The organism is Bradyrhizobium ottawaense (genome assembly GCF_002278135.3).
Lineage (GTDB): Bacteria > Pseudomonadota > Alphaproteobacteria > Rhizobiales > Xanthobacteraceae > Bradyrhizobium > Bradyrhizobium ottawaense.
On the sequence record NZ_CP029425.2, the window covers coordinates 3,594,779 to 3,814,640 of the forward strand.

A 219,862-nucleotide genomic window follows, 5' to 3' on the forward strand; every position below is an offset into this window, starting at 1 on the left:
AAGCAAGCCTGAATCGGCAGGCCCGGTCAACCGGGCCGGGCCACCAAATTTGCCGGTGTCAGGCGTCCTTTTGCCGCCCGATCCGGCCCAGATGGGTGAAGCCGAACCCTGCGGAATATTTCAGGCCATAGCCGAGTGCCCGGTCGATGCCGATATGGGCGAGCCAGATCAGGGCGATGGACAAGGTGAGCGGCGAGCCGAGGCCGAAGCCCAGCGTCAGCAGCGACACCGGCGCCATGTAGCTATGGGCAGCGTTGTAGACCAGCGCGCCGAATTTGGCGTCGGACAGGTATGCCAGGAAGCTGAGATCGGGGACGAAGAAGAGCAGGGCAAAGACCAGCCAGGAGCCGTCCCAGGCCCAGTAAAGCATCACCATCCCGATAAACAGGGTGAGGCCCTCCAATCGCAACAGGATGTTGACGCCGCCCGTCGCCGCACCGGTCTCGGCCATTCTCTCATCCATGCTCGCCTCCCGGACAAAACTTTGTAATCTCTCACGCTTTTAGCCCGGACAGGGCAGCCCTGCGGCGCGGAAAGGCGCTTTCCGGTCCGCAAAATGCCGTGTTAGAACCCCGCATCACTTAAGAACTGGCGGGAGCAAATGAAACACATCCTGGACGCCCTTGAAGATCGTCGCGCCGGCGCAAAGCTCGGCGGCGGGGAGAAGCGCATCGAGGCGCAGCACGCCCGCGGCAAGCTGACCGCGCGTGAGCGAATCGAGCTGCTGCTCGACAAGGGGTCGTTCGAGGAATTCGACATGTTCGTCGAGCACCGCTCCACCGAGTTCGGCATGGAGAAGAACAAGGTGCCCGGCGACGGCGTCGTTACCGGGTGGGGCACCGTCAATGGCCGCAAGACGTTCGTGTTCGCGAAGGACTTCACGGTGTTCGGCGGTTCTCTCTCGGAGACGCACGCGCTGAAGATCACGAAACTCCAGGACATGGCGATGAAGGCGCGGGCGCCCATCATCGGCCTCTATGACGCGGGCGGCGCCCGCATCCAGGAAGGCGTCGCCGCGCTCGCCGGCTATTCCTACGTGTTCCGCCGCAACGTGCTCGCCTCCGGCGTGATCCCGCAGATCTCCGTCATCATGGGCCCCTGCGCCGGCGGCGACGTCTACTCGCCTGCGATGACGGACTTCATCTTCATGGTGAAGAACACCAGCTACATGTTCGTCACCGGCCCCGACGTGGTGAAGACCGTGACCAACGAGGTCGTCACCGCCGAAGAGCTGGGCGGTGCCTCGGTGCACGCCACGCGCTCCTCGATCGCCGACGGCGCCTTCGAGAACGACGTCGAGACGCTGCTGCAGATGCGTCGCCTGATCGACTTCCTGCCATCCAACAACAGCGACGGCGTGCCGGAATGGCCGAGCTTCGACGACATCGGCCGCGTCGACATGTCGCTCGACACGCTGATCCCCGACAATCCGAACAAGCCCTACGACATGAAGGAGCTGATTCTGAAGGTCGTGGACGAGGGCGACTTCTTCGAGATCGCGGACATGTTCGCCAAGAACATCGTCACCGGCTTTGGCCGCATCGCGGGCCGCACCGTCGGCTTCGTCGCCAACCAGCCGATGGTGCTGGCCGGCGTGCTCGACAGCGACGCCTCACGGAAAGCCGCGCGCTTCGTCCGCTTCTGCGACGCCTTCAACATCCCGATCGTCACTTTCGTGGACGTGCCGGGCTTCCTGCCGGGCACCGCGCAGGAATATGGCGGCCTGATCAAGCACGGCGCAAAGCTGCTGTTCGCCTATTCGCAGTGCACCGTGCCGCTGGTCACCATCATCACCCGCAAGGCCTATGGCGGCGCCTTCGACGTCATGGCGTCCAAGGAGATCGGCGCCGACATGAACTACGCCTGGCCGACCGCCCAGATCGCGGTGATGGGTGCCAAGGGCGCGGTCGAGATCATCTTCCGCTCCGACATCGGCGACCCCGACAAGATCGCCGCCCGCACCAAGGAATACGAAGACCGCTTCCTGTCACCCTTCATCGCCGCCGAGCGCGGCTACATCGACGACGTCATCATGCCCCACTCGACGCGCAAGCGGATCGCCCGCGCGCTGGCGATGCTGAAGGACAAGAAGGTCGAAACGCCCGCGAAGAAGCACGACAATTTGCCGTTGTGAGATGAACCTACCGGGGGCACTACGTATAAAATCGCATGGTGCCCCTGAACGGACTCGTCTATATTGGTGTCATGACCGACGCACTCAAGAAGTTGATCGAAGCTGCCAAAACGGCCAATCCATCCCCGGAACATCGGGAGGAGCAGCGGCGGAGCTTCGTGTATGGCAATACCCATTTCGAAAATTCGCTCATCACGCGCGAAATGGTGGATCGTGAGGCCGAAAAGCTGGCCAAGGATAAAAAATGATAAGCGAAGAGCGTGAACGGCGCGATAGCCGTGCGCTCGAACCTGAGTTGATTACCGATCCTCAGGAAAAGGCTGCGGCCGAAGCTCGGAACGGGTTCCGTCAGTACGACGCAGCAATTGGCGTGATACAGACGGCTCTTGAGCGAGGCTCATTCAAGCTCCGTCCGTCACTCATCCTCGGTTTGCAGCGAGAAGCTTTATCGGGCATCAGCTCTTACGCTGGCAACTATCGCCCCGGCGGCGTTGCCATCGAGGGAAGCAAGCATGAGCCCGTTGGTGCAAATCTGGTCCCCGAACTCGTTGAGGACATGTGCGACTACGTCAATGATCGGTGGGAGGCTAGCACGCCGATCCATCTCGGCGCCTATCTCATGTGGCGGCTGAATTGGATTCATCCGTTCGCGGACGGGAATGGTCGTACCTCCCGGATTGTCTCGTATGTCGTCCTTTCAATTCGTGCTGGTGCGCTTCTGCCGGGCACACCGACGATACCGGATCAAATTGTCGACAACCGAAAGCCCTATTTCGACGCGTTGGATGCGGCCGATTTAGCCTTTCGCGATGGAGATCGGATCGACGTCTCGCAGATGGAAGATTTATTGGCCTCACTGTTAGCGAACCAACTTGCGGAATTCTACAAGTCGGTTGGAGGTAAGCTACCTGGCTGAACGTGAGCCTTCGTTGCTAGGTTCTATTTGCAATCGAGCCACCTTAAAATTTCGAATCCAATGACCGCATCCGATCCGACCGACGAAATCTCCGACATCGAAGATCGCATCGAGCGGCTGGCCGAGATCGCGGAGCGGTGCCGGAAGTACATTCTGGCGTCCAAGATCGCGATCGGGGGCGGGGCGGCGCTGCTGTTGGTGACGATCCTCGGTGTGTTCGGCTTCGGTCAGACCGCAGCCCTCGGATCGATCGCGTTGGTGCTCGGCGGGATCGTGTCGCTCGGCTCGAACGTCAGCACATTGCGACAGACGGACGACGCCATCAGCGCAGCGGAGGCACGCCGTGCGGCGTTGATCGCCAGCATCGACCTGCGCGTCGTCGCTGATGCACCGCTGAAGCTGGTGTGACGCGGTGCCGTAGGGTGGGTTAGCTTGCGGCTGCGCGAAGCGCAGTCCGCTAGCGTAACCCACCAACGTCCGCCTCGCCGGATGGAGGCGTTGGCGGATTACGCTCCGCTAATCCGCCCTACGCACCGGTGCGTGCCTTATCCGCGGCGGCGAAATGCGCCATTTGATCCGCGTGGGCCTTGGCGAAAGCCGGTCGGGCCGTCGCACGCGCGACGTAAGCGCGGCAGGCAGGACTGTCCGCCAGCCCGTCGAAACCACCGATGACGCGCAGCACGTCCGCGATCAGGATGTCGGCGACGGAGAAGGAGCCGGCTAGCCATTCGCGGCCGGCCAGCACCGGCTCGAGATGCTTGAGCCGAAGCTTGAGGAAGTCGTCGACGAATTTCCACGCAGCCGTGTCGGTGGGATGGCCCATGAATTTCGACATTCCCCAGGGCAGGCTCGCCATCTCCACCGAATTGAGTGCCGCGAACACCCATTCCGTCGTCTCGGCGCGGCCGCGCGGATCGGTCGGCATCAGCTTCGCACTGAGCCCGCCGAGATGCAGCAGGATCGCGCCGGTCTCGAAGATCGAGAGGTCGCCGTCGGTCAGCCACGGCACCTGGCCGAACGGCTGGTGCGCGAAATGTGCGGCGCCGCGATCGTCGAACGGGGCGCTCGCGACGCGATAGGGCAGCGCGGCCTCTTCGAGCGCCCAGCGCACGCGAAGGTCGCGCACGAATCCTCGCGGTGGTTCGGGAACCCAATTGAAGGTGGTCAGGGTGAGGTCGGCCATTTGCTGTCTCCGTGTCCTGGTTCGAAACAAAGGACGAGCGAAGGGCGCCCGTTCCGACACCCGCGCCAAGTCTTTTTGTCGGCGGCGGCGTATCCGGCTAGGCTCGCGCCAAACAACAGGAGGAAACTCGATGCCATCAGCTTTCTTCGTCGTCCGCGCCACCGTCTCCGATCCCGCCCAGCGCGCTGCTTTCGACAAATGGTACGAGACGGAACATGTGCCCGACGCGGTGAAGGCATTCGGCGTGAGCAAAGCCTGGCGGTTCTGGAGCCTGGACGATCCCTCGCTGCATCAGGCGATGTATCAGTTCGATGACGAGGCCAAGCTTGCGGCGGTGCTGAAGGGCGATGCGCTCAAGCAACTGGTCGCCGATTTCAAGCGCGACTGGCCCGACGTCAAGCGTTCGCGCGAGACGCTGGTGCTGGCGCAGGAGTTTGCGCAATAGGGCGCACCGAATGTCTGCCTCGCAACGGCTCTGAACACACGATTCAGCCTTGGTTGATTCAGCCTCGGTTCATGTCGTGACCGCGACACTCCCTCTGCATCACTTGCTCGGTAGCCTGGAGGATATGTCATGGAGCGTCGAAACTTTTTGAAACTTGCACTGGGGGTGACGGCGGGCGCCGCCGCCTTCGCCGCGACCGCGCAGGCCGCGCCGCTGTCGCCGCAGCCGCTCAGTGATCCCGCGCGCACGCCGCAAGGCAATCCCGACGCTCATCCGGCCGTCACCACCAGCGAGGAAGCCGCCAAGCTGACGCCCGAACAGGTTCACTGGCATGGCCGCCACCGGGGCTGGGGCCGCCGTCATTGGGGCTGGCGTCGCCGCCGTTGGCATCGCCGTCACTGGTAAGCCGCGGCAAGCCGCGAATTGGACGGGGATCGCAGCCGCGGTCCCCGTTTCGATTCCAGGCCGCTCAAATTCCACGGCGGACGAATCGTCGGCGGCAAGCCTGAAAGCGAACGAGCCTGAAAACGAAAATGGCCGCGCAGGCTGAACCTGCGCGGCCATCTTGCGATGCAAAGAGATCAGAACGGGCGGCAGCGGCCGGCGTACCAGCGGAAGCCATAGGGGCAAACACGCGCGCGCGGCACGACGACGACGGGCGGAGCGACCACTACAGGGGCGGGGCGCACAACGACCGCGCCGCGCATCGGGCGACAGCCGCCGTAGGCGCCACGATACCAACCCGGGCCGCAACCCTGCGCGGCGCTGGCGGCCTCGCTGAAACCGACAACCGCGCTGGCGAGCATGGCGGCGGCGAACAGGTATTTCATGTGATCTTCCTTCTCGTCCTTGGGGCAGGTCTTTCGGGGGCAGGTCTTTCGGGGGCGGGTCTTTGGGGCAAGTCTTTGGAGTAAGTCTTTAGCGGCTTGGCGCTCGCGGCGCACAATGAATCAAAAGACACGATTCGACATGTTAAATTTTGCAACACGCCGACACGGTGCGATCCAAATCTGCCAATCATGACCTGAATGCGGCATGAACGTTCCCCGCATGCGGCTTGGCGCGACAGAAACTGGTGTTGGCGGCCGGCTCGGCAGAAATCCTCCAGGACGCCGGCCCGGGAGCATTCAGGCGCGCACTGCCGGTGCCGCGGCGCGCGGGTCAGTCCTTCCCGTCGCCGAAAAGCGCGGCAAACTGCTTCTCGCCGGTGCGGGTGAAGTTGACGACGCGGCTGCCGGGCGTGGCGTCGCGCGCCGCCCATTTCAGCTCGGCGAAGCGCTGCATCATGGCGGCCCCCAGCGTGCCGGCGAGGTGATGCCGCCGCTCACTCCAGTCGAGGCAGGCCTTGCACACCGGGCGGCGCGGATGGGTGAGCATGCCGGTCGAGATCTGCAGATGCTTGGCGAGGAAGCGTTCGCCCTCAGCCGTCAGCTCGATGTCCTGCTTTTTCTGCCTGACCAGATTCCGCTCGCGCAGGGAATCCAGCATCTGCACGCCGAGATCGCCGGCGAGGTGGTCGTAGCAGATCCGCGCGCGCCGCAGCGCCGGGTCCTTCGGCCCGGTGCGCACCCGCATGTGGCCGGTCCGCGCGGCCAGGCCTGCGAGGCCCTCGAGTACGCCGGCGACGTCGTCGTCGGTGAGGCGATAGTAGCGGTGGCGGCCCTGCTTCTCCGGCTCGACCAGCCCGCCGGCCTCGAGCTTGGCCAGATGCGAGCTCGCAGTCTGCGGCGTGATGCCGGCCTCCTGCGCCAGCTCGCTCGCCGTGAGCGCGCGGCCGTTCATCAGCGCGGTGAGCATGTTGGCGCGCGCGGGATCGCCGACCAGCGAAGCGACCAGGGCGATGTCGGGTCCTGATTTCATGCTTCGATGGTAGCCGAAGCATTGTGGTCGGGCAAGGGCGTAGCTTCTCACCAAGTCGTCATTGCGCGCGCAGCGAAGCCGTAGGGTGGGCAAAGGAGCGTAGCGACGTGCCCACCATTCGTCGTTGCGGGGAAACGACGTGGGCACGCTTCCGCCTTCGCTCTTCGAGCTACGGCGGACAAGTCGCTTTGCCCACCCTACGAGACTTCGCGGCTTGCAGTGACGACGGAAACCCAGGAGCCCATCATGTCCGTCACCGTCTTCATCCGCTATCAGATCGACCCGTTCAAGCGCGCGCAGTTCGAGGAATATTCGAAGCGCTGGCTCACCATCATCCCGAAATGCGGCGGTGACCTGATCGGTTATTTCATGCCGCATGAAGGCACCAACAACATCGCCTTCGGTCTGATCAGCTTCGAGAGTCTGGCCGCATACGAGGCCTATCGCGCGCGGCTGCGGCAGGACGCGGAAGGAATGGCGAATTTCCATTTCGCCGAGGAACACAAATTCATCCTCGCGGAAGAGCGCACCTTCCTGCGCAAGGTGGTATTGTAGGTCCGATAGCAGCAGGAGATGCCCATGATCGCCGTGATCTTCGAGGTCTGGCCGAAGCCGGAACACCGCCAGGACTATTTCGACCTCGCAGCCGATCTGAAGCCGATCCTGCAAACCATCGACGGCTTCATCTCGGTCGAGCGCTTCGAGAGCCTGACCGAGAAGGGCAAGATCCTGTCGGTGTCGTTCTGGCGGGACGAGGCGGCGGTGCAGGCCTGGCGCAACACGATGGAGCACCGCCGCACCCAGGCCAAGGGCCGGGCGCAGATCTTTGCCGATTATCATCTGCGCATCGCCAGCGTGGTCAGAGACTACGGCATGAATGATCGCGAGCAGGCGCCGAAGGACAGCCGGGCGGTGCACGACGCCCACTAACGCTGCCGGGCGCGCACTGGCGCTGCCAGGCGCGCACTGGCGCTGCCGGGTGCGCACTGGCGCTGCCAGGCGCGCACTGGCGCTGCCAGGTTAGGGCGCCTATGTCTGCGCGGCCAACAAAGGGAGAAGAAACATGCACGTCACGACCGCGGACAAGCGCGCCACCTTCAAGAAGATGCACGAAAGCGGCTGCTTCATCCTGCCCAATCCGGTCGATAACGGCAGTGCCAAGGCATTGCAGCATCTCGGTTTCAAGGCGATTGCGTCGTCGAGCGCGGGCTTTGCCTGGACCATCGGCAAGGCCGACAACCACGTCAACGTCGAGGACGTCTGTCAGCATCTGGCAGCATTGAGCTCGGCCGTCGACATCCCCGTCAACGCCGATTTCGAGGGCGGCTTTGCGGTCGAGCCGGACAGGGTCGCGGACAATGTCGAGCGCTGCGTGCGCACCGGCGTCGCCGGCCTGTCGATCGAGGATTCCACCGGCGACAAGGACAAGCCGCTCTACGATCGCGCACTCGCGGTCGAGCGCATCAAGGCCTCGCGCAAGGCGATCGGCGACAGCGGCACGCTGCTGGTCGGCCGCTGCGAAGCCTATCTGTGGGGCGTGACCGATTTGAAGCTCGTCATCGACCGGCTCACCGCTTACGCCGATGCCGGCGCCGACTGCCTCTATGCGCCGGGCCTGAAGACCCGCGAGGACATCTCTGCTGTGGTGAAGGCTGTCGCACCAAAGCCGTTCAACCTCTTGATCGGCGCCTCCGGCCTGTCGTTGCAGCAGGCCGAAGATCTCGGCGTGCGCCGGATCAGCGTCGGCGGCTCGCTCGCCCGCGCCGCCTGGGGCGGCTTCATGCGTGCGGCAAAGGAGATGGCGGAGAAGGGGACATTCACCGAGCTCGGCAGCGGCTATCCCGGCGGCGAACTCAACAAGATGTTCAGCTAGGAACACAACGAAAAAGCGGCGGGACTTTTTGAGTCCCGCCGCTTCACGCGCTATTGCGAAGTGTTACTTCGCGCCGTCAGACGGCTTCTGCGTGTCCGGGGCCGGCTTGGTCGGCGCCGCACCCGTCGTCACGCCCGGCTCGGTGTTGTTGCGCGGCGTCACGTCGCGCATACCGGGAGGCGCGGCCGGATTGGCAGGAGGCGCCTGCTGTGCGGTCTGAGTCGCCGGCGCGTTGCTGGCCTGGTTGCCAGTCGTCGTATTGTTCAGGCCGTAGAACACGGCACCCAGCACCAGTGCAATCGCAACGGCGAATAACGCAACCTTGCCGCTGGAGGCGGGGCCTTCGCCCAGCTCGGGATCGGCCTGAAGGTCGCCATCCCGGCGCGCCGCGCGAAGATACTCATCGTCGGCGAGGTTCGGGCGGTACGGATCGTTGGGAAAACGGTCGTCAGCCATCGATTGTCTCCTCGGTTGTGACGCCCGGACAACCCGTGGATGCGAGATTCTGTTCCGCGCCTCCTTATGCTTTCGTCGCATGTTGCCCCGCCACCGGGAATCGGGAACCTGTTCATTCGGGAACTGGACGCGAGTTCCATGGCTGCGACGAGGACAATCGCGAGGGAACAAGCCAATGTGGAGTTTGCCGCCAAGCGATACCGTGCTGCATTTCCTGTCCCTGGTTGCGATAGCCGCCCAGGGCATGACGGCTGCACTTGCTGCCGGACGCCGCAGCATGGACTGGTTAGGTGTGTGCTTCCTCGGCTGCATCACCGCGCTTGGCGGCGGCACGTTGCGCGATCTCTTCCTCGGGCACTATCCGTTGGTTTGGGTCGCCAATCCGATCTATCTGGCGCTGGCCGGTGGTGCGGCCTTCCTCACCATTCTGTTCGCGCGCCTCGTGCACCGGCTGAAGGTCGCTTTCATCGTGCTCGACGCGATCGGGCTCGTCGTCTTCACCATGGCCGGCTGCGACGTCGCCTGGCAGATGGATGCTTCGCTGCCGATCGTGATCGTCTCGGGCATGGTGACCGGGTGCGCCGGCGGCGTGTTGCGCGACGTGCTCTGCAACGACGTGCCGCTGCTGTTTCGGTCCGAGCTCTACGCCAGCGTCTCGGTCGTGACGGGACTGTTCTACGCCACCGCCTTCGGCCTCAACCTCAACGCCGAGCTCTGGACGATCCTGACCTTCGTGCTCGGTCTCAGCTTGCGCCTGCTCGCGGTGCGCTACAAATGGGAGATGCCGAAATTCGTGTTCACCGGGGAGGAGGAGAGGTAGAGGTTACGTGACCTCACTCCATCCACATCGTCGTTACAGCGATGACGGGGATGGAGCTACTCCTGCTTCCTGGCCTTCGCCACCTGCGCCGGCGTCACCAGCGGGGCCGCATTGCCCCAGGAGTTGCGGATGTAGTTCGTCACCGCCGTGATCTCCTCATTGGACAGCCTGGCATAGGGCGGCATCTCGCCGGTGTTGGGCGCGCGCGGTGTGGTCACGGTGTGGGCGCCGTCGAGAATGATGCGCAACGTCGAGGACGGATTGATCGATTGCAGCAGCGCATTGCCCGGCAGCGGTGGATAGATGCGCGGCGCCCCCGAGCCGTCGGCTTCATGGCAGGCGATGCAGAGCTTTGCGTAGACCGCCTGGCCCGCCTTCATCTCGGCATCATCAGGCGGCGCCACGATCGTCTCGCGCCGCGACGGCGGCAGGCTCTTCAGGTACACCGCGATCGCGCGCACATCGGCATCGCTCATCTTCGAGGTCGAGTTGACGACGACCTCCGCCATCAGCCCGCCGGCATGGCTCCTGACATTGCGCCCGCTCTGCAGATATTCGGCGATGTCCGCCTCGCTCCACGACTTCAGGCCCGTGCGGGAAGCGCCGTCGAGCCTTGGCGCGTACCAGCCACCGACCTCGTTGCCCGAGAGCGCCTGCGCCTGCTTGTCCGCGCCAAAATAGTTCTTCGGTGTGTGGCAGGCGCCGCAATGACCGAGCCCGGTGACGAGATAGCCGCCGCGATTCCACGCCGCGCTCTGGCTCTGGTCCGGCTCGTACAGGCCGGGCTTGAAATACATCGCGTTCCAGACCCGCATCAGGCCGCGATAGCCGAACGGCCAGCGCAGCTCCGGCGGCTTGTTGCGGCTGACGACGGGCGCAAGCGTGCCGAGATAGGCGCGGATCGCCAGCGTGTCGTCCTTCGTCATCTTCGTGAAGTAGGGATAGGGGAAGGCCGGATAGTAGTTCGACCCGTCGGGCGCGACGCCAGTGCGCAAGGCGCGGGTGAAATCGGCATCCAGCCAGGCGCCGATCCCGGTGTCGCGGTCCGGGGTCAGGTTCGGCGCATAGATCGCGCCGAATGGCGTGTCGATGCGCTTGCCGCCCGCGAACGGTTTTGCCGGATCGGCGGTGTGGCAGCCCGCGCAGTCGCCGGCCTCGACCAGCGTCTTGCCGTAGGCGATCAGCTCCGGCGACGGCTCGGCGGCGCGGGCTGCGCTTGCAACCGCACTGCACAACGCCAGGCCGACGAGAGCCGAGCCAGTCAGAATCGTCCGCATCGAAGCCTCTCCTGCGACCAATCGCCCGCATCGGGCACGACAGGGGCATCAGTTCGTTTCGCCACAGTGGGGGTATGGTGACACAAATTGAAAATGCCCAGCGTGTTTCAGGCCACGAAGTTGCGATTTTTACCCGGCGCTCCCTTTGGTCCAGATTTGTGATGCGGATCGTGAAATATCCGACATAGAGTGGCGAAACTGGTCGGCGCGCCCTAGCTAAAAACAACGGGAAGGCAACGGCTTAAGTCAGCAAGACCTGAACAGGGCGCAAAAAGAGGACAGCATGGGCATCAACCAGGGTCCGATCAGTCTCGATCAAAAATACACCCAGGAAACCGGGCATGTCTTCACCACGGGCATCCAGGCCCTGGTCCGCCTGCCCATGGCCCAGATCCGGCGCGACCGCGCCAGCGGCCTCAACACCGCGGGCTTCATCTCCGGTTATCGCGGCTCGCCGCTCGGCGGCTACGACCAGCAGCTGTTTGCCGCCCGCAAGCATCTCGAACAGTACAACATCAAGTTCCAGCCCGGCGTGAACGAGGATCTGGCGGCCACCGCCATCTGGGGCTCGCAGCAGCTTAACCTCTCGCCCGGCGCGAAATACGACGGGGTGGTCGGCATCTGGTACGGCAAGGGCCCCGGCGTCGATCGCTGCGGCGACGTGTTCCGTCACGGCAATGCCGCAGGCTCCGCCAAGAACGGCGGCGTGCTGTGCCTTGCCGGCGACGACCATGGCGCAAAATCCTCGACCGTCCCGCATCAATCCGACCACGCCTTCATGTCGGCCTTGATGCCGTATCTCTATCCCTCGAGCATCCACGAGATGATCGAGATGGGGCTGCTCGGCATCGCCATGTCACGCTATTCGGGCTGCTGGGTCGGCATGAAGGTGATCACGGAGACGGTGGAGACCACCGCCGAGATCGATCTCACCGACGAGATGAAGCCGTTCATCATCCCCGCCGATTTCGAGATGCCGCAAGGCGGACTCAATCTGCGCTGGCCCGACGATCGCTTCGAGCAGGACCGTCGGCTGCAGGACTACAAGGGCTTTGCCGCGATCGCCTTTGCGCGCGCCAACAAGGTCAACCGCATCACCATGGATTCGCCCAACGCCCGTTTCGGCATCATGGCGTCGGGCAAAAGCTACGAGGACGTCCGTCAGGCGCTGCGCGAGCTCGGCGTCACCGAAGAGGTCGCCGCCAAGATCGGCCTTCGCCTCTACAAGATCGGCATGCCCTGGCCGCTGGAGCCGGAAGGCGTGCATCAATTCGCCATCGGCCTCGAAGAGATATTCATCGTCGAGGAGCGCCGCGAGATCGTCGAGAACCAGGTCAAGCAGGTGTTGTTCAACTGGCGCGATGACGTGCGCCCGCGCATCGTCGGCAAGATGGACGAGCACGACAAGCGCTTCCTGACCTTCGCCGCCGAGCTCAGCGTTGCCTCGCTTGCGACCTCGCTTACCGAGCGACTTCTCAAGCTCGATCTCAACCCTGAGATTGCTTCGATGCTCCGCGCCAAGGCCGACTGGTTCAACGGCCGTCAGGCCACCCAGATGCAAGCGGTCGCACCTGTCTCCCGCACCCCGTATTTCTGCTCCGGCTGTCCCCACAACACCTCGACGAAGGTCCCCGAAGGCAGCCGGGCGCTCGCCGGCATCGGCTGCCATTTCATGGCGCTGTGGATGGACCGCTCGACCGAGACCTTTACGCATATGGGCGGCGAGGGCGTGCCGTGGGTCGGCATCGCACCCTTCACCAACGAGAACCACATCTTCGCCAATCTCGGCGACGGCACCTATTTCCACTCGGGCCTTCTCGCCATCCGCCAGGCGGTGGCGTCCAAGACCAACATCACCTACAAGATCCTCTACAACGACGCGGTGGCCATGACCGGCGGCCAGCGCCATGACGGCGATCTCTCGCCGCAGCAGATCACCCATCAACTCCACGCCGAAGGCATCCGCGAGATCTATCTTGTCTCGGAGGCGCCCGATGCCTATCCGGCCAGCACCATCGCGCCGGGCGTGAAGCTCTATCATCGCGACGAGCTGCAAAACGTCATGAAGATGTGCCGGGAACACAAGGGCACATCGGCGATCGTGTTCGTGCAGACCTGCGCCGCGGAAAAACGCCGCCGCCGCAAGCGCGGCCTGATGGAGGATCCGGCGCGCCGCGTCATGATCAATCCGGCCGTCTGCGAAGGCTGCGGCGACTGCTCGGTGCAATCGAACTGCATCTCGGTCGAGCCGCTGGAGACCGAGTTCGGTCGCAAGCGCGCCATCAACCAGTCCTCCTGCAACAAGGACTATTCGTGCCTGAAGGGCTTTTGCCCGTCCTTCGTCACCGTCGATGGCGGCAAGCCACGCCACCGCGCGCCGGCCGACCTCTCCGACATCGGTGCGATTGCCGAGCCGGCGTCGCGGCCGACACTCGACAAGCCCTATAACATCGCGGTCGGCGGCGTCGGCGGCACCGGCGTTCTCACCATTGGGGCGCTGCTCGGCATGGCCGCCCATATCGAGGGCAAGGCCTCGATGATCCTCGACATGTCGGGCCTTGCACAGAAGGGCGGGGCGGTGCTCAGCCATGTCCGCCTGTCGGATCATCCCGCGGAAGTGACCTGCTCGCGCATCGTCACCGGCACGGCCGATCTCGTGCTCGCCGCCGACGAGGTGGTCGCGGTCGCCAAGGACACGATCTCGCTCTGCGACTCCACCCGGACCCGCGGCATCATCAACAGCCACGTCATTCCGACCGCCGATTTCGTCCTCAACCGCGACTTCAATTTCCAGACCCGCAAGCTGAATGGGCTCTTGGAAACGGCGCTGCACAAGGACTCGGTCTTCTTCGATTTCACCAAGCCGGCCGAGCAGCTGCTCGGCGACAGCATCGCCACCAACATGATGATGATGGGCTATGCCTATCAGAAGGGCCTGTTCCCGCTCTCGGCGGAATCGATCGAGCGGGCGATCGAGGTCAACGGCGTCTCGATCAAGATGAACAAGGAGGCCTTCCGCCTTGGTCGCCTCGCGGTCGCCGATCCCGCGCGTCTTGCCGACATGCTGAAGGGCACGGACCAGGTCGCAGCGCCCAAGTCGCTGGAGGCCATGACGCTCGATGAAGTCATCGAGCACCGCGCCAAGCACCTCACGGCCTATCAGAACAGCCGTCTCGCCAAGCGTTATCGCAGGCTGATCGACCAGGTGCGCGACGCCGCGGTGAAGGGCGGTTATGGCGATGCGTTGCCACGCGCGGTCGCAGTGAACTACGCCAAGCTGCTGGCCTACAAGGACGAATACGAAGTCGCGCGCCTCTACACCGACGGCGCCTTCGCCCAGCAGCTCCGCGATCAGTTCGAGGGCGACTACAAGTTCAACTTCAACCTTGCGCCGCCGATCCTCGGCGGCGGCCTCGACGCGCTGGGACGCCCGAAGAAGCGAGCCTTCGGCCCCTGGATGCTGAACGTCTTCGGCGTGCTGGCGAAACTCAAATACCTGCGCGGAACGCCGCTCGACATCTTCGGCCGCAGCGCCGACCGCAAGCTCGAGCGTGATTTGATCGCCGGCTACGAAAAGGACGTCGCCACCGTGCTCGGCCTGTTGTCGCCGGTCACGATCGACACCGCCGTGGAATTGCTCTCACTCCCCGACCGCATCCGCGGCTACGGCCCGGTGAAGGAGAAAGCTGTCGCGGACGCAAAGATGCGTTACGCCCAGCTCGCCGCCGATCTCGCGAGCCCGCCGCCCGCGCCAAGGCAGATCGCGGCGGAGTAGGGCGGTTCCGTAGGTGCTGTAGGGCGGATTAGCGAAGCGTAATCCGCCACGTCCGTTGCCGTGGAGATCAATACGGCGGATTACGCCTTCGGCTAATCCGCCCTACGGCACTCCTTCCAGGAATAAGGCGCTCTCGTAGGGTGGGCAAAGGCGCAAAGCGCCGTGCCCACCATCTCGCCACGACTGCACCAGAAGACGTGGGCACGCTTCCGCCGTCGCCCTTCGAGCTACAGCGGACAAGTCGCTTTTTCCCTACGGACTAAATTCATCCGTTTGACAAGAGTTGTGGCCGCGCGATATCAGCAACTTGCGATAGTGAAGCGCGCCGGGCGATGCGGCCGTGCGCTATGCGGGGCGATGATCGATGTCATTGCGCACTGTGTTGATTCTGTTTCTGGCCGTCGGTGTGTTGGCGGCGTTGGGGATGTTCTGGAATCAGCATGCCATCGAACGCGTCATGCGCGATGGCTATGGCACCACCGGAAAGATCATTTCGGCCAAAGTCGTCTCGCCGCGGTTTCCGTTCGTGTTTGACGGCGGCTGGCCGCGCTATGTCGACGAAAATCTGTCGATCGGATTGCAGTGGACCGGCAGGGATGGCGTCCAGCGCGAGCGCACGGGCATAGCGGTCAGTGCTGCCTATGCGGCGCGGATCATGGTTGGCAATCAGCTCAAGCTCCTGACGATCCCAATCCAGGCCGTTGACGACGATTCATCGCTTCCGGTCATTGTCGAAGATCTCGACGACCATCTGAGCCATATCCGGTCCACGTCCAGGTTCATGGCGGCGGGAGCGGGCGTTTGCGCCGTGCTCGTGATGCTCGTGATCGGATGGCAGGCATGGTCGGCGCGTCGAGGCGGGCCGGGGAGTGCGACGATCGCCGCGGAGCAAGGCGCCCCTTTCCTTACATCCTCGGGACCCTGACTGCTGTGATGCTTCCGTTCGGCGGCTACATGCTGGTGAACTCCTACATTGAGCAAAGCACGTTGAATGAGATCCTCGCCCATGGCGATGAAGCTACCGCCGATGTTACCCGCGCCTACGGTGAGGTGAACAAGGCCGGTGAGGCCCCGAGCTATCTCGTGACGCTGGCGTGGATCGACAAGAGCGGACGACAGCAGGCCTACGGACCGACCCATATCAGTTTCGGCAAAATCGTGTGGTCCTGACGCCCGCAGGCTGGCGTCAAGTCTTGCGCTTCGCTCGCAAGGCGACGGGGGCAATAGTGCATCGCTCCCCGGGGAGAGCGCGACATAAGCCGTAAAGCCACTGCGCAGGGAAGGCCGGATGTTTGGCCGCACCTGTATGCCGCTGTGCATCTGTTCTTCGCGCAATCGCGCACAGCGGACCGTGGGTGCCCAGCCGGCACCCGGTCTTCCCTGCGCCCTCTGTTCAAGGAGGGAGCGAGACGGAAGCAAAGCTCGGGCGAAACATGCCGCGAGGATGCGGGGGCGTGTCTGCAGGACAAGGTCTCGTGCCCCGGACGCTGCGCAGCACGAAGTGATGCGCTGCTGAGCCGGGGCCCATCTCGCAACGAAAACGCGGCCGCATGGGTCCCGGCTCTGCGCAGCAACGCTGAAGCGTTGCAGCGCGTCCGGGACACCAGAACATACCCCACTTGCGCCAGTCCGCGGCCCTCTCGCGGGGCGGAATATTTCCGCGCTTGCCAATCTGCCCAGTGCGGTTCAGAAAAACGGGGCAAATAAGAAAAGCCAGCGGAGACCTGAAGTTTGACCATCAAGGGCAAGGCCTACATTGCCGGGATCTACGAACACCCGACCCGGCATGCGCCGGACAAATCCACCGCCCAGCTCCATGCCGAGGTCGCCAAGGGCGCGATCGAGGATGCCGGGATCAGCAAGGACGACGTCGACGGCTATTTCTGCGCGGGCGATGCTCCGGGCGGCGCCTGGCCGATGGTCGATTATCTCGGCCTCAACACCAAAAAGCTCCGCCACGTCGATTCCACCGAGACCGGCGGCTGTTCCTACATCATCCATCTCGGCCACGCCGCTGAGGCGATCGCGGCAGGCAAGTGCTCGATCGCGCTGATCACGCTCGCCGGCAAGCCGCGCACCGGCGCGATGCCGCCCCGTGCGGCCGGCGCCGAGGTCGATTTCGAATCCGCTTACGGCGCGACCACGCACAATGCCTACGGCATGTGTGCCATGCGCCATATGCACGACTATGGCACCACCTCGGAGCAACTGGCCTGGATCAAGGTCGCAGCCTCCCATCACGCGCAATACAATCCGCATGCCATGCTCAAGGACGTCGTCACCGTCGAGGACGTCCTGAACTCGCCGATGATCTCCGATCCCCTGCACCGCATGGATTGCTGTGTCGTCTCCGACGGCGGCGGCGCGCTGATCGTGACGACGCCGGAGATTGCCAAGAGCCTGAAGAAGCCGCTGGTCAAGCTGATCGGCCATGGCGAAGCCATGAAGGGCCCGCGCGGCGGCAAGGATCTCGATCTCACGTACTCCGCCGGCATCTGGTCCGGCCCGCGCGCGTTCGAGGAAGCCGGCATCACGCCGAAGGACATCAAATACGCCTCGATCTACGACAGCTTCACCATCACGGTGCTGATGCAGCTCGAGGATCTCGGGTTCTGCAAGAAGGGCGAGGGCGGCAAGTTCGTCGCCGACGGCAATCTGATCTCGGGCGTCGGCAAGCTGCCGTTCAACACCGACGGCGGCGGCCTCTGCAGCAACCATCCCGTCAACCGCGGCGGCATGACCAAGATCATCGAGGCCGTCAGGCAGCTGCGCGGCGAGGCGCATCCGAAGGTGCAGGTCAGGAATTGCGATCTCGCCATTGCCCACGGCACCGGCGGCCTCCTGGGCGTCCGCCACGCCGCCTCGACGGCCATTCTGGAGCGCGTGTGATGTTAGATGCAAAGAAATATCCGGCTCCGGTGACGAACCCCGAGACCGCAGCGTTCTGGGACGCAGCCAAGCAAGGCAAGTTCATGATCAAGCGCTGCACGGCGTGCGGCGAAGCGCATTACTTCCCGCGCTCGATCTGCCCGTTCTGCTACTCCGACAAGACGGTGTGGGAGGAAGCGTCGGGCGAGGGCACGATCTACACCTGGAGCCTGATGCGGAAATCGCCGACCGGGCCCTATGCCATCGGCTACGTCACGCTGAAGGAGGGGCCGTCGGTACAGACCAATTTCGTCGACTGCGATCTCGAGAAGCTGAAGATCGGTCAGAAGGTGAAGGTGGTGTTCAAGCCGACCGACGGCGCACCGCTGCCGTTCTTCACACCGGCCTAGGGCGGTCCTCATCCTGAGGAGCTTGCGAAGCAAGCGTCTCGAAGGATGGCCGCGGCAAAGAAGCGTTTCGGGCATCCTCATGGTTCGAGACGGCGCAAGAGCGCCTCCTCACCATGAGGATGAGAACCAGAGGAAACCAAAAAATGTCCGCCAGATACGAAGAGCTCAAAGGCCTGAAAAACCTCGGCCAGAAATACGCCTACACCGACCGCGAGGTGATGCTCTACGCCTATGGCATCGGCCTCGGCGCCGATCCCATGGACGAGAAGGAGCTCGCCTTCGTCAATGAGGGCACGCTGACGCCGCGGCCGCTGAAGGTGGTACCGACGTTTGCGTCCGTCGCAGCCTGGGGCGCGGGCCCGGGCGAGATGAACCTCAACCGCGTCATGGTCGTCGACGGTGAGCGCGACATCACCTTCCACCAGCCGCTGCCGGTGGCCGCGCACATCACGGCCGACTCCTCCGTCGTTGAGGTCTACGACAAGGGCAAGGACAAGGGCGTCGTCATCGCGCACCAGACGGTGCTCAAGAACGAGAAGGGCGAGAAGCTCGCGACACTCGTCGCTTCGCGCTTTGCCCGCGGCGACGGCGGCTTCGGCGGGCCGAGCCTGACCCAGCCAGATCCGCACAAGATCCCCTCGCGCACGCCCGACAAGACCATCGACATCACCACGCGTCCCGACCAGGCGCTGGTCTATCGCCTCTGCGGCGACCGCAATCCGTTGCACAGCGATCCCGAGTTCGCCAAGAAGGCCGGCTTCCCGCGTCCGATCCTGCACGGCATGTGCACCTACGGCATCACCTGCCGCGGCGTGCTTCAGACCTACGCCGATTACGACGCAAGCGCATTCCGCCAGCACGTCGCGCGGTTCTCCTCGCCGGTCTATCCCGGCGAGACCGTGACCATGGACCTCTGGAGGGACGGCAACACGATCTCGTTCGAAGCGAAGGTGAAGTCGCGCGGCGTCACCGTGATCAAGAACGGCAAGACGGTCTTAGGTTAGGGCGGTCTCGTGCCCCGGACGCAACGCAGCACGCAGTGATGCGCTGCAGAGCCGGGGCCCAGAGGCGGTCGCAAAGAGCTGGTCCCGGCTCTGCGAAGCAGCGTTTCACGCTGCATCGCGTCCGGGACGCGAAACAATAAGAGCAAGGGAGAGGCCACCATGGGACTACTCGACGGCAAGGTCGCGCTGATCACCGGCGCTGGCGGCGGGCTCGGTGAGGCCTACGCGAAGCTGTTTGCGCGGGAAGGGGCCTCGGTCGTCGTCAATGACCTCGGCGGTCCCCGTGACGGCTCCGGCGCCGACAAGTCGATGGCGCAGCTCGTGGTGGACGCGATCACGGCCGAGGGCGGCAAGGCGGTCGCCAACGGCGCCGATATCTCCACCATGGAGGGCGGCCAGTCGGTGTTCGACGACGCCATCAAGCATTTCGGCCGCGCCGACATCCTCGTCAACAATGCCGGCATTTTGCGCGACCAGACCTTCGCAAAGGCCAGCGAATCCGACTGGGACAAGGTCATCAAGGTGCATCTGAAGGGCACCTTTTGTTGCACCATGCCGGTGTTTCGCTGGATGCGGGAAAATGGCGGCGGTGTCATCGTCAACACCTCCTCGACATCAGGGCTGATCGGCAATTTCGGCCAGACCAATTACGGCGCGGCCAAGGGCGGCATCTGGGGCCTGTCCAACGTGCTGGCGATCGAGGGCCGCAAATACAACATCCGGATCTGGACGCTGGCCCCGGGCGCGCTGACCCGCATGACCGCAGACCTGCCCCGCTATAAGGAGAACCCCTCGGCGGCGCTGGGGCCGGACGGCATCGCGCCGGCCGTGCTATACATGGTCAGCGACTTGTCGGGCGACCAGACCGGCAAGGTGCTGGGCGTGTCCGGGCCCCGCGGCGTGCGCGAGATGCGGATGATGGAAATGGAAGGCTGGAAACCGCCGCACACGGGCTGGAAGGCCCAGGACATCGCCGATCACGCCAAGGAGATCTTCTTCTCCGAGGAGCAGATCAAGATGGGCGCGCGGCGGTTTTAGGAGCCGTCATCCCGGGGCACGCGAAGCGTGAGCCCGGGATCCATACTCCGGATCGTGGTTATGGATTCCGGGCTCGCGACTGCGTCGCGCCCCGGAATGACAACAGAGAGAGACGAGGACTAGATGAAACTGACCGCCGACGCCAAGGGCACTTTCGCAATTGCGCCGACGCCGTTCCACGACGACGGCCGGATCGACGAGCGCTCGATCGATCGCCTGACCGATTTCTACGAGGAGGTCGGCTGCGACGGCGTCACGGTGCTGGGCATCCTCGGTGAGGCGCCGAAGCTCGATGCCGCCGAGGCCGAGCAGGTGGCGGTGCGCTTCGTCAAGCGTGCCAGGAAGATGCAGGTGATCGTCGGCGTCTCCGCGCCCGGCTTTGCCACCATGCGCTCGCTGGCCATGGCCTCGATGGACGCCGGCGCGGCCGGCGTCATGATCGCGCCGCCGCCGAGCCTGCGTACCGACGACCAGATCGTCGGCTATTTCAAGCAGGCGGCCGAGGCGATCGGGCCGGATGTGCCCTGGGTGCTCCAGGATTATCCGCTGACCCTGTCGGTGGTGTTCACCCCCGCCGTGATCCGCAAGATCGTCATGGACAATCCGAACTGCGTGATGCTCAAGCACGAGGACTGGCCGGGGCTGGAGAAGATCACGACCCTGCGCGGCTTCCAGAAGGACGGCTCGCTCCGTCCGCTCTCGATTCTCTGCGGCAATGGCGGCACGTTCCTGGACTTCGAGATGGAGCGCGGTGCCGACGGCGCCATGACCGGCTACGCCTTCCCGGAGCTTCTGATCGACGTCGTGAACCTCTCCAAGGCCGGCAAGCGCGATGCCGCGCATGATCTGTTCGACGCGCATCTGCCGCTGATCCGCTACGAGCAGCAGCCCGGCGTCGGCCTGACCATCCGCAAATACGTGCTCCAGAAGCGCGGCATCATCGCCTCCAGCGCCCAGCGCAAGCCCGGTGCGACCATCACGGCGACGGCGAAGGCGGAGGTCGAGTATCTGCTGTCGCGCGTCGCCCGCGTCGACAAGCGCGCCAATCTCGGCCCGCAATCCAGCGCGGCAGGTTAGTTGGATGGCCGAAACATCAGCATCACGCCCGGCGTCGACGATCCTCCTGCTGCGCGACGGCCCCACGGTCGACGGCAAGAGCCGCGACGAAATCGAGGTCTTCATGATGGTCCGCCATCATCAGATCGAGTTCAACTCGGGCGCGCTGGTGTTTCCCGGCGGCAGCGTCGATGCCGGCGACAACGAGATCGTCGCGCGCTCCGACCTGTATTCGGGCGGTGAAGGCCTCAGCGAGGCGGATCGCGGTTTTCGCATCGCGGCGATCCGCGAGACCTTCGAAGAGAGCGGCATCCTGCTGGCGCGGTCAAAGGGGACGGGCGCGCCTGTCGATGCCAGGCGTGCCGGCGAGATCGCCGACAAGCACCGCGTCGCGCTCAACGAGCACAAGGTCAGCTTCCTGAGCATCCTGGTCGACAACGACCTTCAGCTCGCACTCGACACGCTCGTGCCTTACGCGCACTGGATCACGCCGGAGGGCATGCCCAAGCGCTTCGACACATGGTTCTTCCTTGCCGCGGCGCCACCCGACCAGCTCGGCGCCCATGACGGAAGGGAGTCGACCGATTCGATCTGGGTCTCGCCGCGCGAGGCGGTGGAAGGCGGCGAGAGTGGCCGCTTCAAGCTGCCGTTTCCGACCACGCGCAATCTGATCCGGCTGGCGAAGCAGGGCAGCGTGAAAGACGCGCTCGACCATGCCAAGGGCATGTCGATCGTCACGGTGATGCCCGTGATGACCAAGACCGAAACCGGCCGCCAGCTCCGTATCCCCCGCGAAGCCGGCTATGACGGTGAGGTGTTCGAGGTCGGGGCGGTGGGCTAATACACTTCGACACGTAACGAACTATCTGCGACCGCAGACGCGCTAGGTTCCGTCCCTGACAACGGGACGGAGCGCGCGAAATGGACAGCCGGCAGGACACCAACATCGCCGTCGAGCTGGCGCTCCTGGTCGCGCTCGCGACGCTCTGGGGCGGCTCCTACACCTTCATCAAGCTCGGCGTCGCCACCATTCCCCCGATTACCTTGATCGCGGCGCGGACCACGATCGCGGGCCTCCTGCTGCTCGTCGTGATGTGGGCGCGCGGCATCAGGATGCCGATGGACGCAGCGGCTTGGCAGCGCTTCGCCTTCCAGGCCGTGCTCAACAGCGTCATTCCCTGGACGCTGATCGCCTGGGGCGAGCGCCATGTCGATGCCGCGCTCGCCACCATCCTCAACTCGGCCGGACCGATCTTCACCTTCCTGCTCACGGCGGTCGTCACCCGCCACGAGGCGACAAGCCCGCGAAAGCTGTTCGGCGTGATCGCGGGCATGGCCGGCATCCTGCTGATCGTCGGCGTCGATGCCTTCCACGACATCGGCAGCGGTCTCCTCGCGGAGGCGGCCATCGTCGCCGCCACCATCTGCTACGCCTGCGCCGCGATCTTCGGCCGCAGCTTCAAGGGCCTCGACCCCATGGCACCCGCTGCCGGCTCGCTGCTGGCGGGGGCGGCGGTCCTGATTCCGGCCTCGCTCGTGGTCGAGCAGCCCTGGACGCTGTCGCCGTCGCCGAGCTCGGTGCTGGCGCTGCTCGCGCTCGCCGTGTTCTCGACGGCCGCGGCGTTTGCGATCTATTTCCGCCTGATCCAGACCCTGGGCTCGGTCGGCACCACCGCGCAGGCCTATCTGCGGGTGCCGATCGGGGTCGCCATCAGCGTCGCCTTCCTCGGTGAGAGCCTGAGCCAGACCGCCTGGATCGGGCTTGCCTGCGTCGTCCTCGGCGTAGCCGCCATGACGATCCCGGCCCGGCGGCAGGCAAGCGTCAAACCGTCATAGATCGGGCAAGGGGGCTTCGACGCCCCCAATATTAAGGATAATCGGCGGCCCGAGGCATGTTTCCCCGGGGCCGCAATACGTCGTATATTGGGCCTCCAATATCCCGGTCCCTCAAAGCCCAATGTCCGCCGAATTGACGCCGACCCCTGAGAAAAAGCGAACATTCTCGCTCTCCATCGGCCAGCTCACTTTCGGCAGCTTCCTGTTGGTGCTGGCGGTGATCATCGTCACGTCGACCGCGAGCGTGATCGCGATCCGACACATCGACACCACCTTCGCCGAGCTGCAGAGGCTCCAGAGCGTCGGTGACCTCGCCGAGGACATCGATCGCCGCATGAACGAGTTGCGGCTTGCCGCGCGCGACTTCGTCACCGATCCCGGCGCCGGCATCCAGTTCAAGCAGGTCGGAGAGGCGGCCTCGACGCTCAGCGACATCCTGAAGAAGACCCGCATCGAGCTCGCGCCCGAGCAGCAGGACATGATCGACGGGGTCACCGAGCGGCTCGCGACTTATCGCAACGGCCTCGAGCGGATATCGACCCTGATCGATCGCCGCGCCCAGCTGCTCGCCGGCCTGCCGCCGCTGCGCGAACAGTTCGATGTGGCTGTCTCCGGTGCGGCCGACCGTGATCTGGCATCGCGCCTGTCGGAGGCGCAGAGCCGGATCGCGCTCGGGCTGCTCGCGCGCAACCCGTCCGCGGCCGAGCAGGCCGCGCAGAACATGCGGGCCCTGAACATTGTCGATGCCCGGCTGAAATCGGCGGTGAACGATTATGCCGAGGCCATCATGGCCGTGGCCGTTCGCGAGCGGCAGATCGCCGACATCGACCGCGAGGTGCTGGGAACCGAGGGCCGGCTGATCGGCCGCGTCACCGAATTGCTGCGCGAGGTCAGCGACCGACGCGGCCACGTGCTGTCGCGCGACTTCGCCCGGACGCTGACGGAAGCGCGATGGCAGAGCATCGTGCTCGGCACCATCGGCGTGCTGATCGGCATCGGCGCTGCCTTGTTCGTGGTGCGCAGGACGGTGCGTCCGCTCGCCCAGATCGCCCGCTCCATCCGCGCGCTTGCGGCGGGCCGGAAAGACACCTCGATTCCGTCGGCCGACCTCGACAACGAGATCGGCGACATCGCGCGTGCAGCCGAAGTGTTCCGCCGCGCGCTGGAGGAGGCCGACACGGCGCGCGAGGCAGCGGTGCGCGCGCTCACCGAGCAGCGCCTCGCCGAAGAGAGCTACCGAAAGCTGTTCGAGGGCTCGGTCGACGGCATCTATGTGACGACGCCGGCCGGCGATCTGCTCAACGCCAATCCGGCGCTGGCGCGGATGATGGGCTATGACAGCCCGCAGCACCTCATCGACAGCATCAACGACATCGCCCACACCATCTACGTCCATCCCGAGGCACGCGTCGAATACCAGCGGCTGATGGCACGCGACGGCATGGTGCGTGAGTTCGAGTACCAGGTGCGCCAGCGCAGCGGCGACATCCTGTGGCTCTCGGACAGCGCCACCGGCGTGCGGGACGAAGCGGGCAACATCGTCCGTTACGAGGGCACGCTGCGCGACATCACCGACCAGAAGCGGGCGGAAGACGCCATCGCCGAAGGCCGGCGCCTGCTCCAGCAGGTCATCGACACCGTGCCGGCGGTGATCAACGTCAAGGACCGCGACCTGCGCTATGTGCTGATGAACCGCTATATGGCCGGCATCTTCGGCATCGAACCCGGCGACGCGCTCGGGCGCACCACGGCGGACCTGATGTCGCGCTACGGCGCGGCCAAGACCGACGAGAACGACAAGCGCGTGCTCAGCATCCGCAAGGGGCTCGGCTTCTATGAGGAGGAGTACAAGGACTCCTCGGGCAACATGCGGCAATGGCTGGTCAACAAGCTGCCGCTGCTCGATGCCGAGGGCGAGATCGAGCGGATCGTCACCGTCGCGCTCGACATCGGCGAGCGCAAGCGCGGTGAGCAGGAGATGCGCAAGGCCAAGGAGTCCGCCGAGACCGCGCTGCGCAATCTGCGCGAGACCCAGGCCTCGCTGATCGAGGCCGAGAAGCTCGCCGCGCTCGGACGCCTCGTCGCCGGCGTCGCCCACGAGGTCAACAATCCCGTCGGCATCAGCCTCACGGTCGCCTCCGCGCTGGAGCGCAAGACCGCGATGTTCACCTCCGAGGTCGAGCGCGGCGAGCTGCGCCGCTCCACGCTCAACGACTTCCTCAACACCAGCCGCGATGCATCCTCGCAGCTCGTCTCCAATCTCAATCGCGCCGCCGAGCTGATCCAGTCGTTCAAGCAGGTCGCCGCCGACCGCAACTATTCGGATCAGCGCAGCTTCGATCTCGGCGACCTCACCGAGCAGGTGGTGATGAGTCTGAGGCCGGGCCTGCGCAAGCACAATCTGACGCTCAATGTCGAGTGCCAGCCCGATCTCACCATGAATAGCTATCCGGGCCCGTACGGCCAGGTGCTGACCAATCTGTTTCTCAATTCGGTGGCGCACGCCTTCCCGGACGGCCGGCCGGGAACCATCGACATCCAGGTCCGCGAGTCCGGCAAGGACAATGTCGAGATCATCTTCTCGGACAATGGTTGCGGCATGTCACTCGACGTCCGACGCCGTGCCTTCGATCCGTTCTTCACGACGCGGCGCGACCAGGGCGGCACCGGTCTTGGATTGCACATCGTCTACAGCATCGTCACCAACCGGCTCGGCGGGCGGCTCGATCTCGATTCCGAACCGGGCAGTGGCACCCGCATCCAGATCATCCTGCCGCGCACGGCGCCGCTGGAGCAGGCTGCGGAATAGCTCGTGCGTCTAGTCGAAGTCGGCGAGCTTGTGCAGCGTCGCGCCAAAAATCTGGCTGGCCTTGCCGACGAGAGCCGTGCCCGTCATCTCCGCGCGCGTGTCAGTGAAGGTGCCGCTGAGGCCGATGCCGACGGGGGCAGGGCCGCCGAACAGCGGATTGTCGTCGCCCCGCGGCGAGGTGTGTCGTTGCACCAGCACTTCGCCCTTGAAGGTGTTGTTGTCCTTCACCACGTAGCTGCCGGTGTAATAGAGGTAGGCATCGCCGCCAAGGATCTTGCCGTCGCGAAAAAGGATCACGCCGCTGCCCTTGCCGGCTCGACCATCGAGCAGGGTCACGTGAATCGAATAGAGACCGTTTTTCATAACGTCCCGCAGGCCGGCCGCCATCGCCCAATGGCGTAACCGGTCCCGCTTTTATGCCAAAGCGCATTCTCTCGCGCAACGCGGCAGTTTGCCGGCCGGCCACGGGAAGTTGCCGCCGCGAGCCGTAGTTGTTCCGGCTTGTGAGTGACGTCGTCATGACGGTCTGATGACGGGGCGAGGCCGGCCGCCTGCGAATCAGGGTTGGCCCGCGAAATGCATGACAAACGTTGCACTGGACGCGGAGTGCTGGAGCTTGCGCCGGATCAGGTATATTTCTTGTCGCGCTCAAGCAGCTCGATGGAGATGCCTTCGGGGCCGCGGATGAAGCAGATGCGCACGCCGGGCCGGATCGTGGTCGGCTCGCGCGTGAACGTGACGCCCTTGGCCTTGATCTCGGCTGCAACGGCATCGATGTCCTTCACCGTCAGGCCAAAATGGTCGAGACCCTGATGCGGGTGCGGAGGCGGCGGGTTGACGGCGTTGTCGCCCTCGAGCGGCGCGATGAAGATCCTGGCGCCGCCCAGATTCACGTCGATCCGTCCCGGCGCGTGCACGATCTCGCCACCGAGGATGTCCCGCAGCCAGGCCGCCGTGGCCTCCGGATCGGGGCTGCGCAGATGGACGTGATCCCAAGTGACGACTGGCATTTCAATTCTCCCAACGGGCCTTCGCGATGTTGCTGCGCATGTTAGCGGCCGTGGGCGGTGATCGCCACCGTCCCTGCCGATTCGCAGCTGCGCGGGAACCTTAGTTCCTCTTCCGGATTAAGGTAAGCAGTGGCCGGTCCGTCGTTGCATGGGCTTTGGCCGCGATCGGTGATGCAACCATGAACGCCAGGCTCGACCGGATCGGATTGGGGCGCTTCGCCGGGACCGGCGAACGAGTGGCGCGGGCCGTGACGATCGCGAGCGTCTCATTTGGCCGCAGCCTTCTGTGGCTGCTGGCGGCCATCATTGTCGGCTGCGGCGTCTGGATGCTGCTGCCTCCGTCCAAGGGCAATAGTGCTGAGCCGTTGAAGGCGGAGCTGGCGGCCGTCGAGCCGGCTCCTCCGAGCGATACGGCCGTAGCGGTGTCGCCGGTCTCGGAAGCCCAAGCACCGGCCAAGTCACCTGCCGTGGCAGAACTCGGTCGTCTCAGGATTTCATCGCAGACCTGGCGCCGCGGCGGCCTTGGCTCGAGAGCCCTGGTGACGTTCACGCTGCGAAACGACAATGACTATGCCGTAAAGGATGTCGAGATCGTCTGCGCCTTTACGCGGCGCGACGGCAGTCATCTCACCAACCGCAGCCGCGTGCTGGCGGATTCGGTCAGCATGAAGAGCCGCAAGACCTTTGCGCATATCCCGGTCGGCTTCATCAACGTGAATGCCGATCAGGCGAAATGCTCGCTTGTTGCAGCACACCGTGCTTAACGGCGGCATGTTCCGGTAGCGGAAAAGTTACCCTCCTTGGTCCTTGCTGGCCCTTGGCGAAAAAACCTCGCATCGCCATTTGAACCGAACGGCTGGGCCAGGAACCAAATAAGAGATCGCCTGTTGAGGCGGAGAGCCCACGCGGGGATGCGGGGGGCGGAGCGCGGCCAATGCCCATCTTTCGGTATTTCGTCTTTGTCGGTGGAGCTTTGCTCGCTCTGCTGTTCGCGGTGAATTTCGCTTTCCCGGCGGCGCCTGTGGCACAAGCCGTTGCGACCGCGAGCAACGATCAGCCCCTGATCCGAATCCGGTCCGATCGGCACCTGCCTGAGCGCGTCGTCCTCGACACCAGTCAGCCGACGATTGCTGCGCCCGCGGTGAAGACCGCCGCGGTTGTGGCTCCCCAGCCGCCCGTGCAGGAGGCCCAGTCGGCGGCCTTGGCCGAGCTGTCAGCCAAGGCGCGGGTGCGCGAGACCTTCGCCCAGTTCACGCCGGCCGCGAAGACCGATACTGCCGCCAAGGCTCCGGTTCAGCCCAAGCGCAAGGTCGCCAGGGCCCATCCGGCGCCGCAGCAGGGACGACCGGTGATGCTGGTTGCCCAGCAGCCGCATTTCGGGCTCTTCAACACGACCTGGTGACAGCCGCCTTCGATCCGTCTCGAAACGAGGCGGGGGCTTTTTATTGGTCGGCCTCTCTGCTAATTCGAACCCATCCGAACCGCCGTCCGATGTGCTGGCTCGTCAGCCGCCGGTCCGGCAAGGCTCGGTTTGTGGTCCGGTACCTCCGGGCCAGGGCGCTCGTAGCTCAGCTGGATAGAGCATCGGATTTCGATTCCGAGGGTCGGGAGTTCGAATCTCTCCGAGCGCGCCACTCCTCCTTGGCGTTCCAGATATGTTCCAGAACGGCGCTGATGCCGCGCACCGTCGTAAGGGCTTGCTGCGTCGGTCAGGCTGGCGGGGTACGGCTGTGCCGGCCGCGTGCCAGCGTGTCGGACGGGGCCTCGTGGAACGTCGCGCGGTAGGCTGCGGCAAATTCACCGAGATGATGGAAGCCCTGCGCGCGCGCACACGTGGCGACGGTGGCGCCGCCGCCCTTGAGCAGACGGGCGCGGGTCGCCCACAGCCGCTTGAGGCGAATGTACTGATGCAGGCTCATGCCACGCACCTTGCTGACTGCGCCGCCGAGGGTGCGGATCGAGACGCCGAACTCACCGGCGAGATCGGCGGTATAGATCGGCACGGTCGGATGGGCTGCGACGTAATCGTCGATCCGCTGCACGAGCTTGATCGAACGCTCGCCTTGGACCGAGGCGCTCCGATCCGACATCGAATCGATCCGAAACAGATCGTCGAGTGCGAGCAGCAGGCCCTCCTGCAGATGGGCCGCCGCCTCGGTGGTCTCGAACAGGAGCGGCTGCATTGACGCGGTTCGCAGGATGTCGAGCAGGAGTTGCCGCGTGTGCAGCAGGGCGGGCCGGTTCGCGACATGAGCCCGCAAACCGTCGGCGTGATCGAACCAGCCCCGGTCTTTGAGCTCGGGGGAGAAGATGATCATTGCATGATGATTAGTCTGAGGCTCGACGAAGTGGCATTCATCGTTGCCGCGGAGCGTCACGAAGAAGCGCGCGTCGAGATCCAGGCCCTTGAAGTTGACCTGGAGGTCGTCGGTCATGGACAGGATCACCATCCCGTCCGGCATCCGATAGGCGGTGTCAAGGATGCGCGCGAACGATCTCATCATGATGATGCGGCATGCCGGCAGGGAGACGACGGCGCGGGCCGCGGCGAAGTTCGGAATGTCGAGCGGAATGCTCCTGGCGTCCTCCATCGTCTCGATCGGCCGAAACGCATCGACGTCGGCAAAGCCGATCAGTTGAAGAGCTGAGGACGGAGCGAGGGCGTCGAACAACATGGTCTGGCCGGCTGCTGAAATGTGACAATCAAATGAACGTCGATACACCGCCATCAATGGCGAAACATCGCGTTTCAGTAAACCGAATTTCAGGCCGTAGTATTGCGGACATCATGCCATGACGTCCGTCAGATCAATGTCACCGTCAACGTTCCCGGCTCATCGGCTGGCCGGAGGCGAGGTCGATGAAATGCAGCCGCGTGCAGGCGGGACAGGCGAAGGATGCAAAGCTCCGTCTCTCCTGCCTCAGCTGCTTCTCAAGATCCGTCTGTACGTTCATGCCCGTCTGGGGGCATCGAAAAACGATCAAGTCCGCCATCACCGTAGAATGACGGTGCGTGCCGATTTCATCCTTGATCTAGATCAGTTTTGGAATCGATCCAGGCTGGTGATGACCGCGCAAGGATTGATCTCAAAAGCGAAGGGGCCCCGAGGGCCCCTTCAGATGTCACCAGCGGCGATAGCGTGGGCCATAATAGCGTGGACCGTAACCGTAATAGCGCGGCCCATAATACCGGGGGCCGTAATACGGCCGGGGCCCGTAATACCCATAGTAGTTCGGACGCCAGAAGCAGCGCCCCCAGGCGTCGCAGACCATGCGGACCTGCTCGACGCCGGAGGCCTGCGGCGTCGCAGGCGCGGGCGCGATGGGCATGGCAGACGCCGCCGGCGATGTCGCCAAAGCGCCAAACATGGCGCCGAACAGGGCTGCGGCGACGAGGCCGATCTTGAGATTCATGATGTCTTCCTCCGCTGACGCGATCCAGGATATCGAAGTTGTTCTGATCAAATTGTGGCGGAACCGAAATGTAATGCTGATGAACAAATCTTCAGCCGGTCCGCCGCAGGCCTGACCTCAACCCCGCCAGACTATCCCAGGTTCGCGCGAGTGACCAATGCTGCGCCTGCGCTGCGATGGCCACGCAGGACATCGATGCGGTTCTTGATCCTGCGCAATTCGCCGTCGGGGCTTCGTTCGTAGTCTTGTCGCGTGGGCAGTCCTTCGACCAATTCGGAGAGCCGGCTCACAGGTTGCTTGGAGCTGTGCAATGGACAAGATGAGATTAGACAAGGGCGGCTGGCTGGTCGTGTGCGATGGGCGCAAGGCGCTCATTCTGGAAAACCTCGGCGACGAGATGTTTCCGAACCTTCACACCAGGGAGGTGCACGAGCAGCCCAATCCCATGACCAGCGCGCAAGGGAGCGACGCGCCGGGTCGCCTGCATGCCGCTGCCGGCGGCCTGCGCAGCTCGGCCGAGCAGACCGATTGGCACGATGAGGCCGAGCGCGCCTTCCTGCGCAGCCTTGCCGGCCGGCTCGATGCCGCCGTCAGCTCCGGCGAGACCACGGCCCTGACCATGGTGGCCTCACCGCGCGCGCTCGGGATGATCCGCGCCGATTATTCGGACGTCATGCGCAAGGCGCTGCGGGGCGAGGTCGGCAAGGACCTCGTCAAGCTGCCGGTCTACGAGATCGAGAAGCAATTGCTGCTGTCGGGCGCCGCCAAATAGAGGCGCCCGCAGAGGCCGCGCCAGCGCCCCGGGGACGCGTAGCGCCCCTCAGTAGCAGGGGTGCCGGCGGCGGTCCTGGCCGACATAGGCGGCCGCGCTCCGGTAGCAATGGTTGGTCGAGGGGCCGTCGTAAAAGGCGAAGGTACCGGGGGTGATGCCGGGGCCGTAATTGTGCAGATAGCTGATCGGGTAGGGCAGCGGATTGGCGTAATGGCGGTGGTGCCGGTGATGTCCCCGCGCCTCCGCGAGGCCAGGGGCTAGGATTGCGGCCGACAGGGCAGCAACCGCGGCTACAAGCGTCAACTTGCTCATCTCGATTCTCCGGAACCCGCACGAAGTGGTCAGCCATCTATAGCCACTTCGCACCTCCAGGGCACCCGCCCGGCGCCCGGAAATCGGGGCTAATCCCTCAGATTCCCGGGTGGGTGTGACAGAATTGCCCGACATGCGGTCGAAGGCTGCCCATTTTTGGCCTTTTCGGGATGCTTAACGAATTCCCCACACAAGTATGACCAAAGACTATTCGGTTAAGAATCCTGTTGCCGGCCTAGGGGCTCATTTCGCGGGTCCTTCGAAGCCGGTTCATTCCTGAAGGCTTTCGCCGTCACGCCGCCATGCGCATCACGCTTCTGAGCCTGCTGTTGCTCTCCATCGCCGCCGCCACGCCGGCGCGGGCCGAACTGCATATCACCCGCGACCACGGCGGCTATGTCGAGGAATACAAGACCAAGTACAAGCGCGTCCGCGAGAAGGGCGAGCGCGTCATCATCGACGGCATCTGCAACTCGGCCTGCACGCTGGTGCTCGGTATGGTGCCGATGAACAAGATCTGCGTGACGCCGCGGGCAAGCCTCGGCTTCCACCAGGCCTATTACGACAAGGCCTTCACCTTCGGCATCAAGGTCACCAGCTCCGAGGGCACGTCCGACCTGATGTCCTACTACCCCGACAAGGTGAAGGACTGGATCCGCCGCAATGGCGGGCTCACCACCGACATGAAGAAGATCAAGAACGGCGTCGAGCTCTGGAAGATCATCGACCCCTGTCCGGAAGAATGGTGAGCGGCTGAACTGAGCCGCCATCGTCCGTCGCAGCGCAGCATCGTCCGCACGAAATTCGCATTGCCGCATAGCCCCCGGTGGGGCAATGAGGGCGGCAATGAACCATAATCAAGAAGCCCTGACCGCCCGCACCGCGCCGATCCTGTTCGTCCTGCTCTGGAGCACCGGATTCATCGGCACCAAATACGTCGTCAACAATGCCGATCCCTTGACCTATCTCGCCATCCGCATGGCGATCGTGGTCGGCCTGATGGCGATCATCGCGGCGATCGCGCGGCCGAAATGGCCTGACAGCACCGGCATCGCGCACAGCGCGGTCGCCGGCATTCTCGTCCACGGCTTCTATCTCGGCGGCACCGCGATCGCGATCGCGCATTCGATTCCGGCCGGGCTCTCCGCGCTGATTCCGGGCCTGCAGCCGATCCTGACCTCGACCATCGCCAACCGCTGGCTCGGCGAGAAGGTGACGCCGGTGCAATGGGCCGGGCTCGTGCTCGGCCTCGGCGGCGTGGTGATGATCCTGCACAACCGTCCCATGACCGGTGAAGCCGGTCTCGGCTGGCTTGCCTCGGTCGTCTCCCTGATCAGCATCACGCTCGGCACGCTCTATCAGCGCCGCTACTGCAACCAGATCGACTGGCGCTCAGGCAATCTCGTGCAATATGTGTCCGTCACCATCTTCTTCGCGATCGGGGCCTTCCTGTTCGAAGACCGCGTGGTGCACTGGACGCGGGAGTTCGTGATCGCGCTCGGCTGGCTCGCGGTCGCGCTCTCGATCGGATCGATCGGGCTATTGTACTGGCTGATCCGCCACGCTGCGGCGACCTCGGTCGCGAGCCTGTTCTATCTGGTGCCCGCCGTGACCGCGCTGATGGCTTATCTGCTGTTCGGAGAGAAGCTCGACGCGCTGGCGATTGCCGGCATGGGGATGTGTGCGGCCGCCGTGTTCGTCGTCAACAGGCGCTTCTAGGCGGATGGAGCGGGCGACGGGATACATCCCTGACGTGCGCGGCAGGTTCGTGTTAGGCTGAACGCATTTCAGTTTCACATTCATACGGTGATTTCCATGAAGAAGGCGAGGCGCGCGCTGCTCGGCAGATCGTTGAAGCCGGTCCGCATTGCCTGCATCAACTACGCGGAGGAGATGATGAGCGACCGGATGATGGCCAAGCTCACAGCCGCGCTCCAGAAATGCTACGACGAGCATTTCCTCCCCGTCTGGGGCTACCCGGTCGATCTCGACGTCACCCGCAAGCCGAAGCCGACGGACTGGCAGCTCGTCTATTTCGACGACGCCAGCCACAAGAACTTCCTCGGACGGCACGAGCTGACGCATCGGGGACAGCCGATCTCGAAGATATTCCTGAAGGCGCTGGGTGAGGACGATCCCGTCAGCCTGGCGGCGTCGCACGAGCTGTTCGAGATGGTGCTGGATCCCATGGCCAATCTGTGGGCCGACAGGACCCGCCACACCCAATATGCCTACGAGGTCTGCGACGCCGTGGAGGAGGACTCTTTCCTCGTCAACGGCTTCCCGATGTCGAACTTCGTCTATCCGTCCTGGTTCGAGCCCTTCGAGCATCCCCGCGGCACCAAATTCGACCATATGGGATCGCTCAAGGCGCCGTTCTCGATGACCGAGGGTGGCTACGTCATCAAGAAGGTCAACGGCAGGCGGATGATCAAGCAGTTCGGCTCACCGGAAAAGCGGCGGCGCTTCAAGGCCGAGGACCGCCGCGGTCATCGCAGCGAATTCCGTGATCCGAAGGGAGAGCATCACCCGGGCCGGCGCGCATCCAAGCCGCGAGGGTAGGGTATCCCTGGAGCTTTGTCTCCGGGCGCGCACACACCCGGAGACCTGCTCCCTGATCAGCGCTTGGCCTTCCGAGTCTTCTTTTTCGACTTGGTGGTTTTCTTGGCCGCTTTCTTGGCGGCCTTCTTTGCAGTTTTTTTGGTCGCTTTCTTGACCGCTTTCTTGGCCGCTTTCTTCGACGACTTCTTTGCAGCCTTCTTCGAACTCTTCTTCGAGGCTTTCTTGGCCTTCTTCTTGGAAGCCTTCTTCGGCGCTACTTTCTTCGCGACCTTCTTGGCGGCTTTCCTGACCTTCTTGACGGCGATGACCGCCGCGTCCTTGGTCGCTTCCACGGCTGTGGTGATCGTCTCCATCGCCTGTTCGGTGATCGGCTTATCGTCGTCCATATCGTCCCCCGCGGTTTGATTGGCGCGATGACGATAGCGGGTTTCGAAATTGTGTCAAAGCGGCGCTCAACTTCTGCGGATCTTTGCGTAGGCGGCGAGTGCACGCTCGCGCCCTTTGGCATGATCGACGATCGGCTGCGGATAGGTCTTGCCGAGCGTGATGCCCGCGCTCGCAAGCTCGATCGGCGTGGCCTGCCAGGGCCGATGAATCAGCTTGGTTGGCATGTCCTTCAACTCCGGTACCCAGCGCCGAACGTAGGTTCCATCCGGATCGAACTTCTCGCCCTGGAGCTGCGGGTTGAACACGCGGAAATAGGGCGCGGCGTCGGCGCCGCAGCCGGCGACCCATTGCCAGTTGGCGGGATTGCTGCCGGCATCCGCGTCGACCAGCGTGTCCCAGAACCAGGCTTCGCCCTCGCGCCAGTCGATCAAGAGGTGCTTGACCAGGAACGACGCCACCACCATCCGCACCCGGTTGTGCATCACGCCGGTGTGCCAGAGCTCGCGGAGGCCGGCGTCGACGATGGGGTATCCGGTGTGCCCGCGCTGCCAGGCCGCAAGCGCCTTCTTGTCGCCCTTCCAGGGGAAGCCGTCGAAGCTCGTTTGCAGGTTGTCGGTGGCGAGGTCGGGATGGTCGTGGAGCAGGTGACGGCAGAATTCGCGCCAGCCGAGCTCGCTCAGGAACTTTTCGATGCCGGGCCCGAGTACCGGATCTTCGTCCGCGGCAAACCGCGCGGCATGCCAGACTTGGCGCGGGCTGAGCTCGCCGAAGCGCAGATGCGGCGACAGGCTTGAGGTGCCCTCCCGATCCGGCCGGTCGCGGTCGCCGACATAGCGGCGCGCGGTGTGCTTGAGGAAGTCGCGCAGGCGTGTCCGCGCGGAGGCTTCGCCCGGGGTCCATGTCCCGCGCAGGCCGCCCGCCCAATCGGGCCTGGTCGGCTCGAGCTTCCAGCTTTCAAGTCGATCGCTGGCGATCTTTTGACCAGGGCGCAGCTGCTTCGGCGCGGGCAAGGGCTTTGGCGGATCGCCGAGCGACAGCACCCGCCGCCAGAACGGCGTGAATACGCGCAAGCCCCGGCCTTCCTTGTTGCGGATCGCCGAGGGCTGGACGAGGAGGTCGCCGGGGAAGCTTTGCGAGTCGATGCCGAGCTTTGCCAGTGCAGCTTCGAGCTGCCTCTCAACTGCCTGATGCGGCGCCTGCGCAATTCCATTCCAGTGGACGGCGCGGGCACCGCTTTCGCGGGCCAATTCGGCGACGACCTTGGCCGCCGGTCCCCTGCGCAGGACGAGCGATCCGCCGCGCGTGGCAATCTCGGCGCCAAGCGCCCGCAACGACTGCGCCAGCCACCAGCGCGCTGCGCTGCCCGGCGGGCGCCCGGCGGCCTCGTCGAGCACATAGAGGCAGACCACCGGCGCACCGGCTTTCACGGCAGCATGGAGGGCGGGATGGTCGGACAGACGAAGGTCATCGCGAAACCAGACGATGACAGGCGCGCTCGGCGTGGTCAGGGGCGTCCTCATTTACGATTTGGAAACCATGCCGCGCGCGGCGATGTGAACTGTCGTTAATGCGGCCGTAAGCCGACTGCACCATTATGCAGGAATTACGGGGGTTGTTCCATTCATGTCCAAGGTTTCGACCGGGAAGTTCTTGCCGCAGTTCAAGCTCGGCACGAAGGCGGTTCTGTGTGCCGTGCTGCTGATCGGCGTGAATACGGCGCTTGTGGTCGGCGCCGGCTATTGGTCGCTGACATCCGCCTTCAACGATCGCGCCTTGCGCGACATCGAGGTCAATCTGCGCACGCTGGCACTGGCCTTCACGGAGACCGTTCCCGCCGCCAAGATCACGATGAAGGATGGCACGGTGGCGCGCGCCGAGATCCCCAAGATGCCTGACTTCGGGGATCACGCCATCGTCGATCGCGCGGTGTCCTATGTCGGCGGCAATGCGACCCTGTTCGTGTTCGACGATGCGAGCGGGCAGTTCGTGCGCCGCTCCACCAATGTGAAAAAGGAAAACGGCGACCGCGCCGTCGGCACCCAGCTTGCCGCCGATCATCCGGGGCAGGCGCCGCTGCGCCGTGGCGAGGCCTATAAGGGGCCGGCCACGCTGTTCGGCAAATCGTTCATGACGGCCTATTTCCCGATCGCGGATGCGGCCGGCAAGGTCGTCGGCATCCTCTATGTCGGCATCCCCATGATCCAGTACGAGAGCATGCTGGCCCAGGCGATCGAGAGCATGGCGGCGGCCGCGGGCCTCGCCGCGCTTCTGGTGCTGGTCCTGACCCTGCTGGTCGTCCGCCGCATCACCCGGCCGCTCACCTCGGTCACGCACTCGCTCACCGCGCTTGCCAACGGCCAGAGCGACGTCGCGATCGAATGCGAGGATCGCGCCGACGAGATCGGCGAGATCGCCCGCACGGTCGCGGTGTTCAAGAGCAATTCGCTGGAACGGGCGCGCATGCGCAGCGAGCAGGCGGCAGCCACAGCCGCAGCCGTCGAGCAGCGCAAATCCGACCTGCGCAGCTTCGTCGAGGAGTTCCGCGGCAGCGTCGGCGGCATCCTCGACAAGGTGCTGGCCTCGTCAGGCGAGTTCGAGCGTGCGGCGCGGCAGCTGACCGACGTCGCGCGCTCCACCGCAGATCTGTCGGCGCAGTCGGCGGGCGCGTCCGAAAACGCCTCCGAGCACGTGCGTTCGGCGGCGTCGGCCTCGGACGAGCTGTCTCAATCGATCTCCGAGATCACCCGGCGCGTGCAGGAATCCAACCAGATTTCAGCCGAGGCGGTGCAGCAGGCCGAGGCGACCGATCAGCGCATCGCGCAGCTCTCCGAAGCGGGCGCGCGCATCGGCGACGTCGTCAAGCTGATCACCTCGATCGCCGAGCAGACCAACCTGTTGGCGCTGAACGCCACCATCGAGGCCGCGCGTGCGGGCGATGCCGGTCGCGGCTTCGCGGTGGTGGCCCAGGAGGTCAAGACGCTGGCCGGCCAGACCGCCAAGGCGACCGACGAAATCTCGAACCAGATCGCCAGCATGCAGCTTGCGACCGAGGAATCGGTCGTCGCCATCAAGGCGATCGGCCAGACCATCGAGCGCATCAGCGGCATCGCCGGCTCGATCTCGGCTGCGGTCGAGCAGCAGAAAAGCGCGACCCACAACATCGTCGCAAGCGTTCGCGCGGCGGTCTCGGGCACGGCCGACGTCGCCGTCAATGTCCGCCACGCCGCCAAGGGCGCCAGCGAGACCGGCGAGACCTCGAGCCGGATGTTTGCCTCAGCCCAGGCGCTGTCGGGCGAGAGCCTGCATCTGAAAGCCGAGGTCGACGGTTTTCTGGATCGTGTGCGGGCGGCGTAAAGCAGGGCTCGAAATTCACAGCGTCATTCCGGGGCGGCTCGCAGAGCCGAACCCGGAATCTCGAGATTCTCAGGTGCGCAAGTGCGCACCATAGTTCGGTGCTTCGCACCGCCCCGGAATGACAGTTCGTTGTTATTTGGGCTGCGGCACGATGCGGATGTAGGGCTTCGGCTCTTTCCAGCCCTGCGGGTAGATCGTCTTGGCCTCGTCGTTGGAGACCGAGCCTGCGATGATCACGTCCTCGCCCTGGTTCCAGTCGGCCGGCGTCGCGACGCGATGCTTGGCGGTGAGCTGCAGCGAGTCGATCACGCGCAGGATCTCCTGGAAGTTCCGACCCGTCGTCATCGGATAGACCAGCACCAGCTTGATCTTCTTGTCCGGCCCGATGATGAAGACGTTGCGGACCGTCTGGTTGTCGGCGGCGGTGCGGGTGAGGGGATCGCCCGAGATCGCGGCCGGCAACATGCCGTACAGCTTCGAGACGTTGTAATCGGTGTCGCCGATCATCGGATAGTTCGGGGCCGCGCCTTGCGTCTCCTTGATGTCTTCCGACCATTTGGCATGGCGGTCGACCGGATCGACCGAGAGGCCCATCAGCTTGACGCCGCGCTTGTCGAATTCCGGCTTCAGCTTGGCGAGCGCGCCGAGCTCGGTCGTGCAAACCGGCGTGAAGTCCTTGGGGTGCGAGAACAACAGCGCCCAGCTGTTGCCGATCCAGTCGTGGAACTTGATCTTCCCTTCGGTGGTCTCGGCTTCGAAGTCGGGTGCGGTGGTGCCGATCGGAAGTGTCATGGTTCTACCTCATCACATTGAATATACTGGAGAATTTGTCTCTGGCCGTCCCCCTCATTATAGGGGTCTTACAACGCCAAGTGAACGCCAACTGAACCGGTTAAAGTAAAATGTGAATTCCTTCCTTGAAGGGCCGATTTTCTAGCAACTTATTGTTACACCGGCACCTGCGGCGAAACAGCTCCACCCGGGGTCACACGGTCTCGCTCGCCCCGATAATGCCTTTTATGACTTCCATCACGCTCGCCCGGCGCGTCCTAGAACCAAAATGGTCCTGACAGCGACCAATTGGCAACCATCTAGAAAAGTCGCGATCCCCGTATCGAATCGTTAACCACCCCTTTACGCCGGCATGAAAATGCTGGCCGATCAGAAGAAATCTGGAAGTGAACTATGTCTGCCGCTGCGCCTAAATCTGCTGACTCGTCGTCCCTTGAACCGTCCTGCCGCGATACCGCGGCCCATGCACTCTCCATCGTGCGCGACGGCGTGATCACGGGCGAAGGCCCGACCACCAAGGGCCGGGTCCATTTCTCCCGCTCGCTCGATGCCGACGACACCGCCTGGTGCACGCGCATCCTCACCGCCACCGCCGTCAACGACCAGCCGGTCAGCCGCGCTGAGGCCGAGATCCTGTTCGAGATCAACGGGGCCGCGACCGAACGCACCGATGGCGGCCGCTTCGATGATTTGCTCGCCAAGGCGGTAGCCCACTATGCCGCAAGCGCCTCGGGCCTGAAAGTGCCGCCGCGCAGCGTCGCGCTGTCGGCCGACACCGAGATCGAGAGCTGGGCGCCGTCCTATGCCTCCAAGGTCAACAGCGAGATGCTGGAGTGGATCGCCGGCCAGATGCGCGGCAAGCGCCACAACAACCGCCGCCTGATGGCGATGGTGGCGACCTTCCTCGGCGCCACCGCGCTGCCCCTGGCTGGCCAATTGCCGAACGTGTTCGACATCGGCATGTAAAAGATCTGGGCATGTAACAACCGAGATATTCTCGCGCCCACGTGCGGGGCGCGAGCGAAAGCGGCGGGGTTATTTCCCCGCCGTTTTTTGTTTGCCGCCGTCCGGCTCGAGGCCGAGCGTGCGGCCCGGGAAGCCGGCGGCGTCGAAATAGCGCTGGCTGCCGACGCGCTGGAAGTTCAGCACGGTGGTCAGGCCGCCCTCCGCGGGCCTGGACTTCATTGTGCCGGCATAAGCCTTCGGCACGGTGCCGTTGGGCATGGCTTCCGACATCACGCGGCCGGCCAGGTCTCCTTTCTGTGTCGCGCTTAGGCCCATCAGCCGGGCGGCCGTCATGCCAACGTCGGCGTTGCTGACCGGCAGCTCGTCGACGAAGCCGGCTTTGAAGTCCGGGCCGATCGCCGCCATGAAGTTCATGGTGTCGCCGCGGCTGAAGCTGCCATGCATGCCCTGGCCCTGGCGCAGCACGGTGTCGGCGACCTGCACCGAGCAGTTGGTCGGCGCCTCGCCGCAATCGCTGGCATAGGAGCGAAAGTTGACGACGATCGACGGCGTCGGCGTCGCTGCCCTGCCGCGCAGATTGATGCTCGACAGCGGCAGGGTGCCGGGGAAGCGGCCGAGCGAGTCCTCGACGAACAGGCCGGAGACGTAGTCCTGCGCGAGCAGCGCCTTGATGGTCTTGGCAGCCAGCTTCTTGTCCTTGTTCGGGAGATAGACGAGGTCCGAGCCGCCATTGGTGGCGACGACGAGGTCGGGCTTTTCCGGATCCTTGCCGAGCACGCCGTTGCCGGCCTTGGGATGCTTGTTGCCCTCGATCTTCGCGTTCTTGTCGTTGGGGTCGAACAGCGGCAGGTCGAGCGCCTTGGCGAGGTCGAGCGCCAGGAAGCCCATCGGCAGGAAGTCTTTCGGCGTGTCGTCATAGCTGACCTTGGCCGAGGGGCTGGTCTTGCTTTCCTTGGAGATGGTCGAGAAGCCGTGGTCAGCCGAGACGATGATGTTGGTCGAGGCCGCAAGCCCGAGCTCGTCCAGCGCCTTGCGGAGCTGGGCGAGGTTGGTGTCGGCGTTCTTGATGCCGGCCATCGAGGTCGGACCGTTGATGCCGGGCAGGATCTGGTTGAGGCTGTCGCCGGTGTTGTGCTGGCTGCCATCGGGGTCGCGCGACCAGAACACCAGCACGAACGGCTTGTTGCGCGCCTTGAACATCGGCAGCACCACCTTGGCGGCGACGTCGGCGAAATAGGCCTGCTGCGCCACGTTGGCGGCGGTCGTGCCCGGCGTCTTGGCATCGCCCGCCTTGGAATTGTCGCCGCGCGGCGGCGTGGTGGTGGGCAGGCCGGCCTTGGTCAGGGCGTCCTTTACCTCGTCCGACAGCGCCACGCCGTTCTTGCCGCCGGTGGCGTCGTCGAACACGATCGAATGCAGGCCGGCTTTTTCAGGCTTGTCGGTGTGATCGAACTGATAGGTCGGACCGTGCTTGCCTAGCGCTGCGGTGCTGTACCCCTTGTCGCGGGCCAGCTTCAGGATGGTGTCCTCGTTGAGGTAGTTGCCCCTGAAATGCTCGTCGATGTCGCCGAGCACGGCGTCGTTCTCGATGAAGGGGACCACGGTGTCGCCGGCGGGGACGGAGGTGTAGTTGGTCCAGATCGTGTTGGAGAACACGCCGGTATCGCCGAGATAATGGCCGGTCGACATCGCCGAGCCATTGGCCATGGTGAAGGTCGGGAACAGCGAGTGCGAATTCTTGAAATTGACGCCCTTGTCGCGGATTTCGGCCATGGCAGGTGCCGTGTCGGGGTTGACCTTCAGCGCGCGCAGACCGTCCGGAATGAACAGGATCAGATTGCGGGGCGTGTTGTTCTGGGCGGACGCAAATCCGGTGGATAGCACTGTCAGTCCGGCGGACAGCAACACCAGTGAACGGCGCATCAAATCTCTCCCTGCGGTGAGGCGGCATGGCCGCAATCCGCGGCCCCCCAGCTTCGTTTAGTTTCGCTGCATGACGGCCTTGTTACAAGGCCCGTCGCCGATGCAAGAGGGTTGGGGAGGGGAGCGGCCCCCACGCGAGTGTGAAGTACAGCATCCGCCAAGCTCGTGTCCCGGCTGCGCTGCAGCGTTCCTACGCTGCCGCGCAGAGCCGGGACCCAGGAAGCCACAGCACGTGCTGCTACATGGGCCCCGGCTCTGCAGCGCACCGCTGAACCGGACGATGCTTCGCATCGCCGGGAGAGCGCTGCGCTGTCCGGGGCACGAGACCGTTGTTGAATGACTGACATGGGATCGCATCCTCGCAGCGCATTTCGCCCGAGCTTTGCTTCATCGCCTCACCCTCAATTGAAAGAGGGCGCAGGGAAGGCCGGGAGCCGGTTGGCTCCCATTGACCGCCATGCCAAGAGCAGATTGCGTATGCTTCATGCACAGCGGGTAACAGGGCAACCGGAGCATCCCGGCCTTCCCTGCGCAGTGGCTTTACGGCTTATGTCGTGCTCTCCCCGGGGAGCGTTGCACTATTGCCCCCGTCGCCTTGCGGATGGCTGGCGGATGCGTCCGGTTGGACGACATCCATCACCACAAGACTTGGCGCACAGACCCCGGGCGCCAGGACCACACGATTTTGCCGTACGCCGATCACACCGGTCGTGTGCGCGATACTTTCGCTCACGGCTCTCCGCCCTGCGAAAGCACTTCGCGCCGATGCAACTAGCGTCCACCGCCGCCCGGCCCGCGTTCGTGACGATCGCGATACGCCCCTCTTCCTCGGGCCGGGTTGAGCGATGCATACGCCGTTTCCGAAATTCGGTAAAGTGGAATATTTTCGCCGCCGCGGGTTGACCGATACCTTGGGTGTTTTGCCCGTCGGGCAACGCAAGGGATTGTGGCCGGGACATTCAATCCGTCGCGGTCTGCACCCGTGGTGCAGGGGCTTGCGAGGGCTTCGTCGCCGTCGGAGGATGGCCGACCCTGGCGAGATCGCGGCGTAGCGAGGATGGCGCTGCGTGCAGGGTAAACACGATCGCGATCTGCGTTCGGTTCGAAAGCCGGTATTTGCGCATGATGTTGCCGATATGCGCCCGCACCGTATTCTCCGAGATCTTGAGCTCGTAGGCGATATTCTTGTTCTGCATTCCCCGTGCGATCAACATCATCAGCTCGCGCTCGCGCGGCGTCGGTGTAATCGAGTCCTGCGGATCTCGGCTCATGGCTGGTTGCTCCCTGGACTGCGGGTTGATGTGGCCACTCCCAGCATGCTGTCACTCCGTCTTGAGCGCCTCGATCGGGCTGAGCTTGGATGCCTTGTGCGCGGGATAGAAACCGAAGATGAGGCCGGTCGCGATCGAGAAGGCGAGGGCAAGGCCGATCGCCTGCCCGTCGATCGAGGTGACCCATCCTGCCATGCGGGCGACCGTCATCGAGAGCGTGACGCCGCCGGCGACGCCGATGGCTCCGCCGAGCAGGCAGAGCACGAGCGCCTCGCAGAGGAACTGCAGACGGATGTCCCGCATCCGCCCGCCCAGCGCGCGGCGGATGCCGATCTCCCGCGTGCGCTCGGTGACCGACACGATCATGACATTCATGATGCTGATGCCGCCCACGAGCAGCGAGACCGAGGCGATGGCGACGAGCAGGAGCGCGACGGTGCGGATCGCTCCCTGCTGCGCTTCCATGGCGGCGGCCGGATCCTGGACCTTGAAATCGTCCTCCTGGCCGGCGGGGACGCGGTGGCGCTGCCGCAGCAGGTTCTCGATCTCCGATCGTGCCCCCGCCATCTGCCCGTCCCCGGCGACCTTGGCGATGATGTAGGCAACCGAATCCCGGTTGATGTTGCTGGCGCTGCCGAGGAAGCGCAGCTTGGCGGTGGCGAGCGGCACGAAGGCGACGTCGTCCTGTGCGGGTCCCTTGCGATCGAGAACGCCGACCACCTCGAGCGGGACCTTCATGATCCGGATCTGCGCACCGATGGGATCGTCGCCCGGCGCGAACAGCTCGCGTGCAACGGTGCTGCCGAGGATCACGACCTTGCCGGCTCCGGCCTCCTCGGTGCCGGAAAAATAGCGGCCGGTCGCGAGCTGCCAGTCGCGTACCATGAAGTGCCCCGTCGTCGTGCCGTTGATCGTCGTATTCCAGTTCTTGCCCTCGTGGATGACCTGCGCCGTTCCGGCGATCGAGCCGGCCGCGGCCTGGACTTCCGGAATCTGCTCGAGGATGGCCTGCACGTCACTCTCCGTCATCGTCAGCTTGCTGCCGTCCTTGAGACGCACGCCGCCCTGGTAGACTGCGCCGGGGGTGATCATCAGCACGTTGGCGCCGATCGAGCGGATCTGTTCCTGCAGGCGCAGCTGCGCGCCGGAACCGATCGCAAACACCGTCACGATGGAGGCGACGCCGATCACGATGCCGAGCATGGTGAGGAAGCTGCGCAGCGGATTGAGCCTGAGGGCGTGCAGGGCGATCTGGAATCCCTGGAGCATCGTCATGGCGCCGCGCTCCGTTTCGGCAGGGCCGGCGCCGGCGTCTCGTCAGCGACGAGCTCGCCGTCATGCAGGTGGATCGTGCGGCGGCACTGCGCCGCGATGCCGGGATCGTGCGTGATCATCACGATGGTCTGGCCGGTCCGGTTGAGCGCGGCGAACAGCGCCAGTATCTCGGCGCCGGTACGGCTGTCGAGCGCGCCGGTCGGCTCGTCGGCGAGCACGATCAGCGGGGAGGCGATCAGGGCGCGTGCAATCGCGACGCGCTGCTGCTCGCCGCCGGAGAGCTGCCGCGGAAAATGATGGGCGCGGTGCAGCATGCCGACGGCCTGAAGGCTCGCTTCCGCGCGCGCCAAACGTTCCCTGCGGCCGACACCGCAATAGACCAGCGGCAGCGCGACGTTCTCGATCGCATCGTGGCGCGCGAGCAGATTGTAGGACTGGAACACGAAGCCGATGCTACGGGCGCGCAAGGACGACCGGCGATCTTCCGAGAGATCGGCGACATCGGCCCCTTCGAGATAGACCGCGCCCTCGCTCGGCAGGTCGAGCAGCCCGATCATGTTCATCAGCGTCGACTTGCCGGAGCCGGACGGACCCATCACGGCGACGATCTCGCCTTGCGCGATGTCGAAGCTGACATTGCGGACCGCGGTGACCGCGACTCCGTCGGTGCGATAGGTCCTGCCGACCGACTGGAGGCTGATGAGCGGCGGGGAGGCGGTCATGATCCGAACCTGATTCCGAGAAATTCCATGCCCGCCGGACGGATGGCCTGGCCGACGGCAACCTGGCTGCCCTCGTCGAGATCTCCGCTCTTGAGGGCGACCTGTTCGGTGCCGGCAGCGCCCACTGTTACGGCGATGCGCTGGAGCGAGCCGCTTGCGGTGCGCACCCACACCCCGCTGCGGGCGGCAGGATCCTGCCGCGTGCCGGAGGGCTGGAAGCGCAACGCGGCGAGCGGCACCTTCAGAACGTCGTCCTGCCGCTCGATCACGATCTTCACCAGGGCGGTCATTCCAGGGAGCAGCGCGCCGTCGAGATTGGAGGTCGCAAGGACCACGGTGTAGGTGACGACGTGCTGCTGGGTCTGCGGCGCCTTGCGCACCTGCCGCACCACCGCCTCGAAGCGGCGGTCGGGGTAGGCATCCACCGTGAAATGGGCGCGCTGGCCGGGGGCGATGCGGCCGATATCGGCTTCGTCGACCTGCGCGTGAATCTCCATGTCCTCCAGGCGGTGGGCCACCACGAAGGTGGTGCGCGATTCCAGTCCGACCGCGAGCGTCTGGCCCTCGTTGACGAACCTGCCGACGACGACGCCGTTGATCGGCGAGCGGATCACGGTGCGGTCGAGATCGGCCTGGGCTGCGGCGAGAACGGCTGCCTTCTCCGGCACGGCCATGCGTGCCTGTTGCAGCTCCGCCTCGATGCGGCGGACGTCGGCCTGTGCCCCCTCCACCGAATAGGAGTTGAGGGACATCAGGATCTCGGCCTCGCGCTCCTGGGCGAGGCGTGCGGTGAACTCGGTCTGTGCGTCGTCGACTGTCGTCGTCGCCACCACGTTCTGCGATTGCAGCGCCAGCTTCCGTTGCAAGGTCTTCTGCGCCGAGGTCTTGACCGCCTGAGCGCTTTCGAGCTTGGCGGCGAGCACGTCGCGGCTGCCTCTGGCGTTTTGCAGGTCGATCCGGGCGCGATCCAGCTTGGCCCTGGCGATGTCGACGAGCGAATTGGAGACGGCAAGCGCAGCTTTGGCTTCGTCGACCTTGGCCGCGAAGCTGCGCGGATCGATCAAGGCGAGCGGTTGATCCTTGGTGACGGTGTCGTTGAAATCGACATAGACCCGGGCGAGCTGCCCGGACAGCTGGGAACCGACCTCGATTGTCTTGACCGGCTGCAGGGCACCGGTGACCGTGACGGTCTGCTCGATGCTGCCGCGCTGGATCGAGGCGTAGCGGAACACGGGCGAATCGGACCCGAATGTCGGAGCTTCGCGTCCGACGGGGACGAGCAGGCGCCTGGTCGATTCCAAGGCGTGCGCCGCCTTGTCCGTAGCCCTCCCGGCCGCGCCGGTGATGACGGCCGGCCCCACGGTGGTGACCGCGGCGAGGCTGCATGCAGTTCCAAGCAAGGCAATAACTGGCACAAATCGCATATCAAAACCCGCCTGGTTGAAATGGCTTCGTTGCGGCAGGAAAAAATGGCAAGCTCGCTATGGTTGTAAATCATCTAAGGTAGTATCGATCGTCAGTATGTCGTTCTCGTCGGGGCGACGGTCGGGTGCGCCAGATGATCCAGTAGTAAAGGCGCGGGGTGCGACTTTTCGTGATTTGCTGGAGATGCATACGAAGCGTATCGATATGACGCGCGCGGTATCGAACTCGATTAGCTGACTGAACGTCCCGTCTGCTCCGGCCGAAAGCGGCCGGCGCCCGGCGTTCGACTCGGCACATGAGTGGCGATGCCATGATGCAGTTGGCAATACCGCGATCACGCGACCGGACTCCACGCTACCGGACTCCACGGCACCGGCTTGCCGCATTCTCGATATCGCACTCCGCCGCGATGCCGACGGAGCCGCGCTCAATTCCCTCCGATCACGAAGCCCGATATGTGAACGCCTTCACTCGCCACGAGCGGGTGTTGGCTCTAAGACGTCGAACCGGTGGACCGATGCGCTTCGCCCGGACCCCGCGAATTCACCCAAGCACCTTGTCTGCGCTTGCAAGAAGAATGGATGGCTCGATGCCTGCTCATCGAGCCCCAAGCCGGGGAGTCCGTTGCAATGGTTTCAGGTCAAGCCATAGTTTATGTCGTTGACGACGAGATTCAGATTCGAACTGCGATCGGAAATCTCTGCGAGGAGACCGGACACCGGGTGAAGTTGTTCGCCTCGACGGAAGAGTTCCTCACCGAGAATCTTTCCAGCAGTCCGTCGTGCCTCGTGCTCGACGTCCGCTTTCCCGGGACGTCGCCGACCGGCCTCGAGCTTCAGCGCCGGCTCGCCGAGACGGGCGTGCCGATCCCGATCGTCTTCATCAGCGGCCATTCCGACGTCCGCGTCTCGGTCGAGGCCATGAAGCGCGGCGCGGTCGAGTTTCTGCCAAAACCGTTTCGCGAGCAGGAGATCCTCGATGCGATCAGGCACGGCATCGAGCGCGACCGCAGGCGGCTGGAACGCGAGGATATCGTGCGTGAAGCCCGCCAGCGCGTCGAGACGCTGACGGCGAGAGAGCGCGAGATCATGCTGCTGATGGCCGAAGGGCTGGTGGCCAAGCAGATCGCGGCGAGGCTCGGCGTGAGCGAAGTGACGGCGAAGGTCCATCGCGCCAGGATGATGCGAAAGCTGGAGCTGCGTACGCCGATCGAAGTGGTGCGGCTGATCGACAGCATGGGGCGCGAAGCCGAGACGATTCGCGCCGGCGCGGGATAGCAGCTGTTTCTGCGCTTCGATGTGCCGACATCTCGCGCAACGTCTAGTCCGTACCGATTAGCATGAACTGCAGTCTGTCGCGCAGGCCACGATCGGTTCACAGTATCCCTACGATGTCGGCCTCTTCCAAGACGGCATCCAAATTCAGTCAGACAACTTGGCCAGAAAGGGATACTCCATGCGTAAATTGTTTTTTGCTTCCGTTGCATTGTTCGCCCTGTCCTCCGCGGCGCAGGCCGCCAACACCTCGACCACGGTGCAAGTCGGCGTCGTGAACGGCTCGTCCGTCACGCAGAACGGCCTCACCAATGACAGCTCGTCGACCAGCCAGCTCGGCATCGTGAACACTGCGTCCACGATGCAGGGGACCGGCGCTGCCTCGCTCAACAACGGCAGCACGGTGAACCAGGTCGGCGTGCAGAACTCGGCGACCACCGGCCAGGTGGCGTTCGGCAACAACACCAGCGCGATCACCCAGAACTCGTTCGGTCCTCCCGCGCTGCAGAACAACGCCGCCGCCGTCGGCCAGCTCAGCGTGTTCGGCGTCAACGGCAGCACCGTCTCGCAGACGGCGCACTGACACACAGCCCCGTTTGGCCGGACGCATCCAGTTGCGGTTGCGTCCGCGCCATTCTCGAATGCACCGCAATCCGGCCGGCCGATCAATTGCGATGGCCCGCCCATTGTCGCGGAGGAAATGACATGCGGATCACCTATTTCATTGCAACTTTCGTGGCGCTCGGTGCGCTGACGGCCGCCGACGCAAACGCCGGCAACACCGCCAGCGTGCTGCAATTCGGCACGACCAACACTTCGTTCATTTCGCAGAGCGGCGGCACCAGCAACAACGCGACCACGATGCAGTTCGGCGCCACCAATACGGCGACCACCTTGCAGATGGGCTCGCTCCTGACCGTCAACAATTCGGTGATCGGGCAGGGCGGCACGACCGCGACGGCGTCGAACACCGCGCTGGCCGGCCAGGTCGGCGGCTCCAATTCGAGCCTGATCGGCCAGATCGGAGCGAACAATGCCGCCGGAGTTGGTCAGCTCGGAATCCTGAACGGCTCGACGATCATCCAGCAGGCTCCGTGAGCCGACCCGAACTGACGAGGCATGTCATGAAACATCATTTGGGACGCGCGGGCGCCGTCTTGCTCGCTCTGTGCTCGGCGGGCACCGGATCAGCCGGTGCCCAGACCGCCGACATCAAGACCATTGTCTCTGTCGGCGGGCCGCCCGTGGTGCTGAACCAGAACAGTCAGCTCAACATGGCGGGCGTGTTCATGATCGGCGGCAGCACCAGCGCGACAGTGACGCAGAACGGCACCAACAACGCCACGGGCGTCCTGCAATTCGGCGGAACGAATTCCGCATCGATCGGGCAGGCCGGAACGAACAATCTCGCCTTCGTCGGTCAGACCGGCCAGTCGGCGACGAGCCTGATATCGCAGCTCGGCACGATGAATGCGGGCACGGTGGCGCAATTCGGCACGATCAACGCCTCGACGATCGTGCAGACCGGCCCGTAAGGCGCGAGCCAACGCGCCGGTGCCAGGAACGAACGGGGAAGCGCGATGCGATGCGGACAGATCTTGAGGCACGTGTTGGCCGTGGCGGCGATGCTCGCCGCCATCGGCACGGCAACCCAGGCGAGCGCCGGGTCGATCCAGCGCAGCGTGACCAACCGGAACGTGAGCATCGAAACGGTCGTGCAGTTCGGCGACAACGTTCAGCCCGTGACGATCGAAGAGAACAGCCGCATCAATATCGCGCGGGTGATCCAGATCGGCGGCACCGGGACGGTGGACGCGACCATCATCCAGAGCGGCACGCGCAACTATGCCAATGTGATCCAGGTGGGCGGCACCACCAATGCGATCATCGGTCAATCCGGTGCGAGCAACACCGCCGAGATCACCCAGATCGGCAATTCCACCAACGCGCTCCTGCTCCAGATCGGAGACATGAATACGGGAGCGGTAAGGCAGTTCGGGCGTTTCAACTGGCTGGCGATCTTTCAGTTCAGCCGATGATGGAGGTGTGACATGAGATTGCTCCTGCTCGCATCCGGAATAGGACTCATGAGCGTGGTCGCAACGGCGCCGGCCGGCGCTGCCGACGGTCACACCACTGTGGTCCAGGACGAGAACGGCACCTCGGTGATCACGCAGAGCGGCGATCCCGCGCAGGCCGAGGTCAAAATCGAGAAGGAGCCCGGGCGCACGACGGTCTACCGGCGCAGCGGCGGCAACACCGCGATCGTGACGCAGGGCACCGGCAACGCGCAGGAAAACATACAGGACATGCTGGATTGGCTGCGCAAGCAGCAGGGCCGTTGACGCACGAAGGCCCACCGTCCGCGAAGGACGGTGGGCCTCGCCGCGAGCGGGCCTTACCAGCGATATCCGCCGGTCAGCGTGCCGTTGTTGTTGCCGTCAGGGCCGACGTCACCCTGTGTCGAACTCGGGGTCGGATGGTTGGTGCCGTTGAGCGCGCCATAGGGCCCCCCGACATCAGGATAATACGCGCGCGGCTGGACCGGCTCGTAGGCGGGCGCGGTGCGGTCCCAGCCCACGCGCGGTCCGTTCCAATCATAGCCCTGCGCCGAGGCAGCCGCAGTGCCGGCGACGAGTGATGCCGTGATCAGGCACAGGAGTTTTGACTTGTTCTGCATTGGAGATGCTCCTTGCTGGTGTCGGGGGCCAACGGTTGCACTGCGGGAGCGTTCCGGGATGCGTCCAGCGGGAGCGATCAACTCCGATCAACTGGTTATGAAGCGCGGGCCGCGGAACGAAGTGCTTGAAATGAGCCGGGGATCCCGGGCGTCTTGCCGCACCTGTTCCCAGGTTACGCCGGTGTCTTAACCAATAATTAATTATACGTTTGCGGGTGGGCGACGGCCCGGCCTAGCGTAGCGGCGGGGAGCCGCTATCGCTTAAGCCAAACGAGTTGGTGCGTATCATGATGTCCAGATCCCATGCGGCGCTATTCGCCTCGCTCAGCGCAGCCGCGCTGCTCCTTAGCCCCATTGACAGTTTTGCCAGACCCGGCGGCGCCGCGCCGCATGGGGTGACCGCGGCGCCTTCCGGCGCGATGGCGCGTGCGCCGATGGGGCCGGGAGCCCGGTTCCACCGGCGGAATAACCCCTTCGTGTACTGGCCGGGCGGCGGCGGGTTCTTCTACGACGGCGCCGGCTACAGCCAGCCCTTCGTGGATGCCGGGCAACCGGTCTCCACCGACGTGCGCTACACCTACACCTATGATGTTCCGTGGGACTGGTCGCATCGCTTCCCGCCGAACGTGGTGCCGTCCGACCGGCCTTATGTGCCGAGCTGCCCGACGGAGCAGGTGACGGTGCCCGGCCGCGGCGGCAGCGAGCATACCGTCAACATCACGCGCTGCTACTGAGTTCTAGCCTAGCTCGAAGCTGGTCACGCCGAAGACGCGGTCGACGCGCAGCGGCGGGATCGCTCCCGTGTACATCCGCGCCGTCTCGAACACCGGCTCGAGGCCAAGCGCTTCCGCGAGCGCGATCGCCTCGCGATTGACGGCGGGGACGTCGAGGAAGATCTCGCCGACATCGACGCTCGCAAGCAAAGCCTGCACGATCGCTTCCGCCGCCGCGCGGTCGTCGGCGACGAGCGGGCCGATCTTGCAGCCGGTCCGGCAGGGACGGATCACGCCCCATGCTTTGAGCTTGCCGTCGCGCACGAGGGCGCGGCCGACATGGCCTGATGTATCGATCCAGGTGCGCAGGAAGGCGCTGCGCCGGGCGGGGAAGACGGTGGCGTCGTCGGCTTCCACGAGCGCAAACGGAATCGTGTTCAGCGCAACGACGTCAGTGGGCGGCCTCGAGCACGCGGCGACGCCGCCGCCATAGCGGATGTTGGCATAGGCCAGCTGGAAGCCGGATTTCCTGTAATTGTCCTGTTGCGCCACGACGCCGTCGAGCCCGATGACGCGTGCGCCCGCATGGGCGATCGCCGCGTTCCAGATGCGCAGGCCATGGCCCGCGCCGCGAAAACTATCGCGCACGATGTAGAAGCCGAGGAAGGCGAAGCGATCATCGTAATTGACGCAGGAGACGGTCGCGACCGGCTCGCCATCGATCTCGCCGACGAAGAAACCTTGCGCGTCGGGAACCGCGAAGCAGGCGGCATCGCCGTGGCCCGGATTCCAGCCCTCGGCCGCGGCCCAGTCGATGGCGAGGGAGATCTCCTCGGGGCGCAGATTGCGGATCAGCAAATCACTCATCTCGGGTTGCTCATGACGGATGCCTTCGACCATGGACCTGCCGACAGGTCTGGCTGTAGAAGGCCTCATGATAGGCCGAGCCTGCGGCTCGCCTCAACTGAAGGGATGATCGGTCATGGCAGCAGAGAAGGTTGCGCTCGTTACCGCCGGCGGCAGCGGCATGGGGGCAGGGGCTGCGCGGCGGCTGGCGGCCGACGGGTTTCGCGTCGCAATCCTGTCGTCCTCCGGCAAGGGCGAGGCGCTGGCGGCCGAGCTCGGCGGGCTCGGCGTCACCGGCTCCAACAAGGAGAACGACGATTTGAAGCGCCTCGTCGACGGCGCCATGGCGAAGTGGGGACGCATCGACGTGCTCGTCAACAGCGCCGGCCACGGGCCGCGTGCGCCGATCACCGAGATTACCGACGAGCAGTGGCACACCGGCCTCGACACCTATCTGCTCAACGTGATCCGTCCGACCCGGCTGGTGACGCCGATCATGCAGGCGCAAAAGGGTGGCGCCATCATCAACATCTCGACCGCCTGGGCGTTCGAGCCCAGTGCGATGTTCCCGACCTCGGCGGTGTTCCGCGCCGGCCTTGCCGCTTTCACCAAGATCTTCACCGACACCCATGCCGCCGACAACATCCGCATGAACAACGTCCTGCCCGGCTGGATCGACAGCCTGCCGCAGCTGGACGCGCGCCGCGACAGCGTGCCGATGAAGCGCTACGGCAAGGTCGAGGAGATCGCCGCGACGGTCTCGTTCCTGGCCTCGGACGGCGCGGCCTACATCACCGGCCAGAACATCCGCGTCGACGGCGGGCTGACGCGCTCGGTCTGAAGCGCGCGGTCTCGAATCGCGGTCTGGCGAGCTTGTCGTGGTGCGACACGGGCGTGTGCTGCGCGCCGGCGGTCGTGGTTGATGCGTGGCTCCTCGGCCACACCCGTCATCCGTTCGCACGATCCGAGGCGCACACTACGTCACAGTCCTTGCGAACTTCGCCGCAGCCCAAGACGAGCAGTGGCGCACGCCCTATGCCCTAACTGCGCCGGTTGCCTCTTACCCGCGCGCATTCGAAACGCGAGGTCAATCGCGTGGGGCAAGGAGACTGGAATGAACAAGTTTTTGCTGGCGGCCGCCTCGGTTGTCCTGGGTACCGCATCCGTTCAGGCGGCCGACCTCGCGGCGCATTACACCAAGGCGCCGGTGATGGCGCCAGTCTATAACTGGACCGGCTTCTACGTCGGCGGCAATGTCGGCGGGCAGTGGGGCAGCGCGAACCCCGCCACCACCACGCTGTTTCCGGTGGCCGCCTATTTCGCCGATTCGAGCGTGACCGCCATCGGGACGGTCGGCGCCCAACACATCAACAGCTCCGGTGTGACCGGCGGCTTCACCGCCGGCTACAACTGGCAGGTCAACAACGCCGTGCTCGGCCTCGAGGGTGACATCAACTATTTCGGCTTCAAGGGCAGCGCGAGCAGCACGGCCGTGTATCCCTGCTGCGCGCCGACCACCTTCACGGTCAATTCGTCGGTCTCGGCCGATTGGCTCGCCACCATTCGCGGCCGCATCGGCTTCCTCGCGACGCCGAGCTGGCTGATTTACGCCACCGGCGGCGCCGCCATCGCCGAGGTGAGGGGCAACTTCAGCTTCACCGACACCTTTGCTGGCGCGACCGAGTCCGGAGCGATCCGCGACACCCGCGTCGGCTGGACAGCAGGCGTCGGCGGTGAGTACGCCGTGGGCAACGGCTGGTCGCTGAAGGCCGAATATCTTTACGTCGATCTTGGCCGCAGCAGCATGACCAGCAACAATTTCAACGTCGGTGTGGCGTTGCCGGCCCAGACCTTCACCCATTCGGTCGATCTCAAGTCCAACATCGTGCGCGTCGGCGTGAACTACAAGTTCGGCGGACCGGTCGTCGCCAGATACTGAGCATCCCGTTCCGATCCTGACGTGGAAAGCCCCGGCCTGGCCGGGGTTTTCTGTTGTGAAAAGGCTTTCTGTTGTGAAGCTCAGCCTGCGTGCGATGTCAGCAGATGCGCCAGCGCGGGCAGGATCTTGTAGCGCGCGATCTCGTGCGGATATTCGCCGCGGTTGGCGAGCAGGACGATGGCGATCCGCCGCGCCGGCACGAGGCCGATATAGCCGGACGCATTGTTGAGGCCGCCGGGCTTGTCGATGACGGTGACGCCCGGCAGACGCACGGTCTCCCAGGCCATGCCCTGTCCGAACTTGTCGTCGACGCGGAAGACCTCACGCTGCGTCATCCGCAGCGCCTCGCGCAGATTCGGATCGATCGCCCGGCCGTCAACGCAGGCCGCCGCGAAGGTGGCAAGATCCCGGGCGGAGGAGAACATCTGGCCGGTGCCGGGAAAGTCAAAATAGCTCTGCTGGTCGCCGATTGGGCCGACCGCCGCGCCCTGGTCGGAATAGCCCTGGACCACGCGCCGCATCCAGGCCCCGTCCATGACGGCGCGATTGTCCGCGCCGCGCTCGGGGATGAAGCTGGCGTCCATGGCGAGGGGGCGCAGAATGCGGTGCTGGATCAACGCGCCGATCGGCATGCCGTAGCAGCGCTCGAGCACGAGCTGAAGCAGCACGTAGCCGGCATGGGTGTAGATGCGCTGCCGGCCGGGTGCGACGCCGGGCGCCGGCGCGAAGGCGTTCAGCATGGCGATGAACTGCTCGCGCGTGAACTGATCGTTCGGCCAGGGCGGATGGTCGGTCGGCAGCAACAGCCCCGAGGTGTGCGTGACCAGCTCGCCGACGCTGACGCGGCGGATGTAATCGCCGTCGAGCTCGGGAAGATATTTAGGGACGCGGTCGTCGAGCCGCAGCTCGCCGCGCAGCGTGCCGAGTGCGACCAGCGTCGCTTCGAACGGTTTTCTTAGAGACGCGAGGTTGAACAGCGTGTCCGGCGTCACCTTCCGTTTGGCGGCGTCATCGGCAAGACCGTAGTTGAAGAATTCGGCATGGCGCCCGGCATAGAGGGCGACGGCGAGGCCGCCCGCATGGCCCGGCGTCACGGTCGGCGCCAGCTCGCTCGCGACGATGTCGCGCATCTGCGCGATCATGTCGGAATCCGCGGAGGCGCGGCGTGGGCGAAACGCGATCGCGAGGGGAACAAGCGCGGCCCGGGCGAGCGCCCGCCGGGTGAACGATGATGATGTGACAACAGACGGCACGTGCCCTGACGAACGATGCAATGGTGCCCCCGGTCTCATTTAGCGGGAAGCGCCCGGCGGCCCAATTCACAATTGCGCGTTTCAGGTTCCGCTTCGCGGCCAGCGATCAAATTACTTAGCCTATGAGCTAACAATTATTGACATCCGACCCGGCGGCTCTATAGTTAGCTTCATGGCTAACCAATCGCCCCGCCTCGATCAGGTCTTCGCAGCGCTCGCCGATCCCACCAGACGGGCGATCGTGATGCGGCTGTGTGCCGGCGAGGCCTCCGTCGGCGAGCTCGCCGATCCCTTCGCCATGGCGCTGCCGAGCTTCATGAAACACATCCATGTGCTGGAGACGAGCGGGCTCGTGCTGTCGGAGAAATCCGGCCGCGTGCGCACCTGCCGCCTCAGCCCGGATGCGCTGCTCGGTGCGGAGGACTGGTTCCAGCAACAGCGCGCGATCTGGGAGGCGCGGCTCGACCGGTTCGAAGCCTACGTGATGAAGCTCAAGAAAGAGAAGGAGAGGGCGGCCGCCAGGCGGCCGTCCCGAACAACCAAACGGAAAGGTTCCGAGTGATGACGAATTCTGCCAATCCCGCTCTATCGCAATGGTCGCTCGACCGTGAGATCGTGATGTCACGCGTGATCGACGCGCCGCGCGATCTGGTGTTCGAGGCGTGGTCCGACCCGAAGCATCTGCCGCAATGGTTCGGGCCGAAGGGATTCAAGATCGAGACCTTCGAGATCGACGTACGCGTCGGCGGCGTCTGGCGCTTCAACATGATCGGCCCCGACGGCACGGTCTATCCGAACCGCATGCGTTTCCGCCGCATCGAGCGGCCGCAGCTGATGGAGATGGATCACGGCGTCGACCAGGACGAGGATCCCGGCATGTTCCGCTTCACAGTCACCTTTGCCGAGCAGAGCAATGGCAAGACCGTGCTGATGATGCGCCAGCTGGCCTCGAGCACCGCGCAGCGCGATGGCATGATTGGCTTCGGCGCCGTCGAATATGGCTATCAGACGCTGGACAAGCTCGCGGCCTATGTGGCGGGCATGAAGCGGTGAAGACAGAAGCGCTCCCGGCGAAGGATTCGCCGGGAGCGCTTTCGTACATCTCGAAGGATCGGTTTCCCAGGAGCGCGATCGACGAGGCAACTAAAGCGCGATGAGAGCAGGATGAATCCTCATCGCGCTTTAGCTTATCGTTTGAGCATGATCCTTCCGGAAAACCGCCGCATACTTTTCCGGATCATGCTCTAGCGGCGCGGTGTGGTGCCGCTCGACGGCGGAGTGGTCTCGTTGCGCATGCCTGGAGCGCTGGAGGCGCCTTGCCCGCCGCGTTGCGTATGAGTGCTTCCGCCACTGCCGCCGCCGGAGCCGTCGCCAGCGCTTCCGCTTCCTCCGGCAGCGCCGCTGCCGCCAGCACCTGCTCCCGCTCCGGCACCCGCGCCACCGGCGCCTGCACCTCCCGCACCACCGGCACCACCTGCACCACCGCCGGCACCTTGTGCGACCGCTGCGCCGACTGAAGCACCAGCCAGCACGGCTGCTGTGAAGATCGTCAGAATTGTCTTACGCATGTTGCTTCTCCCTGAGGTTACGGCGGACCAATCACGCGCGCGGCCAACCGTTCCTACGCGCGTCGATGTGGAGGAGCTGCGTCGGCGAAGGTGTTGGCGGTGCTATCGCAGGTCAACTTCGGTGCATGGCCGCCTGGATCGACTCCAATGTCGATAAGGTGACCATGGAGTTCCTGTCGCATCAGCGCCAGGCGGCGTAGCCCCACGCAATCCCTGCCGATATGGACCACCGGCACGCCAGAGCGGCCGGTGGTTTTTCTATGGCCTCAGCTCGGCAGTGCGCTCGCCACAGGAACGATCGCGCGCCTGCGGCTTTGCCGGTGATGGCGCACATTATCTTCAGCGACTACCGCAACCCCGCCGCCGAGCAGGCCTATGATATCGCCTGGAACTTTCTCACGCGGACGGGCGCCATCGGCGACGAGTTCGAGGCCTGCGTGTTCCTGGCACAGCGCATCACCATGATGGTCGAGGAGGGGCAGATGAACCGGATCCGGATGGCCAACCGCGCGATCTCCGAATATCAGCGCCATGTCGGCCAACGCGACGATGTCATCCGCAGCGGCAGCCGCCTCGCTGGAGGGCAATGAGCGCCGCAGCGGAATTGCGCCTGTCGCCGCCTCACTCTTTCGCTTCGTCTGTCACGATGTCGCCGAGCTTCTGCCAGCGCTGGCCGTCGAACTGCACCATCTGGAACTGCTTGTTGACGCGATAGTCGGTCGGGGTGGTCGTGACCGAGATCCCCGGCAGCGTCAGGTCGAGCTCGACGTTCTTGAGGCTGGCGGCCTGCCGCATCACGTTGTCGCGAGTGAGGTCGTCGCCGCATTGCTTCAGCACCTGAACCAGCAGCTGGGCGGTGATGTACCCATAGACGTTCAGGTTCGAATCCTTGTCGCCGTCGGGATAGTATTTCGCCATGAAGGCGAGGTAGCGCTTCATGCCGGGATCGTCCTTCCATTCTGGATCGGCGGCATCCTTGACGTAACCGACGCTGACGACACCCTTGGAATTGTCCAGACCTGCCGGCTTCAGCACGGCGCTGAGCGAGGAGGCGTTGATGTCGATGATGTGCAACGGCTTCCAGCCGATCTCGGCGACCTTCTTGATGGCCTGCGCCGCCTGTTTCGGCGTGGTGGCGCTGAACAGCACGTCGGCGCCGGCATCCTTCAGCCGCAGGATCTGCGAGTCGATCGTCGGCTCGGTGATCTCATAGGATGTCTCGGCCACGATCATCTTCGCCTTGTCGCCGAGGCCGGCCTTGAGTCCGGCGAGATAATCCTTGCCGAGGTCGTCGTTCTGGTAGAGCACGCCGATCTTCGCGTTCGGATGGTTCTTCAGCAGATATTGCGCGTAGATGCGGCCTTCGACGAGGTAGGAGGGGTTGAATCCCATAGTCCAGGGAAAGTTCTTGGGATCGGTGAAGCGCGCCGCGCCAGTCGCGGCAAACAGCTGCGGGATCTTCCTGGCGTTGAGATATTTCTGCACGGCGACGTTCGGCGCGGTGCCGATGATCTGGAACGTCAGCAGCACCTCGTCGCTTTCGACCAGCCTGCGGGTCTGCTCCACGGTCTTCGGCGGCGAATAGGCATCGTCATACTGGATCAGCTCGACCTTGCGGCCGTTCACGCCGCCCTGGTCGTTGATCATCTTCATGTAGGCGGCCTGGGTCTTGCCGATCACGGCATAGGCGGAGGCCGGGCCGCTGAGCGGCACGGTCTGACCGACCTTGATCGCCGTGTCGGACGCGCCGGAATCGTATGTCTTCTGCGCCTGCGCTGCCGCGCTCGACAGCACGAGAAGCAGTGCGGAGGCCGCGATCTGTTTGAGAAGAGTGCTCGTCATGTCCGGTCCTTCCCGATTGCTATTCGCCCTTGAGACCGGCGTCGCGGATCAGCTTGGTCCATTTCTGCGTCTCGGCGTCGATGAACTGGCCGAACTCGGCCGCGGTGCCGGCACGCACTTCGAGGCCCTGGGCGGTCAGCTTGTCCTTGATCGCGGGCTCGGCGAGCGCGCGCAGGACTTCGGCCTGAAACCTGTCGACGATCGCGCGCGGCGTCGTGGCGGGCGCCATGAAGCCGTACCAGCCGGCGGCAGCGACGTTGGGAAAACCCTGCTCGCGCAGTGTAGGCGCCTGCGGGTAGAGCGCGCTGCGCTCGGGCGAGGCGACGCCGAGCACGGTGAACTTGCCGCTCTGGATGTAGGGCAGGGCGGTCGGCAGCGCCGTCAGCGTGGCATCGACGCGGCCGGCAAGCAGCTCGGTGTAGGACGCGGCATCGCCCCGGAACGGAATGTTGAGACCCTTGACACCGGCGTCGCGAAACAGGAGCTCTCCGGCAAGGTGCGGCTGCGAGCCGGCGCCGGGAGACGCGAAGGTCAGCCCGTCCGGTTTCGACTTGCCGTAGGCGATCAGTTCGGGGAGCGTCTTGAACGGCGCGTCGGCGCTGATGATGAGGAAGAGCGGCGCGACCACGACCATCGCCACCGGCTGCAGATCCCCGCGGTCATAAGTCAGCTTGCCGAACAGCGCCTCGGCGGTTGCGTAGGGAGCCGCGACATAGAGAATGGTGTAGCCGTCGCCCGATGCATGGGCGACCATGTCATTGGCGATGCGGGTGCCGGCACCGGGCTTGTTCTCGACGATGAACTGCTGACGGAGACTGCGGCCGAACTCTTCGGCGAGCAGTCGCAACGAGATGTCGTTGGAGCCACCGGGCCCGTAGGGCGAGATCAGCCGCACCATGCGCGAGGGCCAGGCATCCTCGGCCTGGGCCGTCAGGCACGAGCCGGCGGCGAGCCCGCTCGCGAGCGTGCCCAGCAGGGTTCGGCGTGTGACCTTGAATGATGTCACTGTTTTCTTCCTCCCTTTTTATTGTTGGTCTTGTTAGTTTCAGATCACCTTTCGCGCGGTGAGCCTTTCGATCTCCTGGTCCGAAAGGCCGAGCCAGTTTCGAAACACCTCGTCATTGTCCTCGCCGACGTCGCCGGCGGCGTGACGCAATCGCGCGGGATCGTTGGTGAAACGCGGAACGACATTGGTCATGGCGACGGTGCCGAAATGCTTGTCGGCAACGCGGGTGATCACCTCGCGCGCCTTCACTTGCGGGTCGTCGGCGATCTGGTCGATCGAATAGATCGGGGCGAGGGTGCCTTGCGCTGCATTGAATCGCGCGAGGACCTCCTCGAGGGGATGGGCGGCGCACCAGCCGGCGAAGATGTCGTTGAGCTCGGCGGCGTGCTTGACGCGCCGGTCGTTGCTGGCGAAGCGCGGATCAGTGATCAGGTCGGGGCGCTCGATTGCCCGGCAGTTCGCGGCGAACAGCGCGTTGGTCGAACCTGCCAGCGTCACCCAGTGATCGTCGCTGGTGCGAAACACGGCGGCCGGCGCCGAATAGCCGTTGGAATTGCCGATCCGGCTGCGAACAGTGCCGAGCTGGTCGTGCTCGATGGCGAGGACGTCGAGCAGGCGGAAGGTTGCCTCAGTCAGCGAAAGATCGATCTCCTCGCCGGGCGCATCGGGATCGCGCGCCCGTTTCCACAGCGCCGCGAGCACGCCGACGGCGCCGAACAGGCCGCCGATCGAATCCCCGATCGGGTATCCCGGATGGGTCGGTTCGCCGTCGCTTTCCCCCGTGATGTAGGTAAGCCCGCCCATGGCCTCGAAGATGCGGGCAAAGCCGGGCCGCTCACGATAGGGCCCATCCTGCCCGAAGGCGGTGGCGCGCAGGATCACGAGGCGCGGCTGGATCGCCCACAGCACCTCCTTAGGCAAGCCCCAGCGATCGAGCGTTCCGGGACGGAAATTCTCGATCAGCACGTCGAAGCGCGGAAGCAGCTGCTTGAACAGCGCAAGTCCTTCCCCAGTGCGCAGATCGAGCGTGGCAAACTTCTTGTTGCGATTGGCGGCCTTCCACCACAGCGGCTTGCCGTCCTTGAACGGCGGAAACGACCTTACGCCGTCGCCGTTTCCGGGCATCTCGATCTTGAGCACCTCGGCGCCGTAGTCGGCCAGCAGCGTTGCTGCGAACGGCGCTGCAATGATCGTCGCGATGTCGAGAACTTTCAGTCCCTCGAGCGGTCCAGCCATGTCATTTTCCGGCGCTTGTGATCTTCTTGGTCTTGCGCGGCGGCGCGGACTCTGCCTGCCCGACGATGGCGCGGATGCTGTCGGCGAGCGCCGCGATGCGCGGACCGATCTCGCCCTCCAACTGGCCCGGCTGGAGCCGGAACGCGGGGATCCCGCAATTGATCGAGAACGACTGCTTCGATTCGCTCGCGTGAAATAGCGGCGCGGCGACGGCATGGATGGAGGCCATGTACTCGCCCCAGCAGGTGCAGAAGCCGCGGCTTTTGCATTGCGCGATCCCGGCCCGGTATTTGTCGCGAAAGGCCGACCACAGCTCGGGGTCTTCAGCACCGATGTTCCGCTCGAGCCGGTCTGCATCGGCTGGCGGCAAGGTCGCCGCCGCGGCGCGTCCCATGGCGGTCATCACCACGGGAATCGGCATGCCGATGTCCGGCGCGTGCGGTCCGACATCGCCGGAGCGCGCGGTCTCGACATAGATCATCGAGGTGGCGTCGAGCAGGCCGATCGAGACCGTGCCGCGGACGCTGAGCGCCAGCTCCTGCATCATGGGCCGCGCCATCTGGCGGAATTGCATCCCGGCAAGCAGAGGATGCGCGATCCGCAGTGCCCGCGCAGCGACGCGGTACTTGGCGCGCTCGGCGTCGTAGCGGAGGTAGCCGAGCTCGGCCAGCGTGTGCGTCAGCCGCGCCACCGTCGGCCGCGGGATGCCCGTCAACGCCGACAGCTCCATGTTACCCAGCAGCGTGCTCCCGGCCTTGAACGCCTCGAGCACGACGAGTCCCTTTGCCAGTGTCGTTGCGAAGGCGGCGTCATCGACACTGTCCGCCAGCACTGCGGCGGCGGAGGAGAGCGGATGTCGCGGTTTGGATGAATCTCTCGGGGCCATCCACGAATATCAGACGGTCAAATTATTTCTGTCCAATAAATTCGACAACATCGGCGAAATTGTCCGATATGTGGACACCGATATCGCGTCGACGTTTTCGTTGAAGGACGCGCCGGACCGGGCCGCACACACAGATTTTTGTCGTGATTGCATGTCGTGTTGTGACAGGATTATTACGACGACATGTCAGATCGATAATTTGCGGAGCGGTTCATGTTGCAGTGGCAGGCGCGGTCAAATCCCCTCGCGTGGTGGTGGGGATCCCTCACGCTCGTGAGCGGCGCCAACATCCTGGTGTGGTTCATGCTGTACCGCGAATTCTACCCGACGCCTGCGGGCAGCCTCAGCGGCGGCTCGGACATCGGGCTGATGTTCCTGCTGTGCGCCGGCTACGTGTTCGGCTGCGCGTTCCGCTCGTTCCTGCCGCGCGCCGACGTGCAGCGCATCTGCCTGTTCGACACCTGGCTGTCGAGCGTCGTCGTCGGCCGCACGGTCGCGACCGTGGCCGAGCTCTGCTTCGTCGCGCAATGGGCCATCATCCTGCATCAGCTCGGCAAGATGACGGGCGCCGAGACCGCGGTGAACATCGCGCTCGTCATCGTGCCGATCATCATCATCGCGGAGTGTTTCTCCTGGTACGCGGTGGTGACGACCAACTTCCTCTACAACGCGATCGAGAACTCGCTGTGGGCGGTGACCTTCTTCCTCGCCGGCATCGCGCTGTGCCGCCTGATGCCGGAATTCCAGGGCGTGGTGCGCTGGGCGCTGATGTCAGGCATCGTCGGTATCGCCTGCTTCCTCGCCTTCCTCGTCACCGTCGACGTGCCGATGTATCTCAGCCGCTGGCGCGCAGGGCACGCCGAGGGCAACACGTTCCTGGGCTTCCTCGAAGGCCTGCATGACGTCTCGACGCGCTGGGTGGTGACCCACGACATCGCGCATTGGAAGGGCGAGCTGACCTGGATGTTCCTGTATTTCAGCGCCGCGGTGTGGTCGAGCCTCGCGCTCTGCGCGCTGTATGCGATGGAAGGCTATCTGGCGCAGTATCTGGCGTAGGGTTGCGCACTTTTCCGGATCAGGCTTCGTGCCGCCACCTATTGGGCTTCAACATAGCGAATGATGCTCTGATTTTGCACGTTTGCGACCAATTCATCCGCACGGGATAGCAGCCGACGCAGCAAGGGCGACGGATTTTCCCGATTGTATCCCAGGGCCAACTCGACTGTTGGCGTGCCGCCGTCAAGTGCTCTAGCGACGACGTTTGGTGCCAGCATGTTCTGCGCATAGAGGGGTACGAGGCTGATTCCGCCCGTGGAAGCCACGAGTGACATGGCCGATGATATGTTCTCGCCTTCGTACTTCGCGTTCAGAGTAATCCCGACCCGAGCTGCGTAGTTCTGGATGACCTCTTGCAAGACCGGAGACGTTCTTGCCGAGCTGACATAGATTTCGCGGGCGAGATCCTGGGGACGAATCTTTTTGCGCGATGCCAGGTGATGTTCGGCCGGCAGCACGGCGATCAAAGGCTCCTTCGCCAACTGCTTGAAGACGACGCCCTCATTGTCTTTCTCAGGACGGAGGAAAGCGATGTCCAACTTCCCCTGCATCAATGCGAGCGCAAGTTCCGGTGACGATTGCGTGCTGAGCGTCACCTGGAGATCGGGGGCTTCCTCGCGGAGGATACGCAGAAGCTGGGGGAGCCACATGACCTCCAACCCGACGAGAAATCCCATGGAGAGGGTGGGCTTTTGCGGTTGCGCCGTCTGCCGGGCTCCCTCCGTAGCCGCCTGAACCTGCAGCAGCGCCAGCCTCGCGTGATCAAGAAACACTCGTCCGGCTGCGGTCAGCGTTACGCCGCGCGGCTGGCGCTCCAACAACTGAACGCCGACTTCGGATTCGAGATCGCGGATCTGCCGGCTCAGCGATGGCTGCGAGGTGTTCAGCCGGCGCTGGGCGGCAGTCAGCAGGCTGCCTTCTTCAGCGACGGCAACGAAATAGCGCAGATGCCGGAGTTCCATGGTTCCTCGTATATCTCTGAGGCATAGCTCCAAGCGTACAAGGTCTTAGTCATCGGCAAAAGGGAGATTTACCGTCACGCAGTCTTCAACCAAAAAAGGACAACGAACAATGTCTTCGCCGAAGCATAGTATCGTCTTCAGCAAAGTGATCCCAGCACTCAAGGCCGACAGGAACGGCGTGATCGCAATTCAGTGCGGCCTCGACAATTCTGCAGCGCGATCGAGAGTGGCGACCCTCATTTAGCGGGAAGCGCGCGCGAATGCGCAGGAGCGACGAATAGCGCCGCGCCGGATCCGGCGATAACGCGTCGGCGATCGGGTGTTGGCACGGCAAGGGCTTGCCGGCGAGGCCGCTGAACATCGTGTCTTTCAGGAAGCCAAAGGGCGCGATCTGTGGCCTGATCAGCTTGGGCCTGCCTGCTTTTTCAGACCCCCGTCCGCAAACTTTTCAACAAAGATCTAACAGCGCAGATGGAGCGACTCGATGTCGACGATCACGACTACAGACGGCGTAAGCATCTTCTACAAGGATTGGGGATCAGGTCAGCCGATCGTGTTCAGCCACGGCTGGCCGCTGACAGCGGACGACTGGGATGCCCAGATGATGTTCTTCCTTCATCACGGGTATCGTGTGATCGCCCACGACCGGCGCGGCCACGGCCGGTCCGACCAGCCCAGCACCGGCAACGACATGGACCATTGGGTTGACGACCTCGCGGCCCTGACTGAACACCTCAACCTGCGCGACGCAATCCACATTGGGCACTCGACAGGTGGCGGTGAGGTGGCTCGCTATGTCGCTCGCCACCAGAAGCGCGTCGCGAAGGCGGTTCTGGTCGCTTCACTGACGCCGAACATGTACAGAAGCGAGAACAACGCGTCCGGCCAACCCCCGGCGTGGTTCGAAGCGATCCGGGCAGGCGTGTTGGGCAACCGGGCGGAATTTTACCGTTTCGTCCCTGAGAATCCGTTCTACGGGTACAACCTCGATGGGGCCAAGCCTTCGGAGGCAATCATTGCGAACTGGTGGCGCCAAGGCATGGCCGGCGGTGCTCTCGCTCACTACGCGACTGTCGACTCTTGGCTCGAAGATTATACCGAAGACCTCAAGAAGATCACCGTGCCGGTGCTGGTGATGCATGGCGAGGCTGATCAAGTCGTCCCGTTCGCAAGTTCCGTGCCGCGTGCGGTCGACTTGCTTAAGAACGGATCGCTGAAGACCTATCCCGGCTACCCCCATGGCATGCTAACCACGCATGCGGATGTCATCAACCCCGACCTGCTCTCGTTCATCAAGTCTTGACGACATCTCTCATCCATTATCGCCTTCCCGCACGAAGGAGATGCCGTTTGCAAGGCGGCCTCTCCTTCCAGTTCAAGAGACGGTATGCGACAGTCGCTTTTTGGCCCATCGCAGACCTACCGCGGCGCCCGCCGAATTGTCCGCTATTGTCAGAAGCAAACGTCATACCTCTCAGCATGGCGGACATCGAATGCGTGTGATCTGGAGTCACGAGTCCACGCCTCGGCACTACTTTCCCACCAGGCTGCACTTGCTGCGGTCGAGCGGACGGAAGGCCTGGTCGGGCGGGATCGTCGCGACGAGCTTGACGAAATCCCACGGGCCCTTGGACTCCTCGGGTGTCTTGACCTGCACCAGATAGAGATCATGCACCATGCGCTGGTCCTCGCGGATGCGGCCGTGGGGGGTGTAGGCATCCGACACCGGTGTCGCCTTCATCTTCGCCATCACGGCGGCGCTGTCGTCGGTGTCGGTGTCCTTGATCGCCTGCAGATAGTGACGCACGGCGGAATAGACGCCTGCCTGGATCTGCGAGGGCATGGCCTTGCGTCGCGCATAGAAGGCGTCGGAGAATTTTCGCGCGGCCGGCGAGACGTCCTCGAAGAACGAGGTGACGATGAGGTCGCCGCGGGTTGCCTTCAGCCCGACCGACTCGATGTCGACGTTCTGGAACGACATCGGCACGATCTTGATGCCCTGATCGGCGAGGCCGAACTCCTCGGCCTGCTTGATGGCGGTGGCGTTGTCGCCGGCGACGTTGATGGCGAGGATCTTGGCGCCCGACGACTGTGCCTGCAGCAGGAATGAGCTGAAATCGGGCGTGCCGAGCTGCGCCTTGACGCTGCCGGCGACCTTGCCGCCGAGCTCGCCGATGCGGGCGCGTGCGGTCGCTTCGATCGAATGCCCGAAGGCATAGTCGCCGGTGATGAAGAACCATGGCTCCTTGCTGGTCTGCATGATGCCGGAGACCACGGCCGTCGCCGTGGAATAGGCGTCCTGGGTCCACTGCACGCTGGTCGGCGCGCAGGCCTCATCGGTGAGCTGGTTGGCACCGGCGCCGGAGACGAGGAAGATCTTGCCGTTGCCGCGCACCAGCTCCTGCACGGCGAGAGCCGCGCCGGAGCTGCCGCCGTCGGCGACCGCCTGGACACCTTCGCTGAACCATTTGCGGGCGAGCGATGCCGCCAGATCCGGCTTGTTCTGGTGATCGGCCTGCAGGATCTCGATCGGCTTGCCGTTGATCTTGCCGCCGAACTCCTCCGCGGCCATCCGTGCCGCCTCGACCGAGCCCGGGCCCATCGCGGTCGCGAACACGCCGTTCATGTCGGTGAGCACGCCGATGCGGATGGCATCGGCCTTGATCTCGGCGCGCGCAGGCGGGCCTGCGAGCGCCAGCGTGATGAGCAAGGTGGAGGCGGACGTCGTACGGAGGTTGGCCATGGCGTTTCCTGACTTGTCGTTTTTGATTGCTCGAAGGCGTGGTCAGGCCGGTTCGGCGACGACCGTGTTGCGCAAGGTTCCGATGCCCGAGATCTCGACCTCGACGGTGTCGCCCGGGCGCATCCACAGCGGCGGCGTGCGCTTGGCGCCGACGCCGCCGGGCGTGCCGGTGACGATGACGTCGCCGGGAACGAGCGGGCAGATCGTGGAGATGTAGGCGATCAGCTCGGGAATGCCCGTGATCAGGAGGTCGGTGGTAGTGTCCTGCACGACGGCGCCGTTCAGGCGCGTCCGCAAGGTGAGCTTCGACGGATCTGGAATCTCGTCCGTCGTCACCAGCCACGGACCGAAGCTGCCGCTATCCGCAAAGGTCTTTCCGGAAAGGAACTGGCTGGTGTGGCGCTGCCAGTCGCGGATGCTGCCCTCATTGTAGCAGGAATAACCGGCGATGTGATCGAGCGCGTGGCCAGCCGGGATGTGCCGGCCTTGCTTGCCGATCACCAGCGCGAGCTCGCCTTCATAATCGAAATCGTCGCTCACTTTGGGCTTCACGATCGGCTGGAGATGGCCGACCTGGCTGCAGGGAAAGCGCACGAACAGCGCCGGCTTCTCGGTGACGGTGCGCCCGGTCTCGGCGACGTGGTCGCGGTAGTTCAGGCCGACGCAGATGATCTTGCCGGGATCGGGGATCACCGGTGCGAAGGTGACTTTGTCGAGCGGATGATCGGGCGCAGCGGACGCGACGATCTTTGCCGCCTCGCCAAGGCGACCGGCTTCGAGCAACTGCCGCAGCGTGGCGCAGGGCGCCATGCGCGCGCCGAGATCGACGACGCCGTTGTCCTTGACGGCGCCGAAAGAGGCGCGTCCGCCGGCGACGAATGAGAGCAGCTTCATGAGATGTCCTTGAAAGTGGGTTCGATCAGGCCGCGGACGGCGCTTGGGTTAAGGGAATCTGGGTTGCAGGAATGGCGGCGGCGACGAGTCGCTCGAGCTCGGGCTTGTCGCGGGCGGTGCCGCGGATGTAACGGTCGGGACGAACCAGTGCGGCGATGATGCCGTGCTTGCGCAGCCAGTCTCGGACGCCTTCGGCGTCGTCGCCGGCGAGGATCTCGATCCCGGCCTGCGCCAGCGCGGGGCGCGACGGCAGTACGGCCGCAGCCTCGACGAGCAGCACATGATGATAGCCGGCCCGGTCGTCGCTGCGGCCTCCGTCGCGCAGCATGAATTGCGGTGCGAGATGGCCGGCGAGCGGCAGGTCGCTGAACGTGAGCCCGGGGCCGAGCAGGGGCTTCTTCACGTCCAGCTTGACCGGCGCGTTCTCGCGCGCTTCGCCGGCAGCAAGGCCGGCCTCGATCGCCTTGGTGTTGATCACGCCGCCGAGACGGATGGCGAGCTCGATGAACTCGCGCACATGCGGCTGGCGCTCGCTCTGGTAGGTGTCGAGCAGATCGGGTGCGGCGCCGCCCTGGATGATTGCGGCGAGCTTCCAGGCGAGGTTGGCGGCATCGCGGATGCCGGCGCACATGCCCTGGCCGAGGAAGGGCGGGGTCTGGTGCGCGGAATCGCCCGCAAGAAACAATCGGCCGCTCCGCCATTGCCGTGCGATGACCGAATGAAACGTGTAGACCGCGGCGCGTTCGAGCTCGGCATCATCAGGCGTGATCCAGCGCGACAGCAGGTCCCAGACCTTTGCCGGTTGCGCGATCTCCTGAGAATCCTCGTCCGGGAGGATCGTGATCTCCCAGCGGCGCCGCGTGCCGGTGCCGCGCACATAGGTCGCCGGCCGCCTTGGATCGCAATGCTGGAGACTGTAGTCGCCGAGATCGTCGCGCGCGCGCTTGAGCAGCACGTCGATCACCAACCAGCGCTCGTGGAAGCCGAGATCGTCCATGCTGGAGCCGATGAAGCGGCGGACCAGCGAGCGGGCGCCGTCGCAGCCGATCACATAGCCGGCGCGGACCTCGCTGAGCTTCCCGTTCGAGAGGTCCTCGTAGCGGACGCGCACGCCGTCTTCGTCCTGGTCCAGCGCGAACACGTCGCAGCGGCTGCGCAAGGTGACGTGCGGCCAGCGGGCGAGGCCGCTGATCAGTACGTCCTCAAGATCAGGTTGGTGAAAGCGGTAGCTGAGATGCCAGCCCATCGGCGTCAGCGTCTGCGGGCGCGACCAATCCAGCAACATTTTGCCGTTGGCGTCGAGGAAGAGCATGCCGGGGCTCAGGATGACATGCGGCAGGATCGCGTCGGCAAGGCCGACGGTCTGGAATACGCGCATGCATTCGTCGTCGAAATGCACCGCGCGCGGCAGATGATAGGTCTGCGTCTCGCGCTCCAGCACCAGTGTCCGCACGCCGCGGAGGCCGAGCAGATTGGCAAGTGTCGCACCAACCGGCCCGCGGCCGACGATCACGACATCAAATTCTTCGGGGGCGGATTTATCTTGCATGGGGCTATCTCTTCCCCAAGCCGCGCCGCAGCATCAACGCCGCCGCGCCAAGTGTCCGCCCAGCGGACGGACGGAGTCTAGACCTCGACCGGGATGGCCGCGGCCGTCTCCTGAAGCTGCGCTGCAAATTGCGCAATTGCCTCCTCGATCCCCAGTGCCGAGCGAATCCAGATGATGGAGATGCAACCGAACACGACGCCGCCTCGGACGATGGGTACGGCGATCGAAGCCGTCTTGGGATTATACTCGCCCTCGCTGCGGATCGCGTAACCGCGCCGGGCAGTCTCGGCAATCATGCGGTCGAGGCGGGCTTCGTCGAGAAAGGGGCGGTCGTCGGACTCGTCGATCCGGCGCAGATGATTGACGATGAGGTCGCGCTCGCGCGCCGGGCAGGCGGCGAGATACGCGCGCCCGGCAGAGGTTCGCAGCATCGGCAGACGCTTGCCGATCATGCCGCGGTCGATCGAGAGCGGGCTGCGCGAATGGGTGGTTTCCTGCACCACCATCGCGGCGTTCTCATAAGTCGAGAGATCGACGGGCCAGACCAGGGTCTTGCTGAGTTCGGCAAGATAAGGCGCTGCCGCCTGGCAGATCACCACGCCGGGGTCGTAGCCATCGCCGAGGCTCAGCGCGCGCCGGGTGACGCGAAAACGGTCGTCGCTGGCGCTGCGCGCGATATAGCCAAGTTCCTCCAGGGTTTCGAGCAGGCGATAGACGGTCGGGCGGGGCAGGTCGAGCGCGCGAGCAACGTCGCCGGCACGGATGCCGCCCGAGCGATTGACCTCTCGCAGCACGTCAAGTCCGCGCTTAAAGGCGCGGACGCCTTCCGACTGCCGTGGTGCGCCCGTCCCCGTCCGCTCCTTGGACACTTCGCATTTCCTCCCTTGTGGCGCACGGTCCCGCGATTATCGTTGCGAACGCGAAGCGATTGCGGAACGCCACCGTAGAATCGTGCGCAGCCGGTATCAAGTTCGCCGCATTGCGGCACACGCGATGCCTTCGGGAGGAATTCGATGGAAATCACCGCGCTCGGTTATATCGGGATCAACTCATCGCAGCTCGATCAGTGGGGCCGGATGGCGACGGGGCTGCTCGGCATGCAGCAGGTCGATCGCGGCGGCAAGATGCGCGCGTTCCGCATGGACGATCGCAAGCAGCGGCTGATCGTCGACGGCAGTAGCGACGCCGGCCTTGCAGTGATGGGCTGGGAAGTTCCATCCATGGCAGAGCTGGATCAATTGGCGGGACGGCTCGAAACCCACGGCGTCAAGGTGACGCGCGGCTCGCGCGCGCTGGCCGACGAGCGGCATGTCGCCGAACTGATCGCGTTCGTCGATCCCGCCGGCAACCGGCTCGAGGCCTTCTGCAAGCCGGAGCTTGCGAGCGAGCCGTTCAAGCCGAGCCGACCGATCTCGGGCTTCCGTACCGGCGCGCTCGGCATGGGGCATGTCGTGCTCAACGTGGAGGATGTCGAGCCGCTTTTGCCGTTCTACCGCGACCTGCTCGGCTTCCACGTCTCGGATTTCGGGCTGAAGCCCTATGGGCTGTATTTCTTCCACGTCAACGGCCGCCACCACAGCTTTGCGATGGTCGGCTCGGGGCGCAAGGCGATGCATCATTTCATGGTCGAGCTCGGCAGCCTCGACGATGTCGGTCAGGGCTACGACCTCGCGCAGCTGGACGAGGGCCGTATCGCCTATACGCTGGGCCGGCACACCAACGACCACATGACCTCGTTCTACGTGAATACGCCGTCCGGGTTCTTCATCGAATATGGCTGGGGTGCGCGCGTCATCGATCCCGAGACCTGGCAACCGCACGAGACCTTCGACGGCCCGTCGCTGTGGGGCCACGAGCGGCTGCATATGCCGGAGGAGCAGCGCAAGCGCCTGCGCGACATGCGGCTCGATGCGGCAGCGCGCGGCGTTCGCGTCGCTGATCCCCGCGTGCCGCCGCTCAACTGCGCGTGGCTGGACCAGGTGGTCGCGCGCGAATAATCGACCGCTTCTCGGGGTCTATCACGCTTCGCCGAGATCCGGCTCGGTCAACAGTCCCTGGCGCAAGGCGAGGCGGACCAGCTCGATGTCGGAGCCGACGCCGAGCTTGTCCTTGATCAGGGAATGCAGGTTCGCCACCGTCTTCGGGCTGACATGCAGCGTTTCTGCAATCTCCTCCGTCGTCCGCTCCGCGAGCAGCAGCCGCATCACCTCGAACTCGCGCGCGGTGAGGACGTCGGCGGCCGAGCTTTCGCCGCCGAGCCGGCTCAGCGCCAGCTCGTGGTCGATGTCGGGGCTGATGGCGATCTTGCCGGCGAGCACGTCCATCACGGCCCGTACCAGCGTTTCCGGCGGGCTGGTCTTGGTGACGTAACCCCTGGCGCCGGCGCGGATCGCCTGCACGGCGAAGCCCGCATTCTGATGCATGGTGAAGATGAGGATCCTGGCGCCCTTGTCCCATTGCCTGATCCGCCTGACGGCCTCGATGCCGCCGATGCCGGGCATGCTCAGATCCATGATGACGAGGTCGGGCGCCTCGGATTTGTACAGCCGGTAGGCCTCCGCGCCGTCGGACGCCTCGGCGATGACGCGCAGGCCCGGCTGCTTCTGGAGCACGGAGCGATAGCCCTCGCGGACCACGGAATGGTCGTCGACCAGCAGGATGGAGGCATCGGCCGCGCTCATGCCGCATGCTCCAGCGCCTGCCGCTCGGCGGCTGTGAGCGGAATGACGACGCGCAGCGCCGAGCCGCCGTTGGCACCGACTTCGAAGCTCATCCGGCCGCGCAAGGCCGCAACGCGCTCGCGCATGCCGAGCAGGCCCATGCCGGATTTGCTGGAGGCATCGTTCGGCCGGCCATCGTCGTCGATGGCAAGCGCGATCTCGTCTGCCGCCATCGTCAGATGCAGGTCCACCTTGGTGGCGCCGGCGTGCTTGGCGGCGTTGGTCAGCGCCTCCTGCACGATGCGGTAGAGGTTGGCGCTGATCGCGGCGGGCAGGGTCTCGACCGCGCCGTCGAAATGGATCGAAAAGCGCGTCTCGCCGCGGCTGCGTCCGTTCCAGCCCGCGACGAGGCCTTCCAGGCTCGCCACCAGCCCGAGCTCCTCGACGTCGGGCGGGCGCAGCCGGAACAGCGCGCCGCGCAGCGTCTCCATCATGCTGGTCGCGGTCCGCGCGATACCGTCGCATTCGCCGAGCAAAGCGGGGCAGTCCTGCGCGGCGGTCTGGCGGGCGGAGGAGGCGAGCGCGCGGATGGCGGCCAGCGACTGGCCGAACTCGTCGTGCAGCTCACGCGCCAGATGGCGGCGCTCGTCGTCCTGGAGCGCGATCAGCTTGCGCGTCAGCTCGCTGCGCTCGGCGAGCGCATTGTCGAGGCTTTCGGCGAGATGGTTGAAGCCGTCGCGGATCGCGGAGAGTTCGGCCAGATCGAACGGCGGCAGCCGCGCCGAGAGGTCGTTGGCGGCGATCCGCTCGAGGCCGTTGCGGATCAGGCGGGTCGGGCGCAGCGCGCGCGCCAGCGCGGCGTAGACCAGCAAGCACAGCAGCGGCAGCGCGATCGCAAGCGCAATCATCAGGCGGCCGGCCTCGTGCCAGGCCTCCGCCGTCTGCACGGCCGGATCGACCGAGACCACGGTCTCGCCGAGCTTGGCGCCGCGCACGATCACGGGCCGTGCCGCTTCGCGGCCGGGGTCGAACAGGCTGCGATAGAAGGCCGCGAAGACCTGCGGCGACGGGCTCTCCGGGGCAGGCGCACCGCTGCAGAACCGCTGCAGCATCTCGCCGCTCGGTCCACGGAATGCCAGACACAGGCCGGGCGTCATCACATAGGCGGCGACGGGATCGAGGTTCGGAAAGTCGCGCGGGCCGGCCACCCACTGGATCTTGCCCTGCTGCAGCTCCAGCGACTTCGCCACGATCGCGGCGATGCCGTCGATGCGCGTGTGCACCGCGCGGTCGGCCGCGATCAGGAAATAGGCGGAGATTGCGGCGAAGCAGGCGGCCGTTATGGCGGCCACGCGCAACGTCAGACGGACCTTGAGATCGAATCTCGGGCGGTTCCACATCGGGCAGCACCTAGCGCGAACAGGTTTGTCGCCGCCGCATTAAACGGCAGAACGCCAGCCGCGCAAAGCGCTACGCGTTACCGCAGTGCAACGACGTGAAATTTTCCCGGCGCTCGCCGGGACGGGCCCCGTTGCAGGGTGTAGGGCTGCTGCCGAGATTTGCCGATCGCTCCATCTGCGAGGCTCCGCTCATGTACCTCTCCCGGTTGATCCTCCCTGCTTTTCTCCTTGCTGTCCTCGTGGGTGTCCGGCCTGCCGGCGCGGGCACCGAGGCGGCCACCGCGGCACCGGCCGGCGTGTCGATCGAGGATTTCCAGTATCTGGATACGTCCGGCGAGCCGGTCGACCAGACCGCCGTCCACGAGAAGCGGCTGGGCGCGTTCATGGTCGCGCTGCGACGGGATGTCGGGGCGGACAAGCGCTATCAGCTCACGCCCGCCGGGCAAGCCGATGCAAAATTCAAGGTCGTCGGCGGCGTCCAGAAGACGAGCACGCTGGTGCAATGGGCGCGGGTCGCCGTGATCGATACCGCGGCCAAGAAGGTCCTGTTCGAGAAGCTCTACACGTTCCGCGGCGACAACGACGAAGCCTGGGACCGTGCCGAGGCGTTCCTCGCCCGCGAGGTCATCGCGGCGCTCGGCACGCCCGCGCCGGTCGCGCTCGCCGTGTTCGATTTCGAGCTCGAGGACATGACGGCCGCATCTGGGAGCACCTTGGCCGGTTCAGACGCATCGTACCTCGCCGAGACCACCGGCGGCGTGCGTGACGTGCTCGGCCAGTCCGGCCGCTACCGCATCGTCGAAATCGGCAGCGCGAGCGGCGAGGCGGTGAAGGCGCGCGCGTTACGCGACTGCGGCGGCTGCGAGGCGGCGATTGCGAAAGAGCTCGGCGCGGATCAATCGCTGATCGGCGTGGTGCGGCGGGTCAGCCGCACCGAATACACGCTCGGCTTCCAGCTGCGTGATGCCCGCACCGGCGCGGTGCTGGCGCGCGGCGACAGCGGCCTGCGCCTCGGCGCGGACTATTCGTGGAAACGGGGCGCCGTGCGGCTGGTCAGCGACCGGCTGATCGAGGGCCAGCAGGCCGCCGACGCAATTAGAAAGTAAGCTGCACCTTCATCGACTGTGAGCGGTCGCTGGCAAGCTCGAAGGCGGCGACCGCGTTCTCGAACGGCATGGTGGCCGTGATCAGCGGCTTCACGTCGATCAGGCCTTCGCCCATCAGCCGCACCGCCAGCTCGAACTCGGGATCGAAGCGGAAGGTGCCGCGGAGCTGCAATTCCTTGGCGACGATGGAATTGATCGGCAGCGTCATCTCGCCGCCGAGACCGAGCTGCACCAGCGTCGCACCCGGGCGGAGCACGTCGAGCGCAGTGCGCAGCGCCGCCTGATTGCCGGAGGCTTCGAACAGCGTGTCGAACACGCCCTTGCCGGCGCGCCAGGGATCGAGCGCCGTGGCATCGGCCGCGACATTGATGGCATGCGTCGCGCCGAGTTTTCTCGCGACCGCGAGCGGCGCCTCGGCCACATCGGTCACCACGATCTCGGACGCGCCGCCGAAGCGCGAGACCAAAATCATCAGCGCGCCGATCGGGCCGCAGCCCGTGATCAGCACGCGCTTGCCGAGCAGGGGGCCGGCCTGCTTGCCGGCATGCAGGCACACCGCGAGCGGTTCGGCGACCGCAGCTTCCGCCAACGAGAGCTTGTCGGCGATCGGCACCGCTTGCGTGGCATCGACCGTGATGAACTCGCGAAAGCCGCCTTGCACGTGAGGAAAGCGCATCGCGCTGCCGAGGAAGCGCATGTCGAGGCATTGGTTGCGCATGCCTTCCTGGCAATGCAGGCATTGGCCGCACGGTCTGCTCGGATTGACGGCAACGCGCGTGCCTGTTTTCACGCTGGTGACGCCGTCACCGACGGCCGCGACCACGCCGGCGATCTCGTGCCCTAGCGCCATCGGTTGCTGGATGCGGACGACGCCGAAGCCGCCGTGATGGTAATAGTGCAGGTCGGAGCCACAGATGCCGCCATTGGCGATCTTGACGCGGACTTCGCCCGGGCCGGGCGCCGGATCGGGATAGTTGTCGATCCGCAGATCTTTCGGGGCGTGGATGACGACGGCGCGCATGGCTTGCTCCTGGTTCGCGGATCACATCGCGGCGATCATGCCGCCATCGACATAGATGATCTGGCCGTTGACGTAGGTCGAGGCGTCCGACGCCAGGAAGATCGCGGCACCGACCAGCTCGTCCGGCTTGCCCCAGCGCTTGGAGGGGATGCGGCCCATCAGCCAGTTGTTGAAATCGGTGTTGTTGACCAGCGCCTCGTTCATGTCGGTCAGCATGTAGCCGGGACCGATCGCATTGGCCGTGATGCCGTGCTGGGCCCATTCCACCGCCATCGAGCGGGTGAGATTCTTGATGCCGCCCTTGGCCGCGGTGTAGGGCGCGATGGTCGGGCGCGCGAGCTCGCTGCCGAGCGAGCCGATATTGATGATCTTGCCGTGCTTGCGCGGGATCATGCGCTTGGCCGCCTCGCGGCCGATCACGAAGGCGCTGGTCAGGTTGGTCTCGATCACCTTGCGCCATTCGTCGGTGGTGAACTCCACCAGCGGCTTGCGGTGCTGGATGCCGGCATTGTTGACGACGATGTCGACCGCGATGTTCTTCTTGTCGAAGTCGTTGAACGCCGCGACGATGGCGGGCTCGTCGGTGACGTTGAAGGCTGCGCCTTCGGCCTGATGCCCGGCGGCGCGAAACTCGGCGACGGCCTGCTCGACTCGCTTGGGATCGACGCCGTTGACGATGATCTTCGCGCCGGCCTTGGCCATGCCCTCGGCGATGGCGCGGCCGAGGCCGCGGGAGGAGCCGGTCACGAGCGCGGTGCGGCCGGAAAGATCGAAAAGAGAGGTGCTCATGTCAGAAAGTCCTTAGGCGTTGGAGCGACGCACGGTGAGATCGGAGCGGTCGAATACGGCGGGCAGGAGGTCCACGCCGAGACCGGGGCCTTCCATCGGATAGACAAAACCGTCCTTGATCACGGGCATCGTGGTGACGAGCTCATTGTACCAGCCTTTGTAGAAGGCGCGCACCGATTCCTGGATCAGCGTGTTGGGCTGGCTGAACGACATGTGGATGGCGGCGATGAAGCCGATCGGGCCGATGCAATCGTGCGGCGCGAAGGGCCGGTGATAGGTCTCGGCCATCGCCGCGATCTTGCGGCCCTCGGTGAGACCGCCGGTCCAGCACAGATCCGCCATGACCACATGCATGGCGTCGCGGTCGAGCATGTCCTTGTAGGGAAAGCGCGAGCCCAGCGTCTCGCTGGCGCAGACCCAGACGTCGGTCGAGCGGGCGTATTCGGCCAGCGCCTGCGGCGAGTTCATGCGGATCGGGTCTTCGTACCAGGTCGGCTTGTACGGCTCGAGCGCGCGCGCGATCTGCTTGGCGGTCGGCAGGTTCCACAGCGAGTGGAGCTCGACCATGATCTCCATCTTGTCGCCGACCGCTTTGCGGATCTTCTCGAACGGCTCGATCGCCTGCTTCATCTGGGCTGCCGTGATGTAGAGGCCCTTGTTTTCCTGCGCCGCCGGATCGAACGGCCAGATCTTCATCGCGGAGATGCCGCTCTCCAAAAGGCTTTCGGCCAGCGCATCGGCGCGGTTCATGAAGCCGTCGAGATCTTCATAGGGGCCCTTGGCGGCGCCGAGATTCCAGTTCGAGACCGGGCTGATGTTGGTCGAGCGGACATATTGCGTGCCGGCGCAGGTGTTGTAGATGCGCTGCTTGTCGCGGCAGAGGCCGCCGAGCATCTGGTGCACCGGCTGATTGCAGACCTTGCCGAACAGGTCCCACAGCGCGATGTCGATCGCGGAGGCCGCGCGATACTCGACGCCAGTGGAGGACTGCGCCATCGGCAGGTTCAGCATGTCGCGGTGGATCGCTTCGATGTGCAGGGGATTGCGGCCGAGCAGGCGGCCCGCAAAGGTATCGTGGATCTGCGCCTCGACCGCGCCCGCGCCGTAGAAGGTCTCGCCGAGCCCGATCACGCCGGTGTCGGTGTGGATTCGCACCCAGATGACGTTGGAGAATTCCTCGGTGCGCAGGGTCTCGATCGACGTGATCTTCACTGCAACAGTCCTCCCATGATAAGGCGCCTCGCGCCCGTCTTGTTGTTCGTGTCTGTGCCGGTCAAAACCGGCGATCTCGGTGGGCAGTCATACGCCCGCTTGTAATATATCACAACATGTTTTAAGGATGTCACAAATATGCCGCCGCTCGATCGCGCGAGCAGGGTGGCAGGGAGGACAACATGGCACGGCGCAAGCGCGCGCTCGAAGTGGTGAGAAGCGACCAGGACGGCGAGAGCAGGCCCTCCCGGCGCAACCGTCTCAACTTCTTCGAGCTGGCCTATCAAAGGATCGAGGAGCTGCTCGTTCATTGCGAGCTCAAGCCCGGTCAGTTCATGACCATGCTGGAATTGCAGCAGATCACCGGCTTCGGGCGCACGCCGGTGCACCATGCCGTCAATCGTCTCTCCGCCGATACGCTCATCATCATCCGTCCGCGCCACGGACTGCACATTGCGCCGATCGATCTTGCGCGCGAACGCATGCTGCTGGCCTTGCGCCGCGACATGGAGCGTTTCGTGATCCGCCTTGCGGCCGATCGCGCCAGCCTCTCGCATCGCAATCAGGCACTGCACATCGAACGTCTCCTGCGCGAGCGCCGTGCCAGCCTCACCCTCGACGAATTCAATCACATCGACCGCCGCATCGACGCGCTGGTGCTGGAAGCCGCCGGCGAGCCGTTCCTGGTGCACACGCTGCGGCCACTGCACACGCTGTACCGGCGCATCGGCTACATCCACCACCGCTTCATGCCGGGGCAGGCCGACCTGTCGGGCACGATCGATCGTCATCTCGCCATTCTCGCCGCGGTGGCCAGCCGCCGCGTCGACGACGCTGTGAAGGCGAGCGATGGGCTGATCGACTACATGGGCGAGATATTCACGGGCATGGAAGCGGGGATCGACCCGCGCCTGCTCGATTGCAGCATCGAGCCGCTGCTCGGCACGTAGCGAGTTTTGAAAAGAGGACCAAGCATGACAACGATGGTGATGCCACAACCGACCGCGAACGAAGCCGCGGTCCGCTACCTCATCACGAACTACAGTCCCAAGGGCAACAAGGTCGGCTGGCTGATGATGGCCTCGATCCTGGTCGAAGCCTGGGACCTCTATTCGATCGCCTTCGTGCTGATCTTCATCAAGGAGCAGTACAATCCCACGGCGCTGATGCTGGGCCTTGCCGCGGCGGGCACGCAGGGCGGGGCCCTGATCGGCGCGCTGCTGGGCGGCTGGCTGTCCGACAAGATCGGCCGCCGCGTCATGTTCCTGGTGACGATGGTGATGTTCATCGTGCTGGCGCTGGCGCAGGCCTTCGTGCCTGACGTCACCTGGCTCATCGTGATCCGCTTCCTGCTTGGCATCCCGCTCGGCTCGGACATCTCGACCGGCTACACCTACATCATGGAATCCATGGCCAAGGGCGAGCGCGAGGTCATGGGCAACCGCTGGCAGTTCATGTTCGCGGTCGGCGAGGTCCTCACCATCGGCGTCATCGTGATCTTCCTCTTGATCGACATGCAGCACGAGATGCTGTGGCGCGTGACGCTCGGCCTCGGCGCGGTGCCGGCGCTGATCATCCTTCTGATGCGCCACGACGTGCCGGAGACGGCGGTGTGGCTGGTGCAGAAGGGGCGCTATCGCGAGGCCAAGCGGGTCGCGCGCGAGATGTTCAACGACAATCTCGACATGCTGCCGGATCAGGATGTGGTTGTTCCGAAGACCAGCACGCGTGCGTTCCTCGCCGACCTCAAGAAGGATCCGATCCGCTGGCGCGCCACGGTCTACGGCTGGATCGCCTGTTTCACCCAGGCGAGCGAGTTCTCGACCTTCGCGTTCTATTTGCCGGTGCTGTTCGTGATGGTCGGCGTGTCGAGCGTGCTCGGCATCAACCTGGTGACGATGGCGCTGTTCTCCTTCGCCGCACTGTCCGGCTGGGTCGGGCCGCTGCTGACGCCGAAGATCGGCCACCGCGGCATCGCGATCGCCGGCTTCTCGATCGTGCTGGCCTCGCTGCTGGTCGCGGCCTTCGCGCTCTACACCGACAACAAGATCCTGCTGCCGTTCGCGGCCGCCGCGATGCTGTGGGGCCATTATTGGGACGCGTCGAACTGCATGACGATCCCGACCATGGTCGCCAAGCCGAAATATCGCGGCACCGCCAGCGGCTTCGCCTACATGTTCGTGAAGCTGCCGTCGTTCCTGGCGATTTTCCTGTTCCCGACGGTGTTCGCCGCGATCGGGCAGGCGAATGCCACGCTGATGGTCGCGATCTTCCCGCTGATCGGATTGCTCGCCGCGATCTTCATCCTGCCGGAAGTCTACGGCTACGAGAACGACTGACGATGCGCCACCCGGTCGCGGCGTCGTCGCCGCGATCGGGACTGATTTCGGGACGCTGCGGCCGGCGACTACGGGCTCAGGAAGACCGGATCGATTCCCATCCCATGGCCGAGCAGGCCGAGCGCCTGAAGCTGGGCGGAGTGGAGGTCGACCTCCACGATGACGAACAGTGTGAACAACGCCACTGCGGAGAAGACCAGCAGGGGATGGGCCGTCTCGACACCGCTCTCGCTCGCTGCGGTGAGGCTCCGGATCGCGCGACGCAGAAAGGAGCTCTGCGGCAACGCTTTCGATTGGATCTGCATGATGAACCTTCCTTGCCGCGTCATATTCGTCTGATTGGCGCGACAATGGAATTCTAGCCGCAGCGTCGCCGCCGGCATTGACGCACCGCAAATAGCTTCCACTGAATTTCGAGGGCCGAGGCCTGCGTTACCTGATCGCCGCTGCCAGCGCCGCGATCAAGGCGGGCGGCGTCACCAGCAGGCCAAGCTTGAGGAACGGCCAGGCGCCGACCTCGATCTTCTCCCGCCTGAGCGCGACCAGCCAGAGGATGGTGGCGAGCGACCCCGTCACCGACAGATTGGGGCCGAGGTCGACGCCGATCAGGATGGCGCTGACGACTGGGGCGGGCAGATGGTCGCTGGCGGCAACCGAGCCGGCGACGAGGCCGACCGGCAGGTTGTTGGCGATATTGTCGGCCAGCGCGGTGGCAATGCCGACGCTCCAGGCCGCCTTCGGTACCGATTGCGCCACCGCCTGGTGCAACAGCGCGCTGAGCTGCGCGATCACGCCGGTCTTGATCAGCGCCTCCACCATGACGAAGAGCCCGCCCACGAGCGGCAGCACGCTCCAGGACACGCCGCGCAGCACGGGCAATGGCGATTGCCGGCTGAGCAGCAGCACGATCGCGGCCGTCACGCCGCCGCAGATGAACGTCGGCAGCCCCAGTTGCTTGTCCAGCGCAGACGCCGTGACCAGCACGGCGCCGATCGCGACGATGCCGATCGCCGTCAGCTTGCCGCCGCGGCCGAGTTTTGGATGCGGCACGCGGCGCGCAATCGTCTCCTCCTTCAGGGCCCGGTGCTGGGTCAGGCGCAGCACGATGTAGGTCAGCAGGATCGACGCCGCCGAGGGCAGGGCGAACATACGCAGCCATTCGGTGAGCTCGGGCATGCGCGCGCCGAACACGACGAGATTGGCGGGATTGGAGATCGGTAGCACGAAGCTCGCGGCGTTGGCGATGAAGGCACAGACGAAGAGATAGGGCAGTGGCTTGGCGCCGGCCGCGCGCGTCGCGGCATAGACGGCGGGCGTCAGCACGATCGCGGTGGCATCGTTGGAGAGCAGCACCGTGACGAGCGTGCCGACGAGATAGATCAGCAGGAACAGCCGCTGCGGCGAGCCGGCCGCGTATTCGACCGCGAGCGCGGCGAGGTAGTCGAACAGGCCCTCGAGGCGCGCGAGCTCGGCGATCAGCATCATGCCGATCAGGAAGAGATAGACGTCGACGCCCTTCTCGATGCCGACAAGCGCATCCTGCCACGGCAGCAGGCCTGATAGTACCAGGGCGCCGGCACCGATCACGGCCCAGATCGCCTCGGGCAGGCGGAACGGACGGATGATGACGCCTGCGGTCGCAGCGACGATGATGCTCCAGGCCAAGATGGCGTCAGACGGCACGGTCAATCCTTGACGTGAAATGAGTTCATTCCGCAGCGATAGCGGATGCCGGCGCCGCTGTCTCCCCCCGTGGGCGTGGGCCGCCCTGTCGTGTCTCGGGCAGCGCGAGCATGCAGATGACGGCGCCGATCGCAGCGACGATGCCGAGGGTGATGAACGCTGCGCTGTAGCCCGCGCCGACCACGACGAAGCCGGCCAGCGTCGTCGACAGCGCAGCGCCGATGCTCTGGGCGGTGATGACGGCGCCTTGCGCGACGTTGAAGCGGCCGGTGTTGCGCATGAGGTCGGCGACGATGACGGGAAAGATCGCGCCGAAGATGCCGGCGCCGACGCCATCCAGCAACTGCACGCCGACCAGCCAGAATGGATTGTCCGAGAGCGTGTAGAGGGCGCCGCGGATCGGCAGGATCAGCAGCGCGGCGAGGAAGAAGCGCTTGTGGCCCCAGCGATCGGCCCGGGCGCCGACCAGCATTGCAAACGGCACCATCACCATTTGCGCCGCGACGATGCAGGCCGACATCAGGCTGGTGCCCATGTTCTTGTCCTGCAGCGCGAGTTTTTGTCCGACCAGCGGCAGCATGGCCGCATTGGACAGGTGAAACAGCACCACGCAGATCGCGAAGACGAGCAGGGGACGACAGGTCAGCAGCACGGAAAGGCCCGAAGGCCGCTCGGCTGCGCCGTTGGTATCAGCGTCGTGCAGACCGCGCGCGAGATCGTGATCGATGGCCCGTTCGGGGATCGCCAGGATGCTGACGAGACTCGCGATTGCCATCGCGCCGAGCAGGTAGAACACGACGGTCGGTCCGAACCAATAGGCGGACAGACCGGCCAGCCCCGCCGCCACAGCGTTGCCGGCGTGATTGAAAGTCTCGTTACGGCCGATCCGCCGGGTGAAGGCGGCATGGCCGAAGATGCCGAGCGAGATGGCGGCGATCGCCGGCGGGAAGATCACCGCGGCGGCCTGGGCGACCCCTTGCGAGATCGCGACAGGGAGGAAGCCCGGAAACAGCGGCAGCGAGAGCGAGGCCAGGGTCACCAGAATGGCGGCAATCATCATCGCGAGCCGCTTTGCCCGCGTGGCGTCCACCAGCGCACCGGCCGGTGTCTGCGCCACGATTCCGGCGATGGTCGCAATCGACATCACGAGGCCGATGCGCGCCTCATTCCAGTGTTGCTCGGTGAGGAGATAGACGGCGAGATAGGGCCCGAGCCCGTCGCGAACATCGGCGAGGAAGAAATTGGCCGCGTCCAGTGCGCGGCCGGCGCGCCTGTCCTGATCGGGATCTTCGCTGGGCATCGGTTACTCGATCGAGGCTGGGAATCGCTTCGGCAAAAACCGATCTCACGATAGCTTTGTTCCCGCCTCAAGACCTCACAACCGCGGGTTGGAACGGCGCAAGAGCTCCGTCATAGCGAGGAGCGGAGCGACGAAGCAATCCCGAGTCTCCCCGCGAAGGCAGTCTGGATTGCTGCGCTACACTCGCAATGTCGGAGCTTGCGACAGCGTCCCGCGCAATTCACTTTCACCTTGCCACCGACAGTTTCTCCGTGATCGCCTTGCGCAGGATGCGCGACAGCGATTCCACCGAATACGGCTTCTGGATCAATTCGAAACCGCGATGGGCGTTTTCTGCGAGCACGTTGCTGTAGCCGGAGGTGAGCACCACGGGCAGGCCCGGATAGCGCTCGCGGATGATGCCGGCGAGCTCGACGCCGTTCATGCCGGGCATGATGACGTCGGAGAAGACGAGGTCGACGGCGAATTCGTTCTCGCCGAGGATCGCCAGCGCGGCGTTGGCGTTGGCGACGCGGCGAACGACGTAGCCGAGATCTTCCAGAAGCTCGGTGGAGAAGCGGCCGACTTCGTCGTCGTCCTCGACCACGAGCACGCGATAGCCGCGCCCGGTGGCCGCGGCCTCATGGGTCAGTGCCGCGGCTTCCTTGTCGGTCGCGGGGCTTTGTGCCTGCGGCAGATAGATGGTGAAGGTCGCGCCTTTGCCCTGGGTGCTCGTCACCGCGACGTCGCCCTCGGACTGCTTGGCGAAACCAAAAGCCTGGCTGAGGCCGAGGCCGGTGCCCTTGCCGACCTCCTTGGTGGTGAAGAACGGCTCGAAGATCGAGTCGAGATGTTCCGGCGCGATGCCGCTGCCGGTGTCGCTGACGGAGATGGCGACGTAGTCGCCGCCGCGCGCCGATTGTGCGCGCAGGCTGGGAATCCCGGAGACCTTGCGCACGGCGATGATCAGGCGACCTTCGCCGTTCATGGCATCTCGGGCGTTGATGGCGAGGTTGATCAGAGCGGCCTCGAACTGGGCGATGTCGGCGACGGTAAAGCAGTCGGCATCGTGAATCTCCACCGCGATGTCGATACGGCCGCCGACCAGCGGTCGGACCAGCTGCGCGACGCCCTCGACCTGGCTGCCGACGTTGAAGATCTGCGGCTTCAGCGGCTGCCGGCGCGCGAACGCCAGAAGCTGGGCGGTCAATTTGGAGGCGCGCTCGACGGTCTCGGAGATGGCATCGACATAGCGGCGGCGGCGCTCTTCCGGCAGCTCGCGGCGGCGCAGGAAGTCGGTGGCCGAGCGGATGATTGTGAGGAGATTGTTGAAGTCGTGGGCGACGCCGCCGGTGAGCTGGCCGATCGCCTCCATCTTCTGCGATTGCCGCAGGGCTTCCTCGCCGCGCCGGCGTTCGGTGATGTCGACGGCTTCAGGGACGGCGCCGGTGATGTTGCCGTGGCGGTCGAGCACGGGGCGCATGCCGAAGTCGAAATCGCGCTCGCCGATGGGAAGGCGCAGCCGCATCTCCAGCCGCACGGCTTCGCCCTTGAGCACGGTGTGGAAGGCCTCGCGCACCTGCGCGCTCATGCCCTCCGTCGCGCTGAACCAGGGCGTCTCCCACAACGGCTTTCCGATCACATCCGACGAGCTCGCCCCGATGCCATCGAGTGCGGTGTTGTTGGCGTAAAGCAGCTCGCCCCTGAGATTGACCAGGCCTTGATACTGGTTGCTGGTCTCCAGGATCGCGCGCAGCCGCGCCTCGTTGGATTCGAGCTGGGCCGTGCGCTCGGCGATGCGCTCTTCCAGCGTCTCGTTGAGCTGCCGCAGCTCGATCTCGGCCTGCTTGGCGACGGTGATGTCGTGGGCGACGCCGATGAAGCCGATGTGCTTGCCGGTCGGGTCCCAGCGCGGCTGCGATTCCGAGCGCAGCCAGCGCCATTCGCCGCTGGCGTTCTTGTAACGCGCTTCCAGCACGAAGGGCTTGAGCGACGCTTCACCCTGGACCGATTGCTGCAGCACGTGCGGCAGGTCGTCGGGGTGCAGCACCTTGCGCCAGTCGAAGTCGATGGCCTCATCGTAGGGCAGGCCGACGAAATCGACATAGGCCTGGTTGGCGAAGGAGCGCTTGCGATCGAGCTTGGTCACCCAGATCGGCACCGGCGCGCTGTCGGCGATCAGCCGGAAGCGCTCCTCGCTCTCCCGCAGGGTCTCGCGCGCGAGCATCTGGTCGGTGATGTCGATATGGGCGCCGACGAGCCGGATGGCGCGGCCGTCCTTGTCGCGCTCGATCTTGGCGACGACCCGGATCCAGCGGGTCTCACCGTCATTGGGACGGACGATGCGGTATTCGGCGGTGTAGTCTTCGCTCGTACCAGCGAGTGCATCGACGAAGTGCTTGACGGTGGCGTCGCGGTCCTCGGGATGGATGCGATTGACCCAGTCCTCGTGCGACTCCTCCGCCGCCTCCGGCGGCAGGCCGTGGATCATGAGGTATTCGGGCGAGCGGCGGTTCTTGAAGCCTTCGCGAAAATCGACCTCGACGCCGCCGACCTTGCCGATGCGCTGGATGCGCGCCAACTCGGCCTCGCGCTCCTGGAGCGCGCGATAGGCGTTGTCGCGCTCGCGCGCGACGTCTTCGAGGTGTTGACGCAGCCTTTCGGCGGCGATGGTCTCGGGCAAGGGATCGTTCAAGGCATCGGCCGTTGTCATGCGGGAGCGCACGTGCCGGACCGATATTCACACAGACGGAGCGTGAAGGCCATTGTTTAGAGGAATTAGGCTGGGAAAGGCGCCATTAAACGGATGGCGGTGCGCATGAACGAACGCCGGGTCTGGCAATTTGTTCCGGAGACTGGAACGATCGGCCGGCGGACGCGTCTTCGCGAGGCGTCGCGAATGTCTTTGATAAGGCTCCCTTTCCGAAGAGGATAAATCTTGAAGCTCTTTGTCTGCCAGGCCTGCGGCAACGTTCTCTATTTCGAGAACCGTGCCTGCGAACGCTGCGGCCATCGGGTCGCCTTCCTGCCGGAGAAGGAGACGATGTCGGCGATCGAGCCCGACGGAGAGGCCTGGCGGATCCTGGCCGACAAGGGCGAAAGCCGGATGCTGTGCCGGAATGCCGAGTACGATGCCTGCAACTGGCTGACGGATCCAGGCGAGGGCAACGGCTATTGCCGCGCATGCCGCCACAACGGCATCGTGCCGGATTTGTCCGACCCCCGCCAGCTTGCCGGCTGGCGCGAGCTGGAGGTGGCGAAACACCGCCTGTTCTATTCCCTGATCCGCTGGAAGCTGCCGCTCCAGGCCCGGCAAGACGATCCCGAGCATGGTCTGATCTTCAATTTCCTCGCCGACGATCCGAACAGCGCAGAGAGGGTCATGACCGGCCACGACAACGGCCTGATCACGATCGCGCTCACCGAGACCGACGACATCGAGCGCGAGCGCCGCAGGCTCGAGATGGGAGAACCCTATCGTACGCTGCTCGGGCATTTCCGGCACGAAGTCGGGCACTATTTCTGGGATGTGCTGGTGCAGGGCGGCGGCAAGCTCGAGGAATGCCGCGCGGTATTCGGTGACGATTCCACCGATTACGGCCAGGCCCTGCGGCGTCACTATGCCGAAGGCGCGCCGCCGGACTGGCAGCAGAACTATGTCTCGGCCTATGCCACGATGCACCCCTGGGAAGATTTCGCCGAGACCTGGGCGCATTATCTTCACATCGTCGACACCCTGGAGATGGCCGCCGAGTTCGGCATGGAGGTGCGTCCCAAGGTCGACCGCGACGGGGAGTTGACGGCGCGTATCCGCTTCAACCCCTATGAGGCGAGGGACGTCGAGGCGCTGGTCAACGCATGGCTGCCCTTCACCTTCGCCATGAACAGCGTCAACCGCGCCATGGGCCTGCGTGACCTCTATCCCTTCATCCTGTCGCCCGCCGTGGTCGGCAAGCTGGGCTTTGTTCATGGCCTGCTCCGGGACGTCACCAGGTCCGCGTCGAGGCCCGGCAAGCCGTAGGTCGTCCGACGGCTTGTCAGCCCGGTTTCGGTCTTGCGCTGGTACGCCAGATGGCCCGGATTTAGACCGTTGCCTCCGGCCGATTTTGATGTACCACGGGAGCCACACGGCCCGTCCCATAGGCCCCAACGGCCAGGGAAGGGTCCCGCCCAAGGTCGAGACTCAAGAAAAGCATGTTCAAACGCATTCTGATCGCCAATCGCGGCGAAATCGCCTGCCGGGTCATCAAGACTGCCCGCAAGATGGGAATCGAGACGGTTGCCGTCTATTCCGAGGCCGACCGCGACGCCCTCCATGTCGAGATGGCCGACGAGGCCGTGCTGATCGGCCCGCCGGCGGCAGCCGAGAGCTATCTGGTGATCGAGAAGATCGTGGAGGCCTGCCGCAAGACAGGCGCCGAGGCCGTGCATCCCGGTTACGGCTTCCTGTCCGAGCGCGAGGCGTTTCCGCGCGCGCTGGAGGCCGCAGGCATCGTCTTCATCGGCCCGAACCCGGGCGCGATCGCGGCGATGGGCGACAAGATCGAGTCGAAGAAGGCGGCCGCCAAGGCCAGGGTCTCGACCGTGCCCGGCTATCTCGGCGTCATCGAGGACGACAAGCACGCGGTCAGGATCGCCGACGAGATCGGCTATCCCGTGATGATCAAGGCGTCCGCCGGCGGCGGCGGCAAGGGCATGCGCATCGCGCATTCGACCTCCGAGGTTGCGGAAGGTTTCAACCTCGCCAAGGCCGAGGCCAAGGCCTCGTTCGGCGACGATCGCGTCTTCGTCGAAAAGTTCATCGTCGATCCCCGCCACATCGAGATCCAGGTGCTGGGCGACAAGCACGGCAATGTCGTCTATCTCGGCGAGCGCGAGTGCTCGATCCAGCGCCGCAACCAGAAGGTCATCGAGGAGGCGCCGTCGCCGCTGCTCGACGAGGCCACGCGCCGCAAGATGGGCGAGCAGGCCGTCGCGCTGGCCAAGGCCGTGAATTACGACTCCGCCGGCACCGTCGAGTTCGTCGCGGGGCAGGACAAGAGCTTCTACTTCCTGGAGATGAACACGCGCCTCCAGGTTGAGCATCCCGTCACCGAGCTCGTCACCGGCATCGACCTCGTCGAGCAGATGATCCGCGTTGCCGCCGGCGAGAAGCTCGCCATCGCGCAGAAGGACGTCACGCTGACGGGCTGGGCGGTGGAATCGCGCCTCTACGCCGAAGACCCGTTCCGCAACTTCCTGCCCTCGATCGGGCGGCTCGTGAAGTATCGTCCGCCGGCGGAAGCCAGCAAGGACGGCATCACCATCCGCAACGATACCGGCGTCCAGGAGGGCGGCGAGATCTCGATCCATTACGATCCGATGATCGCCAAGCTCGTCACCCATGCGCCCTCGCGCGCGGCCGCGATCGAGGCGCAGGCGACCGCGCTCGACTCGTTCTATGTCGACGGCATCAGGCACAACATCCCGTTCCTGTCGGCGCTGATGCATCATCCGCGCTGGCGCGAGGGGCGGCTCTCGACCGGCTTCATCGCCGAGGAATTCCCCAAAGGCTTTGCGGTGCGCGTGCCGGAAGGCGAGGTCGCCCGGCGCATCGCCGCGGTCGGCGCCGCCATCGATCACGTGTTGGGGGAGCGCAAGCGCCAGATCTCGGGGCAGATGGGCGGCCGCGTCGTGCAGCGCGAGCGGCGCCGCGCGGTCTGGCTCGACCGCCAGGAGATCCAGCTCGAGGTCGGACGCGAAGGCGAGGCGATCGCCGTGCGCTTCATCGACGCCGAGGGCAAGGCCGGCAATTCGCATCTGCTGGCCTCGCCGTGGAAGCCGGGCGATCCGGTCTGGCAGGGCAGCATCGACGGCCACTTCGTCGCGGTGCAGGCGCGGCCGATCCCGAACGGCATCCGCCTCGCGCATCAGGGCGTCGAGGTCCCCGTCTATGTCTGGACCGAGACGGAAGCGACCTCGGCGCGGCTGATGCCGGTGACGACGGCCTCCGACACCGGCAAGAAGCTGCTGTGCCCGATGCCCGGGCTCATCGTCTCGATCGCGGTGACCGAAGGGCAGGAGGTCAAGGCCGGCGAGACGCTCGCGGTGGTCGAAGCCATGAAGATGCAGAACGTGCTGCGCGCCGAGCAGGACGGCACCGTGAAGAAGGTTCACGCCAGCGCCGGTGCGACGCTGGCGGTGGACGCGCTGATCCTGGAGTTTGCGTAAGGCGCTCCGGAGTACGACAGTCGACCCTCACCCTGAGGAGCCGCGCTTGCGCGGCGTCTCGAAGGGCGAGGCCACAGCCGGGCCTGCATCCTTCGAGACGCGCGCAAGAGCGCGCTCCTCAGGATGCGGAATTGAGAGTGAGGCACCCATGGCCTTTCGTTCCCGCCGCGAGAAACTGCGCCTCATCCTGTCGGGCTCGGCCTGCATCCATCCCGGCTCGGTCTATGACGCGATCTCGATCCGCATCGCCGAGGACCTCGGCTTTCCGCTTGGCATGTTCGGCGGTTCGGTCGCCTCGCTCGCGGTGCTCGGCGATCCTGATATCACGCTGATCACGCTCACCGAGCTTGCGGAGCAGATGCGGCGGATGTCGCGCGCAGCTAGCCTGCCGGTGCTGGTCGATGCCGATCACGGCTATGGCAATGCGCTCAATGTCCGCCGCACGGTGCAGGAGCTGGAGACCGCTGGCGCCGCCGGCCTCACCATCGAGGATACGCTGCTGCCGGCCGCCTTCGGTGAGGCGAAGACGCAGCTGATCTCGCTCGAGGAAGGCGTCGGCAAGATGAAGGCGGCGCTCGATGGCCGCAGCGATGCCTCGCTGGTCATCATGGGCCGCACGGGAGCAGCCTCGATCACCTCGATCGAGGACGCGATCCGCCGTGCGCAGGCCTATGAGGCGACCGGGGTCGATGCGCTGTTCTTCACCGGCATCAAGTCGCGCGCGGAGCTCGAGGCCGTCGCAGCCGCCACGCGCCTGCCGATCGTGCTTGGCGGTGCCCCGGAGGAGCTGAGCGCGCTCGACTATCTCGCCAGTCAGCGCGTGCGTATCGCGCTTCAGGGCCACGCGCCGATCGCGGCTGCGACGCAAGCCGTGTATGAAACGCAGAAGGCACTGCGCGAAGGCACGGCGCCGAAGGCGCTGAGAGGTCTGGCATCATCGGACCTGACCACCCGCGTCATGCGCGAGGCCGACGTCAAGGCGCGCAGCGCCGACTTTCTCGGGCTGAAAAAATGAGCCGGGCGATCCTCCAGGTGATGATCCGCGGCCGCGTCCAGGGCGTCGGCTACCGGGCCTGGGTCGAGTACCAGGCAACTGCGAGCGGCCTCGAAGGCTGGGTCCGCAACCGCCGCGACGGTTGCGTCGAAGCGCTGTTCGCGGGCGCACCGAAGCATGTCGCCGACATGGTCGCGCTGTGCCGCCACGGCCCGCCATCCTCGCGCGTGGACAGCGTGACGAGCGAGACCGCGAGCGCGGATGAGCTGAACCTGCGCAGGGCAGGGGAAGCGTTCTCGGTGTTGCCGACGGTGTAGGTGCTGTCTGCGCGCCGGCCGCATGGAAAGGTAAATGCCGAGCGGCTAAGTTGGTCTCGTAGGGTGGGCAAAGGCGCTCTTGCGCCGTGCCCACCACGACTTTCGCGATCGTCGTGAGATGGTGGGCACGCTTCGCTTTGCCCACCCTACGAAGTGTTCACCTCTCGAGAACCTCACCGCGGCAGCTTGGCGATCGCTTCGCTCAGCTCGTGGATTTCGTACGGCTTGCGCAGGATCGGGAAATCGCCGCGCACGCCGGCGGCGACGTCGCTGTAGCCGGTGGCGAGCAGGATCGGCAGGCCAGGACGGATCTGACGGAGGCGATGGGCGAGGCTGAGCCCGTCCATCTTGCCGGGCATGACAATGTCCGAGAACACGAAGTCGACGCCGCTATTCTCGATCTCGCGCAAGGCGGCTTCGGCGTCGGCGACCCGGTGGACGTGGTAGCCCAGCTGCTCCAGAAGACCGATGCTGACGAGCGCAACGTCGGGATTGTCCTCGACCAGCAGCACCGTGCCGCTGCCTTGGAAGGATGGTCCTTCAGCCGCTTCTCGCAACGGCGTGTCTTCTCCGCGCGGCAGCAGGATGGTGAACGTCGTGCCCTTGCCGAGCGCGCTTGCGACCTTGACGGTGCCGCCGGCCTGATGGGCGAAGCCGTGCACCTGGGAAAGGCCGAGGCCGGTTCCCTTTCCGATCGGCTTGGTGGTGAAGAACGGCTCGAAGATCTTGTCGAGAACGTCGGAGGGAATGCCGAGCCCGGTATCGGTGACGTCGATTGCGACGAAGTCGCCGGCAAGCGGCGCCTCGTCCAGCACGACATTGTGCGCACCGATCGTCACCGTGCCGCCGTCGGGCATCGCGTCGCGGGCATTGATGACGAGGTTGAGCAGCGCGGTCTCGAGCTCGGAGGCATCGGTCTTGACCGGCCAAACGTCGGGGCCGATGTCGAAGGCCAGGCGTACGGAACTGCCGACGCCGGCATCGAGCACCTCGCGGATCGCCGCGATGCGTTCGGCGAAATCGATCGCCTGCGGATTGACGCTCTGCCGCCGCGCGAAGGTGAGGAGCTGGTTGGTCAACGCCGCGCCGCGCTTGGTGGCGGTCTCGATCGCCGAGATCGCGCGCTGAACCTTGGCCGCGTCGTCGGGGCCCCGCTTCAGCATGTGCAGGCTGCCACTGATGATCATCAGGAGATTGTTGAAGTCGTGCGCGACCCCGCCGGTGAGCTGCCCCAGCGCATCGAACTTCTGGGACTCGGCGAGCTGCTTCTGCATCGCCTCGAGCTTGAGCTGCGTATTGCGGCGTTCTGTGATGTCGCGCGTGATCTTGGCGAAACCGACCAGCTCGCCGTCCTCGTAGATCGGGTCGATCACGACGCTTGCCCAGAAGAAGGTGCCGTCCTTGCGGACGCGCCAGCCTTCCTCCTCATAGCGGCCCTTTTCCCGCGCGATGCCGAGCGCGCGGGCCGGCCTGCCGTTGGCACGGTCAGTCTCGGTGTAGAAGCGGGAGAAATGCTGGCCGAGGATCTCCCCGGGCGAATAGCCTTTGATGCGCTCGCCGCCGATATTCCAGCTGGTGATGATCCCTCTGGGATCGAGCATGTAGAGGGCGTAGTCCGCAACTCCCTCAACCAACAGCCGGAAACTGCGCTCGCTCTCGAACAAGTCTCGCTGTTGACTGAACTTTCCGATCATTCCGGGACCCTGCCTCGACGGGAGCAAACGCCACAGGAGGCGGATGGTTCCCTGAAGTTGGGACATTTTTAGGCAGATATCCGGCACCCGTATACGGGATGAAGCCCGCTTGACAAGGGGACATTATCGTCAGATATTTCTGTCATGACAGAAATGACCGGAAAGAAGAAACTTCCCGCCGCCGTCGAGCGCTTCATCCTGCATTGGGGCGACATGGGGGACGAGTGGGGCGTCAATCGCTCGGTCAGCCAGATTCACGGGCTGCTCTATCTTGCCGAGGCGCCGATGACCGCCGAGGACATCGCCGACACGCTCGGCATGGCTCGCTCGAACGTCTCCAACTCGCTCAAGGAGCTGCTCGCCTGGAACCTGATCCGGCGGGTGCCGATCCTCGGTGACCGCCGCGACCATTACGAGGCCGAGACCGACATCTGGGAGGTCGCCGCCAGAATAGCGGCGCGGCGCAAGGAGCGGGAGCTCGATCCGGCGATCGCGGCGCTCAGGGCGTGCGTGTCCGATGCCGCCGGCGATCCGACCATCAATCCGGTCGCGAGCAAGCGGCTGAAGGAGATGCTCGCCTTCACCGAGCTCGCCGATCACTGGTTCATGCAGATGCTGAAGGTGCCGCGGCCGCGGCTGGTCGCCTTGATGCGGCTTGGCGAGAAGATCGCCAACCTGCTGCCGCTGGGCAAGGCCAAATAGTATTGAGGAGGGTACGATGACGTCGGCAAGATTGTTAGGCTGCAACGCATCGACCTCCGCTCACACCCGACTGCTCGACGATCGCCGCTTCCGCACTTTGCTGTCGAACGAGGATTGGGGCCGGCTGCCGCTGGCGACGTGGCGGCGTTTCTCCAAACGCGTCGCGGACGGCGAGAGCGTCGTCTATGTCGGCGTGGTCGACGAGGTCTCCTTCAGCGACATCGGCTGGTGGTTCGCCCAGGCTGCGCGCCTGATCGGCGGGCCGCTGCCGACCGGCCGCGACACCGGTGTTCCCATGATCGTCACCGTGACCGAGGACGGCACGACCGGCGGTCAGACCTGGACCCGCATCTGCGCGCGCAAGCGCGGCTTTCCGCACGTGATCCATTCCGCCAAGCGTTTTGCCGGTCCGACGGGGCTCGAGGAATATGTCGGCTTCGGCGTCTCGATGGCGCTCCGCACCGCGGTCGAGGACCAGACACTGACCTTCCGCAGTGCCGGTTATGGGCTCCAGCTCGGACGCCTGTGGATCCCGTTGCCGCGCTGGTTCACCCCGGGCGATCTCACGGTGACGCACCGCGACCTCGGCAACGGCGCATTCCGCTTCACCCTCGATGTCATTCATCCTCGTTACGGCGCGCTGATCCACCAGTCCGCCACCTTCAGGGAGGCCGTATCATGACGCCGCTATTGTGGACGCTCATCGCCATCCAGATCGTGATGGGCGTGTTCGACACCTTCTATCACCACGAATTCACCGAGCGCCTGGCCTGGCGGGTGTCGCAGCGTTTCGAACTCAAGCTGCATGGCATCCGCAACATGCTCTATGCCTTGCTGTTCCTCGTGCTCGGCTGGCTCGAGGTTTATGGATTGCTGGCGCTGCTGATCGTCGCGGTGCTGGTCGCCGAGATCGTCATCACGCTGATGGATTTCGTCGAGGAGGATCTGAGCCGGAAACTGCCGCCGAGCGAGCGCATCAACCACACGCTGCTCGCGATCAATTACGGCGCCATTCTCGTGCTGCTGCTACCGGTGCTGACCGATTGGGCGATGCAGCCCTTTGGCGTGACCGTCATGAACCAGGGCCTGCTCAGCATCGCCGCGACCGCCTGCGCGGTTGGCGCCTCGCTCTGTGGCCTCAGGGATTTTGCCGCAATGCGCCGGCTCGGCCGGATGCGCAGCGTTCCCGCCGAGGGGCTTGTCGAAAAGCTCCCGGGCCGCAAGACCGTGCTGATAACGGGTGCCACCGGCTTCATCGGCAGTCGCCTCGCGGCGAGCCTCAGCGGCGCCGGGCATCAGGTCATCGCGCTGATCCGCAATCCCGCGAAGGCGGAGATGCTGCCGCCGCCGATCACGCTGATCACCAGCCTCGATCAGCTCGCCGCGGACACGCCAATCGACGCCATCGTCAATCTCGCCGGCGAGCCGATCGGCAACGGCTTGTGGACCGAGGCGAAGCGCGCGAAGATTCTTGGCTCCCGCATCGACATGACCGGCGAAATCGTCAAACTGATCGCGCGGCTCGATCGCAAGCCCGAGGTGCTGGTCAGCGGCTCCGCGATCGGCTGGTACGGATTGTGGGCCGACCAGGTGCTGACGGAGTCGGCCAAGTCGCACGCCTGTTTCAGCCACGAGCTCTGCGCGGCCTGGGAGAAGGCGGCGCGGCCCGCGGAGGAGCTTGGCGTGCGCGTCGTCTGTTTGCGCATCGGCCTCGTGCTCGGCACCGAAGGCGGCTTCGTCACGCGCATGCTGACGCCGTTCGAGTTCGGCCTCGGTGGTCCCATCGGCACCGGGCGGCAGTGGATGTCCTGGATCGAGCGCGACGATCTCATTCGCCTGATCGCCTATGTGATGGCAACGCCGGATCTGTCGGGCCCCGTCAATGCCACCGCGCCGATCCCGGTGACCAATGCAAAATTCACCGAGGAGCTTGGCCGCCGCCTGCATCGGCCGGCGATTTTCCGCATTCCCGGCGGCTTGTTGCGCCGGATCGGCGGCGGCTTCGCCGACGAGCTGCTGCTCGGCGGTCAGCGCGTGCTGCCCAACAAGGCGCTGAGCCGCGGCTTTGTGTTCAGGCACGAGACGCTGCGCAGCGCGTTCGATGCGATTTTGTGAGACATCAGGTGGCCGCGACGCTCCGAAACGTCGCCGCCACCGCGCGTAGCGCCGCAAGCTTGGCGGGATCGCTGACCTTCGAATGTAGCATCACCTTCGAGCTGCCGAGTTTCGGCAGCCTGTGCGCGGGTCCAATATCGACCAGCCCGGGAGGCGCGATCCGCCGCGCCAGTGGCGCGATCGCAAGTCCCGCGAGCGCAGCTGCGACCACCGCCGTGACGCCGCCGCCGACAAAGCGCTCGCGCCAGGCGAGGCCGGCCTTGTCGAGCGCGCGCACGGCGATGGCGCGGACGCCGCAGGGCGGAGCGAGGGTTGCGAGCGGCAGCGCTTCGCCCTTCGGCAGGGTGAAGCGCCGTGACGCGAACCAGCCGAATTCGTCCTCGGTCAACCTCTCGCCGCCGCGGCGGCTGCCTTCCTGGCGGACGATCACAGCGTCCAGCTCGCCGGCGTCATAGGCATCCTGCATCTCGCGCGAGAAGCCGATGGTGACGGCGAGGGTGAGATTTGACGACATCGCGTGCAGGCGTTCCAGCAGGGGCACCAGCTCGGGGCCGGCGGCGTGATCGGAGATGCCGAGCGAGAGCGATTGTGCGGCCGGGGCCTCGCCCGACAGCGCGCGGTCATGCGCCGCCATCAGCGCGCGGGCGCGATCGAGGAAGCTGGCGCCGTCGGCAGTGAGCCGGACCGCGCGTGGCGAGCGCTCGACGAGGCGTCTTGCCAGCAACGTCTCCAGCCGCTGCAGCTTGAGACTGACAGCGGCTTGTGTCGTGCCCAGCGCCTCGGCAGCACGCGTAAAACTCTGGAGGTCGGCGACCAGCAGGAAGGCCTTGATCGTGGCGATGTCGAGGGTGGCTGTCATTATGGATCGTTATCACTGGTATCAACAGAGATAAGATATCAAAATGACGAGGGGAGGTCTAGCTTCTCACCAACGCCGGGCAAATCCGGCGCTGCATCTTGAGGAGAGCACCATGCCGCTGATCACCGTGTCCTACACCTCGTCCCGCCAGTCGCCCTCGCTGAAGGCCGAGATCGCCAACGCCGTGTCCGAGCTCACCGCAAAGATCCTGCACAAGGATCCCAAGGTGACTGCCATCATCGTCAAGTCGGTCGAGGCCGACGACTGGTTCGCCGGCGGCAAGTCGCTCGCCGAGCAGAAGCTTGCCAGCTACTGGATCGACATCCACGTCAGCGAAGGCACCAACACCAAGGACGAGAAGGCCGCTTATCTTGCCGCCATGTTCAAGCGCATGGCCGAGATTCTGGGGCCGTTGCATCCCGAGACCTATCTGCATGTCGACGAGGTCAAGGGCGATGCCTACGGTTTCGGCGGCCTCACCCAGGAGCGCCGCTACATCGCCGGCAAGCTCGACGTGTCGCTGCAGGCGGCGTGAGGCTGCAAGCCGCGGGTAGAGCCATCTCACCCGCGGCCTGAGCGTCAGCTTGCTGCCCGGAACTGAACTTCGGAATTGTTCAGGAAGCACGTCTTGTCGAACAGCTTCAGATCCAGCGGATTTGGCAAGCGGACATCGTCGAGGTCGGGGCAGGGCTTGACTGCGGGATCGTAGCAACGATCGATCTGCGAGATGAAGGCGACGATCAGCCCCTTGTCGCGTGCGAACGATTTCAGCGCGCGAACCTGAACGGAGAGGTCGGGGTTTTCCCGCCTCTGGTCAAGCAGTTGCAGATAGTCGATCACCACGAACGTGCCGCATGGTGCCGCGGCCATCTCCTTGACGATGTAATCGGCGCTGATGGCGTCGGAGCAATCGACATCGAAGAGCTCGCGGAATTGCGCGGGGTCCGCGCCGATCGCCTGGAAGCGCTCCAGAACATCCTTCTCGGTGTATTCGAGCCAGAAGAACGCAGCGCGATGGCCCGACCGCATGGCTTCCACGGCAAGTTCGAGGCTCATCAGAGTCTTGCCCTGGCCGGGGCGCGCGCCGACCAGCACCAGATCGCCGGGCCGGAATTGCGGAAACAGCCTGCCCGCCGGCGTGATGGCCGCGGCTTTCGCTGCGAGCATGCTCCAGGCGGAAAACCCTTCCGTCGTCGCGATGCGATCAAGTGCATCGTGCAGCGGAATGCCTTCCTCGCGGGACAGGCGCTTCGCCTTGCGCTTCAGATGATAGATCGGTGCAGACAATCTCATCGTCAAAACCTCCCATTGCGAGCAGAAAGCGCAATCCCTCCTTATGCCTGGCGCTCGAACAGTCGGCCGATGATCTCATCGCCCGGCATGAAGTCTGCTTTCCCGGCGGAGGGGGGAGGCGTGGGCGACACCTGACGCGAGCATAGCCGATTCCGCGACGAGCGGGGACTGCGGGCGGTTGGGCGCCACAAAAATGCTAGGCGGCCGCTTCCGGCACCAACGCTTTGGTCGGCCCGAACAGCTCCTCGAACGCCTGCCGAAGCGCGATGTCGACGTCAGCCATGGTCACGAGCTGGCCGAGGTCGACCAGCGAGGTGACGCCGTAGCGGGCGTCAGTGACGCCGCACGGCACGATGCCGGTGAAATGCGACAGCTCCGGCTCGACATTGATGGCGATGCCGTGGAACGAGACCCAGCGTTTCAGCCGCACGCCGATCGCCGCGATCTTGTCCTCGTAACCTTCGCCCTTGTCGGGTCGCCTGACCCAGACGCCGACCCGATCCTCACGCCGCTCGCCGCGGACGTTGAAGGCGGCGAGCGTGCGCAGAATCAGCTCCTCCAGGCTCGCGACATAGGCCCGGACGTCCGGCCGGCGGCGCTTGAGATCGAGCATGACATAGGCCACCCGCTGGCCGGGCCCGTGATAGGTGAGCTGCCCGCCGCGTCCGGTGGCGAAGATCGGGAATCGGGGATCGCGCAGGTCGCTGTCCTTGCCCGAGGTGCCGGAGGTGTAGAGCGGGGGGTGTTCGAGCAGCCAGACCAGCTCCGCGGCCTCGCCCGCCGCAATGGCGGCGACCCGGGCTTCCATCTCGGCCACCGCCTCCGGATAGGGCACCGCCGCGTCCGAGATTCGCCACTCCACGGGCTGGCCGTGGGACGCCGAAAACGACGTCAAATCCAGCTCTTGGCGCGGGTTTTGGGGCAAATTAACCATTGGCTAACCATAACGTGGTGATCATTGCAGGCGCAAATGCCAAGTCCTTGTCCGAAGTCCTTGGTCCTTCGTCCCTGGTTGCGGCGGTCCTGACAGTGCCCACTCTCGATAAAGTCACCGTGGATCTCATGGTCGTCCTCGGGACGACTACGATGCCGATCCATCAAGTATTACGTCTTTCCCGCGGCGCCATCATCGAGCTGGACGCAACCGAGGCCGACGAGGTCAAGGTTTTGGCCAATAATCTGCCGGTCGCCTCCGGCGTCGTGCTGGTCGACCGCAACCGGATCGCGGTCGAGGTCAAGCAGATGCTGCCGCGCACGCCGGGCACGCGGTAGCGGCCCGGGGACCCGATAGGGTCGGGAGCACGCAGTCGCGGCCCGGCACACGGTAGGGGCACTGGGCCGGCGGTAAAGGCCGATTCGGGTGGAAGGCCAGGAACTTTCCTGCAAAGCTGTGGAATTCAGGGCCTTTGCAGGCTTGTACCCCTCTGATGGATTTGTTAGATCGGCGCCGTTGATCCGGCTGGCCTTCAAGCCTCAAGCCGGCATCCCCAAAGCGCTCGTGGCGGAACTGGTAGACGCGCTGCCTTGAGGTGGCAGTGAGTAAAATCGTGGGGGTTCGAGTCCCTCCGAGCGCACCACCTTCATCCCTTATCGTTGTTTGGGCTGGATTTCGGCGGCCGCTTCGCGTGCCGCCCATTGATCTGGCGGGTCATGCGCGCCGCCGCCGGCAGGGGCGTCCGGTGGGAAGATGCTGTCGTAGATCGCACGCGCCTCGCGGATGAGGCGCTGCCGCTCGAGTTCGGATTTCGAGGCGAAGCGGACGACGTTCGTCATTCGCGCTCCAAAACTTCGTTCGCGCGCCGCCAGACTGGAAACGGGTCTGCAAGCTTCGCCCATTCCGTGACGTTCATGGCCGGCTTGCCCGGGACAAGGCAGGCATCCAGGCGTGCGCGGAGCGCGCTCTCGTCCATGCCCGCGCCGATGAACACGATTTCCTGGCGGCGATCGCCATAGATGTCGTTCCAGTTCGCACGCAACCGCTTGCGCCAAAACGGGTCGTCCGGCCAGCGTTCCGCAGGCACGCTCGCCCACCAGAATCCAAGGGCCTCGGTGCGCGTGATCGCGCCGGCCTGGCTGATCTCGCCCAGCCATTGCGGCCGCGTCGCCAGCCAGAAATGTCCTTTGGCGCGAATGACACCGGGCCAGGGCTCTCGCACGAACTTGTCGAATTTTTCGGGATCGAACGGCCGGCGCGCCCGATAGACGAAGCTGCTCACGCCGTATTCCTCCGTCTCCGGCACGTGATCGGCAAAGCCGTAGAGTTCCTTGAACCAGAGTGGATGCGCTTGCGCCTTTTCGAAGTCGAACCGGCCGGTGTCGAGAATGCGATCGAAGGCGACCCGGCTGTAGTTGGCTTCGATCAACTCCGCTTCCGGATTGAGCGCGCGGATGATCTTTCGCGCTGCTTCGCGTTGTGCCGGCGAGGCGTCATCGACCTTGTTGAGCACGATCACGTCGGCAAATTCGATCTGCTCGACGAGCAGATCGACCAGCGTGCGCTTGTCGTGCGCCAGCGCTTCGCCGCGCTGCTCCAGGAAATCCGTCGATGAATAATCCCTCAGCAGATTCACCGCGTCGACCACGGTGACCATGGTGTCGAGGCGTGCCACGTCGGAGAGGCTTTCGCCGTCCTCGGAACGGAAGTCGAAGGTCGCAGCAACCGGCAGCGGCTCGGAGATGCCGGTGGATTCGATCAGCAGATAATCGAACCGGTCGTTTTCGGCGAGGGCGCGCACCTCCTTCAGCAGGTCGTCGCGCAGCGTGCAACAGATGCACCCGTTGGTCATCTCGACGAGCTTCTCGTCAGTCCTGGACAGGTTCGCACCGCCACCACGGACCAGATCCGCATCGATGTTCACCTCGCTCATGTCGTTGACGATCACCGCCACTTTCAGGCCGTGCCGGTTGTTCAGGACGTGGTTCATCAAAGTGGTCTTTCCAGCCCCGAGGAAGCCGGACAAGACGGTGACGGGGAGTTTTTGCATGGAGATCGAACAGTCTTTTCAAGGGGATAGAGTGACGCGGGGGCATTGGGACCGGATATGTAATGTTATAACATTACATTCATTGTCGGCGTCGTCGTCAAGCCGTTTTGCGGTTCAACTGAAGTTGCGAACGTTCAAGTGATTGTTCTTTGCCCCGTGGGAGCGGTCGGGGCAGGCAAAATGCCGGACAGCGGTGCGCCGGAGAACGGGCGACGCAGCCCAGCGTAGAAATCGAACTGAACGTCAAGCAGATTGCATCACTGCGGCAAGTGCACCAGCAGCCAGGCGCCCGCGGCCACACATGCGATGCCGGCAGCGCGCGCGATCCATCGTCCGACCGGCGTAACTTTCTCCAGGAGGACAAGCAGCGCCAAAACCGCGATCCAGAGCACGTTCATCACTCCGCCGACGAACAACAGCGCCATCAAAACCCAGCAGCAGCCGACACAATAGCCTCCGTGCCGAAGTCCCAGCAGCAGGCAGCCGCGCAGGTCGCCGCGAAAGCCGCCATGGCGCATCAGGAACAGAAACGGCGACTGGCATTGGGCGAGACAGACGTCCTTCAGCGGTGTCCATTGATAGACACCAGCCGCGACCAGCACGATGGCGCCGAGCAGGTTGCTTGCGAGCGCCATTCGGGAATCCAGCAAGGTGGCGCGCTCGACCGCCCATTGAAGAAGGGTGGCCGCCAGCGAAAAGCCGCACCAGGCGAGGAGATAACCGGCGGCAAACCAGCCGGTCGCGGCGAACGGCTTGCCCTGTGCTTTGCCCTGTCGGCCTACGCGGGCGTACATCAGGATCATCGGCGCGGCCGAAGGGGCCATCATTCCGATCATCATCACCGCCCACATCAGCAGCACGTAGGCGAACTCGAACGTTCGCCACGGTTCGCTCGTCGGCAGCATGATTCCGATCCCGGCCGGGATCATGCGGAATCCGGCCATGTCCATGCCGCCCATGTCCATGTCGTTGGCGAGCCAGAGCACATAGCTCCATGCCAGCACGACAATGAGGCCGATCGCGCCGCCGACGATCCAGCGATCGCGACGCAGCACGGTTTCCAGTGGGCTGTCCGTCATTGGCGATCGAAATTGCCCGGCCCTGACGCCGGCCGGTATCGGAAGTTTACATCACGCCTGGTTCGACCAGCGGATCGGCGCATAGAGGCCGTTCCTGCCGGAATTATCCCAGCGCATGCCATGATCGCTGAAGGTATTGCCGGCGGCGCCGACGGCCATCACCATGGCATCGGGGCTGACCGGATGGCCGATGTTCACCCACATCTCCCCGCTCGGATGCATGGTTGGCAGGGGATCGACGGACATGTGCAGGATGCCGGGGATTTCCGCGGACCGCGTCTTGCCGTCGATCCGGAACGTGATCGGGACCTTGCGCACCCCCAGGTTCTTGCTGATCAGCGGCGTGAACGCGGCCATCGGACCGCCGGCACCGCCGGTGAAGATCGCAGCCAGGGCCTCGGTCTGCTCATCGCTGGCGCGCTGATCGATATAGGCGGCGATTGACCAATCTCCGTCTGCCATGACCCCAGGTGCGTGGAGGACGACGAGGACATTAAGTCCATCCAGCTCGATGTCACCGTAGCGGCCGCTCTCGATGTGGAAGATCAGCGGTACGTTGCAGAAGCCTTCGGTCGGTCGTGCGGTCAACGGGGGCGCCGCCGACACCAGGCAGGGACACACGATGCTGCAACTGCAATTCTCGAAATAGTCACCGGAAAGGTGCCATGGGACATCTGCCATCGCTGTCTCCCGCTAGGCCGAACCCGATAGATGCTTTCGAATGAGCTACGCTTGGTTGAAAGTTACGCCGCGCGGCGGAGCCCCGCAATGGGGCTCGGCCGATTTACGGAAAAGTGCACCGATCAGCTGGAATTGCACCTGAACTCCAAACGCGACCGTCCTCCGAGCGTACCGAAGCCAATTTTCCCTTTGAGATCACGGATATTTTGGACGTGTTCCGGAGATGGCCGAGCCTACTGCGGCTCGATTCCGGCCGCTTCGATGATCCGTCCCCATTTGCCGATCTCGGCTTTCAGAAAAGCTTCGAGGGCTTCCGGCGTCGCGCGCTCGATCTCGACCGGCGCCATGCTGAGCTCGGCAAAGCGGCTGATCAGCGCGGGATCCTTCAGCGCCGTCTGCAGTGCGCCCACGAGATGGTCGACGACGGGCTTGGGCGTGCCGCGCGGCGCGTAGAGGCCGTACCAGGTCGTGACATTGAACTCGGGAACGCCGGCTTCGGTCGAGGTCGGCACATCAGGCAGCGTCGCGACACGCGTCTTGCTGGTGATGGCATAGCCCTTGATCGTCTTCGACTGGATGTACGGCGTCGGCCCTGTCGCGGGATCGCAATAGACGTCGATGTGGCCTGCGATGACGTCGTTCAGCGCCGGTCCGCCGCCCTTGTAGTAGATCGGGGTGAGCTTGGTATCGGTGGCGCTCATGAACATCAGGCCGCAGAGCTGCGAGGCCGAGCCGAGACCGACATTGCCGAAAGTGACCTTGTCACCGGCGTTGCGGATATGCGCGACCAGCTCGCCGAGATCCTTGGCTGGAAAATTCGGTCGCGCCACCAGGATCATCGGGACGTCGGTGACGAGCCCGATCGGGGCGAAATCGCCGACCGGGTCGAACGGCAGCTTGGCGTAGAGGGCAGGCGCGGTGGCCTGGCCGACATGCATCAGCAGCAGCGTGTAGCCATCCGCGGCCGCCTTGGCGACGCGGTTGGTGCCGAGCGTGCCGCCGGCACCGACGACATTCTCGATGACGATGGACTGTTTCAGCGTCGCGCTCATGGCGCTGCCGAGGATACGTGCGATGACGTCGCCGGGACCGCCGGCGGAGAACGGCACGATCATCGTGACCGGGCGATTGGGAAAGTCGTCAGCGAGCGCTGCGCCGCAGGGATGAAGTAGGAGGAACAGGATCAGCGATCGTACGAGAAACTTCATCGAACACTCCCTGGCGGCATTATTCTAGTCGTCGGAAGGCGCCGCCTCCTTGGCCGCCGACGATTTTTCGATCATGTCGAGCGCGGCCACCGCGGCCGCGTTGATGTGGTCGACGCAGCAACGCTCGGCGAGATCCGGATCGCCGTTCTGGATCGCACGCCAGATCGCGGTGACCTCGCGCAGACTCTTGTTGATCCGCTTCGGTTGCGACATCGAGGTGATCCGCAGCAGCTGGATGCGATCGTGCAGCGGCTTGAGCATGCGCTGGATAAACGCATTGCGGCAGCCGCCGATCAGCGCCGCGTAGAAATCGGTCTTGGCTTCGAGGCATCCGACGAGGTCTTGCTTGGCCGCGGCCGCCTTCAGCCGTGTCAGGGCGTCGCCGATCCGGCGTGCCACTTCGGGGTCGTGAAGCCTGGCGCATTCGCGGCCGGCGAATCCTTCGAGCACTGCGCGCGCCGCGTAGAGCTGCCGGGCCTCTTCGAGGCTGATCGTGGACACCACGGGGCCGCGGTGCGGAACCGTATTGACCAGCCCGTCGGCTTCGAGCGCACGCAGCGCTTCGCGGATCGAGGGGCGGCTGACGCCCATCATCTCGCAGAGCTCGCGCTCGACCAGGCGCTGGCCCGGCTTCAGCGTTCCCGACATGATCGCCTCACGCAGCTTCTGCGCCACCATCGCCCGGACGGTCGGGACGTCCTCGATGCGGAGTGTCGACTGCAATTCGTTGCGTCTTTCCATGTCCGGGTCCTGTTCGGGAAAACTCAGTACCGGTTTACAGGCAGAATCATCATTTCGGCAATTTGAACGTGGGCGGGCTGGTCGAGCGCGAAGACGATCGAGCGGGCGATATCGGCCGGATCGAGCGCCATCCTGAACTGGTCGAAATAGTCCTTTTCCTTCTGCTGATCGCCGCGGTAGCGGGTCAGGATGATGTTGGTCCGGGTCAGGCCGGGCTGCAGCTCGGTCACCCGGATCGCGGTTTCCGCCAGCTCGCCCCGGAGGGTCTCGGTGAACATGTGCACGCCCGCCTTGCTGGTGCTGTACGCCGCCATGTCGGGCACGATCCGCACCGCGTTGATGGAGCTGATGTTGACGATGTGGCCGGCGTTGCGCTGGACCATGCCGGGAAGGATCGCGCGCGTGACGCGCATCAGGCCGATCAGGTTGGTCTGGATGATGCTGGACCAGTCGTCCGCAGAACCGATGTCGAAGCGCGTCCGGCCGCCGATGTCGTGGCCGGCATTGTTGATGAGAACGTCGACCGGCTTGAAATGACCGGGAATGGCATCCGGCAGGCGATCGACGGCCGTTGCATCGCTGACGTCGAGCTGGATCGGAAACACCGCATCGCCCGCCGTCGCCGCCAGCTCTTCAAGCGCCTTGGCGTCGCGATCGACCAGCACGACGCGGCGGCCGCTATCCAGCAGTGCCTTGGTGATGGCGCGTCCCATGCCGCCGGCGGCACCCGTCAGCACCACGGTCTGGCCTGATTGTTCAGTCATCGCTGCACTCCCATTCCAGTTCTCATGCCACCGACCAGCCGCCGTCGATCGGCAGGCTGGCGCCGGTGATGTCGTTCGCGGCCGGACCGCAGAGGAAGACGACCATGGCGGCGACGGCGTCCATTTCGACGAAGCGCTGCGTCGGCTGGCGCTCGCCGAGATAGTCGCGCGTCACGTCCTCGACCGGACGATCGCTGCTCGATGCCATCGTCGCGATCTTGTTCAGGATCGCGGGCGTCGGCAGCGTGCCTGGGCAGAGCGTGTTGCAGGTGATGCCGCTGCGTGCCGTCTCGATGGCGACGGCGCGGGTCATGCCTGCAATTGCGGTCTTGGTGGTGACGTAGTCGATGCGGTCCTCGACCGCGCGGCTGGAATAGATCGAGCCCATGTTGACGATCCGGCCCCAGCCGCGATGCTTCATCGCAGGCAGCGCCAGGCGGATGAGGTGGAACGGCGCCGACAAATTGACGGCGAGGGCCTCATCCCAGCGCTCGGGCGGAAACTGTTCGATGGCAGAGAAATGCCGCACGACGGCATTGTTGACGAGGATGTCGATGGCGCCGCAGCGGTCGAGCAGGTCCGCCATCATGGCCTCGATCCCCTCGCGCCGGGACAGATCGGCGCCGGCGGCGATGACCTCCACGCCGAAGCGGGCGCGGAGGTCATCCGCGGCCTGCTTCGGCGTGTCGAGATCGTGAAGGACGATATTGGCGCCCGCGCCGGCAAGGCCTTCGGCGATAGCGAGGCCGAGGCCCGCGGTCGCGCCGGTCACGAGTGCCCATTTGCCCTTCATCGCAGCCACGCTCCGCTACTTCTTGTCGAGCTCGGCGAAGACTTCCTTCGCATTCCGAAATGCATCCACGCCGGCCGGCACGCCGCAATAGATTGCGACCTGCATGAAGACCTCGCGGATTTCCTCCTTGGTCGCGCCATTGGCGAGCGCGCCGCGGACATGGGTCTTCAGCTCATGAGGACGGTTGAGTGCGCAGAGCATCGCCAGATTGAGGAAGCTGCGCGTCTTTCGTGTGAGGCCCTCGCGGCCCCAGACGTAACCCCAGCAATATTCCGTGGTGAGGTCCTGCATCGGCCGGTTGAACTCGTCGGCGGATGCGATCGCCTTGTCGACGAATTCGTTGCCGAGCACGCTCTTGCGGATTTCGAGGCCGCGGTCGTAGGTCGCTTTGTCCATTGTGGTCTCCGTTTCTTGGTTTGGCGCCCTCAGCTCTCAGGTCAACTCTTGGGCCAGAACGGTTTTGCCCGCGCGAGTTCGGGCGGGAACACCGTCACCGGCACGCCGGCTTGCCACTGCACGATGGTCATGCCGGCGCCGACGCGGCGGCCCTTCTCGTCGAATTTGATCTCGCCCAGCGGGTAATATTTGGAGGGGCCGCCATCCATGGTGCGCAGCGCTTCGCCGACGGCGACGCGATCGGCCTTGCCGGCCTTCTCCAGCGCGTCCTTGATCACCCACATGTCGCCATAGGTGGAGATCGCGTTCTGCGTCATCCACGGCTCCTTGTAGCGCGTCTTCAACTCGGCGATCAGCGCCTCATGGCCCTTGGCGCCCCAACTGGCGACGCACGTCAACACGCCCTGGAGCAGCTCGGGGCTGACGGTCTGCAGCATGTCCGGCTCGGCGATCGCGATGCCGAACGAGATCGTCGGCACCTTGCCCTGGCCGAGGCCAAATTCGTTCATCTTCTCGAGCAGCAGTTTTGCATCCGAGATCACCGTCGGCAGGAAGAACAGCAGGTCGGGCTTGGCCGAACGGATCTTCTGCACCAGTGAGGTTGCGTCAGCGAGCGGCGGGGTGAACGTCTCGTCGACGATCAGCTGCAACTGGTTCTCCGCCAGCAGGCCCTCGCGCATTGCCTTGGCGGAGGCGATCGAGGCGCCCGTGTTGTCGGTGAGGATCGCGACCGTCTTCGGCCGCTTGCCTGAGGCCGTCTCCGCCAGCTTGATGAGCTGGGGCAACGCCTGCCGTGCCTGCGACCCCGCGGTGGCCGCGGTCTGGAACACGTATTTGAATCCGCGCTCGGTGATGAGATCCGAATAGGAGAGGGTGAGCATCGGCAGGTTGGCGCGCTCGGTCACCTCGGTCACCGCGAGGGTGAACGAGGACAGATAGGCGCCGCTGGCCGCGACCAGATCGGTCTCCTGCGCCACCATGCGCTGTGCCGCGTTCTTGGCCTTCTCCGTGGTATCGCCGGAATCGAGCACGACGAGCTTCAGCTTGGCGCCGCCGAGCGCCTTGACGCCGCCTTGCGCGTTGATGTGATCAATCGCCATCTCGGCGCCTTCGCGCATCACCGTTCCCGGGCGGGCATAGAGCCCCGAGATCGGCACCAGCAGGCCGACCTTCACTTCAGAAGGTTGCTGCGCCCAGCCGGCGCGGGACGCGATCAGCGTGCCGGAGGCGCCGGCCAGCAGGGTTCGCCGCGATATCGTGATCTTGCTCTTTGCAGTCATGACAGTCTCCTCCCCAGGATTTGCGCGACGCCTAGGATTTCTTCGGCCAGAACGGCTGCGCCTGCGCGAGCTCGGGCGGATAAACGGTGACAGGCACGCCCGATTGCCATTGCACGATGACGACGCCGGCGCCGACGCGGCGGCCCCTCTCGTCGAATTTGAGCTGGCCGCCCGGGTAATATTTCGACGGGCCGGCATCCATGGTGCGGAAGGCCTGCGCGACCGCGTTGCGGTCGGCCTTGCCGGCCTTCTCCAGCGCTTCCTTCATCAGCCACATGTCGCCATAGGTCGAGATGACGTTCTGGGTCATCCAGGGCTCCTTGTATTTGGCCTTGAGCTCCGCGATCAGCGCCTCGTGGCCCTTCGAGCCCCAATTGGCGACGATGGTCATGATGCCCTGCACGGTCTCCGGGCTCACGCTCTGCAGCATGTCGGGCTCGGCGATGGTGATGCTGAAGGACACGGTCGGGATCTTGCCCTGGCCGAGGCCGAACTCGCTGATCTTCTCGAGGCCAAGCTTGGCGTCCGACACTGCATTGGGCATGAACAGCAGCAGATCGGGCTTGGCCGAGCGAACTTTCTGGATCAGCGGCGTCGCATCCGACAGCGGCGGCGTCCAGACTTCCTCGACCACGAGCTGGAGGCCCTCCTGCGCGAACAGCCTCTCCTTGAGCGCCTTGGCGGTGGCCACCGACGTTGCGGTGTTGTCCATGAGCATCGCCACGGTCTTCGGCTTCTTGCCCGAGGCATTCTCGGCCAGCTTCATCAGCGTCGGCAGGCCGAGCTCTGACTGGCGGCTCGCGGTCGCTGCGGTCTGGAAAATGTATTTGAAGCCGCGGTCAGTCAGCAGGTCCGAATAGGACAGCGTCAGCACAGGCAGCTCGGCGCGCTCGGTCACCTCGGTGACCGCCAGCGTGAAGGAGGACAGATAGGAGCCGGTCGCGGCGACCAGATCTGGCTCCTGCGCCACCATGCGCTGTGCCGCGTTCTTGGCTTTCTCGGTGGTGTCGCCGCAGTCGATCACGACCAGCTTCAGCTTGGCGCCGCCGAGCGCCTTGATGCCGCCCTGCGCGTTGATGTGTTCGATGCCCATCTCGGCACCCATCTTCATCACCTGGCCGGGGCGGGTGTAGATGCCCGACAGCGGCACGATCAGTCCGACCTTGATCTCGCCAGGTGCCTGCGCGCGCGCAACGCCGGCGAGGCCGACGGCGGCGGCGCCGGAGAGCACGGTGCGGCGACTCAGTCCTTTTGAAGTCTTGTTCATTTTGTTTCTCCCTGATCTTTGTTTTTTGTGTTGGTCACATGCCGAGATAGGCTTTGCGCACGCGGTCATCGGCGCGCAGCGTAGCGTTGTTGCCTTCGAGCACGACGTGTCCGGCTTCGAGGACATAGCCGTGGTCGGCGGATTCCAGCGCTTCCGCGACGCGCTGCTCGACCAGCAGCATGGTCAGCCCGGACTGGCGGCGGATCTCGATCAGCCGCTCGAAGATGAAGTCCGCGGTCGAGGGCGCGAGCCCCATCGAGGGCTCGTCCAGCATCAGAAGCTTCGGGGAGGAGGCGAGGCCGCGGCCGATCGCGAGCATCTGCTGCTGGCCGCCGGACATCGTACCCGCGAATTGATCGCGGCGCTCCTTCAGCACCGGCAGCCATTCGAAGATGCGCTCGATATTGGCTTGCCAGTCGCGGCGGCCGCTCTCGGTCATCGCGCCCATTTCCAGATTCTCCATCACGGTCAGCGACGGGAAAACCTGGCGTCCCTCCGGGACGTGGGCGATGCCGAGATGGGCGCGCTGCGGCGGCGGCACTGCGAGCAGGTCGACGCCGTCGAACGTGATCGCGCCGCCGCTGGGCTTGACGATGCCGGAGATCGTCTTGAACAGCGTGGTCTTGCCGGCGCCGTTGGGTCCGACGATCGCGACGAACTGGCCCGCGCCGACATTGATCGAGACGTCGTTCAGGACGGGCTTGGCCGAATAGCCCGCGCTCAATCCCTCAATTCGCAGCATGGCCCACCCACTTTTTGCCGAGATAGGCCTCGATCACGCGGTTGTCGCGCGTCACCACTTCCGGCAGGCCTTCGGTGATGACGGCGCCGTGGTCGAGCACGAGGAATCTGTCGACCAGCCGGACCATCGCCTGCATGGTGTGCTCGATGATGGCGATGGTGATGCCATCGCGCGCGAGCTGCTGGATCACGGCCACGACCTCGTCCGCCTCGCCGTGGCCGAGGCCCGCGAGCGTCTCGTCGAGCAGCAGGATGCGCGGCTGGCCGGCGATCGCGCGGGCCAGCTCCATCAGCCGCAGTTCCTTGGTCGAGAGCTCGCCGGCGACACGGTCAGCCACGGCAGACAGCCCGACGCAGGCGACCGCGTCAGCGGCCAGCTTGCGGGCTTCATCGTCGGTGCGGGCGCGCACATAGGCCCCGACCACGACGTTGTCGAGGATCGACATGCGCAGGAACGGCCGCATCACCTGGAAGGTGCGGCCGATGCCGGCCTCGCAGATCACGTGCGGCCGCTGGCCCGACATGTTGCGGCCGTCGATCAGCACCTCGCCCTGGCTGGGCTTGAGGAAGCCGTTGAGGAGATTGAACAGCGTGGTCTTGCCGGCGCCGTTGGGGCCGATGATGCCGAGGATCTCGTTCTTGTGCAGCTTGAAGCTGACATCTTGCACCGCCTTCAGGCCGCCGAAGGAGCGCGAGAGGTTCTTCACTTCGAGGACGACCTCGCCGGTGGCGGCACGCTGCCGGGAGGCGGGCTTCAGGGCCGTCACGTTGGCAGCTGCTGCTTCCGCGGTATCACTGACCGCCGCCTTGGGCGCGCTCCGCTTGCGCAGGAGATCGCGCAGCTTCCAGAACAGGCCTTCCGGCGCCAGCAGGATGACGCAGACGATGGCAATACCGAAGATGACGCCCTGAATGCCGGGGATGCGCGCGCCGGCCTCGGCGTGCAGGATCTCGGCGAGCGGGATCAGGATCACCGAGCCGATCACCGGGCCCCAGACCGTGCCGACGCCGCCGAACATCGCGACCGTCAGCGCCTGCGCCGACACCAGCATGCCGAACACCGATGCCGGGGTCACGACCAGCAGCACCTGCGCGTAAAATCCGCCGATGGCGGCGGCGATCGCCCCGCTCAGCGTGATCGCGCGCAGCTTCCAGGCGAGCGTATTGATACCGGCCGCCTCGGCCGCAGCCTCGTTCTGCTTGATCGCGAGCAGCGCCATGCCGAAGCGCGATCGCTCGATCACCTGCGTCAGCACAATGGTGGCGAGCATGAGCGCCAGCCCCAGCAGCGTGTAGAGGTGCGGATCGGCGAATTGCATATAGGCGATCGGAGCCTCGCGCTTGATCGGAAGCGTCACCTCCTGGAAGCCGAGCCACTCGAACACGTAGAGAATGGCGAGCGGATAGGCGAGCATGGCCAGCGCGAAGTAGTGGCCTTGCAGCCGGAAGGTCGGAAAGCCGATCAGGAGGCCGGCGATACCGCCGAGCATGGCGGCGACCGGAATCAGCAGCCAGGGCGAGATGTCGAAATAGATCTGCCCGAGCGCGGTCGCGTAGGCGCCGATCCCGAAGAAGGCGGCGTGGCCGAACGAGATCAGGCCGGTGTAGCCGCTGAGCAGATTCCACGACAGCCCGAACACCGCCCACACCGGCACCAGCGTCAGGATCAGCTGGTAGTAGGAGTTGGTGACGCCGAGCGACACGACCGCATAGGCGAGCGTGAAGAGCAGGGGAGGCAGAAAGGAACGCATCCGGAGCATGGTCACGTCCTCTCCACCATGCGCCCGAAGAAGCCTTGCGGGCGGAAGAAGATGATGAGGAGGAAGACGGCGAAGATCGCGGCGTTCTGCAATTGTGTCGGCAGGATCAGCGTCGACATCTGCTGCACGAGGCCGATCGTCATGCCGCCCCAGAAGGCGCCGATGATGCTGCCCATGCCGCCGAGCACGACGCCGGCATACATGACGATGACGTATTCAAGACCGACGAAGGGGTGGAACGGGTAGTTGGTGGCGAGCAGGCCGCCGGCAATCGCGGTGATGCCGCAGCCGAGTGCGAAGGCGGTGCGATGCGCGCGGTCGACGTCGATGCCCATATAGGTCGCTGCCGTCGGATTGTCCGCGGCGGCGCGGAGCGACTTGCCGATCCGCGTGCGCGTGATCAGCAACGAGAGCAGGATCATGATCGCCAGCGAGACGATCATATCGATGCTGCGGGCCTTGTTGAGGAAGATGCTCATGTCGAAGAAGGGCCCGAGCTCCCACGCCGAGCTCGACAGCGGCGTACGGATCGAGGCCAGCACCGAGCCGAACACGATGAGGCCGCCGTTCTGCAGGATCAGCGCGATGCCGAGCGTGAGGATGAGCTGGGCGTAATGGCCTTCGCCTTCGAGCGAGGCAGTACGTGTCCCGGAGACGTGCGAAATCAAAGCCAGATGCACGAAATAGCCGAACACGGCGAGCACCGGCCCGGCCAGCAGGATGGCGACGAACGGCCCCACGGCATTGCCGAACAGCGTCTGGATGCCGGCGGCGGTGAAGAGATAGAAGGCGGTGTACATGCCGAGCATCATGAAATCGCCATGGGCGAAGTTGATGACGCGCATGACGCCGAAGATCAGGCCGAGCCCGACGCACATCAGGCCATAGACGGCGCCGATCAAAAGCCCCGCGGCGAGCGCTTGCAGAAAGCCTTCCATCAGCCTGGCCTCCGAGTATCGGCTTGCCGGCAGCCATGCGCCGATGGCATTACTAAGCTGGTCTCGAAATCGACCATGTTTCCCCCGTACTCTCCGGCACTTCTCATGATGCCGGTCGTAAAGCCCGTTCCGTTGCATTCAGGCGGCACTGCGCGGCGATGTCGCCTGCATGGCCGAGCTGCTCGCAATCGTCGATGAGTTGCTCGAGCCGCCGCACGCGATCCTCGCCGAGGCCTCCGGCTGCCGAGCTGCGAAAGCGTGCGCGAATATCGGCAGGTGTTGCGGCGATGACGTCGGGCAGAGCGTGCCGGATGGTCCGGCCGCCGCGCAGCTGCACGGTGACCTCCGCACCCTGCTTGCCGGGGAAGGCGGCGGTGAAGGCGGGATCTGCCTTGAGATCGGTGACCGCCACGAGGCGGATGATGTCGGCATCATCGAGCTCGGCGTAGTTCTCTTCCTCGATCTCGCCCCGCGCCAGCGTCGCCGCGACGCTGAAGGGAATGCTCATCTTGGCCTGGAGCGCGTTGCGGTAGGGCCCCATGGAATCGCAGCCGGGATAGCGCACCGCAGCGTCGGGCGCGCGGATGACGACGTGGTCGATCTCGTCGACGCTGGCGAGCTCGTGTGAGACGCGAAGCGCGGCCTGTGCCGCTGTCTGCGCGAAATTGCAGGCGGGGACCGGCTTGTTGTAGACGGCCATGATCTCGCACTCGCCATTGGGGAAGAGCGCGATGCTCTCCGGCGCGGGCTGGCGGCGATAGGCGGCGAACAGGCCGGCTTCACCCTCCAGTATGGTTTCCGAGCCGAAGGCGCCGGCCGCGGCAAGGCCAATTGCCTTGATCGCATTGCCGGCGGCAAAGCCGGGATGGAAATACATGTCGGAGCCGCCGGCATGCGGCCACTCGTTGAGACCGCTGGAGGTATTGGCCGCGATCGCGATGGCGCTGGTCGCCTGGGCCTCGGAGAGGCCGAGCGCGAAACTTCCCGCGAGCGCTGCGCCCAGAGGGGCCACGAGGCCCGTCGGGCGATAGAGGCGTGCGAGGTCCGAGGTCAGCAGCGCGCGGCCGATCCGCGCGCCGGTCTCATAGCCGATGATGGCGGCCGCGAGCAGCCTGTCCCCGCGCAGCGGCGTCTGTTCCGACAGCGCGAGCAGGGCCGGCCAGATCACGACGCCGTGGTGCGCGATGCTGGCCGCATGCATGTCTTCCCGCACGAGGCCGTGCCCCATGACGGCATTGGCGAAGGCTGCGTCGGCCGGCGAGGAAAGCTGCGACGTCCCGATGATCGTTGCGCTGCCGCCGGCCTGCGCAATCGCAACCGCCTGGCGGCTCCAGGGATGATGGCCGGCCTCGAAGGCGCAGGACAGGAAGTCGAGCAGGCAGAGCTTTGCCTTGGCAATGACGTCCTGCCCGAAATAGCCAATATCCAGCGCAAGCACGCTCCGCGCCATCTGACGCGCGAGCGGGACCTTGCCTGATGCGGTCGGACCGATCGTCATCGCGGGTCGCTCTCCCTGGCTTGCGCGATCAGCCGCGCATCTCGACCCCGGCCCACTCCTCGAGCACCTTGGCGATCGAGGTGAAGTCGGATGAGGCGCCGTATTTGGCGTTGGTGATCGCGAGCATCTGCCGCACCACCGCGCCGCAGACCATCGGCACGCCCATGGCCTCGGCCTCGTCCACGCAGAGACGAACGTCCTTGTAGGAGAGGCCGGTGGCGAAGCCGAAATCGAAGGTACCGGGCAGCACCGCGCGGGGGAATTTGTCTTCGGAGGCGCTGTTGCGGCCGCTGCTGGCGTTGATGATGTCGATCAGCACCTTGGCATTGACGCCGCCCTTGACGCCCATCGCGACGGCTTCCGAGGTGATCACGAGGGCTGCGGCCGCCATCAGGTTGTTGGCGAGCTTAGCCGTCTGCGCCACGCCGGGCTTGTCGCCGGTGTAGAACAGCTTGCCAAAGTTCTTCAGGATCGGCTGCACGATGTCGTAAGTCGCCTGCGGGCACGAGACCATCACCGCCAGCGTGCCGTTGACGGCGCCCTTGATGCCGCCGCTCACGGGCGCATCGACCAGGGTCATCCCCTTGGCCTTCAAGCCTTCCGCAACGAGCTTCGCAGCGCCTGGACCCGACGTCGAGAGATCGATGACGATCTTCGCACGGTTGCCGCTGCCGATGCCGTCCTGGCCGAGCGCAACGGCCTTGACGATGTCGGGCGTCGGCAGGCTGGCGAGCACGATGTCGGAGCGTGAGGCGACGTCGGCCGGCGAGCTGGCGAGGAGCGCGCCACGCTTGACCAGCGGCTGAGTCGCCTCGGCCTGCGTGTCATAGACGACGAGCGAATAGCCCGCGTCCATCAATCGTCCCGCCATCGGACCGCCCATGCGGCCCGTGCCGATTACGCCGAGAATCTCTCCCGCCATCGTCTGCTCCCTGTCGCGCGATCCCGTGACGGGCGCGCCTTCTTGATCTCGTTGGTCGATCGTCATCGCCGGCCGGCCGTCTCGGCCGCCGTCGTCGTGGCAGCGGGGTCCCGCGCCAACGGGCCGGATTGTTATGATTGTCAGACAAGCTGTCAAGCATAACATCTGGGGTCGACAGTTTGCCGCGGATCGGCATAAGGTTCGAACAAAACGAGGAAGACGCCCCGCGTGCCGCCAGTCCCAATTCCGAGTGTGAGCAAGACGCTCGCCGATTTCGTCGCTGCCTCGTCATGGACGGACGTCGAGGCGCAGAGCCTTGAGGCGCGGCGATCGATTCTCAATTTCTTCGCGACGGCGCTCGGCTCCGCGCGCGATCCTGTCGTGATCGCGGCGATGCGCACGCTGTCGCCGTTCACCGGGGCCGCGACATCGACGGTCATCGGTCACTCGCAGCCGATGGATGCGTTGTGTGCATCATTTCTCAATGCCATCTCGGCCAATCTGCTCGACTTCGACGACACCCATCCCGAGACAATCATTCATCCGGCCGCGCCGGTTGCCGCGCCGATATTGGCGCTTTCGGAGATGCGCAAACTGTCGGGGCGGGATGTCTTGACCGCGTTTATTCTCGGCGTGGATGTGGAGTGCCGCATCGGCAATGCAGTCTCGCCGCGCCACTACGCGCGCGGCTGGCACATCACCTCGACCTGCGGGATTTTTGGCGCGGCGGCGGCGTGCGCGAAACTATTGGGCCTGCCCGCTGCGGGAATCGCAAACGCGATCGGGCTTGCGGCCAGCCAGTCGGCGGGCAATGTCGAGAACCTGCCCAGTGCCGCCAAGAATGTCAGCGTGGGCAATGCGGCTCGGAACGGATTGTTCGCGGCACTGCTGGCGCAGCAGGGCTACGAGGCATCGCCCCGCGCCATCGAGGGTCCGCTGGGCTGGGCGCGCACCATGGGTGACGAGCCCGATATTGCTCGCCTGCTCGACGGTCTCGGCAAGACCTGGGAGATTGCGAAGAACACCTACAAGCCGTATCCCGCCGGCATTGTCTTTCACGCGGTGATCGACGCCTGCCTCTCATTGCGCCAGCGCATCGGCGGGCGGGTCGACCAGATCGAGTTGGTGACGGTGCAGGGCTCGGCGCTGCTGCTGGCGCGCGGCGATCGCCCGGTCAATAACGAGCGCGATGCGCGCGTCAGCATCCATCATTGCGTGGCTTGCGGATTATTGCTCGGCACGGCCGGGGTCGCCGAATTCACGCATGAGACGGTGGTCCGGCCCGACATCGCGCAGCTGCGGCAGAAGGTGAGGGCGGTGCTCGATGGCGCGATGCCGGATGGCGCCGCACGCGTGACGTTGCGCCTGTCGTCCGGTGAGGTCCTCACCGAGACCGTGATCGCGCCGCGTGGCAGTCTCGCCGCGCCGCTCACAGATCGCGACCTCGAGGCCAAGCTGCGCGAGGCCATGCGGACAGGTCGAAGCGATTGGGATGCGGACCGCGTCATCGACGCAATCTGGCGGCTCGATTCGGTCGACGACGTCGGCAATCTCCTGCAATCGCTGCGACCGGCATCGCGCTAATCAACTTCCAACTCAACTCTCTCAAGACCTGAAAGGGACGATCATGAGCAAGACCGAACTGTTCGAAAAGGGCCTCAAAGTTCGTAAAGAGGTGCTCGGCGAGGACTACGTCAACAAGTCGATTGCCGGGGCCGACGAGTTCACGCGCACCATGGCGGAATGGTCGACCGAATTCTGCTGGGGTGCCCTGTGGACGCGGCCCGGCGTCGACCGGCGCACGCGCTCGATCGTCAATCTGGCGATGCTCGGCGCACTGAACCGGCCGCACGAGCTGAAGCTGCACGTCAAGGGCGCCCTGAAGAACGGGCTGACCAAGGAGGAGATCAAGGAGATCCTGCTCCAGGTCGCGGTCTATTGCGGCGTTCCCGCCGGCATCGACGCCTTCCGCAATGCGCGCGAGGCCTTCAACGAGGTTGACGCGGCGGGTTCCTGAGCAACTCCCATGGCAGACCCGGACTACGAGCTGTTTGCGATCCGCTACGCGACACGGGATGCGCAGCGGAGCGAGCACTTCATCGGCGGCGATCCGCATGACGGACCGATGCCGATGGACTATTTCGTGTGGCTGGCGCGGGGAGGCGGGCGCAGCTTCGTCATCGACACCGGCTTCAACGCGGAAGTGGCCAGGCAGCGCCGGCGGAATTTCCTGCGTTGCCCGGTCGAGACGCTTGCCGCGTTCGATATCGACCCTGCCGACGTCGGGGATGTGATCCTCACGCATCTGCACTACGACCATGTCGGTAATTTCGACCGGTTTCCGAACGCGCGATTTCATCTGCAGGAGCGCGAGCTCGCCTACGCCACCGGGCGCTATATGCAATATCCGCGGCTGTCGCATTCGTTCGAGGTCGAGGACGTCTGCGGGATCGTGCGGCTGAATTACGCGCGCCGGGTGCTGTTCTACGACGGCGATGCCGAGATTGCGCCCGGCCTGACGGTGCATGTGGCCGGCGGCCATTCCGCCGGTCTTCAATTCGTCCGCGTCAACACACGCCGCGGCCCTGTCGTGCTCGCCTCCGACGTCAGTCATTTCTACGAGAACATGACCAGCGAGCGTCCGTTCACGACGGCGTTTCATGTCGGCGACATGCTTGTCGGCTTCGACAAGCTGCGCGCCGCGGCGCCTGACGCGGACCACATCGTCCCCGGCCATGATCCGCTCGTCATGAAGCTCTACCCGGCGCCAGGCCCGGAGCTGAATGGGATTGCGGTTCGCCTCGACGTGGCGCCGACCGCAACGCCGGCGTAACCGCGCGTCGCGGGTTCCAAGTCTGCCTCTGCACCGCGGCGGTTCGGAACCAAAGCCTTCGCCTTCGCATTCGCAATGGATCGCCGAATGCGCTTGATGGTGGAGGACGATGAGGGACAGCACGTCGGAAGTGGCCGAGATCAGGGAGGCCGTTCACCTCTGCATCGACATGCAGAACATTTTCGCCCCCGGCGGTCTGTGGGCGACGCCGTGGATGGATCGTGTTCTGCCGACGATCGCCTCGATCGTTGCGCGCCACCAGGCCAGAACCATCTTCACGCGCTTCATCACGCCGCAGGATCCGGAAGATCGCCCGGGCCAGTGGCAGAGCTATTTTCATCGCTGGAGCCAGGCCACGCGCAAGCATCTGCCGCCATCCGCGCTCGAGCTCGTGCCCGCACTGAGCAAGTTCGTTCCGCCGGCTGCAATGATCGACAAGCCGGCCTATTCCGCATTCAGCAATCCCGCCCTCGCAGGCCGGCTGACCGACAAGAACGTCGGCACGGTCGTGATCTCGGGCGCCGAGACGGACGTCTGCGTGCTCTCGACGGTCCTGAGCGCGGTCGATCTCGGCTTCAGGGTCGTCATCGTCGAGGACGCCTTGTGCAGTTCGTCCGACGTCGGGCACGACGCGCTCATGACGATGTACCGCACCCGCTTTCACGGCCAGGTCGACCTGGTGACAACGGAAGAACTGGCCGAGTTCTGGCGGGAGTAGGGGGCGATCCGCTCAATTGACGTTGTCGGCGAGCATGTTGCGGACGGCCGTGGCGACGGCCGAAATGCCGCTCGCATCGTGCATCAGCGCGATCTCGCCCTGCTGGGCGTGGCGAATGGCATGCGCCATGACGCGTAGCCGTGGGTCTCCGCCACTGCGCCACATCCGGTCGGCCATCCTGGCCGCGCCCATGTGATGCTTGCTCATGCTCTCGACGAACACCGCATCGAACCGGTCCGCCGGCGCGGCCTTGACCTGTCGCATCTCGGCCTGAGCCAGGAAGCCCGGCATGGCGGCACGCTCTTCGGTGCTGCAGTCGGGCATCTCCGTGTCGAACCAGCTCAGCCACCAGTTCTCGAAAATCCTGATCTCGCCGGCCTGGCTCGCGACCATCAGCATCGCGAGCTTGCGCAGATGCGGGCCCTGGGCGCGCTCCACGGCGATCCGGGCCAGCTCGATACCCTGGGCATGATGCGCCGTCATGTGACGGATATAGGTCTGGTCCGCATCCCTGTCGCGGCCCATCCAGGGCGGCTCGTAGCCGTGGCTGCCGAACAACGCGATCGCGCCGAGCAGCGCCACCACGACCAGCGCACCGGTGATCCAGGCATTGGTGAAACGGATGTCGCGCTCGGCTGCAGCGCCGCGCCTCCAGCGCAACCGGGCGAACAGAGGATACATCAGGGCCGAGGTGCCATGAACGAGCAGACCGATCCAATAGGGCTGCTGCAGCGTGAACAGCGGCTGCCAGAACGGAAACAGCGGCACCAGCACGAACCACTCCGTGGCTGACGAGAACGCGGCCCAGGGCAGCGCGAGCAGCAGGATGGTCGCCGGCCGCAAGTCGGCGGTCCAGCGTCCGAGCACACCGAAGAACACCAGCGCCCAGGAAAAATCCGCCCATTGATGAAAGGCGATCCCGGTCAGGATCGCGCTCCATGACGGCTCTGCGCTGATCGCCCAGTCGCGCGCGGGAATGGCAGCGACCGTCATCCAGTCGACCGCGGCATCGCGGCCGATCCGGGCGGCGAAGAGCTGGCTGACGATGGTCGAGAAGGTGCTGCTGATCAGGCCGAGCGCGACGGCGGCAATCCAGCGCGAACGTCGTCGTCGCCCCTTGACCCGCGACAGGCCTTCGTCGGTGCGCCGCACTGCATTGGCAAGTGCTGGTCGCGGCTCTGCGTTCACGTCAGCTGCTTGAGCTTCTTCAGCGGGTTGAGCTTGCTCGGCCTGTCCTGTTCGTCACGGCCGCGCTCGGCCTCGGCCTTGCCGGCGTCGTGCAGATCCTGGTCGCCGATGATCTCGCCGACGGCTTGTCTGGTCTTGCCGACGATGCGTTGCTGGAGTGCCTTCGTCTTGCCCATGGCTTGTCTCCGAGGTGACCTGCCTCCAGACCCACGCCGCTAACCCCGGCGCCTGAAGGGGCGGTGAGCGCCGGGGTCGCGGTTTCGTGCAGTCTGCCTCCGGCAGGGGGGACGTCGGAGGCGTTGATCAGACTCTCTGGCTCGCGGATGGTTCCTCGCGGCCCTCAGCGCGGATCGAGCACGATGTTCACGCCTTCATTGCCCCGGAGCCGTGCTTCACCTCGTCAGGCCTTGGCCGTGCCTTGGTCATGCTTTGGCGGGCGCTGCAATCTGCCTGGCCGCTGTTCTGACGCTCTCGATGCCCTTGGGGAAGCCGCTGCGGTTCGGATAAAGCTTGCGCCGTGCCTCGCGCGGCGGCCGCCTCGGCTTGGTGTCCTGCGCGGCGCGGTAGTCGAGCATGGCGATGCCGCCGACCATCAAGAGCGCCAGCGCGATGTTGCCCTTCTTGGGATTGTCGACTGTCAGCCCCGACAGCAGTGCGGCGGCATCGAGACCGTCGCCGCCGACGCGGGCCCACAGGCCGGCGTTCTTGTCGACCGACAGCGACATGATCCCGGCCAGGATCTCGCGCACGCCGAAGGCGCGGACCATGGTCTCATGGCCTTCCATGCCCAGCGTTTCCGTGACGCGTCTCGGCGCGAAGAATTCGACGACGCCAAGTCCGATGCTGAACCAGCCGAGCGCGCGGGCGAGCTGGTCTTCCGGCCGCTTCAGGCTCGGCCCGCCCTCGACAATCTTCGGGTCGCCCTTGGTGCGGACGATGTTGGAGAAATGAAACATGGCTTGCTCCTTCAGGGCCTCAGCACGACCTTGACGCAGGAGTCGCGCTTGTCGCGAAACACCTGGTACATCTCCGGTCCTTGTTCGAGCGGCACGGTGTGGGTGATGACGAAGGAGGGATCGATCTCGCCCTCCTCGATGCGGCGGAGCAGATCGTCGGTCCAGCGGTTGACGTGGGTCTGGCCGGTCCGCATCGTCAGGCCCTTGTTCATGAATGCGCCCATCGGCAGCATGTCGGACAGGCCGCTGTACACGCCAGGCACCGAGATGATGCCGCCGGGCCGGCAGACATAGATCATCTCGCGCAGCACGTGGGGCCGGTCGCTTTCCGCCATCACCATCTGCTTGGCGCGGTCGAGCAGTGTGTCGGGCAGGGAGGCCATCACGTGCGATTCCATGCCGACGCAGTCGATGCACTTTTCCGGTCCCCTGCCGTCGGTGAGATCGTTCAGCCGCTCCACCACGCTCTCGGTTTCGAAGTTGATGGTGGTGGCGCCGCCGGCTTCCGCCATGCTGAGCCGCTCGGGCAGGCAGTCGATCGCGATCACCTGGTTGGCGCCGAGCAGGATGGCGCTGCGGATCGCCATCTGCCCCACGGGACCGCAGCCCCAGATCGCGACGGTGTCGGTGGGCTCGATGTCGCATTGCACGGCGGCCTGCCAGCCGGTCGGGAAGATGTCGCTGAGGAATAGCAGCTGCTCGTCGGGAATGCCCGGTGGCACCTTGATGTGGGTGGCATCGGCATAGGGCACGCGGAGATATTCGGCCTGGCCGCCTGGATAGCCACCGGTCAGATGCGTGTAGCCGAACAGGCCGGCCGTCGTGTGTCCGAACACCTTGTCGGCCAGATGGCGCTTGCGGTTGGTGGTCTCGCACACGGAAAAATTGCCGCGCTTGCACTGGTCGCATTCGCCGCAGATGATCGTGAAGGGCACGACGATGCGGTCGCCCTTCTTCAGCTTGCCGTCGACGCCGGAGCCGACCTCGACCACTTCGCCCATGGTCTCGTGGCCCATGATGTCACCGGGCAGCATGCCCGGAATGAAATTGTGGAAGAGGTGCAGGTCGGAGCCGCAGATGGCGCAACTCGTGACCTTGATGATGGCGTCGCGCGGGTCCTGGATCTCCGGATCGGTGACGGTGTCGCAGCGGATGTCCTCCTTGCCGTGCCAAACCAGCGCCTTCATCGTCCGTCCTCCCGGCTGAACCAGTTGGCATCTAAGTCGAGGGGTGAACGATGGTTGCTACGCCGCGCAAATTCTTCGCACTGCACCGGCTGGCGCAAATCGCAACGCGGATAGGAACGAGAGCGCAGGGCAGTGATTGGGCGTGATCAACGTCAAGCGAGGACACGCTCATGCCCGCCAATCAACTCGCAATCGTCACCGGCGCTTCCACCGGTATCGGCCTGGAACTCGCAAGGTGCTGTGCCCAGGCGGGTTTCAACCTCGTCATCGCGGCTGACGAGCCGATGATCGAGCGGGTGGCGGTCGATCTGCGCAGGCTCGGCGTCAGCGTGGAGGCCGTTGAAGCCGATCTCGCCACCACCGATGGCGTCGACAGGCTCTGCGCCGCGGTCGGCGACCGGCCGATCGATGCGCTGCTGGCCAATGCCGGCGTCGGCCTCGGCAAGGCGTTCCTCGATCAGGACTTTGCCAGGATCAAGCATCTCGTCGACACCAACATCACCGGCACGCTCTATCTGATCCATCGCGCCGGCAACGAGATGCTGCGGCGCAAGTCGGGGCGCATCCTGATCACGGGCTCCATCGCCGGCTTCACGCCCGGAAGTTTCCAGGCGGCCTATAACGCCAGCAAGGCGTTCCTGGACTCATTCTCCTTCGCGCTACGCGAGGAGCTGCGCGACAGCGGCGTCACCGTCACCTGCCTGATGCCGGGCGCCACCGAGACCGAGTTCTTCCGCCGCGCCGACATGATGGACACCAAGGTCGGCACCGAGAAGAAGGACGGCGCGTACGACGTCGCCAAGGCCGGCTTCGATGCGATGCTGCGCGGCGAGTCCGATGTCGTCACGGGGCTGAAGAACAAGATCCAGACCACGGTTGCCAACGTCACGCCGAACGAGATGCTGGCCAGGCAGCATCGCAAGATGGCCGAGCCGGGCACGGCGAAGTCGTAGAGCGAGGTCGTCGCAATTTCTGCGGCGCTGCGCGGCTGAACGGGCGGACCGGCAAAAGGAGGCAAGCCGATTCACATAGCCTCGATTCACATAGCCTAATGCGCGGCGGCCCCGAAGCGGTCACATTGTGTGGGCTGGAAAGGGGCTGCGATGGCGATGGACCGCATCGAACGGGCCTTTGTCGCGACTGCGATCACGGGTTTTCTCGTGATGACGGTGGCCGTTGCCTGGATGATGATGAGCTGACGCGGGAAGGGCTTGCCGTCTTGCGCGTCGCGCTACCTTACGCCGCCGTCGTCCTGTGCCTGGCAGTGACCGTCTGGCTCGCCTTCGCGCATCTGCTCTGATCCGCGCCTGGTTGCGGGCTCGCTCAGCGCAGCCGGTTCAGGCGATGATTGCTGCGGCCACGCCGGTTGACCGTCGAGGAGGCTCGCCAAATTCTGGACCATGGCTACGACATCGATCGGCTTCTCCCAGATCGGCACGTCCTGGAATTCCGGCTCGATGCTGATCCTGTCGTAGCCCGTGGTGAACACGAAGGGCACCTGGCGTGCCCTGAGCTCCCGGGCGATCGGAAAGATCGGCTTTGCACGGATGTTCACGTCGAGCACCGCGGCATCCAGAACGCCGCCATCGTGCAGCATCTCGATTGCATCCTCGATATGGCCGACCGGACCGGCGATCTCCGCGCCGAACGCGCGCAGCGCCTTGCCGATGTCATCGGCAAGAAAATATTCGTCCTCCACGACGAGGATGCGGCGTCCCGTCAGCGGCGCGCGTTGACGAGACGACGAGGGTAATACGGACATGATCCCTCCGGCGAGCCTGCCGACCGATGGGAAAACCAAGGGTCGGGGCCGGCGTTTACCAACGAGGGAGGCCAAGGCGGGTTCCAAGGGCAAACGCGACTCCTTCGTCATTTGCCTTTGATCCGTTGGGAGAATATCGATTTCTGCTATTGGTAGGAGCCGGTGCACGCCGGGCATGTCGAGCGTCCCGAGCGAACTGCACGCCCCAGACGAACTTCCAGGCTACTTTCGAGGAGTTCGAGAGCAGCCCTGAGCAGCTGAAACCGTCCACGAGGAAGACCAGTCTCTCAACGAGGAGTTACATTTGGCCCACGAGGAGATCGGAACCTCGCCTGAGGAGTTGCAGTCGGTCAACGAGGAGTTGACCTCCATCAACGGCGAGCTGACGCACCGTGTCGAGGAGTTGACGCGCGCCACCCGCGATCTCAGGAATTTCCTGGAGAGCACGCGCATCGCGACCGTCTTTCTCGACAATGATCTTCGCGTGATGAACTTCACACCGGCGATTACCCAGGTGCTGCATCTCGTCGAGACCGACACGGGCCGCCCCATCGGTCACATCAAGGCGCGCATCCCGATCGAGGATCTCTACGACGACATTCGCCGCGTGCTGCGTACGCTTGCGAGCGCCGAGCGCGAGCTGAGCGCGTCGGACAGCGGCACGCGCTACATCGTGCGCATCCTGCCTTATCGCAGCACCGACGATGTCATCGCCGGCGTCGTCATCACTTTCATCGACGTTCCGGCGATCACCCGCGCCGAGGAGCGCCAGCGCCTGCTGCTGGCCGAGCTGCAGCACCGCGTCCGTAATACGCTTGGCGTGGTGCGCTCCATCGCCCGCCGTTCGGCCGAATCCGCCACCACTGTCGAGGAATATGCTTCTCATCTCGACGGACGGCTCAACGCATTTGCCCGCACCCAGGCGCTGGTGACACGCGATCCGGAGGGCGGTGTCGACCTGGAATATCTCGTGGTCGAGGAGCTTCTCGCCTATAATGCCCGCGAGGGCGAGCAGATGCGGGTCTCAGGTCCCAAGGTGCGCTTCCAGCCCAAGGCCGCCGAAACGTTCGCGCTCGCGATCCACGAGCTAGCGACGAACGCGCTGAAATATGGCGCCTTGAGCCAGCCGAGCGGACATGTTGAAATCTCCTGGCGCCTCGATGAAGGCACCCAGCCCGCGGAGCTGGTGTTCAAATGGCGCGAGTGCGGAGGGCCACAGGTCAAGCCGCCGCTTCGAAAGGGTTTTGGCACGGAGCTTCTGGAGCGTACGCTCGCGTTCGAGTTCAAGGGGCAGACCACCCTGGCATTCGACCCCGCGGGGCTGCAATGCACGATCGCCATTCCGCCGAGCAAGCGCACGTTCCACACACCGGCGGTGGCTGATTGATGCCCTTGTCGACCTCCGATCGCAGCCTCGTGGAGCTGGTCATTCGCCGGCTGACCGTGCTGCGGCCGTTGTCGACGGAGGCCCGTGCGTCGCTCGAATATGCGTTGCTCGAAGGTCTCGAGCGCGTCGGGGCGAGTGAAGACCTGATCTCGGAGGGCGATCCCGTCGATAGCGTCCGGGTGGTGCTATCGGGCTGGCTCTGCCGCTACAAGACGCTCGAGGACGGCCGGCGCCAGATCGTCAATTTCATCTTTCCGGGCGAGAGCTGCGACGCGCACGCGTTCTTGCTCCCCGTGATGGACCATTCCATCGCGACAATGACGCCAGTGGTCTACGCCGAGATCAAGCGCGCGCGTTTCGAGAGTCTGACGATGGGCGATCGCTCGCTCGCCGAAGCGTTCTGGTGCGAGACCCTCGTCAACAACGCCATCCAGCGCGAATGGGCCATCAACCTCGGTCGCCGCACGGCCCTGGAGCGGGTGGCGCATCTGTTTTGCGAGATATTCGAGCGGCTTCGGCCCGTCGGGATGGTCGACGGCAATTCCTGCGTCATGCCGGTCACGCAGATGGACCTTGCCGACGCTACCGGGCTGTCGGTGGTGCACCTTAACCGGACCGTGCAGGAGCTGCGTGCGTCGGGCTTGATCGTGCTGCGCGATCGGACCCTGACCATCAACGATCTCGACGCGCTCAAGGCAGCGGCGTTGTTCGCGCCGAACTATCTGCAACTCTATCGACTCACTTGATCAGAGTGGGACGGCTGGTTTGGCCGAGGCTTTCGATGCGCCCGGGATTGACCGGCTCGGGCCCCTGAAACGCGTTGGATTCGGCTCGCTTGCGATACTCCTCCGCCATTTCCAGCAGCGCAGTTCGCGTTTCGGGTGAGGAGCTGAGAGCGGCCTGGCTCTCGCAGGTTTTCTGCAGTCGGCGATAGTTGTCCATCTGCGCCAATCCCAGGCGGTCCTACCACGTTCCTAAATTAGCAGATTTGGCCACCGACTAATTTAACCCATGTTACGCAAGCGAGCTTGTCTTGCAGCAGTCTCTTCCTCCTTCTGACCCCGGCAAGCAACCGTTCCGCTTCTGGAACGTTGTGGGAGGCGTCGCCTATGCGCGATGACCTCAATCGGTGAGAACGCAACGGAGCGCTCCGACCCAGTGATCAGGGAGAACGCCCATGTTGACGCGGCGTCGAGTGAAGCTGACGGATCCGCTGGAGATACGTCTGGCCGTCGAAGCGGAGCGGCTGCGCGCGGAAGCCAGATCGCTTCCGCCCGGAGCGGCTCGCGACGAGATGTTGCGCAAGGCGCGCCAGGCGGAGACCGGGTCCCAGATGAGCGAGTGGCTGCGGTCGCCGGGGTTGCAGCCGCCGGATTGACGCCGGCTTGCCCTGTCCGTGTGAACGGAGCGAAGCGTGCCGCAGGTCAGGCTGCACCGCCGGGAACGGGTTAGATGTCGGCGCGTACCGATGCGCTGGTGTCGTGGGCAGAAACCGGAAAAATGAGCGCCACGTCCATCGTCCCCGTTGTGTCCGGTTGTCACCCGGCGGTGCCTTCGTCAACGCCGCTTCGCGGCTTTGGTTCGCCGGTTGTAGGGTGAGCGATTGACGGGTCGCAGCGAAATCCCTTCGCGCTGCGCCTTGCTGCGAATGGCCGCGACCGGGCGCTGAAGCTTGATGCTCATCACGCCGGTCGGCGTGTTTCCCTTCGCGAGCTGCTTCAGCTTGCTCACATCCGAGGCTGTCCAGGGCTGGCGCGCGCGGCGCTTATACGCGGGATTTGCCTTGCGCGGTCCCTTGCGGCCGATCGGTGAGCCCGGCCGCTTCCATGCTGCTTTTGCCATGACGATCCTCCTTCAAGTCCTTCTTGAACAAGCGAATCAGCAATTCGGTTCCGGCGCAGTCGATTGTCGTGACGAACGGCACGCGAGAGCGAGGGACGATGCCGTGCGGCCGTCCTCGCGCAAAATCGCGCAGCGTTAACTTTTTGAAATGCCGGAACCCGCCGTCGCGGCCGAAGCTGAAAACCATTGCCCGGCCGGGCCGCCCCCAACCGGCAAGCCACTCGAGTGACAAGAGAACCTGGGCCCCGGCGCCCGATCCCAGCCGGGGCCGATTTCCGTCCAACCGAATAGCCGTGAGTCCAATGACCGCCAAACGCAACCGCAACAAGCAGACCCGATCGCTCCAGGAGCGATTGGCCGCATTTGCCGAAAACGCCCGCGAGCGCGCGCGCAGCCTGCCGCCTGGCAGGGAGCGCGAGATGCTGCTGCGGCGCGCCAAGCAGAACGAAGTGACCTCGAACCTGACCGACTGGCTGAGCGCACCGGTCTGCACGAGACGAGGAGAATGACGATGCGCAGCTTCAAGCACTACCGCGCGTTCCAGATCGACCCGGATGGGCATGTGTTCGGATGCATCAATCTCGTCTGCGTCAATGACGAGGAGGCCAAGCGCGAGGCCGCTTCGCTCGTGCTCGGCCACCGCATCGAGCTGTGGCGGCTGGACCAGCGGATCGCGAAATTTGATGCGCCGCAGGACGTGGCGCGCCAGTAGCGGCAAGGAACCGGGTGCTGCCCCCCGGGTTGGTCGGATGATACCGACTTCGCCGGGAGCCTGCATGACGGACGCTGAAATTCGCAAAGGGATGCCGCCCGTCAAGTTGTCGCGCGAGGAGTTCGAACGGCGCTACAAGCGTCAGTTCGTCGATCCCGCCTTTGCCCCGCTGCAGCGCGAGCTCGATGCCGTCGTCGGTGCCGCCTGGGAGGCCTATAGCCATTCGCGCAAGGTGCCGTTGACGCGGAACGCGGGCGCAGGTTTCTCCGATCCCGACTACGACATTGCCGTCGATTGGCTCGATGCGCGGGCGAAAATCCTGTCCGCGCAGCGTCGGCATGACGACGCGCAGGAGACGCCGCGCATTCTCGTCATCAACGGCTCCGCCCGCAGCGAGCACACCTGTCCCGGCGAGATGTCCAAGACCTGGCGTCTGGTCAAGCTGGCTGAACCTGTCTTCGTCGAGATGGGATTTGCCGTGGACATCCTCGATCTGTCCCGTCTGGCTTCAGAATTCGGCAAGACCATTCATCCCTGCAAATCCTGCGTCTCGACCGCGATGCCGCTCTGCCACTGGCCGTGCAGCTGCTATCCGAACTATTCGCTGGGGCAGACCGGCGACTGGATGAACGAGATCTATCCGCTGTGGGTCGCGGCCCACGGCATCCTGATCGTGACCCCGGTGAATTGGTACCACGTGCCTTCCGGGCTCAAGGCGATGATGGACCGCATGGTCTGCGCCGACGGCGGCAATCCCGATCCGACCTCGACGCATGGCAAGAAGGCCGACGCGGCCAAGGCGATGGAGCTGAAGGGCTGGCCCTATCCGCGCCATCTCGCCGGCCGCCATTTCGGCGTGGTCGTTCATGGCGATGCCGTCGGTGCCGAGGGCGTGCGCCGCGCCTTGTCGGACTGGCTGACCGACATGCAGCTGATCTCGGCGGGCCGCTTCGCCGAGCTCGACGGCTATGTCGGCTACATGGAGCCATATGCCGTTTCGCATCGCGAGCTCGATGACGACGGGGAATTCCAGCAGGAGGTGCAGAACGCGGCGCGCGCGCTCGGCAACGCAGTCCGGCTGGCCAGGAGCGGGTGCCTCCAGGAGCCCGGGACCGGGTTGCAGGACCCGAATCCCAAATGACCGGCGCGCGGTTTGATTGCCTGGTCGTCGGCGGCGGCCCCGCCGGGCTGATGGCCGCGATCTATCTGGCGCGCTTCCGCCGCAGCGTCTGCGTCGTGGACACTGGCGCCAGCCGTGCCGCGCTGATCCCCCGCAGCCACAACGTTCCCGGCTTTGTCCACGGGCTATCAGGTTCTGACTTGATCGCGCGCATGTCGGCGCAGTTGGGCGAGCTCGCCGTCGAGCGCGTGGAAGCCGAGATCACCGCCTTGCAGCGGCGCGACAACGGCTTTCAGGCGGTCTGGAACGGCGGCGCGCTTGAGGCCACCACCGTCATCCTCGCCAGCGGCATCGTCGACAGCCATCCGCCGTTCGAGCAATGGCGCGCCGCGGTCGCGGACGGGCTGCTGCGCTATTGTCCCGTCTGCGACGCCTTCGAGGTGATCGGCCGCCGCGTCGGCGTCGTCGGCCCGCTTGGCCGGGCCGCCGGCAAGGCGCTGTTCCTGCGCGGCTATTCGCGCGAGGTGACGCTGCTCGCAACCGGACAGGATGACGAGGAGAGCGCGACAGCGGAGCTGGAAGAGGCCGGCGTCGACATCGTGTTGGCGCCCGACCTGCGCTTGCGGCGGAGGGTGGGGGGCCTCGAGGCCGTCTTCGCCGATGGCCGGACGATGCAGTTCGACACGGTCTACCCGGCGATGGGTGCCGAGGTGCGTTCGCAGCTCGCGGTCTCGCTGGGCGCCCAGCATACCGGGGAGGGCTATCTGAAGGTCGACGACCATCAGCGCACCTCGGTCGACGGCCTTTATGGCATCGGCGACGTCGTCACCGACCTGCATCAGATCTCGGTCGCATTCGGCCACGCCGCGCTTGCCGCCTGCACGATTCACCACAGCCTGCCCCGGCGCCTGGCGTGACCGGGAACGAAGGGCGCGGCTTCGCCTTGGTTGAGCGGGACGCGCGACCTCGACGCGCAAGGACGGCCTGAAGGAAGCGATCATGCTGGAAGAGAAACTGAAGGACGCCATCGTCGGCGAGTTGCAGCGGCAGGCCGCCGACCGGCCGCAATCGCTCAAGGTCCAGGGCGCGGGAGAGATGAAAAGCTCGGAGGAGCTGATCGTCAACGGCAAGATCGACCTTGGCGCCCTCGTCATGGTGATCGCGGGATCAGTCGCCGGCGGGCCTTAGGTTCGACCGGCCGTCATGCGCTTCGCGCCGCGCGTCGCAGCGACTGCGGCGGCTGACCGAAGGCGCGGATGAAGGCTCTGCGCATCCGCTCGGGGTCGCGAAAGCCGGTGGATTGGGCGACGCGCTCGATGGCCTCTCCGGAGGACTGCACCCGCTCGCGCGCCACCTCGACCCGCAAGCGCTCGACCGCCTTGGTCGGCGTGGATCCGGTCTCGGCGGTGAAGGAGCGGACGAAATGCCGTGCGCTCAATCCGGCGCGTTCGGCGAGCGCCTCGACCGTGAGATGCGCATCCAGATTCTCGCGCACCCATGAAAGAAGGCTGCCGAAGCGGCCGTTCGGCGTCTTGAGCTCGAGCAAGCTCGAGAACTGCGATTGTCCGCCGCTGCGGCGATGATAGAGCACCAGCTGCCGCGCGGTCGCTTGCGAGACCTCCTCGCATGGTCCTGCGCGATCATGGCGAGCGCGAGATCAATCCCGGCCGTGATGCCGGCCGACGTCCATACCCGATCGTCGCGGATGAAGATCTGGTCCGGTTCGAGCCTCACCTTCGGATAGCGTCCGATGAAATCGCGGGTGCAGGACCAGTGCGTGGTGGCGCAGCGGCCGTCCAGCAGTCCCGCCTGCGCGAGAAGATAGGCGCCGTTGCAAACGCTGGCGATGCGCACGCCGCGGCTCGCCAGTCGCTGAATGAAAGCGATCGTCGTCTTGCAGCGCGCCGCGGCTTCCACGCCCTCGCCACCGGCCACGAACAGCGTCGTGACCGAGCTTGCCGATCGCAGATTGCGCGCCAGCATCTCGATGCCCGACGAGCTGCGCACGGCGCCCGCCTTCGTTGCGACCGTGATCACGCGCGGCGCATTCGGCGTGTGCCGCCTGGCGATCTCGAACACCGAGATCGGACCGGCCGCGTCCAGCAACTGGAATTCGGGAAAGATCAGGAAGCCGATCATGGGCGTGTCCAAAATTGAGGGAATTAAGCCATTTCGACCACAAGGCCAACATGGCAGGCTGCAACCGTCAAGCGCGTTGTCGAGGTTGGACATGTCGGGCCTGTTGCAGATCGGTCTTCTGGTTTTTCCGCGCGTCACCCAGCTCGATCTCACCGGTCCCGCCCAGGTCTTCTCCAGCCTGCCTGACGTGACGGTGCATCTGATCTGGAAACGCATCGAGCCCGTGCCGAGCGATTCCGTGATCGCGCTGATGCCGACTGTCACCTTCGCCGATTGTCCGCAGCTCGACGTGATCTGCGTCCCCGGCGGCTACGGCACCGACGAGCTGATGCTGGACGAGGACGTTCTCGCCTTTCTGCGAAAGCAGGAGAAGGGGGCGACATACGTGACCTCGGTCTGCACCGGCTCGCTGGTGCTTGGCGCCGCCGGCTTGTTGAAGGGATATCGCGCGGCCACGCACTGGACCGCGAGGGATGCATTGCCGTACTTCGGAGCCGAGCTGTCGCAGGAGAGGGTCTGCATCGACCGCAATCGCATGACGGGCGGCGGCATCACCGCCGGCATCGACTTCGCGCTCACTTTGGTGTCGATGTTGCGCGGCCGCGCCGCTGCGGAGATGATCCAGCTGCGCATGGAGTACAATCCCGCGCCGCCCTTCGCGGCCGGCTCGCCGGACACGGCGCCGGCGGCGATCGTCGCTGCCATGAAGGAGCGGGTTGCGCCTGCGCAGGCGCGGCGGCTGGAGTTCGTCAGGAAGGCCGTCCAGCGGCAGGGATAGCGAGCCAGCTTCGACCGGCCGCGCGCCGCGTGGACCGGCGCATGCGCTGTGAGCGAGGGCACATCGATCGATCATCGCGACATGCCGTCGCGATGCTGAAGCGGAGGGGGCAATGGCGCCTTGTCGTGTTGGAGAATTGCTATCGTCGCGCAGCCGGCTTTGCCGCTTGACCTTCGGCCTCATCCTGGCGCTGGGTCAGGCAGCGCTCGCCGAACGGAGCGCGGCTGCCGATTTCTCCGGTGGCGTGGTCAGGATCGGCATCATCAATGACCAGGCCGGACCGTTGTCGGACCTGGCCGGGCCCGGCTCCGTCGTCGCCGCGCGGATGGCCGTGGACGATTTTCAGCGCGCAACGCCGGGGCTGAAGGCCGAGATCGTCGTCGCCGACCATCAGAACAAGCCGGATATCGGCGCCCAGATCGTCCGCAAATGGTTCGACGTGGATGGCGTCGACATGGTCGCCGACGTCGGAAACTCCGCGGTCGCGCTCGCCATCCAGTCGATCGCACGCGACAAGAACAGGATCGTGATCTATTCGGCGGTCGGCACCACCGATATCGGCGGCAAGCAATGCTCGCGCACCGGCCTGATGTGGCTGCACGACAATTACAATCTAGTCGCCGGATCGGTCCGAAAGCTGGTGTCGCAAGGCTATGACAGCTGGTTCTTCATCGCGTCAGACTACGCGTTCGGACGCAATATGGTCGAGGTGTCCCAGCGCGTGCTGGCGGCGGCAGGGGCCAAGTCGCTCGGCGCGGTCTTTCATCCGCTCGGAAATGCCGATTACGGCTCCTTCCTGCTGCAAGCCCAGGCTTCCAAAGCCAAGGTGGTTGCGTTCGCCAATGCCGGCGAGCAGCTCGTGACCTCGATGAAGCAATGGAACGAGTTCGGAATGAATGCGGGGCCGCAGAAGGCCGTCGCCGAGCTGATGTTCCTGACCGATGTGCACGCCATGGGGGCCGAAACGGCCAAGGGCCTGACGACCGTCACTGCCTGGTATTGGGCGCTCAACGAGGAAACGCGCGCGTTCGCCCAGAGGTTCTACAAGCTTCACAACGCCATGCCGACCGCGCCGCAGGCCGCCGTCTACTCCGCCGTGTCGCAATATCTGAAAGCCGCTTCTGCGGCGGGAACGGACGAGACCAACGCCGTGCTGGAGCAGATGCGCGCGATGCCGGTCGACGATTTCTATGCGCGCGGCGCGCGGCTGCGCGCCGACAACAAGCTGGTGCACGATTTTTATCTCGTCGAGGTCAAGAAGCCGTCGGACGTGAAGACGCCCTGGGACTATTACAACGTCGTCGAGAAGATACCTGCCGAGGACGCCTTTCTGCCCCTCAGCGACAGCGAATGCCCGTTGCTCAAGACGTCACGAAACTAGCATTTGCGTCAAAGAAAGCGGCGGCCGGCCGCTTCAGCCATATTCCTCGCCGATGCCGTATTCCCGGTAGATCTCCAGTGGGTCGAGGTCGGGAAACAGGCGGCATTTGGCCTGGGCGAGGTGCAGGCTCACCGCCGCCGGCTCCTTGCCGTTCGCCAATATCTTGCGGATGTCGTCCATATGCGCGTTCGGCTGGTGCTTCGGTTCGAGCTGCTCCAGCGCGACCAGGGCGGTCGCGAGGGCCTCGGTCAGAACCCAGTCGTCGTGGCCGGTGATTCCCTTCTTCGGCATCGGCAGACCTCAGATGTGGCGGCAGCGTCCAGTCTATCGCGACTTTCGCCAAATCGCCATTGAGCCATAGCGGGTGCGCTGCGTCAGGGCAGGCCCACCGCCATCGTCCGGCTTGCATTATGGCGGCGTGTGGCTAAAAGGCGGCGACTTGCAGTATCCTTGTTGAAACAAAGTTGGCGTAGACGGGCCGTCACAACCCAGCTCCCGGTCTGGGTCCCGATCCCGAATCTCGCAGCACGATCCGGCTGCGCACCCCTCAAGGCTCGAGCCAGCATGGTTTTTCTCAGCTTCGTCTACCGCTTCATCACCAACTTCGCGTTCATGGCGGTGGTCTATTTCAGCCTGAACTTCATGGAGAAATATCCGAACCGGGCGATCCTGGCGATCCTGGTGCTGATCTATGCGGCGATGCGTGCGGTCTCGACGCTGCGCGCGTTCTACTTCTTCCAGAAGATCGAGAAGCTGGAAGCCGAGACGCGGCGGCTTCAGGGCCCGATCAATGACGGCTCCGGGGGAACGAATGCGCGCAAGCAGGTGGTCGCCGACGTGGCCCGGCTGCGCCGCGACGGCGAGCTCAAGTCCTATATGGACCTGTTCTTCCTGGCGCTGATCGTGCTGCTCTGCGTCGCCGCCATCATGCGGCAATAGGTAGGGACTAAGCGCGCTTCTTCAGACTGGCGATGCGGGTCGAGCGCGGCGTGGCGCTCTTGGCCTGCGCGGCAGGCTTGGGTGCGGCCGGTGCCGCATGCGCGGTGTGCCGAACCTGGGACTTGGCCGTCTTGCCCTTTGCCGCCTTGCCCCTGGCCGCATGCGGCGTCTCGGCCGCCATTGCCAGCCGGGTCGCGGCACGCCGCGACAATGTCGTCGACAGCAGCACCTCGACCGAGCCTTCCGGGATCGCAAACAGCGCGCGGCCGGGCACGGGCAGGGCGGACGCGACGTCCATCTGACCCTTGGTCCGGCGCGGCAGCAGCGGCTGATGCTCGGTCCGCGCATTGAGGTCGGCGAGCGAGGGCGCCGGCAGCGTCCTGGTCTGCGTGAACACGAAGCTCGGAACGGAAGGCCAGCGCGCGATCGGCACGGTCTCGGTCGGCGGATGCAGCAGCCATTCCACCGGCGTGGTCGGCGTCGCTGGCCGGTCGGCGGTCGCGGGCACAACATGCACGATGCGATAGCCGCGCGCTTTGAGGTCGCGGATGATTTTTGGCAGCGCCGCCACCGTCCGCGCCTGGATGTCGTGCAGCAACAGGATGCCCTTGCCCTTGGCCTCCAGCCGCTGGATCGCGAGCTGATAGACGCGGTCGGACGACACATGGCGCCAGTCGTCGGCCGGGAAGTCAGCGCTCCACACCTGGATGCCGCGCGAGATCAGATGGTGCTCGACGCCTTCGGCGCGCATCAGGCCGGGAATGCGGAAGAACGGCGCCAGCTTGGACGGATCGGTCATCGCGGCCGAGGTCCACTCGATGCCGCCATTGATCTCGGCCTCGGCCTTCTCGATCGGCATCCGGTCGAAGGTCAGCGGATGGTTCATGCTGTGGGTGCCGACCGTGTGGCCCGCCGCCACCAGCTTGCGCACGCCTTCGGGGTTCGCCTTGGCCTGGCTGCCGATGATGAAGAAGGTCGCCTTGATGCACTCGTCGTCGAGCATCTTGAGGACCTGGTTGGAATATTTCGGCAGCGGACCGTCGTCGAAGGTCAGGACGACCTCATGATCCCTGAGCGGCAGCGTCTCGCGGTACTGCATGGTGCCGATCAGCGGATGCTCGCGCGGATCGACCACCAGGGTGCGGGACGTCCCGAGCGCGTCGGGATGGCCCGGGCAGTCGGCTGCAAGCGCCGCCGGCGATCCGATGGTCGAACATCCAAGGAATCCGCCGAGGCAAAGGACGATCCACGATCGCGTCCGCAAGACAACGCTACTTCCGATCATGAACCCCGTCTGCCCTCATGTGCGATTGCCGCCATAGTAGGTCGGAGACATCAGGAAACGGTTCAGGCCAAAGAACCTTTCCCGTCACAAAGTCCCCATCCATTTGCATGGGGTATCATGAACAGAGTGTTAATAGGGCCCAAATCACCCCATTTTGCGCCGGCGTGACATTCCGGCATCAGCGCGCATCGGCATTCTTCTGCGGGCCTGCCGGCGCGATGTGGACCACCCGATAGCCGTTCTCCCTCAGATACCGCAGGAAGGCCGGCATGATCGCCGCGGTGCGCGCCTTGGGGTCGTGGAAGAGGACGATGCCCTTGCCGCTAGCTGCGAGGCGCTCCGTGACCAGCTTCAATTCCTGCTCCGGCGTCATCTCGTTCCAGTCGCTGGCCCAGAGGTCCGCGCCGAACACGACGATGCCACGGGATTGGAGCAGGTCGAGCTGCGCTTGCGTCCCCTGGAAATAGGGAAAGCGGAAGAACGGCGTCGAAGGCGTCGCCGTCGAGCTGCCGTGCAGCGCCATCTCGACGGCCGCGACGCCGCGGTCGACCTCGCTCTTGGCCTTGTCGAACGGGATCCGCGCCATGAACGGATGCGAGAAAGTGTGGTGGCCGATGGTGTGGCCCTCGCGGGCGATGCGCTTGACCATGTCGGGATGCTGGCTGGCGTGGAGGCCGATCAGGAAGAAGGTCGCGCGCACGCATTCCTGCGCCAGCGCCGCCAGCACCTTCGACGTCGTCGGCGGGTTCGGCCCGTCGTCGAAGGTCAGCACGACCTCGTGATCGGCCAGCGCAAGCGTCTGCGGAAAGCTCTTCAAGCCCACGCGCGGCGTGGTCTTGGCATCGACGCTCAGCACGCGCGAAGTGCCGAGCGCGTCCTTGCGCGGACACTCAGCGGCCACGGCCGAAGCGACGCCGATCAAGGCCGCGAGGGCCGCGCCCGATGACATCGAGGTCCACCTCAGTCGAAGCATCTTTGTCATTGCGCTCGGAGTTGCCTTGTGGGTATTGCCTGACCGTCAGCCCAGACCATTCGTTCCAACCTGTCAAACGGCGAGGCGCGCCATGGATGAACATATGGACGTTGCCCGATCCGCCGCGGACTCGGTACTCGACCACGTGCCGATGCGCAATGAAGACGGCGATATCAGGCACGAATTCGTCGAGGAGGTCGCCCATGCGATCGAGGCCGGCGACAGCGCCTCGCTGCGCGCCTGCGTCGCCGAGCTGCACGAGGCCGATCTCGGCGATCTCATCGGCGCTCTGGAGCCCGACGACCGCGTCCGCCTGGTCGAGCTGACCGGGCGCGATTTCGACTTCTCCGCGCTGAACGAGCTCGACGAGGGCGTGCGCGAGGAGATCCTCGAGGAACTGCCGCCGGAGACCGTCGCGGAAGGTGTTCGCGAACTCGAATCCGACGACGCCGTCGAGCTGCTCGAGACCCTCGACCAGGCCGAGCAGGAGGAGATCCTCGAGAAGCTGCCGCTCAAGGAGCGCGTCGCGCTCGAACGCAGCCTGCTGTATCCCGAGAATTCCGCGGGCCGCCGGATGCAGACCGAGTTCATCGCGGTGCCCCAGGATTTCACCGTCGGGCAGGCGATCGACTACATGCGCGAGACGCCGGATCTGCCCGACCGCTTCTACGAGATCTACGTCGTCGACAAGGACCAGCACTGGCAGGGCGCAGTCCCCCTCGACGTGCTGCTGCGCGCGCGCCGGCCGGTGCCGCTCACCGAGCTCACCGACGAGGACCGCCGCCGCGTCTCCGTCCTGGAGGACCAGGAAGAGGTCGCGCGCATGTTCGGCAAGTATAATCTCGTCGCAGCTCCCGTGCTCGACACCCAGGACCGCCTGGTCGGCGTCATCACGGTCGACGACGTCGTCGACGTCATCGAGGAGGAGGCGGACGAGGACCTCAAGGCGCTCGGCGGCGTCACCAGCGACGAAGAGCTGTCGGATACGTTCCTGACGATTGCGCGCGCGCGGTTCAACTGGCTGCTGGTCAATCTCGCCACCGCCTTCCTGGCGTCCTCGGTGCTCGGCCTGTTCGAGGGCCAGCTGGAGAAGATGGTCGCGCTCGCCGTGCTGGCGCCGATCGTGGCGAGCCAGGGCGGGAACGCCGCGACCCAGACCATGACGGTGGCGGTGCGGGCGCTGGCGACGCGCGAGCTGGGCTCCTCCAATGCCTGGCGCGTGGTGATGCGCGAGGCGCTGGTCGGTCTCGTCAACGGGCTCGCCTTCGCCGTGATCACGGGGATTGCGGCGGTGGCCTGGTTCAAGATCCCCGGCCTCGGCATCGTCATCGGCCTGGCGATGGTGTGCAACCTCATCGCCGGTGCGCTCGGCGGCATCCTGATCCCGATGGCGCTCGAACGCGTCAGGGCCGACCCCGCGGTGGCGTCGGGCACGTTCGTCACCACGGTGACGGATGTGGTCGGGTTCTTCTCGTTCCTCGGCATCGCGACGCTCTGGTTCGGGCTGAGGTAGGTTTCACCCCAACGTCATTCCGGGGCGCGCCTCTTGGCGCGAGCCCGGAATCCATTTTTCCGCATCGCTTGCAGCCTGATGGATTCCGGGCTCGCGCTTCGCGCGCCCCGGAATGACAATCATCTTTAATCCGAACTTAAGCGACCTGCCGCATCATCGCCTCGCTTGGGGGAATGAGCATGCGGTTGCGGCTGAAGGCGGACGGACGGGTCGTTGAGTTGCGGGATGGACAGGAATTTCCGGTCCAGCCGTCTCCGGTCGAGCCCACGGCCAATGCCGCGCCGGCCGACGCCAACCCGCTCGCGGTGCGCGATTTGCGTCGCCGCGCCTGCCTGACCCAGATGGAGTTCGCCGCCAAGCTCGGCGTTCCCGTCGAGACCATCCGCAACTGGGAGCAGGGCAAGCGGGCGCCGCGGGGACCGGCCCGCGCGCTGCTCGCGGTGATCGCGCACGCCCCGGATACGGTGTTCCAGGCGCTCGCCAAAGCCTGACGCCAAAGCCCGACGTCGAGGGCGGCCGGGCCCTGACGCGAACCTCCTGTTAGCATTGCGCCAAATATCCCGCTGAACTGCCGCGGCCTTCCGTTGGCAGCGTCATGGGCCGGGTCCATAATGAGGCCTGATGACGTCAGGGGCTGCCGCAACGGAAGAGGAGTCCTCATGCTGTTCGTCGAGGCCAATGGCGCAAAAATCCCGGCGATCGGACTCGGGACCTGGGAGCTGAGCGGAAGACCTGCCGCGCGCGTGGTCGAGCAGGCGCTGCGGTTCGGCTATCGCCACATCGACACCGCGCAGGTCTACGAGAATGAACGCGAGGTCGGCGACGGCTTGCGCGCCTCGGGCGTGCGCCGGGACGACATCTTCCTCACCACCAAGGTCTGGACCAACCATTTCGCGCCCCACGATCTCGAGCGCTCGGTCAAGGAGAGCCTGGCTCGGTTGCGGCTTCCCTCCGTCGATCTGCTGCTGCTGCACTGGCCCAATTCGCATGTGCCGCTGGCGGAGACGCTCGGCGCGCTGTCGCATGCGAAGACCATGGGCCTGACCCGCCACATCGGCGTCTCCAATTTCACGGTGGCGCTGATCGAGCAGGCGGTCGCGCTGTCGCCTGAGCCGCTGGTCTGCAACCAGGTCGAATACCACCCTTATCTCGATCAGGCGAAGGTGAGGGCGGCCTGCGACCAGCATGGCCTTGCGCTCGTCGCCTACAGCCCGATCGCCAAGGGACGCATCAAGTCCGACCAGAGGCTGGCCGAGATCGGACGCGTCCACCGCAAGACGCCGGCGCAGGTCTGCCTGCGCTGGCTGGTGCAACAGAATGTCGCTGCGATCCCGCGCACCTCGCGCATCGAACGCCTGTCTGAAAACATCGAGATCTTCGATTTCGAGCTGTCGGAGGACGAGATGAGCCGGATCGCCGCACTCGCCAGTCCGAAGGGTCGCCTGACCGACTTCGGCTTCGCCCCGAAATGGGATTGAGAGGGGGCTGGGGTATGCTAGGACCGCGACGGCAACCCAAGATCGGTCGATGGAACTGCGGAAGATCATACGGACGGACATTGCGGCGTCAGCAATCGCGCATCTGACGCTGGTGGCGCTGATCATCGTGATCAGCGAGGTCCATCCGTTTCGCAGCCAGCCGCCGGAGACCGTGACCGTCGACATCGTCACGCCGGAGCAGGTGAAGGAAGAGATCAAGGAGCAGGAGACGAAGGAGGCGGCCAAGGAGAAGCCGCCGGAGCCAACGCCCGATCTGAAACTGCCGAAGCTTGATTTCACCGACCAGTCCGAAGCGGCGGGCAAGCCCGCGGCCAAGCAGCAGGACGCGGCACCGTCGTCGCAGCAGACGCCACCTGAACCGCAGCAGAAGCAGCCGCAGCCGCAACCCTCGCCGGCGCCGAAGCAGCGTGAGGCCAACGTGCAGCCTCAACCTCAACAGCCACAGCCGTCGCAACAGCCGCCGCCCCAATCGCAGCAACAACCGCCGCCCCAGCCACCGATGCAGCCGCCGCCTCAAGCGATGCAGCAGCCGGAGGCCGCGCCGCCGCCGGCCTATCAGGCTCCGCAGCCTGACGTCACCGTCAAGTACGGCGTCATGCTGGGCCTGCCGCCGGAATTGCCGCCGGAGCTGCCGAAAGACACCCCCAAGGACGATGGCGGCGATGCCAAGGATTCGATCGCAGCCAAGCTGCCGCAGGAAGTCATCGCCGCGCTTCGTCGCCATTTGCGCAGCTGTGCGAAATTGCCGGCCGGACTCAGCCCCACCGACGCCGTTCGCATCAAGCTGCGCACGGTGTTTGCGACCGACGGCACGCTGGCGCGCGAGCCGATCCTGATCGAGGCTCCGCCGTCCGCGAAAGGCGTGGCGCTCGTGAAGTCCGCCATGAGCGCGCTCCAGAACTGCCAACCTTACAAGATGCTGCCGGCAAATCTGTACGGGGAATGGAAGATCATGGACCTGCCGTTCAGCCCGCGGGATTTCGGATCGTAGCTCTTGTAGCCCGTTGGCTCCATCGGGGCTACGCGATCGTGCCTGTGTCGCGCTCTGTCAATCCATCCCGCCAAAAATATTCCACTTTACCGAAATTCGGTTTCGGCGTATGTGTCGTCCATCCCGGCTCACCAAGAGGGGCGATCATGTGTCGTCACGCATCGCGAGCCGGGCTTGCGGTGGACGCGGCAGCGTCGGCACGAGAGGCGCGGGCAGGGCGGGTAGTCCCTGTGAGCCCGAGGCTTCGTGCGACGAGCGGCGCTGCTAGGCTTCGTCTCGTCTGTAAGTTTCCGGCTTCGTCGACAGGGCCAGGAAAAACTGCGGCGAAATGGCGGGCCGTGCGTACGGCAAAACCGTGTGGTCCTGGCCGTCGTTGCCACGGTCAAGTCCTTGCGAAGGTGCGAGCGAGCCCAACCGGGCAGACTGCATCATCCAATTCGCGGGGCGAGGGAGGCCAGAAGGAATGGTCGGCTCCCGGGAGATCACGGCATAAGCCGTCCGACCATCGCGCAGGGAAGGCCGAGTGATCGGCACCACCTGTATGCTGCTGTGCGGTTCTTTCTGCGTGTGCTTTTCGCGCAGCGGACCGCGGGTGCGAGCTGGCACCCGGCCTTCCCTGCGCCCTCTTGGCTAATGAGGGTACGAGATGAAGCAAAGCTCGGGCGAAACGCGCCGCGAGAATGCGAAGGCGTGTCTGCGAGCTGAGCTGCGTGCCACAAACTCGATCTCGCAGGGTGGGCAAAGCGGAAGCGTGCCCACGCCTTGTTGCTTATGGAGAGAGATCGTGGGCACGGCGCTATGCGCCTTTGCCCACTCTACGGCACTGCCGCTGGGATGCGCACTGGCGCATTGTAATGACGGTGGAGAGCGCGCGCGCCACTCACCGCTCTCGTGCCCCGGACGCGGCGCAGCACGAAGTGGTGCGCTGCAGAGCCGGGGCCCATCCATCCGCATCGCGCCGTGTTGCCCTGGGTCCCGGCTCTGCGCCGCAACACTCGCGCGTTGCAGCTTGTCCGGGACACGGGAGCGCCTCAATGACCGCGCTTCATCGCCTCATCGCCATCCGCCACCTCCGGCGCCATCGCGGCCCACGCGCTCGATGCGAATTGCCGGCGCCAGGTCACGACCACCACGGCCGCCGTGGTCACGAACAGCAGCCAGGGGCTGACGAACCAGCCGAGATAGCCGAGCGCGAAGAAGAAGGCGCGCTGGCCGCGGTTGAAGTGGCGGCCGGCAGATTCGAACAGGCGCGTGGTGCGGATGACATGGGCCTCCGCCTCCGGCGTGTCGCGCCGCTCGGCCGGGGGCATGCCGCCGAACAGGATCGCGACATAGTTGAACAGGCGATAGGACCAGGCGAATTTGAAGAAGGCGTAGACGCAGATCAGCACGAGGCCGACGCATTTCAACTCCCACATCGCCGGCGACGTGCTGAGGTCGATCGGCAGCTTGCTCAAAATCGTGATCGCGTCGTTGGTGGCGTGCAGCAGCGCCAGCGCGCCGCCGAGCGCGATCAGGCTGGTCGAGGCGAAGAAAGCGGTTCCGTTCTGCAGCGAGGCCATGATCTGCATGTCGACCATGCGCGTCTCGCGGTCGAGCAGCCGGCGCACCCAGACCTCGCGATAGCGGTTCATGCGCGCCGACAGGCTGTCGCGGCCGTAGGCCGAATGCTCCAGCGTCAGGGCATAGACCAGCCATTCGATGATGAAGAAGCCGACCGCGGTGATGTCGACCCAGTGCCTGCTCATGTCTGTCTCATGTCCGTCTCTTGTCCGTCTCTTGTCCGTCTCTTGGCGAGGACCGCAACGATTGCCACGCATGACGGGGCGCAGCAACGATTGATTGGCGGCAGGGGATGGCGTTAAAAGCGGCTCGCCCTAGGACGTCTCGGGAAGGACTGATGACATGGCTGCGCTGAAACTCGCGATCGGTAACAAGAACTACTCGTCATGGTCGATGCGGCCATGGCTCGCGCTTCGCGCCAACGACATCCCGTTCGTGGAGACGCTGATCCCGCTCTACACCGACAATCCCGCGGACAAGGAGCAGATCCTGTCCTTCAGCCGTGCCGGCAAGGTGCCGGTGCTGGTCGACGGCGATGTCACGGTGTGGGATTCGCTCGCCATCATCGAATACGTCGCCGAGCGCTATCCGGAAGTGAAGCTGTGGCCCGACGACGTCGCCGCGCGCGCGCATGCCCGATCGGTGTGCGCCGAGATGCATTCCGGCTTCGTGCCCCTGCGCAACGAATGCGGCATGAACCTGCACCGGCCGGTCCGGCCCTTGGCGCTGTCGGCCGACGCCAAGGCCAACGTCGCGCGCATCGAGGAGATCTGGCGCGAGTGCCGCACGCGCTATGGTGCCAAGGGTCCGTTCCTGTTCGGCCGCTTCGGTGCGGCCGATGCGATGTACGCGCCGGTGGTGCATCGCCTGCGCACCTACGCGATCGACGTCGCGCCGGACACCAAGGCCTACATGGAGACGATGATGGCGCTGCCGGCGTTCCAGGAATGGACCCGCGACGGGCTGGCCGAAACCCTTGTCATCGAGAAGTTCGAGGACGCCTGACCGGTCGGTCCGAGCGAGGCCGCTGGCTGTGTGCCGGCCGGCGGCGCTCACGTTCCGGACATTGACCGGGGCCATATGCCAATCGGGCTGCGACCGGCCCTGCGACATGCCGCCTGAACATGCGGCCCCGGCGGTATCATCGACCTGTCGGTTCCATCCCTATCATTCTGAAAAGATTGCAGGATTTACACGTTTGCCATGGTGGCATGGCGCTGGCCAAAACGGCTGGCCGCGTGCTATACAGCGCTGGGTTTCTGGCCGGCCGTCGCAGTGGGACCATGGGCGAGGCAGGCGTTGTTTGAGTGATGGAGAGGGTGTTGAAGCACAAATTCCCGATTGGAACGCGCGTATTGTTCACGGCCAGCAACGTCGCGCGCCCTGCTGCCAGCGGCTCGTACGAGGTCATCCGCCTGCTGCCGACCGACGGCGACGACTGCCAGTACCGGATCAAAAGCTCGACCGAAGCCTTCGAACGCGTCGCCAAGGAAAGCCAGCTCGCGCTGTCCTGAAAACCGACGCTCCCGCGCATTCGCGCCCCCTGCGGAATTGTGTCCTGCCGCCGTCAAAAGGCCCGCTTCACCTTCCCAAGGTGGGCTGGGGCCAGTTGCCGACTCGCGGTGCTCGCTTGACCATTCGCTCTCTGCTCGCGTGAGGGGACGTCGCGCATGAACTGGGCATGGGCCACTTCGCTCGACCAAATCTGGCGCTCGCCGGCCTTTCCGATGTGGATGACGCTGGCGGCTGCCGGATTCTTCGGATTGATCCTGCTGATCACGCTGCTGCGCGCCGACAGGTCGGTCGCCAACGGCGCGCTGACCGTGATCACGCTGCTGTCCATCGCGATCGCCGGAGCTGCCACCGTGCGCGTCTATGGACCGGCGGGGCAGGACGCTCCGACCGAAGCGCGCGCGCAAGGTGCCGTCATCGCGAGCCTGCCGGCGCTGTCCTGTCTCGACGATCTCGCCGGCGATGCGGTCGCCATTGGCTGCGAGAAGGCGCTGTTCGGCTCGCCGGATGCCGCGGCTGCCGCCGTCTCCTATACCGCGGTCCGAATCGACCGGCTGACCGCGCTCGGTGATGCCGCGACCGCCGAGAAGAGCCTGACGACGGACATGAAGGTGCTGCGCAAGGCGCTGGAGCACGATCGCTACGGCCTCGTGGCGCAGGTGCTGGTCGTGCGCGACGGTTGCACGCAGTTCGACTGCGCCGCGTTCCGCTCGCTGACCGACCAGCAGCGGGTTGCCGCCAACATGGACGCCCATCTCTACGACATGCTGGTCGCGCGCCATGCGCCAACCTGGAACGCGCCTGCAACGGCGTCGGCGATGCCGGCCACGGCCGCGCTTGCCGGGCTGCCGCCCGCGATGCCGACGGGCAAGCCGACCAGCGCTGAGTTCCCTAGCGCCTCGTCGACGCCGCCGGTCAGCATCATGAATCCGGAGCCCACGGCGACGACGCGCCAGGCGGCGCCCGCCGCCGCGAACGCAGCGCCGGCACCGCGCGCGCCCGCCGCGACGTCGGCACAAGCCGCCGCACCACCGGCCGCGAAGAAGCCGCCGGCCCCGAAGGCTGCGCGTGCTCCTGCAGCGCCGGTTCCGCTCGCTCCGCCGCCAACCTCGGCGGCCGCGCCCGCGGCTGCGGATAACGAATAGATCGGCATTCCAAATGCGGTGCCGCCCGGCTAATGCTTGGGCATGCCGCTACATCTGATCAAGCTCGCCGTCGGTTGCGACTCCGTCAAGGAATTGAAGGAGTGGATCGCCGAACGGATGCAGACCGCCAAGAAGAAGGGTCTGCCGCAACATCACATCCACATCACTCGCATGGTCCCCAAGCGCGATGCCGAGATCCTCTCGGGCGGGTCGCTCTACTGGGTGATCAAGGGCGAGATCGCCGCACGGGAAAAGATCATCGGCATCGAGCCGTTCCGCGACAAGGACGGTATCGGTCGCTGCCGGATCGTGATGCAGCCGAAAGTGGTCTCGGTGTCGCCACGGCCGATGCGCCCATTCCAGGGCTGGCGCTATCTCGCCGACGATTCCGTGCCGCCCGATCTCGGCAAGTCCGCCGCCGGCTCGATCGCGGCGATGCCGGAGCCGATGCGGCGCGAATTACGCGATCTCGGGCTGCTCTAAACCGCGATATTGTCGATCAGCCGAGTCGTGCCGAGCTTGGCCGCGACCAGGATCCGCAACGGTCCGTCCTTGCGCGAGGCGAGGGGCGCCAGCGTCTCGGCATGGCGCGCTTCGTAATAGTCGAGCGCAAAGCCGGCCGCCTCGATCGTTGCGGCGCCACGCTTCATGGCCGACGCAACGGCTTCGCCGGCACGGATGCGGCCGGCGCTGTCCTTCATGGCACGGTAGAGGATGGGGGCGGTCCGCCGCTCCTCGGGCGACAGATAGACGTTGCGCGAGGACATCGCGAGCCCGTCGCGCTCGCGCACGGTGCGGGAGCCGACGATCTTGACGCCGAGGTCGAGGTCGCGCGCCATCTGCGACACCACCCGCAACTGCTGAAAATCCTTTTCGCCGAAGATCGCGAAGTCCGGCCGGCACTGCGTGAACAGCTTGCCGACGACGGTGGCGACGCCGCCGAAGAAATGCGGGCGGAAGCGGTCCTCGAGGCCGGCGATCGCCGGTCCCTCCGGCACGATGCGGGTGGCAAAGCCGTCCGGATACATGGCATCGACGCCGGGATGCCAGACGATATCGACATCCTCGGCTGCGAGCTTGGCGATGTCGGCCTTCCAGGTGCGCGGATAGGCGCCGAAATCCTCGGTGGGGGCGAACTGGGTCGGGTTGACGAAGATCGAGACCACGACGCGGCTGGCGCGCCGCTTGGCGAGGCGGACGAGAGACACATGCCCGTCATGGAGGGCCCCCATGGTCGGGACCAGCGCGATCGTGGCCTTTCGCTTGCGGAGATTGTCGACGGCGCGGCGCAAGGTTGGGACCGTGCGGGCGATCAAAGGGCTTGCTGACATCAGGACTCGACAGGGTTGGGAATCGGCGCGGCATGACCTGGCGCCAGGGGCGACTAACCTTAACAAGCGGCGATCGTGGACGCCATGCATCCGGATGCGGCACAGCATCCCGCGCAAGGTCGCGCAGGATGTCGCGACATTGTGGGCTGGATTACAGAAAGAAAGACGGCGCCGCGATTCATGATGAAGCAGGCGCGCTGCGATTTGCATTACCTGTCACGCATTTCACTTGACCGCAGACGCGGCCAACTCGAAGATATTCATCAGGGGTGTTGAGGATCGCCATGCTTGTGCAGGCTAGCCAAGGCCAATCCGGCTCGGCGCATGTGGTCGTGCTCGGTAACGAGAAGGGCGGCTCCGGCAAGTCGACCACCGCCCTGCACATCGCGGTTGCGCTCCTGAAGGCCGGCCAGCGCGTCGCCACCATCGACCTCGACTGCCGTCAGCAGAGCTTCACGCGCTACATCGGCAACCGTGCCGCCTGGGCGCGCCGCACCAAGCTCGACCTCGAACTGCCGGTGCATCGCTGCATCAAGCTCGGCGAGACCATGCAGATCGCCGAGAACGAGAATTCCGAGTTCCAGCAGTTCATGGAGGCGGTCTCGGCGGTCGAGAGCAGCTTCGACTTCATCGTCATCGATACGCCGGGCACCGACAGTTATCTGATGCGGCTGGCGCACTCGATGGCCGACACGCTGGTCACGCCGATCAACGACAGCTTCCTCGATTTCGACGTGCTCGGCACCGTCGATCCCGCCAATTACGCGGTGACGGGCGAGAGCCACTACGCCGAGATGGTGCGCGACGTCAGGCGCAAGCGCCGCCAGCTCGACGGCTCGACCACCGACTGGATCGTCGTGCGCAACCGCCTGTCGATGCTCGGCTCGCGCAACAAGCAACTCGTCGCCGAGGGGCTGAAGGATCTGTCGCTGCGGCTCGGCTTCCGCTACGTCGACGGCTTCGCCGAACGCGTCGTCTATCGCGAATTTTTCCCGCGCGGCCTGACCGCCCTCGACGAGATCGACGAAACCACGCTCGGCATGCGGCCCAATCTCGGCCATCTGACCGCACGAGAGGAGGTGACGAGCCTGCTCCGGCAGCTCAAGCTGCCGCTCGACGAGCGCGGCCGCCGCCGCGCCGCCAACCGGGCCGAGTGGTTCAACCAGGTCGACAAGCCGCTCGAGGTTCACGACATCCTCGGCGCCTGAGCGGCGGTATATCGCTACTTCCGATCGATCTGAGGGGCCGGTTTCCGCGGGAACTGTGGCCGCGCTCCGCCGTTTTCACCTTACGTTGACCGTGAAATTGAACCCAAGCGGGACCGGTTGCGTCGGATGGTGACGTGCACGCTGACGTAGCTTGGCGAGGACGGGATGCCTACAAAACGTGTGCGGCGCACAATGAAAGGGCTGCCGGTTCACAATATTTGGCCTTCCTGTCACGCGCCTGTGACATATATTAGCGAATAGGCGACAAGGGGTCGAAGAGCCCCGGAAGAACACGATTTTCAACAGGGATTCAGGCCGCAAGAGCCTGAGGCTGAGGACGAAAATGAAGCGTGGAATTGCCGTTCTGGTTTCGGTCAGTGCTCTCTGCGGCATCGCCTATTTCACGGCGAGCAAGTGGGCGATCAAGCACGAGACCATTACCTTCTACGACGCCTCGCGCGACAATCGCCCGGTGCCCGTCGACATCGCGGTGCGTCGTGACAAGGAAATGCAGGCCACCGCCGGCATGATCACGCTGCCGGTCGCAGTGATCAATCACGGCAACACCGTCAAGAACACCGAATACGGCTTCCTCGCCAACATCTTCGCTGCGCGCGGCTACATGGTCCTGAGCCCGCAGCACGACTTGCCGACCGATCCTCCGATGGTGACCAAGCCCGGCGAGCTCTATGTCGGCCGGCTGCCGCAGATCCTGCGCGGTGTCGCCAACATCCATCTCGCCGTGCAGGAAATGAGGAAGCTTCAGCCGAACGCCGACTACGACAAGGTCACCATGGTCGGCCATTCCATGGGCGGCGACATCACGATGTATTTCGCCAAACAGTATCCGGATGAAGTCAAAAAGGTCGTCACGCTCGACAATTTGCGCGTGCCCTTCGTCACCGCCGGCAAGTTCAAGATCCTGTCGTTCCGCTCCACCGATCCGCAGTTCAAGGCCGATGCGGGCGTGATCCCGACGGACGAGGAATGCGAGAAGGCGGGTATCCAGGTCGTGAAGACTGAATTCCAGCACAACGACATGCGCGACACCGGTCCGGATGTCGCCAAGAACTCGATCCAGGGCATGCTCGACAAATTCCTGAGCGCCGCCGACAGCGAGATCGCGCCGGTCGACACGCAATCCTCGCCGCCCAATATCCTCGAGCCCGGTCCGGTCGCCTTGATGGGGCCTGCCAAGAGCTGACCTCTTCGCCCTGACGGCGCCCACATCGTCAGTCACGATCTGCAAAGCCCCCGCCAGCCTCTGCCGGCGGGGGCTTTGCACATTGACCGGGCTGCTTGCGCTAACCACATTAGCCGCCCACGCAGGGTCAAGGCATGTCGGGCGAACCCATCAAACCCCGCAGCGGCGATGCCGTCTCGGCGCAAGCAGGCGGTGCGGTGCCGCAGGCCGGAACGTCGACTGCGGAAGACATCGCCGCCTTCGTCGCCAAGGCGCAGGCGATGTCACCGCATGCGCCGGGCGCGAAGGGGCGGCTGATCTTCGCGCTGGACGCGACGATGAGCCGGCAGCCGACCTGGGACATGGCCTGCGCGCTGCAGGCCGACATGTTTCGCGAGACCGCCGCGCTCGGCAGTCTCGACATCCGGCTGGTCTATTATCGCGGCTTCAACGAGTGCCGCGCCACGGGATGGATTTCCGACAGCAACAGGCTTGCGGCGTTGATGACCAAGATCGATTGCCGCGGCGGCGACACCCAGATCGGCAAGGTGCTGACCGAGGCGCGGCGCGAAGCGGTCGCATCGGGCGTGCGTGCCGTCGTCTTCGTCGGCGATGCCATGGAGGAGAAGGTCGACGAGCTCTGCGCCAAGGCCGGCGAGCTCGGCATGCTCAAAGTGCCCGTGTTCCTGTTTCAGGAAGGTCATGACGCCGTCGCCGAGCAGGCCTTTCGCGAGATCGCGCGCCTGACGGGTGGCGCCTGGTGCCGGTTCGATCCGGGTGCGGCGGCGCAGTTGCGCGAGCTGTTGCGGGCGGCTGCGGCCTATGCCGCCGGCGGTCGCGAGGCGCTATTGAAGCTGGCGAAGACCGCGAGCGGCGCGGCCAGGCTGATCGGCCAAATGAAGTAGCGCTCAGGCGTCGCGGCGAGGCGTATGCCATGCATTTTGCCGCGAGGGCGACTATATTCCGGTCATGACCCTGATCGCCGGCGCTGTCGCAATTATCACGCTTTATCTGCTGCTCCAGATGTTTCGCGCTGCCAATCCGGCGGTGCTGGCGAGGGCCATCAGGTTCGGTGGCGGCGTGGTGGCGCTGGCGGTCGCAGCCTTCACGGGCTTGCGGGGCGAGCTGGTGGTGGCGATCCCGCTCGGGATTTTCGGCGCCGGGCTGCTGGGCTGGACACCGCTGGCAAACGCCGGCTTCGGCAATGTCGGCGGGCTGTTCGGCGGCGGTGGTGCTGCGCCCGCGTCAGGGCAGTCTTCACGCGTGCGTTCGCAATTCCTGGATATGCGGCTCGACCACGGCTCTGGCCAGCTCGGCGGGCAGATCGTCGCCGGGCCTCACGCCGGGCGCGATCTCGGCGAGTTCGATCTCGCTAGCCTGCTGGCCATGGTTCCGACATTCGACGCCGAGAGCGTGGCCTTACTTGAAAGCTATCTGGACCGCCGGTTTCCCGCCTGGCGTCAGAACGCGCAGAGCGATGCGGCAGGGGGGCAGCGCCGCACGGCGGCGAGCGGCAAAATGACGGCGGAGGAGGCCTATCAGATCCTTGGCTTGCAGCCGGGGGCGGGGCGTGACGACATCAGTCGGGCCCACAAGACCCTGATGAAGAAACTCCATCCCGACCAAGGGGGGTCGAACTATCTCGCTGCCCGTGTAAACGAGGCCAAGGATACTCTGCTTCGTACGCATAACGGCTAACTCCGGCACTACGCTACAAACGCCCGTACCGCGTGAGCTCCGCTTGCTCTGTTTGCCGTCGCCCTGACACCCGCCATTGTCGGCGTGATTGATCTCTTGAGTAAAGTTTTAACCGTAAATCCTTGACGAGAAGTTGTCGCGGAACTGGCATTGAGATCCGCCAAAAACAAAAATGCCCGCGCAAGGCGCGGGCATTTTGAGCGGAGCGTTGCGAAAGATCAGTTGCGGACGGTGATGCAGGAGATGTCGGCGCGCTTCAGGGTACGGCAGACGGCTTCGGCCTGGTCGCGCTCGAGCCCGGCGAAGCGGGCGCGATAGAGCTTGCGATTGTCCTTGGCGACGACCTCGGTGAACGGATCGGCCTTGCTGAGCAGGCCGCGGGCCGAGCTGCGCGCGGCATCGATGCGCTGCTGGGCTTCGTTCTCGCTCTCGAGCGCGCCGACCTGGACGATCCAGCCGCTGTGGGTGGCGACCGGCTTGGTGGTGGCGCTCATCTGGATCGGCATCGGGTCGGCGGAGGCCAGCTTCGGAGCGGCCGGGGCGGGCGCAGCAGCCGTTGCGGCCGGCAGCACCCCGAGGATGCCGTTGCCGGTGCCGAAGCCCGCCGGCTGCCGCGGCAGCTCGGCGCGGGCGATCTCGGCCTTCGGCGCTTCCGGCTGGCTGACGACCTCGGGCTTGTTGATGAGATCGGCCCGGGCGACGACGGCGGTGGAGGTTTCCGCGACGTCGGAACGGGACGAAATGGCGTTGGTGACCGGCGGTGCGACCTGAGCGGGGGCGGCGGAGGCGACCTTCACGGCGCCGGCCTTGACCTGAACCGTCTTGACCCGGACCGGCTTCATCGGCTCGGACGAGCCGGGGATGATGGAGAGCGGCTGGCTCGAGATCACGCCATTGGTGAGCGGCGCCGGCTCGATCTTGGATTCCGTCGGCCGAACTTCAGGCTTGGCTTCGGATCTGGGCTGGGCCGGCGGCACCGCGGCAGTCGCAGCCGCGAGCGTCGACAGGCGTGCGGCCAGACGCGACGGAGCGGCTTCAGGAGCAGGGGCAGGAGCGGCCTGAACCTGCGGAACGGCGCGGGCCGGGGTAGGCGACGCGTCGGCGACCTCGGTGCTGGCGTCCGCGCCGTTGCGCTCCGTGACCGCGGCGACGGTGTGGGTGGTCGCACCCTTCTCGAGATTCTCCGCGAGCAGGTTGCGCATGATGGCATCGCGCGAACCGCCGCTGCGGCCGCCGAGCACGACACCGATCAGATGACGGTTGCCGCGGCGCATCGAGGTCACGAGATTGAAGCCGGAGGCGCGGGTGTAGCCGGTCTTGATGCCGTCCACGCCCTCGACATTGCCGAGCAGGTGATTGTGGTTGCGGATCGACTGTCCGCGCCAGTTGAAGGTCGCCGTCGCGAAATAGCGATAGTAGCGCGGGAAGCGCTCCTGGATGGCGCGGCCGAGCGTGGCCTGGTCGCGCGCGGTCGTGACCTGCTCGTCGTTGGGAAGGCCGTTGGCGTTGCGGTACACCGTCTTGGACATGCCGAGCGAGCGCGCCTTGCGCGTCATCATCTGGGCGAAGTCGTCCTCGTCGCCGCCGATCGCTTCGGCGATCACCACGGCTGCGTCGTTGGCGGAGCGGGTGACGAGACCCTTGATCGCGTCCTCGACACGGATGGTCTGGCCGGCGCGCAAATTCAGCTTGGTCGGATCCTGATCGGCGGCGTGCTGGGACACCGGCATCTCGGTGTCGAGCTTCATCTTCCCGGACTCGAGACGCTCGAACAGCAGGTAGAGCGTCATGATCTTGGTGAGCGAGGCGGGGTGGCGGATCCCGTCGGGGCTGGTCGCCTGGAGCACTGCGCCGGAATTGCCGTCGACGATGATGGACGCGAATTTCGGGCTGGAGCTCTCGGACACGTCGCGCTGCACCCGGTGGTGCGCGTAATGGCGGCGATGACGCCGCGCCTCGGCGGCATCGGTGGTGAAGATGACCGCGGTGGTGACCGTAAGAAGCCCGAAAACGCCAACCCGCGCCAAGCGCGAGGAAGACAAGTTTTTACGAAGCATGGAACCCCGTCCCCGTTTCTGACTTGATCACCGGCTCGTGAGGCGAAATTGTGCCCAATGGACCCGGGATCATTACCTGCTCAGGCTGTCCCTCCGCTGGTGCTCGCCGCGGGGGACGTTGGACCTGAACCGCTATTCTGGCTAAGGTGATGGTCTCAAACGGCTTTTGACCGTCTGCGGAAGTTGAACACGTCCAGGGAATCAGGGTAGGGGCCCGCGGTTTCCAAATGCTTAAAGAACCCTTGCGGGAAACCCCGGGAATCTTCGCGAAATGAGTCCAATTTTGTGCGTCGCACAAAATTCTTGACTTTTTTGTGCGTTGCACTAATTGTGGGCAGAGTCAGGGAGCCGGGGCTTCCCGACGAGAGCCAGGGAAAAGGATTCCGAAATGTTCAAGGTTGAAGACTTTCAGAACTACGGGAAAGAGCACTTCGAGCAGTACGTCGCCTCCGCGACCTCGGTGCAGCACGGCCTTCAGGCGATCGCCAGCGCCTATGGCGACTATACGAAGAAGTCGTTCGAAGACACCAAGTCCTTCGTCGAGAAGCTTTCCGGCGTGAAGTCGCTGGACAAGGCCATGGAAGCGCAGACCGATTTCGCCCGTTCCTCCTACGAGACCTTCGTTGCGGAATCGCAGAAGATCGCCGGCCTCTACAGCGACCTCGCCAAGCAGGCGTTCAAGCCGGTCGAGACCATCGTGTCGAAGTTCACCCCGGCTGCTCAGTAAATTTTTCAGGACGTCCTGGAATCGAAAAGCCCGGCTGAACCAGCCGGGCTTTTTGTTGGCACGCGGTCGATCCGTCAGCGCGCCACGCGCAGCTTCGACAGCGAGGTGCCGATGTCCTTGAACACCGAAACGGTCTGGCTGGCCGACGTGACGAGATAGAACTTGTCGGAGCTGCTGGCGCAATATTGCAGCACGCTCGAGGTCGGATCGCTGCCGGTGTTCACCTGCACGGTGTAGATCGTGATGTTGTTGGGCTGGGCCTTGGCATTGTCGCACAGCTTCTTCTCCCGCGCGTCGATCTGCGAGGAGTCGCTGTACCAGCGGTTCTGCGTGTTCATGCCGTCGGAGAGCAGGACGATTGCGTCCTTGTAGGTGTAGTTGGTGTCCTTGGCCGGCGCGTTCATGGGATCGCCGGTCGAGAGCGTCATCCAGCCCCAGGCGAGGCCGATGCCCTGGTTGGTGTTGCCGGTCGGGACCAGATTGCCGATCAGCGTCTTGAGCGCCGACCAGTCGTAGCTCAGCGGCATGATCGGTTGGATGTAGGCCGAATTGCTGGAATTGCAGTACGAATACTGCTCCGCCGGGAACAGCGTCGACGAGTTGCTGCTCACCGGAGCAGTATTCTTGGTGTCGTAGTCCTGATCGCGGTCGGTGACGCATCCCGTCCATTTGTTGTGGTTTTTCGGCGTCCACGTCTTGCCCGCGCTGACGCAGCTCGACTGTTGCTTGTACCAATTGTCGCTGCAGCTGCCATTCACCGCTTCCCAGTCGCTCCAGTCGATCCAGGACTTGTCATAGTTGCTGCTGCCGACGTTGACGTCCTTGGAAAACGGAACGACCGAGATGTAGACGTCGCCGTTGGTCTTGGCGAGCGTGCTGAGCTGGTCGACCAGGTTCTTCGCGGCCGTCTGCATGGCCGGCATCTTACCGTCGTCGGCCATCGATCCCGTGACGTCGAGCACCAGGGCCACGCGCATGCGCGTCAGGCCCCAGGCGCTGGTGGAGGTGGTGTCGATGCCGAGTGTCGGGAAGCCGGCGATCTTCATGAAGCTGGTCGTGTAGGCGCCGGTTCCGGTGAGCTGGATCGTCGAGCCGATGCTGGTGCTCGCGGTATAAGTGGCCCCAACGGTGACCGATGGCAGGGTCGTGGTGTTGGTGAACAGGGCATTGAAATAGGTTTGCGCCTTGCTGCTGATCTGGGACGTCGTGATCGTGCCGGACGACAGGTCCCTGGAGAGCATCAGCGCGGTGGAGTCGAGGGCCGACTGCATGGAGGCGCGGGCCTGGGCGGCGCGGCTATAATCGATCGCGGCACCGACGAAGCTCAGCACCGGGACCAGCGCGATGGCGAAGATCACGGCGATATTGCCTTGCTCGGCCGTTGCAAAGCGGGCGCATAGTCGACCAAGGCGGCTGACGAGCGGCGGGCGAGACATGACAATCCCCGAAATCTGTGTTTTGCCCGATTTCGCGCCATGCCATTGAACGGCAGGTAAATTGGACCGTAGAAAACCGGAGCGACCCGCGTGAAACCGCCGCAGCCGGGTTAATAGCCGGGGTTCCTGGTCAACATGTTCTAAACGCGCGGGGGCGAAATTTTTGTCAAATCGGTCCGGATTGTTTAACCTCGCTCCTGATCGCCCGGAACGGGAATCGGGACTGCCGTGGCCGCATCGGCCGGACCTCTGCACGCTTGCGGCGGGCCGGGGGCAGGCCCATATTGCTGGCGAACGATCCGGTTTGGACCGGATTGTCGGGAGCGGCGATCCAACAAGGCGGCGCGCCTGCGCCAGGCTCCGAAGGGCGGGGTCGCGCGGCGACCGCCATTCGCTTCCATGGGGAATTTGAACGCCTGAGCCATGCCGCAATTGACTTCCAGACTCGACCTGTCCGCGCCAGCCGCTGCCTACGCTCCTCGCATGAGCAATGACGAGAACCGTTCGGGCAACCCCTCGGGTCCGAACACTTCGGTCATTACCAAGGTCAAGCCGAAGACCAAACGGCCGAACCTCTACCGCGTGCTGATCCTGAACGACGACTACACGCCGATGGAGTTCGTCGTCCACGTGCTGGAGAAGTTCTTCAACAAGGACATCGAGGCCGCGACCAAGATCATGCTGCACGTCCATCATCATGGTATCGGGGAGTGCGGCGTGTTCACTTACGAGATCGCCGAGACCAAGGTGACACAGGTGATGGATTTCGCCCGCAAGCACCAGCATCCGCTGCAATGCGTGATGGAAAAGAAGTAGTCGCCGGTCCCGTTCCTTAGAGTGGTTCTGCTCGTGTGGTGTGTGATGGCAGCGCATCCTGCTGCATGATCCGGTGAACTTCGGCGCCGGCGTCAACCCTGCCCAAATGGGTAGTCCGCCCAAATCGGAACGGGTTTTGCATCGAAAATACCGCGGGTGTGTCGCTGCCAGAGTCGCGGAACCGGTCTTTCGCCGCGGTCTTGTATAACTATATGTGACAAAGGTTGTTGTTGCCTGACCGGGCGATGACGATCATGATGGTGGGGGCCATAGAGGACGCGAATGCCGACTTTTTCCCAAAGCCTTGAACAATCCCTGCATCGTGCGCTGGCGATCGCAAACGAGCGTCATCACCAATACGCGACGCTCGAGCATCTGTTGCTCTCCCTGATCGACGACTCCGATGCAGCCGCCGTCATGCGCGCCTGTAGTGTCGATCTCGACAAGCTCCGCACGAGCCTGGTTAATTATCTAGAGACCGAGTTCGAGAATCTGGTCACCGACGGCGCGGACGACGCCAAGCCGACAGCCGGCTTCCAGCGGGTGATCCAGCGTGCCGTGATCCACGTGCAATCCTCCGGTCGTGAAGAGGTGACCGGCGCCAACGTGCTGATCGCGATCTTCGCCGAGCGCGAGAGCCATGCCGCGTATTTCCTGCAGGAGCAGGACATGACGCGCTATGACGCGGTCAACTACATCAGCCACGGCATCGCCAAGCGGCCTGGCGTCTCCGAGGCGCGGCCGGTGCGCGGCGTCGACGAGGAGACCGAGACCAAGGGCGCCGAGGACGCCAAGAAGAAGGGCGAGGCGCTCGAGACCTATTGCGTCAACCTCAACAAGAAGGCGCGCGACGGCAAGATCGATCCGGTGATCGGACGCAATTCCGAAATCAACCGTGCGATCCAGGTGCTGTGCCGCCGGCAGAAGAACAACCCGTTGTTCGTCGGCGAAGCCGGCGTCGGCAAGACCGCGATCGCGGAGGGCCTCGCCAAGCGCATCGTCGACAGCGAGGTGCCGGAAGTTCTGGCGGCTGCCACGGTGTTCTCGCTCGACATGGGCACACTGCTCGCGGGCACGCGCTATCGCGGCGACTTCGAAGAGCGCCTGAAGCAAGTGCTGAAGGAACTCGAGGCGCATCCCAACGCCATCCTGTTCATCGACGAGATCCACACCGTGATCGGTGCGGGCGCGACGTCGGGCGGGGCGATGGATGCCTCGAACCTGCTCAAGCCCGCGCTGGCCTCGGGCACCATCCGCTGCATGGGCTCGACCACCTACAAGGAATACCGCCAGCACTTCGAGAAGGACCGCGCGCTGGTGCGGCGCTTCCAGAAGATCGACATCAACGAGCCGACGGTCGAGGACGCCATTGCGATCCTCAAGGGACTGAAGCCGTACTTCGAGGACTACCACCGGCTGAAGTACACCAACGAGGCGATCGAGGCCGCGGTGCAGCTCTCCTCGCGCTACATCCACGACCGCAAGCTGCCGGACAAGGCGATCGACGTGATCGACGAGTCCGGTGCGGCGCAGATGCTGGTCGCCGAGAACAAGCGCAAGAAGACCATCGGCATCAAGGAGATCGAGACCACGATCGCCTCGATGGCGCGGATTCCACCGAAGAGCGTGTCGAAGGACGATGCCGAGGTGCTCAAGCATCTTGAGCAGACGCTGAAGCGCACCGTGTTCGGTCAGGACAAGGCGATCGAGTCGCTTGCGGCATCGATCAAGCTGGCGCGCGCCGGCTTGCGTGAGCCGGAGAAGCCGATCGGTTGCTACCTGTTCTCGGGTCCGACCGGCGTCGGCAAGACCGAGGTTGCAAAGCAGCTCGCGGCAAGCCTCGGCGTCGAGCTGTTGCGCTTCGACATGTCCGAATACATGGAGCGGCACACCGTATCTCGCCTGATCGGTGCGCCTCCCGGCTATGTCGGCTTCGACCAGGGCGGCCTGCTCACCGACGGCGTCGACCAGCATCCGCATTGCGTGGTGCTGCTCGACGAAATCGAGAAGGCGCATCCTGATCTCTACAACGTGCTGCTGCAGATCATGGATCACGGCCGGCTCACCGACCACAACGGCAAGCAGGTCAATTTCCGCAACGTGATCCTGATCATGACCACGAACGCGGGGGCTTCCGATCTCGCCAAGCAGGCGTTCGGCTTCACGCGCTCCAAGCGGGAAGGCGACGACCACGAGGCGATCAACCGGCAATTCGCGCCGGAATTCCGCAACCGTCTCGATGCCATCGTCTCGTTCGGCCATCTCAGCGTCGAGGTGATCGGCACCGTGGTCGAGAAGTTCGTGCTTCAGCTCGAAGCCCAACTCGGCGACCGCGACGTCACCATCGAGCTGTCCGAGCCCGCCAAGGCCTGGCTGGTCCAGCATGGTTACGACGAGCAGATGGGCGCACGTCCCATGGCCCGCGTGATCCAGGAGCACATCAAGAAGCCGCTCGCCGACGAGGTGCTGTTCGGCAAGCTGAAGGGCGGCGGCCACGTCCGCGTCGTCCTGGTCAAGGACGAGGCTGACGAGACCAAGGAGAAGATCGGGTTCGAATTCGTCGAGGGCCCGGTCACGCCGAAGCAGGAGAAGCTGCCGGGGGCCCGCAAGCGGCCGCCGGGCAAGTCCAAGCCGGGCGGTCCCGGCGGCTCGAAGGGGCCGACCTCCAAGGGCCCGCTGGTCAAGGCTTGATCCAGCGCTCATCATGAACAGAAAGAGGCCGGCTGCGAAGCCGGCCTTTTTTGTTTCCGAGGCTGTGTGTGACCCTTACGTCCCGGCTTCGGGCGCGGCCGCTGGCGGACGCGGCTTGCGCGGCGCGGCCGGCCGCGCGCTGCGGGCGGGGGCGGTCGGCTGCATCGTCACGATGACCGGATTGGGCTTGTGATCGGTGGCCGCCCCGGTCGCGGCATCAACGCCCATGCCGATGACGCCGCCGGCGAGGAGATTGCCGGCGAAGCCGGCGGCGCCCGTGCCCGACACTTCCTTGGTGAGTTGCACCGTCTGGGGTTGATAGCCTTCCTTTTCGAAGGTGATCGTGATGTCGGCGCTACGCTTGGCGACGATGGCGCAAGGTGTTGTGCAGGTTGTCGGCACCTCAAGCCCGCTGACCACAGCCTCCACGCCTGACGGTGTCGATGAGATGCTGATGTTTTCGGTCGTGCCGCGCGTCACAGACGCGCAACCGCCCAGCATGACGCTGAGCGCCACAATTCCCAATGAACGCATGAAGTGCCCCTTATTCCCCGCGCCAATCAAGCGCAACCGGAGCGCGAGGGCAATAGGTCATTGGTCCTGATAGTTAAGCCACGCAGGGGTTGTGCACGGGAATAGCAGGCACCGGAAGGTGGGCTCTGTCAGTCGCCCCGCAGGCGCTGATCGTCCTGCACGCGGACGTGTTCGGCGCCGCGCGCGCCAGCCGGAGACAGCCGCAACATGCTCAGCACCGCGCCGCAGAGTGCAAACCCGACGCCTGCGAGCAGTGCCAGCCTGGTCCCCTCAACCGGATACCGTCCGAGCAACAACGCCACCAGCGCAGCGCCAGTGGTCTGGCCGAGCAGACGCGCCGTGCCAAGCATGCCGCTGGCGCCGCCGGCGCGCTCGCGCGGGGCGGCTGCGATCATGGTGCGGTTGTTGGGGGTCTGGAACAGACCGAATCCGGCACCTGCCAGCGCCATGCGCCAGATCACGTCGAACGGTGTGGGGTCCGCGGGCAGGAAGGCGAGCGCGGCGAGGCCGCAGGCGAACAGCGTGAGCCCGATGCCGCCGAGCAGGCCGGCCGGATAACGCTCGACCAGGCGGCCGGCCAGCGGCGCTGCGAACGCCACCGCGATCGGCCATGGCGTGATCAGGAGGCCCATATGCACCGCCGAATAGCCGAAGCGGCTCTGGAGGTAGAAGGGGATCGCGACGAAGGCCAGCATCTGCCCGCAGAACGAGGCGATCGAGGTCGCGATCGACAGCGCGAACACGGGGATGCGCAACAGGTCGACCGGCAGCAGCGGCGAGGTCATGTGGGTTTCGCGCCAGATCAGCAGCGCGCCTGCGACCAGAGCGATGGCGAACTGGATCAGGCAGGTGATGGCGGCCTCGCCATGACCGACGCTGTCGACGGCTGCGATCCCGACGCCGAAGGTGATCGCTGAAAGCCCCGCGCTCTGCCAGTCGAACGAATGGCTGGCGGGCTTTGTGTGCGGCAGGCTGCGCAGGCCCAGCACCAGCGTCACCGCGCCGAGCGGCACGTTGATGGCGAACAGCCACGGCCAGCTTCCGACCGCCAGGATGCCTGCGGCGAGCGTCGGGCCGATGGCGGCCGAGAAGGCGACGACGAGCGCGTTGAGCCCGATGCCGCGGCCGAGCTGGCTGCGCGGGTAAGTGAAGCGCACCAGCGCCGCGTTGACGCTCATGATGCCGGCCGCGCCAAAGCCCTGGATGATGCGCGCGATCGTGAGCAGCGGCAGCGTATGCGCCAGCGCGCAGAAGGCGGATGCCAGCGTGAACAGCACCAGCCCGACCAGATAGACGCGGCGATAGCCGACGATCTCGCCGAGCGAAGCCAGCGGCAGCAGCGAGATCGTGATCGCAAGCTGGTAGCCGTTGACGATCCAGATCGAGAAGGCCGGACTGGCGTCGAGGTCGGCCGCGATCGTCGGCAGCGCGACATTGGCGATGGCGCTGTCGACCACCGCCATGATGATGCCCAGCGCAATGGTCAGCACCGCCTGGTTGCGCTGTGGCTGCGGTAGGCCGTCGGCGTGCTCGATGGGGGCGGACGACATGATGGAGGCGCGCTTGATTCGAGCCGTGTTCCGTCTCCCGATTAGGAAATTGCAGGATGGATCGCAACCCGGCAGGACACGGACGGTTCCTGTGCCGCAGGCGGTCGGCATCGACCGGAACGGCCGCGCACCCTACCAGCGTGCTGTCGATTTCCCGAACACGTAGAGCGCAATGAGGCCGAGCGTCACCACCGTCGAGACGACCAGGACGGCGCGGTCCCGGTCGATCCGCGTCCGCTCGGTGCGGGTGAGATTGAGGACCGTGAACAGAGCCTTCATGGCAAATCGGCGCATCGCGGCCTCGCGGCCGCATTGTGCCACGGCCGGCGCGAGCGGGCTTGATGCAGCTCAACGAGGCCTAGACCGCCGGCGGGTTCCGGTCGGTGAAGGTCGTGCGCTGGTGCCAGTAGGGATAGGGTAGCGTCACCTTGCTCGCCGCGTCGAGTTTTGCGACCTGGTCCTTGGTCAAGGACCAGCCGACCGCGCCGAGATTTTCGCGCAGCTGCGTCTCGTTGCGCGCGCCGATGATCAGCGTCGATACGGTCGGGCGCTGCAGCAGCCAGTTCAGCGCGATCTGCGACACGCTCTTGCCGGTTTCCTTCGCGACCTCGTCGATGGCATCGACGACACGATAGACATGCTCGTCCGGCACCGGCGGGCCGAACTCGGCGGTCTTGGGCAGGCGGCTCACCTCGGGCTTCGGCTGACCTCGGCGAAGCTTGCCCGTGAGGCGTCCCCATCCGAGCGGCGACCAGACCACGGCACCTAACCCCTGGTCGAGGCCGAGCGGCATCAACTCCCATTCGTAATCGCGCCCGATCAGCGAATAATAGGTCTGGTTGGCGACGTAGCGCGGAAAACCGTGCTTGTCGGCAACAGAGAGCGACTTCATCAGGTGCCAGCCGGAAAAATTCGAAACGCCGACATAGCGGATCTTGCCGGCGCGGACGAGCGTATCGAGGGTCGCGAGCACCTCCTCGGGCGGGGTGAAGGCGTCGAAGCCGTGGAGCTGGAACAAGTCGATGTAGTCGGTGCCGAGCCGGCTCAGCGAACCGTCGATGGCTGCGAGCAGATGCTGCCGTGACGAGCCGATGTCGTTCGGGCCGTCGCCGAAGCGAAACGTGGCCTTGGTCGAGACCAGCACCTTGTCGCGGCGGCCCTTGATGGCCTCGCCGAGAACGCGTTCGGACTCGCCGAGCGAATAGACGTCCGCGGTGTCGAACATCGACACGCCGGCCTCGAGGCAGACGTCCAGCAGGCGCCGCGCCTCGGTCGCGTCCGTCGTGCCCCACGCGGCAAGGCGGCCGACGCCGCCGAAGGTGCCGGTGCCAAGGCTCAAGGCGGGCACCATGAGGCCTGACCGGCCCAAGCGTCGGTATTCCATCGAAATGCTCCTCGGCTGCCGCTGATTGATCGTTGCGGCCTCGGCATCGAGGTTAGCGCAAGCGGGTGCCTTGTCCTATCACGCGCTCACATACCGGCCTTGCTCGGACGCCCTAATCGTGCCGAAGCATATCGTCGAACGCGGCGTCAACGATGCGCGGGCCGACAAGCTTCGCCGAAAGTTTCGGCTCGTCCCTTGCCTGGGATGGGGGAGCGCAGCCGAGCTCTCGATTGCGCGTCTGCTGCGGCAGCAGAGTCAAACCCCATCCCACCACGACCAGCACGGCGAGACGGATCGCGATGACGCTCAGCAACAGCTCGCTTCCGCTTATCGTCGTCTGAGTCCTCATGCGTGGCAGCCTGATCCACGCCGCAACGCAAGACAATCTGGAATTGGCGAGCGTTGCCTTCGTCCAGGACGAAGGCTTGCGAAGATGGCTGCTCAGTGCCGCAGCTGGCTCTGCCTGAAATCGCGCGGCGACATGCCAAAATGCTCGCGGAAGACGCGGCCGAAATGCGAGAGGTCGTTGAAACCCCAGGCAAAGGCGATCTCGCTGATGTGGCGATGGACGAGCATGGGCGAGGCGAGGTCGCGACGGCACCGCGCAAGGCGTTCGGCGAGGACGTAACGTTGGAACGAGGTCTCCTCGTCGGCGAGAAGGTCGTTCACGTAGCGCGGCGAAATGCCGAGCGCAGCCGCGGTCTCCGGCAATGAAAGGTCGGGGTCGGCGAGATGGGCGCGGACATGCGCCTTGAGCCGGTAGATCAGCGCAGAGCGGTGGGTCGAGGATGGCAGCGACGTCTTGCCGAGCCGCTCGCTCAGCGCCATCGCGAGCAGATCGACGGCCTGTTCGGACAGAACAGCGGCGTTGCCAGGGGCGAGCCGGTCGGCACTCTGGCAAAGCCGGAAGATGAAATCATAGGCGAGCCGCTCGAGCGGTGCCTCAGTGCCAAACGACATCGCGGTCAGCGTCTCCGTGCCGCCGAGCCGGCGCTGCAACATCTCGCGCGGCACCTTGAAGATGGTCTGCGTGAAGGCGTCGTTGAACTTCAGCTCATAGGGGCGCGTGGTGTCGTAGAGCGCGAACTCGCCGGGATGAACTACAGTCTCGCGGCCGTCCTGCACCACGCCGCCGTCGCCGCGATGGCCGAGCGCGACCAGGACGAAATCCTGATCCGAGCGCGCGATGCGGGAGGGCGTACGGAATACGTGCTGGCGATCGGAGCAGACCTCGGAGCATACGGCCTTGCCGAGCGGGATTTGCGTGACCGAGCCGCGAAAGGCGCTGCCGAGATCGGATTTGCAGTCGAGCCCGACGAAGACGTCGCAGACGATGTCCTGCCAGAGGGCGAGCCGCCGGTAGCCCGGGCTGCCGTCCGTCGTGAACTGGATTGGCATCGGCAGGCCTCCCTTTCACATCCAGCGAAATCGCATGTTGGCGCAGATCCAGCCCGATCCGAGGCAAATCCCGTACCGGGCCGAAATCCCGGCCGGTCGAGTTTTTGTTCCGCCGCGGTCGAGCGGCTGGTTGCCCGCTTTGGCCCAATAGACTGCATCGGAGATGGCTTCCGATCAACCGGCAATGGAGGCGGCAATGGGCATCGAACATCCGAAATACAAGGTGGCGGTGGTGCAGGCGGCGCCGGCTTGGCTCGATCTCGACGCCTCCATCGACAAGTCGATCGCGCTGATCAGGGAGGCCGCGGAGAAGGGCGCCAGGCTGATCGCCTTTCCCGAGGCCTTCATCCCCGGTTACCCCTGGCATATCTGGATGGACTCGCCGGCCTGGGCGATCGGCCGCGGCTTCGTGCAGCGCTATTTCGACAACTCGCTGTCCTATGACAGCCCGCAGGCCGAGCGCTTGCGCGATGCCGTACGCAAGGCCAGGCTCACCGCCGTGATCGGCCTGTCCGAACGCGACGGCGGCAGCCTCTATCTGGCGCAATGGCTGATCGGGCCCGATGGCGAGACCATCGCCAAACGCCGCAAGCTGCGGCCGACCCATGCCGAGCGTACCGTCTACGGCGAGGGCGACGGCAGCGATCTCGCCGTGCATGCGAGGGCCGACATCGGCCGTCTCGGCGCGCTGTGCTGCTGGGAGCATCTCCAGCCGCTGTCCAAATACGCGATGTACGCCCAGAACGAGCAGGTGCATGTCGCGGCCTGGCCGAGCTTCTCGCTTTATGATCCCTTCGCGCCGGCGCTCGGCGCCGAGGTCAACAACGCCGCTTCGCGCGTCTATGCGGTGGAGGGCTCTTGCTTCGTGCTCGCGCCTTGCGCGACGGTCTCGCAAGCGATGATCGACGAACTTTGCGACCGGCCGGACAAGCACGCGCTGCTGCATGCCGGCGGTGGCTTTGCCGCGATCTACGGTCCCGACGGCAGCCAGATCGGCGAGAAGCTGGCGCCGGATCAGGAGGGGTTATTGATCGCCGAGATCGACCTCGGCGCCATCGGTGTTGCCAAGAACGCGGCAGATCCGGCCGGGCATTATTCACGGCCCGACGTGACGCGGTTGCTCCTGAACAAGAAGCGGTACCAACGCGTCGAGCAATTTGCCTTGCCGGTGGATACCGTCGAGCCCACGGACATCGCCGCGGCGGCGAGCTGATCACCGAGATCGAGGGGAGGGTACGATCGTGGAATCTGCAATTCCTCGGCATCTCGAAAACCCGCGCACGCGCCACAAGCGCGTGCCTGATGATTACCAGCCGCCATATCCGTCCTTTGTGGCGCGCTACAGGCCCGGCGTGAGCCGTGTCGTGATGGCCTATTTCGGCGTGCAGCATCGCGGCACGGCGCCGGTGGCCGCGACGGAGGCGCTCGCCGACATCGCGCGCTATTTCGCTGCGGCAGGCGGGCCTTCGCATTGGGATCGCGCGCACTATGTCGATCAAGCCGGATACGAGACCGTCGTCTCGGTGGGCTATTGGGACGACATCGCACGCTTCGACGCCTGGTTCGAAGCGGCGCGCGAGGCCTGGACCGGACGGCAGCGCGAAGGCATCGGCACCTTCGTCGAAGTGCTGCGTCCCATTGTAGCGCGGCACGAGACACTGTTCTCCTCGCCCGACCGGACTGAGGGCGTCGCCTCGATCGCCGGCGGCATGAGCGGCGAGGTGCAGGAGCACGCTTACTGGGGCGGCATGCGCGACCGTATTCCGCTGTCGCAAACCGACGCGATGGCGCCCGGTGGCGCGCCGGAGCTGATCCGGGACGGTGCGCGGCTGCGCGTGACGGCGCACGACAATCTCTGCCTGATCAGGTCCGGGCAGGATTGGAGCGATACCGAGGCATCCGAGCGAAAGCTCTATCTCGATGATGTCGAGCCGGTGCTGCGCGAGGGCATGGATTTCCTGCGCGACGAGGGGCTTGCGATCGGCTGCTATGCCAACCGCTACATGGAGGTGCTCCAGGCCGACGGCAGCGTGAGCGAAAAGTCCTACGGCCAGAGCTGGTGGAAGAGCCTGGCGGCGCTCGAACGCTGGGCGGAGTCGCATCCAACCCATGTCAGGATTTTTGGTGCCGCGATGAAGTATCTGTCCACGCTCGGCCCGTCAGCCAAGCTGCGACTTTATCACGAGGTCACGGTGGCAGCTGCGGACGAGCAGTTCTTCGAATATCTGAACTGCCACGCCAAGACCGGCATGTTGACGGCGGTGGAGACCGTCAGCGCCTAGCCCACGCAATGACCGAGCAGCTCGGGATGTGCGGCGCAGATGTGATGCGCGCCGGCGTCCCTGAGCTCGGTCTCGCTGCCATAGCCATAGAGCACGCCGATCGCGGTCATGCCGTTGGTGCGGGCGCCGATCACATCGTGGCTGCGGTCGCCGATCATGATGGCGCTGCTCGCGTCGACCTTGGTCTCGTCGAGCGCGTAGCGCAGCAGATCGCGCTTGTCGACGCGGGTGCCGTCGAGCTCGGACCCGAACACGCGCTCGAAATACGGCTTCAGGCCGAAATGATTGACGATGCGGGTAGCGTAGACCGCGGGCTTGCTGGTCGCCACGAACATGCGCGGCGTCGTCGCGGCCACCGCGGCGAGCGTGTCGTGGATGCCCTGATAGAGCGCATTCTCGAACAGGCCGACCTCGGAAAACCGCTCGCGGTAGAGTAGCAGCGCCCGGTCAGCAAGTTCGTCGGTTCCGACGAGCCTCTTCAGGCTGGCATGCAGCGGCGGCCCAATGCACCAGGTCAGCTCGTCCTGGCTCGGGACCGGCTGGTCGAGTTTTTTCAGGGCATACTGGATCGAACCGGTGATCCCGGGCTTTGGATCGGTGAGTGTGCCGTCGAGATCAAAATAGATTGTCCGCATTTTGGCCGAGCTCAGCGTTGATTATTCCGGCCGTTGCTAGTTGCCTTGGGGCCCGAGTTCAAGGGCTTGGAGCGAAATGCAGCTTGGTGGGGTCCAGAGGCTGATCTGGCAGCTGCTCGTGGCAGCGTTCGTCTGCACGTCGGCGCTGGCCGAGGACGCACCGGTTCCTCCCACGCAGCTCGGCCCCGAAGCCCCCGCAAAACCGTCGCCATCGCCCGAGTCGGCGCGCGAGAGCGACACGCGGGAGTCGATCTGCCTGATCATCGAGGCCGCCGCGCGCGATGCCAATCTCCCGCTGGAATTCTTCGCCCGGGTGATCTGGCAGGAAAGCCGCTTCCAGGCCGATGCGGTAGGTCCCACGACACGCAGCGGCGAGCACGCACAGGGGATCGCGCAGTTCATGCCGGGCACCGCGAGCGAGCGCGGGCTGCTCAATCCGTTCAATCCGGTGCAGGCATTGCCGAAGTCGGCAGAATTCTTGAACGAGCTACGCAACCAGTTCGGCAATCTCGGCCTCGCGGCCGCTGCCTACAACGCAGGTCCGCGGCGCGTGCAGGAATGGCTCGCCGGCACCGGCGGCATGCCGGAGCAGACCCGCAACTATGTCTTGGCCATCACCGGCACCAGCGTCGATGCCTGGGCCAAGGCAGGCGCGACCGGCAAGGGCCCGCCGAGCGCGCCGCCGACGAGCTGTCGCGACCTGATGGCGCTGCTCAAGCGCGCGCCGAATGCTTTCGTCGCCGAGCTCGAGCAGCATGTGGAGCTTGCGGCCGCAAAGGCCTGGGGCGTGCAGCTCGCCGCCGGCTTCGACCGTAACAGGGCGCTGGCGATGTACTCCCGCGCGGTCACGCGGCTCGGTGCCGCGATCGGCGAGCGTGATCCGAGCCTGCTGAGTTCGGTGATGCGCAGCCGCGGCACCCGTGCGTTCTACCAGGTGCGCATCGGCGCCGACACGCGCGGCGAGGCGGATGATCTGTGCAACCGCATCCGCAAGGCCGGCGGGGCGTGCTTCGTACTGAAGAACAAGGGTGTCGCGGGGTAGGCTGTCATTCCGGGGCGCGACGAAGTCGCGAACCCGGAATCCATCGCGAGGCTGTCTCTGCGGCCCGATGGATTCCGGGCTCGCGCTTGGCGCGCCCCGGAATGACGGCGCTGGGTGCGTCACGCATGCCAGCCCCGCCGCGCGCTTCCTTGACGCGAGGCGCCGCATTGCCCGTTATGCGGGCACGATTCCGCAACCCGGCCAAGACTCCCGTGGCGCTTCCTCCGCTCGATTCACCACAATGGAATAGCCGGTGGCTTGCCTTCGGCTGGGGCCTGCGCTCGATCACGCAGACGATCCTCACCATCGTGCTGTTCGTGACCTATCTCGGCATCGGCGCGCTGGCCCATGACACCCATTTCAGTCTGGCCTGGGCGCTCGCCTCGACGCTGTTCGTCTGGGCGGGGCCGGCGCAGATCATCCTGATCACCACGCTCGGCTCCGGCGCCACCGTCATCCAGTCGGCGATTGCAGTCACCGTCAGCGCCATCAGGCTGTTCCCGATGGTGGTCTCGGTGCTGCCCTTGATGCGCACGCCGACGACCAAACGGCGCGAGCTGGTCTTTGCCGCGCATCTCACCGCGGTGACGCTGTGGGTCGAGTGTCACCGTTTCCTGCCGCAGGTGCCGCGTGAACGGCGCATCGCCTTCGTTCACGGGCTCGGCTGTGGCCTCGTCTCGGTGTGCCTCGTCGCCAACACCTTCGGCTATTTCCTCGCCGCCAACCTGACGCAGACGCTTGGAGCGGCGATCCTGCTGCTGACGCCGCTGTCGTTCCTGTTCTCGACTGCGCGCAACAGCCGCGAGGTCGCCGATGTCGTCGCGCTCGTGCTGGGCATCTTGCTTTATCCGCTGGCCGCGAAGATGAACTCCGGTGTCGATATCCTGGTCAGCGGGGTGGTGGCCGGCACGATCGCCTATGGCGTGCATTGGTCGCGGGGTGAGTTTTGCGCAAGCGATCGGCGACTGGCATGCGCTGGCGGTGCTGTTCGTCGCCGGGGTCGTTCCCAACCAGATCTGGCGCATGCTGGGCCTGTGGTTTGGCGGCGGCATCGACGAAGGCTCCGAACTGCTGGTTTGGGTGAGGGCGGTCGCCACCGCCATCCTCGCCGGCGTCATCGCCCAGATCGTGGTCGAGCCGCCGGGTGCGCTGGCGAGCGTGCCTGATACCTTGCGTTATGGCGCGGTGGCCGCCGGCCTCGTCGTGTTCCTGCTGACCCGCCGCTCGATCTTTGCGGGCGTCGTGACCGGCGAAGTCTTCATGCTGGCCGGCAAGTGGTGGTTGGGCTAAAACCGCCGGCGAACAGCCAAGGAACAGGAAATATGGTTCGCGAACAGGAGCTCCGCGAGGGCGAGGTCGCCATCGAGCTGCCACCGACACAGGACGCCGGTCTCGTTTTCATCGGCCGCATCCGCACGCCCTGGACCTCGCGGCTGGAGACCCCGCGGCAGGGACGTCAGGACGGCCCGATCTGCCGCCTCGAGATCTTCGAGCCGTTCGTGCCGGCCATCAAGGGCGTCGATTTCTACAGCAATCTCGAAGTGCTCTATTGGCTCGACCAGTCGCGCCGCGACATCATCCTGCAGAGCCCCAAGAACAACGAGAAAACCCGCGGCACCTTTTCGCTGCGCTCGCCGGTGCGGCCAAATCCGATCGGCACGTCGATCGTGAAGCTGGTCGGCATCGAGGGCAATGCGATCCTGGTGCGCGGGCTCGATTGCCTCGACAACACGCCGCTGATCGACATCAAGCCAGATCGGTGCGAGTTCACGCCATTGGCGGCGCCCCAGCCAGGGGATTTCGAGACGGAGTGATCTGTCATTCCGGGGCGCGCCGAAGGCGCGAGCCCGGAATCCATCAGGCGTCAGAGTCGGTGGTGAAATGGATTCTCAGGTGCGCAATTGCGCACCATAGCTCGCGCCAAGGGGGCGCGCCCCGGAATGACATCAACCCTTTAACGCCGCGATCAGCTTCGCCGCGTGCTCTTCCAGCACCTTGGCATCTTCCTTGCGGCTGGCGGGCGGCAGCATCGCCACGCCGTCGTGCCGCGGCATCACGTGCATGTGCAGGTGAAACACGACTTGTCCACCGGCGGGCTCGTTGAACTGCTGGATGGTGATGCCGTCGGCCTTGAATGCCTGCATCGCGGCTGCGGCGATCCTGTGCGCGCCGCGGGCGACATGGGCGTAGTCGTCCGGCTTGATGTCGAGGATGTTGCGGGCAGGGGCCTTCGGGATCACCAGCGTGTGGCCAGGGACGCGCGGCATGATGTCGAGGAACGCGAAGACGTGCTCGTCCTCATAGACCTTGGAGCAGGGCAGCTCGCCGCGTAGGATCTTCGCGAAGATGTTGTTGGTGTCGTAGGCGGTCATGGCGGCTCCCCGAGAAACTTGCGCTTGGAATTTTGCGCTTACTGTCACCAGCGACGGCGAGGCGTCAAGGCGCCTCGTCGGCGCCTTTGCGGAACGGGCCGAGCTCGGCGAGCTCGCGTCCGGCTTCGGCGACATAAGCGCGCTCGCGCTTGAGGTAATCATCAATCGCGCGGCGCAGGCCGGGATCGGCGATGAAATGCGCGGAATGGGTTGTGCGCGGCAGGTAGCCGCGCGCGATCTTGTGCTCGCCTTGCGCGCCGGCCTCGACATGGGTGAGGCCGCGTTTGATGGCAAAGTCGATCGCCTGGTAATAGCAGACCTCGAAATGCAGGAACGGATGATGCTCGACCGCGCCCCAGTTGCGGCCGAACAGCGTGTCCGAGCCGATGAAGTTGATCGCGCCCGCGATCCAGCGATTGTTGCGGCGGACCATCACCAGCAGCACGTCCTCTGCCATGGTCTCGCCGATCAGCGAGAAGAACTCCCGCGTCAGATAGGGACGGCCCCATTTGCGCGAGCCGGTCTCCATGTAGAATGCGAAGAAGGCGTCCCAGGCATCCTCGGTGATGTCTTTTCCCGTCAGCCAGTGGATGGTGATCCCGGCGGGGAGCGCATCGCGCCGCTCGCGCTTGATCGATTTGCGGTGACGCGAGTTCAGGGTGCTGAGGAAGTCGTCGAAGCTCGCAAAGCCCTCATTGTGCCAGTGGAACTGCTGGTCGGTACGCTGCAGGAAGCCGTGCTCGGCGAGCAGCTTCCATTCTTCTTCGCGCGCAAAGGTGACGTGGACGGAGGAGGCCTTGCTGACGCCGCAGAGCGCTACCAGCCCGCTCGCCAGCGCGTCCATGATGCGCTCGCGATCGACGCCGTCACGGACCAGCAGGCGCGGGCCTGTGGCCGGCGTGAAGGGAACCGAGACCTGGAGCTTCGGATAGTAGCGCCCGCCGGCGCGCTCATAGGCATCCGCCCAACCGCGATCAAAGACGTATTCGCCTTGCGAATGCGATTTCAGATAGCAGGGCACGACACCGGCGACGCGGCCGTCGACCTTGGCCACGAGATGCCGCGGTCCCCAGCCCGTGCGGATTGTCGCCGAACCCGATTTCTCAACGGCCGAGAGAAAGGCGTGTGAGACGAACGGGTTATAGGCAGGTTTTGAGAGGCCGAGGGAATCGCCTGGAAGTCCAGATGAGGTTCCCGCGCCAAGCCCGTTGCAGGCCTTTTCGTTAAGAACCTTGCCGGGATTGGCACAGGCGTCCCAGTCCTCCCGGGATACCTCGCCAATCGAAGGTAGGGCCTCGAGCGTGATTTCGGATGATGCCATCGTTGCCCAAGATCGTGCATTGCAGCAGTGACTTCAAGAGGGCGCGGGAGCACGGCTCTCGTGCCCCGGGCGCAGCGCAGCACGCAGTGGTGCGCTGCTGAGCCGAAGCGTTGCAGCTTGTCCGAGACACGAGCGTGCCCTACGGCACGAACCCCTCAAAGATCATCTGGTCGGCATATTGCCCGACCCGCGTCCGCTGCTCCGGGGTGCGGACCGTCCAGCCGAGCAGGGCGCAGCCGAACAGATTGCGGGCGATCCAGGGGGCGGGGGCCGGGAGGTCGTCGACCCTGAAGGCGACGAAATGGGGCTGGGTCTGGAAGCCGTGGCGCAGGTACAACATGCTATCGCGCTGCGGCTGCGTGAGCTTGGCCCAATAGTCGTCCTCATAGGTCCGCTGCGCGACGATGCCGCGCGGGCGGGAGGGCAGCAGCTCGCGCAGTGCCAGCACCTGGTCGGGATCGAACGACATGCCGACGGCGGGGCCGTCATAGGACGCCAGCACCTCGGCCATCCGCTTCACCAGCTTGCGGTCGCCGCCAAAATGGCTCTTCACCTCGATCACCAGGGGCACGCGGCCGGCGACCATGGCGCAGAGGTCGGACAGCGACATCATCCGCTCGTCGGTGTCCTTGAATTTGACGGCCTTCAGCTCCGCGGCGGTCTTCGACACGACCTCGCCGGTGGCCTCGGTGAGGCGGCCCAGCGCATGGTCGTGATGCACCATGGCCTCGCCGTCGGCCGAGAGCTGGATGTCGACCTCGATCGAAAAATTGCCTGCGATCGCAGCCTGCACCGCGCCCGGCATGTTCTCAACGATGCCACGGGAAATGTCATGCAGGCCGCGATGGGCGACCGGCCGGGCTGTCAGCCAATCAGGAGCGCGCATTGTCCGTCAGGCGACCTCGAACACGCCTTCGACCTCGACCGCCGCGTCTGCCGGCAACGAGGCGACGCCGACGGTGGTGCGGGCATGGCGGCCCTTGTCACCGAAGGCGGCGACCATCAGGTCGGAGGCGCCGTTCAGCACCTTCGGCCCGTCCAGGAAGTCCGGGGCCGAGTTGATGAAGCCGCCAAGGCGCACCACGCGCACGACCTTGTCGAGGTCGCCGAGCGCCGCCTTGACCTGGGCCAGCAAATTGACCGCGCAGCCGCGGGCCGCCGCCGCGCCGTCCTCGATCGAGACGCCGGCGCCCAGCTTGCCCTTGGCGATCAGCTTGCCGGCGGGGTCGAAGCAGACCTGGCCGGAGACGAACAGCAAATTACCGGTGCGCACGAACGGGACGTAATTGGCCACGGGCGTGGGGGCCTCATGCAGCTTGATGCCCTGTTCCGCCAGCTTTTGCTCGACCGTGCCCGCCATGTTCGACCTCGTTGTCCAGAAATTCCATTCGCCCCGGCATCCGTGGGAGGCCGGCCGCGCCCTGTTTCGCCCATCGTGCCGCCACATGCAAGCAACCCGCAGCAGGCTGCCTTTTGCCGAGGCGAGGCCGCAGGTTCAACGGTGGGGCCGCAACTTTACGTGAAACGGCCTCAGTTGCGACGCAATGGAACGGTCATTAAAATGTCGAATCTGCGCATCCCAAGACGCGTCCCCAAGGAACAGACATGGTGCACCTTTTCCGGACTTCGCTCGGTGTAATGGCGCTCGCGGCGGCCGGTTTAGGCCTCGCCGACGGCGCGCAGGCCGCCAACGGTCCGTTCCTTGCGCACCAGGCGCTTTACGATCTCAGCCTGGTGAAATCGCGCTCCAATTCGGTCAATAGCGCGCGCGGGCGCATCCTCTACAACTTCACCGGAAGCTCGTGCGAGGGCTACACCTCCGAATTCCGCCAGGTGTCCGAGCTCGACAGCGGGGAGGGCAAGGTCACGCTGAGCGACCTCCGCTCCAACTCCTGGGAAGACGCCGCGGGCAAAAGCTATCGCTTCAAGATCGAGACTCGCATGAACGAGGCCGATGCCGGCCGCGTCGATGGCTCGGCCGAGCGCGACGGGGACCACATCAACGTCAAGCTGAAGCTGCCGGCGCCGAAGAATTTCACCCTCGACGGCAAGATCGTATTCCCGACCGAGCAGATCCAGCGCATCATCGCCGCCGCCAAGGACGGCAAGCCGCTGCTCGAGCTCTCCGTCTATGACGGCTCCGACGACGGCCAGAAGGTCTACAACACGCTGACCGTGATCGGCCAGCCGATCCCCGCCGACCGCGCCGCCGCGCCGGATCCGTCGACCTCCGACGAGCACATGAAATCGCTCAAGCGCTGGCCCGTCACGGTCAGCTATTTCGACCGCGAGGCCCAGCAGAAAGAGGGCGAGCAGACGCCGGTCTACGCGATGGCGTTCGAGCTCTACGAAAACGGCGTCTCGCGCCAGCTCGTGCTCGATTACAACGACTTTGTCATTTCCGGCGCGATGGGCAAGTTCGACGTCAAGGACAGCAAGCCCTGTAATTGAGGGGGTCATGCTCTCTCCTCCGTCATTGCGAGTGTAGCGAAGCAATCCAGAATCCCTCTGCGGCTGGCAGTCTGGATTGCTTCGTCGCAAGAGCTCCTCGCAATGACGGGGCTGGCTCTCCCGTCCCTCACCAGCTACGCTCCCTCCCAACCAAAAACCCCAGGGAGGCAACCCATGCCCAAGCTCGATCATCTCCGTCCCAGCGGCCTGCATCACAATCCCGCCTATTCCCACGTCGTCACCGCGACCGGCGCGCGCACCATCTACATTTCGGGACAGGTCTCGACCGACGAGGAGGGGCGGATCGTCGGCGAGGGCGATATCGCCGCGCAGACCACGCAGGTGATGCAGAATCTCGGACACGCGCTGAAGGCAGCCGGCGCGAGCTATTCCAACATCGTGAAGATCACGACCTTCGTCGTGAACTACAAGCCGGAGCTGCGCCCCATCATCGGCAAGGCCCGCTCGGCCTTCTTCGAAGGCATGGAGCCGCCGGCCTCGACCCTGGTCGGCGTCTCCGCGCTCGCCGCGCCGGAATGGCTGATCGAGATCGAGGCGATCGCCGTCGCGGATTGATTTTCGTAGCCCGGATGGAGTGCAGCGCAATCCGGGAAGCCTGCCGCCGGGCTACAAGTGCCTCTCGCTCGAAATCCCGTGAAGAACAGCCATCGCTTCGTCGGCCCTGTCGTCGGGTACAAGCAGATGGTCGTGGTGGAAGGCCGACACCGCGTTCACGCTGATGCCGGCTTCAGCGAGACGGGCCGTGATCGCGGCCAAGAAGCCCACCGCGTCGAGTGCCGAGTGAACCGTCAGGGTGATCAGGCGCGAGGGGAACGCGTAGCGCAGCCCCGCCGCTTCGGCCTCTTCGCGAGAGATCACGAGCGTCGTGCCTTCCTGTTCGCGGAACGTCAGCTGCGGTTTGAGTGCTTCGGGAATGGCCTCGCTGGTCGGGATCGTGCAAAATACGAAGGTGCCGTCCAGCATCTTCGGCCTCATGTGTCTCAGCAGCGCGCCGAGATTGTGCTCGCCCGTCATGGTGCCAGCTCCTGCAGAATCGTTTGAGCCCTTGCGCAGCTATCGGCGCCGGCGGCTGTTGAAGCCATGACGGGCATACGTTCGTATATCTCCCCGAATCCTTCTCATGCCCCGATCTTACGCTCGTACAATTGAGTAACGGCGGCGGATTCTTACAATTTGAGTCCACTCGGGTCACTACGAGGAAGCTCAATGAATGTCGTCATTCGAAAGCTCAACGGTTTGTGGCACCTCATTGTCGGGTCTTGTCAGATCCGAACTCCGTTCCTGGAAACGCAGGATCGGCAGCTGGTCGTTCAATATGCCCGGCGCGTCTATCCGGGTGCGCGGATATTCGAACGCGATTGAGTTGAGCAGGTCTCGATCACTCGGGCTGTCCTGTTTCAGGGCCCTCATACGCGATCCCGCGGATCACCGCCGCGCTGCCGAATTTCTTGCGCAGGCTGTCCACGGCGCGCTCGGCGTGGGCGGCGCGGCGGTCGAGCATGTCGGTGTCGTCGGCGGGCGAGCCCTCGCGCAGTGCGCTGACGCCGGCGCCCATCAGGCGGAAGGCGGTGCCGTCGATCTCCTTGGCCAGCATCTCGCGGCAGATCGAGAAGATCTTTGCGGCGAGCTGGGTCGGGGCCGCGATCGATTGCGAGCGCGTGCGCTGGCGGAAATCGGCGGTCTTCAGCTTCAGCGTGACGGTCGAGCCGGCGAGTTCGCTGCTCTTGAGCCGTGACGATGTCTTCTCGCACAGCCGCCACAGGATCTTCTCCAGCGTCGCGAAATCGCGGATGTCGGTCTCGAAGGTGGTTTCGCTTGAAATCGTCTTGGCGCCCCGATCAGGCTCGACGCGGCGGTCGTCGATGCCGCGCGCGAGCCGCCATAGCCTGCGGCCGTCGCTCGGAAACTGCCGCATCATCTCGATCTCGTCGGCCTTTTGCAGATCGGCGATGATGCGGAAACCGCGCTGCACCAGCCGCTCCTGAGTGGCCGGTCCGACGCCGAAGATGAAGCCGACGGGCTTGTCGGCAAGCATCGATCGCGCTTCCTCCTGGTCGAGCGCGGCGAAGCCCCGGGGCTTGTCGAGGTCGGAGGCGATCTTGGCCAAAAACTTGTTGCAGGACAGGCCGACCGAGACGGAGATGCCGATGTCCCGCTCGACGTTGCGGGCAAAGCGCGCCAGCACTTTTGCCGGGATCATGCCGTGCACCCGTTCGGTGCCGGAGAGATCGAGGAACGCCTCGTCGATCGAGAGCGGCTCGACCAGCGGCGTCAGCGCCTGCATGGCCTGGCGCACCTCGCGGCCGACGCGGACATATTTGGCCATATCCGGCGGGATCACGGTCGCGTGCGGGCAGGCCTCCAACGCCTTGAACATCGGCATGGCGGAGCGCACGCCGTAGGTGCGAGCGATGTAGCAGGCGGCCGACACCACGCCGCGTTTTCCTCCGCCAATGATGACCGGCTTGTCGGCAATGTCAGGATTGTCGCGCTTCTCGACCGTCGCATAGAAGGCGTCGCAGTCGATGTGGGCGATGGTCAGGCCTGCGAGCGCGCGGTGACGGACGAGGCGAGGGGAACCGCAGGCGGAACAGCGCCTCACGCCCATGTCCAGATCGGCCAGACAGTCCCGGCAGAAGCAGCGGGGCCCGGCCGTATCAGGGGCGGTCACGGCACGTCGCGCTCCCAGGAGGGGTCGCCGAGCGCGTCGCCGAGGACCTGCCGCGCCGCTGCGACGTTGGTCGGATGCAGTTCCGCGGTCGAGGCAAAGGCCTTCACGGTGGCGTCATCGCGCAGCACGAAATCGAGCACGCTGAGCAGAAAATTGGGGTCCGCGGCGGCATTGCGCAGGGTCTCCGGACCGACCCCCGTCTCGGCCAGAAACAGGCCCAGCCGCTCGGGATCGCTCGCAACGAAAGAGAGCGCCTGAATCGCAACGATTTCAGCGACTTCGCGGGGGTTGTGAACAGGCTTTTTCAAGGGGACGGTTTGCCTTTCCGTTAACTTTCGGTCTCTAATTTGGAATCATCATGCCCGAGTCTCGGCCCTGAGTCTTCCGACCCCAGGCAAGTAACTGGAAACCACATCGCAGAAAGTCGACCCTCGGGTTTAACGAAACTCAAGCGAATCTGAGGCTAGTTTGAATCCAGTTTTCGAAGCGCCGGCGAGCGGCGCCTGAGGCGTTACATGTATGGGTCTGCGGACCAATCAGGAGGGCGGGATGGCTAAGACCGTCCTGATCGTGGAAGACAACGAGCTCAACATGAAGCTCTTCCGCGACCTGTTGGAGGCGCACGGCTACCAGACCTCCGGCACCAGCAACGGCTACGAGGCGCTCGACCTCGTTCGCAAGATGCGGCCCGACCTCGTGCTGATGGATATCCAATTGCCGCAGGTCTCCGGGCTCGAGGTGACGCGCTGGATCAAGGACGATCCGGAGCTGCGTTCCATTCCCGTCGTCGCGGTCACGGCGTTCGCGATGAAGGGCGACGAAGAGCGCATCCGCGAGGGCGGCTGCGAGGCCTATTTGTCCAAGCCGATCTCGGTCGGCAAATTCATTGAGACGGTCCGGCGTTTCATCGGATAGGAAGTGAGTTCACAGTGTCCGCGCGTATCCTGGTCGTCGATGACGTCCCTGCCAACGTCAAGCTGCTCGAGGCCCGCCTCTCTGCCGAATATTTCGACGTGATGACCGCCTCGAACGGCACCGAGGCGCTGGCGATCTGTCAACGCGCCGAATGCGACATCATCCTGCTCGACGTGATGATGCCCGACATCGACGGCTTTGAAGTCTGCCGCCGCCTCAAGACCGATCCGGCCACGCACCACATTCCTGTCGTCATGGTGACGGCGCTCGACAGTCCCTCGGACCGCAACCGCGGGCTGGAAGCGGGCGCCGACGACTTCCTGACCAAACCCGTCTCCGACGTCGTGCTGATCGCGCGGGTGCGCTCGCTGACGCGGCTGAAGATGATGACCGATGAGCTGCGCATGCGCGCCATCACCTCGCTCGAGATCGGCATGCAGGCGCCCGAGCGCAGCGCCGTGGCCGACACCGGCAAGGGTGGCCGCATCCTGCTGGTGGACGACCGTCCGTCCTCCTACGAGCGGCTGGCGACGATCCTCGCCGCCGAGCACACCATCGACGTCGAACCGAACCCGACGGAAGCGCTGTTCCACGCCGCCGAGGGCAATTACGATTTGCTGATCGTCTCGCTCGACCTCAACAATTTCGACGGCCTCCGCCTGTGCAGCCAGGCGCGCTCGCTGGAGCGCACGCGCCATGTGCCGATCCTGGCGATCGCGGACCCCGAGAACTCGACGCGGCTGCTCCGCGGCCTCGAGATCGGCGTCAACGACTATCTGCTGCGTCCCATCGACAAGATCGAGCTCTTGGCGCGGGCCCGCACCCAGATCCGCCGCCGCCGCTATACCGATCATCTGCGCGACAACGTGCAGAACTCGATCGAGATGGCGATCACGGACGCGCTCACCGGCCTGCACAATCGCCGCTACATGGAGAGCCATCTGGCGACGCTCGCCGAGCAGGCCGCGACCCGCGGCAAGCCGCTGGCGCTGATGATCCTGGACATCGACTTCTTCAAGTCCATCAACGACAATTACGGCCACGACGCCGGCGACGACGTGCTGCGCGAGTTCGCGGTGCGGGTGCGCAAGTCGATCCGCGGCATTGATCTGGCCTGCCGCTACGGCGGCGAGGAGTTCGTCATCGTCATGCCGGAGACCGATCTCCACGTCGCCGGCATGGTCGCCGAGCGCCTGCGCCGCTCGATCGCGGGCGAGCCGTTCGCGATTCACAAAGGGGCGAAGCGCATCGAGGTCACGATCTCGATCGGCCTGACCACGCTGGAGCAGAAGGGCGAGGCGGTCGCCGACGTGCTCAAGCGCGCCGACACCGCGCTCTACCGCGCCAAGCACGACGGGCGTAATCGGGTGGTATCGCAGGCGGCGTAAGGTCCGGCTGCGCAAAATCGCGAAAACAACCCCATGCACAGTAGCCGGCGTTAGCTCGATCAATAGGTTAGGCGAGGGCAGCGAAATCGCTCGTGCGGAGGAGCGCGCCGTTCGACGCGTCCGGGCAATACAGGAGTGTAACGAAGCATCACGGTCTGTCCCGATGCGGCAGCAAGAGTCCGGCCAGAGAGAAATCGCCAGACATTGCTTCCGGGCCTCGGCGGCCCGGGCAAAACAGCTCCGGCGTGACGGGGCGCGTGGGGTTACGGGACTGACCTGTGCAGTCCACTCCTCTCAGGAGCGCTTGGGGCGCTAGCCGATGAATTGCGTCTGCATCGCGGGATTAGTCGCGCCAAACTGGGCCAGATAGCAAAATCCTGCAGCCACTAACGTGAAGCCTCCTCCGAACATGCAAGGGCGAGAATAAAACCGAAAAGTCCTGCGCTCGCTAGTGTGTTAGCCTCGGCTGATCGCTCTTCCTCTGTGATCGCGTGCCTCTCGACATTCCACGGCGGTGTTTATCTCCGCTCCTTTCAAGCAAGCCGCCCCCGCCTTGCTATCTCGTCCTCAAGCTTTTTCAGCAACTTGAGGAGTGCGGGACCGTCCATGTCCTCACGCGCGGCGCGCATATAGTGCTCCAAAATCGTCGGCCCGGTTTCTGACAAAGGCCCTGGCTTGTTTCCCATTACCGTCTCCGATCCAAGAAGGCGGGAGCATTTCGATCTCCGCCTTCTGCTGATATGCGATAAGCGGAAAAATGTCGCATATGCGGTCTTTGCAGGGTGGTCAATTTTGCTCACATTGAGCGGTGACCGCATCCCTTCAGGGGATCAAGCGTTCCAGAGAGACTGTGGCGGAGGTTGATGCCACGACCCGGCCTCCGCCGTCTCTGACCTCGATCTTGGTGAAGCCTGTCCTGCGGTGACGGGCGTGATCGAGAATAGCTTGGCCTAGAGCTCAAGAGCTCGCGTCTCGGCAGCGCTCAGATCGGTAACTTCGGCCCCTTCGTCACCGATAAAAACGCCGCCGTCATGGTGGATATCGAAGGGGTAAATTGGCATGGGCGTTCAATCAGCCCATGGCCTCAAGGTTCCTAAGGTCCAGCCCTCAAGGGAGCGGCTACTACGCCAGCAGCCAGGCTGCGACAGCGTGGACAAGCAAAAAGAGCACGTACAGCCAGCCGGACATCGCGATGGTTATGGTGGCAAAGAAGAGTGAGCCGAGGACTAAATCAGCCAATCTCCCGCTCGCGGCCTTGAGAGGTGCCATCGGCGGGATCGAGGCGGGTGCGATCGGGAAGTGTTCGACGCCGAACGGGTGGGCCATCTTTGCCCCTCTCATGGCTGGCAGGGGAGCGCAAAAGCGGTCTCTCAGCCACCGACGTCTGCAGGACGAGCCATTGATCGGTGATGCGTCTTCAATGCGCGATGATAGGCAAGGTTCAATTCGTCCCTGAGGAGTGCCATTCCACTCCCTCAGGGATGCTGGACCACTCTCTTGCCCCGTTTCATCGCCGGCTTCGCTTCCCCGCCCACATCCACCCCCGCATTCCGCAGCAGCACCTTCGCCGCTTCCTTCGCCGCACGCGCCATCGCCGGATCGTCGCGGACGAGGTCCTGCGCGATCGAGCCGTCGACCAGCAGCACCAGCTGCGTTGCGAGCCCATCCGCATCGGTCACACCGAGCTCGTTCAGGCGGTCGCGAAACCAGAGGCGGCGGCTCTCCTTGAAGGCGACCGCGATCTTCTTCACGGCGCGGTCCTGAGGGCCCAGCTCGGCAACCGCGTTCACGAACGGGCAGCCGCGAAAGTCCTTGGCCGCAAACCGCCGCTCCAGCGAATCAAACGTCGCAAGGATCTGCTCGGCCGGCGGCTTGTCGGAGGGCCGCGCGCTCACGAAGCGGCGTTCCAGATAGGCGGTGATCAGCGCGTCCTTGGACGGGAAGTGGTTGTAGAGCGTGCGTTTGCTGATGCCGATCTCGGCCGCGATGGTGTCGACGCCGATGGCACGAATGCCCTGCAGATAGAACAGCTTGTCGGCGGTCTGAAGGATCCGCTCTTTCATCGTCTGTGGGGCGGGCGGGGGAGCCATGCGGCGACGCGCATCCTCTTGGCTTGACAGCTGGGGTCCTACATAGCCTAAGTACACAGGTCTGTGTAACCAAAATCAACCGATATTTCAGACGACGGCATTTGCGCCGTGTCCGCGAGGGAGAAGAATATGCCCCTGTTGCAGGTCCTGCGTCCGACATTGCCCATCCTGATCGGCGCCTCGATCATGCTGACGCTCAGCATGGGGCTGCGGCAGAGCCTCGGCATCTTCATGCAGCCGCTGACGCACGACATCCACATTTCGATCTCGGATTTCACGCTGGCGCTGGCGGTGCAGAACCTCGCCTGGGGCTTTCTCCAGCCGCTCGCCGGCGCGATGACGGTGCGCTACGGCTTCCGTCCGATCATGATCGTCGGCTCATTCATGTACATCGCGGGCCTGGTGCTGATGGCGACCGCGAACGGCCTCGTCAGCATCATGATCGGCGCGGGCGCGCTGATCGGGACGTCGATGGCCTGCACTGCGGCTGCGATCGCGATGTCGGTGGCGGCGCGCGCTGTCCCTGCGACGGTGCGCTCGACCGTGCTCGGCATCGTCTCCGGGGCGGGCTCGCTGGGCGCGCTGCTGTCGGCGCCGATCGGGCAGATGCTCAATGAGGGGTTTGGCTGGCGCGTCGGGCTCGCCGGCTTCGTCGTCATGTCGGTGCTGATGATTCCGGCCGCGTGGTACGCGGGGCGCGTCGACCAGGTCCCGCTGCCGAAGCCGGCTGCCGACGAGATCGACGATGCCACGGCTGCGACCGCGGCGAGGACCGCGTTCGGCAATGCCTCATTCGTGGTGATGACCTGCGCCTATCTCGTCTGCGGCATGCAGCTGGTCTTCCTCACCACGCATCTGCCGTCATATCTTGCGATCTGCGGCCTCGATCCGATGCTGAGCGCGCAGACGCTCGGCATGATCGGCGGCTTCAACGTGCTCGGCTCGCTGTTCTTCGGCTGGGCCGGCGAGCGCTGGAACAAGCTGGCGCTGCTGGGTGCGATCTACATCCTGCGCTCGCTGGCGCTCGCATGGTACTTCATGCTGCCGGCAACGCCGTTCTCGACGCTGCTGTTCGGCGCTATCATGGGCTTCCTCTGGATGGGCGTAGGGCCGCTGGTCGCGGGCGCGGTCGCCGAGATGTTCGGCCTGCGCTGGCAGGCGATGATCCAGGGCCTCGCCTTCATGAGCCACCAGATCGGCAGCTTCCTCGGCGCCTACGGAGGAGGGGTGCTCTACGACGCGCTCGGCTCCTACACCATGGCCTGGCGCATCGGCGTAGCGCTGGGCTTGGCCGGCGGCATCGTGCAGGTCGCGTTCGCGATGCTCCGGCCGTCGCAACCTCCGTCGCCGGTGTTGGAGGCGGCGTGAGGCGTTCGGGCTTCGGATCTCGCACCGTCACCCCGAGGTGCTCGCCTCTTCAGCGGGCCTCGAAGGGCAACGGCCCGGCTGCACCTCGGCCGTGCATCCTTCGAGGCTCCCCGCGCGATGCTGTGCATCGCGCAGCTCGTCAGGATGACGGATCGGGAATAAGCGCTTGCAGCAACCGGCGAGCGGTATGGACTAGCGATGTCCCGACCGCTTGAGATCGGCGACCTTGAACCTGTTGCCGGCCTGCAGGCTGCTGCAAAACCAGTGGGCTCTGTTTCGAAACTCGCCCAGGAACACCTTCGTCTCGACGCAATTCTCGTAGGATGTGTGGGTGATGGTGTCTCGGCACGTCGGCGAGAAAGGTCCATAGTTCACATTGCCGCCCGACTCGCTGCATCCAATCCAGGGCTCCTTGCCGTGCCGGAAGCTTGATGCACAGCCACCGTTGCAGCTGCTGGCGACTTTCTCCAGGCTGGCTATCCTCCCCATCACAGAACCCGGTGCATAGGAAGGCGTGCGCGCGGTTGCCGTTCGAGTGGTTGACGCAGTCCGGCGCGGCGCCGTTGCGTTCGCTCCCCGCTCCGACACGTGCGGCCTCGCCACCTGTTTCGGCGCGTCGACCGTGACGGGGGGAAGCGTGGCGGCGGGGCCTGTCGGGATTTGCGACGCTGCCGGGGCGCACAGCAAGGCGGTTGACAAGACAGCGATCGTTGAAGGCACGACAAGGCTCGATGACAATCTCATGACCATGTCCTTCCCAAATCCGGGCGGAAATTCCGTGCCGGGAAGTGCACGGTAAAAGACATTACGGGTCGAGCAACCGAAGGTTGAAGAGGCGTTTGCCTAATGATTGGCCATGGTGGTCAGGAGAAAGTGGAGCACGTCAATTCATTGTGCGCTGCAGAGCCGGCGCCCATGCGGCCGCAGCGTCGCGTATCGCGTTCTGGGTCCCGGCTCTGCGCAGCAGCGCAAAGGCGCGCTGCAGCGCGTCCGGGACACGAGAGGGCCAAAATGAAACGGGGCCCGAAAGGGCCCCGCAAAACGCTTCAATGCTTGTCCGCGATCTGACTTGATCTTTTACTTGATCTTGGCTTCGCGGAATTCGACGTGCTTGCGCGCGACCGGGTCGTACTTCTTCTTGACCAGCTTGTCGGTCATGGTGCGCGAATTCTTCTTGGCGGTGTAGTAGAAGCCGGTGTCGGCCGAGGACACGAGCTTGACCTTGATGGTGACCGCTTTGGCCATGTTCTGAACCTCAGAAAATTGGGGAATCTGGAGCCGGCCAAACGGCCCGCGTTGGCCGGCAACCTAGCCAGAAACCGCCTGATGTCAAGGTTTTAGGGGGCAGAAACCACCCAAAACGGCCCGATTATCCCTCGAAGAACCGATTTTTCGGCCGTGGCAGGCCCAGATTCTCCCTCAAAGTGGGGCCTTCATACTCTTTGCGGAAAATCCCGCGCCGCTGCAGCTCCGGGACCACCTTGTCGACGAAATCGTCGAGGCCGGCGGGAAGGAACGGGAACATGATGTTGAAGCCGTCGGAGCCGCGCCCGACCAGCCATTCCTCCATCTGATCGGCGATGGTTTTGGCGGTGCCGACGAAGGACAGCCCGCCGTAGCCGCCGACGCGCTGGGCGAGCTGGCGCACGGTGAGCTTGTCGCGCTTGGCGAGGTCGACCATGCGCTGCCGGCCGCTCTTGCTGGCGTTGGTCTCGGGGATGTCAGGCAATTGGCCGTCCGGATCGAAGCCCGAGGCATCGGTGCCGAGGATGACCGAGAGCGAGGCGATGGCGCTATCGTAATGCACGCGGCTGTCGAGCAGCGCGCGTTTCTCCTTGGCCTCATCGACGCTGTCGCCGACCACGACGAAGGCGCCGGGCAGGATCTTCAGGTGCTCGGGATCGCGGCCGATGGTCTCCATGCGGCCCTTGATGTCGGCATAGAGCTTTTGTCCGTCGGCGAGGCTGCCGCCGCCGGTGAACACGGCTTCCGCCGTTTCGGCGGCGAGCTGCTTGCCGTCCTCGGAGGCGCCGGCCTGCACGATCACCGGCCAGCCCTGCACGGGACGCGCGATGTTGAGGGGGCCACGTACCTTCAGATATTTGCCGTTGTGATCGAGCGTATGCATTTTCGAAGGATCGAAGAATAGCCCGCTCTCGACATCGCGCACGAAGGCATCGTCGGCGAAGGAGTCCCACAGGCCCGTGACGACATCGTAGAACTCGCGGGCGCGCTTGTAGCGCTCGGCATGCTCCATGTGATCGTCGAGGCCGAAATTCAGGGCCGCGTCCGGGTTCGATGTCGTAACGATATTCCAGCCGGCGCGGCCGCCGCTGAGATGGTCGAGCGAGGCGAAGCGCCGCGCGACGTGATAGGGCTCGTCGAAGGTGGTCGAGCCTGTCGCGATCAGGCCGATCCGGTCGGTGACCGCCGAGAGCGCCGACAGCAGCGTGAACGGCTCGAACGAGGTGACGGTGTGGCTGCGCTTGAGCGCATTGACCGGCATGTTCAGCACGGCGAGGTGATCGGCCATGAAGAAGGCGTCGAACTTGCCGGCCTCGAGCTTCTGGATCAGCTGCTTGATGTGCGAGAAGTTGAAATTGGCGTCAGGCCAGGCCCCGGGATAGCGCCAGGCCCCGGTGTGGATGCTGATCGGGCGCATGAACGCGCCAAGCTTGAGTTGCCGTTGTGCCATCGCCCGGTGTCCGTTCTTGGTGACGCTGAGGAAAGACATAGGGACGCCGGGGAGCTGCGCCATTGGGGGAGGCGGGAAGATTTTTTCGTTTTTCGATGTCCGCTCAGCACAATCGCGTCATTCCGGGGCGCGCCCCTTCGCGCGAGCCACGATGCGCAATTGCGCATCTGAGAATCCATCAAGCCGCGCACACCGAGGAGGGCTACTGCCCCCGGGCCCTTTGATCGAAGGCGCTCAGCACGGCGAGCGTCATCGCGGTGACGCCGGTCTGGATGGTCGGTTTCGGCACCGGGGCGAATTGCGGCGAGTGATTGCCGGGAAGCGGCGGGCCACTGCCGTTGCGCGCGGCGGCGACGCGGTCGGGCTCATAAACGCCGATGTTGAAGAACATCGACGGCACGCCGGCGTTGACATATTCCGAATAGTCTTCGCTGGTCGTGTTCGCAGGGCTGACGTTGAGCTTGTCGCCGAAGGCCGCTTTCAGCACCCGCTCGGCCTGGCCGACCACCGCGGCATCGTTCACTACCGCCTTGGTGCCTTCGTCGAGGTGGATTTCGGGCGCAGGCGCATCCGCCATCGCCGCCACCGCTTTCGCCGTTCGCTCGATCCCGGCCAGCATCCTCGCGCGCACCTGCGGCTTGAAGCTGCGGATCGTGCCGATCACCCTGGCCTCGTCGGGGATGACGTTGCCGGCGGTGCCGGCGTGGATCGCGCCGATGGTGACAAGGCCGAATTCGGTCGGGTCCTTCTCGCGGCTGATCACGCTCTGGACATCGACGACAAAGCGCGATGCCATCATCACGGGATCGATGGTCGCCTGCGGTATCGCGCCATGACCGCCGCGGCCGACGAATCTGATGAAGAGACCGTCGACATTCGACGATCCGACCCCGACCCTGTAGGTCACGGAGCCGTAGGCCCCACTGCCGTCGTGCAGGGCAAATCCCGCATCGGGCTTCGGAAAGCGGGTGAACAGGCCATCGGCGATCATCGCCCTTGCGCCCGCGACCTCTTCCTCGGCGGGCTGCGCGATGAACATCAGCGTACCGTGCCACTGGTCCTTGATGCCGACCAGGGTCTTCGCCGTGCCGACCCAGCTCGCCATGTGGATGTCATGGCCGCAGCTATGGGCGACGAATGTCTCGCGGCCCTGCCAGATCTGCTTGTCGCGGCTGGCATAGGGCAGGCCGGTCTTCTCCTCCATGGGTAGCGCATCAAGCTCGGTGCGAACCATGATGGTGGGACCGTCACCGTTCCTGTAGATGGCAACAAGGCCCGTCTTGCCGACGTGCTCGGTGACTTCAAAACCAATCGCACGCATCTCGCCGGCGAGTTTCGCCGCAGTCTTCTCCTCCTGGAAGGCAATCTCGGGATGGGCGTGGATGTCCTTATAGAGCGCGTCGAGCTTCGGATATTCGCTCTCGAAGGCGGTCTCGATGGTTTGCTTCAACCTGGCGACGTCGAGCTCCGCATGGGCGGACGGCGAGAGCAGGCTGTACAACGCCACGGAAGCGAGCAGAGGCCTTACGAAGCGCATCATCCGATCCTCCGGTTGTTTCTAAGCGCTCTTTTATTCACCTAGCACATCTCGTCGCATCTTTCCGCCATAGAAATGGAAGAACGGCACCGGCGCATCGCGGCGGAGCGGGCTGTCGCGTTGAGCAGGTTGCGCGTCATCGGATGCAGATTGGCGAGCGGTTTTGAGCCGAGCCCGACCCAGAGCGGCTTGTCCAGCCCCGCATCGAGGCGTCTCTTCGAACCAATCCGCTGCTCGCGCCGACCAAGCCATGACCCCGCGAGGAGACCCTTCATGGCCGGCGCAATGACCTTGGACGGCGGCATCGTCCGCATCGACCGGCCCATGCCATGGGTCGGCCGGCTGCTGTCGCTGCCGCTGCTGGCGGCAAGCGGCTATCTGCTGTGGAATGTCGCGCTCGGCCTGCGCCAGGATTTCTTCGGCTTCGGAAGGCTCGCCGACGATCTCGTGCCGGTGCTGGTGTTCACGGGGTTCGGGCTGCTCGTCGGCATCCCCGGCATCATCCTGCTGACGTTCCGCTACTTCGTCGTGCTCAACGAGACGCTGCGCCAGATCGTGATCACCAGGCAGTTCGGCCCGCTGAACATTCGCTCGTCGCGCAATCTCGCCGACTATCACTTCATCAGCGTCATCGACGACTACGATACGGATCTGAGGACGTACGACGTCAATCTCTGCGGCAACAAGGGCATCGAGCCGATCACACTTCAGAGCTTCACGCGTCGTGAGGAGGCGGACCAGCTCGCAAGCGAGATCGGCCGCGTCCTCAAGCTGCCGACGCGCGATTATGTCGGCACCGAGCCGGACGAGGACTGACTAAAGCGCGATGCGATGAGGATGAATCGTCATCGCACTTAGGTTGTTGTTTTAAGCATGATCTTTTCGGAAAACCGCTGCGCACTTTTCCGGATCATGCTTTAGCCCAAAATATCCTTCTGCATCTTGCCGCCGTAGAAATGGAAGAACGGCACCGGCGCATCGTGGCGCAGCGGGCCGGTGGCAAGGCGGGTGTGGAGCTCGTTGAGCACGTTGCGCGTCATCGGATGCAAATCGGCCAGCGGCTTGGAGCCGAGCTCGACCCAGACCAGCTCGACCAGTTCGGCATCGGCATGGATCACGCCGTCGACGCGGTGGGCGATCGCGGAGGCGTCCGCGGTGAAGAAGCGCGTGTCGAACCGCTTGACGCGGCCGGGCGGGGTGATCGCGCGCGCGATCAGGAACAGGCTGGAGGGATCGGGCAGCAGGCCCGCATCGGCAAACGGCTTCCAGGGGCCGTCGAGTTTTGACACTTTGCCCTCGGCCGTCCGCCCGAGGCAGAGGCCGGTTTCTTCGCAGGCCTCGCGGATCGCGGCAATGGCGAGCGACTTCGCGCGCGAGGCCGGCGTCTTTGGGCTGCCCTTGGCGAGATTGGCCTCCAGTTCGGCGGTGATGGGCGCAGCACAGGGCACGCGATAGTCGGCCTTGTCGACGCGTCCGCCGGGGAAGACGAACTTGCCGGGCATGAACACCACCTTGTCGTGGCGCTTGCCGACCAGCACTTTCGGAATGGCGCCGCTGCGGTCGACCAGGATCAGCGTTGCCGCATCCCTCGGACGGAAATAGGGATGATGATCGGCTTCCTTCTCCTCGTGGACCTTGGCCTTCTCCGCGACTTGCGCAATATCCGTCATGTCCTCACCCAACGCTTTTTACTTCTTGCTTACACCGGCGGAATACCATCCGGAGGGTTCTCGTCAAACCCGTGCATGCGCAGAGCCCATTGCAGGCCGACCACAGCTCCCTTCACCGGCTGCAGCAGCGCGAGCGAGGCGACGAAGGTGAAGGGCAGATAGGCCGCGAAGCTGAGCCAGACCGGCGTCGTGTAATTGGTCTCGATCCAGAGGATCGTGGGCACCACGATGTGACCGACGATGACGATCACGAGATAGGCGGGCAGATCGTCGGCGCGGTGCGGCGTGAAATCGAGGCCGCATTTGGCGCAATCGTCTGCGGTCTTCAGGAAGGCGCGGAACAGTTTGCCCTCGCCACAGCGCGGGCAGCGGCCGCGAAAGCCGCGCTTCATCGCCGCCCAGAGATCGCGCTTCTCGACGAGACCCGCCTCGCGCGTCCAGGTTTTTGGGGCCGTGCTCATCGTCACCATGCTTTGCCCTTTTTACCGCCGCCTTTGCCCTTGTTCTTTCCTTTATTCTTTCCCTGGCCCTTCTTCCCCTTGCCGGATTTTGGCTTCGCCCGCTTGCGTTTTCTATCCGGGCTGCGTCCGGGCTGCGCCTTGAACGAGGGGCGGCGCTGCGGACCGGATGGTCTGCGTTCGCGCGGCGCGGTCTCACTGGAGGACGACAGCAGCTCGAAGCGCAGCGCGCCCGCGATCGGCGCTGCCTCGATCAGGCGGACGTCGACCACGTCCCCCAGCTGATACATGGTGCGGCTGCGCGTGCCGACGAGGGCGTGTCGGCTCTCGTCATAGTTGAAATATTCCGTGCCGAGGGATCGGATCGGGATCAGGCCGTCGGCGCCGGTCTCGGCGAGCTTGACGAACAGGCCGGCGCGGGTGACGCCGGAGACCCGGCCCTGGAAACTCGCGCCGATGCGATCAGCCAGGTGATGGGCAATCAGCCGGTCGACGGTCTCGCGCTCCGCCTTCATCGCGCGGCGCTCGGTCACCGAGATGTGGGCTGCGACCTCGCCGAGGCTTTCCGGCGTCTCGCTGTCGGGCAGGGCGCCTTCGCCGAGACCGAGCGCTCGGACCAGCGCGCGGTGCACGACGAGGTCGGCATAGCGGCGGATCGGCGAAGTGAAATGCGCGTAGCGGCGCAAATTCAGGCCGAAGTGCCCGTAATTCTCCGAAGAGTATTCGGCCTGCGCCTGGGCGCGCAGCACGACCTCGCTCACCAGCGGGTAATAATCATGGCCTTCGAGCTGGGCCAGCACGCGGTTGAATGTGGTGGGACGCAGAGCGCCTGATTTGGCGAAGGGAACGTCGAGCGTCTCCAGAAATTCCGCGAGTGCGTGGACCTTTTCCAGGGTCGGCTCGTCATGCACGCGGTAGATCAGCGGGAGCGACTTCTTCTCCAGCATCTCGGCGGCTGCGACGTTGGCGAGGATCATGAACTCCTCGATCAGCTTGTGCGCGTCGAGGCGCTCGGGCACGACGACCCGGTCGACCGTGCCGTCGCTCTTCAGGAGGATCTTGCGCTCGGGCAGATCGAGATTGAGCGGATCGCGCTCGTCGCGGGCGCGCTTGGCGCAGGCATAGGCGGCATAGAGCGGCCTCAATATCGGATCGAGCAGGGGGCCGGTGGTGTCATCAGGCCGGCCGTCGATCGCGGCCTGCGCCTGCGCGTAGCTCAGCTTGGCCGCCGAGCGCATCAGGATGCGGTGGAAGCTGTGCGAGCGCTTGCGGCCGTCGGGGCCGAGCACCATGCGCACCGCGAGCGCGCCACGCGGCTCGCCCGGCACCAGCGAGCAGAGATCGTTCGAGATGCGCTCGGGCAGCATCGGCACGACGCGGTCGGGGAAATAGACGGAATTGCCGCGGTCGAGCGCGTCGCGGTCGAGCGCGCTGCCCGGCCGGACGTAGAAGCTGACATCGGCAATGGCGACGTTGACGATGAAGCCGCCCTTGTTGTTGGGATCTTCATCGGGCTGCGCGTGCACCGCGTCGTCGTGATCCTTGGCGTCGGGCGGATCGATGGTGAGAAGCGGCACGTCGCGCCAATCCTCGCGGCCCTTCAAATTGGCCGGCTCCGCCGCTTCCGCATCGCGCATCGCGGCGGGCGAGAATTGCAGCGGGATGTCGTGGGCGTAGATCGCGATCAGGCTGATCGCCTTCTCCGACTTGACCGAGCCGAGCTTCTCTTTCACCCGGCCGGACGCCAGCCCAAAGCTGCGCGTGCGGACGATGTCGACGCTGACGAGATCGCCGTCCTGCGCGCCGTGTGTGTCGGCCGCGGCGATGTTCAGCTCGCGGTCCGCGGACTTCTTGTCGACGGGCACGAGCCGTCCGCCGCCTTCGGGCAGGCTGCGAAACACGCCGAGGATGCGGCTCTTGGCCTTGTCGAAGACCTTGATGATGTGGCCGCGATAGGCGGGGCCTTCGGTCTCGGACGTCGGCTCGACGCGTAGCAGCACGCGATCGCGGACGCCGGCGACGGTGCCTGGCTTTGGCCGGCGCGGCATCTGGATGCGAATTTTGGGGGGCTCGCCACTCTCGACCTCGTCCCATTCGGTGGGGGAGGCGATCAATTCGCCGTCCTGGTCGCGGCCGGTAATATCGGCGACCAGCGTCGGCGGCAGCGCGTCCGGCTCGGACACCTTGTGGCGCTTCTTCTTGATGGTTCCGTCGTCGGCGAGCTCGCGCAATATGCGCTTGAGCTCGACGCGATCGGCGTTCTTCAGGCCGAACTCGCGCGCAATTTCGCGGGTGCCGACGTTTCCTTGATTTGCCTTGATGAAGGCGACGATGGCTTGCCTGTCGGGAAAGCCACGGTCATTCTTGCGTTTCACTTAACCTCTAATTCTTGATCTCAAGTCTTGCCGGCACTCTTCTTGGCCGGGGCCTTGGGGACGGCTGCCTTGGTCGGCGACGTTTTTGCGGTCGACGACACGGCTGCGCGCGCCTTGCTGGTGGATTCAGTTTTCGATTTGGCCGCCTTCTTCGCGGCCGGTTTCTTCTTCGGCGTGGCGTCATCGCCGTCCGCAGCCTTCTCTGCAGTCTTCTTGGCCTTGGCCGGCTTCGCTGCCTTCTTCGGCTTCTTGCCGCCGCCCTTGGCAGCCCGCTCGTCGATCAGCGCGATCGCCTGTGCCAGCGTGACGGTGTCCTTTTCGAACTCGGCGGGGATCGTCGCGTTGACACCGCCGGCGGTGACATAGGCGCCGTAGCGGCCGCTCTTCACGGTGACGGTGCCGAGCGAGGGATGATCGCCGATCGCCTTGCCGGGATCGGCGCCGAAGCGGCGGCTCGGGCCTTTGGCGACCTTTTCCGCGATCAGCGTCACCGCCCGGTTGAGGCCGATGTCGAACACTTCGTCGCCGGCCTCCAGGCTGGCATAGGTCTTCTCATGCTTGACGAACGGCCCGAAGCGGCCGAGGCCTGCGGTGATCGGCTGGCCGGTTTCCGGATGTTTTCCGATCTCGCGCGGCAGCGAAAGCAGCTTCAGCGCAAGCTCGAGCTCGACATCGCCGGGCGACGTGCCCTTCGGAATGCCGGCGCGCTTCGGCTTCTCGCCTTCCGCATAATCCTTCTGCTCGCCGAGCTGGATATAGGGACCAAACCGGCCGGCCTTGACCCAGACATCGAAGCCGGTGTCGGGATCCTGGCCGAGCGAACGGTCGGCGCTGGCCTCGCCATCGGCGGCGAGCTGGCGGGTGTATCGGCACTCCGGATAATTTGAGCAGCCGACGAAGGCGCCGAACTTGCCGGCCTTCAGGTTGAGCCGGCCGGTGCCGCAGTTCGGGCACTGCCTGACGTCGCCGCCGTCGGCACGGGGCGGATAGATGTGCGGCCCGAGCATCTCGTCGAGCACGTCGAGCACCTGCGCGACGCGCAGATCCTTGATGTCGTCGACGGCGCCGATGAAACCGGTCCAGAAATCCTTCAGCACCTGCTGCCAGGAGATCTCGTTGTTGGAGATGCGGTCGAGCTGCTCCTCGAGACCCGCCGTAAAATCGTATTCGACGTAGCGGCTGAAGAAGCTTTCCAGGAACGCGATCACGACGCGGCCCTTGTCCTCGCCGTGCAGGCGCTTCTTCTCCAGCTTGACGTAGCCGCGGTCCTTCAGGACCTGCAGGATCGAGGCATAGGTCGAGGGCCGGCCGATGCCGAGCTCTTCCATGCGCTTGACCAGCGAGGCCTCGGAGAAGCGCGGCGGCGGCTCGGTAAAATGCTGGGTGACGGACAGGCTCTGCCGCTTGAGCGCGTCGTTCGGGCTCATCGCGGGCAGGCGGCGGGAGTCCTCGTCCTCCTCGTCGTCGCGGCCTTCCTGGTAGAGCGCGAGGAAGCCGTCGAACTTGACCACCTGGCCGGTGGCGCGCAGCTCCAGCGTGCGAGAGCCTGCCTTCGCCGTGATGTCGACGGTGGTGCGCTCGAGCTCGGCCGATTCCATCTGGCTTGCGATGGTGCGCTTCCAGATCAGCTCGTAAAGCCGCGCCTGGTCGGCGTCGAGCTTGCGGCTCATGCTGTCGGGGCGGCGGGACATGTCGGTCGGACGGATCGCTTCGTGCGCTTCCTGGGCGTTCTTGGCCTTGGCCTGGTACTGGCGCGGAGCGTCCGGCACATAGGCGTTGCCGTAATCCTCGCCGATCACTTTGCGCGCCTGGGTGATCGCCTCGGGGGCGATCTGCACGCCGTCGGTACGCATATAAGTAATGAGTCCGGTGGTCTCGCCGCCGATGTCGATGCCTTCATAGAGGCGCTGGGCGATGCGCATCGTGTGCGCCGGCGCAAAGCCGTATTTGCGGCTGGCTTCCTGCTGCAGCGTCGAGGTGGTGAAGGGCGCCTGCGGATTGCGCCGGGCGGGCTTCGCGTCTACCGAGGTCACGGCGTAGGCGGCCGTCTCCAGCGCCTTCTTGAAGTCTTCGGCTTCCGCGCCGGTTCCGATGTCGAGGCGCTGGATCTTCTTGCCGTCCGCGCCCACGAGACGGGCCTCGAACGCGTCGCCGCGCGGGGTAAGCAGGGTCGCGATCAGCGACCAATATTCACGCGCGACGAATTTCTCGATCTCGAGCTCGCGGTCGCACACGAGGCGCAGCGCCACCGACTGCACGCGGCCGGCGGAGCGGGCGCCCGGCAGCTTGCGCCACAGCACCGGGGAGAGGGTGAAGCCGACCAGATAGTCCAGCGCGCGGCGCGCCATATAGGCGTCGACCAGCGCGCCGTCGATCTGGCGCGGATGCTTCATCGCGTCCGAGACCGCCTGCTTGGTGATGGCGTTGAACACCACCCGCTCGATCTTCTGGTCCTTCAGCGCGCGCTTTTCCTTCAGCACCTCCAGCACGTGCCAGGAGATGGCCTCGCCCTCGCGATCAGGGTCGGTGGCGAGAATCAGGCGGTCGGCGTTCTTCAGGGACTTGGCGATGTCGTTGAGCCGGCCGGCCGCCTTGGGGTCGACCTCCCAGATCATCTTGAAATTGGCGTCGGGATCGACGGAGCCGTTCTTCGCGGGCAGGTCACGGACATGGCCGAACGAGGCCAGAACCTCATAGGACGAGCCCAAATATTTGTTGATCGTCTTGGCTTTCGCCGGCGACTCCACAATGACGATATTCATGTAGTTCCAGTAACTTACGGGAAAATCTGAGGCCGAAAACGAAAGGACTCGGGTCGGCCGTTTCGCCCCGAACATGGGTGGTGAGGCGGGTCCTGTCAAATCGAGGGCTGTTGAAGGTCGCCCGGAAGGGAAAAGTTTCATATCGAGAAAGTTGCAAAATACCACCTTGGAGTTGCGATCGCTATCGGCGTAATGTTTCTGCGGGGCATGGATTCGGGTGGGGTCTGGTGACTAAGCCAGGAAAGAAACGGGCGCGCGCCGCATCAGGCGCGCCGGGAGGCTCGCGTCACGAGGAACCGGGGGAGGGCGGCGTGGACGAAGCCGTCGCCTTCATCGCCGAGCAGGTCGGGGCATTGCGCAAGCTCGCCGAGCGCCACAAGCTCGACGTGCTGCATTATCTCCTAGGCATGACCAAGCTCGAGGCCGACGAGCATGTGAGGCTGCGGAGCAAGCGCAAGCTGTCGTGAGGGCACTACCCAACCCGTCGTCCTGAGGCTCGCCCTGCTTTGCAGGACGAGCGCCTCAGGTCGACGGTCAAAGAGTTGAGAGCGCTGCTCCATCCCCGTCATTGCGAGCGCAGCGAAGCAATCCAGACTGTCTCCGCGGAGAGATTCTGCATTGCTTCCGCCTTCGCCAAGGCTTCGGCGGACAAGTCGCTGCGCTCAATGACGATGACGTTAGCCGTTGCGGCTGGCCGTTGCCGTCAATCGCTGGCCGAGATATTCGGCCGTGCTGACGTCGCTTTGAGGTAACAAGCCGCCAACCAAGTGGGTAGCCAAGCCAAGTTGGCTGCCCAACCGATTCCGGCCGCTCGGATCCTCCCCGCCCGGAATATCCAGCCCGCACCAGAGCATGCCGTGCTGCGCAGCCAGAATGGAGAAGTAGGTCAAGGTGTGGAGTTGATCGCCCCCCGCGAGAGCGCCCGCGGTGAATCCGGCTGCGAACTTGTTGGCCCATCGCTGCTGGGTCCACCGGTCGCTTGAGGCGTCTGCGAAGGCTTTGAATTGCGCCGCTGCTCCGCCCATGTAGGTCGGGCTGCCAAATGCGACGGCGCTGGCGCGGTCGATCGTTTCCAATAAGCTCTCATTCTGGAAGCGGCCCGACACGATATCGTCGCCCGTGATGCGACACAGCGCGACGTGCGCAATGCCATCCGCTCCGCGCGCCACTGCATGCGCCAGCGACTCGGTGGTGCCGGAGATGGAAAAATAGACGATGGCGAGCAGGGGCATGGGTGCCACTTTCGGCTATTTGAGCATCTTCGACGCCGTCTGTATTTTGTACAAGTCCTTTCAAGCCGTCATTGCGAGCGCAGCGAAGCAATCCAGAGCCTTTCCGCAGTGGCAATCTGGATTGTTTCGCTGCGCTCAATGACGCTGTGGTGGCAACCGTGCGTCATCACGCCGACCGCCGCCGCGGCGGCCGCGGCTTCAACATGGTGTCGGCGGGCGTAAGCAGCCGTCCGTCCTCCGCACGCATTTCGAGCTTCTTCACCGGGCGGTGCTTGGCGCGATCCACCAACACGGTCGCGATCTCCTTAGGGTGATCGTCGAACTCCTCGCTCCATTGTCTGAGCGCCACCAGGATCGGGAAGGTGCCGCGGCCCTTCGGGGTCAGCACATATTCCTGATAGGCGCTGCCGTCGGAGGCGGGGGCGGTTGCCAGGATGCCGTGGTCGACCAGCGAGCGCAGCCGGACCGACAAGATGTTCTTGGCCATGCCAAGCTTGCTCTGGAATTCGCCGAAGCGGCGCAGGCCAAACAGCGCCTCGCGGATGATCAGCAGCGACCACCAATCGCCAAGCGCGTCCAGCGACCTCGCGATCGGGCAGGCATCGCCCTCGAAGCTGGTTCGTTTCACCATCGTTCCGTCCTGTCGCGTTCGCACGATCGTCGGGCCGATCACGCGCTTGTGTGGTTGCATCATAAAACCATATGCCCTAGATGGCAACATAGTTTTATGATGCAACCACTGGAGGCGAACGTGAGACTGAAGAACAAGACGGCCCTGATCACCGGCGGCAACAGCGGCATCGGGCTGGCAACGGCCAAGCTGTTCGTGGCCGAAGGCGCCAAGGTGGTGATCACCGGACGCAACAAACAGACTCTGGAGGCGGCGGCCAAGGAGCTCGGGCCGAACGCGCTCGCGCTCGCTGCCGACGCCACCGACATCGCGGCGACGGAAGCTGCGATCAAGCAGGGCGCCGAAAAGTTCGGCAAGTTCGACATCGTGTTCGCCAACGCCGGCATCGCCGGCGGCACGCCGCTCGGCTCTGCCACGCTCGAGGTCTTCGAGAAGGTCATCAGCACGAACCTGACAAGTGTATTCTTCACGGTGCAGGCGGCACTGCCTTATCTCAGCGACAATGCCTCGATCATCCTCAACGGCTCGGTGATCTCCGTGCTCGGCATTCCCGGCTACTCGGCCTATGGCGCGGCGAAAGCCGGCGTGCGCGCGATGGCGCGGATCATGGCCTCGGAGCTGTCGCCGCGCGGCATCCGCGTCAACGTGGTCGCGCCCGGCGCGACCCGCACGCCGATCTGGGGACCTGCAACGGCAACACCGGAAGCCGAGAAGGCGTTCGAGAAGCGGATCGCGCTGTCGACGCCTCTGGGGCGCATCGGCGAAACCGATCACGTTGCGAAGACGGTGCTATTCCTTGCCTCCGATGATTCCGCGCATGTGCAGGGCCAGGAGATCTTCGTCGACGGCGGCGCGGTGGCCTCGCCGAGCGGCGCGCCGATCTATCGCGGTTGATCAAGTGAAGTGAAAATTGAATCAGTCGGCGCGATCATTGCGATTGCGCCGGCAGATTCCTGCACCTGCCGAGCTGTATTTTCCTGAACCTTGCGTGAGGCGTTGAACCTTCGCGCCAGCTGCCAAGACATTTTTACGGGCAGGGGGCACAAGACTCATTTCAAGGGAGTCCGATATGCCAAAAGCAGCCCGCATTTTTTCATCGATTTCAGCACCCCGCATTTATACCGAGAATTCCGCCGTTCCGGCCAAACGCTCCAATACGTCCGAACTCATCGGAGTGGTTCTGTTCGCCGGCATCGGCCTGTTCGTCTCGCTCGTCGCCGTCATCCTGGGCATGCAAGGCGCCTGGTTTTAGCCTCGCAGACCGGCCGCCGTCCATCAGCCGCCGCAGGCAAGGCCCCGGCGACTGATGATGTCGGCATGATCTCAGGCCGCGCGAAGACTTGTTGCCGCCTGGAGCGCACCCGCCAGCGCCTTCTCGCGGTGATCCGGTCCGACCTGGATGCCGTCGGCGGGGATGAACTCGACGTTCGTGATACCGATGAACCCGAACACCCAGCGCAGATGGGTTTCGAGATGCTCGCCGGCTGCGTAGGGCGTTTCGACGCCGTAATAGCCGCCGCGTGAGATCGCCACGATCACGCGCTTGCCGCCGGCGAGCCCCTCGGGCCCGGCTGCGCCGTATTTGAAAGTCTTCCCCACCACCAGGATGCGATCGATCCAGGCCTTGAGCTGGCTCGGAATCGTGAAGTTGTACATGGGCGCGCCGATTACGACGATGTCGGCGGCCAGGAACTCGTCCAGCGCGGCTGCGCTTGCGGCAAGGTCGGGTCCGAGTTCCGCCGGTGCGGGCGCGCCTTGCGCGGCGGCAAGGTGCGAGCCGGAGAGGTGGGCCAGCGGGGTCTGGGTCAGGTCGCGATAAGTGATGTCCAGTGAGGGCGTCGCCTGCCGGAGCCGGTCGACGATGGCGGTGGAGACCTGCCTGGACACGGAGTGGGGGCCGAGCACGCTGGAGTCGAGATGGAGGAGTTTCATTTGGAGTCACCCTGGTATAAGTTTGTAACCAGAGCTACATGAGTGACTATCGAAAACCCCGCAAGAACGCACTTTTTTGAGCCATGGGCACATCTTTGAAACTTGAGAACACTGGTTTTCCTGCGACGCCGAGGCCCGATCCAATGCCGCATCCCGACCATGCGGACTGCCGTGGGGTCGCCTCCGTGCTGTCTCGCGTCGGTGACAAATGGAGCGTGTTCGTCATCATGATGCTGAGCGACGGGCCTAAGCGCTTCAACGAGCTGAAGCGCATGATCAACGGCATCTCGCAGCGCATGCTGACCTTGACGCTGCGCGGGCTGGAGCGCGACGGCCTCGTCACGCGCACGATCTTTCCGACCATTCCGCCACGCGTCGATTACGAGCTGACCGATCTCGGCCGCGGGCTGCAACAGCCGGTGAAAGCGCTCGGGCAGTGGGCGATCGACCATCTGATGCAGATCGAGGCGGCGCGCACGCAGTTCGACCAGCGCAACGACGGCTAAAGCAGCGACACCAACCCGCCGCCGTGACGTTCGAGCTTTCCGGCAAGCTCGAGCTCCAGCAGCACGGTGCGGACGATCGCGGGCGAGGCGCCGGACATCCGCACGAGATCGTCGATCGAGATGGGAGTGGGGCCGAGCAGGCCGGTGATCTGGTCGCGGTCGTGCCCTTGCGGATCGCTCTCGAACGGCTCGCTGTCGGGCTCGCTCGCAGGAATCATCAGCGGCCGCTCCATGATTGGTGCGACAGCATTGATGATGTCGGCAGCTTCGGTGACGAGGGTCGCGCCCTGCTTGATCAGATCATTGGCGCCGGCGGCACGCGGATCGAGCGGCGAGCCCGGGACCGCGAACACCTCGCGGCCCTGTTCGGCCGCCATCCGCGCGGTGATCAGGGAGCCCGAGCGGTGCGCCGCTTCCACCACGACGACGCCGAGCGAGGCGCCCGAGATCAGCCGGTTGCGGCGAGGAAAGTCGCGGGCGCGCGGCTCGTGGCCGAGCGGCATCTCGGAGATCGCAGCCCCCGCGTGGTCGAGGATCCCTGCGAGCAGGTCGCCATGCTCGGGCGGATAGATGCAATCATGTCCGCCGGCGAGCACCGCGATCGTCCCGCTTGCGACACTGGCGCGATGCGCGGCCTGATCGACGCCGCGGGCGAGCCCGGAGATGACGATAAAACCGGCTTCGCCAAGCTCGCGCGCCAGCAGGCCTGCGAATTTCAGCCCGGCGCCGGATGCGTTGCGCGAGCCGACGATGGCGATCATCGGCCGCATCAGGGTTTGGGTATCGCCGCGCACCGCGAGCAGCGGCGGCGCATCGTCGATCATCGCCAGCCGGGCCGGATAGCCGTCCTCGCCGGGTGCGCGCCAGGCGATGCCGAATTTGCGGCTCGCGGCGAGCTCGGCCTTGGCCTCGTCGGCGCTGCAGATGCGCCCCGATCGCTGGGCGCCGCCGCGGCGCGCCAGATCAGGCAGCCGCTCCAGCGCAGCACGCGGGCTGCCGAAATGATCCACCAGCGAACGAAAAGTGCGCGGCCCGACATTGTCGGAGCGGATCAGCCGCAGGCGGTCGATCCTGTCAGCCTCGGTCAGCTCCACGCTCGGATTGATGGCGTCCACGGCGTCTCCTTGTAGTCACAGCATGGAACAACCTGAGGGCGTTGCGCAACAGCGACCTGCGCTTGCCTGGTCCCGCCCCGATGCTAAAAGCGATGCCAATAAGAAGGGTTTTGCCATGATTTCACTCGCCGACCTCCAGCGCCGCATCGAAGCGGGGGAGCTTTCGCCCGAGGCCGCCATCGCCCAGTCGCATGCGGCGATAGAGGCCAGGGAGAAGGACGTTCGCGCCTTCGTCCGCCACGACAAATCCGCGAAGGCGCAAGCCTCCGGTCCGCTGCGCGGCATCGCGGTCGGCATCAAGGACATCATCGACACCGCCAACATGCCGACCGAGATGGGCTCGGAAATCTATCGCGGCTGGCAGCCGCGCGCCGATGCGCCTGTTGTCATGATGCTGAAGCGGGCAGGCGCCACCATCATCGGCAAGACCACCACGACCGCGTTCGCCTCGCGCGATCCGACCCCGACGCTCAATCCGCATAATTTCGGCCACTCGCCGGGCGGCTCGTCCGCGGGTTCGGCGGCGGCCGTCGGCGCCGGCATGATCCCGCTTGCGCTCGGCACCCAGACCGGCGGCTCGGTGATCCGGCCCGCGGCCTATTGCGGGACTGCTGCGATCAAGCCCTCGTTCCGGATGCTGCCGACGGTCGGCGTGAAATGCTATTCGTGGGCGCTCGACACGGTCGGCCTGTTCGGCGCCCGCGCCGAGGATCTCGCGTGCGGATTGCTCGCGATGACCGGCCGCAGCGAATTTTCCGGCATCGTCCCGGCGAAGTCGCCGCGCATCGGCGTGGTCAGGCAGGAGTTCGCCGGCGCCGTGGAGCCGGCGGCCGAAGAGGGCCTGTTGGCCGCGGTGAAGGCGGCGGCGCGCGCCGGTGCCAGCGTGCAGACGATCGATCTGCCCGAGGCGGTGCAGGAGGCCTGGCGCATCCATCCCATCGTCCAGGATTTCGAGGCGCATCGCGCGCTGGCCTGGGAGTTTTCCGAGCGCCACGACGAGATCGCGCCGATGCTGCGGGCAAGCCTCGATGCCACCGCCCATCTGACGCCGAAGGACTATGACGAGGCGCGCCGGATCAGCCGTCGCGGCCGCCGCGAGCTCGGCGAATTGTTCGAGGGCGTCGACGTGCTCCTGACCTATTCGGCGCCCGGCACGGCGCCGGCCAAGGCGCTCGCGACGACAGGCGACCCCCGCTACAACCGGCTCTGGACGCTGATGGGCAATCCTTGCGTCAACGTGCCCGTGCTGAAGGCGGATGGCCTGCCGATCGGCGTGCAGGTGATCGCACGCTTTGGCAACGACGCGCGCGCGCTGGCAACGGCGTGGTTCCTCGAGGATGCGCTGGCGAAATCAGGCTAGCGCGGGCTCGTTGCTCGCGATGTGCTGATCGGATGCAGGTGAAGCTGCACTGACGGCGGTGCCTTGCCCGAGCCAGCGCTCGGCGGCTGCGCGACCGTTCCGGTGCAGCAGGCGAATGAAGCCGCGGCCGAGATCGGTGGACGAACGTTGGGCCAGACCGTCAACGGAATCTTCCGCCGCGATCCTGGTGAGGCGCAGCGACGGCGCGGCATGAGCCTGCGCCCATTCGATCGCCGCGATCTCGGCATTGAGGGCGGCGTTGGCCGCGATCTGGTCCAGCCGGCGATCGATCGCGGCGAGCGTGATCGGCACGTAGCTGTCGCGCGCCGGCGTGACCTGGACGAGCAGGACGTCGGACGTCGTCGTGTCCTGCGTCAGCCGCAGCAAGGGTGGATTGCCGCCTAAGCCGCCGTCCCAATAGGCTTCGCCCTCGATCTCGACGGCGCAGTGAACCAAGGGCGGACAAGTCGAGGCCAGCGCGACGTCGGCGGTGATGGCATCGTTGCGGAAGATCTGCTGCTGCCCGTCGCGGATCCGTGTCGCCGCGATCAGGAGCTTCGGGCAGTCCGGATTGAGTAGCGCGGCGAAATCGATGTCGCGCGATAGCGCCTGCCGCAGCGGATCGAGATCGAAAGGATCAAACTGGCCGGAGCGCAGCGTCGGACCGAACGCGACCGAGCTTCCCGCCGGCGAAAAGCCGCCGACCAGCATCAGCGAGCGGAACGAGGCCTCGTGCATCAGGCGGATCCAGAACCGGCTCAGCCGGCTACGTGCAGCTTCGCGGCCGCCCTCGGCAAGGCCGGAGGCGAGCAGGAGCGCATTGATAGCGCCGGCACTGGCGCCGCTGATGGTGTCGATCTCGATCGGCTCTTCCAGCAGCCGCTCCAGCACGCCCCAGGTGAAGGCGGCAAAGGTGCCACCGCCCTGCAGCGCCAGCGAGAGCTTTCTCGGCGGCCATTGGCCGGCGGGTAGCTGCGCGGGCGCAACGGGCGCGGTCGCGGTCACTACCTCGGCCGTCACTGGCGCTTGCGCGATCGGATCAGGCTGCGGCGCTGGCGGCAAGACGGGAGGAGGCGCGGGAGGCGGCGAGGGCGCATCGGACCAAATGTCGGTGGTCGAGAGCAGCCGGCTTGCCGCGGTGCGCAACGCACCTCGCGAACCAACCCCGTCATGCGCGCCGACCATCTTCTCGCTCATTCTGAGCAACCGCGTAACGCCATCTCGACTGTCAGGATGACAGGCATGGAACACATTCGCTACTGCCTGCCGCGAAAGCGCCGGCAGTTGCGAACAGGATTTGACATATAACGCAGAGAGGGGGCTTCGGTATCCGTAGATGCCCCGGCTTTAGACGCGGACCTCGAAGCGACTACGCCTTCTCGCCGATCCGGCTTTCTTTGCCAGCTTGCAATCGCTTGATGTTCTCGCGATGCGCGTAGAACAAGAGCAGCGTCAGCACCGCGAACAAGGCTGCGAGCGCAAGGTGCCCGAACCACCACAGGAACATCGGCGTGACGAACGCCGCCACCAGCGCGGAGAGCGAGGAGTAGCGGGTGGTGAAGGCGGTCGCCAGCCAGATCAGGCAGAACACGACGGCGCCGGGCCAGAACAGTCCGAGCAGGATGCCGATATAGACGGCCACGCCCTTGCCGCCCTTGAACTTGAGCCAGACCGGGAAGAGGTGGCCGAGGAAGGCACCGAGCCCGGCCACCATGGCGGCATTGGGTCCTGCGATGTAGCCGGCGATCACCACCGCCACGGTGCCCTTGAGCGCGTCGAACAGGAGGGTGCCCGCGGCGAGGCTCTTGCGTCCCGTGCGCAGCACATTGGTGGCGCCGATGCTGCCGGAGCCGATCGAGCGGATATCCTGGGTGCCGGCGAGCCTGGTCAGGACCAGCCCGAACGGGATCGAGCCGAGGAGGTAGCCGATGACGAAGGCCACCGGCAGAAATGCTTCAAGCCCCATGGCGGCAGCTCCAAAGGCTGGATTTCACGTCAGACATGCTCGTAGACCGTGCGTCCGCCGACAATGGTGCGCACCACGCGGCCTGTAAAGCGGGCCTCGTCGAACGGGGTGTTCTTGCAGGGCGATTTGAGGTCGGCGGGATCGACCACCCAGGGCACATCGGGGTCGATCACGATGACGTCGGCGGGGCTGCCTGCGCGCAGGGTTCCGCCGGGCAGGCCGAGCAACTCGGCCGGGCGGGTCGACATCGCCCGGATCAGCGTCTTCAGGTCCAGCTCGCCATTGTGGACGAGGCGCAGGCCCGCGGGCAGCATGGTTTCGAGACCAACGGCGCCGGGAGCGGCTTCGGCGAACGGCAGGCGCTTGACCTCGACGTCCTGCGGATTGTGGTCGGACATGATGACGTCGAGCAGGCCGGAGGCGATTGCGGCCACCAGCGCGCGGCGGTCGTCCTCGGTCCGCAAAGGCGGCGACAGTTTCAGGAACGAACGGTAGGGGCCGATGTCGTTCTCGTTCAGCGCAAGATGGTTGATCGAGACCGAGGCGCTGACGGCGAGCCCGGCGTCGCGGGCGCGCTGGAGGATCTCGAGCGAGTCGATGCAGGTCAGCGAGGCCGCGTGATAGCGGCCGCCGGTCAACGCCACGAGGCGCATGTCGCGTTCCAGGATCACGGCCTCGGCGGCATTCGGGATGCCCATCAGGCCGAGCCGCGAGGCGAACTCGCCCTCGTTCATCACGCCTTCGCCGACGAGATCGGGGTCCTCGGTGTAGTGGACGATCAGCGCGTCGAAATCCCGCGCGTAGGTCAGCGCGCGCCGCATCACCTGCGCATTGGTCACGCTTCTGACGCCGTCGCTGAAGGCGATCGCGCCCGCGGCCTTGAGCAGACCGAACTCGGTCATCTCATCGCCGTGCATGCCTTTGGTGAGCGCTGCCATCGGCTGGATGTTGACGATCGCGGTGTCGCGGGCGCGGCGCATCACGAAGTCGACGGTCGCCGAATTATCGATCACCGGAGAGGTGTCGGGCTGGCAGATGATGGTGGTGATGCCGCCGGTCGCGGCCGCCTGGCTCGCTGTGGCAAAGGTCTCGCGATGGCTGAAGCCGGGCTCGCCGACGAAGGCGCGCATGTCGATCAGGCCGGGCGCGACGATCTTGCCGGAGCAGTTGACGATGTCGGTGCCTTCGGGGACGCCGGCCGCGCCGATGCCGCGGCGGGTCTCGCGGATGGCGCCGTCGGCGATGAGAACGTCGCCGACACCGTCGAAATCCCGGGCGGGGTCGACGACGCGGGCGTTGGCGAGCAGGATGGGGCGGCGATCGGTCAGCATCGGCATCACGCGTTCGGCAGGTTGCGGGCGAGCGCTTCCAGCACCGCCATGCGCACGGCGACACCCATCTCCACCTGTTCGCGGATCAGGGATTGCGCGCCGTCGGCCACGATCGAGTCGATCTCGACGCCGCGGTTCATGGGGCCCGGATGCATCACCAGAGCGTCGGGCTTGGCGTAGGCGAGCTTCTTCTGGTCGAGCCCGAAATAGTTGAAGTACTCGCTGGATGACGGCACGAAGGAGCCGTTCATACGCTCGCGCTGGAGCCGGAGCATCATGACGATGTCGGCGCCGTTGAGCCCCTCGCGCATGTCGCGCGCGACTTCGACGCCCATCCGCTCGATACCCGGCGGCAGCAGCGTGGTGGGACCGACCACGCGGACGCGGGCGCCCATCGTGTTGAGCAGGATGATGTTCGAGCGGGCGACGCGCGAATGCAGCACGTCGCCGCAGATCGCGACCACGAGCCCTTCGATCCGGCCCTTGTTGCGGCGGATGGTGAGCGCGTCGAGCAGGGCCTGGGTCGGATGCTCATGGGCGCCGTCGCCGGCATTGATCACGGAACCGTCAACCTTGCGCGCCAGCAGTTCCACCGCGCCGGAGGCGTGATGGCGCATCACCAGGATGTCCGGGTGCATCGCGTTCAGCGTCATCGCGGTGTCGATCAGCGTCTCGCCCTTCTTCATGGACGAGGAGGACACCGACATGTTCATGACGTCGGCGCCCAGGCGCTTGCCGGCGAGCTCGAACGAGGATTGGGTCCGGGTGGAAGCCTCGAAGAAGAGGTTCACCTGCGTCCGTCCCCGCAGGACGGTGCGCTTCTTGTCAACCTGGCGGTTGAGCTCGACATATTCTTCGGACAGGTCGAGGAGGCCGGTGATGTCGGCCGCGGAAAGGCCCTCGATGCCCAGCAAATGCCGGTGGCCGAGGACGAAGGTCGATTTCGATGTCATTAAAACGAGAGCTATAGGCGCGGATGCATGAGGGGGCAAGGGCCAATGCCGGGGCGGGGAGTTATCCCCTGAGGAGTCTGGTACACGGTCATTCCGGGATGGCGCGCAAGCGCCAGACCCGGAATCTCGAGATTCCGGGTTCGATGCTTCGCATCGCCCCGGAATGACAGGGAAGTTTAGATGCGCTCCATCAAATCGATTTTGATCGTACTTTTAACAATCGCCTCCATCTCATCCGCGTTGGCCCAATCGCTCCCCGGCGGCTTCGTCTATCTGCGCGAGATCGATCCCGGCATCATCCAGGACATCCGCTACGCCACCTCGAACAATTTCGTCGGCCGCCCGCTTGCCGGCTACAATGCCGGTGAATGCGTGGTGAAGCGCGAGGTCGGGCTGCGGCTGAAGGCGGTGCAGCAGGAGTTCGCGGCGCAAAACCTCTCGCTGAAGATGTTCGACTGCTACCGGCCGGCGCGGGCCTCGCTCGACATGGTCAAGTGGTCGCAGAACGGCCATGAGACGGCCGCCGAGCGGCGCTACAATCCCAAGATCCCAAAGACCGAGCTGTTCCGCCTCGGCTACATCGCGAGCCGGTCGCAGCATTCGACGGGCGCCGCGCTCGATCTCACCTTGGTCGATCTCCAGGCCGACAACGCCGCCAAATACGATCCGGCAAAGACCTATGCCGACTGCACCGGGCCGGTCGAAGTGCGTGCACCCGAAGGCAGCGTCGACATGGGCACCGGCTACGACTGCACCGACACGAGGGGCCATACTGCGGCACCGTCGATCACACCGGAGCAGCGCGGCTGGCGCAAGCGGCTGGTGGCTGCGATGGCCAGGCAAGGCTTTGTGAACTATTCGAAGGAGTGGTGGCATTTTTCCCTGCCGGGGGCAGGCGGGGCAGCCTATGATTTCCCGATTCAGCCGCGCCGGAACTAAAGTCCGCGCCGAGGAAACCTGATGACCCAGCCGAGCTTCGCGACCCACGAGGTCTTCAACCAGTCGCCGCCGTTCGAGGATATCGACCTGTTCGCCGTGGATCGGCCGCTGGTCGATGCGGTGAAGGCCAATGGCGGCGCGGCGGCGGAACGCGAGCTGTCGGAGTTCGGCAGGCAGTGGGGCTCGGCCGCGATGGCCGATCGCGGGCGCGTCGCGAACGAGAGCACGCCGAAGCTGCGCACCTTCGACGCAAAAGGCAATCGCCGCGACCAGGTCGAGTTTCACCCGGCCTATCATGAGCTGATGGCACACAGCGCTCATGCCGGCGTCCACAATTCGACCTGGACCGCGAACGGCAAGCCTGCGGGCGATGCCGCCGAAGTCATTCGTGCCGCAAAATTCTACATGGCCGCGCAAGTCGAGACCGGCCACCTCTGTCCTGTTACGATGACGCGCGCCTCGGTCGGTGCGCTGGCGATGCAGCCGGACCTGCTCGGCAGGGTGATGCCGGTGCTGTCGACCCGGAGCTACGACCCGAGCTTTGCGCCGTGGTGGCAGAAGCGCGGCATGACGCTCGGCATGGGCATGACCGAGAAGCAGGGCGGCACCGACGTGCGCGCCAACATGACGCGTGCGGTGCGCGACGGCGAGGCCTATCGCATCACCGGCCACAAATGGTTCATGTCGGCGCCGATGTGCGATGCGTTCCTGGTGCTGGCGCAGGCCGAGCAGGGTCTGACCTGTTTCTTCATGCCGCGCTTTGCGCCGGATGGTTCGGTGAATGCGATCCAGTTCCAGCGGCTGAAGGACAAGCTCGGCAATCGCTCCAATGCCTCGTCCGAAGTCGAGTTCGTCGGTGCCTACGCCGAACGGGTCGGCGAGGAGGGCAAGGGCATCCGCACCATCATCCAGATGGTGCAGCTGACGCGGCAGGATTGCGCGATCGCCTCCGTCGGCCTGATGCGCTCGGGACTTGCGCATGCGCTGCATCACGCCCGTCACCGCAGCGTGTTCCAGAAACATCTGGCCGATCAGCCGCTGATGCAGGCGGTGCTGTCGGACATGGCGCTGCATGTCGAGGCGAGCACAGCCCTGGTCATGCGGCTCTGCCGCGCCTTCGACCGCACGCCGCACGATGCGGCGGAGGCCGCCTATATGCGGCTGCTGACCCCCGCAATCAAATACTGGACCTGCAAGAGTGCGCCGCCGTTCCTCTATGAGGCCATGGAATGCCTCGGCGGCAACGGCTATGTCGAGGACGGCATTCTGGCGCGGCACTACCGGGAATCGCCGGTCAACGCGATCTGGGAGGGCTCCGGCAACGTGATGTGCCTCGACGTGCTCCGGGCGCTCTCGCGCGAGCCGGAGGCGGCGACGGCTGTGCTGCAATCGCTTGCGGCCGAGACGAAGGGCTTGCCCGGAGCAGGCGAAGCGATTGCGTTCATCGGTCAGACCTTCCGCCGCGCCGATGGCGAGCGCGTCGCGCGGCTTGCGGTCGAGAAGCTGGCACTGCTTGCCGCCGCTGCGGCGCTCAACGGCGTGTCGCCGCGCCACGCCGAACTGTTTGCCGCCACGCGCCTCGCAGCGACCCACGCCAGCATGTATGGCGCGGTCGAGCTGGAGAGCGGCGAGATGCGCGCGCTGCTGGAGCGGGCGCTGCCGTGAGTCTTCCCAACGAAAGCCTCCTGATGGATTCCCTCAATCCCGACCATCCGCCGTTGACCGTGACGCCAGCGACGCCGCGCTTCTGGATGTTCTGGGGCACCGCGCTGTGGGGCCTCTTCGTCTTCGTGGCGATGTTCGTCGGGCAGATCGGCGCCGTTGTCCTGCTGGTGGTGCAGCGTGGTCTTCCCATGGACTTCGCCTCGCTCCAGGCGGTCGGCCAGGATCCGCAGGCGCTCGCGCTGTCGGTCATCATGGGCCTGCCGGCGACGCTCCTGGCGGTGTGGCTCGCCATTGCCATCAAGAAAGCCTCCTTCGTCGACTATCTCGCGCTGCACTGGCCGTCCTGGAAGCAACTGCTGTTCGGTGCGGTCGGCCTCATCCTGCTGGTGCTGGTCTGGGAGACGATGTCGCGCGCGCTCGGCCGCGAGGCGACGCCGGGCTTCATGACCGATCTGTTGAAATCGGGCCGCGACAAGGGCGCGGCGCTGTTGCTGCTGTTCGCCTTCAGCGTGGCTGCGCCGATGTCGGAGGAGATCCTGGCGCGCGGCTTCCTCTATCGCGGCTGGTCGGCGAGTTTCTTGCGCGTGCCGGGCGCGATCCTGCTGTCGTCGCTGGTCTGGACGGTCGTGCACCTGCAATACGACATGTACTTCCTCGCCGAGGTCTTCACCATCGGCCTGTGGTTCGGCTACATGCGCTATCGCGCGAATTCGCTCTGGCTCACCATCGTGCTGCACGCGCTGAACAATCTCACCGCGGTGGTGCTGACGATGTGGCTAGGAAGCTAGGCCGCCAGCGCGATCGCGATCGGCATCGTGATCGCCGCCAAAATCGTCTGCAGCGTGATGATCTGCGCCAGCAGCGGGGCATCGCCGCCCATCTGGCGCGCCATCACATAGGCGCTGGACGAGGTCGGCACCGCCGCGCAGATCGCCACGATCGCGCGGCTGTCGCCCGACAGTCCGAACCAGACGGCCAGCGCCAGTGCCAGCGCAGGCATCAGCGCGAGCTTGAAGACGACGCCGATGGCCGCGGCCACGCTTGGACGCAAGAGGCCTTCGAGATGCAGACCGGCGCCGGTGACGAGCAAGCCGATCGCGAGCGAGGAGCGGCTAAGCGCGTCCGCCACCTCGTGCCAGAGTTTTGGCAACGGCAGGTGGGTGACGTTGACGAAGAGCCCGATCGCGCAGGCCCAGATCAGGGGATTGCGGATCACCGTCATGACGATGGTCCGCGCTGACTGCTTCTCCGGCGCGGCGTAATGGGCGAGCACCACGACGCTCAACACGTTGACGAGGGGAATGATCGCGACCATCGCCACGGAGGCGAGCGCCAGCCCGACATCGCCGAACATGTTGGCGGCGACCGATAGCCCCACGAAGGTCTGCCAGCGCGTCGCGCCCTGGAAGATCGAGGTGAAGGCGGGCCCGTCGATATCGAGCCGGGCCAGGGCGGGGCGGAGCGCGAGGCAGAGCAGCGACATCGCCAGCGCTGACAGCAGCAGCGCGCCGCCGACGCCGGCGACCGGCACCTTGGAAAGGTCGGCCTTCACCAGCGTCTGGATCAGCAGCATCGGAAACAGCACGAAATAGGTCAGCCGCTCCAGCCCGTGCCACTGCGTGTCCAGCCGCATCAGGCTGCGCTTCAGCACGATGCCGAGCACGATGAGGATGAAGACCGGCAGCAGCGCCGCAATCACGACGGCCATCGGTCAGGTGGTCCCTGAACGGAGATTGGCGAGGCGGTCGAGCGCGCCTTGCAGGATGAAGATCGCGGCGTGCTCGTCGATGACCTCGGCGCGCTTGGCGCGGCTGACATCCATGCCGATCAGCTCGCGCTCGACGGCCGCGGTCGAGAGGCGCTCGTCCCACAGGCCGATGGGGAGGGCGGTCAGGCCGGCGAGATTGCGGGCGAAGGCGCGGGTGGATTGCGCGCGCGGACCCTCGCTGCCGTCCATGTTGATGGGCAGGCCGAGCACGAAGCCGACCACCCTGCGCTCGGCCGCAATCGCGAGCAGCCGGGCGGCGTCCTGCTTGAACTGCTTGCGCTGGATCGTCTCGACGCCGGTCGCAAGCCGCCGGTCCGGGTCGGATACGGCAACGCCGATGGTCTTGGTGCCGAGGTCGAGCCCGACCAGCGCGCCGCGGGCGGGCCAGTGGGTTGCAGCATCGACGAGAGGCAGGATAAGAGCCGGCATGGCGTAGCGCATATCACGCGTTACGCCGCGGAGTGAACCCGGAACAATGGATGCGCTGACATTATTCGGTCTGTTCGCCGTCACGGCGATGCTGGTCAGTTACGCCCTGGAAGATCGCAGCCATTGGTTCGTGCTGTTGTTCGCCGCATCCTGCGCGCTCGGCTCGGCCTACGGCTTTCTCCAGGGCGCCTGGCCGTTCGGTCTGGTCGAAGCGGTCTGGGCCGTCGTGGCGCTGCGGCGGTGGCAGCTGAAGCCGTAGATTATCCGGCGGCCGCGACATGCGCGCGTAATCGTAATGCACAAAGTGCGTCGATCATTTGTGGCAAATCTCACACGGGTGACGTCGCGGGCCATGGCATGATGTCGCGTCTCCGGCAGCGCGCATCGATTGACGCTATGGTTGTGAAGCGGTAGAAATGTAGATCTAAAGTAGTGTGGGGCACGTGCCCCGATTTCCAGAACGATCGGCAGCGACCGGCAGTCCCGCCCGTGCTGCAACCTTGGCGCAAATTTTTAATGCGCCCCGACCACGTCCCATATTCGCCCAATCATTTGAGAGGTCACGATGCTCATCAAGCCAAGCCTGATCGCGGGCTCAGAAAGGCGATTCAAACAAGCCGAGTTTTCACCCGAAGCCCTGAACCGGAAACTGGGCGACGGTCCGATCGAGATGACCGTCGAGAAGATGCGCCTGCGCCAGCGCCAGCTGCTGGCGGAGACGCAGGACGTGGAGAAGGCCGAGATCGGCCTGGAGCGGATCATCCAGGGCAATGATCTCGACAGCATCAATTATCTCGCCAAGGGGACCGCGGCCTCGCGCTCGATCTGCCGCATTCAGCTCAGGGATCTCAAGTCGAATCTGCTCGGCTACGGCTCGGGCTTTCTGATCGGGCCGGGCCTGCTGCTGACCAACCATCATGTCTTCGGCAAGCCGGCCGAGGCCGCCAATTCGATCGCCGATTTCAACTACGAGCTCGACGTCTCTGGACAGGAGCGCGTGCCGGTGCGGTTCGGCTTCGAGCCGGGCAAATTCTTCTACACCAATGACAGGCTGGATTTTTCGATCGTCGCGGTGGCGCCGACCTCGCTGTCGGGCGGGGAGGAGCTCGAGGATTGGGGATGGCTGCCGCTCAGCGGCGCGCCCGGCAAGGCAGACCCCGGCGAGTACCTCACCATCGTCCAGCATCCCAGCGGGCAGATGAAGCAGGTCTGTGTCCGCGAGAACAAGCTGCTCAAATATGTCGGCGACTTCCTCTGGTACAACACCGATACGACGGCGGGATCGTCGGGCTCGCCGGCATTCAATCGCTTCTGGCAAGTGGTCGCGCTGCATCACAGCGGCGTTCCCCGGAAGGATGCGCAGGGCCGCACCCTGACCAAGGACGGCAAGGTGTGGAAGTCGTCGATGGACGAATCCTCGATCGACTGGATCGCCAATGAAGGCATCCGGATCAGCGCGATCGTCGCCGATCTCAAAGTGGCCGTCGGCTCCCATCCCCTGATCAAGCCGGTGCTGGACGAGGAGGAGCCGCCGAACCGGCAGGAGATCGAGAAGGTCCGCGCGCCGGTCGCCGCGCCCGCTTACGGCGCCAACATCTGGGTCGAGCAGTCGCTCGACGGCGCCGCGCTGGTGGTCCCGATCCGGGTGCCGCTGCCGATGTTCAGGAAGGACATTCCGTTCGCTCCGCTGGCACCCGTGCCGGGTCCGGCTGGGGGTAACGGAGGGACGCAGAACGGCGGTATGCCGAACGGTAGCAAGCCGTTGATCGCTCCGCCGGCCGGCCTCCTGCCTCGCATCAGTGCGAACGGCCTGCCCATGGAGGCCGTGCATATCGATCAGAGCACGCTGAAATCGCGTCCCGGATACAAAGCGAATTTTCTCGGCACCGGTAAATTTTCGGTGGCCCTGCCGAAGATTCCGGCCGCTCTCAAGTCCCGGATCGCGACGCTGAAGGGAAGCTCCAGGCAGTCCGAGCTGAAATACTTCAACTACAGCGTCGTCATGAACAAGGAGCGCCGGCTCGCCTTCTTCAGCTGTGTCAATATCGACGGCGGACAGCAACAGGATGTCGGCAAGCGCGAAGGCGATTCCTGGTTGCGCGATCCGCGCATCGACGACGATGCCCAGATCGGCGACGAGTTCTACCGCAAGCAGGCCACCTTCGAGGCGGACCGCAGCAAGAACCCGTTCGATCGCGGTCATCTCGTGCGCCGCCTCGATGCGACCTGGGGCGACACCGTCGCCGCGGCCAAGCAGCACGGCGACGATTCCTTCCACTTCACCAATTGCTCGCCGCAGTTCTTCTCGTTCAACCAGGGCAAGCAGCTCTGGGCGGGCCTCGAGGATTACACGCGCGATGTCCTGCTCGAAGGGGAGGAGAAGGGCATCGTCATGAACGGTCCGGTGTTCGACGGGCCGGACGCCGACGGATCCGATCTGCCCAATCCGGCCGGCCGGCCGCACAAGGATCCGAGCTTCGGCGGCGTTCAAATCCCGAAATATTTCTGGAAGATCCTGATCCGACGCAACGAGGATGACGACGCTCTCAAGGCGGCGGCATTCCTGATGAGCCAGCGAAAGCTGGTCATGGAAATCGATCGCATCCAGGAGGTGGACCTGCGCGAAAAGATGTCGGAGGAGGATGTCAGCGTCTTCCAGGTCTCGATCGCGGACCTGGCGAAATTGACCAAGCTCGACTTCGGCAATCTCGCCGACGCGGATTCGCACGAGGCGACCTCGGTCGGTCCGCGGCGGATCGAGTCCTATGAGGACATTCGACTCTAGAACAGCGCCGCCTGACGCGGCGTCACCGCGTCAGGCCGCGATGACGTCCTCGTCAGTCTTCAGGCAAGCGGCAAAACTGCAGAGCGCGCTCGTTTGATGGCCGGCGCGACGCTGGATGAACAGTGTCTCGACCCGCGCTTGCGACGGGCTCAGGGTGTGGATCGAGACGGTGCCATTCATTGCGCTACGTTCGACGACCGCGCGCGGCAGCAACGTCACGCCCATGTCGGCGGCGACGCAGCCGATCATGCCGTCGAGCGTGCCGAGCTCGAAGCGTGCGGCGGAAGGCCAGCCGAACTCGACGAAGATCTGCTCGAGCCGCTGGCGGTAGGTACAGCCGGTGCGGAACACCAGCGCGGTCGGGCCGGACTCCGGCGTGCCGGCGCGCAGCTCGGCAAGTGAGGCCCAGCGACGCGCGCTGACCAGCACCAGCTCCTCGCGGAAGGCGCTCGTCGCAGTGAGGTCATCATGCGCGATCGGACCTGCGACGAAGGCACCATCGAGCGCGCCTTCGAGCACGCTCGCGACGAGGTCGGCGGTCGGCGAGGTACGCAAGGAAAGGCGCACGGCCGGGAAGCGGCGGTGGAAATCGGCGAGCAGCGGCGGCAGCCGCACCGCTGCGGTCGTCTCCATCGAGCCGATCGCAAGCGGTCCCTTTGGCGCGCCATCGTCGCGCGCGGCCAGCACGGCTTCACGCGAGAGTGCGGCCATCCGTTGCGCGTAGGGCAGGAGGCGCCTGCCGGCGCCGGTCAGCGTCATGCCCCGGCTGTGGCGTTCGAACAGCGGCGTGCCGATCTCCGCCTCCAGAGCCTTCACGCGCTGGGTGACGTTGGATTGCACGGTGTTCAGCTCTTCCGCGGCGCGAGTGATGCCGCCGGTGCGGGCGACTGCGGCAAAGGTGTTGAGATCGCTGAGTTCCATGGCCCGTTTCTCTTTTGAGATGGCAGCGTTCTGTAGAATTCAATTTTGAAGAATGATATTCGCGCCTAATCTTCCTGTCCAGAGCAGGAGGACTCATGCCGATTGCCACGCCGCTGACGGAGTTGCTGGGGATCAGACATCCGATCTTGTCGGCTCCCATGGACACGATCGCGGGCAGCCGGCTGACGCGCGCTGTCAGCGAGGCCGGCGGATTCGGCATCCTGGGTGGTGGATACGGTGACCGTGTCCGACTTCAGACGGAGGCCGCAGAGCTGAAGGGCTTTGCGCCGTTCGGCATCGGCTTCATCACCTGGAGCCTGGCGAAACAGCCCGAACTGCTCGACATCGCGCTCGACGCTCGCCCCCAGGCCGTGATGCTGTCGTTCGGCGATCCCGCGCCATTCGCGCCGCGCATCAAGGCGTGCGGCGTGCGACTGATCTGCCAGGTGCAGAGCGAGGACATCGCCAGGCAGGCGCTCGATGCCGGCGCCGATATCCTGATCGCGCAAGGCACCGAAGCCGGCGGCCATGGCGCATCGCGCACCACCGTCGATATCGTGCCGGCGATCGTCGATCTAGCGGCCGGACGCGTGCCGGTCGTCGCGGCCGGCGGGATCGCCGACGGCCGGGGCCTTGCCGCAATGATGATGCTGGGCGCAGCCGGTGTGCTGATCGGCACGCGCTTCTATGCGAGCGCGGAGGCCAACGGGGCGCAGGAGGCCAAGGAGCGCATTCGCAGAGCTGACGGCAATGACACCGTGCGCGGCGTCATTGCCGACTGGTCGCGCAGCCTGTTCTGGCCGGCCCCGTTCACCGCGCGAACCCTGGTCAATGATCACATCAGGCGCTGGACCGGCCGCGAGATCGAGCTGATGCAGCGCGCGAGCGAGGTCGCCGTCGAGTATGCTGCAGCGAAGGCCGCAGGCAATTTCGAGGTCGCCGCGGTCTTTGCCGGCGAGGCGGTTGGCCTGATTCATGATATTCCGCCCGCAGCCGAACTCGTCGAGCGGATTGCGATTGAAGCCGAACAGCTCCTTGCCGGACGGCGCAACTCCATTGCGTCAGTCGCCTGAACCTAGAGAGAACAACCATGTGGCCTGACCGTCGACTGATCGACCTCTTCAAGACCGAATTTCCGATCGTGCTGGCGCCGATGGCCGGTGTGATGGATGCGGAGCTGGTGATCGCCGCGGCGCAAGGCGGAGCGCTGGGGTCGCTGCCGTGCGCGATGCTGTCGCCGGACAAGATACGCGAGCAGGTCAGGATCATCCGCAACGGCGTCACAGCGCCGGTCAATCTGAACTTCTTCTGCCACACGCCGGTCGAGCTCACGGCGGAGGCCGAGGCGCGCTGGAAGCAGCGCCTCGCGGGCTATTACAGGGAACATGGCCTCGATCCGGCGGCGCCGGTCAATGCCGCCAACCGGGCCCCGTTCGATGCGGCGACCTGCGCGCTCGTGGAGGAGCTGAAGCCGGAGGTCGTGAGCTTCCATTTCGGCCTCCCGGAGCAGGCCTTCCTCGACCGCATCAGGGCAGCCGGGTGTCTCGTGATCGCCTCGGCGACCACCGTGAAGGAAGCCGTCTGGCTCGACCAGCGCGGTGTCGACGCGGTGATCGCGCAAGGCGCGGAGGCCGGCGGCCATCGCGGCATGTTCCTGACCGAGAAGATAAGCGAGCAGCCCGGCAATCTTGCGTTGGTGCCGCAGATTGTCGATGCCGTGAAGGTGCCGGTGATCGTGGCCGGCGGCATTGGGGACGGGCGCGGCATCGCGGCAGCTTTCGCGCTGGGCGCCTCCGGTGTGCAGATCGGAAGCGCTTACCTGCGCTGTCCTGAATCCAAAGTGACCGCGGCGGGGCGCGCGGCACTGGCGGAAGGACGCGATGATTCCACCGTCATCACCAACGTCATGACCGGGCGGCCGGCCCGCGGCGTCCAGAACAGGCTGATGCGCGAAGCCGGTCCAATCTGCCCGGATGCGCCGCCATTTCCCCATGCGGCAACGGCGCTGGTGCCGTTGAAGGCGGCGGCGGAGAAGCAGGGCCGCGCGGACTTCACCAATCTTTGGGCGGGGCAGGCGATCGCCATGGGGCGGGACCTCCCCGCCGCCGAATTGACCCGGGATCTCGCCAAATCGGCGCTGGCCCGCATGAAAGCGCTGGCTGGGTAGCTCCGGCCCCGGTTGCGGCGCAAAACCGGCCTCTGCTATACGGCACATAGGTTTTGCCGTGAGAGGCCTTATATAATGTCCGTCGACGCCGCTACCGTCCGCCGCATCGCGCATCTGGCGCGCATCGCGGTTTCCGAGGGCGAGGTTCCGCATCTGCAGGGCGAGCTTAACGCCATGCTCGCCTTCGTCGAGCAGCTCTCGGAGGTCAATGTCGAGGGCGTGGAGCCCATGACCTCGGTCACCCCGATGCAGATGAAGAAGCGGCAGGACGTGGTCGATGACGGCGAGATCGCCGACGATATCGTTGCCAACGCGCCCGCGACCGAAGGTCACTTCTTCCTGGTGCCCAAGGTCGTCGAGTAATTTTTAGGACGTGGTCCGATGTGTCTGCTTTGCGACGATGAGAAGGCCTATCAGGCCTACATGAACTATCTCGACAAGATGGAGCGGCAGGGCAAGGCTGCCGATCCCAACGTCGCCGTCAATGCCGTGCTCGACGAGATCGAGGCCGCCGCCAATGCGGCCGCCAAAAAAGACGACCCGGCCAACGACAAGACCCTGTCTCCGTTCTTCTGCAGCCCGATCAATAAATGACCGATTTGACATCGCTGACGCTCGCCGAGGCCCGCAAGGGTCTCGCCGACAAGACTTTCACGTCCCTCGAGCTGACCGACGCGCATCTGAGCGCCATCGAAGCCGCGCGGGTGCTCAACGCCTTCGTGATGGAGACGCCGGAGCAGGCGCGCGACATGGCCAGGGCCGTGGACGAGAAGATCGCCAAGGGCGATGCCGGTCCGCTCGCCGGGATCCCGCTCGGCATCAAGGATCTGTTCGCGACCAAGGGCGTGCGCACCACCGCATGCTCGAAGATCCTCGGCAATTTCGTGCCGACCTACGAGTCCACCATCACCTCGCAGCTGTGGCGCGACGGTGCGGTGATGCTCGGCAAGCTCAACAATGACGAGTTCGCGATGGGCTCGGCGAACGAGACCTCGTGCTTCGGTCCCGTCGGCAATCCCTGGCGGCGCGAGGGAAGCAACACCACGCTGGTGCCGGGTGGCTCGTCCGGCGGCTCTGCCTCGGCGGTAGCGGCGCTCCTGTGCATGGGGGCGACCGCGACCGACACCGGCGGCTCGATCCGCCAGCCGGCGGCGTTCACCGCGACCGTCGGCATCAAGCCGACCTATGGCCGCTGCTCGCGCTGGGGCATCGTCGCCTTTGCCTCCTCGCTCGACCAGGCAGGTCCCATTGCGCGCAGCGTGCGCGATGCCGCGATGCTGCTGCGCTCGATGGCCGGCCATGACCCGAAGGACACGACCTCGGTCGACATTCCCGTGCCCGATTACGAGGCGGCGATCGGCAAGTCCGTGAAGGGCATGAAGATCGGCATTCCCAAGGAGTACCGCCTCGACGGCATGCCGGCCGAGATCGAAAAACTCTGGAGCGAGGGCGCGGCGTGGCTGAAGGCGGCCGGCGCCGAGCTGGTCGAGGTGTCGCTGCCGCACACCAAATACGCACTGCCGGCCTATTACATCGTGGCGCCGGCGGAAGCGTCCTCGAACCTCGCGCGCTATGACGGCGTCCGCTACGGCCTGCGCGAGCAGGCCAAGAACATCACCGAGCTCTACGAGAACACCCGCGCCGAAGGTTTTGGTGCGGAGGTCCGCCGCCGCGTCATGATCGGCACCTATGTGCTCTCGGCCGGCTATTACGACGCCTACTATTTGCGCGCCCAGAAGGTGCGCACGCTGATCAAGAAGGATTTCGAGGATTGCTTCGCCAGGGGCGTCAACGCGATCCTGACGCCGGCGACGCCGTCGGCGGCCTTCGGCATCGGCGAGAAGGGCGGCGCCGATCCGGTCGAGATGTATCTCAACGACATCTTCACGGTGACCGTGAACATGGCGGGCCTGCCCGGCATCGCGGTGCCCGCCGGCAAGGATGCGCAGGGCCTGCCGCTCGGCCTGCAGCTGATCGGCCGTCCGTTCGAGGAGGAGACGCTGTTCTCGCTCGGCGAGGTGATCGAGCAGGCGGCCGGCCGCTTCACGCCCGCGAGGTGGTGGTGAATGCCGCGGCGTTCATCGCGAGCCTCGACGGCGCGGCGCCCGCGCCACACCTGAGCGCGCCGCTCGCCGGCCTGTGGTGGGCCGCGAAGGGGGACTGGGACCGCGCCCACAAGATCGTCCAGGACGAGCAGGGTCGCGACGCAGCCTGGGTGCACGCCTACCTGCACCGCGTCGAGGGCGATCTCGGCAACGCCGGCTACTGGTACCGCCAGGCCGGCCAGCCGGCTGCAAAGGATTCATTGGAAGCGGAGTGGGAGCGGATCGCTGTCACGCTGCTCGGGAGCACGACATGAGCACGGCCACGCACAAGCTTCTCAAGGGCGCCACCGGTGACTGGGAGGTGGTCATCGGCATGGAGATCCATGCTCAGGTGACGTCGAAGTCGAAACTGTTCTCGGGCGCGTCCACCGCGTTCGGCGGCGAGCCGAACACGCACGTCTCGCTGGTCGATGCCGCGATGCCGGGCATGCTGCCCGTCATCAACGAGGAATGCGTCAGGCAGGCTGTCCGGACCGGGCTCGGTCTCAACGCGCAGATCAATCTGCGCTCGGTGTTCGACCGCAAGAACTATTTCTATCCAGACCTGCCGCAGGGCTACCAGATCAGCCAGTACAAGTCGCCGGTCGTGGGCGAGGGCGAGGTGATCGTCGATCTCGACGGCGGCCGCACTGTCTCCATCGGCATCGAGCGGCTGCATCTGGAGCAGGATCCGGGCAAAATGCTGCACGACCGGTCGCCGTCGCTGTCCTACATCGATTTCAATCGCTGCGGCGTGGCGCTGATGGAGATTGTCTCGAAACCGGATATCCGCGACGCCGAGCAGGCCAAGGCCTATGTGACCAAGCTGCGCTCGATCATGCGCTACCTTGGCACCTGTGACGGTGACATGGAGAAGGGATCCTTGCGCGCCGACGTCAATGTGTCCGTGCGCAAGCCCGGCGCGCCGCTCGGCACCCGCTGCGAAATCAAGAACATGAACTCGATCACCTTCATCGGCCAGGCGATCGAGTATGAAGCGCGGCGCCAGATCGAGATCCTGGAGGACGGCGGTCAGATCGAGCAGGAGACGCGTCGGTTCGATCCCAACAAGGGCGAGACCCGCTCGATGCGGTCCAAGGAAGAGGCGCACGACTATCGCTACTTCCCCGATCCCGACCTGCTGCCGCTGGAGTTCAGCCAGGAATTCGTCGACGAGCTGAAGGCTGAGCTCCCCGAGCTGCCGGACCAGAAGAAGACGCGCTTCGTCGCCGATCTCGGCCTGTCGGCCTATGATGCGAGCGTGCTCGTCGCCGAGCGCGAGAGCGCGGTGTTCTACGAGACAGTGCTCGACAAGCTCGGCGACCGCGCGCGCGACGGCAAGATGGCGGCGAACTGGGTGATCAACGAGCTGTTCGGCCGTCTCAACAAGGAAGGCCGGGATATTACGGGCTCTCCGGTGGGCGCCGAGCAGCTCTCGGGGATCATCGACCTGATCGGCGAGGGCACGATCTCGGGCAAGATCGCCAAGGATCTGTTCGAGATCGTCTGGCAAGAGGGCGGCGATCCCCGCGCGCTGGTCGAAAGCCGCGGCATGAAGCAGGTCACGGATCTTTCGGCGATCGAAAAGGTTGTCGACGACATCATCGCGGCCAATCCCGACAAGGCCGCGCAGGTGAAGGACAAGCCGCAGTCGCTCGGCTGGTTCGTCGGCCAGGTGATGAAGGCCTCCGGCGGCAAGGCCAACCCGCAGAGCGTCAACGACCTGCTCAAGTCCAAGCTCGGCGTCTAGCGTCGCGCGTTCGAACGAGGTGACGGACACGCTTCGTCACCTCGCTTTCGGTTCGTGATGCGACGCTCGCGCGCATCCTCGGCGGCAAACTTCATCCCGACCAGAGGCGATGCGACGGCCGAATCGCCGTCACGCGATTCGCGCAAAAAGGCGGCTCGCACTCGCTCTGGCGAGCGCTCGCGCCGTTAAGCATGAAAATAATTTCGTTGCCAAAAATCGCGACTCAGAGTCCGCGAAATGCCTTTGCAAGGTGATCTCGACCGTCACGATGCGCTCCGTCGGGTCGATCGTGCGCGATGCGCGCGTGCAGGAAAATACTTGCTGCATAGAGTTTTCTGCAATCGCATCTCTCGCAGACATCGACGATGCGGGCACTCTGCGCGATCGTGCAAACGCGTCATGCAGCGTGCTTGCATCGCACTCGCCAAGCGCACGCGCCTTGCGCCGTCAACACTTCTTTAAGCGAGACGCTGTTTTTTTCGTTGTGTTGGTGTATTCGGGATGAGTGTGCACTCGATCCCCGAATGCATGCAGCGATTAAGCCATCTCACACATCGGAGGGCAACATGGCCAAGAAAGCTAAGAAGGCAAAGAAGGCGAAGAAGGCGAAGAGCGCAGTGAAGAAGACTGCGAAGAAGACCCGCAAGGTCGCCAAGAAGAAGTAACTTCGCTTCTGAAGTTGCCGGCTCCTCGAGAGCCGGCACGTCATCAGCGCCTCCCAGAGGTTCTGGTCGACGATAGAGGGTGTCGGCGAGACATCAGGTCAACGGTCGGATCGCTCTCTTCGCGGTCCGGCAGAAGAAACAAGTGTTCTTCGTTCGGTGCGGGGCCGGTTCTCCGGTTCTGCAATTTCACGAGTGGCCTCGCGGTCAAAGTGGAATCTGGTCCTGACGTGTTCGCCGACGCCCTCGTTCTCCTGAGGCCGGGGTATTGCCGGCATTCCTTTTCCCCACATTGCTGATCTGACCACAGCGCGTCCGCGCCGCTCTTGTCGTGCTGCCTTGGGGCAGGCAAGGGCTGAGGCCCGATTGCGTGGTGTTTGCGCCACGCTTTGCCATTCGCGGTGTCATCGCCCGGCTCCGACCGGGCGATCCAGCACGCCGAGACGGCAGTGGTTGAATCGATGGGCTGCGGCGTACTGGATTCCCGCCCGCGTGGGGAATGACAGGGCGGAGGCGGCGCCCACCGCGCGCGATGGTTATCGATGTCCCAAAATCCCAAGGTAAACCAAATCTGACGAATCGCGGAAGTGCCTGCAAATCAGGGACTTCTTGAATTCTGTGCGCCGGCGCCGCGCGCTCGCGTTTACGTCTGCTTCATCGCGATACTTAAACTGCCATTCAAATTTGCCCGCCATCATCGCCTCCAACAAGCCGGCAAACGGCGTTGGGCAAGAAGACTAAGGCAAGAAGACTAGGGGATGAGTTGAACAGTGCACGGTCCCGGGAAGGGGCATGCACATCAGAGTTGGACGGGAGCCGCGCTCGGGGGAGCAAGGCACAAGAAAAAGGGGATGCGTTATGTTTCAGGGTACTTTCGATCTGGAGACGGCAACGCCGATCGACGCGACCGCGCTGTCGGACGTGCTGTTCGAGCGGGGGATCTATTGGGCGAGCGGCCGTTCCGGGCTCGTCGATCTCGTCGCCGCACACAAATGGTTCAACCTCGCCGCCCTGAAGGGCCGCAAGGACGCCGTGACGCTGCGCCAGGAAGTCGCCGGGCAGATGTCGGATGCCGAGATCTCGGCCGCGCAGCGCGAGGCGAGGGCGTGGGTCTCCACGCACTGAACCGAGAATTGCATCCGCACCCGTGTTCGCACGGGTGGGCCTGGTTGCGCTGAATCAAGTTTCTTCGTCGTGCCGCCACATAAGACCCGTGCGGCATGAGCGAGCCCGACACCAAGAGACGATGGCTGCCGATTCAGATCGCTCCCGATGAGTGCGATCTGGAACTCGGACGTCCGCACAAGACGGGGATTCTGCCCTGGTCGTTCCCGTGCCGGCGCAGGTCCGGCGTCTGGTACAACGTCTGGGCCGGCGAGGCGGTGCTGATTTCGCCCTCGCATTGGCGGATCTGGCGGTTCCACCGGTAGGCACGGACCACACACATACCCACACATATAAGATGGCGCGAATCGAGCTGGAGCTCGCCGCGCCGATCCTTGCGCCAGGCTTTCGCGCGGCCTCACGAGCGCATTCAGGTGAAAGAACGCCCAGACCTTGATTGATTCTGCCGCTGGGTGGCGGAGAGGGAGGGATTCGAACCCTCGATACAGCTTGAGACCGTATGACGCTTTAGCAAAGCGTTGCCTTCAGCCACTCGGCCACCTCTCCGGTGCGAGCCTTATGCATCTAATTACTCGGGCCGGTCAATTTGGAAGCGTGTGTTTTCGCTCGAATATTCCCAGCGATTTTCGCAGCAAAGCAGTTTGCTCCCGGGGCGTGACCGTAACGTTGCGAGAATCGGGCACAGAGTTGGAGCGTCCGGCGCATCTCGAAGGATAGTTCCGCCCATGAGAACGTCTTAGCTCGCGTAAGGGACTGAGTTTACTGGAAGAATCGATGGAACGGGGGCGGGCGGTCGAAAGTTCGGTTCGTGGCATCTGCGCCAGCCGGCTCCTCGCCCCCGCTATCCACAAAGGTGCTCGTCGCGCACCTTAAAGCCGTGCCTGCATCAGGCTGGGAGGCGCGGAGCAGGTCGATGAGCTCTCCTTGAGTCTGCCTCCGATTCTACGATTCGAGTGCGTCAAAGCCCCTCCCAGGCCGAGATCTCACTTGCGGTGCCTTAAGTGGGGAACTTCGATGGCAAAAGGAACCGTCTCTAAAACATCAAAGAAAACAATTGGTTGCGAGGGCGCTCCGATCACATCTGCGTGTTATTTGTGCAACACCCGCCGGAAAACAAGCTTCATAGGCCCGTTTCAAAGCGTTCTCTTGTTGTGTGTGCAAGGACGTTCGGTAATTGTGACTGAGCGACGGAGGGGGGCATCCCGAGGTCGTCCCGTTTAGGTCATTTCGCTTAAGTCCCTCGCGTTCATGCGGGTGTGTCCGAAGACGCGAAGGAGCCCGGAGCGGTGATTTAGAGGGGGTTGGGGAATTGGCCGTCCGGTCAGTGACCTTCCCTGAAGAGCAACTTGGAGGTTTAACATGAAGTTGGTTAAGAGCCTTTTGCTCGGCTCAGCGGCGGGTCTGATCGCCGTGGGCGGAGCTCAAGCAGCCGATCTGCCCGTGAAGGCCAAGGCGGTCGAATACGTGAAGATCTGCTCGCTGTACGGCGCGGGCTTCTACTACATCCCGGGCACCGACACCTGCATCAAGCTGGGTGGTTATCTGCGCGCTGAAGTCGCGCTGAACACCAACTCGAGCTTCAGCGGTCAGCTCACGTCGAACAACGGTTCGCGCAACCGTCTGACGAACTACTACACCATGCGCGCTCGTGAAGATCTCAACATCGACACGCGCACCGCGACCGAGTACGGCGTCGTCCGTACCTTCTTCGACGGCGTGTTCTCCTGGACCACCGGCAACTACGCCGGTACGGGCAGCGCGACCGGCACGACCGCCTACAGCGGCACGCTGGCTCTCAACACCTCCGGCGCCACCCCGGCGCTCGTTGGTTCGTCGATCAACGGCACCGACGGCAACACCTCGGGCGGTTCGCTCGGCGTGTACTACGCCTTCATCCAGTTCGCTGGCTTCACCATGGGTAAGGCCGTGTCGCAG

General features: G+C 64.9%; 226 protein-coding genes, 3 tRNA genes and 4 pseudogenes (1 of these 233 only partly in view). 122 read left to right on the forward strand and 111 right to left on the reverse strand.

What is annotated here, in order from left to right; genetic code table 11:
• Positions 1-58: 58 nt before the first annotated feature.
• On the reverse strand, positions 59-463 hold the full coding sequence (locus tag CIT37_RS17080) for a DUF4260 domain-containing protein (RefSeq protein WP_028140985.1): 405 nt from the start codon (positions 461-463) through the stop codon (positions 59-61).
• Positions 464-601: 138 nt separating this feature from the next.
• Here CIT37_RS17080 and CIT37_RS17085 point away from each other — a divergent pair, with 138 nt between their 5' ends.
• Genes CIT37_RS17085 through CIT37_RS17100 form a run of 4 tightly spaced genes read left to right on the forward strand, consistent with a single transcriptional unit; the run spans position 602 to position 3,458 of the window.
• Complete coding sequence (locus tag CIT37_RS17085; RefSeq protein ID WP_028140984.1) at positions 602-2,134, forward strand: acyl-CoA carboxylase subunit beta; 1,533 nt, start codon at positions 602-604, stop codon at positions 2,132-2,134.
• 35 nt (positions 2,135-2,169) lie between these two features.
• Positions 2,170-2,382: a hypothetical protein gene (locus tag CIT37_RS17090; protein WP_018322293.1), complete on the forward strand. Its 213-nt coding sequence runs from the start codon at positions 2,170-2,172 to the stop codon at positions 2,380-2,382.
• Entirely contained in the window at positions 2,379-3,050 is a 672-nt protein-coding gene (locus tag CIT37_RS17095; RefSeq protein ID WP_095426232.1) for a Fic family protein, read from the forward strand. The genes CIT37_RS17090 and CIT37_RS17095 overlap by 4 nt, the downstream gene beginning before the upstream one ends.
• A 60-nt stretch (positions 3,051-3,110) precedes the next feature.
• A complete protein-coding gene (locus CIT37_RS17100) occupies positions 3,111-3,458 on the forward strand; it encodes a hypothetical protein (protein WP_095426233.1) in 348 nt (115 codons plus the stop codon).
• Between the two features lie 118 nt (positions 3,459-3,576).
• On the opposite strand, the gene CIT37_RS17105 is transcribed toward CIT37_RS17100, so the two are convergent.
• A complete protein-coding gene (locus CIT37_RS17105) occupies positions 3,577-4,233 on the reverse strand; it encodes a glutathione S-transferase family protein (RefSeq protein ID WP_095426234.1) in 657 nt (218 codons plus the stop codon).
• 130 nt (positions 4,234-4,363) lie between these two features.
• On the opposite strand from CIT37_RS17105, the gene CIT37_RS17110 reads away from it, so the two are divergent.
• Together CIT37_RS17110 and CIT37_RS17115 are read left to right on the forward strand one after the other, a co-directional pair.
• A complete protein-coding gene (locus CIT37_RS17110; protein WP_038973495.1) occupies positions 4,364-4,678 on the forward strand; it encodes a hypothetical protein in 315 nt (104 codons plus the stop codon).
• Positions 4,679-4,807: 129 nt separating this feature from the next.
• Positions 4,808-5,083 (forward strand): twin-arginine translocation signal domain-containing protein, encoded by a 276-nt coding sequence (locus CIT37_RS17115; protein ID WP_095426235.1) that lies wholly within the window; start codon positions 4,808-4,810, stop codon positions 5,081-5,083.
• A gap of 176 nt (positions 5,084-5,259) precedes the next feature.
• Here the strand turns inward: CIT37_RS17115 and CIT37_RS17120 are convergent, their stop codons facing one another.
• Together CIT37_RS17120 and CIT37_RS17125 are read right to left on the reverse strand one after the other, a co-directional pair.
• Positions 5,260-5,508 (reverse strand): GCG_CRPN prefix-to-repeats domain-containing protein, encoded by a 249-nt coding sequence (locus CIT37_RS17120; RefSeq protein WP_026202719.1) that lies wholly within the window; start codon positions 5,506-5,508, stop codon positions 5,260-5,262.
• Between the two features lie 331 nt (positions 5,509-5,839).
• Positions 5,840-6,538 carry a winged helix-turn-helix domain-containing protein gene (locus CIT37_RS17125; RefSeq protein ID WP_028140979.1) on the reverse strand — a complete coding sequence of 233 codons (699 nt, stop codon included), beginning with the start codon at positions 6,536-6,538 and terminating at the stop codon, positions 5,840-5,842.
• Between the two features lie 246 nt (positions 6,539-6,784).
• Between CIT37_RS17125 and CIT37_RS17130 the strand changes: the two genes are divergently transcribed.
• From CIT37_RS17130 to CIT37_RS17140, 3 genes are all read left to right on the forward strand, one after another.
• A complete protein-coding gene (locus CIT37_RS17130; protein WP_018322300.1) occupies positions 6,785-7,093 on the forward strand; it encodes an NIPSNAP family protein in 309 nt (102 codons plus the stop codon).
• A 24-nt stretch (positions 7,094-7,117) separates the two neighbouring features.
• The gene (locus CIT37_RS17135; RefSeq protein ID WP_026202720.1) at positions 7,118-7,468 is read left to right on the forward strand and encodes an antibiotic biosynthesis monooxygenase family protein; all 351 of its coding nucleotides are present in this window, start codon (positions 7,118-7,120) and stop codon (positions 7,466-7,468) included.
• Between the two features lie 133 nt (positions 7,469-7,601).
• A complete protein-coding gene (locus tag CIT37_RS17140) occupies positions 7,602-8,411 on the forward strand; it encodes an isocitrate lyase/PEP mutase family protein (RefSeq protein ID WP_028140978.1) in 810 nt (269 codons plus the stop codon).
• Between the two features lie 63 nt (positions 8,412-8,474).
• On the opposite strand, the gene CIT37_RS17145 is transcribed toward CIT37_RS17140, so the two are convergent.
• Positions 8,475-8,867 carry a hypothetical protein gene (locus CIT37_RS17145; RefSeq protein ID WP_028140977.1) on the reverse strand — a complete coding sequence of 131 codons (393 nt, stop codon included), beginning with the start codon at positions 8,865-8,867 and terminating at the stop codon, positions 8,475-8,477.
• A gap of 175 nt (positions 8,868-9,042) precedes the next feature.
• Between CIT37_RS17145 and CIT37_RS17150 the strand changes: the two genes are divergently transcribed.
• The gene (locus tag CIT37_RS17150) at positions 9,043-9,687 is read left to right on the forward strand and encodes a trimeric intracellular cation channel family protein (RefSeq protein ID WP_095426236.1); all 645 of its coding nucleotides are present in this window, start codon (positions 9,043-9,045) and stop codon (positions 9,685-9,687) included.
• A gap of 56 nt (positions 9,688-9,743) precedes the next feature.
• On the opposite strand, the gene CIT37_RS17155 is transcribed toward CIT37_RS17150, so the two are convergent.
• Positions 9,744-10,964 carry a c-type cytochrome gene (locus tag CIT37_RS17155; RefSeq protein WP_095426237.1) on the reverse strand — a complete coding sequence of 407 codons (1,221 nt, stop codon included), beginning with the start codon at positions 10,962-10,964 and terminating at the stop codon, positions 9,744-9,746.
• Between the two features lie 283 nt (positions 10,965-11,247).
• Here CIT37_RS17155 and CIT37_RS17160 point away from each other — a divergent pair, with 283 nt between their 5' ends.
• From CIT37_RS17160 to CIT37_RS17210, 11 genes are all read left to right on the forward strand, one after another.
• Positions 11,248-14,739, forward strand: coding sequence for an indolepyruvate ferredoxin oxidoreductase family protein (locus CIT37_RS17160; RefSeq protein WP_095426238.1), 3,492 nt, complete (start codon positions 11,248-11,250; stop codon positions 14,737-14,739).
• Between the two features lie 364 nt (positions 14,740-15,103).
• Complete coding sequence (locus tag CIT37_RS17165; protein WP_174719460.1) at positions 15,104-15,664, forward strand: hypothetical protein; 561 nt, start codon at positions 15,104-15,106, stop codon at positions 15,662-15,664.
• Positions 15,665-15,672: 8 nt separating this feature from the next.
• Positions 15,673-15,909, forward strand: coding sequence for a hypothetical protein (locus CIT37_RS17170; RefSeq protein ID WP_174719461.1), 237 nt, complete (start codon positions 15,673-15,675; stop codon positions 15,907-15,909).
• Positions 15,910-16,470: 561 nt separating this feature from the next.
• Positions 16,471-17,628, forward strand: coding sequence for a thiolase family protein (locus CIT37_RS17175; RefSeq protein ID WP_028140973.1), 1,158 nt, complete (start codon positions 16,471-16,473; stop codon positions 17,626-17,628).
• A complete protein-coding gene (locus CIT37_RS17180) occupies positions 17,628-18,017 on the forward strand; it encodes a Zn-ribbon domain-containing OB-fold protein (protein ID WP_095426239.1) in 390 nt (129 codons plus the stop codon). Before CIT37_RS17175 ends, CIT37_RS17180 begins: the two co-directional genes overlap by 1 nt.
• Positions 18,018-18,160: 143 nt before the next feature.
• Positions 18,161-19,021, forward strand: coding sequence for a MaoC family dehydratase (locus CIT37_RS17185; protein ID WP_038950420.1), 861 nt, complete (start codon positions 18,161-18,163; stop codon positions 19,019-19,021).
• A 159-nt stretch (positions 19,022-19,180) separates the two neighbouring features.
• Positions 19,181-20,059 carry an SDR family oxidoreductase gene (locus CIT37_RS17190; RefSeq protein WP_038950419.1) on the forward strand — a complete coding sequence of 293 codons (879 nt, stop codon included), beginning with the start codon at positions 19,181-19,183 and terminating at the stop codon, positions 20,057-20,059.
• Between the two features lie 123 nt (positions 20,060-20,182).
• Complete coding sequence (locus CIT37_RS17195; protein ID WP_095426240.1) at positions 20,183-21,136, forward strand: dihydrodipicolinate synthase family protein; 954 nt, start codon at positions 20,183-20,185, stop codon at positions 21,134-21,136.
• Positions 21,137-21,140: 4 nt separating this feature from the next.
• The gene (locus CIT37_RS17200) at positions 21,141-21,956 is read left to right on the forward strand and encodes an NUDIX hydrolase (RefSeq protein ID WP_095426241.1); all 816 of its coding nucleotides are present in this window, start codon (positions 21,141-21,143) and stop codon (positions 21,954-21,956) included.
• A gap of 80 nt (positions 21,957-22,036) precedes the next feature.
• Positions 22,037-22,951 carry a DMT family transporter gene (locus tag CIT37_RS17205; RefSeq protein ID WP_095426242.1) on the forward strand — a complete coding sequence of 305 codons (915 nt, stop codon included), beginning with the start codon at positions 22,037-22,039 and terminating at the stop codon, positions 22,949-22,951.
• A 121-nt stretch (positions 22,952-23,072) separates the two neighbouring features.
• Positions 23,073-25,760, forward strand: a complete 2,688-nt coding sequence (locus CIT37_RS17210) for a PAS domain S-box protein (protein ID WP_095426243.1) — start codon at positions 23,073-23,075, stop codon at positions 25,758-25,760.
• 9 nt (positions 25,761-25,769) lie between these two features.
• Here the strand turns inward: CIT37_RS17210 and CIT37_RS17215 are convergent, their stop codons facing one another.
• Both CIT37_RS17215 and CIT37_RS17220 read right to left on the reverse strand, forming a co-directional pair.
• On the reverse strand, positions 25,770-26,123 hold the full coding sequence (locus CIT37_RS17215; protein WP_028140966.1) for a GrlR family regulatory protein: 354 nt from the start codon (positions 26,121-26,123) through the stop codon (positions 25,770-25,772).
• Positions 26,124-26,386: 263 nt separating this feature from the next.
• Entirely contained in the window at positions 26,387-26,770 is a 384-nt protein-coding gene (locus tag CIT37_RS17220; protein WP_028140965.1) for a VOC family protein, read from the reverse strand.
• A 179-nt stretch (positions 26,771-26,949) separates the two neighbouring features.
• On the opposite strand from CIT37_RS17220, the gene CIT37_RS17225 reads away from it, so the two are divergent.
• The 3 genes from CIT37_RS17225 (at position 26,950) to CIT37_RS17235 (ending at position 28,404) form a co-directional block, all read left to right on the forward strand.
• Positions 26,950-27,534 (forward strand): hypothetical protein, encoded by a 585-nt coding sequence (locus CIT37_RS17225; RefSeq protein ID WP_095426289.1) that lies wholly within the window; start codon positions 26,950-26,952, stop codon positions 27,532-27,534.
• Between the two features lie 170 nt (positions 27,535-27,704).
• Entirely contained in the window at positions 27,705-28,172 is a 468-nt protein-coding gene (locus CIT37_RS17230; RefSeq protein ID WP_095426244.1) for a hypothetical protein, read from the forward strand.
• 155 nt (positions 28,173-28,327) lie between these two features.
• Positions 28,328-28,404, forward strand: a tRNA-Arg gene (locus tag CIT37_RS17235).
• Between the two features lie 75 nt (positions 28,405-28,479).
• Here the strand turns inward: CIT37_RS17235 and CIT37_RS17240 are convergent.
• A complete protein-coding gene (locus CIT37_RS17240; RefSeq protein ID WP_161966422.1) occupies positions 28,480-29,445 on the reverse strand; it encodes an AraC family transcriptional regulator in 966 nt (321 codons plus the stop codon).
• 448 nt (positions 29,446-29,893) lie between these two features.
• Positions 29,894-30,184 carry a hypothetical protein gene (locus CIT37_RS17245; RefSeq protein WP_095426245.1) on the reverse strand — a complete coding sequence of 97 codons (291 nt, stop codon included), beginning with the start codon at positions 30,182-30,184 and terminating at the stop codon, positions 29,894-29,896.
• Positions 30,185-30,494: 310 nt separating this feature from the next.
• Between CIT37_RS17245 and CIT37_RS17250 the strand changes: the two genes are divergently transcribed.
• Positions 30,495-30,956 carry a host attachment protein gene (locus CIT37_RS17250; RefSeq protein WP_028140960.1) on the forward strand — a complete coding sequence of 154 codons (462 nt, stop codon included), beginning with the start codon at positions 30,495-30,497 and terminating at the stop codon, positions 30,954-30,956.
• Between the two features lie 48 nt (positions 30,957-31,004).
• Here the strand turns inward: CIT37_RS17250 and CIT37_RS17255 are convergent, their stop codons facing one another.
• The gene (locus CIT37_RS17255; RefSeq protein WP_095426246.1) at positions 31,005-31,268 is read right to left on the reverse strand and encodes a hypothetical protein; all 264 of its coding nucleotides are present in this window, start codon (positions 31,266-31,268) and stop codon (positions 31,005-31,007) included.
• 302 nt (positions 31,269-31,570) lie between these two features.
• Between CIT37_RS17255 and CIT37_RS17260 the strand changes: the two genes are divergently transcribed.
• From CIT37_RS17260 to CIT37_RS17270, 3 genes are all read left to right on the forward strand, one after another.
• Entirely contained in the window at positions 31,571-32,017 is a 447-nt protein-coding gene (locus tag CIT37_RS17260; protein ID WP_028140958.1) for a hypothetical protein, read from the forward strand.
• A gap of 97 nt (positions 32,018-32,114) precedes the next feature.
• The gene (locus CIT37_RS17265) at positions 32,115-32,987 is read left to right on the forward strand and encodes a DMT family transporter (protein WP_095426247.1); all 873 of its coding nucleotides are present in this window, start codon (positions 32,115-32,117) and stop codon (positions 32,985-32,987) included.
• A 96-nt stretch (positions 32,988-33,083) separates the two neighbouring features.
• Positions 33,084-33,830, forward strand: coding sequence for a hypothetical protein (locus CIT37_RS17270; protein ID WP_028140956.1), 747 nt, complete (start codon positions 33,084-33,086; stop codon positions 33,828-33,830).
• A 56-nt stretch (positions 33,831-33,886) separates the two neighbouring features.
• Here the strand turns inward: CIT37_RS17270 and CIT37_RS17275 are convergent, their stop codons facing one another.
• Positions 33,887-34,216 (reverse strand): histone, encoded by a 330-nt coding sequence (locus CIT37_RS17275; RefSeq protein WP_095426249.1) that lies wholly within the window; start codon positions 34,214-34,216, stop codon positions 33,887-33,889.
• Positions 34,217-34,282: 66 nt separating this feature from the next.
• A complete protein-coding gene (locus tag CIT37_RS17280) occupies positions 34,283-35,737 on the reverse strand; it encodes a cryptochrome/photolyase family protein (protein ID WP_095426250.1) in 1,455 nt (484 codons plus the stop codon).
• 103 nt (positions 35,738-35,840) lie between these two features.
• Between CIT37_RS17280 and CIT37_RS17285 the strand changes: the two genes are divergently transcribed.
• Positions 35,841-37,571: a methyl-accepting chemotaxis protein gene (locus CIT37_RS17285; RefSeq protein WP_095426251.1), complete on the forward strand. Its 1,731-nt coding sequence runs from the start codon at positions 35,841-35,843 to the stop codon at positions 37,569-37,571.
• A gap of 132 nt (positions 37,572-37,703) precedes the next feature.
• Here CIT37_RS17285 and CIT37_RS17290 read toward each other — a convergent pair whose 3' ends face one another.
• Positions 37,704-38,363, reverse strand: a complete 660-nt coding sequence (locus CIT37_RS17290) for a peroxiredoxin (RefSeq protein WP_028140953.1) — start codon at positions 38,361-38,363, stop codon at positions 37,704-37,706.
• Between the two features lie 393 nt (positions 38,364-38,756).
• Between CIT37_RS17290 and CIT37_RS17295 the strand changes: the two genes are divergently transcribed.
• On the forward strand, positions 38,757-39,329 hold the full coding sequence (locus tag CIT37_RS17295) for a hypothetical protein (RefSeq protein WP_038973512.1): 573 nt from the start codon (positions 38,757-38,759) through the stop codon (positions 39,327-39,329).
• 69 nt (positions 39,330-39,398) lie between these two features.
• Here CIT37_RS17295 and CIT37_RS17300 read toward each other — a convergent pair whose 3' ends face one another.
• The 5 genes from CIT37_RS17300 to CIT37_RS17320 all read right to left on the reverse strand — a co-directional run bounded on the left by CIT37_RS17300 (position 39,399) and on the right by CIT37_RS17320 (position 45,944).
• A complete protein-coding gene (locus tag CIT37_RS17300; RefSeq protein ID WP_095426252.1) occupies positions 39,399-41,252 on the reverse strand; it encodes an alkaline phosphatase family protein in 1,854 nt (617 codons plus the stop codon).
• A gap of 959 nt (positions 41,253-42,211) precedes the next feature.
• Positions 42,212-42,523 (reverse strand): response regulator transcription factor, encoded by a 312-nt coding sequence (locus CIT37_RS17305; RefSeq protein WP_028140950.1) that lies wholly within the window; start codon positions 42,521-42,523, stop codon positions 42,212-42,214.
• Between the two features lie 51 nt (positions 42,524-42,574).
• Positions 42,575-43,798, reverse strand: a complete 1,224-nt coding sequence (locus tag CIT37_RS17310) for an ABC transporter permease (protein ID WP_018320679.1) — start codon at positions 43,796-43,798, stop codon at positions 42,575-42,577.
• Positions 43,795-44,520 (reverse strand): ABC transporter ATP-binding protein, encoded by a 726-nt coding sequence (locus tag CIT37_RS17315; protein WP_028140949.1) that lies wholly within the window; start codon positions 44,518-44,520, stop codon positions 43,795-43,797. Before CIT37_RS17315 ends, CIT37_RS17310 begins: the two co-directional genes overlap by 4 nt.
• Positions 44,517-45,944: an efflux RND transporter periplasmic adaptor subunit gene (locus CIT37_RS17320; protein ID WP_095426253.1), complete on the reverse strand. Its 1,428-nt coding sequence runs from the start codon at positions 45,942-45,944 to the stop codon at positions 44,517-44,519. The genes CIT37_RS17315 and CIT37_RS17320 overlap by 4 nt, the downstream gene beginning before the upstream one ends.
• A gap of 630 nt (positions 45,945-46,574) precedes the next feature.
• Between CIT37_RS17320 and CIT37_RS17325 the strand changes: the two genes are divergently transcribed.
• From CIT37_RS17325 to CIT37_RS17350, 6 genes are all read left to right on the forward strand, one after another.
• Complete coding sequence (locus CIT37_RS17325) at positions 46,575-47,222, forward strand: response regulator transcription factor (RefSeq protein WP_028140947.1); 648 nt, start codon at positions 46,575-46,577, stop codon at positions 47,220-47,222.
• 178 nt (positions 47,223-47,400) lie between these two features.
• Positions 47,401-47,802, forward strand: coding sequence for a hypothetical protein (locus CIT37_RS17330; RefSeq protein WP_028140946.1), 402 nt, complete (start codon positions 47,401-47,403; stop codon positions 47,800-47,802).
• Positions 47,803-47,924: 122 nt separating this feature from the next.
• On the forward strand, positions 47,925-48,317 hold the full coding sequence (locus CIT37_RS17335) for a curlin (RefSeq protein WP_028140945.1): 393 nt from the start codon (positions 47,925-47,927) through the stop codon (positions 48,315-48,317).
• Between the two features lie 26 nt (positions 48,318-48,343).
• Positions 48,344-48,754 carry a curlin gene (locus tag CIT37_RS17340; RefSeq protein WP_049801994.1) on the forward strand — a complete coding sequence of 137 codons (411 nt, stop codon included), beginning with the start codon at positions 48,344-48,346 and terminating at the stop codon, positions 48,752-48,754.
• A 90-nt stretch (positions 48,755-48,844) separates the two neighbouring features.
• Complete coding sequence (locus CIT37_RS17345) at positions 48,845-49,258, forward strand: curlin (protein ID WP_334262655.1); 414 nt, start codon at positions 48,845-48,847, stop codon at positions 49,256-49,258.
• A 12-nt stretch (positions 49,259-49,270) separates the two neighbouring features.
• The gene (locus CIT37_RS17350) at positions 49,271-49,564 is read left to right on the forward strand and encodes a hypothetical protein (RefSeq protein ID WP_028140942.1); all 294 of its coding nucleotides are present in this window, start codon (positions 49,271-49,273) and stop codon (positions 49,562-49,564) included.
• 53 nt (positions 49,565-49,617) lie between these two features.
• On the opposite strand, the gene CIT37_RS17355 is transcribed toward CIT37_RS17350, so the two are convergent.
• Positions 49,618-49,899 carry a hypothetical protein gene (locus CIT37_RS17355; protein ID WP_038950014.1) on the reverse strand — a complete coding sequence of 94 codons (282 nt, stop codon included), beginning with the start codon at positions 49,897-49,899 and terminating at the stop codon, positions 49,618-49,620.
• A gap of 287 nt (positions 49,900-50,186) precedes the next feature.
• Between CIT37_RS17355 and CIT37_RS17360 the strand changes: the two genes are divergently transcribed.
• Positions 50,187-50,633: a hypothetical protein gene (locus CIT37_RS17360; protein ID WP_028140940.1), complete on the forward strand. Its 447-nt coding sequence runs from the start codon at positions 50,187-50,189 to the stop codon at positions 50,631-50,633.
• Positions 50,634-50,636: 3 nt separating this feature from the next.
• Here the strand turns inward: CIT37_RS17360 and CIT37_RS17365 are convergent, their stop codons facing one another.
• A complete protein-coding gene (locus tag CIT37_RS17365; RefSeq protein WP_095426291.1) occupies positions 50,637-51,479 on the reverse strand; it encodes a GNAT family N-acetyltransferase in 843 nt (280 codons plus the stop codon).
• 115 nt (positions 51,480-51,594) lie between these two features.
• Between CIT37_RS17365 and CIT37_RS17370 the strand changes: the two genes are divergently transcribed.
• Together CIT37_RS17370 and CIT37_RS17375 are read left to right on the forward strand one after the other, a co-directional pair.
• On the forward strand, positions 51,595-52,299 hold the full coding sequence (locus CIT37_RS17370) for an SDR family oxidoreductase (RefSeq protein WP_018320668.1): 705 nt from the start codon (positions 51,595-51,597) through the stop codon (positions 52,297-52,299).
• Between the two features lie 273 nt (positions 52,300-52,572).
• The gene (locus CIT37_RS17375) at positions 52,573-53,397 is read left to right on the forward strand and encodes an outer membrane protein (protein WP_028140937.1); all 825 of its coding nucleotides are present in this window, start codon (positions 52,573-52,575) and stop codon (positions 53,395-53,397) included.
• Positions 53,398-53,477: 80 nt separating this feature from the next.
• Here the strand turns inward: CIT37_RS17375 and CIT37_RS17380 are convergent, their stop codons facing one another.
• Positions 53,478-54,539, reverse strand: coding sequence for a serine hydrolase (locus CIT37_RS17380; RefSeq protein WP_028140936.1), 1,062 nt, complete (start codon positions 54,537-54,539; stop codon positions 53,478-53,480).
• Between the two features lie 283 nt (positions 54,540-54,822).
• Between CIT37_RS17380 and CIT37_RS17385 the strand changes: the two genes are divergently transcribed.
• The 4 genes from CIT37_RS17385 to CIT37_RS17400 all read left to right on the forward strand — a co-directional run bounded on the left by CIT37_RS17385 (position 54,823) and on the right by CIT37_RS17400 (position 56,808).
• The gene (locus CIT37_RS17385) at positions 54,823-55,212 is read left to right on the forward strand and encodes an ArsR/SmtB family transcription factor (protein ID WP_028140935.1); all 390 of its coding nucleotides are present in this window, start codon (positions 54,823-54,825) and stop codon (positions 55,210-55,212) included.
• Complete coding sequence (locus tag CIT37_RS17390; protein WP_028140934.1) at positions 55,212-55,703, forward strand: SRPBCC family protein; 492 nt, start codon at positions 55,212-55,214, stop codon at positions 55,701-55,703. The genes CIT37_RS17385 and CIT37_RS17390 overlap by 1 nt, the downstream gene beginning before the upstream one ends.
• A gap of 281 nt (positions 55,704-55,984) precedes the next feature.
• Complete coding sequence (locus CIT37_RS17395; protein ID WP_028140933.1) at positions 55,985-56,167, forward strand: hypothetical protein; 183 nt, start codon at positions 55,985-55,987, stop codon at positions 56,165-56,167.
• A gap of 374 nt (positions 56,168-56,541) precedes the next feature.
• On the forward strand, positions 56,542-56,808 hold the full coding sequence (locus CIT37_RS17400) for a hypothetical protein (RefSeq protein ID WP_028140932.1): 267 nt from the start codon (positions 56,542-56,544) through the stop codon (positions 56,806-56,808).
• Between the two features lie 31 nt (positions 56,809-56,839).
• On the opposite strand, the gene CIT37_RS17405 is transcribed toward CIT37_RS17400, so the two are convergent.
• Genes CIT37_RS17405 through CIT37_RS17420 form a run of 4 tightly spaced genes read right to left on the reverse strand, consistent with a single transcriptional unit; the run spans position 56,840 to position 61,188 of the window.
• Positions 56,840-58,060 (reverse strand): ABC transporter substrate-binding protein, encoded by a 1,221-nt coding sequence (locus CIT37_RS17405; RefSeq protein WP_028140931.1) that lies wholly within the window; start codon positions 58,058-58,060, stop codon positions 56,840-56,842.
• A gap of 19 nt (positions 58,061-58,079) precedes the next feature.
• On the reverse strand, positions 58,080-59,066 hold the full coding sequence (locus CIT37_RS17410; RefSeq protein ID WP_095426255.1) for a Bug family tripartite tricarboxylate transporter substrate binding protein: 987 nt from the start codon (positions 59,064-59,066) through the stop codon (positions 58,080-58,082).
• A 39-nt stretch (positions 59,067-59,105) separates the two neighbouring features.
• A complete protein-coding gene (locus tag CIT37_RS17415) occupies positions 59,106-60,302 on the reverse strand; it encodes a CaiB/BaiF CoA transferase family protein (RefSeq protein ID WP_028140929.1) in 1,197 nt (398 codons plus the stop codon).
• A 1-nt stretch (position 60,303) separates the two neighbouring features.
• The gene (locus CIT37_RS17420) at positions 60,304-61,188 is read right to left on the reverse strand and encodes an IclR family transcriptional regulator (protein WP_095426256.1); all 885 of its coding nucleotides are present in this window, start codon (positions 61,186-61,188) and stop codon (positions 60,304-60,306) included.
• A 213-nt stretch (positions 61,189-61,401) separates the two neighbouring features.
• Between CIT37_RS17420 and CIT37_RS17425 the strand changes: the two genes are divergently transcribed.
• Positions 61,402-62,244 (forward strand): hypothetical protein, encoded by an 843-nt coding sequence (locus tag CIT37_RS17425; protein WP_095426257.1) that lies wholly within the window; start codon positions 61,402-61,404, stop codon positions 62,242-62,244.
• A 38-nt stretch (positions 62,245-62,282) separates the two neighbouring features.
• Here CIT37_RS17425 and CIT37_RS17430 read toward each other — a convergent pair whose 3' ends face one another.
• A complete protein-coding gene (locus tag CIT37_RS17430; RefSeq protein ID WP_028140926.1) occupies positions 62,283-63,206 on the reverse strand; it encodes a LysR substrate-binding domain-containing protein in 924 nt (307 codons plus the stop codon).
• 484 nt (positions 63,207-63,690) lie between these two features.
• On the opposite strand from CIT37_RS17430, the gene CIT37_RS17435 reads away from it, so the two are divergent.
• The gene (locus CIT37_RS17435; protein ID WP_095426258.1) at positions 63,691-64,509 is read left to right on the forward strand and encodes an alpha/beta fold hydrolase; all 819 of its coding nucleotides are present in this window, start codon (positions 63,691-63,693) and stop codon (positions 64,507-64,509) included.
• Positions 64,510-64,737: 228 nt separating this feature from the next.
• On the opposite strand, the gene CIT37_RS17440 is transcribed toward CIT37_RS17435, so the two are convergent.
• The 4 genes from CIT37_RS17440 to CIT37_RS17455 all read right to left on the reverse strand — a co-directional run bounded on the left by CIT37_RS17440 (position 64,738) and on the right by CIT37_RS17455 (position 69,261).
• Positions 64,738-65,949 (reverse strand): ABC transporter substrate-binding protein, encoded by a 1,212-nt coding sequence (locus tag CIT37_RS17440; protein WP_095426259.1) that lies wholly within the window; start codon positions 65,947-65,949, stop codon positions 64,738-64,740.
• A gap of 42 nt (positions 65,950-65,991) precedes the next feature.
• Positions 65,992-66,843 carry a fumarylacetoacetate hydrolase family protein gene (locus CIT37_RS17445; protein WP_095426260.1) on the reverse strand — a complete coding sequence of 284 codons (852 nt, stop codon included), beginning with the start codon at positions 66,841-66,843 and terminating at the stop codon, positions 65,992-65,994.
• A gap of 25 nt (positions 66,844-66,868) precedes the next feature.
• Positions 66,869-68,392 carry a bifunctional 3-(3-hydroxy-phenyl)propionate/3-hydroxycinnamic acid hydroxylase MhpA gene (gene mhpA / locus CIT37_RS17450; protein ID WP_095426261.1) on the reverse strand — a complete coding sequence of 508 codons (1,524 nt, stop codon included), beginning with the start codon at positions 68,390-68,392 and terminating at the stop codon, positions 66,869-66,871.
• Positions 68,393-68,469: 77 nt separating this feature from the next.
• Entirely contained in the window at positions 68,470-69,261 is a 792-nt protein-coding gene (locus tag CIT37_RS17455) for a DNA-binding transcriptional regulator (RefSeq protein WP_095426262.1), read from the reverse strand.
• Between the two features lie 144 nt (positions 69,262-69,405).
• On the opposite strand from CIT37_RS17455, the gene CIT37_RS17460 reads away from it, so the two are divergent.
• Complete coding sequence (locus tag CIT37_RS17460; RefSeq protein ID WP_038972911.1) at positions 69,406-70,389, forward strand: VOC family protein; 984 nt, start codon at positions 69,406-69,408, stop codon at positions 70,387-70,389.
• 21 nt (positions 70,390-70,410) lie between these two features.
• Here the strand turns inward: CIT37_RS17460 and CIT37_RS17465 are convergent, their stop codons facing one another.
• Positions 70,411-71,073 carry a response regulator gene (locus CIT37_RS17465; protein WP_038972910.1) on the reverse strand — a complete coding sequence of 221 codons (663 nt, stop codon included), beginning with the start codon at positions 71,071-71,073 and terminating at the stop codon, positions 70,411-70,413.
• A complete protein-coding gene (locus CIT37_RS17470; RefSeq protein WP_095426263.1) occupies positions 71,070-72,452 on the reverse strand; it encodes a sensor histidine kinase in 1,383 nt (460 codons plus the stop codon). The genes CIT37_RS17465 and CIT37_RS17470 overlap by 4 nt, the downstream gene beginning before the upstream one ends.
• 191 nt (positions 72,453-72,643) lie before the next feature.
• Between CIT37_RS17470 and CIT37_RS17475 the strand changes: the two genes are divergently transcribed.
• Positions 72,644-73,558, forward strand: coding sequence for a DUF3280 domain-containing protein (locus CIT37_RS17475; protein WP_161966423.1), 915 nt, complete (start codon positions 72,644-72,646; stop codon positions 73,556-73,558).
• Here CIT37_RS17475 and CIT37_RS17480 read toward each other — a convergent pair.
• Genes CIT37_RS17480 through CIT37_RS17490 form a run of 3 tightly spaced genes read right to left on the reverse strand, consistent with a single transcriptional unit; the run spans position 73,548 to position 76,580 of the window.
• Positions 73,548-74,579 carry an L-idonate 5-dehydrogenase gene (locus tag CIT37_RS17480; protein WP_038949991.1) on the reverse strand — a complete coding sequence of 344 codons (1,032 nt, stop codon included), beginning with the start codon at positions 74,577-74,579 and terminating at the stop codon, positions 73,548-73,550. The genes CIT37_RS17475 and CIT37_RS17480 overlap by 11 nt on opposite strands.
• 21 nt (positions 74,580-74,600) lie before the next feature.
• The gene (locus CIT37_RS17485; protein ID WP_028140915.1) at positions 74,601-75,368 is read right to left on the reverse strand and encodes a glucose 1-dehydrogenase; all 768 of its coding nucleotides are present in this window, start codon (positions 75,366-75,368) and stop codon (positions 74,601-74,603) included.
• Positions 75,369-75,380: 12 nt separating this feature from the next.
• Positions 75,381-76,580, reverse strand: coding sequence for a mandelate racemase/muconate lactonizing enzyme family protein (locus tag CIT37_RS17490; RefSeq protein ID WP_028140914.1), 1,200 nt, complete (start codon positions 76,578-76,580; stop codon positions 75,381-75,383).
• A gap of 182 nt (positions 76,581-76,762) precedes the next feature.
• Here CIT37_RS17490 and CIT37_RS17495 point away from each other — a divergent pair, with 182 nt between their 5' ends.
• Positions 76,763-77,530 (forward strand): GntR family transcriptional regulator, encoded by a 768-nt coding sequence (locus tag CIT37_RS17495; protein ID WP_038972905.1) that lies wholly within the window; start codon positions 76,763-76,765, stop codon positions 77,528-77,530.
• Between the two features lie 24 nt (positions 77,531-77,554).
• Positions 77,555-78,919 (forward strand): MFS transporter, encoded by a 1,365-nt coding sequence (locus CIT37_RS17500; RefSeq protein ID WP_028140912.1) that lies wholly within the window; start codon positions 77,555-77,557, stop codon positions 78,917-78,919.
• Between the two features lie 68 nt (positions 78,920-78,987).
• Here the strand turns inward: CIT37_RS17500 and CIT37_RS17505 are convergent, their stop codons facing one another.
• The 4 genes from CIT37_RS17505 to CIT37_RS17520 form a co-directional block, all read right to left on the reverse strand.
• Positions 78,988-79,224, reverse strand: coding sequence for a hypothetical protein (locus CIT37_RS17505; protein ID WP_026202394.1), 237 nt, complete (start codon positions 79,222-79,224; stop codon positions 78,988-78,990).
• A gap of 127 nt (positions 79,225-79,351) precedes the next feature.
• The gene (locus CIT37_RS17510; RefSeq protein WP_161966424.1) at positions 79,352-80,602 is read right to left on the reverse strand and encodes an arsenic transporter; all 1,251 of its coding nucleotides are present in this window, start codon (positions 80,600-80,602) and stop codon (positions 79,352-79,354) included.
• 25 nt (positions 80,603-80,627) lie between these two features.
• Entirely contained in the window at positions 80,628-81,902 is a 1,275-nt protein-coding gene (locus CIT37_RS17515) for an MFS transporter (RefSeq protein ID WP_095426265.1), read from the reverse strand.
• A gap of 226 nt (positions 81,903-82,128) precedes the next feature.
• Positions 82,129-84,606: a hybrid sensor histidine kinase/response regulator gene (locus CIT37_RS17520; protein ID WP_038972903.1), complete on the reverse strand. Its 2,478-nt coding sequence runs from the start codon at positions 84,604-84,606 to the stop codon at positions 82,129-82,131.
• Between the two features lie 213 nt (positions 84,607-84,819).
• Between CIT37_RS17520 and CIT37_RS17525 the strand changes: the two genes are divergently transcribed.
• From CIT37_RS17525 to CIT37_RS17540, 4 genes are all read left to right on the forward strand, one after another.
• On the forward strand, positions 84,820-85,902 hold the full coding sequence (locus tag CIT37_RS17525; protein WP_095426266.1) for a zinc-binding metallopeptidase family protein: 1,083 nt from the start codon (positions 84,820-84,822) through the stop codon (positions 85,900-85,902).
• 173 nt (positions 85,903-86,075) lie between these two features.
• Complete coding sequence (locus CIT37_RS17530; RefSeq protein WP_038974943.1) at positions 86,076-88,091, forward strand: acetyl-CoA carboxylase biotin carboxylase subunit; 2,016 nt, start codon at positions 86,076-86,078, stop codon at positions 88,089-88,091.
• A gap of 148 nt (positions 88,092-88,239) precedes the next feature.
• Positions 88,240-89,106 (forward strand): isocitrate lyase/PEP mutase family protein, encoded by an 867-nt coding sequence (locus CIT37_RS17535; RefSeq protein ID WP_028140586.1) that lies wholly within the window; start codon positions 88,240-88,242, stop codon positions 89,104-89,106.
• Positions 89,103-89,402 carry an acylphosphatase gene (locus tag CIT37_RS17540; RefSeq protein ID WP_018320639.1) on the forward strand — a complete coding sequence of 100 codons (300 nt, stop codon included), beginning with the start codon at positions 89,103-89,105 and terminating at the stop codon, positions 89,400-89,402. Before CIT37_RS17535 ends, CIT37_RS17540 begins: the two co-directional genes overlap by 4 nt.
• A 173-nt stretch (positions 89,403-89,575) precedes the next feature.
• Here the strand turns inward: CIT37_RS17540 and CIT37_RS17545 are convergent, their stop codons facing one another.
• A complete protein-coding gene (locus tag CIT37_RS17545; RefSeq protein WP_095426267.1) occupies positions 89,576-91,096 on the reverse strand; it encodes a PAS domain-containing hybrid sensor histidine kinase/response regulator family protein in 1,521 nt (506 codons plus the stop codon).
• Positions 91,097-91,240: 144 nt separating this feature from the next.
• Between CIT37_RS17545 and CIT37_RS17550 the strand changes: the two genes are divergently transcribed.
• From CIT37_RS17550 to CIT37_RS17560, 3 genes are read left to right on the forward strand one after another with little or no spacing between them, the layout of a single operon-like run.
• Entirely contained in the window at positions 91,241-91,798 is a 558-nt protein-coding gene (locus tag CIT37_RS17550) for a GbsR/MarR family transcriptional regulator (protein WP_028140584.1), read from the forward strand.
• Between the two features lie 16 nt (positions 91,799-91,814).
• The gene (locus CIT37_RS17555) at positions 91,815-92,480 is read left to right on the forward strand and encodes a DUF4166 domain-containing protein (RefSeq protein WP_038972901.1); all 666 of its coding nucleotides are present in this window, start codon (positions 91,815-91,817) and stop codon (positions 92,478-92,480) included.
• Positions 92,477-93,913 carry a TIGR01777 family oxidoreductase gene (locus tag CIT37_RS17560; RefSeq protein WP_095426268.1) on the forward strand — a complete coding sequence of 479 codons (1,437 nt, stop codon included), beginning with the start codon at positions 92,477-92,479 and terminating at the stop codon, positions 93,911-93,913. Before CIT37_RS17555 ends, CIT37_RS17560 begins: the two co-directional genes overlap by 4 nt.
• 4 nt (positions 93,914-93,917) lie before the next feature.
• Here CIT37_RS17560 and CIT37_RS17565 read toward each other — a convergent pair whose 3' ends face one another.
• On the reverse strand, positions 93,918-94,772 hold the full coding sequence (locus CIT37_RS17565; RefSeq protein WP_095426269.1) for a LysR family transcriptional regulator: 855 nt from the start codon (positions 94,770-94,772) through the stop codon (positions 93,918-93,920).
• Positions 94,773-94,884: 112 nt separating this feature from the next.
• On the opposite strand from CIT37_RS17565, the gene CIT37_RS17570 reads away from it, so the two are divergent.
• The gene (locus tag CIT37_RS17570) at positions 94,885-95,307 is read left to right on the forward strand and encodes a tautomerase family protein (RefSeq protein WP_095426270.1); all 423 of its coding nucleotides are present in this window, start codon (positions 94,885-94,887) and stop codon (positions 95,305-95,307) included.
• Between the two features lie 44 nt (positions 95,308-95,351).
• Here the strand turns inward: CIT37_RS17570 and CIT37_RS17575 are convergent, their stop codons facing one another.
• Positions 95,352-96,065, reverse strand: a complete 714-nt coding sequence (locus tag CIT37_RS17575; protein ID WP_161966425.1) for a DNA helicase — start codon at positions 96,063-96,065, stop codon at positions 95,352-95,354.
• 196 nt (positions 96,066-96,261) lie between these two features.
• On the reverse strand, positions 96,262-96,999 hold the full coding sequence (lipB, locus tag CIT37_RS17580) for a lipoyl(octanoyl) transferase LipB (RefSeq protein WP_095426271.1): 738 nt from the start codon (positions 96,997-96,999) through the stop codon (positions 96,262-96,264).
• 95 nt (positions 97,000-97,094) lie between these two features.
• Here lipB and CIT37_RS17585 point away from each other — a divergent pair, with 95 nt between their 5' ends.
• Both CIT37_RS17585 and CIT37_RS17590 read left to right on the forward strand, forming a co-directional pair.
• Entirely contained in the window at positions 97,095-97,337 is a 243-nt protein-coding gene (locus CIT37_RS17585) for a FliM/FliN family flagellar motor switch protein (protein ID WP_011088012.1), read from the forward strand.
• 220 nt (positions 97,338-97,557) lie between these two features.
• Positions 97,558-97,642, forward strand: a tRNA-Leu gene (locus CIT37_RS17590).
• A 10-nt stretch (positions 97,643-97,652) separates the two neighbouring features.
• Here the strand turns inward: CIT37_RS17590 and CIT37_RS17595 are convergent.
• From CIT37_RS17595 to CIT37_RS17670, 16 genes are all read right to left on the reverse strand, one after another.
• The gene (locus tag CIT37_RS17595) at positions 97,653-97,838 is read right to left on the reverse strand and encodes a hypothetical protein (protein ID WP_095426272.1); all 186 of its coding nucleotides are present in this window, start codon (positions 97,836-97,838) and stop codon (positions 97,653-97,655) included.
• Positions 97,835-99,049: a zinc metallochaperone GTPase ZigA gene (gene zigA / locus CIT37_RS17600; protein ID WP_095426273.1), complete on the reverse strand. Its 1,215-nt coding sequence runs from the start codon at positions 99,047-99,049 to the stop codon at positions 97,835-97,837. Before zigA ends, CIT37_RS17595 begins: the two co-directional genes overlap by 4 nt.
• 257 nt (positions 99,050-99,306) lie before the next feature.
• Positions 99,307-100,128 carry a DUF2182 domain-containing protein gene (locus tag CIT37_RS17605; protein ID WP_028140576.1) on the reverse strand — a complete coding sequence of 274 codons (822 nt, stop codon included), beginning with the start codon at positions 100,126-100,128 and terminating at the stop codon, positions 99,307-99,309.
• A 51-nt stretch (positions 100,129-100,179) separates the two neighbouring features.
• A complete protein-coding gene (locus CIT37_RS17610) occupies positions 100,180-100,809 on the reverse strand; it encodes a DUF1326 domain-containing protein (protein WP_038972898.1) in 630 nt (209 codons plus the stop codon).
• A 233-nt stretch (positions 100,810-101,042) separates the two neighbouring features.
• Entirely contained in the window at positions 101,043-102,017 is a 975-nt protein-coding gene (locus tag CIT37_RS17615) for a tripartite tricarboxylate transporter substrate-binding protein (protein ID WP_095426274.1), read from the reverse strand.
• 24 nt (positions 102,018-102,041) lie between these two features.
• Positions 102,042-102,758 carry a GntR family transcriptional regulator gene (locus CIT37_RS17620; protein WP_038949975.1) on the reverse strand — a complete coding sequence of 239 codons (717 nt, stop codon included), beginning with the start codon at positions 102,756-102,758 and terminating at the stop codon, positions 102,042-102,044.
• A 23-nt stretch (positions 102,759-102,781) separates the two neighbouring features.
• Entirely contained in the window at positions 102,782-103,522 is a 741-nt protein-coding gene (locus CIT37_RS17625) for an SDR family oxidoreductase (protein WP_038949974.1), read from the reverse strand.
• Between the two features lie 22 nt (positions 103,523-103,544).
• Positions 103,545-104,315, reverse strand: a complete 771-nt coding sequence (locus CIT37_RS17630; RefSeq protein ID WP_095426275.1) for an SDR family oxidoreductase — start codon at positions 104,313-104,315, stop codon at positions 103,545-103,547.
• Between the two features lie 15 nt (positions 104,316-104,330).
• Positions 104,331-104,711 (reverse strand): carboxymuconolactone decarboxylase family protein, encoded by a 381-nt coding sequence (locus CIT37_RS17635; protein WP_028137140.1) that lies wholly within the window; start codon positions 104,709-104,711, stop codon positions 104,331-104,333.
• A gap of 41 nt (positions 104,712-104,752) precedes the next feature.
• On the reverse strand, positions 104,753-105,991 hold the full coding sequence (locus tag CIT37_RS17640) for an ABC transporter substrate-binding protein (RefSeq protein ID WP_095426276.1): 1,239 nt from the start codon (positions 105,989-105,991) through the stop codon (positions 104,753-104,755).
• 31 nt (positions 105,992-106,022) lie between these two features.
• Entirely contained in the window at positions 106,023-107,258 is a 1,236-nt protein-coding gene (locus CIT37_RS17645) for an ABC transporter substrate-binding protein (protein WP_028140568.1), read from the reverse strand.
• Between the two features lie 34 nt (positions 107,259-107,292).
• A complete protein-coding gene (locus tag CIT37_RS17650; RefSeq protein ID WP_028140567.1) occupies positions 107,293-108,000 on the reverse strand; it encodes an ABC transporter ATP-binding protein in 708 nt (235 codons plus the stop codon).
• On the reverse strand, positions 107,987-109,759 hold the full coding sequence (locus tag CIT37_RS17655; RefSeq protein ID WP_028140566.1) for a branched-chain amino acid ABC transporter ATP-binding protein/permease: 1,773 nt from the start codon (positions 109,757-109,759) through the stop codon (positions 107,987-107,989). Before CIT37_RS17655 ends, CIT37_RS17650 begins: the two co-directional genes overlap by 14 nt.
• Positions 109,760-109,761: 2 nt before the next feature.
• Entirely contained in the window at positions 109,762-110,697 is a 936-nt protein-coding gene (locus CIT37_RS17660) for a branched-chain amino acid ABC transporter permease (protein WP_028140565.1), read from the reverse strand.
• Positions 110,698-110,800: 103 nt separating this feature from the next.
• Positions 110,801-112,195 carry an MmgE/PrpD family protein gene (locus CIT37_RS17665; protein ID WP_028140564.1) on the reverse strand — a complete coding sequence of 465 codons (1,395 nt, stop codon included), beginning with the start codon at positions 112,193-112,195 and terminating at the stop codon, positions 110,801-110,803.
• 28 nt (positions 112,196-112,223) lie between these two features.
• Positions 112,224-113,117: an NAD(P)-dependent oxidoreductase gene (locus CIT37_RS17670; protein ID WP_028140563.1), complete on the reverse strand. Its 894-nt coding sequence runs from the start codon at positions 113,115-113,117 to the stop codon at positions 112,224-112,226.
• A 252-nt stretch (positions 113,118-113,369) separates the two neighbouring features.
• On the opposite strand from CIT37_RS17670, the gene CIT37_RS17675 reads away from it, so the two are divergent.
• From CIT37_RS17675 to CIT37_RS17690, 4 genes are all read left to right on the forward strand, one after another.
• Positions 113,370-114,701, forward strand: a complete 1,332-nt coding sequence (locus CIT37_RS17675; RefSeq protein ID WP_244625893.1) for an MmgE/PrpD family protein — start codon at positions 113,370-113,372, stop codon at positions 114,699-114,701.
• A 43-nt stretch (positions 114,702-114,744) separates the two neighbouring features.
• Positions 114,745-115,134: a carboxymuconolactone decarboxylase family protein gene (locus tag CIT37_RS17680; RefSeq protein WP_008557256.1), complete on the forward strand. Its 390-nt coding sequence runs from the start codon at positions 114,745-114,747 to the stop codon at positions 115,132-115,134.
• A 9-nt stretch (positions 115,135-115,143) separates the two neighbouring features.
• Positions 115,144-115,950 carry an N-acyl homoserine lactonase family protein gene (locus CIT37_RS17685; RefSeq protein ID WP_028140561.1) on the forward strand — a complete coding sequence of 269 codons (807 nt, stop codon included), beginning with the start codon at positions 115,144-115,146 and terminating at the stop codon, positions 115,948-115,950.
• 109 nt (positions 115,951-116,059) lie between these two features.
• Positions 116,060-116,668, forward strand: coding sequence for a cysteine hydrolase family protein (locus tag CIT37_RS17690; RefSeq protein ID WP_028140560.1), 609 nt, complete (start codon positions 116,060-116,062; stop codon positions 116,666-116,668).
• Between the two features lie 12 nt (positions 116,669-116,680).
• On the opposite strand, the gene CIT37_RS17695 is transcribed toward CIT37_RS17690, so the two are convergent.
• The 4 genes from CIT37_RS17695 to CIT37_RS17710 all read right to left on the reverse strand — a co-directional run bounded on the left by CIT37_RS17695 (position 116,681) and on the right by CIT37_RS17710 (position 119,999).
• Positions 116,681-117,856, reverse strand: coding sequence for a DUF305 domain-containing protein (locus tag CIT37_RS17695; RefSeq protein WP_028140559.1), 1,176 nt, complete (start codon positions 117,854-117,856; stop codon positions 116,681-116,683).
• Positions 117,853-118,032 carry a hypothetical protein gene (locus CIT37_RS17700; protein ID WP_028140558.1) on the reverse strand — a complete coding sequence of 60 codons (180 nt, stop codon included), beginning with the start codon at positions 118,030-118,032 and terminating at the stop codon, positions 117,853-117,855. Before CIT37_RS17700 ends, CIT37_RS17695 begins: the two co-directional genes overlap by 4 nt.
• Positions 118,033-118,278: 246 nt before the next feature.
• Positions 118,279-118,812: a hypothetical protein gene (locus tag CIT37_RS17705; protein ID WP_095426277.1), complete on the reverse strand. Its 534-nt coding sequence runs from the start codon at positions 118,810-118,812 to the stop codon at positions 118,279-118,281.
• 11 nt (positions 118,813-118,823) lie between these two features.
• Positions 118,824-119,999 (reverse strand): zinc-dependent alcohol dehydrogenase, encoded by a 1,176-nt coding sequence (locus tag CIT37_RS17710; RefSeq protein WP_028140556.1) that lies wholly within the window; start codon positions 119,997-119,999, stop codon positions 118,824-118,826.
• 170 nt (positions 120,000-120,169) lie between these two features.
• On the opposite strand from CIT37_RS17710, the gene CIT37_RS17715 reads away from it, so the two are divergent.
• Positions 120,170-120,952: an SDR family NAD(P)-dependent oxidoreductase gene (locus CIT37_RS17715; RefSeq protein WP_028140555.1), complete on the forward strand. Its 783-nt coding sequence runs from the start codon at positions 120,170-120,172 to the stop codon at positions 120,950-120,952.
• 278 nt (positions 120,953-121,230) lie between these two features.
• On the opposite strand, the gene CIT37_RS40200 is transcribed toward CIT37_RS17715, so the two are convergent.
• Positions 121,231-121,872: a response regulator gene (locus tag CIT37_RS40200; RefSeq protein WP_370126221.1), complete on the reverse strand. Its 642-nt coding sequence runs from the start codon at positions 121,870-121,872 to the stop codon at positions 121,231-121,233.
• A gap of 107 nt (positions 121,873-121,979) precedes the next feature.
• On the opposite strand from CIT37_RS40200, the pseudogene CIT37_RS17725 reads away from it, so the two are divergent.
• Both CIT37_RS17725 and CIT37_RS17730 read left to right on the forward strand, forming a co-directional pair.
• Positions 121,980-123,148, forward strand: a pseudogene (locus CIT37_RS17725) (sensor histidine kinase); the annotation flags it as partial.
• The gene (locus CIT37_RS17730) at positions 123,148-123,894 is read left to right on the forward strand and encodes a Crp/Fnr family transcriptional regulator (protein ID WP_038949961.1); all 747 of its coding nucleotides are present in this window, start codon (positions 123,148-123,150) and stop codon (positions 123,892-123,894) included. The pseudogene CIT37_RS17725 and the gene CIT37_RS17730, both read left to right, overlap by 1 nt.
• Here CIT37_RS17730 and CIT37_RS17735 read toward each other — a convergent pair.
• Positions 123,887-124,099 carry a hypothetical protein gene (locus tag CIT37_RS17735; protein WP_334262638.1) on the reverse strand — a complete coding sequence of 71 codons (213 nt, stop codon included), beginning with the start codon at positions 124,097-124,099 and terminating at the stop codon, positions 123,887-123,889. The two genes, CIT37_RS17730 and CIT37_RS17735, sit on opposite strands and share 8 nt — an antisense overlap.
• A gap of 226 nt (positions 124,100-124,325) precedes the next feature.
• Here CIT37_RS17735 and CIT37_RS17740 point away from each other — a divergent pair, with 226 nt between their 5' ends.
• Positions 124,326-124,526, forward strand: a complete 201-nt coding sequence (locus CIT37_RS17740; protein ID WP_038949958.1) for a hypothetical protein — start codon at positions 124,326-124,328, stop codon at positions 124,524-124,526.
• Between the two features lie 179 nt (positions 124,527-124,705).
• Here CIT37_RS17740 and CIT37_RS17745 read toward each other — a convergent pair whose 3' ends face one another.
• On the reverse strand, positions 124,706-124,990 hold the full coding sequence (locus tag CIT37_RS17745) for a hypothetical protein (RefSeq protein WP_095426278.1): 285 nt from the start codon (positions 124,988-124,990) through the stop codon (positions 124,706-124,708).
• 302 nt (positions 124,991-125,292) lie between these two features.
• Between CIT37_RS17745 and CIT37_RS17750 the strand changes: the two genes are divergently transcribed.
• The 5 genes from CIT37_RS17750 to CIT37_RS17770 all read left to right on the forward strand — a co-directional run bounded on the left by CIT37_RS17750 (position 125,293) and on the right by CIT37_RS17770 (position 128,010).
• Entirely contained in the window at positions 125,293-125,499 is a 207-nt protein-coding gene (locus CIT37_RS17750) for a hypothetical protein (RefSeq protein ID WP_028140550.1), read from the forward strand.
• A gap of 2 nt (positions 125,500-125,501) precedes the next feature.
• Complete coding sequence (locus CIT37_RS17755; protein ID WP_038972887.1) at positions 125,502-125,702, forward strand: hypothetical protein; 201 nt, start codon at positions 125,502-125,504, stop codon at positions 125,700-125,702.
• A 64-nt stretch (positions 125,703-125,766) separates the two neighbouring features.
• Positions 125,767-126,843: a flavodoxin family protein gene (locus CIT37_RS17760; RefSeq protein ID WP_095426279.1), complete on the forward strand. Its 1,077-nt coding sequence runs from the start codon at positions 125,767-125,769 to the stop codon at positions 126,841-126,843.
• Entirely contained in the window at positions 126,840-127,739 is a 900-nt protein-coding gene (locus CIT37_RS17765) for an NAD(P)/FAD-dependent oxidoreductase (RefSeq protein ID WP_038949955.1), read from the forward strand. The genes CIT37_RS17760 and CIT37_RS17765 overlap by 4 nt, the downstream gene beginning before the upstream one ends.
• 82 nt (positions 127,740-127,821) lie before the next feature.
• Entirely contained in the window at positions 127,822-128,010 is a 189-nt protein-coding gene (locus CIT37_RS17770; RefSeq protein ID WP_038972885.1) for a hypothetical protein, read from the forward strand.
• Between the two features lie 13 nt (positions 128,011-128,023).
• Here CIT37_RS17770 and CIT37_RS17775 read toward each other — a convergent pair.
• Positions 128,024-128,961, reverse strand: a pseudogene (locus tag CIT37_RS17775) (GlxA family transcriptional regulator).
• Positions 128,962-129,052: 91 nt separating this feature from the next.
• Here CIT37_RS17775 and CIT37_RS17780 point away from each other — a divergent pair.
• A complete protein-coding gene (locus tag CIT37_RS17780) occupies positions 129,053-129,739 on the forward strand; it encodes a DJ-1/PfpI family protein (RefSeq protein WP_028140545.1) in 687 nt (228 codons plus the stop codon).
• 166 nt (positions 129,740-129,905) lie between these two features.
• Positions 129,906-131,120, forward strand: a complete 1,215-nt coding sequence (locus CIT37_RS17785; RefSeq protein ID WP_028140544.1) for an ABC transporter substrate-binding protein — start codon at positions 129,906-129,908, stop codon at positions 131,118-131,120.
• 33 nt (positions 131,121-131,153) lie between these two features.
• On the opposite strand, the gene CIT37_RS17790 is transcribed toward CIT37_RS17785, so the two are convergent.
• The gene (locus CIT37_RS17790) at positions 131,154-131,411 is read right to left on the reverse strand and encodes a hypothetical protein (RefSeq protein WP_028140543.1); all 258 of its coding nucleotides are present in this window, start codon (positions 131,409-131,411) and stop codon (positions 131,154-131,156) included.
• Positions 131,412-131,684: 273 nt separating this feature from the next.
• Here CIT37_RS17790 and CIT37_RS17795 point away from each other — a divergent pair, with 273 nt between their 5' ends.
• Complete coding sequence (locus CIT37_RS17795; protein WP_018320591.1) at positions 131,685-132,059, forward strand: hypothetical protein; 375 nt, start codon at positions 131,685-131,687, stop codon at positions 132,057-132,059.
• Positions 132,060-132,066: 7 nt separating this feature from the next.
• Here CIT37_RS17795 and CIT37_RS17800 read toward each other — a convergent pair whose 3' ends face one another.
• Positions 132,067-133,344 (reverse strand): polysaccharide deacetylase family protein, encoded by a 1,278-nt coding sequence (locus tag CIT37_RS17800; protein ID WP_038972881.1) that lies wholly within the window; start codon positions 133,342-133,344, stop codon positions 132,067-132,069.
• Positions 133,345-133,522: 178 nt separating this feature from the next.
• On the reverse strand, positions 133,523-134,293 hold the full coding sequence (locus CIT37_RS17805; RefSeq protein WP_038949951.1) for a polysaccharide deacetylase family protein: 771 nt from the start codon (positions 134,291-134,293) through the stop codon (positions 133,523-133,525).
• A 115-nt stretch (positions 134,294-134,408) separates the two neighbouring features.
• Between CIT37_RS17805 and mgtE the strand changes: the two genes are divergently transcribed.
• From mgtE to tolA, 4 genes are all read left to right on the forward strand, one after another.
• A complete protein-coding gene (mgtE, locus tag CIT37_RS17810; RefSeq protein WP_028140540.1) occupies positions 134,409-135,830 on the forward strand; it encodes a magnesium transporter in 1,422 nt (473 codons plus the stop codon).
• 173 nt (positions 135,831-136,003) lie between these two features.
• Positions 136,004-136,321, forward strand: a complete 318-nt coding sequence (gene relB, locus CIT37_RS17815; RefSeq protein ID WP_038949950.1) for a type II toxin-antitoxin system RelB family anti-toxin transcriptional regulator — start codon at positions 136,004-136,006, stop codon at positions 136,319-136,321.
• Positions 136,322-136,489: 168 nt separating this feature from the next.
• Positions 136,490-137,308: an aldo/keto reductase gene (locus tag CIT37_RS17820; protein WP_038949949.1), complete on the forward strand. Its 819-nt coding sequence runs from the start codon at positions 136,490-136,492 to the stop codon at positions 137,306-137,308.
• Between the two features lie 49 nt (positions 137,309-137,357).
• Positions 137,358-138,320, forward strand: coding sequence for a cell envelope integrity protein TolA (gene tolA / locus CIT37_RS17825; RefSeq protein WP_095426280.1), 963 nt, complete (start codon positions 137,358-137,360; stop codon positions 138,318-138,320).
• 1,031 nt (positions 138,321-139,351) lie between these two features.
• Here the strand turns inward: tolA and CIT37_RS17830 are convergent.
• A complete protein-coding gene (locus tag CIT37_RS17830; protein WP_028143985.1) occupies positions 139,352-140,068 on the reverse strand; it encodes a DUF599 domain-containing protein in 717 nt (238 codons plus the stop codon).
• Between the two features lie 157 nt (positions 140,069-140,225).
• Between CIT37_RS17830 and CIT37_RS17835 the strand changes: the two genes are divergently transcribed.
• The 4 genes from CIT37_RS17835 (at position 140,226) to CIT37_RS17850 (ending at position 143,023) form a co-directional block, all read left to right on the forward strand.
• Positions 140,226-140,888, forward strand: coding sequence for a glutathione S-transferase family protein (locus CIT37_RS17835; RefSeq protein WP_095426293.1), 663 nt, complete (start codon positions 140,226-140,228; stop codon positions 140,886-140,888).
• A gap of 305 nt (positions 140,889-141,193) precedes the next feature.
• Positions 141,194-141,397: a hypothetical protein gene (locus tag CIT37_RS17840; protein ID WP_018321158.1), complete on the forward strand. Its 204-nt coding sequence runs from the start codon at positions 141,194-141,196 to the stop codon at positions 141,395-141,397.
• Between the two features lie 156 nt (positions 141,398-141,553).
• Positions 141,554-142,540, forward strand: coding sequence for a hypothetical protein (locus tag CIT37_RS17845; protein ID WP_095426294.1), 987 nt, complete (start codon positions 141,554-141,556; stop codon positions 142,538-142,540).
• A 42-nt stretch (positions 142,541-142,582) separates the two neighbouring features.
• Complete coding sequence (locus CIT37_RS17850) at positions 142,583-143,023, forward strand: DUF1489 family protein (protein WP_028143982.1); 441 nt, start codon at positions 142,583-142,585, stop codon at positions 143,021-143,023.
• Here CIT37_RS17850 and panC read toward each other — a convergent pair.
• Positions 143,020-143,871, reverse strand: coding sequence for a pantoate--beta-alanine ligase (gene panC, locus CIT37_RS17855; RefSeq protein ID WP_095426295.1), 852 nt, complete (start codon positions 143,869-143,871; stop codon positions 143,020-143,022). The two genes, CIT37_RS17850 and panC, sit on opposite strands and share 4 nt — an antisense overlap.
• 284 nt (positions 143,872-144,155) lie before the next feature.
• Between panC and CIT37_RS17860 the strand changes: the two genes are divergently transcribed.
• From CIT37_RS17860 to CIT37_RS17875, 4 genes are all read left to right on the forward strand, one after another.
• Entirely contained in the window at positions 144,156-145,079 is a 924-nt protein-coding gene (locus CIT37_RS17860; protein WP_028143980.1) for a division plane positioning ATPase MipZ, read from the forward strand.
• A 343-nt stretch (positions 145,080-145,422) separates the two neighbouring features.
• Positions 145,423-146,283, forward strand: coding sequence for an alpha/beta fold hydrolase (locus CIT37_RS17865; RefSeq protein ID WP_028143979.1), 861 nt, complete (start codon positions 145,423-145,425; stop codon positions 146,281-146,283).
• Positions 146,284-146,417: 134 nt separating this feature from the next.
• A complete protein-coding gene (locus CIT37_RS17870; protein ID WP_038950342.1) occupies positions 146,418-147,167 on the forward strand; it encodes a hypothetical protein in 750 nt (249 codons plus the stop codon).
• A gap of 64 nt (positions 147,168-147,231) precedes the next feature.
• Complete coding sequence (locus CIT37_RS17875) at positions 147,232-147,960, forward strand: DnaJ domain-containing protein (RefSeq protein WP_028143977.1); 729 nt, start codon at positions 147,232-147,234, stop codon at positions 147,958-147,960.
• A gap of 218 nt (positions 147,961-148,178) precedes the next feature.
• Here CIT37_RS17875 and CIT37_RS17880 read toward each other — a convergent pair whose 3' ends face one another.
• Positions 148,179-150,017, reverse strand: a complete 1,839-nt coding sequence (locus CIT37_RS17880; protein WP_095426296.1) for a D-alanyl-D-alanine carboxypeptidase — start codon at positions 150,015-150,017, stop codon at positions 148,179-148,181.
• 388 nt (positions 150,018-150,405) lie between these two features.
• Here CIT37_RS17880 and CIT37_RS17885 point away from each other — a divergent pair, with 388 nt between their 5' ends.
• Positions 150,406-150,744, forward strand: coding sequence for a phasin family protein (locus CIT37_RS17885; protein ID WP_028143975.1), 339 nt, complete (start codon positions 150,406-150,408; stop codon positions 150,742-150,744).
• 74 nt (positions 150,745-150,818) lie between these two features.
• Here CIT37_RS17885 and CIT37_RS17890 read toward each other — a convergent pair whose 3' ends face one another.
• Positions 150,819-152,180: a TadE/TadG family type IV pilus assembly protein gene (locus CIT37_RS17890; RefSeq protein WP_095426297.1), complete on the reverse strand. Its 1,362-nt coding sequence runs from the start codon at positions 152,178-152,180 to the stop codon at positions 150,819-150,821.
• A 483-nt stretch (positions 152,181-152,663) separates the two neighbouring features.
• Between CIT37_RS17890 and clpS the strand changes: the two genes are divergently transcribed.
• Positions 152,664-152,996: an ATP-dependent Clp protease adapter ClpS gene (clpS, locus tag CIT37_RS17895; RefSeq protein WP_026202494.1), complete on the forward strand. Its 333-nt coding sequence runs from the start codon at positions 152,664-152,666 to the stop codon at positions 152,994-152,996.
• A 282-nt stretch (positions 152,997-153,278) separates the two neighbouring features.
• Entirely contained in the window at positions 153,279-155,687 is a 2,409-nt protein-coding gene (gene clpA / locus CIT37_RS17900; protein WP_028143973.1) for an ATP-dependent Clp protease ATP-binding subunit ClpA, read from the forward strand.
• Positions 155,688-155,762: 75 nt separating this feature from the next.
• Here the strand turns inward: clpA and CIT37_RS17905 are convergent, their stop codons facing one another.
• From CIT37_RS17905 to CIT37_RS17930, 6 genes are all read right to left on the reverse strand, one after another.
• Positions 155,763-156,221, reverse strand: coding sequence for a peptidase associated/transthyretin-like domain-containing protein (locus CIT37_RS17905; protein ID WP_028143972.1), 459 nt, complete (start codon positions 156,219-156,221; stop codon positions 155,763-155,765).
• A 128-nt stretch (positions 156,222-156,349) separates the two neighbouring features.
• Complete coding sequence (locus CIT37_RS17910) at positions 156,350-157,771, reverse strand: MFS transporter (protein ID WP_049806683.1); 1,422 nt, start codon at positions 157,769-157,771, stop codon at positions 156,350-156,352.
• A 132-nt stretch (positions 157,772-157,903) separates the two neighbouring features.
• Positions 157,904-158,065 carry a hypothetical protein gene (locus tag CIT37_RS17915; RefSeq protein ID WP_167456567.1) on the reverse strand — a complete coding sequence of 54 codons (162 nt, stop codon included), beginning with the start codon at positions 158,063-158,065 and terminating at the stop codon, positions 157,904-157,906.
• A gap of 64 nt (positions 158,066-158,129) precedes the next feature.
• A complete protein-coding gene (locus CIT37_RS17920; RefSeq protein ID WP_038950336.1) occupies positions 158,130-159,155 on the reverse strand; it encodes an aldo/keto reductase in 1,026 nt (341 codons plus the stop codon).
• Positions 159,156-159,267: 112 nt separating this feature from the next.
• Complete coding sequence (locus CIT37_RS17925) at positions 159,268-159,468, reverse strand: hypothetical protein (RefSeq protein ID WP_244429199.1); 201 nt, start codon at positions 159,466-159,468, stop codon at positions 159,268-159,270.
• Between the two features lie 128 nt (positions 159,469-159,596).
• Positions 159,597-160,553 (reverse strand): AraC-like ligand-binding domain-containing protein, encoded by a 957-nt coding sequence (locus CIT37_RS17930; protein WP_028143969.1) that lies wholly within the window; start codon positions 160,551-160,553, stop codon positions 159,597-159,599.
• A 196-nt stretch (positions 160,554-160,749) separates the two neighbouring features.
• Here CIT37_RS17930 and CIT37_RS17935 point away from each other — a divergent pair, with 196 nt between their 5' ends.
• Together CIT37_RS17935 and CIT37_RS17940 are read left to right on the forward strand one after the other, a co-directional pair.
• Positions 160,750-161,766 carry a carbon-nitrogen hydrolase family protein gene (locus CIT37_RS17935; RefSeq protein ID WP_028143968.1) on the forward strand — a complete coding sequence of 339 codons (1,017 nt, stop codon included), beginning with the start codon at positions 160,750-160,752 and terminating at the stop codon, positions 161,764-161,766.
• 28 nt (positions 161,767-161,794) lie between these two features.
• Complete coding sequence (locus CIT37_RS17940; RefSeq protein ID WP_038950334.1) at positions 161,795-162,835, forward strand: phenylacetaldoxime dehydratase family protein; 1,041 nt, start codon at positions 161,795-161,797, stop codon at positions 162,833-162,835.
• Here CIT37_RS17940 and CIT37_RS17945 read toward each other — a convergent pair.
• Positions 162,832-163,470: an HAD family hydrolase gene (locus CIT37_RS17945; RefSeq protein WP_038950332.1), complete on the reverse strand. Its 639-nt coding sequence runs from the start codon at positions 163,468-163,470 to the stop codon at positions 162,832-162,834. The two genes, CIT37_RS17940 and CIT37_RS17945, sit on opposite strands and share 4 nt — an antisense overlap.
• 76 nt (positions 163,471-163,546) lie before the next feature.
• On the opposite strand from CIT37_RS17945, the gene CIT37_RS17950 reads away from it, so the two are divergent.
• The 4 genes and pseudogenes from CIT37_RS17950 (at position 163,547) to tsaA (ending at position 166,326) form a co-directional block, all read left to right on the forward strand.
• Positions 163,547-164,512: a lytic transglycosylase domain-containing protein gene (locus CIT37_RS17950; RefSeq protein ID WP_038950331.1), complete on the forward strand. Its 966-nt coding sequence runs from the start codon at positions 163,547-163,549 to the stop codon at positions 164,510-164,512.
• A gap of 212 nt (positions 164,513-164,724) precedes the next feature.
• Positions 164,725-165,450: pseudogene (locus tag CIT37_RS17955) on the forward strand (AzlC family ABC transporter permease); the annotation flags it as partial.
• A complete protein-coding gene (locus CIT37_RS17960; RefSeq protein ID WP_161966426.1) occupies positions 165,431-165,802 on the forward strand; it encodes a branched-chain amino acid transport AzlD family protein in 372 nt (123 codons plus the stop codon). The pseudogene CIT37_RS17955 and the gene CIT37_RS17960, both read left to right, overlap by 20 nt.
• Positions 165,803-165,834: 32 nt before the next feature.
• The gene (gene tsaA / locus CIT37_RS17965; protein WP_028143963.1) at positions 165,835-166,326 is read left to right on the forward strand and encodes a tRNA (N6-threonylcarbamoyladenosine(37)-N6)-methyltransferase TrmO; all 492 of its coding nucleotides are present in this window, start codon (positions 165,835-165,837) and stop codon (positions 166,324-166,326) included.
• A 132-nt stretch (positions 166,327-166,458) separates the two neighbouring features.
• On the opposite strand, the gene CIT37_RS17970 is transcribed toward tsaA, so the two are convergent.
• From CIT37_RS17970 to CIT37_RS17985, 4 genes are all read right to left on the reverse strand, one after another.
• Positions 166,459-166,884, reverse strand: coding sequence for an HIT family protein (locus CIT37_RS17970; RefSeq protein WP_028143962.1), 426 nt, complete (start codon positions 166,882-166,884; stop codon positions 166,459-166,461).
• Between the two features lie 64 nt (positions 166,885-166,948).
• Complete coding sequence (locus CIT37_RS17975; RefSeq protein ID WP_095426298.1) at positions 166,949-168,205, reverse strand: GNAT family N-acetyltransferase; 1,257 nt, start codon at positions 168,203-168,205, stop codon at positions 166,949-166,951.
• 139 nt (positions 168,206-168,344) lie between these two features.
• Complete coding sequence (locus tag CIT37_RS17980) at positions 168,345-169,091, reverse strand: glycerophosphodiester phosphodiesterase (RefSeq protein ID WP_028143960.1); 747 nt, start codon at positions 169,089-169,091, stop codon at positions 168,345-168,347.
• A gap of 6 nt (positions 169,092-169,097) precedes the next feature.
• On the reverse strand, positions 169,098-169,565 hold the full coding sequence (locus CIT37_RS17985; protein WP_014494672.1) for a RidA family protein: 468 nt from the start codon (positions 169,563-169,565) through the stop codon (positions 169,098-169,100).
• A 245-nt stretch (positions 169,566-169,810) separates the two neighbouring features.
• Here CIT37_RS17985 and CIT37_RS17990 point away from each other — a divergent pair, with 245 nt between their 5' ends.
• Positions 169,811-170,656: a cell envelope integrity EipB family protein gene (locus CIT37_RS17990; protein ID WP_028143959.1), complete on the forward strand. Its 846-nt coding sequence runs from the start codon at positions 169,811-169,813 to the stop codon at positions 170,654-170,656.
• Positions 170,657-170,830: 174 nt separating this feature from the next.
• Positions 170,831-171,232, forward strand: a complete 402-nt coding sequence (locus tag CIT37_RS17995; protein WP_028143958.1) for a RidA family protein — start codon at positions 170,831-170,833, stop codon at positions 171,230-171,232.
• A 51-nt stretch (positions 171,233-171,283) separates the two neighbouring features.
• On the opposite strand, the gene CIT37_RS18000 is transcribed toward CIT37_RS17995, so the two are convergent.
• From CIT37_RS18000 to CIT37_RS18010, 3 genes are all read right to left on the reverse strand, one after another.
• Positions 171,284-171,691: an ACT domain-containing protein gene (locus CIT37_RS18000; RefSeq protein WP_038972439.1), complete on the reverse strand. Its 408-nt coding sequence runs from the start codon at positions 171,689-171,691 to the stop codon at positions 171,284-171,286.
• 364 nt (positions 171,692-172,055) lie between these two features.
• Positions 172,056-173,348 carry a DNA polymerase IV gene (locus tag CIT37_RS18005; protein WP_095426299.1) on the reverse strand — a complete coding sequence of 431 codons (1,293 nt, stop codon included), beginning with the start codon at positions 173,346-173,348 and terminating at the stop codon, positions 172,056-172,058.
• A complete protein-coding gene (locus CIT37_RS18010; RefSeq protein ID WP_018321125.1) occupies positions 173,345-173,656 on the reverse strand; it encodes a DUF3572 domain-containing protein in 312 nt (103 codons plus the stop codon). The genes CIT37_RS18005 and CIT37_RS18010 overlap by 4 nt, the downstream gene beginning before the upstream one ends.
• 241 nt (positions 173,657-173,897) lie before the next feature.
• Between CIT37_RS18010 and CIT37_RS18015 the strand changes: the two genes are divergently transcribed.
• Together CIT37_RS18015 and CIT37_RS18020 are read left to right on the forward strand one after the other, a co-directional pair.
• Positions 173,898-174,263 (forward strand): response regulator, encoded by a 366-nt coding sequence (locus CIT37_RS18015; RefSeq protein WP_008130064.1) that lies wholly within the window; start codon positions 173,898-173,900, stop codon positions 174,261-174,263.
• 14 nt (positions 174,264-174,277) lie between these two features.
• Positions 174,278-175,651, forward strand: coding sequence for a PleD family two-component system response regulator (locus CIT37_RS18020; RefSeq protein WP_028143954.1), 1,374 nt, complete (start codon positions 174,278-174,280; stop codon positions 175,649-175,651).
• 1,122 nt (positions 175,652-176,773) lie between these two features.
• Here the strand turns inward: CIT37_RS18020 and CIT37_RS18025 are convergent.
• Both CIT37_RS18025 and CIT37_RS18030 read right to left on the reverse strand, forming a co-directional pair.
• Positions 176,774-176,977, reverse strand: coding sequence for a hypothetical protein (locus CIT37_RS18025; protein ID WP_038972441.1), 204 nt, complete (start codon positions 176,975-176,977; stop codon positions 176,774-176,776).
• A 149-nt stretch (positions 176,978-177,126) separates the two neighbouring features.
• Complete coding sequence (locus CIT37_RS18030; protein WP_028143952.1) at positions 177,127-177,741, reverse strand: TetR/AcrR family transcriptional regulator; 615 nt, start codon at positions 177,739-177,741, stop codon at positions 177,127-177,129.
• 129 nt (positions 177,742-177,870) lie between these two features.
• Here CIT37_RS18030 and CIT37_RS18035 point away from each other — a divergent pair, with 129 nt between their 5' ends.
• Entirely contained in the window at positions 177,871-179,109 is a 1,239-nt protein-coding gene (locus CIT37_RS18035) for an MFS transporter (protein WP_095426300.1), read from the forward strand.
• 1,077 nt (positions 179,110-180,186) lie between these two features.
• Here the strand turns inward: CIT37_RS18035 and rpmG are convergent.
• From rpmG to CIT37_RS18055, 4 genes and pseudogenes are all read right to left on the reverse strand, one after another.
• Positions 180,187-180,354 (reverse strand): 50S ribosomal protein L33, encoded by a 168-nt coding sequence (gene rpmG, locus CIT37_RS18040; protein WP_008139339.1) that lies wholly within the window; start codon positions 180,352-180,354, stop codon positions 180,187-180,189.
• 124 nt (positions 180,355-180,478) lie between these two features.
• Positions 180,479-181,804 carry an LLM class flavin-dependent oxidoreductase gene (locus tag CIT37_RS18045; protein ID WP_028143950.1) on the reverse strand — a complete coding sequence of 442 codons (1,326 nt, stop codon included), beginning with the start codon at positions 181,802-181,804 and terminating at the stop codon, positions 180,479-180,481.
• Between the two features lie 202 nt (positions 181,805-182,006).
• Positions 182,007-183,344, reverse strand: coding sequence for an amidohydrolase (locus CIT37_RS18050; protein ID WP_028143949.1), 1,338 nt, complete (start codon positions 183,342-183,344; stop codon positions 182,007-182,009).
• Positions 183,345-183,374: 30 nt separating this feature from the next.
• A pseudogene (locus CIT37_RS18055) lies at positions 183,375-183,547 on the reverse strand (NUDIX hydrolase); the annotation flags it as partial.
• Between the two features lie 67 nt (positions 183,548-183,614).
• Here CIT37_RS18055 and CIT37_RS18060 point away from each other — a divergent pair.
• Positions 183,615-184,157, forward strand: a complete 543-nt coding sequence (locus CIT37_RS18060) for a hypothetical protein (RefSeq protein ID WP_095426301.1) — start codon at positions 183,615-183,617, stop codon at positions 184,155-184,157.
• 101 nt (positions 184,158-184,258) lie between these two features.
• Here CIT37_RS18060 and CIT37_RS18065 read toward each other — a convergent pair whose 3' ends face one another.
• Genes CIT37_RS18065 through topA form a run of 4 tightly spaced genes read right to left on the reverse strand, consistent with a single transcriptional unit; the run spans position 184,259 to position 190,606 of the window.
• Positions 184,259-185,011, reverse strand: a complete 753-nt coding sequence (locus CIT37_RS18065; protein WP_028143946.1) for an NUDIX hydrolase — start codon at positions 185,009-185,011, stop codon at positions 184,259-184,261.
• A gap of 29 nt (positions 185,012-185,040) precedes the next feature.
• Complete coding sequence (locus CIT37_RS18070; protein ID WP_095426302.1) at positions 185,041-185,481, reverse strand: DUF983 domain-containing protein; 441 nt, start codon at positions 185,479-185,481, stop codon at positions 185,041-185,043.
• Complete coding sequence (rnr, locus tag CIT37_RS18075) at positions 185,475-187,844, reverse strand: ribonuclease R (protein ID WP_095426303.1); 2,370 nt, start codon at positions 187,842-187,844, stop codon at positions 185,475-185,477. The genes CIT37_RS18070 and rnr overlap by 7 nt, the downstream gene beginning before the upstream one ends.
• Before the next feature lie 20 nt (positions 187,845-187,864).
• Complete coding sequence (topA, locus tag CIT37_RS18080; RefSeq protein ID WP_095426304.1) at positions 187,865-190,606, reverse strand: type I DNA topoisomerase; 2,742 nt, start codon at positions 190,604-190,606, stop codon at positions 187,865-187,867.
• A 311-nt stretch (positions 190,607-190,917) separates the two neighbouring features.
• On the opposite strand from topA, the gene CIT37_RS18085 reads away from it, so the two are divergent.
• Positions 190,918-191,073 carry a hypothetical protein gene (locus CIT37_RS18085; RefSeq protein ID WP_240536454.1) on the forward strand — a complete coding sequence of 52 codons (156 nt, stop codon included), beginning with the start codon at positions 190,918-190,920 and terminating at the stop codon, positions 191,071-191,073.
• A 210-nt stretch (positions 191,074-191,283) separates the two neighbouring features.
• Here CIT37_RS18085 and CIT37_RS18090 read toward each other — a convergent pair whose 3' ends face one another.
• Positions 191,284-191,838 carry a flavodoxin family protein gene (locus CIT37_RS18090; protein WP_095426305.1) on the reverse strand — a complete coding sequence of 185 codons (555 nt, stop codon included), beginning with the start codon at positions 191,836-191,838 and terminating at the stop codon, positions 191,284-191,286.
• Positions 191,839-192,004: 166 nt separating this feature from the next.
• Complete coding sequence (locus CIT37_RS18095; protein ID WP_028143940.1) at positions 192,005-192,469, reverse strand: winged helix-turn-helix transcriptional regulator; 465 nt, start codon at positions 192,467-192,469, stop codon at positions 192,005-192,007.
• Positions 192,470-192,589: 120 nt separating this feature from the next.
• Here CIT37_RS18095 and CIT37_RS18100 point away from each other — a divergent pair, with 120 nt between their 5' ends.
• Positions 192,590-193,363, forward strand: a complete 774-nt coding sequence (locus CIT37_RS18100) for an SDR family oxidoreductase (protein WP_026202489.1) — start codon at positions 192,590-192,592, stop codon at positions 193,361-193,363.
• Between the two features lie 175 nt (positions 193,364-193,538).
• The gene (locus tag CIT37_RS18105) at positions 193,539-193,721 is read left to right on the forward strand and encodes a hypothetical protein (RefSeq protein ID WP_028143939.1); all 183 of its coding nucleotides are present in this window, start codon (positions 193,539-193,541) and stop codon (positions 193,719-193,721) included.
• A 71-nt stretch (positions 193,722-193,792) separates the two neighbouring features.
• Here the strand turns inward: CIT37_RS18105 and CIT37_RS18110 are convergent, their stop codons facing one another.
• Positions 193,793-194,401, reverse strand: a complete 609-nt coding sequence (locus CIT37_RS18110) for an FMN-dependent NADH-azoreductase (protein ID WP_095426306.1) — start codon at positions 194,399-194,401, stop codon at positions 193,793-193,795.
• An 83-nt stretch (positions 194,402-194,484) separates the two neighbouring features.
• On the opposite strand from CIT37_RS18110, the gene CIT37_RS18115 reads away from it, so the two are divergent.
• A complete protein-coding gene (locus tag CIT37_RS18115) occupies positions 194,485-194,907 on the forward strand; it encodes a winged helix-turn-helix transcriptional regulator (RefSeq protein ID WP_028143937.1) in 423 nt (140 codons plus the stop codon).
• On the opposite strand, the gene dprA is transcribed toward CIT37_RS18115, so the two are convergent.
• Positions 194,904-196,022 (reverse strand): DNA-processing protein DprA, encoded by a 1,119-nt coding sequence (dprA, locus tag CIT37_RS18120; protein ID WP_095426307.1) that lies wholly within the window; start codon positions 196,020-196,022, stop codon positions 194,904-194,906. The two genes, CIT37_RS18115 and dprA, sit on opposite strands and share 4 nt — an antisense overlap.
• Before the next feature lie 115 nt (positions 196,023-196,137).
• Between dprA and CIT37_RS18125 the strand changes: the two genes are divergently transcribed.
• Positions 196,138-197,382 (forward strand): amidase, encoded by a 1,245-nt coding sequence (locus CIT37_RS18125; protein ID WP_095426308.1) that lies wholly within the window; start codon positions 196,138-196,140, stop codon positions 197,380-197,382.
• On the opposite strand, the gene CIT37_RS18130 is transcribed toward CIT37_RS18125, so the two are convergent.
• The 4 genes from CIT37_RS18130 to CIT37_RS18145 all read right to left on the reverse strand — a co-directional run bounded on the left by CIT37_RS18130 (position 197,374) and on the right by CIT37_RS18145 (position 201,632).
• Positions 197,374-198,579 (reverse strand): patatin-like phospholipase family protein, encoded by a 1,206-nt coding sequence (locus CIT37_RS18130; protein ID WP_038950302.1) that lies wholly within the window; start codon positions 198,577-198,579, stop codon positions 197,374-197,376. The genes CIT37_RS18125 and CIT37_RS18130 overlap by 9 nt on opposite strands.
• 172 nt (positions 198,580-198,751) lie before the next feature.
• Complete coding sequence (plsY, locus tag CIT37_RS18135; protein ID WP_028143933.1) at positions 198,752-199,348, reverse strand: glycerol-3-phosphate 1-O-acyltransferase PlsY; 597 nt, start codon at positions 199,346-199,348, stop codon at positions 198,752-198,754.
• A 29-nt stretch (positions 199,349-199,377) separates the two neighbouring features.
• Positions 199,378-200,679, reverse strand: coding sequence for a dihydroorotase (locus CIT37_RS18140; protein WP_161966542.1), 1,302 nt, complete (start codon positions 200,677-200,679; stop codon positions 199,378-199,380).
• Between the two features lie 5 nt (positions 200,680-200,684).
• Positions 200,685-201,632: an aspartate carbamoyltransferase catalytic subunit gene (locus CIT37_RS18145; RefSeq protein ID WP_018321103.1), complete on the reverse strand. Its 948-nt coding sequence runs from the start codon at positions 201,630-201,632 to the stop codon at positions 200,685-200,687.
• Positions 201,633-201,812: 180 nt separating this feature from the next.
• Here CIT37_RS18145 and CIT37_RS18150 point away from each other — a divergent pair, with 180 nt between their 5' ends.
• Genes CIT37_RS18150 through CIT37_RS18160 form a run of 3 tightly spaced genes read left to right on the forward strand, consistent with a single transcriptional unit; the run spans position 201,813 to position 205,024 of the window.
• On the forward strand, positions 201,813-202,571 hold the full coding sequence (locus CIT37_RS18150; RefSeq protein WP_095426310.1) for a M15 family metallopeptidase: 759 nt from the start codon (positions 201,813-201,815) through the stop codon (positions 202,569-202,571).
• 21 nt (positions 202,572-202,592) lie between these two features.
• Entirely contained in the window at positions 202,593-204,236 is a 1,644-nt protein-coding gene (locus CIT37_RS18155) for an acyl-CoA dehydrogenase family protein (protein WP_095426311.1), read from the forward strand.
• Between the two features lie 23 nt (positions 204,237-204,259).
• Positions 204,260-205,024, forward strand: coding sequence for a CPBP family intramembrane glutamic endopeptidase (locus CIT37_RS18160; RefSeq protein WP_038950296.1), 765 nt, complete (start codon positions 204,260-204,262; stop codon positions 205,022-205,024).
• Here the strand turns inward: CIT37_RS18160 and CIT37_RS18165 are convergent.
• Both CIT37_RS18165 and ruvX read right to left on the reverse strand, forming a co-directional pair.
• A complete protein-coding gene (locus CIT37_RS18165) occupies positions 205,021-205,944 on the reverse strand; it encodes an AEC family transporter (RefSeq protein WP_028143928.1) in 924 nt (307 codons plus the stop codon). The genes CIT37_RS18160 and CIT37_RS18165 overlap by 4 nt on opposite strands.
• A 3-nt stretch (positions 205,945-205,947) precedes the next feature.
• The gene (gene ruvX, locus CIT37_RS18170; protein ID WP_028143927.1) at positions 205,948-206,433 is read right to left on the reverse strand and encodes a Holliday junction resolvase RuvX; all 486 of its coding nucleotides are present in this window, start codon (positions 206,431-206,433) and stop codon (positions 205,948-205,950) included.
• A 46-nt stretch (positions 206,434-206,479) separates the two neighbouring features.
• Here ruvX and CIT37_RS18175 point away from each other — a divergent pair, with 46 nt between their 5' ends.
• Together CIT37_RS18175 and CIT37_RS18180 are read left to right on the forward strand one after the other, a co-directional pair.
• A complete protein-coding gene (locus CIT37_RS18175; protein WP_095426312.1) occupies positions 206,480-206,692 on the forward strand; it encodes a hypothetical protein in 213 nt (70 codons plus the stop codon).
• Between the two features lie 306 nt (positions 206,693-206,998).
• The gene (locus CIT37_RS18180) at positions 206,999-209,218 is read left to right on the forward strand and encodes a DNA/RNA non-specific endonuclease (RefSeq protein WP_095426313.1); all 2,220 of its coding nucleotides are present in this window, start codon (positions 206,999-207,001) and stop codon (positions 209,216-209,218) included.
• A 30-nt stretch (positions 209,219-209,248) separates the two neighbouring features.
• Here the strand turns inward: CIT37_RS18180 and CIT37_RS18185 are convergent, their stop codons facing one another.
• Positions 209,249-210,139, reverse strand: coding sequence for a LysR family transcriptional regulator (locus CIT37_RS18185; RefSeq protein ID WP_095426314.1), 891 nt, complete (start codon positions 210,137-210,139; stop codon positions 209,249-209,251).
• Between the two features lie 95 nt (positions 210,140-210,234).
• Here CIT37_RS18185 and CIT37_RS18190 point away from each other — a divergent pair, with 95 nt between their 5' ends.
• The 9 genes from CIT37_RS18190 (at position 210,235) to CIT37_RS18230 (ending at position 218,232) form a co-directional block, all read left to right on the forward strand.
• On the forward strand, positions 210,235-211,212 hold the full coding sequence (locus CIT37_RS18190; RefSeq protein ID WP_095426315.1) for an NAD(P)H-dependent flavin oxidoreductase: 978 nt from the start codon (positions 210,235-210,237) through the stop codon (positions 211,210-211,212).
• 17 nt (positions 211,213-211,229) lie between these two features.
• Positions 211,230-212,306, forward strand: a complete 1,077-nt coding sequence (locus CIT37_RS18195; protein ID WP_038972462.1) for an NAD(P)H-dependent flavin oxidoreductase — start codon at positions 211,230-211,232, stop codon at positions 212,304-212,306.
• Between the two features lie 75 nt (positions 212,307-212,381).
• Positions 212,382-212,669: an Asp-tRNA(Asn)/Glu-tRNA(Gln) amidotransferase subunit GatC gene (gatC, locus tag CIT37_RS18200; protein WP_028143922.1), complete on the forward strand. Its 288-nt coding sequence runs from the start codon at positions 212,382-212,384 to the stop codon at positions 212,667-212,669.
• An 18-nt stretch (positions 212,670-212,687) separates the two neighbouring features.
• Entirely contained in the window at positions 212,688-212,900 is a 213-nt protein-coding gene (locus CIT37_RS18205; protein WP_018321091.1) for a hypothetical protein, read from the forward strand.
• On the forward strand, positions 212,897-214,372 hold the full coding sequence (gatA, locus tag CIT37_RS18210; RefSeq protein ID WP_028143921.1) for an Asp-tRNA(Asn)/Glu-tRNA(Gln) amidotransferase subunit GatA: 1,476 nt from the start codon (positions 212,897-212,899) through the stop codon (positions 214,370-214,372). Before CIT37_RS18205 ends, gatA begins: the two co-directional genes overlap by 4 nt.
• Positions 214,363-214,665 (forward strand): hypothetical protein, encoded by a 303-nt coding sequence (locus CIT37_RS18215; RefSeq protein WP_028143920.1) that lies wholly within the window; start codon positions 214,363-214,365, stop codon positions 214,663-214,665. The genes gatA and CIT37_RS18215 overlap by 10 nt, the downstream gene beginning before the upstream one ends.
• Entirely contained in the window at positions 214,662-216,140 is a 1,479-nt protein-coding gene (gene gatB / locus CIT37_RS18220) for an Asp-tRNA(Asn)/Glu-tRNA(Gln) amidotransferase subunit GatB (protein WP_095426316.1), read from the forward strand. The genes CIT37_RS18215 and gatB overlap by 4 nt, the downstream gene beginning before the upstream one ends.
• Positions 216,141-217,660: 1,520 nt before the next feature.
• Positions 217,661-217,927, forward strand: coding sequence for a hypothetical protein (locus CIT37_RS18225; protein WP_018321086.1), 267 nt, complete (start codon positions 217,661-217,663; stop codon positions 217,925-217,927).
• A 95-nt stretch (positions 217,928-218,022) separates the two neighbouring features.
• Entirely contained in the window at positions 218,023-218,232 is a 210-nt protein-coding gene (locus tag CIT37_RS18230) for a hypothetical protein (protein ID WP_080670245.1), read from the forward strand.
• 148 nt (positions 218,233-218,380) lie between these two features.
• Here CIT37_RS18230 and CIT37_RS18235 read toward each other — a convergent pair.
• Positions 218,381-218,473 (reverse strand) — tRNA-Ser (locus tag CIT37_RS18235).
• A gap of 813 nt (positions 218,474-219,286) precedes the next feature.
• Here CIT37_RS18235 and CIT37_RS18240 point away from each other — a divergent pair.
• Positions 219,287-219,862: the beginning of a porin gene (locus CIT37_RS18240; RefSeq protein WP_038974922.1), read on the forward strand. The gene runs 996 nt beyond the window's last position; 576 of the gene's 1,572 nt are visible here — the first part of the coding sequence; the start codon lies at positions 219,287-219,289; its stop codon lies beyond the right edge, outside the window.

Bases quoted from the DNA above. Each gene is read 5' to 3' on its own strand.
- CIT37_RS17080 (WP_028140985.1), bottom strand. From the start codon at position 463: ATGGATGAGAGAATGGCCGAGACCGGTGCGGCGACGGGCGGCGTCAAC.
- CIT37_RS17085 (WP_028140984.1), top strand. From the start codon at position 602: ATGAAACACATCCTGGACGCCCTTGAAGATCGTCGCGCCGGCGCAAAG.
- CIT37_RS17090 (WP_018322293.1), top strand. From the start codon at position 2,170: ATGGTGCCCCTGAACGGACTCGTCTATATTGGTGTCATGACCGACGCA.
- CIT37_RS17095 (WP_095426232.1), top strand. From the start codon at position 2,379: ATGATAAGCGAAGAGCGTGAACGGCGCGATAGCCGTGCGCTCGAACCT.
- CIT37_RS17100 (WP_095426233.1), top strand. From the start codon at position 3,111: ATGACCGCATCCGATCCGACCGACGAAATCTCCGACATCGAAGATCGC.
- CIT37_RS17105 (WP_095426234.1), bottom strand. From the start codon at position 4,233: ATGGCCGACCTCACCCTGACCACCTTCAATTGGGTTCCCGAACCACCG.
- CIT37_RS17110 (WP_038973495.1), top strand. From the start codon at position 4,364: ATGCCATCAGCTTTCTTCGTCGTCCGCGCCACCGTCTCCGATCCCGCC.
- CIT37_RS17115 (WP_095426235.1), top strand. From the start codon at position 4,808: ATGGAGCGTCGAAACTTTTTGAAACTTGCACTGGGGGTGACGGCGGGC.
- CIT37_RS17120 (WP_026202719.1), bottom strand. From the start codon at position 5,508: ATGAAATACCTGTTCGCCGCCGCCATGCTCGCCAGCGCGGTTGTCGGT.
- CIT37_RS17125 (WP_028140979.1), bottom strand. From the start codon at position 6,538: ATGAAATCAGGACCCGACATCGCCCTGGTCGCTTCGCTGGTCGGCGAT.
- CIT37_RS17130 (WP_018322300.1), top strand. From the start codon at position 6,785: ATGTCCGTCACCGTCTTCATCCGCTATCAGATCGACCCGTTCAAGCGC.
- CIT37_RS17135 (WP_026202720.1), top strand. From the start codon at position 7,118: ATGATCGCCGTGATCTTCGAGGTCTGGCCGAAGCCGGAACACCGCCAG.
- CIT37_RS17140 (WP_028140978.1), top strand. From the start codon at position 7,602: ATGCACGTCACGACCGCGGACAAGCGCGCCACCTTCAAGAAGATGCAC.
- CIT37_RS17145 (WP_028140977.1), bottom strand. From the start codon at position 8,867: ATGGCTGACGACCGTTTTCCCAACGATCCGTACCGCCCGAACCTCGCC.
- CIT37_RS17150 (WP_095426236.1), top strand. From the start codon at position 9,043: ATGTGGAGTTTGCCGCCAAGCGATACCGTGCTGCATTTCCTGTCCCTG.
- CIT37_RS17155 (WP_095426237.1), bottom strand. From the start codon at position 10,964: ATGCGGACGATTCTGACTGGCTCGGCTCTCGTCGGCCTGGCGTTGTGC.
- CIT37_RS17160 (WP_095426238.1), top strand. From the start codon at position 11,248: ATGGGCATCAACCAGGGTCCGATCAGTCTCGATCAAAAATACACCCAG.
- CIT37_RS17165 (WP_174719460.1), top strand. From the start codon at position 15,104: ATGTCATTGCGCACTGTGTTGATTCTGTTTCTGGCCGTCGGTGTGTTG.
- CIT37_RS17170 (WP_174719461.1), top strand. From the start codon at position 15,673: ATGCTTCCGTTCGGCGGCTACATGCTGGTGAACTCCTACATTGAGCAA.
- CIT37_RS17180 (WP_095426239.1), top strand. From the start codon at position 17,628: ATGTTAGATGCAAAGAAATATCCGGCTCCGGTGACGAACCCCGAGACC.
- CIT37_RS17185 (WP_038950420.1), top strand. From the start codon at position 18,161: ATGTCCGCCAGATACGAAGAGCTCAAAGGCCTGAAAAACCTCGGCCAG.
- CIT37_RS17190 (WP_038950419.1), top strand. From the start codon at position 19,181: ATGGGACTACTCGACGGCAAGGTCGCGCTGATCACCGGCGCTGGCGGC.
- CIT37_RS17195 (WP_095426240.1), top strand. From the start codon at position 20,183: ATGAAACTGACCGCCGACGCCAAGGGCACTTTCGCAATTGCGCCGACG.
- CIT37_RS17200 (WP_095426241.1), top strand. From the start codon at position 21,141: ATGGCCGAAACATCAGCATCACGCCCGGCGTCGACGATCCTCCTGCTG.
- CIT37_RS17205 (WP_095426242.1), top strand. From the start codon at position 22,037: ATGGACAGCCGGCAGGACACCAACATCGCCGTCGAGCTGGCGCTCCTG.
- CIT37_RS17210 (WP_095426243.1), top strand. From the start codon at position 23,073: ATGTCCGCCGAATTGACGCCGACCCCTGAGAAAAAGCGAACATTCTCG.
- CIT37_RS17215 (WP_028140966.1), bottom strand. From the start codon at position 26,123: ATGAAAAACGGTCTCTATTCGATTCACGTGACCCTGCTCGATGGTCGA.
- CIT37_RS17220 (WP_028140965.1), bottom strand. From the start codon at position 26,770: ATGCCAGTCGTCACTTGGGATCACGTCCATCTGCGCAGCCCCGATCCG.
- CIT37_RS17225 (WP_095426289.1), top strand. From the start codon at position 26,950: ATGAACGCCAGGCTCGACCGGATCGGATTGGGGCGCTTCGCCGGGACC.
- CIT37_RS17230 (WP_095426244.1), top strand. From the start codon at position 27,705: ATGCCCATCTTTCGGTATTTCGTCTTTGTCGGTGGAGCTTTGCTCGCT.
- CIT37_RS17240 (WP_161966422.1), bottom strand. From the start codon at position 29,445: ATGTTGTTCGACGCCCTCGCTCCGTCCTCAGCTCTTCAACTGATCGGC.
- CIT37_RS17245 (WP_095426245.1), bottom strand. From the start codon at position 30,184: ATGAATCTCAAGATCGGCCTCGTCGCCGCAGCCCTGTTCGGCGCCATG.
- CIT37_RS17250 (WP_028140960.1), top strand. From the start codon at position 30,495: ATGGACAAGATGAGATTAGACAAGGGCGGCTGGCTGGTCGTGTGCGAT.
- CIT37_RS17255 (WP_095426246.1), bottom strand. From the start codon at position 31,268: ATGAGCAAGTTGACGCTTGTAGCCGCGGTTGCTGCCCTGTCGGCCGCA.
- CIT37_RS17260 (WP_028140958.1), top strand. From the start codon at position 31,571: ATGCGCATCACGCTTCTGAGCCTGCTGTTGCTCTCCATCGCCGCCGCC.
- CIT37_RS17265 (WP_095426247.1), top strand. From the start codon at position 32,115: ATGAACCATAATCAAGAAGCCCTGACCGCCCGCACCGCGCCGATCCTG.
- CIT37_RS17270 (WP_028140956.1), top strand. From the start codon at position 33,084: ATGAAGAAGGCGAGGCGCGCGCTGCTCGGCAGATCGTTGAAGCCGGTC.
- CIT37_RS17275 (WP_095426249.1), bottom strand. From the start codon at position 34,216: ATGGACGACGATAAGCCGATCACCGAACAGGCGATGGAGACGATCACC.
- CIT37_RS17280 (WP_095426250.1), bottom strand. From the start codon at position 35,737: ATGAGGACGCCCCTGACCACGCCGAGCGCGCCTGTCATCGTCTGGTTT.
- CIT37_RS17285 (WP_095426251.1), top strand. From the start codon at position 35,841: ATGTCCAAGGTTTCGACCGGGAAGTTCTTGCCGCAGTTCAAGCTCGGC.
- CIT37_RS17290 (WP_028140953.1), bottom strand. From the start codon at position 38,363: ATGACACTTCCGATCGGCACCACCGCACCCGACTTCGAAGCCGAGACC.
- CIT37_RS17295 (WP_038973512.1), top strand. From the start codon at position 38,757: ATGTCTGCCGCTGCGCCTAAATCTGCTGACTCGTCGTCCCTTGAACCG.
- CIT37_RS17300 (WP_095426252.1), bottom strand. From the start codon at position 41,252: ATGCGCCGTTCACTGGTGTTGCTGTCCGCCGGACTGACAGTGCTATCC.
- CIT37_RS17305 (WP_028140950.1), bottom strand. From the start codon at position 42,523: ATGAGCCGAGATCCGCAGGACTCGATTACACCGACGCCGCGCGAGCGC.
- CIT37_RS17310 (WP_018320679.1), bottom strand. From the start codon at position 43,798: ATGACGATGCTCCAGGGATTCCAGATCGCCCTGCACGCCCTCAGGCTC.
- CIT37_RS17315 (WP_028140949.1), bottom strand. From the start codon at position 44,520: ATGACCGCCTCCCCGCCGCTCATCAGCCTCCAGTCGGTCGGCAGGACC.
- CIT37_RS17320 (WP_095426253.1), bottom strand. From the start codon at position 45,944: ATGCGATTTGTGCCAGTTATTGCCTTGCTTGGAACTGCATGCAGCCTC.
- CIT37_RS17325 (WP_028140947.1), top strand. From the start codon at position 46,575: ATGGTTTCAGGTCAAGCCATAGTTTATGTCGTTGACGACGAGATTCAG.
- CIT37_RS17330 (WP_028140946.1), top strand. From the start codon at position 47,401: ATGCGTAAATTGTTTTTTGCTTCCGTTGCATTGTTCGCCCTGTCCTCC.
- CIT37_RS17335 (WP_028140945.1), top strand. From the start codon at position 47,925: ATGCGGATCACCTATTTCATTGCAACTTTCGTGGCGCTCGGTGCGCTG.
- CIT37_RS17340 (WP_049801994.1), top strand. From the start codon at position 48,344: ATGAAACATCATTTGGGACGCGCGGGCGCCGTCTTGCTCGCTCTGTGC.
- CIT37_RS17345 (WP_334262655.1), top strand. From the start codon at position 48,845: ATGCTCGCCGCCATCGGCACGGCAACCCAGGCGAGCGCCGGGTCGATC.
- CIT37_RS17350 (WP_028140942.1), top strand. From the start codon at position 49,271: ATGAGATTGCTCCTGCTCGCATCCGGAATAGGACTCATGAGCGTGGTC.
- CIT37_RS17355 (WP_038950014.1), bottom strand. From the start codon at position 49,899: ATGCAGAACAAGTCAAAACTCCTGTGCCTGATCACGGCATCACTCGTC.
- CIT37_RS17360 (WP_028140940.1), top strand. From the start codon at position 50,187: ATGATGTCCAGATCCCATGCGGCGCTATTCGCCTCGCTCAGCGCAGCC.
- CIT37_RS17365 (WP_095426291.1), bottom strand. From the start codon at position 51,479: ATGAGTGATTTGCTGATCCGCAATCTGCGCCCCGAGGAGATCTCCCTC.
- CIT37_RS17370 (WP_018320668.1), top strand. From the start codon at position 51,595: ATGGCAGCAGAGAAGGTTGCGCTCGTTACCGCCGGCGGCAGCGGCATG.
- CIT37_RS17375 (WP_028140937.1), top strand. From the start codon at position 52,573: ATGAACAAGTTTTTGCTGGCGGCCGCCTCGGTTGTCCTGGGTACCGCA.
- CIT37_RS17380 (WP_028140936.1), bottom strand. From the start codon at position 54,539: ATGATCGCGCAGATGCGCGACATCGTCGCGAGCGAGCTGGCGCCGACC.
- CIT37_RS17385 (WP_028140935.1), top strand. From the start codon at position 54,823: ATGGCTAACCAATCGCCCCGCCTCGATCAGGTCTTCGCAGCGCTCGCC.
- CIT37_RS17390 (WP_028140934.1), top strand. From the start codon at position 55,212: ATGACGAATTCTGCCAATCCCGCTCTATCGCAATGGTCGCTCGACCGT.
- CIT37_RS17395 (WP_028140933.1), top strand. From the start codon at position 55,985: ATGAGTGCTTCCGCCACTGCCGCCGCCGGAGCCGTCGCCAGCGCTTCC.
- CIT37_RS17400 (WP_028140932.1), top strand. From the start codon at position 56,542: ATGGCGCACATTATCTTCAGCGACTACCGCAACCCCGCCGCCGAGCAG.
- CIT37_RS17405 (WP_028140931.1), bottom strand. From the start codon at position 58,060: ATGACGAGCACTCTTCTCAAACAGATCGCGGCCTCCGCACTGCTTCTC.
- CIT37_RS17415 (WP_028140929.1), bottom strand. From the start codon at position 60,302: ATGGCTGGACCGCTCGAGGGACTGAAAGTTCTCGACATCGCGACGATC.
- CIT37_RS17420 (WP_095426256.1), bottom strand. From the start codon at position 61,188: ATGGCCCCGAGAGATTCATCCAAACCGCGACATCCGCTCTCCTCCGCC.
- CIT37_RS17425 (WP_095426257.1), top strand. From the start codon at position 61,402: ATGTTGCAGTGGCAGGCGCGGTCAAATCCCCTCGCGTGGTGGTGGGGA.
- CIT37_RS17430 (WP_028140926.1), bottom strand. From the start codon at position 63,206: ATGGAACTCCGGCATCTGCGCTATTTCGTTGCCGTCGCTGAAGAAGGC.
- CIT37_RS17435 (WP_095426258.1), top strand. From the start codon at position 63,691: ATGTCGACGATCACGACTACAGACGGCGTAAGCATCTTCTACAAGGAT.
- CIT37_RS17440 (WP_095426259.1), bottom strand. From the start codon at position 65,949: ATGGCCAACCTCCGTACGACGTCCGCCTCCACCTTGCTCATCACGCTG.
- CIT37_RS17445 (WP_095426260.1), bottom strand. From the start codon at position 66,843: ATGAAGCTGCTCTCATTCGTCGCCGGCGGACGCGCCTCTTTCGGCGCC.
- mhpA (WP_095426261.1), bottom strand. From the start codon at position 68,392: ATGCAAGATAAATCCGCCCCCGAAGAATTTGATGTCGTGATCGTCGGC.
- CIT37_RS17460 (WP_038972911.1), top strand. From the start codon at position 69,406: ATGGAAATCACCGCGCTCGGTTATATCGGGATCAACTCATCGCAGCTC.
- CIT37_RS17465 (WP_038972910.1), bottom strand. From the start codon at position 71,073: ATGAGCGCGGCCGATGCCTCCATCCTGCTGGTCGACGACCATTCCGTG.
- CIT37_RS17470 (WP_095426263.1), bottom strand. From the start codon at position 72,452: ATGTGGAACCGCCCGAGATTCGATCTCAAGGTCCGTCTGACGTTGCGC.
- CIT37_RS17475 (WP_161966423.1), top strand. From the start codon at position 72,644: ATGTACCTCTCCCGGTTGATCCTCCCTGCTTTTCTCCTTGCTGTCCTC.
- CIT37_RS17480 (WP_038949991.1), bottom strand. From the start codon at position 74,579: ATGCGCGCCGTCGTCATCCACGCCCCGAAAGATCTGCGGATCGACAAC.
- CIT37_RS17485 (WP_028140915.1), bottom strand. From the start codon at position 75,368: ATGAGCACCTCTCTTTTCGATCTTTCCGGCCGCACCGCGCTCGTGACC.
- CIT37_RS17495 (WP_038972905.1), top strand. From the start codon at position 76,763: ATGGCACGGCGCAAGCGCGCGCTCGAAGTGGTGAGAAGCGACCAGGAC.
- CIT37_RS17500 (WP_028140912.1), top strand. From the start codon at position 77,555: ATGACAACGATGGTGATGCCACAACCGACCGCGAACGAAGCCGCGGTC.
- CIT37_RS17505 (WP_026202394.1), bottom strand. From the start codon at position 79,224: ATGCAGATCCAATCGAAAGCGTTGCCGCAGAGCTCCTTTCTGCGTCGC.
- CIT37_RS17515 (WP_095426265.1), bottom strand. From the start codon at position 81,902: ATGCCCAGCGAAGATCCCGATCAGGACAGGCGCGCCGGCCGCGCACTG.
- CIT37_RS17530 (WP_038974943.1), top strand. From the start codon at position 86,076: ATGTTCAAACGCATTCTGATCGCCAATCGCGGCGAAATCGCCTGCCGG.
- CIT37_RS17535 (WP_028140586.1), top strand. From the start codon at position 88,240: ATGGCCTTTCGTTCCCGCCGCGAGAAACTGCGCCTCATCCTGTCGGGC.
- CIT37_RS17540 (WP_018320639.1), top strand. From the start codon at position 89,103: ATGAGCCGGGCGATCCTCCAGGTGATGATCCGCGGCCGCGTCCAGGGC.
- CIT37_RS17545 (WP_095426267.1), bottom strand. From the start codon at position 91,096: ATGATCGGAAAGTTCAGTCAACAGCGAGACTTGTTCGAGAGCGAGCGC.
- CIT37_RS17550 (WP_028140584.1), top strand. From the start codon at position 91,241: ATGACAGAAATGACCGGAAAGAAGAAACTTCCCGCCGCCGTCGAGCGC.
- CIT37_RS17555 (WP_038972901.1), top strand. From the start codon at position 91,815: ATGACGTCGGCAAGATTGTTAGGCTGCAACGCATCGACCTCCGCTCAC.
- CIT37_RS17560 (WP_095426268.1), top strand. From the start codon at position 92,477: ATGACGCCGCTATTGTGGACGCTCATCGCCATCCAGATCGTGATGGGC.
- CIT37_RS17565 (WP_095426269.1), bottom strand. From the start codon at position 94,772: ATGACAGCCACCCTCGACATCGCCACGATCAAGGCCTTCCTGCTGGTC.
- CIT37_RS17570 (WP_095426270.1), top strand. From the start codon at position 94,885: ATGCCGCTGATCACCGTGTCCTACACCTCGTCCCGCCAGTCGCCCTCG.
- CIT37_RS17575 (WP_161966425.1), bottom strand. From the start codon at position 96,065: ATGAGATTGTCTGCACCGATCTATCATCTGAAGCGCAAGGCGAAGCGC.
- lipB (WP_095426271.1), bottom strand. From the start codon at position 96,999: ATGGTTAATTTGCCCCAAAACCCGCGCCAAGAGCTGGATTTGACGTCG.
- CIT37_RS17595 (WP_095426272.1), bottom strand. From the start codon at position 97,838: ATGACGAACGTCGTCCGCTTCGCCTCGAAATCCGAACTCGAGCGGCAG.
- zigA (WP_095426273.1), bottom strand. From the start codon at position 99,049: ATGCAAAAACTCCCCGTCACCGTCTTGTCCGGCTTCCTCGGGGCTGGA.
- CIT37_RS17605 (WP_028140576.1), bottom strand. From the start codon at position 100,128: ATGACGGACAGCCCACTGGAAACCGTGCTGCGTCGCGATCGCTGGATC.
- CIT37_RS17610 (WP_038972898.1), bottom strand. From the start codon at position 100,809: ATGGCAGATGTCCCATGGCACCTTTCCGGTGACTATTTCGAGAATTGC.
- CIT37_RS17615 (WP_095426274.1), bottom strand. From the start codon at position 102,017: ATGAAGTTTCTCGTACGATCGCTGATCCTGTTCCTCCTACTTCATCCC.
- CIT37_RS17620 (WP_038949975.1), bottom strand. From the start codon at position 102,758: ATGGAAAGACGCAACGAATTGCAGTCGACACTCCGCATCGAGGACGTC.
- CIT37_RS17625 (WP_038949974.1), bottom strand. From the start codon at position 103,522: ATGACTGAACAATCAGGCCAGACCGTGGTGCTGACGGGTGCCGCCGGC.
- CIT37_RS17630 (WP_095426275.1), bottom strand. From the start codon at position 104,315: ATGAAGGGCAAATGGGCACTCGTGACCGGCGCGACCGCGGGCCTCGGC.
- CIT37_RS17635 (WP_028137140.1), bottom strand. From the start codon at position 104,711: ATGGACAAAGCGACCTACGACCGCGGCCTCGAAATCCGCAAGAGCGTG.
- CIT37_RS17640 (WP_095426276.1), bottom strand. From the start codon at position 105,991: ATGACTGCAAAGAGCAAGATCACGATATCGCGGCGAACCCTGCTGGCC.
- CIT37_RS17645 (WP_028140568.1), bottom strand. From the start codon at position 107,258: ATGAACAAGACTTCAAAAGGACTGAGTCGCCGCACCGTGCTCTCCGGC.
- CIT37_RS17650 (WP_028140567.1), bottom strand. From the start codon at position 108,000: ATGCTGCGAATTGAGGGATTGAGCGCGGGCTATTCGGCCAAGCCCGTC.
- CIT37_RS17655 (WP_028140566.1), bottom strand. From the start codon at position 109,759: ATGCTCCGGATGCGTTCCTTTCTGCCTCCCCTGCTCTTCACGCTCGCC.
- CIT37_RS17660 (WP_028140565.1), bottom strand. From the start codon at position 110,697: ATGGAAGGCTTTCTGCAAGCGCTCGCCGCGGGGCTTTTGATCGGCGCC.
- CIT37_RS17665 (WP_028140564.1), bottom strand. From the start codon at position 112,195: ATGACGATCGGTCCGACCGCATCAGGCAAGGTCCCGCTCGCGCGTCAG.
- CIT37_RS17670 (WP_028140563.1), bottom strand. From the start codon at position 113,117: ATGGCGGGAGAGATTCTCGGCGTAATCGGCACGGGCCGCATGGGCGGT.
- CIT37_RS17680 (WP_008557256.1), top strand. From the start codon at position 114,745: ATGAGCAAGACCGAACTGTTCGAAAAGGGCCTCAAAGTTCGTAAAGAG.
- CIT37_RS17685 (WP_028140561.1), top strand. From the start codon at position 115,144: ATGGCAGACCCGGACTACGAGCTGTTTGCGATCCGCTACGCGACACGG.
- CIT37_RS17690 (WP_028140560.1), top strand. From the start codon at position 116,060: ATGAGGGACAGCACGTCGGAAGTGGCCGAGATCAGGGAGGCCGTTCAC.
- CIT37_RS17700 (WP_028140558.1), bottom strand. From the start codon at position 118,032: ATGGGCAAGACGAAGGCACTCCAGCAACGCATCGTCGGCAAGACCAGA.
- CIT37_RS17705 (WP_095426277.1), bottom strand. From the start codon at position 118,812: ATGTTTCATTTCTCCAACATCGTCCGCACCAAGGGCGACCCGAAGATT.
- CIT37_RS17710 (WP_028140556.1), bottom strand. From the start codon at position 119,999: ATGAAGGCGCTGGTTTGGCACGGCAAGGAGGACATCCGCTGCGACACC.
- CIT37_RS17715 (WP_028140555.1), top strand. From the start codon at position 120,170: ATGCCCGCCAATCAACTCGCAATCGTCACCGGCGCTTCCACCGGTATC.
- CIT37_RS40200 (WP_370126221.1), bottom strand. From the start codon at position 121,872: ATGACGAAGGAGTCGCGTTTGCCCTTGGAACCCGCCTTGGCCTCCCTC.
- CIT37_RS17730 (WP_038949961.1), top strand. From the start codon at position 123,148: ATGCCCTTGTCGACCTCCGATCGCAGCCTCGTGGAGCTGGTCATTCGC.
- CIT37_RS17740 (WP_038949958.1), top strand. From the start codon at position 124,326: ATGTTGACGCGGCGTCGAGTGAAGCTGACGGATCCGCTGGAGATACGT.
- CIT37_RS17745 (WP_095426278.1), bottom strand. From the start codon at position 124,990: ATGGCAAAAGCAGCATGGAAGCGGCCGGGCTCACCGATCGGCCGCAAG.
- CIT37_RS17750 (WP_028140550.1), top strand. From the start codon at position 125,293: ATGACCGCCAAACGCAACCGCAACAAGCAGACCCGATCGCTCCAGGAG.
- CIT37_RS17755 (WP_038972887.1), top strand. From the start codon at position 125,502: ATGCGCAGCTTCAAGCACTACCGCGCGTTCCAGATCGACCCGGATGGG.
- CIT37_RS17760 (WP_095426279.1), top strand. From the start codon at position 125,767: ATGACGGACGCTGAAATTCGCAAAGGGATGCCGCCCGTCAAGTTGTCG.
- CIT37_RS17765 (WP_038949955.1), top strand. From the start codon at position 126,840: ATGACCGGCGCGCGGTTTGATTGCCTGGTCGTCGGCGGCGGCCCCGCC.
- CIT37_RS17770 (WP_038972885.1), top strand. From the start codon at position 127,822: ATGCTGGAAGAGAAACTGAAGGACGCCATCGTCGGCGAGTTGCAGCGG.
- CIT37_RS17780 (WP_028140545.1), top strand. From the start codon at position 129,053: ATGTCGGGCCTGTTGCAGATCGGTCTTCTGGTTTTTCCGCGCGTCACC.
- CIT37_RS17790 (WP_028140543.1), bottom strand. From the start codon at position 131,411: ATGCCGAAGAAGGGAATCACCGGCCACGACGACTGGGTTCTGACCGAG.
- CIT37_RS17795 (WP_018320591.1), top strand. From the start codon at position 131,685: ATGGTTTTTCTCAGCTTCGTCTACCGCTTCATCACCAACTTCGCGTTC.
- CIT37_RS17800 (WP_038972881.1), bottom strand. From the start codon at position 133,344: ATGATCGGAAGTAGCGTTGTCTTGCGGACGCGATCGTGGATCGTCCTT.
- CIT37_RS17805 (WP_038949951.1), bottom strand. From the start codon at position 134,293: ATGTCATCGGGCGCGGCCCTCGCGGCCTTGATCGGCGTCGCTTCGGCC.
- mgtE (WP_028140540.1), top strand. From the start codon at position 134,409: ATGGATGAACATATGGACGTTGCCCGATCCGCCGCGGACTCGGTACTC.
- relB (WP_038949950.1), top strand. From the start codon at position 136,004: ATGAGCATGCGGTTGCGGCTGAAGGCGGACGGACGGGTCGTTGAGTTG.
- CIT37_RS17820 (WP_038949949.1), top strand. From the start codon at position 136,490: ATGCTGTTCGTCGAGGCCAATGGCGCAAAAATCCCGGCGATCGGACTC.
- tolA (WP_095426280.1), top strand. From the start codon at position 137,358: ATGGAACTGCGGAAGATCATACGGACGGACATTGCGGCGTCAGCAATC.
- CIT37_RS17830 (WP_028143985.1), bottom strand. From the start codon at position 140,068: ATGAGCAGGCACTGGGTCGACATCACCGCGGTCGGCTTCTTCATCATC.
- CIT37_RS17835 (WP_095426293.1), top strand. From the start codon at position 140,226: ATGGCTGCGCTGAAACTCGCGATCGGTAACAAGAACTACTCGTCATGG.
- CIT37_RS17840 (WP_018321158.1), top strand. From the start codon at position 141,194: ATGGAGAGGGTGTTGAAGCACAAATTCCCGATTGGAACGCGCGTATTG.
- CIT37_RS17845 (WP_095426294.1), top strand. From the start codon at position 141,554: ATGAACTGGGCATGGGCCACTTCGCTCGACCAAATCTGGCGCTCGCCG.
- CIT37_RS17850 (WP_028143982.1), top strand. From the start codon at position 142,583: ATGCCGCTACATCTGATCAAGCTCGCCGTCGGTTGCGACTCCGTCAAG.
- panC (WP_095426295.1), bottom strand. From the start codon at position 143,871: ATGTCAGCAAGCCCTTTGATCGCCCGCACGGTCCCAACCTTGCGCCGC.
- CIT37_RS17860 (WP_028143980.1), top strand. From the start codon at position 144,156: ATGCTTGTGCAGGCTAGCCAAGGCCAATCCGGCTCGGCGCATGTGGTC.
- CIT37_RS17865 (WP_028143979.1), top strand. From the start codon at position 145,423: ATGAAGCGTGGAATTGCCGTTCTGGTTTCGGTCAGTGCTCTCTGCGGC.
- CIT37_RS17870 (WP_038950342.1), top strand. From the start codon at position 146,418: ATGTCGGGCGAACCCATCAAACCCCGCAGCGGCGATGCCGTCTCGGCG.
- CIT37_RS17875 (WP_028143977.1), top strand. From the start codon at position 147,232: ATGACCCTGATCGCCGGCGCTGTCGCAATTATCACGCTTTATCTGCTG.
- CIT37_RS17880 (WP_095426296.1), bottom strand. From the start codon at position 150,017: ATGCTTCGTAAAAACTTGTCTTCCTCGCGCTTGGCGCGGGTTGGCGTT.
- CIT37_RS17885 (WP_028143975.1), top strand. From the start codon at position 150,406: ATGTTCAAGGTTGAAGACTTTCAGAACTACGGGAAAGAGCACTTCGAG.
- CIT37_RS17890 (WP_095426297.1), bottom strand. From the start codon at position 152,180: ATGTCTCGCCCGCCGCTCGTCAGCCGCCTTGGTCGACTATGCGCCCGC.
- clpS (WP_026202494.1), top strand. From the start codon at position 152,664: ATGAGCAATGACGAGAACCGTTCGGGCAACCCCTCGGGTCCGAACACT.
- clpA (WP_028143973.1), top strand. From the start codon at position 153,279: ATGCCGACTTTTTCCCAAAGCCTTGAACAATCCCTGCATCGTGCGCTG.
- CIT37_RS17905 (WP_028143972.1), bottom strand. From the start codon at position 156,221: ATGCGTTCATTGGGAATTGTGGCGCTCAGCGTCATGCTGGGCGGTTGC.
- CIT37_RS17910 (WP_049806683.1), bottom strand. From the start codon at position 157,771: ATGTCGTCCGCCCCCATCGAGCACGCCGACGGCCTACCGCAGCCACAG.
- CIT37_RS17915 (WP_167456567.1), bottom strand. From the start codon at position 158,065: ATGCGCCGATTTGCCATGAAGGCTCTGTTCACGGTCCTCAATCTCACC.
- CIT37_RS17920 (WP_038950336.1), bottom strand. From the start codon at position 159,155: ATGGAATACCGACGCTTGGGCCGGTCAGGCCTCATGGTGCCCGCCTTG.
- CIT37_RS17930 (WP_028143969.1), bottom strand. From the start codon at position 160,553: ATGCCAATCCAGTTCACGACGGACGGCAGCCCGGGCTACCGGCGGCTC.
- CIT37_RS17935 (WP_028143968.1), top strand. From the start codon at position 160,750: ATGGGCATCGAACATCCGAAATACAAGGTGGCGGTGGTGCAGGCGGCG.
- CIT37_RS17945 (WP_038950332.1), bottom strand. From the start codon at position 163,470: ATGCGGACAATCTATTTTGATCTCGACGGCACACTCACCGATCCAAAG.
- CIT37_RS17950 (WP_038950331.1), top strand. From the start codon at position 163,547: ATGCAGCTTGGTGGGGTCCAGAGGCTGATCTGGCAGCTGCTCGTGGCA.
- CIT37_RS17960 (WP_161966426.1), top strand. From the start codon at position 165,431: ATGGCGTGCATTGGTCGCGGGGTGAGTTTTGCGCAAGCGATCGGCGAC.
- tsaA (WP_028143963.1), top strand. From the start codon at position 165,835: ATGGTTCGCGAACAGGAGCTCCGCGAGGGCGAGGTCGCCATCGAGCTG.
- CIT37_RS17970 (WP_028143962.1), bottom strand. From the start codon at position 166,884: ATGACCGCCTACGACACCAACAACATCTTCGCGAAGATCCTACGCGGC.
- CIT37_RS17975 (WP_095426298.1), bottom strand. From the start codon at position 168,205: ATGGCATCATCCGAAATCACGCTCGAGGCCCTACCTTCGATTGGCGAG.
- CIT37_RS17980 (WP_028143960.1), bottom strand. From the start codon at position 169,091: ATGCGCGCTCCTGATTGGCTGACAGCCCGGCCGGTCGCCCATCGCGGC.
- CIT37_RS17985 (WP_014494672.1), bottom strand. From the start codon at position 169,565: ATGGCGGGCACGGTCGAGCAAAAGCTGGCGGAACAGGGCATCAAGCTG.
- CIT37_RS17990 (WP_028143959.1), top strand. From the start codon at position 169,811: ATGGTGCACCTTTTCCGGACTTCGCTCGGTGTAATGGCGCTCGCGGCG.
- CIT37_RS17995 (WP_028143958.1), top strand. From the start codon at position 170,831: ATGCCCAAGCTCGATCATCTCCGTCCCAGCGGCCTGCATCACAATCCC.
- CIT37_RS18000 (WP_038972439.1), bottom strand. From the start codon at position 171,691: ATGACGGGCGAGCACAATCTCGGCGCGCTGCTGAGACACATGAGGCCG.
- CIT37_RS18015 (WP_008130064.1), top strand. From the start codon at position 173,898: ATGGCTAAGACCGTCCTGATCGTGGAAGACAACGAGCTCAACATGAAG.
- CIT37_RS18025 (WP_038972441.1), bottom strand. From the start codon at position 176,977: ATGGCCCACCCGTTCGGCGTCGAACACTTCCCGATCGCACCCGCCTCG.
- CIT37_RS18030 (WP_028143952.1), bottom strand. From the start codon at position 177,741: ATGGCTCCCCCGCCCGCCCCACAGACGATGAAAGAGCGGATCCTTCAG.
- CIT37_RS18035 (WP_095426300.1), top strand. From the start codon at position 177,871: ATGCCCCTGTTGCAGGTCCTGCGTCCGACATTGCCCATCCTGATCGGC.
- rpmG (WP_008139339.1), bottom strand. From the start codon at position 180,354: ATGGCCAAAGCGGTCACCATCAAGGTCAAGCTCGTGTCCTCGGCCGAC.
- CIT37_RS18045 (WP_028143950.1), bottom strand. From the start codon at position 181,804: ATGGCACAACGGCAACTCAAGCTTGGCGCGTTCATGCGCCCGATCAGC.
- CIT37_RS18050 (WP_028143949.1), bottom strand. From the start codon at position 183,344: ATGATGCGCTTCGTAAGGCCTCTGCTCGCTTCCGTGGCGTTGTACAGC.
- CIT37_RS18060 (WP_095426301.1), top strand. From the start codon at position 183,615: ATGGCCGGCGCAATGACCTTGGACGGCGGCATCGTCCGCATCGACCGG.
- CIT37_RS18065 (WP_028143946.1), bottom strand. From the start codon at position 185,011: ATGACGGATATTGCGCAAGTCGCGGAGAAGGCCAAGGTCCACGAGGAG.
- CIT37_RS18070 (WP_095426302.1), bottom strand. From the start codon at position 185,481: ATGGTGACGATGAGCACGGCCCCAAAAACCTGGACGCGCGAGGCGGGT.
- topA (WP_095426304.1), bottom strand. From the start codon at position 190,606: ATGAATATCGTCATTGTGGAGTCGCCGGCGAAAGCCAAGACGATCAAC.
- CIT37_RS18090 (WP_095426305.1), bottom strand. From the start codon at position 191,838: ATGCCCCTGCTCGCCATCGTCTATTTTTCCATCTCCGGCACCACCGAG.
- CIT37_RS18095 (WP_028143940.1), bottom strand. From the start codon at position 192,469: ATGGTGAAACGAACCAGCTTCGAGGGCGATGCCTGCCCGATCGCGAGG.
- CIT37_RS18105 (WP_028143939.1), top strand. From the start codon at position 193,539: ATGCCAAAAGCAGCCCGCATTTTTTCATCGATTTCAGCACCCCGCATT.
- CIT37_RS18110 (WP_095426306.1), bottom strand. From the start codon at position 194,401: ATGAAACTCCTCCATCTCGACTCCAGCGTGCTCGGCCCCCACTCCGTG.
- CIT37_RS18115 (WP_028143937.1), top strand. From the start codon at position 194,485: ATGGGCACATCTTTGAAACTTGAGAACACTGGTTTTCCTGCGACGCCG.
- CIT37_RS18125 (WP_095426308.1), top strand. From the start codon at position 196,138: ATGATTTCACTCGCCGACCTCCAGCGCCGCATCGAAGCGGGGGAGCTT.
- CIT37_RS18130 (WP_038950302.1), bottom strand. From the start codon at position 198,579: ATGAGCGAGAAGATGGTCGGCGCGCATGACGGGGTTGGTTCGCGAGGT.
- plsY (WP_028143933.1), bottom strand. From the start codon at position 199,348: ATGGGGCTTGAAGCATTTCTGCCGGTGGCCTTCGTCATCGGCTACCTC.
- CIT37_RS18140 (WP_161966542.1), bottom strand. From the start codon at position 200,679: ATGCTGACCGATCGCCGCCCCATCCTGCTCGCCAACGCCCGCGTCGTC.
- CIT37_RS18145 (WP_018321103.1), bottom strand. From the start codon at position 201,632: ATGACATCGAAATCGACCTTCGTCCTCGGCCACCGGCATTTGCTGGGC.
- CIT37_RS18150 (WP_095426310.1), top strand. From the start codon at position 201,813: ATGCGCTCCATCAAATCGATTTTGATCGTACTTTTAACAATCGCCTCC.
- CIT37_RS18155 (WP_095426311.1), top strand. From the start codon at position 202,593: ATGACCCAGCCGAGCTTCGCGACCCACGAGGTCTTCAACCAGTCGCCG.
- CIT37_RS18160 (WP_038950296.1), top strand. From the start codon at position 204,260: ATGGATTCCCTCAATCCCGACCATCCGCCGTTGACCGTGACGCCAGCG.
- CIT37_RS18165 (WP_028143928.1), bottom strand. From the start codon at position 205,944: ATGGCCGTCGTGATTGCGGCGCTGCTGCCGGTCTTCATCCTCATCGTG.
- ruvX (WP_028143927.1), bottom strand. From the start codon at position 206,433: ATGCCGGCTCTTATCCTGCCTCTCGTCGATGCTGCAACCCACTGGCCC.
- CIT37_RS18175 (WP_095426312.1), top strand. From the start codon at position 206,480: ATGGATGCGCTGACATTATTCGGTCTGTTCGCCGTCACGGCGATGCTG.
- CIT37_RS18180 (WP_095426313.1), top strand. From the start codon at position 206,999: ATGCTCATCAAGCCAAGCCTGATCGCGGGCTCAGAAAGGCGATTCAAA.
- CIT37_RS18185 (WP_095426314.1), bottom strand. From the start codon at position 210,139: ATGGAACTCAGCGATCTCAACACCTTTGCCGCAGTCGCCCGCACCGGC.
- CIT37_RS18190 (WP_095426315.1), top strand. From the start codon at position 210,235: ATGCCGATTGCCACGCCGCTGACGGAGTTGCTGGGGATCAGACATCCG.
- CIT37_RS18195 (WP_038972462.1), top strand. From the start codon at position 211,230: ATGTGGCCTGACCGTCGACTGATCGACCTCTTCAAGACCGAATTTCCG.
- gatC (WP_028143922.1), top strand. From the start codon at position 212,382: ATGTCCGTCGACGCCGCTACCGTCCGCCGCATCGCGCATCTGGCGCGC.
- CIT37_RS18205 (WP_018321091.1), top strand. From the start codon at position 212,688: ATGTGTCTGCTTTGCGACGATGAGAAGGCCTATCAGGCCTACATGAAC.
- gatA (WP_028143921.1), top strand. From the start codon at position 212,897: ATGACCGATTTGACATCGCTGACGCTCGCCGAGGCCCGCAAGGGTCTC.
- gatB (WP_095426316.1), top strand. From the start codon at position 214,662: ATGAGCACGGCCACGCACAAGCTTCTCAAGGGCGCCACCGGTGACTGG.
- CIT37_RS18225 (WP_018321086.1), top strand. From the start codon at position 217,661: ATGTTTCAGGGTACTTTCGATCTGGAGACGGCAACGCCGATCGACGCG.
- CIT37_RS18230 (WP_080670245.1), top strand. From the start codon at position 218,023: ATGAGCGAGCCCGACACCAAGAGACGATGGCTGCCGATTCAGATCGCT.